General features: G+C 69.9%; 173 protein-coding genes, 1 rRNA gene, 1 pseudogene and 1 riboswitch. Of the genes and pseudogenes, 74 read left to right on the forward strand and 101 right to left on the reverse strand.

Annotated features, from left to right (window positions below; all coding sequences use genetic code 11):
* Nucleotides 1-158: 158 nt before the first annotated feature.
* Nucleotides 159-1193, reverse strand: a complete 1035-nt coding sequence (locus ACWDOP_RS09775) for an aldo/keto reductase (RefSeq protein ID WP_456344729.1) — start codon at nucleotides 1191-1193, stop codon at nucleotides 159-161.
* 83 nt (nucleotides 1194-1276) lie between these two features.
* On the opposite strand from ACWDOP_RS09775, the gene ACWDOP_RS09780 reads away from it, so the two are divergent.
* The 3 genes from ACWDOP_RS09780 to ACWDOP_RS09790 all read left to right on the forward strand — a co-directional run bounded on the left by ACWDOP_RS09780 (nucleotide 1277) and on the right by ACWDOP_RS09790 (nucleotide 2907).
* Nucleotides 1277-1909: a TetR/AcrR family transcriptional regulator C-terminal ligand-binding domain-containing protein gene (locus tag ACWDOP_RS09780; RefSeq protein WP_456344730.1), complete on the forward strand. Its 633-nt coding sequence runs from the start codon at nucleotides 1277-1279 to the stop codon at nucleotides 1907-1909.
* Nucleotides 1910-2106: 197 nt separating this feature from the next.
* Nucleotides 2107-2340, forward strand: coding sequence for a hypothetical protein (locus ACWDOP_RS09785; protein WP_354990972.1), 234 nt, complete (start codon nucleotides 2107-2109; stop codon nucleotides 2338-2340).
* Between the two features lie 324 nt (nucleotides 2341-2664).
* The gene (locus ACWDOP_RS09790; RefSeq protein WP_456344731.1) at nucleotides 2665-2907 is read left to right on the forward strand and encodes a hypothetical protein; all 243 of its coding nucleotides are present in this window, start codon (nucleotides 2665-2667) and stop codon (nucleotides 2905-2907) included.
* 578 nt (nucleotides 2908-3485) lie between these two features.
* Here ACWDOP_RS09790 and menD read toward each other — a convergent pair.
* The gene (menD, locus tag ACWDOP_RS09795) at nucleotides 3486-5186 is read right to left on the reverse strand and encodes a 2-succinyl-5-enolpyruvyl-6-hydroxy-3-cyclohexene-1-carboxylate synthase (RefSeq protein WP_456344732.1); all 1701 of its coding nucleotides are present in this window, start codon (nucleotides 5184-5186) and stop codon (nucleotides 3486-3488) included.
* 89 nt (nucleotides 5187-5275) lie between these two features.
* On the opposite strand from menD, the gene ACWDOP_RS09800 reads away from it, so the two are divergent.
* On the forward strand, nucleotides 5276-6103 hold the full coding sequence (locus ACWDOP_RS09800; RefSeq protein WP_456344733.1) for a siderophore-interacting protein: 828 nt from the start codon (nucleotides 5276-5278) through the stop codon (nucleotides 6101-6103).
* 173 nt (nucleotides 6104-6276) lie between these two features.
* On the opposite strand, the gene ACWDOP_RS09805 is transcribed toward ACWDOP_RS09800, so the two are convergent.
* Nucleotides 6277-6723 carry a DUF6918 family protein gene (locus ACWDOP_RS09805; protein WP_454201589.1) on the reverse strand — a complete coding sequence of 149 codons (447 nt, stop codon included), beginning with the start codon at nucleotides 6721-6723 and terminating at the stop codon, nucleotides 6277-6279.
* Nucleotides 6724-7077: 354 nt separating this feature from the next.
* Between ACWDOP_RS09805 and ACWDOP_RS09810 the strand changes: the two genes are divergently transcribed.
* From ACWDOP_RS09810 to ACWDOP_RS09845, 8 genes are all read left to right on the forward strand, one after another.
* Nucleotides 7078-7971 (forward strand): 1,4-dihydroxy-2-naphthoyl-CoA synthase, encoded by an 894-nt coding sequence (locus tag ACWDOP_RS09810; RefSeq protein WP_456344734.1) that lies wholly within the window; start codon nucleotides 7078-7080, stop codon nucleotides 7969-7971.
* Nucleotides 7972-8110: 139 nt separating this feature from the next.
* Entirely contained in the window at nucleotides 8111-8503 is a 393-nt protein-coding gene (locus ACWDOP_RS09815; protein WP_454201587.1) for a VOC family protein, read from the forward strand.
* Nucleotides 8504-8610: 107 nt separating this feature from the next.
* Nucleotides 8611-9807 (forward strand): anion permease, encoded by a 1197-nt coding sequence (locus ACWDOP_RS09820; protein ID WP_456344735.1) that lies wholly within the window; start codon nucleotides 8611-8613, stop codon nucleotides 9805-9807.
* 10 nt (nucleotides 9808-9817) lie between these two features.
* The gene (locus ACWDOP_RS09825) at nucleotides 9818-10087 is read left to right on the forward strand and encodes a hypothetical protein (RefSeq protein ID WP_456344736.1); all 270 of its coding nucleotides are present in this window, start codon (nucleotides 9818-9820) and stop codon (nucleotides 10085-10087) included.
* Between the two features lie 25 nt (nucleotides 10088-10112).
* On the forward strand, nucleotides 10113-10463 hold the full coding sequence (locus ACWDOP_RS09830) for a DUF3349 domain-containing protein (protein WP_456344737.1): 351 nt from the start codon (nucleotides 10113-10115) through the stop codon (nucleotides 10461-10463).
* A gap of 105 nt (nucleotides 10464-10568) precedes the next feature.
* The gene (menE, locus tag ACWDOP_RS09835) at nucleotides 10569-11705 is read left to right on the forward strand and encodes an o-succinylbenzoate--CoA ligase (RefSeq protein ID WP_456344836.1); all 1137 of its coding nucleotides are present in this window, start codon (nucleotides 10569-10571) and stop codon (nucleotides 11703-11705) included.
* A 189-nt stretch (nucleotides 11706-11894) separates the two neighbouring features.
* Nucleotides 11895-12911, forward strand: coding sequence for an ATP-binding cassette domain-containing protein (locus ACWDOP_RS09840; protein WP_454201583.1), 1017 nt, complete (start codon nucleotides 11895-11897; stop codon nucleotides 12909-12911).
* Complete coding sequence (locus ACWDOP_RS09845; protein WP_456344738.1) at nucleotides 12908-13747, forward strand: ABC transporter permease; 840 nt, start codon at nucleotides 12908-12910, stop codon at nucleotides 13745-13747. Before ACWDOP_RS09840 ends, ACWDOP_RS09845 begins: the two co-directional genes overlap by 4 nt.
* Nucleotides 13748-13827: 80 nt before the next feature.
* Here the strand turns inward: ACWDOP_RS09845 and ACWDOP_RS09850 are convergent, their stop codons facing one another.
* Nucleotides 13828-17691, reverse strand: coding sequence for an AfsR/SARP family transcriptional regulator (locus ACWDOP_RS09850; RefSeq protein WP_456344739.1), 3864 nt, complete (start codon nucleotides 17689-17691; stop codon nucleotides 13828-13830).
* 459 nt (nucleotides 17692-18150) lie between these two features.
* Here ACWDOP_RS09850 and ACWDOP_RS09855 point away from each other — a divergent pair, with 459 nt between their 5' ends.
* Together ACWDOP_RS09855 and ACWDOP_RS09860 are read left to right on the forward strand one after the other, a co-directional pair.
* On the forward strand, nucleotides 18151-18606 hold the full coding sequence (locus ACWDOP_RS09855; RefSeq protein ID WP_456344740.1) for an SRPBCC family protein: 456 nt from the start codon (nucleotides 18151-18153) through the stop codon (nucleotides 18604-18606).
* Nucleotides 18607-18645: 39 nt separating this feature from the next.
* Nucleotides 18646-19515, forward strand: a complete 870-nt coding sequence (locus ACWDOP_RS09860; RefSeq protein ID WP_456344741.1) for a 1,4-dihydroxy-2-naphthoate polyprenyltransferase — start codon at nucleotides 18646-18648, stop codon at nucleotides 19513-19515.
* A 29-nt stretch (nucleotides 19516-19544) separates the two neighbouring features.
* Here ACWDOP_RS09860 and ACWDOP_RS09865 read toward each other — a convergent pair whose 3' ends face one another.
* From ACWDOP_RS09865 to ACWDOP_RS09880, 4 genes are all read right to left on the reverse strand, one after another.
* Nucleotides 19545-19922 (reverse strand): phage holin family protein, encoded by a 378-nt coding sequence (locus ACWDOP_RS09865; RefSeq protein ID WP_454201578.1) that lies wholly within the window; start codon nucleotides 19920-19922, stop codon nucleotides 19545-19547.
* Between the two features lie 70 nt (nucleotides 19923-19992).
* On the reverse strand, nucleotides 19993-20565 hold the full coding sequence (locus ACWDOP_RS09870) for a Clp protease N-terminal domain-containing protein (RefSeq protein WP_456344742.1): 573 nt from the start codon (nucleotides 20563-20565) through the stop codon (nucleotides 19993-19995).
* Nucleotides 20565-20786 carry a helix-turn-helix domain-containing protein gene (locus ACWDOP_RS09875; RefSeq protein ID WP_354991410.1) on the reverse strand — a complete coding sequence of 74 codons (222 nt, stop codon included), beginning with the start codon at nucleotides 20784-20786 and terminating at the stop codon, nucleotides 20565-20567. The genes ACWDOP_RS09870 and ACWDOP_RS09875 overlap by 1 nt, the downstream gene beginning before the upstream one ends.
* A gap of 79 nt (nucleotides 20787-20865) precedes the next feature.
* Nucleotides 20866-21201: a hypothetical protein gene (locus ACWDOP_RS09880; RefSeq protein WP_454201575.1), complete on the reverse strand. Its 336-nt coding sequence runs from the start codon at nucleotides 21199-21201 to the stop codon at nucleotides 20866-20868.
* Nucleotides 21202-21276: 75 nt separating this feature from the next.
* Between ACWDOP_RS09880 and ACWDOP_RS09885 the strand changes: the two genes are divergently transcribed.
* Complete coding sequence (locus tag ACWDOP_RS09885; protein WP_456344743.1) at nucleotides 21277-22110, forward strand: MmyB family transcriptional regulator; 834 nt, start codon at nucleotides 21277-21279, stop codon at nucleotides 22108-22110.
* An 88-nt stretch (nucleotides 22111-22198) separates the two neighbouring features.
* Here the strand turns inward: ACWDOP_RS09885 and cds1 are convergent, their stop codons facing one another.
* Together cds1 and ACWDOP_RS09895 are read right to left on the reverse strand one after the other, a co-directional pair.
* Nucleotides 22199-23284, reverse strand: coding sequence for an L-cysteine desulfhydrase Cds1 (gene cds1 / locus ACWDOP_RS09890; RefSeq protein WP_456344744.1), 1086 nt, complete (start codon nucleotides 23282-23284; stop codon nucleotides 22199-22201).
* A 10-nt stretch (nucleotides 23285-23294) separates the two neighbouring features.
* Complete coding sequence (locus ACWDOP_RS09895; protein ID WP_454201572.1) at nucleotides 23295-23603, reverse strand: DUF4229 domain-containing protein; 309 nt, start codon at nucleotides 23601-23603, stop codon at nucleotides 23295-23297.
* Nucleotides 23604-23842: 239 nt separating this feature from the next.
* Here ACWDOP_RS09895 and ACWDOP_RS09900 point away from each other — a divergent pair, with 239 nt between their 5' ends.
* Both ACWDOP_RS09900 and ACWDOP_RS09905 read left to right on the forward strand, forming a co-directional pair.
* A complete protein-coding gene (locus ACWDOP_RS09900) occupies nucleotides 23843-24076 on the forward strand; it encodes a BldC family transcriptional regulator (RefSeq protein WP_354991415.1) in 234 nt (77 codons plus the stop codon).
* A 72-nt stretch (nucleotides 24077-24148) separates the two neighbouring features.
* Nucleotides 24149-24349 carry a hypothetical protein gene (locus ACWDOP_RS09905; RefSeq protein WP_454201571.1) on the forward strand — a complete coding sequence of 67 codons (201 nt, stop codon included), beginning with the start codon at nucleotides 24149-24151 and terminating at the stop codon, nucleotides 24347-24349.
* Nucleotides 24350-24527: 178 nt separating this feature from the next.
* Here ACWDOP_RS09905 and ACWDOP_RS09910 read toward each other — a convergent pair whose 3' ends face one another.
* Nucleotides 24528-24668, reverse strand: a complete 141-nt coding sequence (locus ACWDOP_RS09910; RefSeq protein ID WP_456344745.1) for a hypothetical protein — start codon at nucleotides 24666-24668, stop codon at nucleotides 24528-24530.
* A gap of 73 nt (nucleotides 24669-24741) precedes the next feature.
* Between ACWDOP_RS09910 and ACWDOP_RS09915 the strand changes: the two genes are divergently transcribed.
* Nucleotides 24742-25347, forward strand: a complete 606-nt coding sequence (locus ACWDOP_RS09915) for a TetR/AcrR family transcriptional regulator (protein WP_456344746.1) — start codon at nucleotides 24742-24744, stop codon at nucleotides 25345-25347.
* 30 nt (nucleotides 25348-25377) lie between these two features.
* Here ACWDOP_RS09915 and ACWDOP_RS09920 read toward each other — a convergent pair whose 3' ends face one another.
* Both ACWDOP_RS09920 and ACWDOP_RS09925 read right to left on the reverse strand, forming a co-directional pair.
* On the reverse strand, nucleotides 25378-26259 hold the full coding sequence (locus ACWDOP_RS09920; RefSeq protein ID WP_456344747.1) for a hypothetical protein: 882 nt from the start codon (nucleotides 26257-26259) through the stop codon (nucleotides 25378-25380).
* Nucleotides 26260-26352: 93 nt separating this feature from the next.
* Nucleotides 26353-26907 (reverse strand): hypothetical protein, encoded by a 555-nt coding sequence (locus ACWDOP_RS09925; protein ID WP_456344748.1) that lies wholly within the window; start codon nucleotides 26905-26907, stop codon nucleotides 26353-26355.
* 225 nt (nucleotides 26908-27132) lie between these two features.
* On the opposite strand from ACWDOP_RS09925, the gene ACWDOP_RS09930 reads away from it, so the two are divergent.
* Together ACWDOP_RS09930 and ACWDOP_RS09935 are read left to right on the forward strand one after the other, a co-directional pair.
* Nucleotides 27133-27450, forward strand: coding sequence for a hypothetical protein (locus ACWDOP_RS09930; protein WP_456344749.1), 318 nt, complete (start codon nucleotides 27133-27135; stop codon nucleotides 27448-27450).
* Between the two features lie 119 nt (nucleotides 27451-27569).
* Complete coding sequence (locus ACWDOP_RS09935; protein ID WP_454201565.1) at nucleotides 27570-27839, forward strand: DUF2277 domain-containing protein; 270 nt, start codon at nucleotides 27570-27572, stop codon at nucleotides 27837-27839.
* A 10-nt stretch (nucleotides 27840-27849) separates the two neighbouring features.
* Here ACWDOP_RS09935 and ccsB read toward each other — a convergent pair whose 3' ends face one another.
* The 6 genes from ccsB to hemL all read right to left on the reverse strand — a co-directional run bounded on the left by ccsB (nucleotide 27850) and on the right by hemL (nucleotide 34410).
* Nucleotides 27850-28818, reverse strand: coding sequence for a c-type cytochrome biogenesis protein CcsB (ccsB, locus tag ACWDOP_RS09940; RefSeq protein ID WP_454201564.1), 969 nt, complete (start codon nucleotides 28816-28818; stop codon nucleotides 27850-27852).
* A complete protein-coding gene (gene resB / locus ACWDOP_RS09945; protein ID WP_456344750.1) occupies nucleotides 28818-30443 on the reverse strand; it encodes a cytochrome c biogenesis protein ResB in 1626 nt (541 codons plus the stop codon). Before resB ends, ccsB begins: the two co-directional genes overlap by 1 nt.
* A gap of 1 nt (nucleotide 30444) precedes the next feature.
* Nucleotides 30445-31278 carry a cytochrome c biogenesis CcdA family protein gene (locus tag ACWDOP_RS09950; protein ID WP_454201833.1) on the reverse strand — a complete coding sequence of 278 codons (834 nt, stop codon included), beginning with the start codon at nucleotides 31276-31278 and terminating at the stop codon, nucleotides 30445-30447.
* 5 nt (nucleotides 31279-31283) lie between these two features.
* The gene (locus ACWDOP_RS09955) at nucleotides 31284-31919 is read right to left on the reverse strand and encodes a TlpA disulfide reductase family protein (protein ID WP_454201562.1); all 636 of its coding nucleotides are present in this window, start codon (nucleotides 31917-31919) and stop codon (nucleotides 31284-31286) included.
* Entirely contained in the window at nucleotides 31916-32521 is a 606-nt protein-coding gene (locus ACWDOP_RS09960; protein ID WP_454201832.1) for a histidine phosphatase family protein, read from the reverse strand. Before ACWDOP_RS09960 ends, ACWDOP_RS09955 begins: the two co-directional genes overlap by 4 nt.
* A gap of 551 nt (nucleotides 32522-33072) precedes the next feature.
* Nucleotides 33073-34410: a glutamate-1-semialdehyde 2,1-aminomutase gene (gene hemL, locus ACWDOP_RS09965; RefSeq protein WP_456344751.1), complete on the reverse strand. Its 1338-nt coding sequence runs from the start codon at nucleotides 34408-34410 to the stop codon at nucleotides 33073-33075.
* A gap of 278 nt (nucleotides 34411-34688) precedes the next feature.
* Between hemL and ACWDOP_RS09970 the strand changes: the two genes are divergently transcribed.
* Nucleotides 34689-35078 (forward strand): hypothetical protein, encoded by a 390-nt coding sequence (locus ACWDOP_RS09970; RefSeq protein WP_456344752.1) that lies wholly within the window; start codon nucleotides 34689-34691, stop codon nucleotides 35076-35078.
* A gap of 19 nt (nucleotides 35079-35097) precedes the next feature.
* On the opposite strand, the gene ACWDOP_RS09975 is transcribed toward ACWDOP_RS09970, so the two are convergent.
* The 4 genes from ACWDOP_RS09975 to hemB all read right to left on the reverse strand — a co-directional run bounded on the left by ACWDOP_RS09975 (nucleotide 35098) and on the right by hemB (nucleotide 37975).
* A complete protein-coding gene (locus ACWDOP_RS09975; RefSeq protein ID WP_456344753.1) occupies nucleotides 35098-35553 on the reverse strand; it encodes a hypothetical protein in 456 nt (151 codons plus the stop codon).
* Nucleotides 35554-35685: 132 nt separating this feature from the next.
* Nucleotides 35686-35931 (reverse strand): hypothetical protein, encoded by a 246-nt coding sequence (locus ACWDOP_RS09980; RefSeq protein ID WP_456344754.1) that lies wholly within the window; start codon nucleotides 35929-35931, stop codon nucleotides 35686-35688.
* Entirely contained in the window at nucleotides 35931-36548 is a 618-nt protein-coding gene (locus tag ACWDOP_RS09985) for a hypothetical protein (RefSeq protein ID WP_456344755.1), read from the reverse strand. The genes ACWDOP_RS09980 and ACWDOP_RS09985 overlap by 1 nt, the downstream gene beginning before the upstream one ends.
* 449 nt (nucleotides 36549-36997) lie before the next feature.
* The gene (hemB, locus tag ACWDOP_RS09990) at nucleotides 36998-37975 is read right to left on the reverse strand and encodes a porphobilinogen synthase (protein WP_454201556.1); all 978 of its coding nucleotides are present in this window, start codon (nucleotides 37973-37975) and stop codon (nucleotides 36998-37000) included.
* Nucleotides 37976-38216: 241 nt separating this feature from the next.
* Between hemB and ACWDOP_RS09995 the strand changes: the two genes are divergently transcribed.
* Nucleotides 38217-38525, forward strand: a complete 309-nt coding sequence (locus ACWDOP_RS09995; protein WP_354990799.1) for a hypothetical protein — start codon at nucleotides 38217-38219, stop codon at nucleotides 38523-38525.
* A 405-nt stretch (nucleotides 38526-38930) separates the two neighbouring features.
* On the opposite strand, the gene ACWDOP_RS10000 is transcribed toward ACWDOP_RS09995, so the two are convergent.
* From ACWDOP_RS10000 to ACWDOP_RS10020, 5 genes are all read right to left on the reverse strand, one after another.
* Complete coding sequence (locus ACWDOP_RS10000) at nucleotides 38931-40493, reverse strand: uroporphyrinogen-III synthase (protein WP_454201555.1); 1563 nt, start codon at nucleotides 40491-40493, stop codon at nucleotides 38931-38933.
* Nucleotides 40490-41539: a hydroxymethylbilane synthase gene (hemC, locus tag ACWDOP_RS10005; RefSeq protein ID WP_454201831.1), complete on the reverse strand. Its 1050-nt coding sequence runs from the start codon at nucleotides 41537-41539 to the stop codon at nucleotides 40490-40492. The genes ACWDOP_RS10000 and hemC overlap by 4 nt, the downstream gene beginning before the upstream one ends.
* 8 nt (nucleotides 41540-41547) lie before the next feature.
* Nucleotides 41548-42933 carry a glutamyl-tRNA reductase gene (locus tag ACWDOP_RS10010; protein WP_456344756.1) on the reverse strand — a complete coding sequence of 462 codons (1386 nt, stop codon included), beginning with the start codon at nucleotides 42931-42933 and terminating at the stop codon, nucleotides 41548-41550.
* Nucleotides 42930-43745 (reverse strand): redox-sensing transcriptional repressor Rex, encoded by an 816-nt coding sequence (locus ACWDOP_RS10015; RefSeq protein ID WP_456344757.1) that lies wholly within the window; start codon nucleotides 43743-43745, stop codon nucleotides 42930-42932. Before ACWDOP_RS10015 ends, ACWDOP_RS10010 begins: the two co-directional genes overlap by 4 nt.
* Before the next feature lie 353 nt (nucleotides 43746-44098).
* Nucleotides 44099-44359 (reverse strand): glutaredoxin family protein, encoded by a 261-nt coding sequence (locus ACWDOP_RS10020; RefSeq protein WP_454201552.1) that lies wholly within the window; start codon nucleotides 44357-44359, stop codon nucleotides 44099-44101.
* A 146-nt stretch (nucleotides 44360-44505) separates the two neighbouring features.
* On the opposite strand from ACWDOP_RS10020, the gene ACWDOP_RS10025 reads away from it, so the two are divergent.
* Nucleotides 44506-45543, forward strand: a complete 1038-nt coding sequence (locus ACWDOP_RS10025; RefSeq protein ID WP_454201551.1) for an HAD family hydrolase — start codon at nucleotides 44506-44508, stop codon at nucleotides 45541-45543.
* A gap of 70 nt (nucleotides 45544-45613) precedes the next feature.
* Here the strand turns inward: ACWDOP_RS10025 and ACWDOP_RS10030 are convergent, their stop codons facing one another.
* From ACWDOP_RS10030 to proC, 5 genes are all read right to left on the reverse strand, one after another.
* A complete protein-coding gene (locus ACWDOP_RS10030; RefSeq protein ID WP_454201550.1) occupies nucleotides 45614-46627 on the reverse strand; it encodes a lysophospholipid acyltransferase family protein in 1014 nt (337 codons plus the stop codon).
* Nucleotides 46624-47709 (reverse strand): NAD-dependent epimerase/dehydratase family protein, encoded by a 1086-nt coding sequence (locus ACWDOP_RS10035; RefSeq protein WP_454201549.1) that lies wholly within the window; start codon nucleotides 47707-47709, stop codon nucleotides 46624-46626. The genes ACWDOP_RS10030 and ACWDOP_RS10035 overlap by 4 nt, the downstream gene beginning before the upstream one ends.
* Nucleotides 47710-47869: 160 nt before the next feature.
* The gene (locus ACWDOP_RS10040; protein ID WP_003402602.1) at nucleotides 47870-47971 is read right to left on the reverse strand and encodes a 30S ribosomal protein bS22; all 102 of its coding nucleotides are present in this window, start codon (nucleotides 47969-47971) and stop codon (nucleotides 47870-47872) included.
* Between the two features lie 328 nt (nucleotides 47972-48299).
* Nucleotides 48300-48545 (reverse strand): helix-turn-helix domain-containing protein, encoded by a 246-nt coding sequence (locus tag ACWDOP_RS10045; protein WP_454201830.1) that lies wholly within the window; start codon nucleotides 48543-48545, stop codon nucleotides 48300-48302.
* Between the two features lie 175 nt (nucleotides 48546-48720).
* Nucleotides 48721-49542, reverse strand: a complete 822-nt coding sequence (gene proC / locus ACWDOP_RS10050; RefSeq protein ID WP_454201548.1) for a pyrroline-5-carboxylate reductase — start codon at nucleotides 49540-49542, stop codon at nucleotides 48721-48723.
* An 81-nt stretch (nucleotides 49543-49623) separates the two neighbouring features.
* Here proC and ACWDOP_RS10055 point away from each other — a divergent pair, with 81 nt between their 5' ends.
* A complete protein-coding gene (locus tag ACWDOP_RS10055) occupies nucleotides 49624-49896 on the forward strand; it encodes a hypothetical protein (protein WP_456344758.1) in 273 nt (90 codons plus the stop codon).
* Here ACWDOP_RS10055 and ACWDOP_RS10060 read toward each other — a convergent pair.
* From ACWDOP_RS10060 to ACWDOP_RS10075, 4 genes and pseudogenes are all read right to left on the reverse strand, one after another.
* On the reverse strand, nucleotides 49893-50792 hold the full coding sequence (locus tag ACWDOP_RS10060; RefSeq protein WP_456344759.1) for a thioesterase family protein: 900 nt from the start codon (nucleotides 50790-50792) through the stop codon (nucleotides 49893-49895). The two genes, ACWDOP_RS10055 and ACWDOP_RS10060, sit on opposite strands and share 4 nt — an antisense overlap.
* A gap of 178 nt (nucleotides 50793-50970) precedes the next feature.
* On the reverse strand, nucleotides 50971-51840 hold the full coding sequence (locus tag ACWDOP_RS10065; RefSeq protein ID WP_454201829.1) for a sugar phosphate isomerase/epimerase family protein: 870 nt from the start codon (nucleotides 51838-51840) through the stop codon (nucleotides 50971-50973).
* A gap of 73 nt (nucleotides 51841-51913) precedes the next feature.
* Nucleotides 51914-52168 (reverse strand): annotated as a pseudogene (locus ACWDOP_RS10070) (hypothetical protein); the annotation flags it as partial.
* 1721 nt (nucleotides 52169-53889) lie between these two features.
* A complete protein-coding gene (locus tag ACWDOP_RS10075; protein ID WP_454201544.1) occupies nucleotides 53890-54882 on the reverse strand; it encodes a Ppx/GppA phosphatase family protein in 993 nt (330 codons plus the stop codon).
* A 65-nt stretch (nucleotides 54883-54947) separates the two neighbouring features.
* Between ACWDOP_RS10075 and ACWDOP_RS10080 the strand changes: the two genes are divergently transcribed.
* From ACWDOP_RS10080 to ACWDOP_RS10100, 5 genes are all read left to right on the forward strand, one after another.
* Nucleotides 54948-55907, forward strand: coding sequence for a hypothetical protein (locus ACWDOP_RS10080; protein WP_454201543.1), 960 nt, complete (start codon nucleotides 54948-54950; stop codon nucleotides 55905-55907).
* Nucleotides 55908-56010: 103 nt separating this feature from the next.
* The gene (locus tag ACWDOP_RS10085) at nucleotides 56011-56682 is read left to right on the forward strand and encodes a hypothetical protein (protein WP_456344760.1); all 672 of its coding nucleotides are present in this window, start codon (nucleotides 56011-56013) and stop codon (nucleotides 56680-56682) included.
* A 294-nt stretch (nucleotides 56683-56976) separates the two neighbouring features.
* Nucleotides 56977-57432, forward strand: a complete 456-nt coding sequence (locus tag ACWDOP_RS10090) for a hypothetical protein (RefSeq protein ID WP_456344761.1) — start codon at nucleotides 56977-56979, stop codon at nucleotides 57430-57432.
* 35 nt (nucleotides 57433-57467) lie between these two features.
* Nucleotides 57468-57941, forward strand: a complete 474-nt coding sequence (locus ACWDOP_RS10095) for a hypothetical protein (protein WP_454201540.1) — start codon at nucleotides 57468-57470, stop codon at nucleotides 57939-57941.
* Between the two features lie 378 nt (nucleotides 57942-58319).
* On the forward strand, nucleotides 58320-58670 hold the full coding sequence (locus tag ACWDOP_RS10100; RefSeq protein ID WP_454201539.1) for a hypothetical protein: 351 nt from the start codon (nucleotides 58320-58322) through the stop codon (nucleotides 58668-58670).
* Nucleotides 58671-58734: 64 nt separating this feature from the next.
* Here the strand turns inward: ACWDOP_RS10100 and ACWDOP_RS10105 are convergent, their stop codons facing one another.
* The 3 genes from ACWDOP_RS10105 to ACWDOP_RS10115 form a co-directional block, all read right to left on the reverse strand.
* Nucleotides 58735-59424 carry a winged helix-turn-helix domain-containing protein gene (locus ACWDOP_RS10105; RefSeq protein ID WP_454201538.1) on the reverse strand — a complete coding sequence of 230 codons (690 nt, stop codon included), beginning with the start codon at nucleotides 59422-59424 and terminating at the stop codon, nucleotides 58735-58737.
* Nucleotides 59421-60668, reverse strand: a complete 1248-nt coding sequence (locus ACWDOP_RS10110) for a sensor histidine kinase (protein ID WP_454201537.1) — start codon at nucleotides 60666-60668, stop codon at nucleotides 59421-59423. Before ACWDOP_RS10110 ends, ACWDOP_RS10105 begins: the two co-directional genes overlap by 4 nt.
* Before the next feature lie 179 nt (nucleotides 60669-60847).
* Nucleotides 60848-61528, reverse strand: a complete 681-nt coding sequence (locus ACWDOP_RS10115; protein WP_456344762.1) for a winged helix-turn-helix transcriptional regulator — start codon at nucleotides 61526-61528, stop codon at nucleotides 60848-60850.
* Between the two features lie 88 nt (nucleotides 61529-61616).
* On the opposite strand from ACWDOP_RS10115, the gene ACWDOP_RS10120 reads away from it, so the two are divergent.
* Nucleotides 61617-62261, forward strand: a complete 645-nt coding sequence (locus tag ACWDOP_RS10120) for an NADPH-dependent F420 reductase (RefSeq protein WP_456344763.1) — start codon at nucleotides 61617-61619, stop codon at nucleotides 62259-62261.
* 118 nt (nucleotides 62262-62379) lie between these two features.
* Here the strand turns inward: ACWDOP_RS10120 and ACWDOP_RS10125 are convergent, their stop codons facing one another.
* From ACWDOP_RS10125 to ACWDOP_RS10160, 8 genes are all read right to left on the reverse strand, one after another.
* Entirely contained in the window at nucleotides 62380-64464 is a 2085-nt protein-coding gene (locus ACWDOP_RS10125; RefSeq protein WP_456344764.1) for a CocE/NonD family hydrolase, read from the reverse strand.
* Between the two features lie 161 nt (nucleotides 64465-64625).
* Nucleotides 64626-66680: a CocE/NonD family hydrolase gene (locus ACWDOP_RS10130; RefSeq protein ID WP_456344765.1), complete on the reverse strand. Its 2055-nt coding sequence runs from the start codon at nucleotides 66678-66680 to the stop codon at nucleotides 64626-64628.
* A gap of 295 nt (nucleotides 66681-66975) precedes the next feature.
* Nucleotides 66976-67713, reverse strand: coding sequence for a phosphoglyceromutase (locus ACWDOP_RS10135; protein ID WP_354989830.1), 738 nt, complete (start codon nucleotides 67711-67713; stop codon nucleotides 66976-66978).
* 55 nt (nucleotides 67714-67768) lie between these two features.
* Nucleotides 67769-67948, reverse strand: coding sequence for a hypothetical protein (locus ACWDOP_RS10140; protein WP_454201532.1), 180 nt, complete (start codon nucleotides 67946-67948; stop codon nucleotides 67769-67771).
* Nucleotides 67949-68049: 101 nt separating this feature from the next.
* Nucleotides 68050-68934, reverse strand: a complete 885-nt coding sequence (locus ACWDOP_RS10145; protein WP_456344766.1) for an ROK family protein — start codon at nucleotides 68932-68934, stop codon at nucleotides 68050-68052.
* A gap of 186 nt (nucleotides 68935-69120) precedes the next feature.
* Complete coding sequence (locus tag ACWDOP_RS10150; protein ID WP_454201530.1) at nucleotides 69121-69657, reverse strand: YbjN domain-containing protein; 537 nt, start codon at nucleotides 69655-69657, stop codon at nucleotides 69121-69123.
* On the reverse strand, nucleotides 69654-71066 hold the full coding sequence (mshA, locus tag ACWDOP_RS10155) for a D-inositol-3-phosphate glycosyltransferase (protein ID WP_456344837.1): 1413 nt from the start codon (nucleotides 71064-71066) through the stop codon (nucleotides 69654-69656). Before mshA ends, ACWDOP_RS10150 begins: the two co-directional genes overlap by 4 nt.
* 170 nt (nucleotides 71067-71236) lie before the next feature.
* Nucleotides 71237-72061, reverse strand: coding sequence for an alpha/beta fold hydrolase (locus ACWDOP_RS10160; RefSeq protein WP_456344767.1), 825 nt, complete (start codon nucleotides 72059-72061; stop codon nucleotides 71237-71239).
* 121 nt (nucleotides 72062-72182) lie between these two features.
* Here ACWDOP_RS10160 and ACWDOP_RS10165 point away from each other — a divergent pair, with 121 nt between their 5' ends.
* Entirely contained in the window at nucleotides 72183-72917 is a 735-nt protein-coding gene (locus ACWDOP_RS10165) for an SDR family NAD(P)-dependent oxidoreductase (protein ID WP_456344768.1), read from the forward strand.
* 8 nt (nucleotides 72918-72925) lie between these two features.
* On the opposite strand, the gene ACWDOP_RS10170 is transcribed toward ACWDOP_RS10165, so the two are convergent.
* Nucleotides 72926-74149: a cytochrome P450 gene (locus ACWDOP_RS10170; RefSeq protein ID WP_456344769.1), complete on the reverse strand. Its 1224-nt coding sequence runs from the start codon at nucleotides 74147-74149 to the stop codon at nucleotides 72926-72928.
* A gap of 192 nt (nucleotides 74150-74341) precedes the next feature.
* Here ACWDOP_RS10170 and ACWDOP_RS10175 point away from each other — a divergent pair, with 192 nt between their 5' ends.
* From ACWDOP_RS10175 to ACWDOP_RS10190, 4 genes are read left to right on the forward strand one after another with little or no spacing between them, the layout of a single operon-like run.
* Nucleotides 74342-75400 carry a 3-oxoacyl-ACP synthase III family protein gene (locus ACWDOP_RS10175; RefSeq protein WP_456344770.1) on the forward strand — a complete coding sequence of 353 codons (1059 nt, stop codon included), beginning with the start codon at nucleotides 74342-74344 and terminating at the stop codon, nucleotides 75398-75400.
* On the forward strand, nucleotides 75397-76272 hold the full coding sequence (locus tag ACWDOP_RS10180; protein ID WP_456344771.1) for a hypothetical protein: 876 nt from the start codon (nucleotides 75397-75399) through the stop codon (nucleotides 76270-76272). The genes ACWDOP_RS10175 and ACWDOP_RS10180 overlap by 4 nt, the downstream gene beginning before the upstream one ends.
* 21 nt (nucleotides 76273-76293) lie before the next feature.
* Entirely contained in the window at nucleotides 76294-77046 is a 753-nt protein-coding gene (locus ACWDOP_RS10185) for a glycosyltransferase family 2 protein (RefSeq protein WP_456344772.1), read from the forward strand.
* Nucleotides 77043-78731, forward strand: coding sequence for a class I adenylate-forming enzyme family protein (locus ACWDOP_RS10190; RefSeq protein WP_456344773.1), 1689 nt, complete (start codon nucleotides 77043-77045; stop codon nucleotides 78729-78731). The genes ACWDOP_RS10185 and ACWDOP_RS10190 overlap by 4 nt, the downstream gene beginning before the upstream one ends.
* A gap of 198 nt (nucleotides 78732-78929) precedes the next feature.
* Here ACWDOP_RS10190 and ACWDOP_RS10195 read toward each other — a convergent pair whose 3' ends face one another.
* From ACWDOP_RS10195 to ACWDOP_RS10205, 3 genes are all read right to left on the reverse strand, one after another.
* Nucleotides 78930-80426 (reverse strand): phthiocerol/phthiodiolone dimycocerosyl transferase family protein, encoded by a 1497-nt coding sequence (locus ACWDOP_RS10195; protein ID WP_456344774.1) that lies wholly within the window; start codon nucleotides 80424-80426, stop codon nucleotides 78930-78932.
* A gap of 435 nt (nucleotides 80427-80861) precedes the next feature.
* On the reverse strand, nucleotides 80862-82025 hold the full coding sequence (locus ACWDOP_RS10200; RefSeq protein ID WP_456344838.1) for a L,D-transpeptidase: 1164 nt from the start codon (nucleotides 82023-82025) through the stop codon (nucleotides 80862-80864).
* A 135-nt stretch (nucleotides 82026-82160) separates the two neighbouring features.
* The gene (locus tag ACWDOP_RS10205) at nucleotides 82161-83204 is read right to left on the reverse strand and encodes a UDP-N-acetylmuramate dehydrogenase (RefSeq protein ID WP_456344839.1); all 1044 of its coding nucleotides are present in this window, start codon (nucleotides 83202-83204) and stop codon (nucleotides 82161-82163) included.
* A gap of 92 nt (nucleotides 83205-83296) precedes the next feature.
* On the opposite strand from ACWDOP_RS10205, the gene ACWDOP_RS10210 reads away from it, so the two are divergent.
* The 3 genes from ACWDOP_RS10210 to ACWDOP_RS10220 all read left to right on the forward strand — a co-directional run bounded on the left by ACWDOP_RS10210 (nucleotide 83297) and on the right by ACWDOP_RS10220 (nucleotide 85096).
* Entirely contained in the window at nucleotides 83297-83782 is a 486-nt protein-coding gene (locus ACWDOP_RS10210; RefSeq protein ID WP_454201520.1) for a DUF2505 domain-containing protein, read from the forward strand.
* 31 nt (nucleotides 83783-83813) lie between these two features.
* Nucleotides 83814-84329, forward strand: a complete 516-nt coding sequence (locus ACWDOP_RS10215) for a DUF2505 domain-containing protein (RefSeq protein ID WP_456344775.1) — start codon at nucleotides 83814-83816, stop codon at nucleotides 84327-84329.
* Nucleotides 84330-84394: 65 nt separating this feature from the next.
* Nucleotides 84395-85096, forward strand: coding sequence for a class I SAM-dependent methyltransferase (locus tag ACWDOP_RS10220; protein WP_456344776.1), 702 nt, complete (start codon nucleotides 84395-84397; stop codon nucleotides 85094-85096).
* Nucleotides 85097-85302: 206 nt separating this feature from the next.
* On the opposite strand, the gene ACWDOP_RS10225 is transcribed toward ACWDOP_RS10220, so the two are convergent.
* Together ACWDOP_RS10225 and ACWDOP_RS10230 are read right to left on the reverse strand one after the other, a co-directional pair.
* Entirely contained in the window at nucleotides 85303-86793 is a 1491-nt protein-coding gene (locus ACWDOP_RS10225) for a hypothetical protein (protein ID WP_456344777.1), read from the reverse strand.
* 64 nt (nucleotides 86794-86857) lie between these two features.
* On the reverse strand, nucleotides 86858-87460 hold the full coding sequence (locus ACWDOP_RS10230) for a type IV toxin-antitoxin system AbiEi family antitoxin domain-containing protein (protein WP_454201516.1): 603 nt from the start codon (nucleotides 87458-87460) through the stop codon (nucleotides 86858-86860).
* 111 nt (nucleotides 87461-87571) lie between these two features.
* On the opposite strand from ACWDOP_RS10230, the gene ACWDOP_RS10235 reads away from it, so the two are divergent.
* Nucleotides 87572-88873 carry an LmeA family phospholipid-binding protein gene (locus ACWDOP_RS10235; RefSeq protein ID WP_456344778.1) on the forward strand — a complete coding sequence of 434 codons (1302 nt, stop codon included), beginning with the start codon at nucleotides 87572-87574 and terminating at the stop codon, nucleotides 88871-88873.
* A gap of 88 nt (nucleotides 88874-88961) precedes the next feature.
* Here ACWDOP_RS10235 and deoC read toward each other — a convergent pair whose 3' ends face one another.
* The gene (deoC, locus tag ACWDOP_RS10240) at nucleotides 88962-89621 is read right to left on the reverse strand and encodes a deoxyribose-phosphate aldolase (protein ID WP_454201514.1); all 660 of its coding nucleotides are present in this window, start codon (nucleotides 89619-89621) and stop codon (nucleotides 88962-88964) included.
* Nucleotides 89622-89692: 71 nt separating this feature from the next.
* Here deoC and ACWDOP_RS10245 point away from each other — a divergent pair, with 71 nt between their 5' ends.
* Together ACWDOP_RS10245 and purU are read left to right on the forward strand one after the other, a co-directional pair.
* The gene (locus ACWDOP_RS10245; protein WP_454201513.1) at nucleotides 89693-90238 is read left to right on the forward strand and encodes a GNAT family N-acetyltransferase; all 546 of its coding nucleotides are present in this window, start codon (nucleotides 89693-89695) and stop codon (nucleotides 90236-90238) included.
* 107 nt (nucleotides 90239-90345) lie between these two features.
* Entirely contained in the window at nucleotides 90346-91236 is an 891-nt protein-coding gene (purU, locus tag ACWDOP_RS10250) for a formyltetrahydrofolate deformylase (RefSeq protein ID WP_454201512.1), read from the forward strand.
* 478 nt (nucleotides 91237-91714) lie between these two features.
* Here purU and ACWDOP_RS10255 read toward each other — a convergent pair whose 3' ends face one another.
* From ACWDOP_RS10255 to ACWDOP_RS10280, 6 genes are all read right to left on the reverse strand, one after another.
* Nucleotides 91715-92722: an alpha/beta fold hydrolase gene (locus ACWDOP_RS10255; protein ID WP_456344779.1), complete on the reverse strand. Its 1008-nt coding sequence runs from the start codon at nucleotides 92720-92722 to the stop codon at nucleotides 91715-91717.
* A 251-nt stretch (nucleotides 92723-92973) separates the two neighbouring features.
* Entirely contained in the window at nucleotides 92974-93999 is a 1026-nt protein-coding gene (locus ACWDOP_RS10260) for an alpha/beta fold hydrolase (protein WP_456344780.1), read from the reverse strand.
* A gap of 142 nt (nucleotides 94000-94141) precedes the next feature.
* Entirely contained in the window at nucleotides 94142-94444 is a 303-nt protein-coding gene (locus tag ACWDOP_RS10265) for a DUF2516 family protein (protein ID WP_456344781.1), read from the reverse strand.
* A gap of 165 nt (nucleotides 94445-94609) precedes the next feature.
* Nucleotides 94610-95275 (reverse strand): heparin-binding hemagglutinin, encoded by a 666-nt coding sequence (locus ACWDOP_RS10270; protein ID WP_456344782.1) that lies wholly within the window; start codon nucleotides 95273-95275, stop codon nucleotides 94610-94612.
* Complete coding sequence (locus ACWDOP_RS10275; protein ID WP_454201507.1) at nucleotides 95268-95825, reverse strand: helix-turn-helix domain-containing protein; 558 nt, start codon at nucleotides 95823-95825, stop codon at nucleotides 95268-95270. The genes ACWDOP_RS10270 and ACWDOP_RS10275 overlap by 8 nt, the downstream gene beginning before the upstream one ends.
* Nucleotides 95826-95927: 102 nt before the next feature.
* Nucleotides 95928-97274 (reverse strand): DUF445 domain-containing protein, encoded by a 1347-nt coding sequence (locus ACWDOP_RS10280; protein WP_456344783.1) that lies wholly within the window; start codon nucleotides 97272-97274, stop codon nucleotides 95928-95930.
* A 126-nt stretch (nucleotides 97275-97400) separates the two neighbouring features.
* Here ACWDOP_RS10280 and ACWDOP_RS10285 point away from each other — a divergent pair, with 126 nt between their 5' ends.
* From ACWDOP_RS10285 to ACWDOP_RS10295, 3 genes are all read left to right on the forward strand, one after another.
* On the forward strand, nucleotides 97401-98153 hold the full coding sequence (locus ACWDOP_RS10285; RefSeq protein ID WP_456344840.1) for a TetR/AcrR family transcriptional regulator: 753 nt from the start codon (nucleotides 97401-97403) through the stop codon (nucleotides 98151-98153).
* Between the two features lie 205 nt (nucleotides 98154-98358).
* Entirely contained in the window at nucleotides 98359-99792 is a 1434-nt protein-coding gene (locus ACWDOP_RS10290; RefSeq protein WP_454201505.1) for an ABC1 kinase family protein, read from the forward strand.
* 22 nt (nucleotides 99793-99814) lie between these two features.
* Entirely contained in the window at nucleotides 99815-101056 is a 1242-nt protein-coding gene (locus ACWDOP_RS10295; RefSeq protein WP_454201504.1) for a saccharopine dehydrogenase family protein, read from the forward strand.
* Nucleotides 101057-101117: 61 nt separating this feature from the next.
* Here ACWDOP_RS10295 and ACWDOP_RS10300 read toward each other — a convergent pair whose 3' ends face one another.
* Entirely contained in the window at nucleotides 101118-102617 is a 1500-nt protein-coding gene (locus ACWDOP_RS10300) for a hypothetical protein (RefSeq protein ID WP_456344784.1), read from the reverse strand.
* A 300-nt stretch (nucleotides 102618-102917) separates the two neighbouring features.
* On the opposite strand from ACWDOP_RS10300, the gene ACWDOP_RS10305 reads away from it, so the two are divergent.
* From ACWDOP_RS10305 to ACWDOP_RS10320, 4 genes are all read left to right on the forward strand, one after another.
* Nucleotides 102918-103595, forward strand: coding sequence for an ESX secretion-associated protein EspG (locus tag ACWDOP_RS10305; RefSeq protein ID WP_454201502.1), 678 nt, complete (start codon nucleotides 102918-102920; stop codon nucleotides 103593-103595).
* Nucleotides 103596-103643: 48 nt separating this feature from the next.
* Nucleotides 103644-104495 (forward strand): polyphosphate kinase 2 family protein, encoded by an 852-nt coding sequence (locus tag ACWDOP_RS10310; protein ID WP_456344785.1) that lies wholly within the window; start codon nucleotides 103644-103646, stop codon nucleotides 104493-104495.
* 138 nt (nucleotides 104496-104633) lie between these two features.
* On the forward strand, nucleotides 104634-105383 hold the full coding sequence (locus tag ACWDOP_RS10315; RefSeq protein WP_456344786.1) for a DsbA family protein: 750 nt from the start codon (nucleotides 104634-104636) through the stop codon (nucleotides 105381-105383).
* On the forward strand, nucleotides 105383-105955 hold the full coding sequence (locus ACWDOP_RS10320; protein ID WP_456344787.1) for a vitamin K epoxide reductase family protein: 573 nt from the start codon (nucleotides 105383-105385) through the stop codon (nucleotides 105953-105955). Before ACWDOP_RS10315 ends, ACWDOP_RS10320 begins: the two co-directional genes overlap by 1 nt.
* 22 nt (nucleotides 105956-105977) lie before the next feature.
* On the opposite strand, the gene ACWDOP_RS10325 is transcribed toward ACWDOP_RS10320, so the two are convergent.
* On the reverse strand, nucleotides 105978-107111 hold the full coding sequence (locus ACWDOP_RS10325; RefSeq protein ID WP_456344788.1) for a S1C family serine protease: 1134 nt from the start codon (nucleotides 107109-107111) through the stop codon (nucleotides 105978-105980).
* Between the two features lie 154 nt (nucleotides 107112-107265).
* Entirely contained in the window at nucleotides 107266-108000 is a 735-nt protein-coding gene (locus ACWDOP_RS10330) for a ZIP family metal transporter (protein WP_454201497.1), read from the reverse strand.
* Between the two features lie 107 nt (nucleotides 108001-108107).
* Between ACWDOP_RS10330 and ACWDOP_RS10335 the strand changes: the two genes are divergently transcribed.
* The 4 genes from ACWDOP_RS10335 to ACWDOP_RS10350 all read left to right on the forward strand — a co-directional run bounded on the left by ACWDOP_RS10335 (nucleotide 108108) and on the right by ACWDOP_RS10350 (nucleotide 113571).
* Nucleotides 108108-109160: an NAD(P)-dependent alcohol dehydrogenase gene (locus ACWDOP_RS10335; RefSeq protein WP_456344789.1), complete on the forward strand. Its 1053-nt coding sequence runs from the start codon at nucleotides 108108-108110 to the stop codon at nucleotides 109158-109160.
* 83 nt (nucleotides 109161-109243) lie between these two features.
* Nucleotides 109244-110428, forward strand: coding sequence for an AI-2E family transporter (locus ACWDOP_RS10340; RefSeq protein ID WP_456344790.1), 1185 nt, complete (start codon nucleotides 109244-109246; stop codon nucleotides 110426-110428).
* Nucleotides 110429-110555: 127 nt separating this feature from the next.
* Nucleotides 110556-110849: a hypothetical protein gene (locus ACWDOP_RS10345; protein WP_456344791.1), complete on the forward strand. Its 294-nt coding sequence runs from the start codon at nucleotides 110556-110558 to the stop codon at nucleotides 110847-110849.
* Nucleotides 110850-111018: 169 nt separating this feature from the next.
* Nucleotides 111019-113571, forward strand: a complete 2553-nt coding sequence (locus ACWDOP_RS10350; RefSeq protein WP_456344792.1) for a protein kinase domain-containing protein — start codon at nucleotides 111019-111021, stop codon at nucleotides 113569-113571.
* A 14-nt stretch (nucleotides 113572-113585) separates the two neighbouring features.
* Here the strand turns inward: ACWDOP_RS10350 and ACWDOP_RS10355 are convergent, their stop codons facing one another.
* The 4 genes from ACWDOP_RS10355 to aceA form a co-directional block, all read right to left on the reverse strand.
* Nucleotides 113586-113777: an antitoxin gene (locus tag ACWDOP_RS10355; RefSeq protein ID WP_454201492.1), complete on the reverse strand. Its 192-nt coding sequence runs from the start codon at nucleotides 113775-113777 to the stop codon at nucleotides 113586-113588.
* 222 nt (nucleotides 113778-113999) lie between these two features.
* Complete coding sequence (gene metE / locus ACWDOP_RS10360; protein WP_456344793.1) at nucleotides 114000-116315, reverse strand: 5-methyltetrahydropteroyltriglutamate--homocysteine S-methyltransferase; 2316 nt, start codon at nucleotides 116313-116315, stop codon at nucleotides 114000-114002.
* Nucleotides 116316-116632: 317 nt separating this feature from the next.
* Nucleotides 116633-117517: a 3-hydroxybutyryl-CoA dehydrogenase gene (locus ACWDOP_RS10365; protein WP_454201490.1), complete on the reverse strand. Its 885-nt coding sequence runs from the start codon at nucleotides 117515-117517 to the stop codon at nucleotides 116633-116635.
* Between the two features lie 387 nt (nucleotides 117518-117904).
* Nucleotides 117905-119194, reverse strand: a complete 1290-nt coding sequence (aceA, locus tag ACWDOP_RS10370) for an isocitrate lyase (protein ID WP_454201489.1) — start codon at nucleotides 119192-119194, stop codon at nucleotides 117905-117907.
* Between the two features lie 473 nt (nucleotides 119195-119667).
* On the opposite strand from aceA, the gene ACWDOP_RS10375 reads away from it, so the two are divergent.
* Complete coding sequence (locus ACWDOP_RS10375) at nucleotides 119668-120798, forward strand: lipase family protein (RefSeq protein ID WP_456344841.1); 1131 nt, start codon at nucleotides 119668-119670, stop codon at nucleotides 120796-120798.
* Between the two features lie 28 nt (nucleotides 120799-120826).
* On the opposite strand, the gene ACWDOP_RS10380 is transcribed toward ACWDOP_RS10375, so the two are convergent.
* The 3 genes from ACWDOP_RS10380 to ACWDOP_RS10390 form a co-directional block, all read right to left on the reverse strand.
* Nucleotides 120827-123898 (reverse strand): molybdopterin-dependent oxidoreductase, encoded by a 3072-nt coding sequence (locus tag ACWDOP_RS10380; RefSeq protein WP_456344794.1) that lies wholly within the window; start codon nucleotides 123896-123898, stop codon nucleotides 120827-120829.
* On the reverse strand, nucleotides 123895-124713 hold the full coding sequence (locus ACWDOP_RS10385) for an FAD binding domain-containing protein (RefSeq protein ID WP_456344795.1): 819 nt from the start codon (nucleotides 124711-124713) through the stop codon (nucleotides 123895-123897). Before ACWDOP_RS10385 ends, ACWDOP_RS10380 begins: the two co-directional genes overlap by 4 nt.
* A gap of 233 nt (nucleotides 124714-124946) precedes the next feature.
* The gene (locus tag ACWDOP_RS10390; protein ID WP_454201485.1) at nucleotides 124947-125324 is read right to left on the reverse strand and encodes a hypothetical protein; all 378 of its coding nucleotides are present in this window, start codon (nucleotides 125322-125324) and stop codon (nucleotides 124947-124949) included.
* Between the two features lie 223 nt (nucleotides 125325-125547).
* On the opposite strand from ACWDOP_RS10390, the gene ACWDOP_RS10395 reads away from it, so the two are divergent.
* A complete protein-coding gene (locus ACWDOP_RS10395; RefSeq protein WP_456344796.1) occupies nucleotides 125548-128190 on the forward strand; it encodes a tetratricopeptide repeat protein in 2643 nt (880 codons plus the stop codon).
* 16 nt (nucleotides 128191-128206) lie between these two features.
* Here the strand turns inward: ACWDOP_RS10395 and ACWDOP_RS10400 are convergent, their stop codons facing one another.
* The 3 genes from ACWDOP_RS10400 to uraD are packed head-to-tail and all read right to left on the reverse strand — an operon-like array spanning nucleotide 128207 to nucleotide 130398.
* Nucleotides 128207-129568 carry an 8-oxoguanine deaminase gene (locus ACWDOP_RS10400; protein ID WP_456344797.1) on the reverse strand — a complete coding sequence of 454 codons (1362 nt, stop codon included), beginning with the start codon at nucleotides 129566-129568 and terminating at the stop codon, nucleotides 128207-128209.
* Nucleotides 129569-129571: 3 nt separating this feature from the next.
* Nucleotides 129572-129892: a hydroxyisourate hydrolase gene (gene uraH, locus ACWDOP_RS10405; protein WP_454201482.1), complete on the reverse strand. Its 321-nt coding sequence runs from the start codon at nucleotides 129890-129892 to the stop codon at nucleotides 129572-129574.
* Entirely contained in the window at nucleotides 129889-130398 is a 510-nt protein-coding gene (gene uraD, locus ACWDOP_RS10410; protein WP_456344798.1) for a 2-oxo-4-hydroxy-4-carboxy-5-ureidoimidazoline decarboxylase, read from the reverse strand. Before uraD ends, uraH begins: the two co-directional genes overlap by 4 nt.
* A 77-nt stretch (nucleotides 130399-130475) precedes the next feature.
* Here uraD and ACWDOP_RS10415 point away from each other — a divergent pair, with 77 nt between their 5' ends.
* Both ACWDOP_RS10415 and ACWDOP_RS10420 read left to right on the forward strand, forming a co-directional pair.
* Nucleotides 130476-131153: a nucleotidyltransferase family protein gene (locus ACWDOP_RS10415; RefSeq protein WP_456344799.1), complete on the forward strand. Its 678-nt coding sequence runs from the start codon at nucleotides 130476-130478 to the stop codon at nucleotides 131151-131153.
* Nucleotides 131154-131167: 14 nt separating this feature from the next.
* Nucleotides 131168-132190 carry an XdhC family protein gene (locus tag ACWDOP_RS10420; RefSeq protein WP_454201479.1) on the forward strand — a complete coding sequence of 341 codons (1023 nt, stop codon included), beginning with the start codon at nucleotides 131168-131170 and terminating at the stop codon, nucleotides 132188-132190.
* Between the two features lie 8 nt (nucleotides 132191-132198).
* On the opposite strand, the gene ACWDOP_RS10425 is transcribed toward ACWDOP_RS10420, so the two are convergent.
* The 6 genes from ACWDOP_RS10425 to ACWDOP_RS10450 form a co-directional block, all read right to left on the reverse strand.
* On the reverse strand, nucleotides 132199-133296 hold the full coding sequence (locus ACWDOP_RS10425; RefSeq protein WP_456344800.1) for an ABC transporter substrate-binding protein: 1098 nt from the start codon (nucleotides 133294-133296) through the stop codon (nucleotides 132199-132201).
* Between the two features lie 66 nt (nucleotides 133297-133362).
* Nucleotides 133363-134166 (reverse strand): ABC transporter permease, encoded by an 804-nt coding sequence (locus ACWDOP_RS10430; RefSeq protein WP_456344801.1) that lies wholly within the window; start codon nucleotides 134164-134166, stop codon nucleotides 133363-133365.
* 16 nt (nucleotides 134167-134182) lie between these two features.
* On the reverse strand, nucleotides 134183-134974 hold the full coding sequence (locus tag ACWDOP_RS10435; protein ID WP_456344802.1) for an ABC transporter permease: 792 nt from the start codon (nucleotides 134972-134974) through the stop codon (nucleotides 134183-134185).
* Complete coding sequence (locus tag ACWDOP_RS10440; RefSeq protein WP_456344803.1) at nucleotides 134974-135807, reverse strand: ABC transporter ATP-binding protein; 834 nt, start codon at nucleotides 135805-135807, stop codon at nucleotides 134974-134976. Before ACWDOP_RS10440 ends, ACWDOP_RS10435 begins: the two co-directional genes overlap by 1 nt.
* Nucleotides 135808-135929: 122 nt before the next feature.
* The gene (locus ACWDOP_RS10445; RefSeq protein ID WP_454201474.1) at nucleotides 135930-136337 is read right to left on the reverse strand and encodes a hypothetical protein; all 408 of its coding nucleotides are present in this window, start codon (nucleotides 136335-136337) and stop codon (nucleotides 135930-135932) included.
* Between the two features lie 51 nt (nucleotides 136338-136388).
* Nucleotides 136389-137456, reverse strand: coding sequence for a hexose kinase (locus ACWDOP_RS10450; RefSeq protein ID WP_456344804.1), 1068 nt, complete (start codon nucleotides 137454-137456; stop codon nucleotides 136389-136391).
* A gap of 286 nt (nucleotides 137457-137742) precedes the next feature.
* Between ACWDOP_RS10450 and ACWDOP_RS10455 the strand changes: the two genes are divergently transcribed.
* Nucleotides 137743-138138: a DUF4254 domain-containing protein gene (locus ACWDOP_RS10455; protein WP_354990138.1), complete on the forward strand. Its 396-nt coding sequence runs from the start codon at nucleotides 137743-137745 to the stop codon at nucleotides 138136-138138.
* A gap of 66 nt (nucleotides 138139-138204) precedes the next feature.
* Here ACWDOP_RS10455 and ACWDOP_RS10460 read toward each other — a convergent pair whose 3' ends face one another.
* A complete protein-coding gene (locus ACWDOP_RS10460) occupies nucleotides 138205-139749 on the reverse strand; it encodes an ATP-dependent DNA ligase (RefSeq protein WP_456344805.1) in 1545 nt (514 codons plus the stop codon).
* Nucleotides 139750-139842: 93 nt separating this feature from the next.
* On the opposite strand from ACWDOP_RS10460, the gene ramB reads away from it, so the two are divergent.
* From ramB to ACWDOP_RS10500, 8 genes are all read left to right on the forward strand, one after another.
* On the forward strand, nucleotides 139843-141252 hold the full coding sequence (gene ramB, locus ACWDOP_RS10465) for an acetate metabolism transcriptional regulator RamB (RefSeq protein ID WP_454201471.1): 1410 nt from the start codon (nucleotides 139843-139845) through the stop codon (nucleotides 141250-141252).
* Nucleotides 141253-141635: 383 nt separating this feature from the next.
* Nucleotides 141636-142910, forward strand: coding sequence for an urea ABC transporter substrate-binding protein (urtA, locus tag ACWDOP_RS10470; RefSeq protein ID WP_454201470.1), 1275 nt, complete (start codon nucleotides 141636-141638; stop codon nucleotides 142908-142910).
* A 159-nt stretch (nucleotides 142911-143069) separates the two neighbouring features.
* Entirely contained in the window at nucleotides 143070-143954 is an 885-nt protein-coding gene (gene urtB, locus ACWDOP_RS10475; RefSeq protein ID WP_456344806.1) for an urea ABC transporter permease subunit UrtB, read from the forward strand.
* On the forward strand, nucleotides 143951-145171 hold the full coding sequence (urtC, locus tag ACWDOP_RS10480) for an urea ABC transporter permease subunit UrtC (protein ID WP_456344807.1): 1221 nt from the start codon (nucleotides 143951-143953) through the stop codon (nucleotides 145169-145171). Before urtB ends, urtC begins: the two co-directional genes overlap by 4 nt.
* Nucleotides 145168-146010: an urea ABC transporter ATP-binding protein UrtD gene (gene urtD / locus ACWDOP_RS10485; protein WP_456344808.1), complete on the forward strand. Its 843-nt coding sequence runs from the start codon at nucleotides 145168-145170 to the stop codon at nucleotides 146008-146010. The genes urtC and urtD overlap by 4 nt, the downstream gene beginning before the upstream one ends.
* Nucleotides 145994-146686, forward strand: a complete 693-nt coding sequence (gene urtE / locus ACWDOP_RS10490) for an urea ABC transporter ATP-binding subunit UrtE (RefSeq protein ID WP_354991461.1) — start codon at nucleotides 145994-145996, stop codon at nucleotides 146684-146686. Before urtD ends, urtE begins: the two co-directional genes overlap by 17 nt.
* Nucleotides 146687-146718: 32 nt before the next feature.
* Nucleotides 146719-147387, forward strand: coding sequence for a GntR family transcriptional regulator (locus tag ACWDOP_RS10495; RefSeq protein ID WP_454201466.1), 669 nt, complete (start codon nucleotides 146719-146721; stop codon nucleotides 147385-147387).
* Between the two features lie 240 nt (nucleotides 147388-147627).
* Entirely contained in the window at nucleotides 147628-148167 is a 540-nt protein-coding gene (locus ACWDOP_RS10500) for a carboxymuconolactone decarboxylase family protein (RefSeq protein ID WP_456344809.1), read from the forward strand.
* Nucleotides 148168-148193: 26 nt separating this feature from the next.
* Here ACWDOP_RS10500 and ACWDOP_RS10505 read toward each other — a convergent pair whose 3' ends face one another.
* Together ACWDOP_RS10505 and ACWDOP_RS10510 are read right to left on the reverse strand one after the other, a co-directional pair.
* The gene (locus ACWDOP_RS10505; RefSeq protein WP_456344810.1) at nucleotides 148194-148814 is read right to left on the reverse strand and encodes a GNAT family N-acetyltransferase; all 621 of its coding nucleotides are present in this window, start codon (nucleotides 148812-148814) and stop codon (nucleotides 148194-148196) included.
* Nucleotides 148815-149127: 313 nt separating this feature from the next.
* Entirely contained in the window at nucleotides 149128-150018 is an 891-nt protein-coding gene (locus ACWDOP_RS10510; RefSeq protein ID WP_456344811.1) for a TetR/AcrR family transcriptional regulator C-terminal domain-containing protein, read from the reverse strand.
* Between the two features lie 123 nt (nucleotides 150019-150141).
* On the opposite strand from ACWDOP_RS10510, the gene ACWDOP_RS10515 reads away from it, so the two are divergent.
* Together ACWDOP_RS10515 and ACWDOP_RS10520 are read left to right on the forward strand one after the other, a co-directional pair.
* Entirely contained in the window at nucleotides 150142-150519 is a 378-nt protein-coding gene (locus ACWDOP_RS10515) for a VOC family protein (RefSeq protein ID WP_456344812.1), read from the forward strand.
* A 172-nt stretch (nucleotides 150520-150691) separates the two neighbouring features.
* The gene (locus ACWDOP_RS10520; RefSeq protein WP_456344813.1) at nucleotides 150692-151204 is read left to right on the forward strand and encodes an aggregation-promoting factor C-terminal-like domain-containing protein; all 513 of its coding nucleotides are present in this window, start codon (nucleotides 150692-150694) and stop codon (nucleotides 151202-151204) included.
* Between the two features lie 57 nt (nucleotides 151205-151261).
* Here ACWDOP_RS10520 and ACWDOP_RS10525 read toward each other — a convergent pair whose 3' ends face one another.
* Nucleotides 151262-152110, reverse strand: coding sequence for an SDR family oxidoreductase (locus ACWDOP_RS10525; RefSeq protein ID WP_456344814.1), 849 nt, complete (start codon nucleotides 152108-152110; stop codon nucleotides 151262-151264).
* Between the two features lie 109 nt (nucleotides 152111-152219).
* On the opposite strand from ACWDOP_RS10525, the gene ACWDOP_RS10530 reads away from it, so the two are divergent.
* A complete protein-coding gene (locus ACWDOP_RS10530) occupies nucleotides 152220-152609 on the forward strand; it encodes a winged helix-turn-helix transcriptional regulator (RefSeq protein WP_354991453.1) in 390 nt (129 codons plus the stop codon).
* A 157-nt stretch (nucleotides 152610-152766) separates the two neighbouring features.
* Complete coding sequence (locus ACWDOP_RS10535) at nucleotides 152767-153246, forward strand: nucleoside deaminase (RefSeq protein ID WP_456344815.1); 480 nt, start codon at nucleotides 152767-152769, stop codon at nucleotides 153244-153246.
* A 137-nt stretch (nucleotides 153247-153383) separates the two neighbouring features.
* On the opposite strand, the gene lpdA is transcribed toward ACWDOP_RS10535, so the two are convergent.
* Together lpdA and ACWDOP_RS10545 are read right to left on the reverse strand one after the other, a co-directional pair.
* The gene (gene lpdA, locus ACWDOP_RS10540; RefSeq protein WP_456344816.1) at nucleotides 153384-154787 is read right to left on the reverse strand and encodes a dihydrolipoyl dehydrogenase; all 1404 of its coding nucleotides are present in this window, start codon (nucleotides 154785-154787) and stop codon (nucleotides 153384-153386) included.
* A gap of 132 nt (nucleotides 154788-154919) precedes the next feature.
* On the reverse strand, nucleotides 154920-155912 hold the full coding sequence (locus ACWDOP_RS10545) for a dipeptidase (protein ID WP_456344817.1): 993 nt from the start codon (nucleotides 155910-155912) through the stop codon (nucleotides 154920-154922).
* A gap of 122 nt (nucleotides 155913-156034) precedes the next feature.
* Between ACWDOP_RS10545 and ACWDOP_RS10550 the strand changes: the two genes are divergently transcribed.
* The 3 genes from ACWDOP_RS10550 (at nucleotide 156035) to ACWDOP_RS10560 (ending at nucleotide 160475) form a co-directional block, all read left to right on the forward strand.
* Entirely contained in the window at nucleotides 156035-157057 is a 1023-nt protein-coding gene (locus ACWDOP_RS10550; RefSeq protein ID WP_456344818.1) for an AraC family transcriptional regulator ligand-binding domain-containing protein, read from the forward strand.
* 282 nt (nucleotides 157058-157339) lie between these two features.
* The gene (locus tag ACWDOP_RS10555) at nucleotides 157340-158353 is read left to right on the forward strand and encodes an NADP-dependent oxidoreductase (protein ID WP_456344819.1); all 1014 of its coding nucleotides are present in this window, start codon (nucleotides 157340-157342) and stop codon (nucleotides 158351-158353) included.
* A gap of 64 nt (nucleotides 158354-158417) precedes the next feature.
* Complete coding sequence (locus ACWDOP_RS10560) at nucleotides 158418-160475, forward strand: prolyl oligopeptidase family serine peptidase (protein ID WP_456344820.1); 2058 nt, start codon at nucleotides 158418-158420, stop codon at nucleotides 160473-160475.
* An 18-nt stretch (nucleotides 160476-160493) separates the two neighbouring features.
* Here ACWDOP_RS10560 and ACWDOP_RS10565 read toward each other — a convergent pair whose 3' ends face one another.
* From ACWDOP_RS10565 to ACWDOP_RS10615, 11 genes are all read right to left on the reverse strand, one after another.
* The gene (locus ACWDOP_RS10565; RefSeq protein WP_456344821.1) at nucleotides 160494-161369 is read right to left on the reverse strand and encodes an alpha/beta fold hydrolase; all 876 of its coding nucleotides are present in this window, start codon (nucleotides 161367-161369) and stop codon (nucleotides 160494-160496) included.
* A 184-nt stretch (nucleotides 161370-161553) separates the two neighbouring features.
* Nucleotides 161554-162186: a TetR/AcrR family transcriptional regulator gene (locus ACWDOP_RS10570; RefSeq protein WP_454209078.1), complete on the reverse strand. Its 633-nt coding sequence runs from the start codon at nucleotides 162184-162186 to the stop codon at nucleotides 161554-161556.
* A gap of 466 nt (nucleotides 162187-162652) precedes the next feature.
* Nucleotides 162653-162775, reverse strand: a complete 123-nt coding sequence (locus tag ACWDOP_RS10575; protein ID WP_454209077.1) for a hypothetical protein — start codon at nucleotides 162773-162775, stop codon at nucleotides 162653-162655.
* A gap of 230 nt (nucleotides 162776-163005) precedes the next feature.
* Nucleotides 163006-163620 carry a peroxidase-related enzyme gene (locus ACWDOP_RS10580; RefSeq protein ID WP_456344822.1) on the reverse strand — a complete coding sequence of 205 codons (615 nt, stop codon included), beginning with the start codon at nucleotides 163618-163620 and terminating at the stop codon, nucleotides 163006-163008.
* Nucleotides 163613-164137, reverse strand: coding sequence for a hypothetical protein (locus tag ACWDOP_RS10585; RefSeq protein ID WP_456344823.1), 525 nt, complete (start codon nucleotides 164135-164137; stop codon nucleotides 163613-163615). Before ACWDOP_RS10585 ends, ACWDOP_RS10580 begins: the two co-directional genes overlap by 8 nt.
* A complete protein-coding gene (locus ACWDOP_RS10590; protein ID WP_456344824.1) occupies nucleotides 164134-165144 on the reverse strand; it encodes a putative FMN-dependent luciferase-like monooxygenase in 1011 nt (336 codons plus the stop codon). Before ACWDOP_RS10590 ends, ACWDOP_RS10585 begins: the two co-directional genes overlap by 4 nt.
* A complete protein-coding gene (locus ACWDOP_RS10595) occupies nucleotides 165141-165959 on the reverse strand; it encodes an ABC transporter ATP-binding protein (RefSeq protein WP_456344825.1) in 819 nt (272 codons plus the stop codon). The genes ACWDOP_RS10590 and ACWDOP_RS10595 overlap by 4 nt, the downstream gene beginning before the upstream one ends.
* On the reverse strand, nucleotides 165946-167040 hold the full coding sequence (locus tag ACWDOP_RS10600; RefSeq protein WP_456344826.1) for an ABC transporter ATP-binding protein: 1095 nt from the start codon (nucleotides 167038-167040) through the stop codon (nucleotides 165946-165948). The genes ACWDOP_RS10595 and ACWDOP_RS10600 overlap by 14 nt, the downstream gene beginning before the upstream one ends.
* Nucleotides 167021-168856: an ABC transporter permease gene (locus tag ACWDOP_RS10605; RefSeq protein ID WP_456344827.1), complete on the reverse strand. Its 1836-nt coding sequence runs from the start codon at nucleotides 168854-168856 to the stop codon at nucleotides 167021-167023. Before ACWDOP_RS10605 ends, ACWDOP_RS10600 begins: the two co-directional genes overlap by 20 nt.
* 4 nt (nucleotides 168857-168860) lie before the next feature.
* Complete coding sequence (locus ACWDOP_RS10610) at nucleotides 168861-170015, reverse strand: ABC transporter substrate-binding protein (protein ID WP_456344828.1); 1155 nt, start codon at nucleotides 170013-170015, stop codon at nucleotides 168861-168863.
* A 34-nt stretch (nucleotides 170016-170049) separates the two neighbouring features.
* Nucleotides 170050-170165, reverse strand: a riboswitch (SAM riboswitch).
* A 103-nt stretch (nucleotides 170166-170268) separates the two neighbouring features.
* The gene (locus tag ACWDOP_RS10615) at nucleotides 170269-170913 is read right to left on the reverse strand and encodes an HAD family hydrolase (protein ID WP_456344829.1); all 645 of its coding nucleotides are present in this window, start codon (nucleotides 170911-170913) and stop codon (nucleotides 170269-170271) included.
* Nucleotides 170914-171054: 141 nt separating this feature from the next.
* Between ACWDOP_RS10615 and ACWDOP_RS10620 the strand changes: the two genes are divergently transcribed.
* Nucleotides 171055-171885, forward strand: a complete 831-nt coding sequence (locus ACWDOP_RS10620; RefSeq protein WP_456344842.1) for a GNAT family N-acetyltransferase — start codon at nucleotides 171055-171057, stop codon at nucleotides 171883-171885.
* A gap of 202 nt (nucleotides 171886-172087) precedes the next feature.
* Here ACWDOP_RS10620 and ACWDOP_RS10625 read toward each other — a convergent pair whose 3' ends face one another.
* From ACWDOP_RS10625 to ACWDOP_RS10635, 3 genes are all read right to left on the reverse strand, one after another.
* The gene (locus tag ACWDOP_RS10625) at nucleotides 172088-174229 is read right to left on the reverse strand and encodes an elongation factor G (RefSeq protein ID WP_456344830.1); all 2142 of its coding nucleotides are present in this window, start codon (nucleotides 174227-174229) and stop codon (nucleotides 172088-172090) included.
* A gap of 643 nt (nucleotides 174230-174872) precedes the next feature.
* Nucleotides 174873-177029, reverse strand: a complete 2157-nt coding sequence (locus ACWDOP_RS10630) for a hypothetical protein (RefSeq protein ID WP_456344831.1) — start codon at nucleotides 177027-177029, stop codon at nucleotides 174873-174875.
* A 43-nt stretch (nucleotides 177030-177072) separates the two neighbouring features.
* Complete coding sequence (locus tag ACWDOP_RS10635; RefSeq protein WP_456344832.1) at nucleotides 177073-178497, reverse strand: DHA2 family efflux MFS transporter permease subunit; 1425 nt, start codon at nucleotides 178495-178497, stop codon at nucleotides 177073-177075.
* Between the two features lie 146 nt (nucleotides 178498-178643).
* Here ACWDOP_RS10635 and ACWDOP_RS10640 point away from each other — a divergent pair, with 146 nt between their 5' ends.
* On the forward strand, nucleotides 178644-179597 hold the full coding sequence (locus tag ACWDOP_RS10640; RefSeq protein WP_456344833.1) for a sigma-70 family RNA polymerase sigma factor: 954 nt from the start codon (nucleotides 178644-178646) through the stop codon (nucleotides 179595-179597).
* A gap of 101 nt (nucleotides 179598-179698) precedes the next feature.
* Here the strand turns inward: ACWDOP_RS10640 and rrf are convergent.
* A 5S ribosomal RNA gene (gene rrf / locus ACWDOP_RS10645) occupies nucleotides 179699-179785 on the reverse strand; the annotation flags it as partial.

Here is a 179785-nt window from a genome sequence, read left to right on the forward strand (position 1 = left end):
CGGACACCGCTCGGCCGGACACCGCTCGGCCGGACACCGCTCGGCCGGACACCGCTCGGCCGGACACCGCTCGGCCGGACACCGCTCGGCCGGACACCGCTCGGCCGGACACGCGCTGCGGTCCGGCCGGATAAGCATCGGTGTCCCGGCGAATCCGCTTACACGGCAGGCGGATTCAGGCGGGTGAAGTCGCCGAGGCGGTAGTAGGGGTAGTACGGGTACGGCGGGGTGACCGCGCTCGCCTTGTCCAGGCGGGCGATCTGGTCGGCGTCCAGGGTCCAGCCGACCGCGCCGAGGTTCTGGCGCAGCTGCTCCTCGTTGCGCGCGCCGATCATGACCGTGGCCACGGTGGGGCGGGTGAGCAGCCAGTTCAGCGCGATCTGCGGGACCGTGCGGCCTGTTTCGGCGGCGATGTCGTCGAGCACGTCGACCACGTCGTAGAGCACCTCGTCGTCGACCGGCGGACCCGCCGCGGCGGTCTGGTGCAGGCGGCTCCCCGCCGGAAGCGGTTGCCCGCGCCGGATCTTGCCGGTCAGCCGCCCCCAGCCGAGCGGGCTCCACACCACCGCGCCGACGCCCTGGTCCAGGCCGAGCGGCATGAGCTCCCACTCGTAGTCGCGGCCGACCAGCGAGTAGTAGACCTGGTGCGCGACGTACCGGGTGAGCCCGTTCCGGTCCGCCGCGGCAAGGGATTTCATGAGCTGCCAGCCTGCGAAGTTGGAGGCGCCGACGTAGCGGATCTTGCCCGCGCGCACCAGATCGTCCAGTGCGGCAAGGGTTTCCTCGATCGGGGTGCCCGCGTCGAAGGCGTGCAGCTGGAACAGGTCGATGTGATCGATGCCGAGCCGGCGCAGCGACCCCTCGACCGCGCCGACGAGGCGGGCGCGCCCGGAACCGGCGTCGTTGGGACCGGGCCCGGTGGGCAGGGAGGCCTTGGTGGAGATCAGCACCTGATCGCGGCGGCCGCGAATCGCCTCGCCCAGTACCTCTTCCGACGCGCCGTCGGAGTAGACGTCCGCGGTGTCGAAGAGCGTGACGCCCGCTTCCAGGCTGATATCCACCAGGCGGCGGGCCTGCCGGGCGTCGGTGTCACCCCAGGCGCTGAAGAGCTCCCCGCGCCCGCCGAAGGTGCCGGCGCCGAAGCTCAGAGCCGGAACCCGCAAACCTGACGCGCCGAGCCGACGGTACTCCATGACTAACTCCTAACGGAACTACAGTTTCATTAACATCGGCAACGCTACACTCACTTCGCCGCAAATGGAACTGGAGAACCGTTATGACGCAGGACACCACCGCCCCCGGCTCGATTCGCCCCGGCGGGCGCACCGCCCGGGTCCGCGACGCCGTGCTGCGCGCCGCCGGGGACGCCCTCGCCGAACACGGCTTCGCCCGCTTGGACCTGGCCGAGGTGGCCGCGACCGCCGAGGTCGGCAAGACCACCGTCTACCGGCGCTGGCGCACGCCCGCCGGGCTGGTCGCCGACCTCCTCGCCGAGATGGCGGAATCCTCGCTCCCCCATGCCGATACGGGTTCGCTGCACGGCGACCTGCACGCCAACGCCGCCCTGGTGGCGCGGACGCTCGCCGATCCGCGCCAGGGCCGCCTGTTCCGCGCCGTCATCGCCGCCGCGACCACCGACGAGGCCACCGCCCTTGCCCTGCAACGCTTCTACGACACCCGCCTGACCGAATGGACCCCCTGCGTCACCGCCGCGGTCGCCCGCGGCGAGTGCCCCGCGAACACCGACCCCCGCGCGGTCCTGTCCGCGGTCTCCGCGCCCCTCTACTACCGCCTCCTGGCCAGCGGCGATCCGATCGACCCCGCCGCCGCGCGGGCCGCCGCCGACGCCGCCTTGGCCGCCACCCACGCGGGAGTGTTCGCGGCCGCCGCCACCGATTCCGGCAGCTGATCCGCGGCGGCACGAGCGCGCCGGGGACACCCGGCCGGAGCCTCGCGCCCAGGTGCACGCATCCCGCGAAAAGTGCTGAGCGCAAGCGATTTCGCCTGTTTTCCGAACACGATTTTATGCCCCGGCGGTACCGAGTCGTTAGCGGTTCGGAACCCGGATTTCTGCCCAAAACCGCTGGTGGGGAGGAGAATTGATAGATGAAAGGTGATCGAGTAGAGATCGTCGTGGACACCGGTGACGGTTCCCGCAATTACGAAGTGACAGCCACCCGCGCGGGCCGCCGGGTCGAGGTGCGCATAGCGCGCGGAATAGTCGAAGTCAGCGAAACGACCCGCACCGGAACCCAGGTGCGCACCGCACGGTTCATGGCCGGGCGTGTCCTCGCCCTGGTGGAACACCCCACCGACAAGGGCCCCCTCCCCGGCGAATGAGCCGTCCCCCAGCCCGGCCCGCCGCTCGGATCCCACCCCCGCGGCTTCCCCACCCGGGCCACACCTCCGCCGTGGCCCTGTTCCACACAATGACAGCCATCCCCGGGGGCGGTGCCCAGGTTTCCGCCTCACAGTGGCAGTTGTCGGTCGGCACGGAATCGGTAGCCCGACTCGCCCGGCCGTGATACAACCGACCCACCGGCCGTGACCTGCGCACACCCGCCGACCACCCCCCACCCCGGTTGCCGACTCCTGCTCCGGGGCGCAAGCTGGGAGATGCCCGACTTCACCCGGCCCAGCCGACACGGCGGAGAGGAGCATCCGATGAACGAGCGCGTCGACGAGGTGTCCGAAGCCGACTACCTTGAACAGCACACCCCGGCCTACCCCGACGCCGACAACCCCGCGACCGACGCCCCCGGCGACCCGGCCCCGGATTCCGACACCGACATCCCCCCGGTTCCCCCGGGCGACAGCGGCTGGACCGCCGACGAGGGCGACCTGGTCGAACAGTCGATCCCGGTCCCCCTGGACGACGACTACCAGGACGCCGAACCCGAGTACTGACTGTCGCCCGTTTCCAAGGGGAACGCTCCGAGCGCGCGCACCCCGGTGGAGGCATGCCACCGCGCCGGCACGATCACACATCCCGCCCACGACGACGGCGGCCCGAAACGCGAAACCTGCGGAACTCGGCCGGTTGGGATGTGCGGCTCGCGCAGGCCGGATCGCCCAGCCGCTACCCCGAGCGGCCTGCGTGCCAGAGGTACCCGGCTCGGTCGGTTTCACCGGACTCAACGGAACCGCCGACGCGTCGTGGGCAACCGGCACCGAATCGGTCTGCCCGCCCGGTGGCACGCAGCTCGCGCAGGCAGGTCCCCACGGCCCCGAGCACCCCGCCGCGCCGGACCCGGCGGCTCGGTGGGATCCGCCGGACACGACGGAACAAGCACGGGCCCTGGGAAACCCGGCCGGCCGGCCGGTGATACCCGCGTGCAACTCGCGGAGGCTCGAGCGTCCGGTCGCCGCCTCCGGAACGCGGACGCCGCAGCGGGCAGTTGAACTCGACCGCCGGCTCGGTGAGATCCGCTCGGACACAGCGGAACCGGCAGCGAGTCCCCGGGAACCGCTATCGAGCGGGTCGGTCAGCCGGTGATGCCGGCGCGGACCGTCGCGTGCAGCTCGCGGAGGCTCGAGCGTTCGGTCGCCACCTCGAGGACCCGGACGCCGTGGGCGGGGCGGGTCAGCTCCACCGCCAGCTCGGCGGGATCCACCTGGCGATGGGGCACCCGGTAGGCCGCGCACAGGGCCGCGAGATCCATGCCGTGCGGGGTGCCGAAGACGCGTTCGAAGACGCCCGCGTACTGCGGATCGCCCTGTTCGAGGAGTTCGAAGATGCCGCCGCCGTCGTCGTTCGCGACCACGATCGTGAGGTCCTCCGGGCGCGGTTCGCCGGGGCCGATCAGCAGGCCGGACGCGTCGTGCAGGAACGTCAGGTCGCCCATCAGCGCGACCGTGCGGCCGGTATGGGTCAGGGCCGCGCCGACCGCGGCGGACACCGTGCCGTCGATCCCGGCCACGCCGCGGTTGGACAGCACCCGCACCCCCGGCCGCGGCTCGGACACCAGCGCGGCGTCGCGCACCGGGTTCGACGCGCCCAGCAGCAGCTGATCGCCATCGCGCAGCGCGGCCATGACCACGGCCGCCACGTGCAATCCGGTGGGCTTGGGATGGGCGGCCAGCTCGGCGCGCACCACGGCCACGGCCCGCTCGTTGAGATCCCGGCACTGCTCGAGCCACTCGGCGCGCGGCGTGCCGGAGGTGACCGCGCGCGTGCCGGTCCCGACCACGTTGCCGGACACATCGGGCCAGCGCGGGCCGGTGGTCAGCGCGAACACCGTCACCTCGGGATCGGCCAGCACCTTCGCAACCTGCCGGTGCAGGGTGGGCCGGCCGGTGATGATCGCCTGCTTCGGCCGCACCAGCGACAGCGCCAGCGGATGCAGCGGCGGCCCGTGCATGGGCGCGGTGGGCTCGGCGACGGTCGGCAGCGCCGCGAGCTCGGGCCGATGGCCCGCGCCGTGGCCGGAGATGACCACGGTGTCCAGGCTCAGGTCGATGTCGAGCGGCACGTCGAGGGTGGCGTATTGCGTTGCGGTCCAGGGCCGGTCGTCGCTGCGACCCAGCGGCAGCGGATCGCCCGACGCCATGTCCGGCACCAGCGGCTCGCGCAGCGGGATGTCGAAATGCACCGGCCCGGCGTTGCCGGAGCGGGTGCCGCGCGCGGCGGCCAGCACCCGGCACACCGCCGAGCGCCAGACGCTGTTCTGCTTGGGGTAGACCTCGCCGGACTCACCCGCGGCCGGCCCGAGGCCATCACTCCGCAGCTGCCCGGGGTTCTCCCCCGCCGGCCCGAGGCTCTCGCTTTCCGCCAGCCCGAGGCTGATTGTCGCGCGCACCTGACTGCCGAACAGCCCCAACTGCTCGACGGTCTGGTTCGCGCCGGTGCCCAGCATCTCGTAGGGCCGGTTCGCGCTGATCACGATGAGCGGCACGCGCGCGTAGTTGGCTTCGAGCACCGCGGGCCCCAGATTGGCGACGGCGGTGCCGGAGGTCATGACCACCGGAACGGGCCGGCCGCTCGACAGGGCGAGGCCGATGGCCAGGAATCCGGCGGCGCGCTCGTCGATCCGCATGTGCAGCCGCAGCCGCCCGGCCGCGTCGGCGGCCTGTAAGGCGAAGGCCAGGGGCGCGTTTCGCGATCCCGGGCACAGGACCACGTCTCGGACTCCGCCGCGCGCGAGTTCGTCGACGACGACGTGCGCCTGTGCTGTCGAGGGGTTCACAATCCCAGCCTCTCAGACAGTCGATCTCCGCGCTGCGTCGGCCCGATCACACCCGGCGTGTTCTAGTTAGGGTGCGCTAACCTAAGCCCATGGCCAAGCGCACCAAACATCTCAAGCCCGAACACCGGGAAATCCTCACCGCCGAAGTACTCGCGAGCAAGCGCGTCAGCCCGAATTTCGTGCGCGTGACGCTCGGCGGCGACGGACTCGCGGGATTCACCGCGATGGGCTACGACCAGTGGTTCCGGCTCTTCATGCCCGGCCGCGACGGCACCCTCACCCTGCCCACCTCGGCGAGCACCCTCGGCTGGTACGCGCAGTACCTGATGATGGGCAAGGAGCACCGCCCGCTGGTGCGCAACTACACCGTGCGGGACTACCGCGCTGCCGGTTTCGGGGAGTTCGGCAGCACGGCGGAACTGGACATCGACTTCTTCTCGCACGGCGACGACAGCCCGGCCTCCACCTGGGCCAACGGCGCGGCCCCCGGCGACCGGGTCGGTCTGCTGGACGAGGGCGCGACCTTCCAGCTCGCCGAGGGCGCGAATTTCGCCCTGCTGGCGGGTGACGAGAGCGCGCTGCCCGGCATCGCCGGCTCCCTGCGCTCGGCCCCGCGCGAGCTGAAGGGCGCGGCGTTCATCGAGCTGCCCGATCTCGCCGACGCCCAGGACTTGGGCGAGCCCGAGGGCGTCCGGGTGCACTGGATCGTCCGCACCGACGCTAGCGCCGAGATCGGCGCGACCGTGGCCGCGGCCGTGCGCGCGGCGGAACTGCCTGCCGCGGGCGTCTACGCGTTCCTCGCGGGCGAGCAGAAGCTGGTATCGGGGTTGCGGCGATTCCTGGTCCAGGAACGCGAAATCCCCAAGGCCGATATCACTTTCACCGGCTACTGGCGAGTCGGTAAGGCCGCGGGCTGATTTCGGCCGCCGGGTACGCATTCACCGGCGCGTTCGAGCCGGGATCCCCTGACAGCGAAAAGGGGATCCGCGCACTGCCTCGAATTCGGGTATTTTCCACCCGAATTGGGTGACACAGACTTTATGCAGTCCGTGTTCGCGGCCCGGCTCCGGGCCGCGAACCGGTCATTTGATTAACCAGCGTGACGCTGGATCAGGGCGCCGACACGCGGAAGCGCCTCGGCGACATGCTTCTTCGCCGAGGACCGCATCGAGCCGTAGACCTTGGTCAGCGCGGGCCGCGAGGACGACTCGGCGCGCTCGTCGGTGACCGAGAGCAGCGCCTCGGAAACCTCGTCCTGCTTGGCGACCAGCAGATCGGCGAACGAACCGGCGCCCGAGGCCTGGTACTCGGACCAGTACGGCTCGAGCTGGGCGACGAATCGCGGAATGAAGGACTCCAGCGCGTCGCCGACGATGGTCGGGCTGACCTTCTTCACCGCCGCGTAGCCGCCCTTGACAGCCAGACCCGACGCGCCGCCCTTGTCCGACACCTCAGCATCCAGAACCTCTTTGGCGTCGGCCAGGAAGGCCGGACGCTTGGCATCATCGAGCAGGGATTCAGACAGTGCTGCAACCACTTTCAGGTTCCTCCGGATAGTTTTTCGATGAACGAGCGCATGGAACTATACGCACCGGTGCCCCCGCGCACACGACGCCGACGCGCTAGGGCCGCATGGTGCGGCGATGGCCGCCGCTCCCAGACAGCAACTGCACTGTAAAGCCTCCGCAATCGGTTGGCAGCGTTTCAGATTCGCCGTGTCAACTGGTCACGCGCTCGGATCCGGCGGAAGTGAATCGCGTTCCGCGACAATCAGGCTCCTTGTCCAATGTCCGAAATCCGCTATCGCAAATCTCCGGCACCCCGCCCGGGGTGGCCCGAATCGCACGGTCGGAGTGACCCGCGCGAGGGCTGTACCACTAAGTTCGTGCCCGTGACCTTCAATTCAGCGCTGTGGCGGGCAGTACCCGGGTTCGAGAACCTCACCGACATCACCTATCACCGGCATATCGAGCAGGGCACGGTGCGCATCGCCTTCAACCGGCCCGAAGTGCGCAACGCGTTCCGCCCGCACACGGTGGACGAGCTCTACCGTGCGCTCGATCACGCCCGGATGACCTCCGATGTCGGCGCGGTGCTGCTCACCGGCAACGGCCCCAGCCCCAAGGACGGCGGCTGGGCCTTCTGCTCCGGCGGCGATCAGCGCATCCGCGGGCGCAGCGGCTACCAGTACGCCGACGGCGAGACCGCGGACACCGTGGACCAGGCGCGCGCGGGCCGGCTGCACATCCTCGAGGTCCAGCGCCTCATCCGCTTCATGCCCAAGGTCGTCATCTGCCTGGTGAACGGCTGGGCCGCCGGCGGCGGGCACAGCCTGCACGTGGTCTGCGACCTCACCCTGGCCAGCCGCGAGCACGCGCGCTTCAAGCAGACCGACGCCGACGTCGGCAGCTTCGACGGCGGCTACGGCAGCGCCTACCTGGCGAAGATGGTGGGCCAGAAGGCCGCCCGCGAGATCTTCTTCCTGGGCCGCCCGTACACCGCCGAGGAGATGCACCGGATGGGCGCGGTGAACGCGGTCGTCGACCACGCCGAACTCGAGGACGTGGCGCTCGAGTGGTCCGCCGACATCCTCGGCAAGTCGCCCCAGGCGATCCGCATGCTCAAGTACGCGTTCAACCTCGCCGACGACGGCCTGGTCGGCCAGCAGCTCTTCGCGGGCGAGGCCACCCGCCTGGCCTACATGACCGACGAGGCCGTCGAGGGCCGCGATTCGTTCCTGCAGAAGCGCGCACCGGACTGGTCGGCCTACCCCTGGTACTTCTGAAAACCGGACGGCTCGCCACCCGAGCCGGGCACGATGGGATGTGCGCGGCCCGGCGAGCCGCCGCGGCGCGATGCGAGCATCGCGCCGGGACCGAAACCCGCACGAGGCATCTCACCGGAGAGAAGCGGAGGCACAGCGCATGGAGATTCTGAGCAGTCGGCTGATTCTGCGACCCGCGGACTACGCGACGACGCTGGCCTTCTATCGGGACACGCTGGGCCTGGCCATCGCCCGGGAGTATCCGGGCGGCACGGTGTTCTTCGCCGGGCAGGGGCTGATCGAGGTGGCCGGGCACGGCGGCGGGGAGCCGGCCGGATTCGCGGGGGCGATCTGGCTGCAGGTGCGCGACTGCGAAGACGCGGCGGCCGAACTCGCCCTCGCCGGGGTGCGGATCGACAGGGGCCCGACCAAGGAACCCTGGGGACTGATCGAGATGTGGATCCGGGATCCCGACGGCGTCCCGCTGGTGCTCGTCCAGATCCCGGCCGACCACCCGATCCGCCGGGACAGCCGCCCGCCGAGCACCGACTGACGTCCCCGGTCACGCGCGCGCGAAACGCCTACCACGCCGTAACACACACGGCGTGTCCGGGGGCACCGGTTAACGGATCGTTAATGGCGTAGCGCAAACTGGTCGGCGTGTCTGCCGAACTGCTCGTTCTGCTGATCGTTGTTCTCACAGCCTTGGCGTTCGACTTCACCAACGGATTCCACGACACCGCGAACGCGATGGCCACTTCGATCGCAACCGGTGCGCTCCCGCCGCGTACCGCCGTACTCCTGTCCGGTTTCCTGAATCTGGTCGGCGCCTTCCTGAGCGTCGCCGTCGCCGCCACCGTGGCGGCGGGCATCGTGGACCTGTCGGAAGTCAGCGGAAAAGCCCTGCTCGACATCGTCTTCGCGGGCCTCGTCGGCGGCATTCTCTGGAATCTGTTCACCTGGTTGCTCGGACTGCCGTCCTCCTCCTCGCACGCCCTGTTCGGCGGCCTGATCGGCGCGACCATCGCGGCGCTCGGCTGGGACGGGGTGATCTGGACCTCGGGTCACACCGGCGTCATCGCGAAGATCATCATTCCGGCGCTGCTCGCCCCCGTGGTGGCCGCGCTGGTGGCCTCCATCGGCTCGTGGCTCGTCTACCACATCACGCGCGGCAGCAACGAGAAGACCGTGGAGAGCGGATTCCGCTGGGGGCAGATCGGATCCGCCTCGCTGGTCTCGCTCGCGCACGGCACCAACGACGCGCAGAAGACCATGGGCATCATCTTCCTTGCCCTGATCGCGCACGGCTCGGCCTCGGCCGGGGATCCGCTGCCGCTGTGGGTCATCGTGTCCTGCGCGGTCGCCATCGCCGCCGGCACCTGCCTGGGCGGCTGGCGGATCATCCGCACGCTCGGCAAGGGCCTGGTCGACATCGCGCCGCCGCAGGGCTTCGCGGCCGAATCCACCAGCGCCGCGATCATTCTCACCTCGGCCCACTTCGGCCTGCCGCTGTCCACCACGCAGACCGTCACCGGCTCGATCCTGGGCTCCGGCCTCGGCCGCCCCGGCGCCGAGGTGCGCTGGGCGGTCCTCGGTCGTATGGTCGTGGCCTGGGTGCTCACGCTCCCGATGGCGGGCCTCGTCGGCGCGGTCTGCTGGGCGATCCTGCACGGCATCGGCGGCACCGCGGGCACCCTCGTGGTCTTCGCGCTGCTCATCGCCGCGGCCACGCTGATCTGGCTGCGCTCGCGGCGCACCGCGGTCAATTCGCACAACGTCAACGACGACTGGCAACAGCCGGAGGGGCCCGGCGCCGCAGTGCGCAGCCAGGATTCCGTCGGCAACGAGATCGCCTAGGAGCGCGGGGATGCAGACCCTACTGTCCAATCTGAGCGAGCTCTGGGAAGTCGTGCTGGCCGCCCTGGTGTTCGGCGCGGGCCTGCCCGCCGTCTTCGCCTACGGCGTGCGCTGCCGCGCCACCGTCGACAGCGGCGCGACCGGGGCCGCACGCCAACTCCACCAGGCGCTCTCGGCCCTGTGCTTCGCCGTGGTCATGATCGCGGCCGTGGTCGGTGTGGTCTTCATCGCACGCGGCTTCCTGGCCGACCGTTTGGGAATCCATCTGCTCGGCGCGTGACACCGACCGATCGAAAGGCACGCTCGTGAGCACTCCGGAACAGCCGAATTCCGAACCGGCGCGGACCCCCGCGCTGACCAACGTCCTGGCGAAGGTCCTGGACTGGCTCAAAGCCGGGTACCCGCAGGGCATTCCGCAGTCGGACTACGTGGCCCTGCTCGCGGTGCTGCACCGCAGGCTCACCGATTACGAGGTGCACCTGGTGGTGGAGGAACTCATCACCGAACGGGTGGCCAGCAACGAGATCGCGCGCGCCGACATCGAAGCGGCCATCGCCCGAGTTGCCAAGGAGCAACCCGGCGAGGACGATATCGCTCGGGTGGCATCCCGGCTGGCAGCCGGTGGCTGGCCGCTGGCGACACCGACGTCCGACTGACCGAACCATCACCATCGACCCCCGGCCGCGAACCCCCGCAGGTGCGCCGCCACCCCTTCCCATGACACGATCGCGAACGTGAGCAATACCCTCCGCACACTTCCCATGCCCACCGGTGCATCTGTGGGTGACGTATTGCCGCATCTGCGGGAAGCCTTGGACGGCAACGGTCCTGCGTGGCTGCCCATCCCCACCGCCGATCGCCGCGAGGCCCAGCGACTCAGCTCGAGCCTGCGGCCCGGCGAGGAGATCGACGACGATGTGGCGCTGGTGGTGACCACCTCCGGCACCACCGGGCTGCCCAAGGGCGCGCTGCTGTCCGCCGCCGCCCTGCGCGCCAGCGGCGACGCCACCCACGAACGCCTCGGCGGGCCCGGCCAGTGGCTGCTGGCCCTGCCCACCCATCACATCGCGGGCATCCAGGTGCTGCTGCGCAGCATTCTGTCCGGCACCGAACCGGCCGCCCTGGACGTCTCCGGCGGCTTCCTGCCCGAGGCGCTGGCGGGCGCGGTGGCGGGCATGACCGGACCGCGCCGCTACACCTCGCTGGTGCCCACCCAGCTCATCAAGGCCCTGGACGAGCCGACCGCGGCCGCCGCGCTGGCGCAGCTGGACGCGGTGCTCATCGGCGGCGCGGCCACCCCGGCGCCGGTGCTGGCCCGGGCGCGTGCCGCGGGCATCAACATCTTCCGCACCTACGGCATGAGCGAGACCTGCGGCGGCTGCGTCTACGAGGGTGTCCCGCTGTCCGGCACCGAGATTCGCATCCAGGACGGGCGCGTCATGCTCGGCGGCGCCATGCTCGCCAAGGGCTACCGCAACCAGCCCGACCATCCGGCGTTCGCCGAGCCGGGCTGGTTCCGCACCGAGGACGCCGGCAGCTACGAGGACGGCGTGCTGACCGTCACCGGCCGCCTCGACGAGGCCATCATGACCGGCGGCCTGCTGGTCATTCCGCAGGTGGTCGAGGCCGTGCTCATCACGCACCCGGGCATCTCCGAATGCGTGGTGCTCGGGCTGCCCGATGATCGGCTGGGCCAGCGCGTGGTCACGGTCATCGTGCCCGCGCCGGGCGCGACGCCGCCGACCCTGGACGAGCTACGCGAGCACGTGGTGGCCGAACTCGACGCCATCGCCGCGCCGCGCGAGCTGGCGGTCATGGACGAGCTGCCGCTGCGCGGGCCGGGCAAGCCCGACCGGACGCGACTGCGTGAACTGCTGGCCGCCGCGTCGCCCAACTGAGCGGCGCGACGATGCCGTCGCGAGCCGGGACAGGGTCGCGCGGCCGCGGCGTGTCGAGCTTCACATTCCCGCTGTGACCTGCCGATACTCTCTCGCGTAAGCGGTACGGACCGGCTGCGGAACCGGCTTGCACCGGCACGCAACAGCCGTGCAAGTCGCGTGTAAGTCCCGGGGCACACAGTGGGTGCCATGACTTCTTACACACCTGCTGAGGCGCTCGCCATCGAGGCGAACGACCTGGTCAAGCTCTTCGGGGAGCAGCGGGCTGTCGACGGCGTGAGTCTCGCGGTACCGCGGGGGGCCGTATACGGCGTACTGGGACCCAACGGAGCCGGTAAGACCACCACCATCCGCATGCTCGCCACGCTGCTGCGGCCCGACGGCGGCAGCGCCCGCATCTTCGGCCGCGACGTGGTGGCCGAGCCCACCGCGGTGCGCTCGCTCATCGGCGTCACCGGGCAGTACGCCTCGGTCGACGAAAAGCTCACCGCCACCGAGAATCTCGTCATCTTCTCGCGGCTGCTCGGACTGTCCCGGGCCGACGCGCGCCGCAAGGCGAACGAGCTGCTCGAGGAGTTCGGCCTGACCGAGGCCGCGGACAAGGCCCTGGAGAACTTCTCCGGCGGCATGCGACGGCGTTTGGACCTGGCCGCCAGCCTGATCTCCGCCCCGCCGCTGCTGTTCCTGGACGAGCCCACCACCGGTCTGGACCCGCGCACCCGCGCCCAGATGTGGGAGACCATCCGCCGCCTGGTGCGCGAGGGTTCCACGGTGCTGCTCACCACCCAGTACCTCGACGAGGCCGACCAGCTGGCCGACAAGATCGCGGTCATCGACCGCGGCAAGGTCATCGCCGACGGCACCTCCGACGAACTCAAGAGCTCGGTCGGCATGTCCGCACTGCAGCTCACCCTCGGCGACCGATCCCGCATCGAGGAGGCGCGAACCCTGGTGGGCGAGTACCTCTCCCGCGCCGCGGGCAAGACCGTCGAGGCCGCCATCAGCCCCGAGGCCGGTCGCGTCACCGCACCGCTGCCCGATCCCAGCGTCACCACCGACATCCTGATCCGACTGCGCGAGCACGACATTCGCGTCGAGGAGATCAACGTCAGCAAGCCCAGCCTGGACGAGGTGTTCTTCGCGCTCACCGGTCACGGCGCGGACGACAGCGACGACACCACCGATGCAGAGAAGAGCGCGGCATGACCACGACACTCACCGCCCCCGGCCGCCACGCGGCCACCGCCCCGGCCCCGATTCCGGTGGTCAGCAACCACATTTCGCTGAAGCAGACCCTGGCCAACACCATGACCATGGCCTACCGCGGCATCCTCAAGATCAAGCACAACCCGGAACAGCTCTTCGATGTCACCGTGCAGCCGATTCTGTTCACCGCCCTGTTCGCCTTCATCTTCGGCGGGCAGATCGGCGGCAGCGTCACCGCGTACCTGCCGATCCTGATTCCGGGCATCCTGGTGCAGACCGTGGTGCTGACCTCGGTCGCCACCGGCGTGCAGCTGCGCGAGGACATGGACAAGGGCGTCTTCGATCGCTTCAAATCCCTGCCCATCGCCCGCATTTCGGCTCTGTCCGGCGCGCTGGTCGCCGACATGGTGCGGTACGGGCTGGCCACCACCCTGACCGTGGTCGTCGGCATCGCACTGGGCTACCGCCCGGACGGCGGCGTCCTCGGCGTCGTGGCGGCCGGCCTGGTCACCGTGTTCTGCTCGTTCGCGGTCAGCTGGGTATGGGCGCTGGTCGGCGTGACCGGCAAGAGCGCCTCCGCGGTGCAGGGCATCTCCATGATGATCATGTTCCCGCTGACCTTCATGTCCGGCGCGTTCGTGCTGGTCGACACCATGCCCGGCTGGCTGCAGGGCATCAACAAGGTCAACCCGATCTACTACATGGTCAACGCCGCCCGCGAACTCATGAACGGAACCGGCGCCACCTCGAACGTGGTGTGGTCGCTGCTCGGCTCGGTCGTGGTGATCGCGATCTTCGCGCCGCTCACGGTGCGGGCGTACATGCGCCGCGCGTGAGCCACCGCCCCGGCGATCCAACCGGCCCGCGCACCGAATCCCGGTGCGCGGGCCGGTTGTTCGCGTGCGGGGTGCGCGCCTCAGCGTCGCTCGGCGATCTCCCCCAGCCGGGCCATGATGCGCTGGGCCGCCACCCGGCGGCCCACCCCGGCCACCGCGCGCTCGGCCGCGGCCATGGCGTCCGCGCCGACCGCGGGCCGGTGCAGTTCCACGTGCCGTTCCCACAGCATGGACGGGTAGTCCTGCCGGGCAAGCACTTTCGGCCCGAGCATGAGCAGTTCCAGCGCCGTCTCGGTGTCCACGCCGGTGGCCAGCAGATACGAGCCGATCGCGATCGCGACCGCACCGGTCTGCGGCAGATCCCAGAACTGCGGCAGCCGCACCAGAGCGACGTCCACCAGATCCGCTGCCAGACCTCGGTTTCGGTCCGCGGCCCCGTACAGCACGTGCGCGTCCAGCACCGCGGCGGCGATCATGATGTCCCCGGGGCCCGGGGTGATGGTGCCGTGCGGCCACGCCAGCAGGGGCAGCACCTGCTGGAACCGGCGCAGGCCGGTCTCGACATCACCCGCGGCCAGCGCGATCTCGGCCAGCCCGGCGGTGACCGAGGCGCGGCGATGGTTCGGCTGGATGCGCGCGAGTTCCTCCGCGGGCTCCACGCCGACGCCCGCCAGCGCCGGTTCCAGCTCCCGTCGCGCCTGCTCCAGATCCCCGATGCCGGCCAGCGACGCCGCGAGCGCGCTGCGAATCTCCACGCTCTCCTCGAAGGCCCGCAACCGGGTCAGCAGCTCGACGGCCTCGCGGTAGTAGCCGACCGATTCCGGGTAGCGCGCGGACTGCCCGTACATGCTGCCCAGGTGCTGCGACACCATGGCCTGACCCCAGATATCGTTCCCGGCCCCGGAATCCAAGGCGTACAACGCGTCTCGGATCGAGCCGTTCACATCCCCGGCGTTCTCGCGAATGTTCGCCCGGAACAGCAGCGCCGAGGTCCGGGTCCACGGGTCCGCCGAGCGCACGCCCGTGACCAGCACCCGGCCCAGCGCGTAGGGATCGGCCCGCACGGTCGCCAGCTCACCCAGGAACGCGAACATCGGCGAGAGATTCCCGGCCGCCCGCAACCGCCGGACGCGGCTCCGGAACAGCGCGAACTCCCGTGGGCCGCTGTCGGCGTACATCAGGTGCAGGCCGAGTACCAGCTGACCGAACATCTGCAGATCCGCCTCGGCGACCGTGAGCGGGCCGGTGCGCAACGGCAGCCGCAGCATGCGCGGACCCCAGCCGATCAATTCCATGTGCGCGCCCCGCATGACCCACAGCAGCGACAGCACCGGGAACACCGTGTGCGCGGTGGCGGTGTCGACGCGGTCGAGCGCGTAGCGCAGCACCGCCACCAGATTGTCGGTCTCCGCGGCCCCGGACAGCACGACCCGCACCTGATCGCCGGTGGCGTAGCGATGCACCGAATCGAGCGCGAACGTCCTTGCCCAGCAAGACATCCGGTCCATGACCAGGTCTTCTTCGGCGGCCGATGCCAGCTGCTCCTCGCCGAACTCCCGGACCGTCTCCAGCATGCGGTAGCGCAGCGTGTCGGTCTCGTCGTCGGGTTCGAGCACGGTGAGCAGCGACTGGCTCACCAGGCCGTCCACCGCCGCCGCCACATCCGGGACATCGGGCCCGGCGACGACCGCCTCGGCGGCGGCCAGGGTGAACCCGGCCGGGAAACGGCACAACCGGCGCAGCGCCACCCGTTGCTCGCCGTCCAGCAGATTCCAGCTCCAGTCGATGACCGCGTGCAGGGTGCGATGGCGTTCGGGAGAACTGCGATCGCCGCTGCGCAGCAACGCGAATCGGTGTTCGAGCCGGGATTCGATCTCCTCCACGCTCATCGTCCGCGTCCGCGCGGCGGCCAGTTCGATGGCCAGCGGCAGCCCGTCCAGGGTGCGGCACAGCCGCGCCACCACCTCCGGATCCAGCCGCACCGACGGCCGCACCGCGCGGGCGCGGGCGTTGAACAGATCGGTGGCGGGTGAGCCGTCCGCGTCGATCATCAAGGGCGGCAGCGGATACACGGCCTCGGCGGTGATCTCCAGCGGCGCGCGGCTGGTGGTCAGCACGGTCAAATGCTCACTGGCCCCGACCAGGTCGGCCACCACCTCGGCCACCACCGCGATCAGATGTTCGCAGTTGTCCAGGATCAGCAGCATCGGCCGGGAGGTCAGCGCGTCGCGCAGGCGCCGGCCCACGTCGCGCGCGAGCGTGCCGCGCAGCACGCTGCTGTCGCGGCTCAGCTCGCCGATGCCGAGCGTGGTGGCGATGGCCGCCTCGATCTCGGCCCGGGTGCCCTCGTCTCCGGCGGGATCGGCTCGCACCGAGGCCAATTCGACCAGGGCGACCGTCCGCTCGTGCGCCACCCGCGCCCCGAGTTCGTTGGCGACACGCGTCTTACCGGTGCCGCCGGGCCCGAGCACCGTGGTCACCCGCGACGTGGTCAGCAGTTGCTGCAGCGCGTCCAGGTCCGCGGCCCGCCCCAGCAGTGGGTTCGGCGCGGCCCGCAACCCGATCGCCGACGGAGCCGCGTCGGCCTGCTCCCGCGCGGCCGCCGCGTGCCGTTCCGCCGGTGCCCGCACCGAGCCGTACCCCGGGACCGGATCGGCCCGCCCGCCCGGTATCGCGCGCAATGCGGGGGAATCAGCTTGTCCCCCGCCATTTTCCGTCCGCCGCTGACCGCCCGGATCACGCGCGCTCACGCGCGCGTCCGCGGCGTCATCGGTGCCCGCAGCGTCCGACGCGTGCTCGGACCACAGTGTGCTGCCGCGACCCGTGACACCTCCGGTCGAGCTCGATCCCCCGGCTTCGGTGTCCCACGCGCCATCCTGCCCATCGCCGGACCACCGCGCGTTCCCACTCGCCGCGGCGCTACCCGCTCGGCGCGAACTTCCGGCATTCCCATCGCGCTCTGCATCGGCTGCGCCGCGCATCCGCCCAGCGATATCCCGAAGGCGTTCCATCGCACCCGTACCGGTGTCCGACACCACCGGATAGCTTTGTCCCCCAGCGTGATTCGGTGCGATTGCGGTTCCAGCGATCGTGCCCGGCAGCTCCTCGCCGCGCAGGATCGCGGTGTTGAGCGCGGTGACCGCGGGCCCGGGGCCGACGCCGAGCTGATCGGCGAGTCTGCCGCGCAGGGCGGCGAAGACCTCGAGGGCCTCGTTCCCGCGCCCGGCCGCGGCGAGCAGGCGCATCAGCGTCGCGTGCGCGGGTTCGCCGAAGGGATCCGCAGCGGCCGCGCGGCGGGCCAGTTCGAGCGCGCCGTCCACATCCCCGATCCCGGAACGCGCGGCCAGTTCGAGTGCGTCCAGAGCCTTGGCCCGGGTTCCGGACAGCGTCACGAGTTCCTCGGCGACCGGGCCCGGCGGCAGGTCGGCGCCCGGCTCGCCGCGCCACAGCGTGCGCGCGGCGGCGATCCATTCCAGGCAGGCCGCGTCGTCGCCGGCGTCGTGCGCGCGGCGGGCTCGCGTCTCGTACTGTTCGGCGCGCGCGAGGTCGACCTGGTCGGGGGCGATGACCAGGCGATATCCGGCGGGACCGATCTCCAATACGCCCTCGGGCAGCAGCGCCCGCAGCCGGGAGACCTGGGTGTGCAGGGCGTTCGTCGGCGCGCGCGGCGGCTCCTCACCCCACACCTCGTCGATGAGCGCGTGCGCGCTGCGGCTCCGCCCCGGATGTGTGGCCAGCGCCGCGACCAGCAGCCGCGCCCGCGCCCCCGGCACCGCCGCGAGCACCCCGCCCCGCCGCAACGCCACTTCCCCGAGCAGTCCGACGAGCACCGGCTCCGCGTCCCCCGCCCGGCCGGTATGCGAAGGAACCGCCGGGGCGGTAGCGCCCGCGGCGGCGAGCCGGACGACCCCGGCGCCGTCAGAACCGCTTGTTTCCGAAGACATTCCTCGCCAATCGTAGGTGAGCAGCCGGACGCCCGTCCGGTTCACCGCCCCCGCCCCGCGCGCCAGCCCACCGGACATCGTCCCGCCGGACACGTCTCTCCGCACATGATGACCGCGCCTCCGCCACCCGCGGATCCGCCCGCATCGCGGAGAACCAGGAACGACGGCTTCGCCGCGCGATGGCCCGCTCCTCCTCGGCACCCGACGACACCATGCCCAACATGGCGGTCCGCCTCAGCCTCCCGGCGATGCCGGGTCCGCGTGACGGTCCTCCTCGACCACCCGACCTCACTATGTCCGCGCGCGCCTTCTCGGCCACCTGGCGACACTTGTCCGCGCGTGGCGGTCTCCTCGCTCGCGCACCGGCCCGGCGCGTCATGGGCCCGGCACGCCGGAATCGCCGGTGCGGGCCGCGTCGATTCGCGGGTTCCGGGCCGGGGGTCGCCTAAGCTGCTGGTCATGGCGGACTTCGACGTTCACCGGGAGGCGGTCATCGAGGCCGCGCCCGCTCAGGTCCAAGCGCTCATCGACGACTTCCACCGCTGGCGCGAATGGTCGCCGTGGGAGGACATCGACCCGGCGATGGACCGCGTCTACAGCGGCGCGGACCGCGGCATCGGCGCCCGCTACGCCTGGAGCGGCAACCGCAAGGCCGGGCGCGGCGACATGGAGATCACCTCCGCGACCGCCGACGCCATCGGCATCCGCCTGCACTTCGAGAAGCCGTTCAAGGCGACCAACACCATCGGCTTCGAATTCACCCCGCAGGGCGCCGGCACCCTGGTGACCTGGCGGATGACCGGGCAGCAGACCGGCATCATGGCGCTGTTCGGCAAGCTGATGCCGATGGACAAGATGGTGGGCAAGGACTTCGAGAAGGGGCTGGCCCAGCTCAAGGCCGCCGCTGAATCCTGAGCGCGCCCCGCCCCCGGCCCGCGCACTAGGCTGCGGAGCATGGCTACAGCAGCACAGTGGATCGAGGGAGCGCGGCCGCGCACTCTGCCGAACGCGATCGCCCCGGTCCTGGTCGGAACGGGAGCCGCCGCCTCGATCGACGGCGCGGTGGGCTGGAAAGCGGTGCTGTGCCTGCTGCTTTCGTGCGCCCTCATCATCGGGGTGAACTACGCCAACGACTACTCCGACGGCATCCGCGGCACCGACGACGACCGGGTCGGCCCGCTGCGGCTGGTCGGCTCGAAACTGGCCACCCCGGCCGCGGTGCGCAACGCCGCCCTGGGCTGCCTCGGTCTCGGCGCGATCCTGGGCCTGATCCTCGTCGCCACCAGCAGCTGGTGGCTGCTGCTGGTCGGCGCGGGCTGCCTGGCCGGCGCCTGGTTCTACACCGGCGGCCGGAACCCCTACGGCTACAGCGGTTTCGGCGAGATCGCGGTGTTCGTGTTCTTCGGCCTGGTCGCGGTGCTCGGCACCCAGTTCGTGCAGGCCGGGCGCGTCGACTGGGTGGGATTGGCCGGCGCGGTGGCGGTCGGCTCGTTCTCCAGCGCCGTGCTGGTGACGAACAACCTCCGCGACATCCCGACCGACGCGGTCTCGGGCAAGACCACCCTCGCCGTCCGGCTGGGCGACACCCGCACCCGCACACTGCATATCGTGCTGCTCGCCATCCCGTTCGCCGCGACCCTGCTCCTGGCCGCCCGCACCCCGTGGGCGCTGGTCGCGCTGATCGCGCTCCCCCTGGCGATCAAGGCCAACGAACCGGTGCGCGGCAACAAGAACGGGCCCGACCTGATCCCCGCGCTGGCGGGAACCGGCCTGGCCCTGCTGGTCTGGTCGCTGGCGATCGAGTTCGCGCTGTCCTTCGGCTGAAGCCCGGCGCGAACCCGTCGCACCGGCCCTCAGTTGTCGGGAACGAGCACCCCGAGCACCCAGTTCACCAGCGTGATGATGATGGCGCCCAGCACCGCGGCCCAGAACCCGCTGACCGTGATGCCGTAGCTGATGGTGTTGGTGATCGCCGCGGTCAGCCACAGCATGAGCGCGTTGATCACCAGCAGGAACAGCCCGAGGGTCAGGATCACGAAGGGCAGGGACAGCAGACTGACGAGCGGTTTCACCAGGGTGTTCACCAGCGCGAAGACGATGGTGACCGCCAGGATGGCGAGCAGCTTGCTCTGCGTGGTGTCCTCGGGACTCTTGATGTCGATGCCGTCGACCCATTCGGCCGCGAGCCAGATGGCGACACCGTTAATGAGCAGACGTAGCAGGAGCGTCATGCCCCGATCGTAGGGGCGAACCGCGCGCCGCGGTGGTCATACCTCACCGGTTCATGATCACCTGTGACAATCACGCGGCCCGATCGAGATGGGCGGCCACGTCCGCGCGCAGCGGCTCGAGGTCCGCGCCCAGCAGGTCCCGGGTCGCCGGGTTCGGGGCGCGCAGGATCGCGAGCAGGATGTGCCCGGCCTCGATGCGATCGTCCTTGCGGGCCACCGCCTCGCGCAGCGCGAGTTCGAGAATCTTCTTCGCCTCGCGGGTGAACGGGATGTGCCCGAAGCCCCTGCCGCGGAACAGGCCGCGGCGCGGTTCGTCGGCGGGCACCGCGCGTTCCAGGGCATCCGCGCCGAAGGTCTCGGCCAGGCTGTCGCGCACCGCGTCCAGGTCGATGCCGATCGATCGCAGCGCCTCGGCGTCCTGCTCGCCCAGCGGTTCGCCGGCCCGGGTGCGGGTCAGCGCCGCGCGCACGGAGTCGGCGGTGTGCCCGTGCGCGGCGAGCAGTTCGTGCAGTCCGGCATCGGGTGCGGCGAGCAGGCCGAGGAACAGGTGCTGGACGTCGATGACCGGCGACCGCAGCTCCCGGGCCTCCTCCTGCGCCCCGACCACCGTGAATTTGGCTGCCCTGGCGAATTTTTCGAACATCAGCGGATACCGCCTTTCCGGTTGTACTTCTGGTGGACCGCCTGCCGGCTGACCTCGAGCGCGTCCGCGATGGCCTGCCAGGACCAGCCCTGCGTGCGGGCGTTGGCTACCTGGATGGACTCGAGGCGTTCGAGCAGTCGGCGCAAAGCCAGCACCGCGCGCAACCCCACCTGGGGGTCCGGGCTGCCGGCCGCGGCCGCCAGAGTCGTCGCTTCACTCATGTATGTCAATTTAAATTGACATACGAGCGGTGTCAACAAAAATTGACAATCACCGGAAAAACGCGACGTCAGCGCCGTGTCACGAACACGGCTCGAAGGGCGCGTAGTCGCAGACGTGCCCGTCGTCCCAGTCCCACACCTCGTCCGACTCCACCGGCACCCCCGCCTGCGAGCGCAACAGCCACCCGCGCGGCTCCTTCTCCCAGATATCGCCGTCCCGATCGCGGTAGCGCCCGTAGGCCACGGGCTCACGCGCACCCGGCAGGGCATCGCGATCCGAGACACCCGTCCGATTGCGATCCCCCGTGATGCTCACCCGCCGCTCGGCCACCACCGGCCGTGTCCACGAGGGCGCCGGAACCCACGGCCCGACCGTGACGCCGGTGCTCGCGACCGACCGCGGATACTGACCCAACTCGACTCCCGATGCGTTGTTGTTTCACACTGTTGAACCAGAACGGGCGGCAAGATCAGTAAGGGCACGTGGGCGATGACTGTGGTTCCAACCTTCGGCGAGTACATCCGCCGGCTGCGCACCAGAGCCAATCGCACCCGCCCACAACTCGCCTGGCTCGCCAACCTATCGGTCCCCTATCTGACCAAGATCGAGGGCGGCGCCACTCCCTCCCGTCGCGTCATCGAATCCCTCGCCACCGCACTCGAACTCGCCCCGGCGGAGTTCGAGTACGCACTCACCCTGGCCGAGGAGCCGCTGCCGCGCACCGAGCCCGATCACCCCGGCCCGGTCGATCTCGAATATCTGGAACTGCTCAACCCCAAGATCGCCGCCTTCATCTCCGGCGCCATGGACATTCTGGCCGTCAACGCCGCGCACGCGGAGGCTTTCCCCGAGCTCGATCCCGGCTGCAACTATCTGGAATGGATACTGCTCAATCCGCTGTCGCGGACCGTGCTGGTGGATTGGGACGGCGAGGCGCAGCAGGCGGTGAGCTCGTTCCGGATGCTGCTGGCCCGGTGCGGACACGACGATCGGACGCGGGCGATCCTCGAACGCTGCATGGCGAGCCCGGAATTCGCGACGCTGTGGCACAACGACGCGGTCGCCGGCGAGCGGCGCGATCGGACCAAGCTGGTGCGGGATCCGCAGACCCTGGTCATCACCGAATTGCGGATGAACATGTGGCGGACGTCCACGAGCCTGCAGTCGTGGATGCTCGTGCTCGGTTCGGGGGTCGATCAGCCCACGGCGGTCACTCGTCCAGTAGTCCGCGAAAGGCCCCGGACGTCAAGGCCCATTAACGCCCACGGAGACAGTGAAACAACAGCTCCTCACCTGCGGAGCGCGTCGGCCGCAGGCGAATAACCGCTAACCCAGTGAATTCAGCAACTCGATAGCAAACCAATCGAGGGGTGATCAACCCTTCTGAGCCGACCGCCGTGCCGTGGGAAAACTAGCCGGACCAAGAACCGGTGGCCATGAATTCGGCCAGGACCGCGGTGGGCTCCGCCAGACTCAGCCCCTGACCGGCAACCCAGTCGTCGTTGAAATAGGTTCCGGCATACCGGTCTCCGCCGTCGCAGAGCAGGGTGACCACACTGCCCGACCGACCGGCGCCGATCATGTCGGCAATCAGGGCGAATGCCCCCCACAGGTTGGTGCCCGTCGAACCGCCGACCCGGCGGCCGAGCACCTGGCTCGCGTGCCTGGCCGCGGCGATCGATCCGGCGTCCGGGACCTCGATCATGGTGTCCACGACCTGACCGACGAATGAGGGCTCCACCCGCGGCCGGCCGATGCCCTCGATACGCGACGGCATACCGGTCTGATAGCCCGAGTCCGCGGTCTCGTAACCGCCGTAGAAGGCCGAATTCTCCGGATCCACCACGGCCAGCCGGGTCGCGTGGCGCCGGTACCGGATATAGCGGCCGATGGTCGCGCTGGTGCCGCCGGTGCCCGCCCCGACCACGATCCAGTCCGGCACCGGGTGCGCCTCCAGCGCCAGCTGATGGAAGATCGACTCGGCGATGTTGTTGTTGCCCCGCCAGTCCGTCGCGCGCTCGGCGTGCGTGAACTGATCCATGTAGTGACCGTTGGTTTCGCGCGCCAGCCGGGCCGCCTCGGCATAGATGTCGGGCGACTTCGCGACCAGGTGGCAGCGCCCGCCCTGTGCTTCGATGAGCGCGATCTTCTCCGGCGAGGTGGACGCGGGCATGACGGCGACGAACTGCAGACCCAGCAACTTCGCGAAGTAGGCCTCGCTGATGGCGGTCGACCCGGAGGAGGCTTCCACCACGGTGGTGCCCTCGGTGATCCAGCCGTTGCAGATGGCGTAGAGGAACAGCGAACGCGCGAGGCGATGCTTGAGACTGCCCGTGATGTGGGTGGATTCGTCCTTGAGGTACAGCTGCACCCGCCAGGCCGCGGGCAGCGGATAGCGCAGCAGATGCGTATCGGCGCTGCGCTGGGCGTCGGCGTCGATCAGCCGGACGGCGTTGTCGACCCACTCGCGCGGTGCGTAGCGATCGACACGCTTCATCGGCCGGCCGTCACTTCTCGTCTCCGCGCAGGCGGGTCATGAGCTGGTCACGGTCGCTGCGGCGCTTGGCGTCCACGGCGGCGATGTCCTGATTCACGCGGGTGCGCAGGGTCTTGAACAGCACCATCGACAGCGGCAGGGCGATGAGCACCGCGAACAGCGCCGCGACGATGAGGGGCACCTCGACGTTCACCAGGGCCGCGGCGCCGAGGATGAGCGCCACGAGCGCGACGACCAGGCCGAGCCGGGCCACCGTGTACAGGGCCAGATCGCGGGCCAGTTTGCGGCCCGCACCTTCGGATGGGGTTGCCTCACTCACGAGCCTCAGCCTAGGTGACGACCAATCGGACATATGCGGTGGCCCGCGACCGGCGGCCCGTGCCCGAATTCGCTGGATATTCGCTACTCGCGAGTCAAACGTGACCGCGAACACAGTACGGATATCCGTTTTGTCTATTACTTCCCCTTTACCAAAACGAGACTGTTCGAACACACAGGGGGTGCGGTGCAACGATGTCGCTACTGATGAGGGATCTGACAAAACGGAAAGGTTTGCGAATGACTGCGTTCACCGCGGCGAGCCGCGTAATGGGTTCCGTCAACAGCCAGGAAAGCCTGCTCACCCCCGGCCAGGTGGCGGCCCTGTTCCATGTCGATCCGAAGACCGTTACGCGGTGGGCTCACGCGGGGCGGCTCGGCTCACTCCGGACTCCGGGCGGTCACCGCCGGTTCCGCGAATCCGAAGTTCTGCAACTTCTCAGGTCCCTCACCACCGAGGCGACGCGCGTCTAACCCCTATTTGAAAGTTCCGCGGTGCCGCGGGTACGGACACTGGATTACCCTCGTTGGCAGGAGGTGAACGACGTGACGTACCTGTTGGCACTCATCGCGTTGGTGACCATCGCGATGCTGTGCTGGAAAGCTTTCGGCCCGCAGCGACCGGCCCGCACCGGCCCGGCATCCACCACCCGCAAACGCGTGCTCGGCCCGGATGACGATCCGGAGTTCCTGTGGCGGCTCTCGCGCCAGCACCGGGACGGCGAACCCGGTTCCCCCGATAGCTGACCCCTTCGCCGGGCGACCCGTCCGCTCCATCTGGGCGATCGTCTAGCAAACCGAATGCCCCGTTTACTTCAAGCGCTCGCCGCCCTCGGGATTTCCGCGATCGGCAGGCGCCACGGGTAGCAGACAGCTCCCCGTGCGACCGGATTCGGCCGCACGGGGAGCTGTCGTTTCGCCGCACTCAGGCCCGCGCGGCGGCGCGGTCGTGCCGGCGGACGAAGCCCATGATCCGCGCGCCCACCACACCCGGTATCTCCATCAGCACACCGTGGCCGCGGCCCGGATTGGCGTCGGGCCCCTCGATCTCCGTTGATGATATCAACGTACCACTTAAGTGATATGGGCGTACCATGACGGATCTGTCCATCGCCGACCCGGGGAAGAGGTACCGCTCCATGCCGCGTCTAGCCGATCACGATCAGCGGCGAGCCCAGATCACCACGGCCGCACGCACTGTCATCGCCCGCGGCGGCCTCACGGCGGCCACGTTCCAGAACGTCGCGGCCGAGGCCGGGATCTCGGTCCGCCTCGTGCAGTACTACTTCGGGACCAAACAGGACGTCCTGACCGCCACCCACCTGTCGGTCGTGGTCGCCGCGGGCGAACGCTTCGCCCGCAACGTCGCGACCCTCGGCGAGTCCGCCCCGCCCCGCGAGATTCTGACCGCCGTCTTCACCGAGCTCCTCCCCCTGGACGAGGTCCGCCGCGAGGAGGCGATCATCCTGATCGCCTTCCACACCGCCGCCCTCACGACCGACGAGGTGCAGCCCAAGGACACCGCCGGCCCCGGCCTCTGGCTGATCAACGCGGTGGCCGAACAGCTCCGCCGCGCCCGCCCCGACGCCGACTCCCCCACCGCCACACAGCAACTCGACCTCGACGCTCAGCTGCTGGTGGCTGCGGTAGGCGGCATGACCCAGGGCATGCTGACCATCCCCCAGTCCGCCGGGAACGCCCCCGAGATGATCAACCGCCTCCTCGACAGGTTCCTGAATCCCTGACGCCCCAGCACGATTCGGCGAGAACCTCGATCAGGAGGCAACGGGAACGACCGTGACTTCCAACCCCGACAATCCCGCCGCCACACCGGCTACTTCGTCGATCGGCCTGTCCGTCACGCTGTCGAGCAGGACCAGCGGCGACAGGTACGTCTTCGTGTTCAGGTTGGCCACTACCGCCATCCAGCGGGGCAGTTGCCGCAGAAAGTCCTGATTGTCGTGGAGCAGGAAGGCGAGCACCTGCCGCCGATCGCCCGCCGTGGCCCGCAGGGGCATCATCCTGATCTCACGGACCGCGTCCCAGCCGAGGCGTAGGCCGTACTTGGGGATGGATATTCCGTCGGCGTCCAGGATCTGCTCGTTGCCGGGCAGCGTCGACCACAGCATGTGGCCGGCATACGCGACCACCGGGATCGCGATGACGATCACCGGCACGATGAGCCACCAGGTCGACGCCACCACGGCGAAGGCCAGGGCGAGGCTGATGGCGGCCAGCAGCGGGGCGACGGTGCGCAGCACGCCGCCGACCGGCATTCGAAGCTCGAGCCGTTCGGCCCGGCCGGTCGCCACACGCTCGCCGGACAGGTGTGCCCGCGGTGTCCCGGTGCTGACGTTGAGGATCCGAATGAGCGCCAGCTTGCGCCGGCTCTCGACGATGGCACAGCCGATCCCGGCCGAAAAGATGATCACGCCGACGATCCAGGACGGCCACCCCGCTATCCCGGTTGCGAATCCCAGCCCGAGGGCACAGACGACAGCCACGGGGACCACCAGCCGCAGCCGCCGAATCATGGAGCGCCCCAACACTTCCGTCGCGTGCTCCCGCGCGATCCGATCGGTCTCCGGATCCGTCGCGGGTTCCCCCCGCAGCAACGCCTTGCGAACGTCGGCGTCCAGGTCTTTCCAGTTGTTCATGCTCTCCCTCGATCAGCCGCGCGACTCTCCCTCGTGCAGCGGACCGAACCTTAACCGACCACCCGGTTTTCTGCGGAGGTCGCGGACAGCGAGTCAGGGGACGACGGTGAAGAAGAGCCAGGAGTCGTCGATCAGGCAGTCGAAGGGGTGGTCGGCGCGCAGGGGTGCGCCGGACATGCGGTGGATGAAGCCGGTGCGGTAGCCCATGGGGCGTTCCTGACGGAACACGCAGGCGTCGGTGGTCCGGTCCACGCTGGTGAAGACGTACGTCCCCACGCGGGTGCGGTCTTCGGTCTCCACACAGGCGAGCGCCGCGCGTTCCATGGCGGGGCCGGAGAAGATCCAGCCGACGCGGCCGGGGACGTGGAACCCGAGCAGGACGGCCGACACGGCGACGATCGCCGGGAGCAGCCGGGTCAAGCGTCTGGTGCCGGGTGCGAACCTGCCGGCGACGGCGTAGATCAGCCAGGGGACGAGCAGGATCGCGAGCAGGGCGACGGCCGGCGGGTAGAGCTCGACGTCATCGAAGCTGATCGCGTGCTGCCACAGCACCCACAGGCACACGCAGCCCGCCGCCGCGGTCACGACCGCCATGCCGGTCCGCCAGGCTCTCGAAACCCGTACCGGCGGAGTCTGATTCACGGTCATGAGTACGGATCCTGCCCGAACCGGACCGGGGCGTGAGCGCCGCTCGCCGATTCATCCACAACCCTCCACACGCTCTCCACAGCCGGGTGCGGCAGCCGTCCGATCGTGACGTTGAACTCACGGGGGCGGGCGGAGAGTGGGCGCGGGCGGGGGCACGTATACGGTGTGCCATCGAGAGGTCGCTCACATGCGGGCGGGATCTCCCGTTGAAACACAGTAAGGGACATGATGATCAAGCTTTTCTCCGCCGCCGCGCTGACCGCGACCGCCGCCACCGTGCTGCTGCTGCCGGCCGCCCCCGCGCAGGCCCGCTCCCTCACCTGCGACCGCGCGATCGAGTTCATCAACGCCGCCATCGACGCCAGCGGCGGGACCTACGACGACGCGACCGCCCAGGCCCTCGCCGACCGTCTCCGCACCGTGGCCCTGGTCTCCGGTGGCGAGGAGCAGGCCGCGATCTACGCCTACGCCGACGCCCTCGTCGACGACAACATCACCGACCTGACCCCCTTCACCGACGAACTCAACCGCACCTGCGCCTGAGTCCGGCCGCTCGAAGCCGCTGCCCGATCTCGCGAGAGACCCCGGTCAGCGGCTTTTTCGCGACCTGAGCCCTGATGAACAGGGCCGGGATGTCACCTGTGCGGCGTACCCTCGCCCGCATGTGCCGCAATATCAAAACCCTGCACAACTTCGAGCCGCCGGCCACTTCGGACGAGGTACAGGCCGCGGCGGTGCAGTACGTCCGCAAGATCAGTGGGTCGACCAAGCCGTCGCACGCCAATCAGGAGGCGTTCGACCTGGCCGTCGCCGAGGTGGCCGCGGCCACCGACAAACTCCTGGCGAGCCTGACCACCCATGCCCCGCCCAAGGACCGCGAGGTCGAGGCGGCCAAGGCCAAGGCCCGCTCGGAGCTACGCTTCGCCCGCTGACCGGCGGGGTTCAGTTCAGGCCCGCGTACGAGTGCAGGCCGCTGACCACGATGTTGATGATGAACAGGTTGAACAGCATCGCGACGAAACCGGCGATGTTGATCCAGGCCGCTTTCGTGTCACGCCAGCCGCTGGTCGCGCGGGCGTGCAGGTACGCCGCGTAGAGCACCCAGGCGATGAAGGACACGGTCTCCTTCGGATCCCAGCCCCAGAACCGGCCCCAGGCGGCCTCGGCCCAGATCGCGCCCAGGATCACGCCGGCGCCGAAGATCGGGAAGCCGATGATGGTCGTGCGGTAGGCCAGGCGATCCAGGGACTCCGCGTCCGGGAGGCGGCGGGCCAGGGCGCCCCAGATGCTCGACGACTCCGAGCCCGCGGGCTGGCGCAAGCGGTACAGGAACAGCACGCTGGCCACACCGGAGACCAGGAAGACACCCGAGCCGATCGACACGACGGTCACGTGCACCGGCAGCCAGTACGACTTCAGCGCCGGGACGACGGGCGCCGCGTCCGCGTGCAGCACCGTGCCCGCCAGGAACATCAGGATCAGCACCGGGGTCAGCAGGAACGCCCACATGCCCCGGTAGCGCTCGTCGCGCAGCAGCACCAGGCCGATGAGAACCGCTGCGGCACAGGACATGCTGGTGAACTCGTACATGTTGCCGAGCGGGAAGCGGTGGGTCGCGAAGCCGCGCAACACGATCGAGAGCACGTGCAGCGCGACCGCGACGAACAGCACCGAGAAGCCCATGGACCCCAGGCGTTCGGCGAACGGCCGCTTCGGGGTCTCGATGACGCGGCCCGGCGTGGCCGACTCCGAGTCCACCCCGCCACCGCCGGCGGTGACCAGCTGCCGCGGCGGCGCGGTCCGGGCGACCGCGAACTGCCACACCAGCATGATCCAGACCAGCGCGTACACCACGATGGCCGATTTGAAGGCGAGATCGCTGTAGGAGGCGATGGTCTCGTCGATCGGCATTACTTGTCTCCCGTGCTCTCGGTCAGCAGCCGCTCACGCAGTCGGTCGAATTCGCCACCCCAGCCGGCCTGGTCGGTGCGGGCCAATCCACCCATTTCTACTACGGTACGTCGTTTTGCCTCGGGGTCACTCGCGGGGTACACCCGCAGCCAGATGCGGCGCCGCTTGACCAGCAGCGAGACCAGCAGTCCGGCCATCATGGTGAGCGCGGAGATCAGCACCCACTGCTGCGCCGGGTCGTGCGAGACCTGCAGGTTCACGAACTCCTGCGCACCGTCGAAGGTCACCTTGGTGCCGTCGGCCAGCGTCACCGACTCGCCCGCGAAGAGATTCGCGCGCTGCTCCTTGGTGAGCCGCCCCTGCTTGATCATCTCCGGATCGAGCGCGAACAGCGACTGCGCCCGCCCGGTGTCCAGCCCGGTGTCGCCGACGTAGATGTCCACGGCGACCGCCGGATCCTGCATGGACGGGAACGCCGAGGTCAGCAGCGACCCGTGCAGCATCGCGGTCGGCGCGAACAGGCCCTGGATCGCGATCTGGTGCTTACGCCGTTCGGTCTCGTTCGGGTACATGCCGCCCGGCGGATCGATGCGCAGCACACCGGAGGACAGGAAGGTGGTGGCGTCGTCCGGCCGCCACTGGATGGTCTCGGTCCGGGTCTGGCCGTTGGGGAAGGTCACCGTGAAGGTCGGCGCGAAACCGTGTCCCTGCAGGTAGATTCGGTCCCCGCCGACACGCAGCGGGTGATTCACCTGAATCGTGGTGTCCCGCCAGGTGTTCGAATCCAGGTCGGCCCCGGACTGGTACGCGATGTCGGAGGTGAACATCTCGGCCTGCCCGTTCGGCAGGTAGTCGGCCTTGAAGTTCTTGACTCGCACGCACAGCGGCGTCAGCCCGGTGCCGTCCACGACGTTGCCCGCGCGGAAGGAGTCGAAGACCGCCGGCGAGGTGGTGCAGAAGCCCGGGCCGTCGTTGGCGATGACCACCACGTTGCCCTCGTAGCCGAGCAGTTTGCCCAGCGCGATGGACGCGAGCAGCCCGACCAGCGCCAGGTGGAAGACCAGGTTGCCGGCCTCGCGGGTGTAGCCCTTCTCCGCCGAGAGCGTGATCTCGCCCGCGCGCGATCCCGGCGTCACCACGGTCCGCCAGCCGCGCAACTGCTCGCGCGCCTGCGCGATCACCGCGTCGGCATCGGAATCCGCTTCCCCCGCATAGTGATGCGGCAGCCGCGACAGGTTGCGCGGCGCCTTGACCGGCGGCGTCCGCAGCGCCCGGTAGTGGTCGAACACGCGCGGCAGGATGCAGCCCACCAGCGACACGAACAGCAGCACGTAGACGGCCGTGAACCAGAAGCTGGAGAACACGTCGAACAGCTGGAAGCGATCCATCCACGGGCCCAGCGTCGGCCGGTCCGCGATGTACTGCTCGGTCTTCTGCTGATTCAGGCTGCGCTGCGGCAGCAGCGCGCCCGGTATGGCGGCCAGCGCCAGCAGGAACAGCAGCATGAGCGCGGTGCGCATGCTCGTGAGCCCGCGCCAGGTGTTGCGCGCGAGCGCGAGAACGCGACGCGGCACGGACTGGCGCGGCGGGCGGGCGGGGGCGGGGGATTCGATGGTCGTTGTCATGTCAGATCGGCAGGGTCACATTCGAGACGAAGGCGTCCCGGACCCAGGAGACGAATTGACCCCAGGCCCCGGTCACCAGGGCGATACCGACGGCGACCAGGAGCAGGCCGCCGATCACCTGAATGGTGCGGGAATTGCGGCGCAGCCAGCCGACGCCGCGCAGCGCGGTCGCCGAACCGAAGGCCAGAATGATGAAGGGCAGGCCGAGCCCGAGGCAGTAGGCCACGGTCAGGGCGACGCCGCGGGCGGCGGTGCTGCCCTCGGTGCCCGCGGAGACGGAGATGACCCCGGACAGGGTGGGGCCCAGGCACGGCGTCCAGCCGAGCGCGAACACGCCGCCGAGCAGCGGTGCGCCGACGAGGCCGCTGATCCGGCGCGGTTCCATGCGGGTGTCGCGCTGCAGCGCGGGGATCATGCCGATGAAGGCCAGGCCCATGATGATGGTGACGACGCCGCCGATGCGTTGCAGCAGTTCGTTGTTCACGTTCAGCATCTGGATGGCGCCGAACACCGAGGCCGAGGCGAGGACGAACACCACGGTGAAGCCGGCGACGAACAGCCCGGCCGCGCCCGCGACGCGCAGGCGGCCGCGGGAGCGTTCGACGGTCGCCGTGCGCTGGGCCGCATCGCGTTTCGCGGATTCGACGGTCACCGGCGGGGTTTCCGCGCCGACGACCCCGGCCAGGTAGGACAGGTAGCCCGGGACCAGCGGCACCACGCACGGGGAGGCGAAGGACACCAGCCCGGCCAGCACGCACGCGCCGAGCGCGAGCAGCAGCGGGCCGCTCGCCGCGGTCTCCTGGAACGAATCGCCCACGCTCGCCAGCACACTCACCGAGTTCACGACTTCGGCTCCCGCGCGATCTCCTCGACCACCGGCTGCAGATCCTCCTGCAGCAGCGATCGCAGGAACACCGCCGCCACCCGATGCTCGCGGTCGAGCACGATGGTGGTGGGGATGACGCTGGTGGGGAACTTGCCGCCGAGCGCGAGCAGGGTGCGCATGGACGGGTCGTAGATGGAGGGGTAGCCGACCTTGTTGTCGGTGACGAAGTCCTGGGCCTTGTCCTGCTGGTTGTCGCGGACGTTGATGCCGAGGAAGGCCACGCCCTGGTCCCGGGTGGCCTCGTAGACCCGTTCCAGCGCGGGCGCTTCGGCCCGGCAGGGGCCGCACCACTGGCCCCACAGGTTGATCACGACGACCTGGCCCGGGAAGTCGCTCACCGACACGGTTTTGCCGTCGGTCATCAGATCCGGGCCGGACAGCGTGCCGATGGTGCCGCGTGAGCTCGGCGGGTCGTAGCGAATGTCGGTCTTGCCGCCGGGTGAGACGAAGTCGAAGGTGCCGCCCTGCGCCACCGCGTCCTTGCCGGCTGTCGAGCATCCGGCCAGCGCCGCCCCCAGGGTGACGCTCGCCAGCAGGATCGACACCGTGCGCCGGAGTGCTCCGGGCCGGGACGCGATGGTGCGGGTCATGCTCCCGTCGCCTTGGGATCCGAGGCCCCCGCCGGTTCGGAATAGACGATGTCGATCAGCGTATCGCCCTGGTAGACCAGGGAAGTCAGCGATGCGAGCGAGCACTGCCGGTTGCGCGGGTCGTGCCACAGCCGCTGACCCTGCAGGAAGCGGCGCAGCGTCCACACGGGCAGCTGGTGCGAGACCAGCACGGCCTCGCGCCCGGCCGCCTCGACCCGCGCCTTGTTGGCCGCGGCCAGCATGCGGTGCGCGATCTGCAGGTACGGCTCGCCCCACGACGGGGTGAAGGGGTCGCGCATCTTCCACCAGTGCCGGGGCTTGCGCAGCGCGCCGTCGCCGATGGAGACCCGCAGGCCCTCGAAGGTGTTGCCCGCCTCGATGAGGTTGTCGTCGGTGCGGATGGTCAGCCCGTGCTGGGTGGCGATGGGTTCCGCGGTCTCCTGCGCGCGCTGCAGCGGCGAGGCCACGACCAGCGCGATGTCGTGCGGGGCCAGGGTGCGGGCGACGGTCTGCGCCTGCGCGCGCCCGGTCGTGGACAGCTGGAAGCCCGGGAGCCGGCCGTAGAGGATGCCCTTGGGGTTGTGCACCTCACCGTGCCGCATGACGTGGACGATGGTCTCGACGTCGTCGGCCACCGATCCGGGCAGGATGAGCCCGCTGGTCGAGGGGGCGGCGGCTGCGACCGTATTCGCTTCGGGGGCGTCGTCTTCCGTCGCGATGTCGGCGGGCTCCCCCGCACCGTTCGCGGACTCGGTTGCGGCGATGGGCGATTCGGTCGCGGCGGTGGAGTCGGAATCGGTTGCGGCGGTGACGGATTCGTCAGCTTCTTCGGACAGATCGGTGGTCGCTTCGGGTCCGGCAGCGGAAGTCTCGGACCCGGCGGCGGCGTCACCGGCGGGGGAAGCGTCCGAAGCGACTGCCGCGGAAGGCTTTTCGGGGGCGGGCTCGGTGTCGGGGGCCAGGGCGGCGGCCACCGCGAGCAGCACGTCCACCGGCGGCTGGGCCTGGGACTCGGACGGGGCGACCGCGGCGGCGTCGCCGGTCTCGGCCAGTTCGGTCTCGGTCTGGCGGATGGAGTCGAGCAGGCGGGCGGCTTCGTCGGGCGAGAGCGGCACGGGCGCGGGGGCGGGCAGTCCGGTCTCGGGGTGGGAACTCACGCGGCGGATCCTTCGGGAGTGGCGGCGGCCGCGGCACGCGCGGCGGCGGGGAGGGCGGCGGCGATGCGATCGAAAGCGTCCTCGTCGAGTGCCGCGGAGACGAACCACGCTTCGAACGCGCTCGGGGGCGCGTAGACGCCCGCGTCCAGCAGCGCGTGGAAGAAGGCGGGGAAACGCCAGGTCTCGGCCGCCTTGGCGGCGGCATAGTCGGTGACCGGGGTGTCGGCGAAGAACACGCTCACCATATTGCCCGCGAATTGCACCTGATGCCGGACGCCTTCGGCGGTGAGCGCGCCGGTGAGCATTCCGCCGAGCCGTTCGGCGTTCTTGTTCAGCGTCGCGTAGACCTCCGCGTCGGCGGTGCGCAGCGTGGCCAGGCCCGCCGCGACGGCGACCGGGTTACCCGAGAGCGTGCCCGCCTGATAGACCGGGCCCAGCGGCGCCAGCTTGTTCATGATCTCGGCGCGGCCGCCGAACGCCGCCGCGGGCAGGCCGCCGGACATGACCTTGCCGAAGGTGTAGAGATCGCCCGCCACGCCCTCGATGCCGTACCAGCCGGCCGCGCTGACCCGGAAGCCGGTCATGACCTCGTCCATGATGAGCAGCGCGCCGTGTTCGGAGGTGAGCGCGCGCAGGCCCGCGTTGAACCCGGGCAGCGGCGCGACCGCGCCCATGTTGCCCGCCGCGGCCTCGGTGATGACGCACGCGATCTGATCCGGATGCGCGGCGAACGCGGCGGCCACGGCCTCGAGATCGTTGTAGGGCAGCACGATGGTGTCGGCCGCCTGCGCGCCGGTCACGCCGGGCGAGGTGGGCAGACCCAGGGTCGCGACGCCGGACCCGGCGTCGGCCAGCAGCGCGTCCACGTGACCGTGGTAGCAGCCGCTGAACTTGATGATCTTGGTGCGGCCGGTGAAGCCGCGGGCCAGCCGGACCGCGCTCATGGTGGCCTCGGTGCCGGAGTTGACCAGGCGCACCCGCTCCACGGGATCGACCCGCGCGGCGATGGCCTCGGCCAGTTCGATCTCCGCGGCCGTCGGCGCGCCGAAGGACAACCCGCCGACCGCGGCGCGCTGCACGGCCTCCACGACCGCCGGGTGCGCGTGCCCGAGGATCATCGGACCCCACGAGCACACCAGGTCGACGTACTCGTTGCCGTCGGCGTCGGTGAGCGTGCACCCGGTGGCGGACGCGATGAAACGCGGGGTGCCGCCCACCGAGTGGAAGGCCCGAACCGGTGAATTCACGCCACCCGGAATGACCGCCGCGGCGCGTTCGAAGAGCTGGGCTGACACCGGCACCGACGCCCGGGTCACACGCGGAGAAGAACTCACGGCACCCAGTCTCTCAGCCCCCCGCAACCCCGTCGACGACAGGGTGTAGGAGAGTGCGCCGCCCCACACCCGAACCCGATCCGTCCCCACCCCTCCACAGCCCTCCCCCACCCGCCCCGAGCCGGCCGCCGGGCCGCTCCCGCCCCGCCACACGGCAGGGGCGGGCGGGGGCGCGGGCAACACGCGGGGGCGGGAACAGTCGAGTTGAGTCGCTGAGAGGTTGCTGATGCGTAATCTCGCGGGGCAGGAGCGAACTCGGTCGAGAAGGGCGGAACGGTATGCGGGGCATTGGTTTCGGAGCGGCGATCGTGGCGGCGGCGGCCGGGGGTGCGCTGTGCTGCGGCGCCGGAACGGCTGCGGCCGGGACGCCGATCGCCCAGCCGGAGCAGGGGCGGATCGGCGTGCAGCTGTCGCACGAGGAGACCGTGGGCATGGCGTCCGGGCCGGTCCCGGCGGTGTTCAGCATGGTCGTGCCGCTGAGCCGGATGGGCGCGGGCCTGCACCCCGAGACCACCCTCCACAGGGACAAGGACGGTGGCGTGCACGCCTCGTTGCGCCAGGTGGTGACCGAGGCCGCCGACCATCCCGACGGCACCGTCACCATCTACCTGAACGCGCCCGGCACCCGCAACGGCCGCGTGCTGGATATTTACCAGAACTGGAAGTAGTCACCGCGGGCGGCGCGAATCAGATCCGGGGCAACCCCAGGCAGAACGCCGCCCAACCGGTGCTGAGCAGGCAGTTCAATTGCACCGGTAGGAGATCCAGGAGAGACGACGCGACGGGCCGGATCGCCGCATCCCGCGGGTCCGGGCGCGCGCCGTCGGCCGGAGCCGGATCCGACGAAATCGGCTGAGCCCCATCCGCCGTGACCGCCCGTGCCGGGTCGACGACCGCGGGCACGTCCCGATTCGGCACGGCCACCGGAATGATCCGCGCATCGTTCGCACGGTCGCCGCCCGCAATGGCGGCGAGAGCGATGCCGCCGGGCTCCGCGACAGCGGGTGCGACGGCGGCGGGTGCGACCACGGCGGGCTCGGCGAGCGCGGGTGCGACCACGGCGGGGCCGGCCACCACACCGCCGGCGAGGCCCGCCGCCAGCACGCCCAGGATGACGCGTTGCAGAGAATCCGTACGCTTCATGTGTCCCATTGTCGGGCGATACCACCGGCCCTCACCAGCGAAACAGCGACTTCGCGCGCCCCTTCACGGCGTGTCGGACAGGCCGGACCAAACGGGCGATTCAGCCCCGGAAACGACGTGCGCGAGCGAACCTCAGCGCGCGAATCGGGTGACCCGGACGACCCGGGCGACCAGATCGATGAACACCAGCCCGGCGACCGTCATGACGACGGCGGCCAGCGCCAGCCACGGCCCGGAGTAGCGCGTCGCCTCGAAACCCGGCGACTCCCCGACCGGCTGGAACCATCCGGTGTGAATACCGTTGCGCCAGCACCAGATCGCGAGAACCGCGAGGACCGGTGCGACCACGAACTCGGCGAGCACGGCGAGCCACCGCATCACCTCGCCTCCTTCTCCTCGTCACCCCGATCCGCCGCGGGCTTGTCCAGCGCCACGGCGGTGTCGGTCGCGGCCTCCGCCGCCGAACCCCGGTCCGCCGAACCCTCGTCCACCACAACGGTCTTGTCCACCACAGCCGTTGTACCCGAAGTCTGCTCGACCAGCGCGGTCAGCTCGGCCCGCAACACGCGATGATCGCGCGCCCAGGCCTGCACCAGCTGACCGGATCGCAGCTTCAGGCCGATCCCCTTGCGCCGCCGCGGCACCCCGGTCAGTTCGCCCAGGGCACGCGCGGATTCCCAATCCTCATCATCCCAGGAGTCCTCGTCGATCTCCGGGAGGACCGCCGCGATGTCGGACACAGCGAGGGATTCGGTGCCCTCACGCAGGGTCTCGGCGGTGAGTTCGACACTGATGTGGCGCTTGCCCGCGATCACCTGCAACCAGACGAATCCCGCCAGCAGCAGGGAGCAGAACGCCAGCCCGAACCAGTGCAGGTCGCCGCCGCGCACGATCTCCAGAATCAGGATGATCCCGCACAGCACCGGCCCGTAGGCGATGGTGCGATACCGCGCGCCGGGCTCGGAGAACAGCACGGCGGGGGTTTTCTCGCTCATAACGAGAACCTAGCGGGGGCCGCGGACCGCCCGCGCGATAGGTGCACGGTTGCTAGCCGAGCAGACCTGGAATCAACAGCACGGCGAGGGTGAGCAGGCCGAACAGAAAAAGTAGGCCGAATGCCAGCACGTCTCGCCGAAGGCTGTGCGGCTGCTGAATCACCACTCGCATCGTTGCCTCCGCCTCTCCGGAGTCAAACCCGCCATGGCACAACGCATGACGACCGACTTCCGGTTCCCGAACTCTCTGTGACTACCCTCACCATACCCGTTAGTAAGCTTGTAACAAACTTCGCACCCCGGATTGTGCAGGGAGCCGGGTGCCGGGACGGAATCCACAGGGCAGCACCGCGATACCCCGGAGCCCGTGCGACGGCACGGCCGCCGCGCATCGGACCGGACGGCGAAATCCGTGGCGGCCGTGCGCGGTACGTCGCGCACGAGCGGCGTCAGTCGAGCCAGTGCGCGGCTTCGGTGGCCCAGTAGGTGAGCACCATGTCCGCGCCCGCGCGCCGAATTCCCAGCAGGGACTCCAGAATCGCGCCCCGGCGGTCGATCCAGCCGTTCTGCGCGGCGGCGGTGATCATCGCGTACTCACCGGAGATCTGATACGCCGCGACCGGCACCGTGGCCTGATCCGCGACATCGCGCAGGATGTCCAGGTACGACATGGCGGGCTTGACCATCACGATGTCGGCGCCCTCGGCCAGATCCAGGTGCAGTTCGCGGATCGCCTCGCGCCGGTTGGCCGGATCCTGCTGGTACGTCCGGCGATCGCCCTCGAGCGAGGAGCCCACCGCCTCACGGAACGGGCCGTAGAACGCCGAGGCGTACTTGGCCGCGTAGGCCAGGATGCCGGTGTCGGTGTGCCCGGCCGCGTCCAGTCCGGCCCGGATCGCACCCACCTGGCCGTCCATCATACCGCTGGTGCCGAGCAGATCCGCGCCGGTTTCGGCCTGTGCCAGCGCCATATCCACGTACCGGCGCAGGGTGGCGTCGTTGTCGACGCCACCGGCGTCGTTCAGCACGCCGCAGTGCCCGTGGTCGGTGAATTCGTCGAGGCAGGTGTCGGCCATGACGACCGTGGAGCCGCCGACCTCGTGGACCAGCGCGCGCAGCCCCCGGTTGAGGATGCCGTCCGGATCGCTGGCCGCGCTGCCGAGCGCGTCCTTGTCCTGCGCGCGCGGTACGCCGAACAGCATGAGCCCGCCGACGCCGGCCGCGACGGCTTCCACGGCGGCCTTGCGCAGCGAATCCATCGAATGCTGGTAAACGCCGGGCATGGAAGAGATTTCGCGTGGTTCGCCGATGCCGTCGGCGACGAACATGGGGAGAATCAGCTGCCGCGGCCGCAGGGTGGTCTCGGCCACCAGACGGCGCATCGCGGGGGTACGGCGCAACCGCCGCGGGCGGTCCATTCCGGTCATAGTCGCATGATATGCCCGTCCGATCGGCGGGTTCGCGCGGCCCGTGTCCCGGCCGCCGAAGGCTCCCCCGCGTCGTGCGGGCCGCTCACCCCGGACTCGAGTTCTGCCAGGTAGCCCCCGGTCGGCACCGGATTTTGTCGGTGCCCCCGGGTAGAATCGAAGATGTGTTCGACGGGTTGGCGCGGGGGTTTCGAACGCTGGAGCCCCGCGCCACACCCGGTACGCGATGGGAGGATCGGCAATGCTGGCAGCCGTAACGAATATGTCCGACAAGACCTCGGTGCCCAAGAAGGGCGAGGCGATCGATCACACGTGGCGACCGCTGTACAAGCAGCCGCTGCCGGCGGGGCGGCCGCGCACCTGGTACGTCCAGCACAATCGGCGGCTCAAGGCGATGCGCCTGGCCATCGCGATGCTCGATTCCGGCGTCTTCGCCGCCGATCTGGCGACCAACGACAAGATCCGCGACACCGCCGAATCCGTTGGCGTGCACTGGCCTTCGGATGCCACCTGCCGCATGGTGCGGCGCATGATGCAGGCTCAGCGCTGAGTCGGTACGGGTCCGGCCGCCGGAGGGGCGGTGGCCGGACCTGCACAACCGACCCGAAACAGACACCGCGGCAAAGATATTCACTACTATTCGCCTCACCCCGCGCCGCCCACGGCCGCGCGCAGTGACACCCGCTCCGCCGCCAGAAAGTGAACCGCCGCAACCACCATGGGACCGCACCTCCGCCGCCTCCAGGCCACCGGCCGGGGCCCGCACGGCACCCGCGCCGTGCCCGGCGGACAGGCGGCACCCGCACGCGGCTTCACGCCGATACCGAACGACGCTGTGGCACCGAATATCTCCGCCGCGGCGTCGCGGCGGTCCGCGACACGACAGGCTCGAAACGGCAACGGGCCCCGCATCATCGGATGCGGGGCCCGGGAGCCGGAAAGCCGTGCCGGCGGCCTAGCGGCTGCGGCGGCTCTTCTTGCGCGGCGGGGGCAGCAGGCCCTCGGCGCGCAGGTGGGCGGCGTGCTCGGCGAGCGCCTCGACGAGCGGGCCGACCTGGGCGGTCTCGGGCTGCACATCCACGCGCAGGCCGAACTCGATCGCCGTCTCGGCCGTCTTGGGGCCGATGCAGGCGACGATGGTGCGCGCGTGCGGCTTACCGGCGATGCCAACCAGGTTCCGCACGGTCGAGGACGAGGTGAACAGCACCGCGTCGAAACCACCGGTCTTGATCATCTCGCGGGTCTCGGCCGGCGGCGGCGACGCGCGCACGGTGCGGTACGCGGTGACGTCGTCGATCTCCCAGCCGCGATCGCGCAGGCCCTCGGCGAGGGTCTCGGTGGCGATGTCGGCGCGCGGCAGCAGCACCCGGTTCACCGGATCGAAAACGTCGTCGTAGGGCGGGAAATCGGCCAGCAGGCCCTCGGACGACTGCTCGCCGGACGGAATCAGCTCGGGATTGATGCCGAAGGACCGCACCTTCTCCGCGGTCGCCTCACCGACGCAGGCGATCTTCACGCCGGAGAACGCGCGGGCGTCCAGCCCGAACTCGCCGAACTTCTCCCACACGGCCCGAACGGCATTGGTGGAGGTGAACACGACCCACTGGTAGCGCCCGTCGACCAGACCCTTGACCGCGCGCTCCATCTGCGCGGGGCTGCGCGGCGGCTCGACCGCGATGGTCGGCACCTCCATGGGGATGGCGCCGTGCATGACGAGCTTCTCGCTCATCTCACCGGCCTGCTCCTTGGTGCGCGGCACCAGCACGGTCCAGCCGTACAGGGCCCGCGACTCCCACCACGAGGTCTTGGAGCGCTTCTCGACCTCCTTGCCGACCGTCACGATCAGCGGGCCGACCAGCTCGGACGCCGCGTTGTTCAGCGTCGCCAGGGTGGTGTCGATGGTGCGCTGCTGGCGGGTGGTGCCGCGCACGGTCACCGCGACCGGGGTCTGCGGGGCCATGCCGTGCTCGACCAGCGCGCTGGCGGTCTCGGCCAGGTGCCCGGAGGTCGCGTGCAGCACCAGCGGGCCGGGCGCGGCCGCGACGGCCGCCCAGTCCACCTCGCCGCGCACGTCGACCTCGGTGTGGCTCGAACCCAGTTCGATGCCCGCGTAGGCCGGCACGGTGGTCCCGGCGGACAGGCCCGGCAGCACCTCGAACATCATGTGCGACCGGGTGATCGCGTTGACTTCCTGGATCACCGAATCGGTGGTCAGCGGGTCGCCCGAGACCAGCCGGACCACGTCGAAACCGTTGCGGGCCTCGGTGATCAGGGTCTTGGCGACCTCGGCGGCATCGCCCAGGGCCGGGCGCACGTCGACCGGGCGCTCCCCGTCGGCGGCGGGCTCGACCGCGGCGCCGATCAGGGCGAGCACGCCCTTGTCGACATCGGGATCGGTGAAGGCCAGCGTGGCGCGCGTGAGCACCTCGCGGGCACGCACAGTGAGCAGCGCCGGATCGCCGGGCCCGGATCCTACGAAGAGGATCCGACCGGGATGCTTCTTGGTGGCTCGACTCATCGAATGTTCTCCATTGGGCTGGGAGTGGTGCTGCTGTCGTTGGATTGCGCTGCCGCCGGGTTGCCATCCCCGGGGTCGCTGAGCAGGTCGCGCGCCCCCAGCTCCAAGAGCTCACGCGCCAGTGCACGGCCCAGTTCCGCGGCGTCCGCGGGTGAGCCGACTACGGATGCCCGGATCGTGTCCGAGCCGTCGATCGCCGCCACACAACCCCGCAGCGACAGTTCGTCGAACACCCGGCCGTCGTCGTCGATCGATTCGACGACCTCGGCCAGCGCGCCGATCGGCGCGGTGCAACCGGCCTCCAGTTCGGCCAGCAGTTCCCGCTCGGCGGTGATGGCGGCCCGGGTGGCCGCGTCGTCGAGCGCGGACAGGATGGTCACGAGTTCGGTGTCCTCGCTGCGGCATTCGACCGCGAGCGCGCCCTGCGCGGGAGCGGGCAGCATCTGCACCGGCTCCAGCGATTCGGTGATGACGTCGAGCCGGTCGATGCGGGCCAGCCCGGCTCGCGCGACCACGACGGCATCGAGTTCACCGTTGGCCACCTTGGAGATGCGGGTGTCGAGGTTGCCGCGCAGCGGCACGATCTCCACGCCCAGTCCCAGGGCCTTGAGCTGTGCGGACCGCCGCGGCGCGGAGGTGCCGATGACCGAGCCCGGCGGCAGTTCGCCCAGCACCATGCCGTCGCGCGCCACCAGGGCGTCGCGCGGATCCTGGCGGGGCGGGACCGCGGCGATATTGAAGCGCGGGTCCTGCGCGGTGGGCAGATCCTTGTACGAGTGCACGGCGATGTCGACCGTCCCCGCGCCCAGTTCGTCGCGCAGCGCGGCGGTGAACACGCCGACGCCGATCTCCTGGACGGGTGCGGCGGACTGATCACCGGCGGTCTTCACGATCACCAGTTCGGCCTGCTGCCCGGCGGCGATCAGGGCGTCGCGTACGTGCCCGGCCTGGGTCAGGGCCAGCAGGCTGCCGCGGGTACCGATCCGCCACGGGGCGTCGTGCGTTCCACGCAATGTCTCGAGCCCTGTCTGTGTTTCCTGCACCATCGCTCCGGTCATGCGGTCAGCCCCTGTTCGTCCCCCGAGTGGGCGGCGGTGAAATCGTCGGCCAGATCGCCGCGCGCGGCGATTTCCATCGGCGCCGCAACCGCTTGCGCCGCACCGGGTTTGAGCTCGAACAGCTCACGCAGCGCTTCGGCGTAGCTGTCGCCGCCCGGTGTGGAGGCCAATTGCTTGACCCGCACCGTCGGCGCGTGCAGCAGTTTGTCGACGACGCGGCGCACGGTGCGCGCGACCTCTTCGCGGTGCGCGGCGTCCAGCCCGGGTAGTCGGGAGTCCAGGCGTAGCATTTCGGCCTCGACGACGTCGGCGGCCATCTGCCGCAGCGCCGCCACCGTCGGCGTCACCTCGGCCATGCGCTGTCCGGCAAGGTATTTGGCGAGTTCGTCGGCCACGATGCCGCGTGCGGCGGCGGTGTCGTCGGCGGCGGCGCCCGCCGACGGATCGCGCTGCAGCGTCTCCATGTCGATGACGGTCACCCCGGGCAGCCCGGCGACGGCGTGCTCCACGTCGCGGGGCAGCCCCAGATCGCAGATGACCAGCTGATCGCTCGCGCGGTCGGCGGAGAGCGCCCGATGCACATCGGCGATGCTCACGACGGTGCCGACCGCGCCGGTACACGTCACGACCACCTCGGCCGCGGCCATCGCCTCGGCCAGCCTGTCCATCTCCATCGCCTCGGCGGCCACGCCGTGCATGGTGGTGGCCGTATTGGCAAGGCGCTCAGCACGTTCGAGGGTGCGGTTCACCACGATGATCCGCTCGACCCCGGCCCGCGCCAGCTGCGCGACCGCGAGCCCGCCCATGGCCCCGGCGCCCAGCACCAGCGCGGTGCGCCCGGCCAGCGGCCCCAGCACCAGCCGCGCCCGATCCAGCGCCACTGACACGACCGAGGCGCCCGCGCGATCGATGCCGGTCTCCGAGTGCACCCGCTTGCCCACCCGCAGCGAATGCTGCGCGAGCTCGTGCAGGGTGCGCCCGGACGCCTGCTGCGCGTCGGATGCGGCGTAGGCGGCGCGGATCTGGCTCAGGATCTGCTGCTCGCCGATCACCATGGAGTCCAGGCCGCTGGCGACCGCGAACAGGTGTTCGGCGGCGGCCTCGGCGTAGCGCACGTAGGCGTGCTTGGTCAGTTCCGGCAGCGGCAGCCCGGAGTGCCGGGTGAGCAGTTCGCTGACCTCGCCCAGCGCCGGGTGGAAGGCGTCGACCACCGCGTAGATCTCCACCCGGTTGCAGGTGGACACGATCATGGCCTCGGAGACGTGGCTCGAGGCCAGCATCTTGTCGGTCAGCTTGGGCCGGTCGTGCTCGGTGATCGCGACCTTCTCGAGCACCGCCACCGGGGCGCTTCGATGCGAGATCCCGACGAGAAGCACACTCATGGCTGGACCACCGCTCCCTTGCTGGTTGTCTCCGTGCCGCCCGACGGGCGCGCTGCCGACGCGTGAGAAGTCTGAATCGGCGTGTAGATCACGCCCACGGCGTCGCCCGCGGCCACGCCCACCGTCTCCCCGGCGGCCTCGGCGTTGCGAGCCAGCTCGAAGGACAGCAGTTGCATCTCCACCGCGAGATCGACCCGGCGCACCTCGACGTGCGCGGGCGCGTCGAGCGCGACCGGGGAGAAGCTGAGAATGCAGAGCACACCGGCGGCGACCAGCCGATCGCACACGCCCTGCGCGGCCGAATCCGGGGTGGTGATGACCGCGATGGTCGGCTCCAACAGCCGCACCGCGTCGGTCAGTTCGGCCACATCGCGCACGGTCAGCCCGCAGACCTGGGTGCCGATCAGGGCCGGATCGTTGTCGAAGATGCCGACCATGGCGAACCCGCGGCGGCGGAACCCGCCGTAGCCGACCAGGGCCCGGCCCAGATTGCCCGCGCCGACCAGCACCACGCGGTGCCCTTCGGACAGCCCGAGCACGTCCTCGACGCGGTCGCGAAGCTTGACGACGTCGTAGCCGACACCGCGCACGCCGTTGGGTCCGAGGAAGGAGAGATCCTTGCGCAACTTGGCAGAACCGACACCCGCCGCGACAGCCAGTTCCTCACTAGATACGATGGCAACACCGTCATCGGCGAGTACGGCGAGGACCCGGAGGTAGGTGGCCAGTCGGGCCACCGTGGCCTGCGGGATGTCCTTCTGCAGAGCCCTGCCGGAGACGCCACTCTGCGGCGTCTCATGCTGCTCTGTCACGTCGCTTGCGCTCCTCGTCCGGCCGGGGATTGGGTGTCCGGCGTTCTTTTGTCACCCGACGCCGGTGACCGTCGCAGGGCGGTCTATGGTCGGGGGTTCGGGGTCGCTTCCACTGCCTTCGAAGGCAGGTTGCGTGCCACCACCGTAACCGCTTGTGAAGCCCTGCACAAAGTCGGTGAATTCAGTCACTTTGCGGCGGGCTGCTGCCCCGCGATTCATTCAACCCCCCTCGACCCGAACCCGCTACGCAACGCGCCGGAAATCGCCCGGCCGGACACGCCGTAGGGGGTTGGCCGGGGGCGGCGGCGACATTCCGCCGCCCCAGCGGGCCGCACCCGGAGAACCACCCGGTTTCAGCGACTCAGATCCGCGCGCAAACGCACCTCGTCGACGTCGAAATAACTGTGCTCACGACCGTCGAGCAGCACCACCGGCAGCCGGTCGCCGTACTCGGCGCGCAGCCCCGGATCGCGCTCGGCGGCCACGTCGACATCCACCACCGCGACCTCGATTCCGAACTCGGCGCAGACGGGTCGCAATTGTTCCAGCGCCACCGTGCAGAGGCCGCAACCATTGCGGGTCAGGAGGGTGACCGTACGTGTGGGATCGCTCATAACTCCATTCAACTACCCGTTATGTCGTTCAGCGTCTACGTCCCGGTCACCGGTGAGCGTTACTGTGGACTGTGCCGGTTCATGCGCGACCCGTATTGGTCTCGGGCTCCCTGGTGTACCGGCCAAAAACACAGGCGGAGGTACTGGTGCCGGAACGATCGAAAGAGGCCGGAACGGGTTCGAAGGACTCGCGGCCGGGATTGATCGCGGGGCGATTCGGGGAATTCCCGGCCCGCTGGGGACAGGGTCTGCAGGACCAGTTCACGCGGATGGCCCGCAGTCCGTTCGGACCCAGCGAGGAAGAGGTCAGAGCGAACCTGGCCGGCGAGGCCAGCGCCGACGCCGCCATCGCGCTGCACGACGCCGAACTCGCGCTGCACGACGAGCCGACGCGCGCGGTCCCCCGCGACCTGACCGCCGCCGCGTTCTTCGACGTGGACAACACCATGGTGCAGGGCGCGTCGATCGTGCACTTCGCGCGCGGGCTGGCCGCGCGCAAGTACTTCAAGACCTCCGACCTGGTCGACATGGCCTGGAAGCAGGTCAAGTTCCGGGTCACCGGCAAGGAGAACATCGCCGACGTGGCCAGCGGCAAGGAGCGGGCGCTGGAGTTCATCGCCGGCCGCCCGACCGCCGAACTGGCCGCCCTCGGCGAGGAGATCTACGACGAGATCATCGCCGACAAGATCTGGCCCGGCACCCGCGCGCTCGCGCAGATGCACCTCGACGCCGGGCAGCAGGTCTGGCTGGTGACGGCGACCCCGGTCGAACTGGCGCAGGTCATCGCCAAGCGGCTGGGCCTGACCGGCGCGCTGGGCACCGTCGCCGAGTCCGAGGACGGGGTGTTCACCGGCCGCCTGGTCGGGGACATCCTGCACGGGCTCGGCAAGGCACACGCGGTGCGCACCCTGGCCATTCGCGAGGGCCTGAACCTCAAGCGCTGCGCCGCCTACTCCGACAGCCACAACGACGTGCCCATGCTCTCGCTGGTCGGCACGGCCGTGGCCATCAATCCGGACGCGGACCTGCGCGAGGTGGCCAAGAACCGGGGCTGGGAGATCCGCGACTTCCGCACCGGCCGCAAGGCCGCCAAGGTCGGCGTGCCCACCGCGCTCGCGCTGGGCGCGGCGGGCGGCGCGGCCGCGGCGGTGCTGAGCCGCAAGCGCGAAGCCCGGGTCGGCTGAGAGATCGTCGAGAAATGGTGTGGCCCGGTCCTTTTCGGACCGGGCCACACCATCGTGCTACCGCCGCAACCTATCCCGTGAAGGGATTGCGGCGCTTGGTCAGATTCCGGTACAGCGTGCCCTGGATCGTCTCCCGGACCTGATCGGTGATCTCGAACATGGTCATCGGGTCGTCGGCGGCCTCGGGCTCGTAGCCGCTGGTCGAGATCGGCTCACCGAACTCGATGTGCCACTTGGACGGCAGCGGGATCGCGCCCAGCGGGCCCAGGTGCGGGAAGGTCGGCGTCACCGGGAAGTACGGGAGACCGAGCAGCCGGGCCAGCGGCTTGAGATCGGCCAGCTTGGGATAGATCTCCTCGGAGCCGACGATCGAGCACGGAATGATCGGCACGCCGGTGCGCACCGCCGCCGACACGAAGCCGCCGCGACCGAACCGCTGCAGCTTGTAGCGATCACCGAACGGCTTGCCGATGCCCTTGTACCCCTCGGGGAACACCCCGGCGACCTCGCCCGCGCGCAGCAGCCGCTCGGCGTCGGCGGAGCAGGCCAGCGTATGGCCCGCCTTGCGCGCCAAGCCGCCGACCAGCGGCGTCTCGAAGATCAGGTCCGCGGCCAGCAGGCGCAGCGCCCGCTGTTCGGCGTGCCGGTCGTGGATCGCCAACTGCAGCATCAGCCCGTCGATCGGCACGGTGCCCGCGTGATTGGCGACCACCAGCGCGCCGCCCACCGCCGGAATGTTCTCGATGCCGCTGGTCTCGACCCGGAACCACAGATCGGAGATCGGGCGCAGGATCGGCAGGATCACCGACTCCAGCAGGTGCTCGTCCAGGCCGAACTCGTCGACCTGATAGTCGCCGGTCAGGCGGCGGCGCGCGAAGTCCGCGGTGCGGCCGACGCCCTCGGCCACCGCGCCGCGCAGCAGCTCGCCCAGCGACTTCGGCTGCCGCGATTCGACTTCGGCGAGCCGATCGGTCAGCGAGGTCACCGGCTTCAGCGCCGGTTCGCCGGGCCAGACGCGCGACGGCCGATGCCGCGCCTCGATATCCACGTCGTGAAGACGGATCACCTTCGCTACGTCACTCATTGGTGCGCTCCCGTCCCGGCCCCGATCAGGCCGAGAAGTTTGTTCTCTGCGGCATCGATCCAGCGGGGATCGATCACGGGCCGCAACGCTGCGCCCCCTATGAAGTCGTCGAATGCCTGCACCGTGGTCCAGCGGGGTGCGAAGCCGAGCTCGGTGCGCATCCTGGTGGTGTCCAGGCCGCAGCCGAAATGGAAATAGTCGATCTGTTCGGCGGTGAACTCACGCATAACCGGTCCCATCAGGGTACGGCCAACAGTACGGAAAAGGCTGTACGGAACCGGCATTTCGATGCGACCCGCGCGCCGGATCGCCTGCGACAACGCCATCGCGCCGTCACCCGCCACATTGAAAGTGCCGCCCGGCGCGCCCAGCGCGGCATGGGTGAGCGCGGCGATCGCGTCTTCCTCGTGCAGCAGTTGCATTCTCGGATCGCGGCCCAGGATGGTGGGCGTCACCGGCGAATGAAAATACTGCACACCGCGATCGGCCAACCGTGGGCCGACAATCGGCGGAAAACGCAGAATGGCGGTCGAAATATCGGGACGGCGCCGGGCCAGCCCGCGCACGAAACTCTCCACCTCGACCATATCGCGGGCGAACCAGCCCCGCGGCGGCGTGCGCGCACTCATTTCCTCGGTGAATTTCACCGGATCCTTCGCACTGCAGCCGTATACCGCCGAGGACGAACGCACCACCACGCGCCGCACGCCGGCCGCTTTGCGGCACACCGCGAACAACTGCATGGCCCCCATGACGTTCATATCCTTCATCGCGGGCCTGCCGCCACCGGCCGGTGGCCGGGACAACGCCGCGGGATGTACGACGGTATCGACAGCATTGCCGTCGATCACCTTGCGTATCAAAGGATTACGAATATCGGCGCGAACGAATTCGGCGCGCCCCATGCGCCGCAACAGTTCCCGGCTCGGCTGTTTGGCATCGACCGCGATCACGCGCTCGATACTCGGATCGGCCGCCAGCCGCGCGACCACATTGCCGCCGAAGAACCGGCTGGCGCCGGTCACCATCACGATCTTCGGCGCCGAACCGTCCCTGGTGCCGCCCACCGCACCGGATCCCATTGTCGAGCCCCCATTTCCTGTTTTCCCGCGTCCCCAGGGTAACCGCCGGACCTGGGCTCCCCGAAGGGTATTAACCAGGATCTAACGATGAGTTCTGTCACCCGTGATAAACGGAAAGCCCGCCACCGACGGTGACGGGCTTCCAGCTACGACGCAGCGCTTACTTGCCGAGTTTCCTGCGCTGCACGCGCGTACGACGAAGCAGCTTGCGGTGCTTCTTCTTCGACATGCGCTTACGGCGCTTCTTGATCACAGAACCCATAGGGTTGTTCCTCGCGTTCTCTCGGGTCACCCCCACCTTCGCGGGGAGCACACTTTCAACCCTGCACAGTCCTACCCGTAACGGACCGACATGGGCCCGACGGCACCACCGGCACGTACAGGATGCCGGTCCATGCTACCGGGCCACTCTCCGGCGAACGAAACGGGTAGGCACAGTGCCGCCACCGGGCCCGAAGTGCCGGGCTCGGCGCGCCGACCGTACTGTGCGCGACCGCGCGGAGGGGATGGGACGACGATTCCGGCGGTACCCGGCACACGGCCGGGACCACCCGAAATCGATCGTCACCGCTGGAGTTCGGCCGGGGTGCTCACCCCGCGTCGAAGTAGGACGTCTCCAGGTAATCGTGCACCGCTTTCGCGTGCACCCGGAAGGATCGACCCACCCGCACCGCGGGCAGCTCTCCCGAATGCACCAGCCGGTACACCGTCATCTTGGATACCCGCATCAGATTCGCCACCTCGGCGACGGTGAGGAACTGGGTTCCTCCGCCGAGGACATTCGCGGCACTGATCGGTGTGTTTGCGGACCTCGCTTGACTGTTTCCAGACATCATTGCGCCACTGACCTCCGGCACGTCCGCGCCGCCGGCTTCCCCACCGGCGGAACAGACACGCACGTGCTCCTTGAAGCTTAGCGGGACCAGTGGTGTTGCTGCGACGGGTGTGAGAAATCAGCCTTTGCTGTGGCGAGTCGGGGCCCGGCAGCAAACGAGCTACTGGCCAGTCAGGCTAGTCGGAACTGGCGCCCTGTTCGGCGGAACGACGCTTCGCGGCATGCAGCGCCTCATGAAACGCCGACCGCACCCCGCCGCGCTCGAGTTCCCGCAGCGCCGCCGCGGTGGTCCCCGCGGGCGAGGTGACGGCCGCGCGCAACTCCACCGCACTCTGCCCCGACTCCTCGAGCAGCGCCGCCGAACCGAGCATGGTCTGCACCACCAGCTGGGTGGCCACATCGCGGGTCAGGCCGAGCCCGACCGAGGCGTCGATCATGGCCTCCACGACCAGGAAGAAGTAGGCCGGGCCCGAGCCCGACACCGCGGTGACCGCGTCCATCTGCGCCTCGGCGACGGTCACCACCTTGCCGACGGACTCCAGCATCTCCGAGACCAGCGCCAGCTGTTCCTTGCGCGCGTACCGGCCCGGCGCGATGGCGCTCATGCCCTGCCCGACCAGCATCGGGGTGTTCGGCATGACCCGCACCACCGGGAAACCGGCGGGCAGCTTGTTCTCGAAACGCAGGGTCGGCACCCCGGCCGCGAGGGACACCACGACCGCCTCGCGCTCGGACTCGCCCAGCTCGGCCTTGGCCAGCTCGGTCAGCACACCGTCCACGTCCTGCGGCTTCACCGCGATCACGATGAGATCCGCGCCGATCACCGCGTCACCGACCGAATCGGTAACCCGCGTCCCGAACCGCTGCGCCAGCAACTCCGCCCGCGGCTTCACCGGTTCGACAACCACCAGATCCTTGCTCGCCCGTCCGGATTCGAGCAGACCGGCGACCAACGCCTCGCCGATCCGGCCGCCGCCGATCACCGCAATCCTCGTCATGATTCCCAGGCTAGTGCCTCGCGGACATCGACCCGAAGCCGGATCGGCGAGAACCCGCACCCGCGCACCCGGCGCACGCACATGTTCGCGCCACCGCGACAGACCCCCGAAACAGGGGCGTTGCATCATGATGAGCTTCACGAATCATGTTGCGAAATCATCGATTTCGCGATCCTCGACGGGTGCAGCAACCATCAGCTCGGCTCATATCGCCGCACGGTGCGGCGACGCGAGGGCGAGGATCGAGAAAAGCTCACAATCACCCGGTTCGACCTGGAAGCCGCCGCTCCGGCCGTCGTCGACGGGGACGACGTGCCCGAGATGCGGCCGCCTGCGCCGACCGGTTCGTTCTAGCGAGACTGGGGGATCAAGGCCAGCTGACGGCTCTGGGCGACGATCGCGCCCGTCGAGTCGATGACCAGCTGGTCCTCGTCGAACATGCGGCCGCCGACCTCGCGGGCGTGGGCGATGACGCGGAGCCAGCCGGGGGCCGGGCGGCGGCGCAGGTACGTGGTCATCTGAACCGTTGGGGCCCAGCCGAAGTGGCCGAGGTTCATCGGAACCGGGGGGCTCATGTCGGCGGCCATCATGGCGAAGAAGGCGGCTACGTCGGGCAGCTGCTCGTCACCCTCGCGGGGGCGAATCCACAGGCGCAGACGGGGTTCGGCGGTTTCGCCGGCCAGGAACCGGGCCCACTTCGTGTCGATGGCGACCGAAGAGCCCTGTGCCACATGGACGATCTTGCCCATCGGGCTGTCGCCGTCGTAGCCCATCGCACCGGCGTCGGGCTCGGCGGGCATGTCGCCCGCGTGGTCGGCGGTGAAGGCGGGCGCGGCGTCGTCGTCCAGGTGGCTGAAGGTGAACGCGGTGTGGACCAGGGTGCGGCCGTTCTGGATCAGGCTCGCGTCGATCAGGCAGATCTGCCGGCCGATCTTGCGGGTGCGGACCTCGTACTCGACCTCGCCCGGATCGGGCGCGCCGAGGAAGTCGGTGCTGGCGGAGATGGGGAACATCGCGGCCTGCTCGGGCGCGGTGCGGCGCAGCCACGCGGTCGCGGCAGCCGCGCTGCCCGCGACCATGGTGCCGCCGTGCAGCTTCTTGCCGATGGTCCAGATGTCCTCGATGACCCCGGCGTAGCGGCCGATGCCCGGATCGTCCGACGCCAGCTCGGTCACCGCGCAGACGCGGCTGAAGGGCGCGGTCCGGTCGGTGAGGGCCTGTTCGAGGTCGACGGTCAACTCCGTTGTCATCCGCTGCTTCCTTCCGCTGATCGGTTTGTACAGCGTACAAGCGCCGGGTACACCAATCGGTATTCCCGTGGCGGGAATCACTGGCGGGGCAGGACCGGCCGGGCGCTCGCGCGCGGGCCGAGCGCGACAACACGACCACCCGGCCCGCAACTCCCCCGCGCGGCCGATTCCCGGGCCCTCAGTGGCGGCTGGCGCCCGTCGGCTCGGGTTCCGGGGCCGGAGTGGGGGTGACGCCGTTCAGGTGCTTGCGCGCGAACGTGAGCGCCCGATTGAGCATCGCCGCCCGATCCATCGTCGTGCGGGCCATCTGGGTGTTGACCTCGATCACGGCCTGGCCGCCGAAACCGCCCGCGGTCAGCATCGCGCACAGCTCGGCCACCGGCTGGGTGCCCTCACCCGGAATCAGATGCTCGTCGGTGGCCGCGCCGCGCCCGTCCGCCAGGTGCAGGTGCGCCAGGCCGGCGCCCATGCGGCGCGCGAGCGCCAGCGGATCGACCCCGGCGGTCGCGGTGTGCGAGGTGTCCAGTGTGTAGTGCCGGTACCCGGTGTCGGTCGGATCGTAGGACGGGCTGAAGGTGGTCAGCGACGGCCCCGGACCGCCGCGGCGCTCGAGTCTGCGCACCGAGCTGCCCCGGAACAGCGTGTCCGCGCGCATGGGGAACATGTTCTCCACCGCCACCGCGATCGGACTCTCGTTCTCCAGCTCGGCCACCTGCTGCGCGAAGCCCTCGGCGTAGCGGCGCTGCCAGCGGAACGGCGGATGCACCACCACCGTCGCCGCGCCGAGCGCCTCGGCCGTGTGCACGCTGCGCCGCAGCTTCGCCACCGGGTCCGACCCCCAGACCCGTTGCGAGATAAGCAGACACGGTGCGTGCACGGCCAGCACCGGCACGTCGTACTTGTGCATGAACGACTGCACGGTCGAGATGCTCTGGCTGGCCGGTTCCGCCCACACCATGAGTTCGACTCCGTCGTAACCCAATTCGGCCGCGTAGCGGAAAGCGGCCTCGGTGTTCTCCGGATACACCGACGCGGTGGAAAGCCCGATCCGGACTTCCCCCCGCACCGCTCGGTCTTCGATGTTCGCCCCCTGCACGATATTCCCCACTGCTGCTCCCTGCTCAGTTCGTACTGAGTAGAAAGGCTAGCGGTCCCAGCGTCACGAAGACGCCTACGACGACCGCAATCACAGTGCTGAAAATATCGTCGGTCCGGCGCAGCACCCGCACGAGTGCGACCAAACCGAGGATGACGATCATCGACAGGGCCAGGGCAACCCACGGGAGCATTTCCCACAGGCGCTCGAAACCCTTGAACAGCAACATGCCCGCGACCGCCGCGCCCGTGCTCTGGCCCGCCAGCACCAGCCACTGCCTGCGATGCTCCTCGTCCTCGGACAGGTCGGCCCGCGCCCGCGACGGCGCCGGACGCGCGCGCCGCGCGGCGCGGGCGGCGACCGCCGACAGCCGCCCGACCACCGAGGTGCCGGGCTCGTCGTCGTAGTCGTCGTCCTCGTCGTCGTCGAGCGGCTCGTAGACGTCGGTCAGATGCTCGTCGAGATCGCGCTCCCGGACCGCCGCGCCGCCGCGCCGCCGCCCGCCCGGACCGCGACGCTTGCCGCCGCGGCGCGAATCATGTTCGGCGCGTTGCTCATCGCGTTCGAGCCGATCGCGGAGCATCTCACCGGCAACCGTCTCGCCGGACATGAGCATCTGGTCCTGGTCCGCGGCGGACCAGCTCGGCTGCGGCTCGGCCCGGTCCCGCGGGCCGTCGGCCCGGTTGCGCGGCAGCAGCTCGGTGCGATCGTGTCCGGCGGCCTCGGGCGGGGCCCCGGCTCCGGGACGTCTTCGCGCCGACCAGGACGGCAGCCCGGATCGCTCCTCGTGCTCGACGCGGGCATTGTGCTCGGCGCGACCGTCACGCAGCTGCTCGTCGTGGCGCCGCCCGCCGGGCAGCCGCTGGATGTCCGGCGGGCGCGGGGGTTCGGGCTCCCGGTCGGCGTCCTGCTGCCAGGGCGGCACCTCGGCCTGCCGCTCACCCTGCCACGGTTGTTCCGCCTGGCCCGGCCAGGGCTGTTCGGCTTGCCCCGGCCACGGTTGCTCGGCTTGCCCCGGCCACGGCTGCTCGGATTGCCACTGCCGCGGCGGTTCCGGCTGTCGCGGCGGTTCGGGCCGGTGCTGCGGTTCGGGCTGCCAATGCGGCTCGGCCGGGCGCTCGGGGGCGTTCTGGCGCTGCGCCTCCGCGTGCCTGCGCGCCGAGCGCGACATCGGCGGGGCGGAGATGGGCGGGGCCGGAGCGGCGGCCTGCGGCGGTTCGGCGCCGCGGCTCGGCGGGCTCGATAGCGGGTCCGGCGACCAGGCGGCGGCGTCCCAGCTGCGCGCGGCGCCGTCGGCCCGGCTGAGCGAGCCGTTCAGGCCGCCCATCGCACTGTCCGCGCGGGACGGGTCGTGCCCCCGGAAGGGCTGCACGTCCTCGGTGTTCTCGTCGTCGGGATCGAAGCGCCGGCGGCGGCCGCCGCTCTCGGCGGGTGCGGGCGGGACGCTGCCGTCCAGTTGGTTCAGCGGCACCTCGGCCGACAGCGGATCGGGCTTGCGCCTGCGGCCGCTGCGCGGCGCCTCCGCGGCGGGCCCGGGTAGGGGCGGCGGGGACGCGTTCGGGGCGAGCGGATCGTAGAACGAGATCGGTCCCGACAGCGGGGAGTACTCCGGGGCCGGATCGGGTACCGAGTAGGAGGAGTAGTCCGCCTGCGGTGCTGCCGAATACGACGAACCGCCCCCGAAATCACCGGAACTTCCGGCGTAGTTCGGGTAATCCGCATTGTTTGTGTTCGAATAGTCCGAATAATTCGAAAAGTTTGAATAGTCCGATTCGCCCGAATCAGCCGGGGGTGCGGGCTCGGCCGCGCCCTGTTCCAGCGCGTCGTCCGGCGCGGCGTGCGAAGAGGATCCGTTGCGCACCGTCGGTATATCGCCGGTCAGATCGGCGACCGATAGGCCGCGCCCACTCCTACGCCTGCGCCCGCCGCCCGCGGCGGGCGGCGCACCCTGTCCGTTTCGCGCCAAAAGTTCGGCAACGGACAGTTGACTAATATCCTCGGTCATCGAGACACCGTTTCGATCGTGCCCGGCTGGCCGCCGTTGGGACCACCAGTTATCGGCTCATTATCCAGGTCGGTATCAAGTTTTCGCAGGATCAAACCTTCCCGCAGTGCCCAAGGGCAAATTTCTAGCGTATCCAATGACAATGCCCGCATACTCGCCTCCGCGACCAGCGCGCCGGCCACCAATTGCTGTGACCGATCGGAACTTACGCCTTCCAATTCTGCCCGGTCCGCGGCTGTCATTCTCGATATGAACGCAATCAGCTGCCGCAGGCTGGAACTCGTGAGGGTACGCCGCACCCGCGGCCCCGCCGAGGACGGGGCCGAACCGGTCAAACGAGCCAGCGAGCGGAACGTCTTGGACGTGCCCACCGCCAGATCCGGGCGGCCCGCCTCGAGCAGCTGCTTGGACGGCACGACCAGTTCCGCGTCGAGCCAATCCCGCAGCACCGCCACCCGCCGCTTGCCCGGCGGGTCGTGATGCAGCCAGTCGCGGGTGAGCCGCCCCGCGCCCAGCTGCAGCGACAGCGCCGTGTCGGGCACCTCGTCCGCGCCGTTGCTCAGCTCGAGCGACCCGCCGCCGATGTCGAGGTTCAGGATCCGCCCCGCGCTCCAGCCGTACCAGCGGCGCACCGCGAGGAACGTGTGCCGGGCCTCGTCGGCTCCGCTGAGCACCTCGAGTTTGACCCCGGTCTCGGCGCGCACCCGCGCCAGCACCTCGTCGGAGTTGGTCGCCTCGCGCACCGCCGAGGTCGCGAAGGCCATCAGCTCCACGCAACCGGAAGTCTTTGCGATACTGGCGAATTCGGCGACCGTGGCGATCAGCCGCGCCGATCCGCCGGGCGTGATCCGACCCTGGTCGTCCATACTCTCCGACAGGCGCAGGGTCGCCTTCGTAGAGCTCATAGGCATCGGGTGGCCACCGCGATGCGCGTCCACCACGAGCAGGTGGACGGTATTGCTTCCCACATCCAGTACACCGAGCCGCACATGAACACGGTACTGGGTGCGTCACGGCTTCAGGCCAGGCGACTGAGCTGTTAGCGTTCCGCGGTGTGACGGCAGGTGCATCCGCGAGTGGCCCGACCGGGCTGCGACCAGCGGCGAAGATCGACCCGGCTCCCGAAGTAGAGCTCGACTTCCCGCGCGAGTGGATCGAGTTCGTCGACCCAGCAAATGACGAGCATTTGATCGCGGCGGACATGACCTGGCTGTTGTCGCGCTGGACGTGCGTTTTCGGCACTCCGGCATGCCAGGGCATCATCGCCGGGCGCGAGGACGACGGGTGCTGTTCGCACGGCGCCTTCCTCTCCGACGAGGAGGACGGCAAGAAGCTGCACCGGGCTGTGAAAATGCTCACACCCGACGATTGGCAGCTCATGGGCGAGGCGGTCGACGACAAGGGCCGCGTCCGCAAGAAGCTCTATCTCGAAGAAGACGATCTCGACGACGAACCCGCGTTGCGCACCCGGCGTTTCGACGGCGCGTGCATCTTCCTGAACCGCGCGGGCTTCGACAAGGGCCTGGGCTGCGCGCTGCACACCATGGCCCTGCGCGAGGGCCTGGAGCCGCTCACGGTGAAGCCCGAGGTGTGCTGGCAGCTGCCGATCCGGCGCACCCAGGACTGGGTGGAACGGCCCGACGGGGTGGAGATCCTCAAGACCGTCATCGGCGAATACGACCGGCGCGGCTGGGGTTCGGGCGGGCTCGACCTGAACTGGTACTGCACCGGGTCGCCGGACGCGCACGTGGGCACCCGGCCGGTCTGGGAGGCGTACGCGCCGGAATTGATCGAACTGCTCGGGCAGGTCGCCTACGACGAACTCGCAGCACACTGCCGGCGACGCCAGGGATTGGGCATCGTCGCGGTGCATCCGGCGACGGCTATCGCCGAGCAGAAGGCCGCCGACGAGCGCGCCGCGGCCAAACAGGAAGCGGCGCATTCCAAGAAGTCGGCCGCCGCCGCGGCCAAGATTCCCGGGGTCAAGAAGGCCGCGGGCGCCAAGCGCGGTTGACGACCGGCCGGTAACTTTCTGAAAGTACGTATTTTCACTTCACTGCTCACCTACTGTGCGAGCGACCCCTCCCCCTCACGGGGTCGCAGTACAGGAGAGATACATGAGCAACACCTCAGCCTTCCGGCGTCCGCTCGGTCTGGGCCTGGCCGGGCTGGCCGTGGCCACCGGCGTCACCGTCGTGCTGGCGAACCCCTCGGCCCCCGAGGCCACCGCCGCCGTGGACAACATCACCATCTCCGGCTCGGATCACAAGGTCGGCCAGACCTACACCCTGCACGCCGACCTCAGCGGCGCGTCCTTCGGCCTGCTGGTCTACTGGAAGGCCAACGGCCAGGCCATCACCAGCCCCGCCGCGCAGGTGCCCTGGCCCGCGTACAACACCAGCGCCGACTGGACCCCGCGCACGGCCGGTGCGCACACCATCACCCTCACCCAGGGCAGCAGCACCAAGTCGCTCGTGGTGAACGTGACCGACGGCTGGGTGCCGACCACCACGCCGCCGACCACCACGGTTCCGCCGACGACCACCGAACCGCCGGTCACCACCACCCCGCCGGTCACGACCGAGCCGCCCGTCACCACCACCCCGCCCGTCACCACGGAACCGCCGGTCACCACGACCCCGCCCGTCACGACCGAGCCCCCGGTGACGACGACCCCGCCGCCGGTCACCACCACGCCGCCGACGACCACCGAACCGCCGGTGACCACCACCCCGCCGACCACCACGAAGCCCGCCGGCAGCGGCAGCTCCGATCTGCTGCCGTTCTGATTCCGGTTCCGGCCGGTCACCCGGTGGCCCGATAGCTCCTGGTTCATCGGCAGCAAGCTCGCGGGCAGTGCGGGATTGCCGAGGATGTACGCCCGTCCGGGTTCGTCTTCGAGCGCCGAGCGGTAGGAGAAGTGGTGGATATGACGAGAAACCCCTGGTGAAGTCATATCCACCACAACCAAGCGGACGCTTGTTTGATAGATTTCGCGAAACGTCCACATTTCACACGGCACGTCCCTTAGGGTGCACAGGCCCGCACACCCCCGCGGGCAGCAACATCCCAGGAGACGACACATGCGCATCACACCCTCGAGGACCGCGCGCCGGGCGGGTGCGGGATTCACCGGTCTCGCCGCCCTCGCCGCGGCGGCCGTGCTCTCGGCCCCGCAGGCCGTGGCCGCGGTCGACAGCGTGACCGTCGACGGCTCGGACTTCCGCGTCGGCACCGAGTACACGATCTCGGCCACGCACAGCGGCGCCGCGGCCGGACTGCTCGTGTACTTCAGCGACAACGGCGAGTTCATCGGCAGTCCGAAGGTGCCCTGGCCGGTCGGGCAGTCCAGCATCGCCTGGACGCCCTCGACCGCGGGCAAGCACATCATCACCGTCGAACAGGGCGGGCACACCCGCTCGACCGTCGTCGAGGTGAAGGACGCGCCGCTGGGATCGGGCAGCTCCACCTCCGGCAGCGGCTTCGGGCCCGCCGGACCGCTCGGCAGCGGCTCCAGCGGCACCACAGGCAACAAGTAGCCGCCGACCGGCATCACCGAGAACAGGACCAACCCATGAGCATTCTTTCCCGCCGCCTCGGCGCGGGCGTGGCGAGCGTCGCTGCCGCCGCGTCCATCGCGGTCTTCGCCGCGCCCAACGCCGCCGCCACGGTGGACAGCATCACCATCTCGGGCTCCAACCACGAGATCAACAAGCAGTACACGCTCAGCGCCGAACTCAGCGGGGCCGGCATCGGCCTGCTGGTCTACTGGAGCGTCGACGGCGAGGACCTCAGCGGGCCCAAGGTGCCGATGCCGATCGGCAAGTCCAGCTACCCCTGGACACCGACCAAGGCCGGCAAGCACCTGATCACCTGCTCGCAGGGCGGCAGCACCAAGACCATCGAGGTCACCGTCATCGACCCGTCGAACCCCGGACCCGGCAACCCGGGCGAACCGGGCACTCCCGGCGGCGAGAACGGCGGCACCGGCAGCGCGGGCGGCCTCGGCGGACTGCTCGGCAGCCTCACCGGCAGCGCGGGCAAGTAACCCCTCCCCGTCCCGGATCCGAGCCCGCCGCGCCGATCGCGGCGGGCTCGGCGCGTTCGCGGACGCGATCGAGACCGTCGCGACAACGCGGCTCCGGCACCGTGATCGACCGGCCGGCTCACCGGCGACCGCGGCGAGACCCGCCGTGGCCCGGCCCACAGTGCGCGTCGATCCATAGCCGGAGGGTGTGATTCATTCGACAGTGGTGAACGCTCGATGAACAGCACACCGCAACCACCCGGACATTCGAATCAAGCTGCGCGCAAACCTGTTTCGCGCACCTATCCGAGCGGTGACCTCGCCTCGAGAGGCGCCGGAAGCGCGCCCGACATCAGCAGGCCATTGCGCATTCACCGGGACGTGTTAGACATTCGCCTCATGATCAAGAAGTCGTTCGCCGTCGCCGCGCTGGCCGCCGGTGCTGTTCTCGCCCTCGCGCCGATCGCCGGCGCCGACAACGTCGATCCCAGCCGGTTCTCCGACCGCACCGCGGATTTCGTGCCCTACAACGATCTCAATGTGCTCAGCGCCAAGGACAACGGCAAGCTGATCATCGTCAGCCCGTACGGCACCAGCAACACCATCGCCTGCCGCGGCAACGGCCAGGACGTGGCCTGGTACGACTGCAAGCAGCAGGACGCGCTCGGCTGGATCAACCTGCAGCAGCAGGAGCTCCCGGTCCTGGGCACCGCCTGGGTCTACACCCTGCAGGCCGACCCCAACGCGTAGGGCCGGCCGGCCCGAAGAACAGCGCCCGCTTCCGAATTCGGAAGCGGGCGCTGTTTCCTGTCGATCAGGCCTCGAGCTTGTACCCCAGCCCGCGCACGGTCACCAGGTGTTCCGGCTTGGCCGGGTCGGCTTCGATCTTCGAGCGCAGGCGCTTGACGTGCACGTCGAGGGTCTTGGTGTCACCGACGTAGTCGGCGCCCCACACGCGGTCGATGAGCTGCCCGCGGGTCAGGACGCGACCGGAGTTGCGGAGCAGGTATTCGAGGAGGTCGAACTCCTTGAGCGGGAGGGTGACCGAACGGCCGTTGACCTGCACGGTGTGGCGGTCCACATCCATGCGGACCGGGCCCGCCTCCAGCACGCTGGTCTCGCTGCCGCCCTCGGGCTCGTCGCCGACGCCGCGGCGCAGCACCGCGCGGATGCGGGCGATGAGTTCGCGCGAGGAGTACGGCTTGGTGACGTAGTCGTCGGCGCCCAGTTCCAGGCCGACGACCTTGTCGATCTCGCTGTCGCGCGCGGTCACCATGATGACGGGCACGCTGCTGCGCACCCGCAGCTGCTTGCACACGTCGGTGCCGCTCATGCCGGGCAGCATGAGGTCGAGCAGGACGATGTCCGCCCCGGACCGGTCGAACTCCGAGAGCGCGGACGGGCCGTCACCGACGACGGTGACCTCGAACCCCTCCTTGCGCAGGAGGAATGCGAGCGGATCGGCCAGCGACTCCTCGTCCTCGACGATCAGGACACTCGTCATCGGGTTGCCTCCACACCGTTGGTTCTGGCCCGCCCGAGAGAGCGCGGGCCGGTTTCCTTCTTCACCGCCGGAAGCCCGGCGGCAAGTTTGTCGTCCACACCGTGCTCGTCCTCGGCGTGGGCCGGGATGCGCAGGGTGAACGTCGACCCCGTGCCCAGCTTGCTCCACAGCGTGATCTCGCCGTTGTGGTTGGCGGCCACGTGCTTGACGATAGCCAGCCCCAGTCCGGTACCGCCGGTGGCGCGCGAGCGCGCCTTGTCGGCCCGGAAGAATCGTTCGAAGACCCGTTCCTGGTCTTCCTTGGCGATGCCGATGCCGCGGTCGGTGACCGCGATGTTGACGTAGCCGCCGCGCAGCGCCCGGCTCACCGACACGTGCGCGCCGCGCGAGGAGTACGCGATGGCGTTCTCCACCAGGTTGGACAGCGCGGTCACCAGCAGCGTCTGATCGCCGAGCACCTCGAGGCCGCTGTTGGCGTCGGTGCTGACGGTGATGCCCGCGACCTCGGCGGTGTTCTTGGACCGTTCGAGGGCCTGCAGCACGACCGAGTCCACGTCGACGGCGTCGAGTTCCGGGAGTTTCTCCGCGCCCTGCAGGCGGGACAGCGCGATCAGTTCGGTCACCATCTTGCCCATGCGCCGGGCCTCGCCGTGCAGGCGTTCACCGAAGTGCCGGACCGAATCCGGGTCGTCCGCGGACTCCAGCAACGCCTCGGCCAGCAGCGACATGGCTCCGACCGGGGTCTTGAGCTCGTGGCTCACGTTGGCGACGAAGTCGCGCCGGGTGGCCTCCATGCGGGCCTGTTCGGAGTCGTCGTCGGCGAAGAGCACGACGAAGTTGGGGTTCTCCTGGGACAGCGGGCGGGCCACGCCGCGCACCGCCAGCCGGGCCCGGCCGGGCATGGGGATCTTGGCGGTGAGTTCGAAGTCGACGTCCGAGCCACCGGCCAGCACCTGCTGCACCGCGGCCCACGCGCGTTCGTCCAGCAGCCGGTCGTGGACCACGCCGAGTTCTTCCGCGCGCGGGTTGACCAGGACGACGTCGCGGTACTTGTCGACGACGGCGATGCCGCTCTCGGAGGCGAGCACGATGAGATCGAGTACCTGCGACATCGTCAGCCCCGAATCCGAGGCGACGCGCCGCTGCTCCTGACGAGCGGTGACATAGGGAATGAGCAATCCACCGACGGCCAGTCCAACGACGGCCGCCAGGACTGCCAACAGCACGGCCTGTGGAACGCTCACAGTGAGAATCGTACGGTCGCCGACCGGGGGGCAAACCCCGGGTGGGGCAAGTTTCACGCAGGTCACAGGGGCTTACGCGGGCGTTGGCCGGGCGTTCACGCAATGTTCGAATTCCGCGGGGTCTGTTTCTGGCGGATTCTCGGCAAACTCGATCGAGCTGTTCGGCGCGCCCGGCACGCTCAGTCCGGTTCGTCCCGGTAGAGCGAATTGCGCACCTTGTCGCCGTGCTCGTCCACCCACTCCCCCAGCGCGAAAATAGGGACGAGCAGGTCGATTCCGGCGCGCGTGAGCCCGTACTCCACCCGCGGCGGCGCCTCGGCGAACCGTCGCCGCTCGACCAGTCCCATGGCTTCCATCCGCCGCAGGGTCTGCGTCAGCATCTTCTGGCTGATCCCCCCGATCCCCCGCCGCAGGTCGACCGGCCGCATGGGCCCGTCCCGCAGCGTGTAGACGATGACCGTCAGCCACGAGTTGCCGAACAGGTCCACCGCCAGCCGCGCCGGGCAGTCCGCCTCGAGCCCCCCGTATTCGGCGAAGTCGACCCGCCCCGGCTCGCCCTCCCCCGGTCCTGATTCATCGGCCTCCGCCCGCGTCGGCACGGTACTGCCCGGCATCTCGACCCGACTTCCGGATGACTCGCCGCTCGGTTCCGCCTCCGCACCCCCGGTCTCGCCGCTCTCGAGCTTTCTCGCCGGACGCTCCGCGACAGCTGCGCGCGCGGGTGCCCGCATCGCGAGGGGGATCGGCTGCGAGTCGGGTTGCGCGTAGTCCACGACGGTGTGCGCCCCCGGCTCGACCGTCATCGTCCGCTGCTCGGGTGCGGGTACGGGCTGCGGTGACGAATTCGGTGCGGCGGTCACGGGTTTCAGCGTGCCACCTCGATACGCACCCCGGGGTGCGCATCGCGGTTTCTACCGTCGAATTCGCAAGCACGAGTGAGGAGTTCACATGCGAATCGGAATCATCGGGGCGGGCGCCATGGCCCGCGCGCTCGGCGGCGGCTGGGCTGCGGCGGGGCACGAGATCGTGGTCGGGGCACGCGACGCGGAGCGGGCGGCCGCGGTGGCGGCGGAGATCGGGGGCGGCGCGCGGGGCGGGACCATCGCGGACGGGGTGCTGTTCGGGGAGGCGGTGCTGCTGGCGGTGCCGGTCTCGGCGTTGGGCGAGGTGCTCGCCGCGGGTGACTACACCGGGCGGACGATCGTCGACTGCACCAACGCCTTCGCCCCGGACAGCGGGAAGTTCGTGCTCACCGAGGACGCCGTGGCCGAGCGGATCGCGGCGACCGCCGCCGGGGCGCACGTGGTGAAGGCGTTCAACCTGTGCGCCGCGGAGGTGTGGGCCGGGTCGGCGCGCGAGTTCGACGGGCAGCCGCTGCTGGTCCCGCTGTGCGGGGACGACGCGGCCGCCGTGGCCCGGGTGGCGGCGCTCGCCCGGGATCTGAAGCTGGAGCCGTTCCACGCCGGCGGCCTGGCCCAGGCGCGCTACCTCGAAGCCACCTCCGCCTTCGTGGTGGGGCAGTGGTTCGGCGGGCACGACGCCCGGGCGATGTTCCCGCCGCTGTCAGCTACTTTCGCCGAGGTCGACGGGTAGGCAGGCGGCGGACAGACCCATCCGCGCGCCGCCGTCGAGCCGGTGGCCGCGCGCGGCGGTGGCCCGGGAAACGATGCGCCCCCGATCGAGCCGCGACCGGGGGCGCATCGTCCGGCGATCACCAGCCCGGGTTGCCCCGGACCGGGATGTTCACGAAGCTCGGCGCGGCCGGGTCCAGCAGCAGGTGCTGGGGGCGCAGGCCGGAGTCGACCATCATGGCGGTGATGGGCAGGCCCTTGGGGAAGTTGCCCGCGTAGACGTCGACGCGCAGGCGGTGCCCCGGTTGCAGGACCGCGTCGATGCCCGCGACCGAGATGTCCAGGGGCACCGGCACTCCCGGTTCGGTGCGCTGTCTGGTGTCGAGGGACAGGTCGGGTACCGGGTCGATGTAGTCGCCGTTCGGCAGGCGGGTGCTGAGTGCCTCGTCGATGGTGCGCAGCGAGGCGACCAGCTGACCGGTGGACAGCGCGACCGAGCGCCCGTCGGGTGCGACGTCGTTGACGGTGACGGACCAGTAGCCGTCGGCGGCGTCGTGAACGGTGTTGAGGCGCACCGCGATCGGACCGGAGATCACGGTGGGTTCGGCCACCGGCACGCTGGTGAAGGTGAGCCCGTTGGACTCGTGGATGCGCGAGTCCTTCCCGCAGGCGTCGATGATCGAGATGATGCCGATGGTCTCCTGCGCCGCGTCCCGCGAGCACAGTCCGGTCAATCCCGGTGCGACGGTGAGCAGGTCGGGGCCGGTCGGCTCGGTGAACAGCGACCCGTCGTGCACGCTGTGCCCGCCGGTGCCGCTCGGCGCGGCGGCCAGGTACATGCGCCGGTACTCCGAACTCGACTCGGGGACGGTGGGGTAGGCGCCCGAATCCGCAGCGGGTTCCCCGAAGCCCGGCGCGGTGATCCACCCGCCGCCCTGCTGCTTCATGGTGACCGGCCCGAATCCGTCGATGCCGTTGTCGATTCCCTTGAGCCACCGGTCGAACCACGCGCGCTGGAGCACGTCCATGCGCGGCGGCAGCCCCGGCCGCCCGGATTCGTTGCCGTTCGAGATGTGGTAGCCGTCGCCGACCAGCATCTGTTTCTGCCCGGCGGGCAACGGGATTCGGCGGTACACGTCGGCCTGCGAGGCGACGAACACGTCGTGCCAGCCGCCGGTGATGAAGGCCGGCACGGTGATGCGCTCGGGCGCGGTCTCCCAGGACAGCCGCGCGGGACTGTCCGAGTCGAGCAGTTGGCGCACCTTGGGGCTCAACGCGTTGATGTCCGGCTGCAGGAACACCTCGAGGAACGCGTCCACGAACGTGAACGGATCCTGCATGCGGCTCGCCAGCCAGTTCATGTCGAAGCGCCCCTGTACCAGCGAGGCGACGTCGGGCACCAGTTTGCCGCCGTTCACCGCCGCCAGCCACATGGGCATGAACGTCACGCCGATGGCCCCGCCGGGCGCGACGAGATCGCGAAAGGGGTTGCGGCTGGGCACGACCGGGAAGATGGCCTTCAGCGCCGGCGGATTCTTCGCCGCCGCCTGCAACTGGTTGAGCCCCGAATAGGAGATGCCCGCCATGCCCACGTCGCCGGTGGACCAGTGCTGCCGCGACGCCCAGTCGATCACCTCGAGGGTGTCCTGCTGTTCGCGCGCGCCGAGCAGATCCCAGATGCCCTGGGAGAAACCGGTTCCCCGCACATCCACCACGACCTGGGTGTACCCCGACCTGATGAGCTGCCGGTCCACGGTGAAGGTGCGCAGCAGTCCACCGCCCAGCGCCCTGGTCAGGTCGGTGATGCCGGAGAGCGGCGTCCCGGTCAGGTCCAGATCCCGGAAGACCCGCACCAGCGCGTCCGACAGCCCCGGCACCGACAGCGCCGAATCCGCGATCATGGAGCCGAGTTTCGTGTACGGCGTCATGTTCACGATGGTGGGCGTCGGGGTGTCGATCGGCCGCCCGGAGGCGTCGGCGGGCCGGTAGACGTTCGCCTTCAGCACGGTGCCGTCACCCATGGTGATCGGCACGTCCCATTCGATATTCACATGTGGGTAAACCTGTGGATCATCGTGCGTCGCAGCCCATTGCGCGCCCGCCGCGCCACCGTCCGGTCCGACCGGCGTGAGAGCCGCGGCCGGCGTGAGGAATTGCGCGGTGGCGGTGACCGCGGTCGCCACGACCACGGCCTTCGCCACCAGGGATCTGAATCGGAATCGCACTGTGTCCCAACCACTTCTTCGTCCGACGAGTGATCGTGACACTAGGTCGGGCACCGGCTGTCTGGGCCAGTTCGGCCGAAGTCTGTCAGGGTGCACAAAAGAAAAGACCCCGGTTGTGCACGCCGTTGTGCACAACCGGGGAGCTCATTCCCGAGCGGCGATCACCAACCGGTGTTGCCGCGCACCGGGATGTTCACGAAGCTCGGACGATTCGGGTCGAGCTGCACGTGCTGCGGCCGCAATCCGGTGTCCAGGAGCATCGGGAGGATGGGCAGCCCCTTGGGGAAGTTGCCCGCGAACACGTCCACCCGCAGGCGATGTCCCGGCTGCAGCACGGCTTCGGTGCCGCTGAGCGGAATATCGAGGGTGGTCGCCGCACCCGGCACGACCGGCAGCTGCTTGTCGAGCGAGGTGAACAGGCGCGGATCGGTGTAGTCGCCGTTCTCGGACCGGGCGCTGTTGGCGTCGTCGACCTCGCGCAGCGAGGCCATGACCTGGCCCGAGGTCAGCACCGTGGAGGTGCCGTCCGGCGCGACGTCGTTGACCGTGACGGTCCAGTACCCGTCCTCGGCGTCCTGAACGGTGTTGAGCCGCACCGCGATCGGACCCGAGACGGTGGTGGCCTCCAGCACCGGGGCGCTGGTGAAGGTCAGGGCGTTGGTCTCGGAGATGCGAGAGTCCTTGGCGCACATGTCGATCAGTGAGAGCACACCGGCGGTGGCCTGCGCGGCGTCGTTGGAGCACAGGGTGCTGAGCCCCGGAGCGACGCTCAGGCGCGCGATGTCACCGTTGGCCTCGGCGGTCAGCGAGCCGTCGTACAGCCCGTTGGAGGTGCCGCTGGCCTGCGCCGAGAGGTACATGCGCCGGTAGCGGGCCGCCTCGGAAACCGGCGCCGAGGAACCGAATCCGTTCTGGGTGACCCAGCCGCCGCCCTGCTGGCGCAGCGTGACCGGGCCGTAGGAGTCGATGCCGTTGTCGATGCCCTTGAGGTGCTTGTCGAACCAGGCGCGCTGGAGCACGTCCAGGCGCGGCGGCAGGCCGGGCCGACCGGCTTCGGCGCCCGAGGTGGCGTGGTAGCCGTTGCCCATGAGCAGCTGCTTCTGCGTGCCCGGGGCGAGCGGCAGGTCGTTGTAGATCTTGGTCTCGGAGTAGGTGAACAGGTCGTGCCAGCCGCCGACGACGAACGTCGCGGCCTTGATCTGCGACGGGTCACCCAGCCAGCCCTCGCGGGCGACCGAGAGATCGTTGAGCATGTCCCGCACCCGCGGATCGAGGTTGGCCATCTCGGTGGTGGTGTACGCCGACATGAGCACGTCGAGGTAGGTGTACGGGTCCGCGGCGCGGTCCCGCAGCCACTGGTAGTCGAACTTGCCCTGGGCGATGGCGGCCAGGTCCGGCAGCCATTTGAGCCCGTTGATGGCGCTGAGCCACAGCGGGATGAAGTTGAAGCCGAAGCCGCCGCCGGGCGCGAGCACGTCGTTGACGAGGTCGCTGCCGGGCACCACCGGGAAGATGGCCTTCAGCGCCGCGGGCCGCTTCTCCGCCGCCTGCACCTGGTTGATGGCCGAGTAGGACAGCCCGCTCATGCCGACGTCGCCGGTGGACCAGGGCTGTGCGGCGGCCCAGTCGATGACCTCGACGGTGTCCTGCTGTTCACGCTGGCGCAGCATGTCCCACGCGCCCTGCGAGAAGCCGGTGCCGCGCACATCCACGACGATCTGCGTGTACCCGGACTTGATGAGCGAGCGGTCGACGCTGAAGTTGCGCAGCTGGCCGTTGCCGACGGAGTTGAGCAGTTCACCGAAGCCGGTGATGGGGGTTCCGGTCAGATTGATCGACCGGAAGAGGTTGACCAGTGCGTCACCGAGGCCCGGGATCGCGAAGGCGCTGTCGGCGACGTTCGAGACGAGCTTGGTGTAGGGCGTCATGTTGACGACGGTCGGCGTCGGGACGTCGACGGCCCGGCCGGACGCGTCCGCGGGGCGGTACACGTTGCCCTTGAGGACGGTGCCGTCGCTCATCGTGATGGGGACGTCCCATTCGATGGCGACATTCGGGAACTGCTGCGCCCCATCGTGCGCCGCCGTCCAGGCCGTGCCGGCGGCGCCGCCGTCGGGGCCGTCGGACCGCGGGCTGGCATCGGCTGTGATGCCGGTCAAGGGAACGAGTAGAGCTGCCGCGGCAGCCGCCACAGTGGCCCGTAGCGCGTGCTTCATCGAACGTGATCTACCTCTCGCATCTGGTCGAACGACCGGAAGCTTAACTACCGAGAAGTAAGTTGCAAAGTACGGTTACAGGTATTCATTTTTAATGGGCAATATTGCGGCAAATTGCTTCGCAGGTCAGCGCGAATAGCCTACGGAGCCGTAACGAGATCTGTATCACAAATCCCCGATAGCCGCTGGTAGGTCCGCCGCTCACAGCACTATTCAGCCCGCCGGACCACCCGGAAACACAAAAACGCGCCGTGCCCGAATTTCTCGGTCACAGCGCGTTCGCGTGAACTACGGCTTACTTGGCGCCCTGGTTCGCGACGGCGGCGGCGCCGGCGGCCGCGGCCTCCGGATCCAGGTACACGCCCGGGCCCAGCGGGCGCAGGTTCTCGTCGAGCTCGTACTTGAGCGGAATGCCGGTGGGGATGTTCAGCCCGGCGATGTCGTCGTCCGAGATGCCCTCCAGGTGCTTCACCAGCGCGCGCAGCGAATTGCCGTGCGCGGCAATGAGAACCGTCTTGCCGGCGGTCACGTCCTGGGCGATGGTGTCCTCCCAGTACGGCACCATGCGGGCGACGACGTCCTTGAGGCACTCGGTCTGCGGCACGTCGATGCCGGCGTACCGCGGGTCGTCGTTCTGGCTGTATTCGTTGTCGGCCTCGATGACCGGCGGCGGGGTGTCGTAGCTGCGGCGCCACAGCATGAACTGCTCGTCGCCGTACTTCTCCTTGACCTGCGCCTTGTCCTTGCCCTGCAGCGCGCCGTAGTGGCGCTCGTTCAGCCGCCAATCGCGCACGACCGGAATCCAATGGCGATCGCACGCGTCGAGCGCGTTGTTCGCGGTGCTGATGGCGCGGCGCAGCAGCGAGGTGTAGACGATATCGGGCAGAATCCCGGCCTCGGCCAGCAATTCACCGGCACGCTTGCCTTCGGCGACACCCTTGTCCGTGAGCCGGACGTCCACCCAGCCGGTGAACAGGTTGAGGGCATTCCATTCGCTCTCGCCGTGGCGCAGCAGCACGAGGGTGTACGTCATGGGGTCATCCTCCCATGTGCCGCATCACCCGCGGTGAGTCACCCTCGCCGGTGGTCTAGGCCCACTCCACCTCGTCGAACCGCACGGTGAGCCCGTGTCTGTGCTCACTGAACGCGACCTCGACCCGGAGTTCGGAGCGCGCCACGTTCACTTCCCGGACCACCCCGCAGACTCCGCTGAACGGCCCCTGCGGCACATAGATGACATCACCCGGCGCGAATTCGGTTGTCCCCACACCGCCACCGTAATGGGCGCGCGACCGGCTTTCGAGGAAGAGATTCCCCGACACGCCCGACCGCCACGGCAGCCCGACGCGCCGTGCGCCGCCGCCGGGCGCTATCCCCCGAGCGCGAGCAGCCCGGCCCCCGCGAGAGTCGCCTGATCGGTCAATTCGGAAGGCACGACCCGCAACTCGTCGAGAAACCGCAGCCGCGCGTGCACGGCGACCGTGGCCCGCAGCGGCTCCCACAGCGCCTCGCCCGATTGCGCGAAACCACCACCGATCACTACCAGGTCGGTGTCGAGCAGCGCGGCGGCCGAGGCCACCGCCGTGCCGAGCGCGGTACCCGCCCGGTGCAGGGCGGCCAGCGCGAGCGGGTCCCCGGCCCGGGCGGCGTCGGCGAGTTCGACCCCGCTCGCCCCCGTCCAGCCCTGCCGCCGCGCCCAGCGCACCGACGACGGCCCGCTCGCCACCGCTTCCACACAGCCGAATCCGCCACAGGCGCAGGGCTCGTCGTTGCCCGGCACGACGATGTGGCCGAGGTGCCCGGCATTTCCGGTGCGGCCCACGACGACTCGCCCGTCGGCGACGATGCCCCCGCCGATCCCGGAGGAGACGGTCAGCGCCAGGAAGTCTCGCACCCCGCGCGCCGCGCCCCAGCGCTGCTCCGCCAGCGCGAGACAGTCCCCGTCGATGGTGAAACGAATCATGGCCCCCGGGAACAACTCTCCGACCGCGGACACCACGTCGAACCCGCCGGCCCACTCCGGAATGTTGATCGGCCCGGTGATCCCGGTGCGCACGTCGACCGGCCCCGCCGACCCGATGCCCACGGCCGTGACCTCCGCGCCCGCCGCGACCGCCAGCAGCAGTTCCCGGCAGCCGTCCCACACCCCGCTCGCGGGCACAGCGATCCGCCGCGCACCAACCACCGCCCCGTCCGAATCAACGGTCCCCGCAGCGAATTTCGTCGCCCCGATGTCCAGTGCCAATGCCACCATCGCGGTCACCCTTCCACGGCCCGGCGCCGCGCCACGACGGCACCCGGCGTGTCCCTTGCCTTGCGTGTCGAAACTCTGAATCGACCGGGCCGTCGTGGCCCGGGACCGTCGGCGTTCGCCGACCCCCGAACGCGATGACACCGCGGCGACCGGCGCGGGCGGACCCGCACCACGGCCGATCCCGCCCTACGGCTTGTCGGCCGCGTCCACCAGGTGCTCGAAGGCGCGCAGGTTCTTCAGCGACTCCCCGCGCGAGACGCGCCATTTCCATTCCCGCCGAATGGATTCCGCGAAGCCGAGTTCGAGGATGGTGTTGAAGTCCGCGTCGACGGCCTCGAGGATCTGGCCCAGCCAGCGGTCGAGTTCGTCGGGGGTGACCGCGTGTGTCGCCAGCCGCCCGACCAGGTAGATGTCGCCGACGTTGTCCAGGGTGTAGGCCACGCCGTACAGGCGGCGATTGCGGCGCAGCAGGAACTTGTAGACGCCCTCGAAGTTCTCGTCGGGCTTGCGGCACACGAACGATTCCATCCGCACGCCGTGCTTGCCGACCTTGACGCCGATCGCCGTCTTGAGTTTGCGCTCACCGGGCAGGATGACGACGAACGTGCCGTCCGATTCCCGCGAGAACTCGATCTCGCGGTCTCGTAGCGTGTCGGCTATGAGCGCAGTGGTCACCTCGATCGATCCCGCGTCGTTCGCGGCAGCGCCGGTGTGCTCGCTCATCGGCGTAGGGCTCCCATCCGGCGCCGCCAGGCCGGCTCGTCCGGGCGCGTCGCCCGCGGACCACCGACCAGCAGTGCCCTCGATCTGGCTTGATAGCTGTCACCGTGCACGCTACCGCTGCGCACCCGCCCGGTCCGGGACTGGGACAGGGCCGCGCTGTAGCTGGCCAGCAGGCCGTCCGCGGTGTGCGCCCACGAGAAGTTCGCCGCGTGGTCGACCGCGGCCGCGCCCATCCGGTCCAGGCGGGCGGGATCGCGCAGCAGTGAGCGCAGCGCGTCGGCCCAGTCCGGAGTGTGATGGTTGGGGACCAGCAGACCCGAGACACCGTCGCGCACAGCGGTTCCGAGCCCGCCCACGTCGGCGGCCAGCACCGGCGTGCCACTGGCCTGCGCCTCGATGGCGACCAGTCCGAACGATTCGTTGTAGCTGGGTACGGCCACCAGGTCCGCGGCCCGGTACACCTGCACCAGCCGGTGCGGCGGTTGCGGCGGCAGGAAGGTGACGCGATCGGAAATGCCCAGTGCGGCAGCGAGTTCGATGAGCGCGCCCGGCTTCTCGAGACCGGATCCGGACGGTCCGCCGACGATCAGCACGCGCAGCGGGCGCTCGTGGCTCTCGCCGCGCGCGGCCTCGTCGGCGAGCATCCGCGCCGCCGCGCGCACCAGGACGTCGGGCGCCTTGAGCGGCTGGATGCGGCCGACGAAGGCCACGACGCGATCGCCCGCGGGCAGGCCGAGTTCGGCGCGGGCCGCGGCCTTGTCACCCGGGTTGTACCGGGACAGATCCGCGCCGGGCAGCACGACGTCGATGCGGTCGGGGTCCGCGCCGTACAGCTCGACGAGCTGGCGGGCTTCCTCGCCGGTGTTGGCGACCAGGCGGTCGGCCTCGGCCACGATCTGCTTCTCGCCGATGACGCGGGCGGCCGGTTCCGGGGTGTCCCCCTCGGCCAGGTAGGCGTTCTTCACCGCGGCCAGGGTGTGCGCGGTGTGCACCATGGGCGTGCGCCAGCGGTCCCGGGCGAGCCACCCGACCTGGCCGGAGAGCCAGTAGTGCGAGTGGATGAGGTCGTAGTGGCCGGGCAGGTTGCGGGCCTCGGTCCGCAGCACCTCGGCCGAGAACGGGCACAGCTGCGTGGGCAGATCGTGTTTGTCCAGGCCCTCGAACGGCCCGGCGACCACATTGCGCACCAGCACGCCCGGCGCGGCCTCGACGATGGGCTCGTCCTTGGAGGAGGTGGCGCGGGTGAAGATCTCGACCTGGGTGCCGCGCTTGGCCAGCTCGATGGCGGTCTGCAGGACGTAGACGTTCATGCCGCCGGCGTCACCGGTGCCCGGCTGCGCGAGTGGGGAAGTGTGAACCGAGAGGACGGCGATGCGATGGGGCCGTAGCTCGGTGCGTTGACTCACCACTCCAGTGTGCACGTGTCCCGCTACCGCACCTACGTGGGTTACCTAACCAAGTGACCTGGCTCACAACACGTTTCGCAGTATACGCCGCTTTCCGAACCGCTGCCGTTCCAAAGCGCCAGGTCCGGGCCGCGCGACGGCGATTCCGCGCCGCGATCGACCCGGGCGGCGGTTCAGCTCAACGTGTCCGCGAAGCCGGTGACCTCGGCCACGAACCGGGCGGGATCCTCGATGAACAGCCCGTGCAGCGAGTCCTCCCAGTACGAGGTGCGGGCATCGGGCACGGTCCCGGCGATATGGCGGCCGCTCTCGATCGGCACCACCGGATCCGCGGTCCCGTGCAGCACCAGGACCGGGACGTCGAGGGTCCGCAGTGTCTCGGTGTTGTCGACGGTCCGGTAGAACAGCGCCTTGCGTACGCGCGGCGGGGTGGCGATGCTCCCGCCGAAGAGCCGCTGGGCGTCGAGCCCCCTGTCGGCGCCCCGGCCGGTGTTGGCGTTGCCGAACGCGGCGAATCCGCGCATCGCCCGGGCCGCGGTGTCGGCGAACACGTCGGGGATGGCCTTGACCATGACGGGCCCCGGGTCCGCCCCCGCGATGCCCCGGCCGATACTCGCCTGCGCGCCGGTGTAGATCACGCCCGCGACCGCGCCTGTGCCGTGCGCGGCGAGGTAGTCGGTGAGCACGATGCCGCCGTAGGACCAGCCCAGCAGCAGCGCGCCGGCGGTGACGTCCTCGGCCGCGAGGACCGCCGCGACGTCGGCGGCCCAGTTCTTCGGATCGTCGTAGCCGTCCGCGGGCGCGTCGGAGTAGCCGTGCCCGCGCAGATCGACCGCGATCACCCGGAAATGCTCGGCGAGCAGGTCACCGGCGGTTCCCCAGCAGTTCAGGTTCCCGGCCCAGCCGTGCAGCAGCACCAGCGGGCGCGCCGATTCCGGCCCGCGCACCCGGTAGACGATGGTGGTCCCGTCCGCGCTGACTGCTTCCCGAATGGCCATACCGGCCAGGCTAACCCGCAGCGACACGCCGACTTCCGCTCGGGATGATTCGTGCCCGGTGACCACTCGCCCGCCGCACCTCGGCGCGCCGCGGCCGACATGCCGTGCCTAAGCTCTGGCCATGACCACTCGCACCGCTGTCGTGACCGGAGCCAGTTCGGGAATCGGGGAGGCCACCGCCCGCGGACTCGCCAAGCAGGGCTACCACGTCATCGTGGGCGCGCGGCGGGTCGACCGCCTGGAACGGCTGGCGGCGGAGATCGGCGGCACCGCGCTGGCGCTGGACGTGACCGACGAGGAGTCGGTGAACGCGTTCGCCGCCGCCGTCGACTCGGCCGAGGTGCTGGTCAACAATGCCGGTGGCGCAAAGGGTTTGGCGACGGTGGCCGACGCCGATCTGGACGACTGGCGGTGGATGTGGGAGACCAACGTCCTGGGCACGCTGCGGGTCACCAAGGCCCTGCTGCCCAAGCTGATCGCCTCCGGTGACGGCCTGATCGTCACCATCACCTCGGTCGCGGCCTTCCACGCCTACGACAACGGCTCGGGCTACACCACGGCCAAGCACGCGCAGGCGGTGCTGCACCGCACGCTGCGCGGGGAGTTGCTCGGGCAGCCGGTGCGGCTCACCGAGATCGCCCCGGGCGCGGTCGAAACCGAGTTCTCGCTGGTGCGTTTCAACGGCGACGCCGAGCGCGCGGCCAAGGTGTACGACGGCATCGACCCGCTGGTCGCCCAGGACATCGCGGAGATCGTGGGCTTCGTGGCCTCGCGCCCGCCGCACGTCAATCTCGACACGATCATCGTCAAGCCGCGCGATCAGGCCGACCCGGGCCGATTCGCCCGGCGCTCTTGACCTTTCGTCTACCCCGCCAGACGGATCTTCAGCGTCGAGTAGGTCGGGATGAAGACGTTGCGCTTGTATCTGCGCTCGACGATCTCCCACGGGCGGCCGTCGGCCGTGATCGCCTCCAGCAGCGCGCCCAGTTCCGAATGGACCAGCTGGGCGCCGAGGCACAGGTGGCGGCCGCCGCCGAACCACAGCTGCCGGGTCTCGGGCACGTAGTCCCGCGCGACCCGGAAGTCCCCCACGGCGTTGTTGATGGACCAGGTCAGGATCTTCACGTGCTCGCCGGCCCGCAACTGCCGCCCGGCGACCTCCACGTCCGCGGTCACCGACCGGCCGACCAGGTACGCCGGGCTGGTGACGCGCAGGGTTTCGCGCACCGCGTCCGGCGTGCGCTCGGGCGCGGCCAGCAGCGCTCGCTGTTCGCCGCTGTCGTGCAGTAGCGCGACCATCCGGGTCATGGCGCTGGCCAGGGTGTCGGTGCCCGCGACGGCCATGAGAATGGCCAGGCCGGAGGCATGTTCGAGTTCGAGGCCCAGGTCGCGGCAGCGGCCCAGGGTGGTGGCGCCGTCGGCGCGTTCGTAGGCGGCGGGCACCGAGGTCGCGAGTTGGCCCGCCAGGGTCCGGGCGCGGGCCACGGCCACCGGGTCCAGCGTGGTGGAGGCCATGGTGCCCATGGCCAGGTTCACCAGTTCCTCGACGTGGGTGAACAGCACGCGGAACGGCTCGTCGGGGTCGTCGAACGCCCGCGGGTCCGCGGAATCGGCGAAGATCGCCGCGATATCGCCGGGTTCCATGCCGACCAGATCGGAGACGCTGCGCCCGACCAGCACCCGCGAGCGTTCGGCGATGTCGACGGTGCGGCCGGCGGCCAGATCGATCGAGATCTGTTTCAGCGCGGGCCCGATGGTGTCGGCCACCAGGGCGTCGGTGTGCGCGGCGGTGAACAGATCGCGCACCTTGTTGCGCAGGGCGGTGTGCCCGGGGCCTTCGAACAGGTCCTCGACCCACTCCCCGACGACCTGCGCCCACCAGTGCCCGGCCGCCCCCTCGGACACGATGCTGAAGTGCGCGGAGTCGTTGTAGATCTGCCGTGCGATCAGCGGGTCGGCGACGAACCAGCCGAGCCCGGGCACCTTGCGCATCGGCTTGACCAGCCTGCCTGCGAGCAGCAGCGCGGGCAGCCACGGTTGTCCGGCGGCCAGCAGGGTGAGTTCGTGGCGGGTGGCTGTCTTCAACATGGCACTCCAGACTCTCGCCGGTGACGTCTCCCGGCCTCCCCCGGCACGGGCGCTCGTTCAGCCTGCCTACGCGTATGCGGGGTTGCACGGCAATGTAGCCCACCTCACAATATGTGAATCAGAGATTCTTCATAATGGAAATGTGCGCGCTGCTAGCGTCCCCCGCATCTGTGGCTGTTTGGAGTGGATCGCATGGTGAGAGCACGAATCGAGGCGGTGGGCTCCTACGTCCCCGCGCAGGAGGTATCGACCGCGGAGTTGCTCGCGCAGCTATCGGTCGAATCTCCCATCGACCTGGAAAAAGTCAGCGGGGTCCGGCACCGGCGCAGGTGCGGCGTCGATCAGGACGGGCAGCGCGAGGACTCCTACACCGTCGCCCTGGCCGCCGCCCGGGAGGCGCTGGCCAACTCCGGTTACGCCGCAGGCGATTTGGACGTGATCATCTCCTGCTCCATCACCCGCATCCACGGGGACGACTTCTGGGTGGAGCCCTCCTTCGCCCTGCTGCTGCGCAACGAACTCGGCGCCACCGGCGCCATCCACTTCGACGTCTCCAATGCTTGCGCCGGCATGATGACCGGGGTTCTGGTGCTGGAGCGCATGATTCGCACCGGCATGGTCAAGCGCGGACTCGTGGTCTCCGGCGAATTCATCACCCCGATCTCCGATACCGCGGTGCGGGAGATGTCGGAGAAATACGATCCGCAATTCGCCTCGCTCACCGTCGGGGACGGCGCGGCGGCCGTGGTGCTCGACGATCGCGGCACCGCGGACGAGGGCATCGACTACATCGAACTCAACACCAGCGCCGCGTTCGCGCAACTGTGCCTCGGTATGCCGAGCGACCGCAGCGCGGGCATCGCCCTCTATACCGATAATCGCGCCATGCACAACGAGTCCCGCTATCTGCTGTGGACCAATCGGCAGCGCGATTTCCTCGACGAGCGGAACAGCACGTTCGAATCCGAGGGCTACGACCACGTGATTCACCACCAATTCAGCGGTCCCGCCGTCGAATTGATCAACAAGATCGCCGAACGGGAATTCGACGCCGCCGTCCCGCCCGGGCTCGCCGTGCTCGACCGCTACGGAAACACCGCGTCCACATCGCATTTCGTGGTGCTGCACGACGCACTGAAACAGCGGCGGATAGCACCCGGGGCCAAGGTGCTGATGGTTCCCGCGGCCTCCGGCGTGGTCGCCGGATTCCTCTCGGTCACCCTCGGCGAACTGCAGGTGCGCGGCGCATGAACATCGTAATCTCTTCGGTCGCAGTGGAAATCGGCGGCGGCAGCTCCATCGAACAGGCCGCGTCGGCGGCGCGCCGGGCGGTGGCCGAGGCGGGGGCGACCCCCGAATCGATCGACGCGCTGATCAACACCGGCGTCTACCGCGACTCGAACATGGTGGAACCGGCCATGTCCGCGCTCATCCAGCAGCAGGCGGGCATCGGGCTGGAATACCAGCGCGGCGACGTGCCCTGCCTGTCGTTCGACCTCATGAACGGGGCGACCGGCGTCCTCAACGCCGTCCAGGTGAGCCAGGCGCTGCTGGCGTCGCCGACCGTGCACCGGGTGCTGGTGGTGTCCGGGGACGCGCATCCCGCGAAGTCGCCCGCCCCGCAGCCCGGCTTCCCGATCAAGCCCGTCGGCGCGGCCATGGTGCTGGAGAAGGCTACGGGTACAGGCGGATTCGGGCAGCTGCACATCAGCGCCACCGACGCGCGTCCGGAGCCAGTCGGCTACGTACGACTCCCGGACATGGGCACGAGCGGGCGCGGCACCATCACCGTCGACCGCACCGTGAACTCGGTGGAAGACCTGCTGCACCACGCGGTCTCGGCCGCGAGCGAAGCGCTCGAGGTGACCGGCGTGGACCCCGCGCGGGTCCTGCTGATCAGCAATCGGCCCACGGCCGAGTTCCCGGAGCTGCTCGCCGAACGGCTCGGGCTCGCCGCCGTGCACGCGGGCGACACCCCGGGCGACGCCCACACCTCGGCCCTGCCCGCGGCCTACCTGAGCGCACGCGCGGACGGCCTGTTGGCCGGGCGTGACGTAGCGTTGTTCGTGGCAGCGGGCGCGGGACCGTCCGCGGCGGCCATCGCCTACCGGCTGCCCGCCTAGCGTCCCCGGGAGGAGGTCCCCGTGACCAAACTGTGGGTGATAGTGCCCGCCTACAACGAGGAACGCGGCATCACCGCCACGCTGGAAGCGCTCGCCGCCCAGCGCGACGGGGACTTCACCCTGGTCGTGGTGGACAACAACTCCACCGACGGCACCGCCGGGGTGGTGCGCGGCTTCGCGGCCGCGCACCCGGAGATGCGGATTCACCTCATCGACGAGCCGCAGAAGGGCACGGGCGCGGCCTCGGACACCGGGATGCGCTACGCGATCGCGGCCGGCGCCCTGCGGCTGGCGCGCACCGACGCCGACTGCCTGCCCGCCCGCGACTGGATCGAGCGGGTCAACGCCGGGTTCGATTCGGGGCTGCAGCTGGTCAGCGGGCAGCTGGTCCCGCGCACGGACGAGGACGTGCGCTGGATCGACCGCACGATCATTCGGGTGGTGCTGGAGGTGGCGTCCACCTTCGGCAAGTTCCGGCCCGGCAATCAGGATCCGCGCTACCTGGGGCCATACGTCATGACGCCCGGCTGCAACATGGCCATCACCGCGGAGTTGTACGAGGCCGCGGGCGGGTTCCCGCGCACCGCGATCGAGGATCTGCACGAGGATCGCGCCCTGGTGAACGCGGTCCGCATGCTCACCACCGACTACGGCCTGCGCCGCGACGTGCGGGTGTTCGCCTCCAACCGCCGCGTCCGCGCCTGGGGCGTGCGCCGGACGCTGGCCTGGTACGCCGATCACCGGTACAAGCCGGAGCTGGTGGATATTCGGTGAGCCGGGGGGACGACACCGGGTCCGACGACGCGCCGGGCACAGCGCAGGACGAGGTGCTCACCACCGCGACCAACACCACACGCGACGGCTCCTGCGACGCGCGGCGGCGAGACGAAGCGGCCGTTTCCGAACCCGGTGCGGGCGGGTGCACGGACGGTGACATGCCGACCGACTTCCTGACGCTGCTCGCGGAGCAGGTGCGGCTGCGTCCCGATGCCCCCGCGCTGGGGATGGTCGGCGCGCGGCCGCTGACCTTCGCGGAGCTGGAGGACCGGATCGCCGGGGTGGCGCGGCGGCTGCGGGACAACGGTTTCCGGCGCGGGGACCGGATGTTGTTCTCCATCCGGCCGTGCGTGGACGCGGTCGTGCTGATCTTCGGGACCATGGCCGCGGGGGGAACCATCGTGTTCGTCGACCCGGGTGTCGGGCCCGAGCTGTTCGCCCGGCGGATCGCCCTGGTCGAACCCGCCTGGGCGGCAACGGAATCGCTGCTGTACCTGCTGAGCGGGCCGCTGCACCGGCTGGGGCGGGCGCGCGGGCTGTCGCTGCCCGCGTTCGGCGCGCTGCCGGTCCGGCACATTCACAGTGGGCCGAGGCTGCCGGGTACGCCCGCCCGATCCGTTCCGCTGCGGCGGCTGCTGGGATCCGGCGCGCCCGCCGACCTCGACGCCGCCGATCCGGGCGCCGAGGCGCTGATCGTCTTCACCTCCGGCACCACCGCGGCCCCGAAAGCCGTTGTGCACACGCGGGGTTCGCTCGGCGCCGGCCTGGCGGCCATGGCCGGGCGCAGCAGCCTGGGCCCGGGCGCGCATCTGCACACCGAGCAGTTGATGATGGGCCTGCCCGCCCTGCTGGCGGGCGCGCGCTGGTCGATGCCGCGCTATCCGCGCTTCGGAACCCATATCGAGCCCGTGGCTTTCGCGCGCGGACTGGACGGCGCGACCCATGCCTTCTTCACCCCCGCCGATCTCGCGGTCGTGCTCACCGAGATCGAGGGCGGCGCGCTCGCCGCACCCGTTGCCCTGCGTGAGATCTCCCTGGGCGGCGCGCCGGTCACCACCGCGCTGCTGCGCCGGGCGCGGAAGTCCCTGCCGGACTGCGAGTTTCTCGCGATCTACGGTATGACCGAGATCCTGCCCGTCGCGATCACCACGGGCACGGCCAAACTCGATTTCGACGGCGCCGGTGATCCGCTCGGCGCGCCGGTGCGCGGGGTGACCGCCCGCATCGCCGCGGACGGCGAGCTCGTGCTGTCCGGGCCGAACCTGTGCCGCGGCTATCTGGGTGAGCCGCCGCTGCGCGAGATCCCCACCGGCGACCTCGCCCGCCTGGACGGCGACACCCTGGTGCTCATGGGCCGCAAGAAGGACATGATGATCCGCGGCAAGACCAACATCTACCCCGGCCTCTACGAGCCCGCCATCGCGAAGGTCCCGGGCGTGCGCCAGGCCATCATGGTCGGCGTGCCCGACGAGGTCGGCGACGAGCGCATCGTTCTCGCGGTGGTGGCCGATCCCGGCGCCACCGACCTGGTGGCCCGCCTCCGCCGCGAGCTCCCGGCCCTCATCGACACGTCCGCCGTCCCCGACGACATCGTGGTGGTGCCGGAGATCCCGGTGAGCGGCCGTACGAGCAAACCCGACCGCGCCGCCCTGCGCACCCACCTCGGCGCCCTCCTCGGCTGAGACTGTCCACCGCCGGGGATTCGGCAACCGAATCACACTGCCCCGCATACCTCCGGGCTACAGAGGTGGACCGCCACGGCTCGCTCGATGCTCCGTCGTCCACCGGAGTTCTCACGAATCCAGGCGTAGATCCGTCGGTCGGGGCGTGACCAGCCCGACCGGGCTGGATCCGGGAGTGGGATCCGAGCCGGGCGGCGGCTAGGCCGGGACCGGACGTCCGGTCAGCTCCGCCACCACCCGATCGGCGAAAGCCTCGGCTGCGGGCGCGTCCAGAACGCCTGCCACGTAGCAGAATCCGAGCCGCATGTGGCCGTGGGCGCTGATGATGGTGACGGTGAGCGCGCTGACGCACGAGTTCGAGCCCGCCAGCGTCACGTCGGAGACGCGGCGGTCTCCCGCCCGCTCCGGGAAGTCGACCCGCCCGACGTTGGTGACCGACACGTTCCAGGGCGCGCGCCGGTCGACCATGTCGACCACGCGCCTGCCGGTCGCGACGGTGCGCGGTGTCCCGAATCGCATGCCCGCCACCACCGAGAGATGTTTGCCCCGCCGAATCCCCCGTTCCAGTTGCCGATTCACCGCGCGCGCCGCCGCCCACAGCGATTCTCCCGGCCCGAACCGCACGAAATGCGCCAGCACCGGCGCGTAGATCCCCAGTTCCTCCGTGTCGGGCGCGGGTTCGAGTAGCTCCCGGAAGTCCACCGGCGAGCCGATTCCCGCGACCCCCTTCGCCCCCGGCCGCACCGTCTCCCCCACCACCCGCGCCACCGCCGCCGCCAGCACCCCGTGCACGGTGACACCCGCCCGCCGGCAGTCCGCGGTCAACGCCGCCAGCCCCGCCGCGTCGACCGTGCGATACACCGCCCGCGTTCGCCGCTCCCCCATCCCGACCGCGACCGGCGCCACCAGCTTCCGCGGCCGCAGCGCGACCGCCGCCACCTGATCCGACAGCGTGGTGTAGCAGTACCGCCAAAACCCCCGGGAACCAACGGGAATCAGGTCGTCGGCCACCGGCGCGGCCGGCCGCCCCGTCCGGCCGCCGCGGCCGGTCCCGATGTAGCGAATCAGCTTGCGCAGCAACGTGAGCAGCGACCTGCCATCCATGATGACGTGCGACACCACCAGCACCACATCGTGATACTCGTCCGGCGTGCCCGCCGCGTACACGATGTCCACGATCCGGGCGAGCCCCCGGTCGGTCACGAACGGCGTCGCGAGCTCGGTGTCGATTTCCCGCCGCCACACCGCGTCCGACGGCGCACTGCCCGCTGCGCCCTCGGCGGCAGGGACCGCGTCGGACACGACCCCGGCGCCGACTCGCGTGCCTGCCCGTCGCATCGCACCGGTTGCGACGAGACCGGCGCGTACGGTCGCGCTTCTCGCCATCTCGCCCGGGAACGCGGCCGCACCCCCGCCCGCCGCCACCCGCCGGATCGGAATCCCCGGCTCGGCGAACTCGAACAGCCGCGGATCACCGTGCCCGGCGTCCCGCACCCCGACCCGCAGCAGCGGGTACTCCGCGACCAGCGCGGCCGCCGCCCCGGCCAGCTCGTCCGCACCCAGCCGCCCGTGCACCCGCACCCGCGCGACACAGTTGGCCGGGGAGATCCGGTCGATGATCCAGAACCACCGCTCCGAGGGCCCGAGCGCGCGCACGAAGTCCGTTGCCGCCGTTGCCGATGCGCTAGCAACCACGCCGAGCCTCTTCCGCCGAACCAGTTCGGCGCAGAATAATCCCCCGCCTCCGCCCCCGCATCCGGAACGAGCCGGCTCCTCTCACCGCGCGGCCCACCACAGCCACCCGAACCCGGCACTCCGGCCGGTCGGAGCCCGCCGGTCCCGCCCTGCTTCCGCGCACCGGTCGCCACTCACTCCGGCGGATGCACCTATCGCTGAACGGCCGTGCGGCTGCAGCGAGACCCGTGCCGCCTGTCAACCATCCCGGCGGGCGGCAACAGGACCAACAGCCATGACAACGCCGAGCAGCCTTCATGACCGTGCGGAGCCGCCCCACCGCGTGGATGAGCATCGATCCGAGCGGCTACCTGGACGCGGAACGGCGGCGCGGGTGTGGTGCCCGCGCCGCCGTTCGGTCGGCGCTGCCGGCGGCGAAGCCGCGGGACTACGGGGTCAGCGACCGCCCGCGGACGGGGCGCCGGACGCCGCGGCGGAGCCGGAGCCGTCCGGCAGGGCGGACATGCCCTGCCAGGTGGTCCAGTCCAGGGCCCAGTCGTAGATGTCGCCGTCGGCGGCGGAGAGGTCGATCCGGGTCCCGGTCACCTCCACCGGGTCGCCGTAGAGGGCGGTCGGGAAGTAGGACTGGGCGTCGGCGGGGCTGAGGTTGATGCAGCCGTTGGTCACGTTCGTGTTGCCCTGCGCGGACAGCGATTCGGGGTTCGCGTGGATGAACTCGCCGTTGTTGGAGATCCGCACGGCCCAGCGCTCGCGCACGTTCGTGTAGTACGGCGGGTTGGACATCATGAAGTCCTCGTACTTCTCGGTCACCACGTGCACGCCGGAGCGGGTGACGTTGCGATCCTCGTTGCCCTCGCCGTAGCTGACCGCGAAGTCGAACACGATCTGCCCGTCGCGGACCACCTCCATGCGGTGGCTCGGGGCGTTGGCGCGCACGATCTGCGCGCGGCCGATGGTGAAGTCCGAGGTCAGGTCGGTGACGCCGTAGTTGCCGCCGCCGAAGTCCAGCCCGTAGAGCTTGGCCGCCACCTTGACGGTGGTGCCGGGCTGCCAGTATTCGCGCGGCCGCCAGTGCACCCGCGAGCCCACGTCGGAATCGGGCAGCCACGCCCACGATCCCTCGGTCACGGGGTTGGTGGTGACGGTCAGCGCCTGCTGCACGGCCGCCTTGTCGGTGACGTGCCCGGTGAACTGCAGGATGATCGGCGCCGCGATGCCGACCTCCTGCCCGTCGCCGATGTTGATCGTCGCCGGCACCTCGTTCTTGGGTTCGAGGGTGGTGAACTTCGATTCGATCGGCACCGGCTTGCCGTCGGTGCCGACCGCGGTGCCGGACCAGGTGTAGGTGATGCCGTAGCCGAGCGGTTCGGTGATGGTGTATTTGGTTCCGTCCGAACTCAATTCACCGCTGACCTGCTTGCCGTTCGGGTTACTCAGCGCCACCTGGTCGATGCGGCCGCCGGTCACCGAGACCGAGATCGGCGCGGTGGGGCTGATATCGGTCGCGCCGTCGTCGGGTTCGATCGACACCTTGGCCGCGGGTGCGGCGGGCTCGTCCTTGCCGCCGCCGCCCTTGTCCGATGAACATCCGGCCACCATGGCGATGATCGCGAGCAGCGCCGCCAGCACCGTAATAGCCCGTCGCGCGGGCACTCGTCCTCGACTGTTCACCGTTCCGACGTTACCCCCGCAAATCCGGTCCCCCGGCCACGGCCACGGTGGCGCCGACCACGCCTACAGGGTCAGACCCACCGTCACGGGCTCCGGCTCCAGGTGCACCCGGAAACGCTCAGCAACTCCCTCGCGAACTTCGCGCGCCAGCGCGGCGATGTCGGCGGCGGTCGCCGCGCCCCGATTGGTCAGGGCGAGAGTGTGTTTGGTGGACAGTCGCGCGGGCGCGTCCGCTCCCGGGAAGCCCTTGGCGAATCCGGCGCGTTCGATCAGCCACCCGGCGGAGAACTTCACGCCGTCGGCAACGGCCCAGGTGGGCACCGCCACATCGGCGCCGACATGTGTGGCGATCGCCGCACGCACCTCCTCGACCCGACTGTCCGGAATGACCGGATTGGTGAAGAACGAGCCCGCACTCCAGGTGTCGTGATCGGCCGGATCGAGCACCATGCCCTTGCCCGCACGCAACCGCAGCACCTCCGCCCGCACCAGCTCGGCCGGCCGCGACTCGCCCTCGGTCGCCCCCAGCGCGGCCGCCAGCTCGCGATACCCCAGCGGCGCACTGGAACCATCGGCGCGCAAGGCGAATTCGACCTCCAGCACCACCGCCGCGTCACTGTGCTTGAGCACCGAGGTGCGGTACCCGAACCCCAGCTCACCGGGCTCCACCCAGCGAATCTCCCCGCTCGCCCGATCCAGCAGCCGCACCCGGCGCAGCAGCGACGCCACCTCGACCCCGTACGCGCCGACGTTCTGCACCGGCGTCGCACCCGCCGAACCCGGGATACCGGACAGGCATTCGAGCCCGCCGAACCCGGCCTCGACCGTCGCCGCCACCACCGCGTCCCAGTTAGCGCCCGCCTCCGCGATCACCGAGTCCGCGCCGATTCGCACCCCGGTGGTCGCGATCCGCACCGCCACCCCGGCGAACCCGGAATCGGCGATGAGCAGATTCGACCCGCCCGCGATGAGCAGCACCGGAATTCCGGCCGCGTCCAGCGCGCGCACGGTCGCCACCAGCGACTCGGTGCTCGCGCAGTCGGCCAGCACCGCGGGCCCGCCCACCCGCAGGGTCGTCAGCTCCGCCAGCGGAACCGCGTCGCGCAGCACCGCGCCGGTCTCGGCGAGCCGGTCCCGCAGGTCGTCGAAGGACACCACCCCAGAAGTACGCACAGGCACAGACGGTAGCCTGTCCGACCATGGCGACACCTCTGGCCTTCACTGCGCACTCCCCGCATTCCACCGCCGCCGTGCGCGCTGCCTTCTCCAGCGAGCAGTACTGGAAGGACCGCATCGAGAACGTCGGCGGCCCGAACGCCCGCATCGACGCCATCTCGATCAACGGCGATCACGTGCGCGTGGACATGGTGCAGGCCATCCCCGCCGAGGAGCTCCCCACCCAGATCACCGCGGTCCGCCCCGGCGACCTGATCATCCCGCGCACCGAGACCTGGGACGGCAGCGGCGGCACCGTCGAAGCCCGCGTCGAGGGCGCGCCCGCGACCGTGCAGGGCACCCTGTCGGTCACCGACGACGGCACCGGCTCGGTCTTCGTGGTGGACGCCAGCATCGAGGTCAAGATCCCGCTCTTCGGCAAGAAGATCGAGGCCGCCGTGCAGCAGCACCTGACCGAACTGCTCGAACGCGAAGCCGAGTTCACTGCCAATTGGCTGAGTTCACACTGACGGGGCACATCCCGCAGTAACCTGACCGATCGTGCCTCGCCGACTCGACTACTCCGCACGCTATTCGCTGCACACCACGAAAGAGGTGTACGCGGCCCTCGCGAACCGTGACCTGTGGGACGCGCGCATCGAGGAGATGCGGAAACACTCACCCAACGATCTGGTGAGTCTGGACGCCGGTGACAACGGCATCGAGGTCGAGATGCGGCACGTGCTGCCGCGCGAGTCGCTGCCGGACATGGCGCGCTCGTTCTGGCGCGACGACATGGTCATCACCCGCCGCGAGCGCTGGGGCGCGTTCGGACCCGAGTCGACCGGCGCGTACACCACCGACCTGCCCGGCGCGCCCGGCACCCTGGGCGGCGACATGCGCCTCTTCCCGACCGACACCGGCTGCACGCTGCGCACGACTTCGCGTGCGACGGTGCAGATTCCATTCTTCGGACGCAGACTCGAACAGCTCATGCTCGTGAATCTGGTCGACCTGTTCCGAGCCGAGGCAGAGGTGACGCAGCGCTGGCTGGATCAGCAGCACCCCGTCGGCTGAAACCGATCGGCACGATCACCCGCGGCACCACCGGCATCAACCGGCTCCGCCGCGGTGATCGATGGATGGCGCACGACGCCCTGATCACCAGCAGGTTGCTGGCGGCGCCGGATCCGCTCGTGGTCGACCTCGGGTACGGCGCCAGCCCGGTCACCACCCTGGAGATGGCGGCCCGGCTCCGCGCGGTGCGCCCGGACCTGCGCGTGTTCGGCCTCGAGATCGATCCCGAGCGCGTGGTCCCGGGCCGCGACGGCGTCGGGTTCGCCCGGGGCGGTTTCGAATTGGCGGGCCTGCGCCCGAATCTGGTGCGCGCCTTCAACGTCCTGCGCCAGTACCCCGAATCCGCCGTCCCCGGCGCCTGGTCCACCATCGTGTCCGGCCTGGCGCCCGGCGGCCTGCTGCTGGACGGCACCTGCGACGAGCTCGGCCGCCGCTGCGCCTGGATCCTGCTGGACCGCGAGGGCCCGCTCTCGCTCACCCTGGCCTGGGACCCCTTCACCGTCGACCAGCCCTCCGACATAGCCGAGCGCCTCCCGAAGGCGCTCATCCACCGCAACGTCCCCGGCGAGCCCGTCCACACCCTGCTCACCGCCGCCGACCGCGCCTGGGCGGTGGCCGCTCCCCTGGCGCCCTACGGCCCGCGCGCCCGCTGGCGGCACGCCGCGAATCTCCTACGCGAACAAGGCTTCCCGCTGCGCCCCCAGCGCCGCCGCCTGCGTGACAACCAGCTCACCATCCCCTGGTCCGCGGTGGCCCCGCTCCCCTGACTCCCGATCTACCGACGCCACAACCGCTTCCCCGCGCCGGGCGTGAACGACGCTCGGGACACGCCGTCCGAAGAACCCGCGGTGCGCATCGACGACCGCCGCCATCGCTGTCACGAATCCAGCCGGATCCGGCGACCACCCGCCTGGTCGCGGCCGGATCCGCCGGACCGGTCAGAGCGCTCGCGGCGACGGTGAACCCGCGGGGCTCAGGCCGGCCGGATCCGGTCGCGCAGGGTCTGGATCGAACCGGTGAGGGCGGCGGGCGCCACCAGGGAGCGCGGGGTGAAGGGCTGGCGCCACAGGCCGCCGTGCGCGGCGCCGACGGTGAAGAGCGACTCGGGATTCGGGGCGGGCGGGGCCGGGGCGAACAGGTCCGCGACGAGTTTGGCGGCCAGCAGGACCCGGGCGGTCGCGGGGTCGAAGACCTCGATCCCGAACTGCGCGGCCGCCCGGTGCGCGGCGCTACGCCACAGCGGCTGCTGGGCGGTCGCGGTCCAGATGGGCGGGGTGACCGTGTACGACACGGTGTGCCCGGACTCCCGGGCCAGGGTGGCGCGCCAGCGCGGAAGGCGCTGGGCCAGCGCGTAATCGGGGCCCGCGAGATAGGGCAGATTGTCGAACAGGCCCCAGGGCGCGCCGTCGGCGTCGAAGGTGGGGCGGGTGTAGTTGAGGTGATAGAGCGACCGCGGGGCCAGCCGGTGCAGCAGGTCCCGGGCCGACCCGCGAATCCCGCTGTCGGCCAGATGCTCCCGCGCGCCGAGCACCACCGACTCCGGCACGGCGTAGCAGTCGGCGGGCGAACCGTGCAGGGCCAGAACGGCATCGGGATGCCGGCCCAGCACCGCCTCGGCCAGCACGTCCGAGGCCGCGGCGATCCGCAACCCGGCCGCCCCGGCCCGCCCCGCGTACGCGCCGAGCACCGGCCGCGCGTCGGAGTGCGCGCTGATCCACTGCGCCAGCGCCGGAAAGCCGTTGCCGATGTCCACGCCCGGCCCCCGGTCGGTGACCGGGTACCGCATGACGCCGGCGCTCGCCCGCGCTCGCGCGCGCAGCCGATCCCAGCGCCCGCGCCCGGGCAGCTCCACCGCCAGCACCTGCGCGCCCCAGGACAGCAGCGGCCGCAGCGGGCTCAGCGTGGCCGCCGCCCCGGTGATGGTCATGCGGAAACCCGGCAGCGACAACCACTCCGGATGTTCGGCGACGGCGCGGACGGCATCCGCGAAACCGGGTTCGACGATGCCCCGCCGCTGCCAGTCGGTGAGCTGCCGCAGCAGTTCCTCCTCCGCCAGCGTCTTTCCCTGCCACGGGATTTCGAGACGCCGACGGGGTTCGGCGGCCCCCTCGACGCTCGCGACACCGAGCTCGGCGCCCGCGGCCGCGGCCGCCAGATCCGCACCGTCCAGCGAGGTCACGGTGTGCCCGGCCGCGAAGCGCAGCATGGCCCGCACCGCGTGCAGCCCGTCGCGCGCGGTGCCGTGCGAGACCCGGGGCGCGCTCACCGCCAGCGCGGTCAGCGCGCGGAAGACCGGGTGGTAGCCGTGCCGCCAGTCCCGCATCGTCTCGACCGACTGCGCCAGGTCCGCGTCATAGCGGCGCACCGCGTCGGCGACGACCGCCGCCGAGAACATCTCCGCCATCCGCTCGGGCGGCCCGGGCGGAAAGGCCAGATCCCAGACACCGGTGCGGAGGATCCCCATAGTCGATCACCCTGCCACGAAACCCGGCCGGGCAACACTCGGGAAACGGACATTCACCGCGGCGTCAGGCCCCGGTGAGCGCCCGGTGCAACCGCGCCGCGGTGGACGGCGGCAGACCCGCACTGGCGGAGCGGATTTCGGCGGTGTCGCAGCGGTGGATGGCCACCGCGTCGGCGACCACCTCGTCCAGGGCGGACTGCCCGATCCCCGCCTCGGCCAGATCCAGCACCGTGCGCAGCGGCGTGGTCACCAGGAACGTGCCCGCCGATTCCACGTCCTTGCGCGCGAAGGTCCGCCGCAGCACCACCAGCCGGGGCGAGAGCGGGAACCGCCCGACCCGCGCCGACATGTGCACGAAGCGCGGCCGCAACCGGCCCAGTCCGTGCAGTTCGGCGGCACTGTGATGGGAGACCGCGGCCGCGCCGTCGAACCACGCCGACCACATGGCGTACTCGTCCAGCGGCCCGTCGGGCCACGCGGCCAGCCGCAGCAATCCCACCCCGGCCCGGACCACCGAGCCGTCCCGGAGACCGTCGCGGATGCGGGCCTCGCTCCCGGTCTGCAACACCTGCCGGGTCGTGAAATACCCGGCATGCCGACCGGCCAACTCCTGCAACGCCAGCCACCCGTTTTCCGGATCGGGCTCCGGTGCCGCACTCCCAGCCATGGATTCAGGCTACGCGCTCACCTGTGCGTTAGGTCACAATCCGCCGGGAGTGAGCCGACACCTCACCGGAAGCACAGAGCACGCACAGAAAGCTCGTGAACAATCGGCCACATGTCTTCGAACCCACACTCGGACGACACCGACCGGCCCGCCTCGGAGCACGACGCGGGCGCCGCCGGCGCCGCCGCACCCGCTGAGCAGGCTCAGCCGACCGAAGTAATCCATTCGGGCACAAAGAAATCCGACAATTCGGGCGGCCCGGGCGAACTATCCGACGCGGAGGCCGCCACCGTCGTCGCGAAACCCGGCGCGGACGCGGACAAGACCCAGGTCATTCCCGGCCAGGGCACCGCGCAGCCCGCGGAATGGTGGCACGAAACCGAGCGGTTCGGCGCCGACGAGGGCTCCCGAGCACCCGAAACCGAACGCTACGAACAGGCGACCGTCGCTTTCGGCACGCCCTCCGAGCCCGCCGCCGGGAGCACCGAGGTACTGCCGGAGCCCGCCGCCGGACACACCGAAGTACTGCCCGCACCCGAACCGGGCGACACCGGCGACCATCCCACCCGCGCACTGCATCCCGGCGACGCGGCCTATGCCGCCGCGGCCGGCGCGCCCCCGGTCGCCGCCGGGGCGCGGATACCGCCCGGCACGCCCCCGCCGACCGCGAATACCACCGGCGGGCAGGGCGGTTCGCCCGGCGGGAAACGCAAGCGCCGGACCGCGTTGATCGTCGCCGTCGTCGTGGCGATGGTGCTCGTCGGCGGCCTGGCCTTCGGTGAGGCGTACGCCCGCCGCAGCGTGGAGAACTGCATCGCTTCGCAATTCGAGCAGCAGATGGGCTCCAAGATCGACGTCTCGTTCGGCGCCAAGCCCATGCTCATCACCATGCTCGACAAGAAGGTCGGCTCGGTCACCGTGGACAGCGACGACACCAAATTCGGCCCGGCCGTGGGCATGAAGGTGCACGCGGTCTTCAACGACCTCGAGATGCAGGACGACGGCAAGAGCGGCAGCGTCGGCAGCTCCGAGGCCGAGGTCAGCTGGAGCAACGAGGGCATCGCGAAAACGATGGGCGGCTTGATATCCAGCTCCACCTCCGATCCCAAATCCGGCACCCTGACCTTCGCGGTGCTGGGCGGGCTGGCCGAACTGCAGATCAAGCCCCAAGTGGTCGGGGACAAGATCGAGGTCGAGACCATGTCGGCCGCCCTGCTCGGCATCGGCCTGCCCACCGATCTGGTCTCGGGCATCGTGGAACTCATGACCGAGAGCCTGCAGAGCTACCCGATGGGCCTGCAGCCCACCAAGATCGAGGTCACCTCGGACGGCCTGCACGTGTCCCTGCGCGGCGGGCCGACCAAGCTCGAACCGGTCGAGGGACAGCAGCAGACCGCCGAACTGCGCTGCTGATCACGAACTCCCGTGCCCGCGCCGGAATCCCGGCTCGGGCACGGGAGTAGCACGCGAATTCGCCGCTCCGGCACCGCACGTCGGCCGATCAGGCCGGAAAGCCCGCCAGCACTTCACGAGAACGCGACAGCCCCAGCCTGGTCGCCCCGGCCGCGATCAACTCCGCCGCCGCGGCCGACGTGCGAATTCCGCCGCTGGCCTTCACACCCAGCCGCCCGCCCACCGTCTCGGCCATCAGCCGCACCGCGTGCACGCTCGCCCCGCCCGCCGGATGGAATCCGGTCGAGGTCTTCACGAAATCCGCGCCCGCCTTTTCCGCCACCCGGCACACCTCGACGATCGCCGCGTCGCTCAGCGCCGCGGACTCGATGATCACCTTCAGCAGCGCCCGCTGACCGACGGCCTCGCGCACGGTGATGATGTCCCCCAGCACCGCGTTGTAGTCGCCGGCGACGGCCGCGCCGACGTCGATGACCATGTCCACCTCCGCCGCCCCCTGGTCCACGGACAGGCGCGCCTCGGCGCCCTTGATCAGCGAATGATGTTTGCCGGACGGAAAACCCGCGACCGTGGCCACCGCCAGTCCCGGCGCCCGCACCGGCAGCATCGCCGGTGAGACACAGATGGCGAAGACGCCCAGCTCACGGGCCTCTTCGATGAGCGCCTCGACATCCGGAACGGTCGCTTCCGGTGCGAGCAGCGTGTGATCGATCATCGCCGCCACGTCACGGCGGGAAAGCTCAGCCATGAGCGTTGAGTTTGGCATATCGATAGCGAATTTCGTTGCGTCCCGGCGATGCCGTCACGCACACTCGTAGGGTGTTGATCCGTCGTGAACGTCCCGGCGACGCCGCCGCGATCGACGCGGTACACCGCAGCGCCTTCGCGAGTCAGTACGCGAACGCCCCCGGCAGCGGCCTCGCCACCACCCGCACCGACCCACCCGAAGTGGGGCTGGTGCGCCACCTGCGCGACCATTCGGCCTGGATCCCGACCCTGTCGATGGTCGCCGAGATCCACCAGGGCGTCGTGGGGCACGTCTGCCTCACCCGGGCGGGCATCGGCCCGTTCCCGGTCCTCGCGCTGGGCCCGATCGGCGTCCTGTCCGAGGCGCAGGCGCACGGGGCCGGCTCGGCCCTCATGCACGCCGCCCTGGGCGCCGCCGAGGCCCTGGACGAGACGCTGGTCGGGCTGCTCGGCAGCCTGGACTGGTACCCGCGGTTCGGCTTCGTCCCCGGCGCCCGGCTCGGCATCGCCCCGGATCAGCCCGACTGGGCCGCCCACTTCCAGGTCCGGCCGCTCGCCGCCTACGACGGCGAGATCATCGGCGACTTCCGCTACCCGGACCCTTTCTACGAACTCTGACCCGCCGCCCACCCGGAGCCGGCCGATCCGCCGGTCGTACCGGCCACCCGCGCCCGCCGCCACGGCCGGACGCCGACCGCCCGCGGCGGCCGCATAGGGTGACCAGCATGAGTTCCACCCCCGGCAATCCGGACGACCGTCGCTTCGTGCTGACCCTGGGCTGCCCCGACCGTCCCGGCATCATCGCCCGCATCACCTCGTTCATCGCCGACTTCGGCGGGTCGATCGTCGAGGCCGGATACCACTCCGACCTGGACACCGGCTGGTTCTTCACCCGCCAGGCCATCAAGGCGGCGACCGTCCCGTTCGAACTGGACGAGCTGCGCGACCGGTTCGCCGCGATCGCCGCCGAACTGGGTCCGGAGACCGACTGGCAGCTGCACGACACCGGGGAACGCCGCCGCGCGGTACTGCTGGTCAGCAAGGACGGGCACTGCCTGCACGACCTGCTCGGCCGCGCGGGCAGCGGCGAGCTGCCCGCCACGATCGAGGCCGTCATCGGCAACCACCCCGACCTCGCGGGCATGACCGAGGCGCACGGCGTGAAGTTCCACCACGTGCCCTTCCCGAAGGATCCCGCCGAGCGCGGCCCCGCCTTCGAACAGGTCCGGGAACTGGTCGACGCGCACGACCCGCACGCGGTGGTGCTGGCCCGCTTCATGCAGGTGCTGCCCCCGGAGCTGTGCGAGCACTGGGCGGGCCGCGCGCTCAACATCCACCACAGCTTCCTGCCGTCGTTCGTCGGCGCCCGCCCCTACCACCAGGCCTTCGCCCGCGGCGTGAAGCTGATCGGCGCGACCTGCCACTACGTGACCGCCGAACTGGACGCGGGCCCGATCCTGGAACAGGACGTGACCCGCATCGACCACGCGGACACCATCCACGACATGGTCCGCCAGGGCCGCGACATCGAACGCGTGGTCCTGGCCCGCGGCCTCCGCTGGCACCTCGAGGGCCGAGTCCTGGTCCACGGCCGCCGCACGGTGGTCTTCAACTAGCAGGTTCCGGTCGCCCTGCCCCGAGAGTTCGTGCGGCAGGGCGGGCCTCGTCACCTGCGCTCGCATCAACCGAGACAACGCCACGATCCCCTGCGGGCCGCGGCAGCCACGAGACCACCCGACCAGGGCGATGATTCGCGGCCGGAGACGACGCACCCCTGCCACACGCCGTTGTGTGACAGGGGCTTACTCGTCGCCAGAGGCGACAACTGATCTCGGCCGGGGCACCGGATAGCCCGGCCGACAGTCGATCCCGAATCAGGCGCTCGATCCCTGAGCCGGAAGGCGATCAGGAGCCAGGCGGCAGCCACGCTCTCGGCCAGGGCATCTCGTTGCCCGAGTCGGCACCTGATCTCGTTCCGGTCGGGGTAACTCCCCGGGTGCGGGCGAACCTTCCCACCACGATCCCGCCGGCGGCCGACGCAACCGTGAACCCACCTGAGTCAGGCTGTAATTCGCGGAGAGGCGGGGCAGCAGCTCAGGCTGTGATTCGCGGGGAGGCGGCGGAGCCCCGACGTCCCATGCGAATCAAACGGTGCAGCTCGTTGTTGAACGCCGACTGGGCCTCGATGTTCACCAGGTGCCCGGTGGGCAGGATGACGTAGCGGTCGAGATAGCCCGCGTCGGCGAGGGTGTCGGCGATCTCGCGCGAGTGCACCTCGGGCAGCAGGCGGTCGTGCGACCCCGCGATGACCGTCGTGGGCACCGTCAGGTTCGCGGCCGCGCCGTGCAGATCGAGATCGAGCAGCCCGCGGGCGACGGCGGCGCGCACCGACGGCCGGCACGAACGCACCACGGACAGACCGAAACTCGCCTCGTCGTCGGTGGCGGTGGCGGTCATCAACCGGCTCTTGGCGACCACGTTCATGGCCCGCCCGCCCGGCAGCGGCACCGGGGTACCGAAGAGCACCAGGGTCAGCCAGTCCGGCGCGGGGACAAGGGTGTTGAAGACCGGGAGCACGGTGGCCCGGGTGCTGATCCGGCGCGCGGCGGTGGTGGCCAGCAGCACCGCGGAGGCGCGCTGGGCGACCTGCTCGGGATACCGCTGGGCCCAGGCCTGAATGGTCATGCCGCCCATGCTGTGTCCGACCAGCGTGGCGCGCTGTCCGGGCCGCAGGACGGCCGCGAGGATCTCGGCGAAGTCGTCGGCGAGCTGGTCGGGCCCGAAAGCGATGCTCCCGCTGTCGCTTTCCCCGTGTCCGCGCTGATCGAAGGCGATCACCCGGTACTCGCCGGCGAAGGCGTTGATCTGCGGGTTCCAGTAGTCGAGGGCGCAGGACCAGCCGTGCGCCAGCACGATGGTCTCGCCGTCGGCGGGCCCGTAGGCGTGTACGCGCAGGGTGGCGCCGTCCCGGGTGGTGACCGGAATGACTTCGGCGGGCCGCGGCGTGTTGAAGGACTCGGTCGCGTAGGTCCGGTTCCGCAGTGCGGTGCGGAAGGGTGCGGTCAGGAAATCCGCGCCCGTCTCAGGCAGTTTCACCAGCATGAGCACTCCTTTGTGTTCCCGGCCACAGTACCGCGCTAGCTATGGTGCTTGCTAGAGCAAGCGGCGAACTTTTTCGAATTCACCGTTCGCGACCCTTGTCACCGAATACCCGTTCCACCGCAACGGCATTCACCGCGCGCGCGACGATCACGGGCCGGCGCTGTTATCTACGACACATCCTGCGGCGGTTCACGCCCGCGGACAATGGACCCCGGGGGTGGAAATCCCCACCCCGAAAACCCCGGCGCCGCTCAGGCTCCGACGACCCGAGCGGGAATCCCGAACGCGGCCTTGGCAACCCGGGCGAGTTCACCGTTGAACTCGCGGTAGGCCTCCACGTTGCCCAGATGACCGGTCGGCAGGATGCGGTACCCGTCGAGAGTGCCCGCCTCGGTGAGCATTTCGGCGATGCGATCCGAGTGCACGACCGGGGTCATATCGTCGGCCGAGCCGGCGACGATGCTCGTCGGCACGGTCAGATTCACCGCGCCGCGGCCAACGTCCATGTGCGAGAGCAGTTCGCCGAAGCGCCCGCGCACCTTGGCCGGGCAGGACCGCACGATGTTCTGCGCGAACTCGGCGATGTCGCCCACCGAGTTCAGGCTCATGATCTGACGGCGGAACAGCCAGCTCACCGGCGCGATCGGCGGGAAGAGCACGGGCAGGCTCAGCCCGAGCAGGCCGACGGCGAACGGCAACTTCAGAATTCCGCCGCGGTTGCAGAACGGGACCACGGTGGTGTGGTTGATGAGCTCACTCGCGGCGGTATTGCACAGCAGCACCGCTCGTGCCCGCTGCTGAACATGGTCGGGATACCGCCCGGCCCAGCCCTGAATGGTCATGCCGCCCAGGCTGTGTCCCACCAGCACCGCGCGCTGGCCCGGCCGCAGGGTGGCATCGAGCACCGCGTCCAGGTCGTCGGCCAGCTGATCGACGGTGAGCGGGGCGGTGCCCTCTTCGCTCTCCCCGTGCCCGCGCACGTCGTAGGCGATGACGCGGTAGTCGCCGGCGAAGGCGTTGATCTGCGGGTTCCAGTATTCGAGCGCGCAGGTCCAGCCGTGCACCAGCACGATGGCCTCGGCATCGGCCGGCCCGTAGGCGTGCACCCGCAGGTGCGCGCCGTCGGTCGTGGTCACCGGAACGACCTCGTAGGGTCCGGCGGGCGGATTCAGATCCGCGTTGGCATAGGTGCGAGTGCGCAGGTCGGCGCGGTGCTGACGCAGCAGCTCGCTGATTCTGACGCCCAGGTCGGCCCGGGAGGGCAGCATTGCCCGCATAGGACACTCCTTTGTGTTACTGACAATTACAGTAACTCCGCGAGAGCGTGCTAGCTAGTGCAAGCACCCAAAAATTTCGCGATCGGCCGACTACCTGGGACTTATCCCTCCGATCGCTTCGAACCGGGCCGCGACCCGGCGATCACCAGCGCGGACCCCGCTGGATTTCGTCGACCTTGGGCCGCACGTCGGCCAGATACACGCCGGTGGCCACGATCGCCGCGATACCGAGCAGCCCGACCACGGTCCCCCCGAGCAGCAGCCCGCCCAGCGACGCCGCCAGAATCGCCAGCCACGCCGGCTTGGTCAGCTTGTCCACGGCGGTGAACGCGTCCGGGCGCTGCCGGATGGCGTGCACCAGCGCGAAGACCGTCATACCGAAGGCGAGGTACCACAGCACCTGCAGAATCAACTGCGGAATATTGCCCATCACCCCGCCCATCATACGAGCGTGACATCACCGGCCGCGGGTTCCGGCCGCCGACACTCGACGCGACGGCCCAACGCAGGTCACCGGGCGAAACGCGAACCACACACCGGACCCGGAAACGACCGCGGCCCCCGCACAGTGACTGTGCGAGGGCCGCGGTCCGATCGAACCCGGAACCGCTTACTTCTTGGCGGCGGGCGCGGCCTTCTTGGCCGGAGCCTTCTTCGCGGGGGCCTTCTTGGCCGGGGCCGGAGCCGGGGTCTCGACGACCGGGGCGGGCTCGGTCACGGTCTCGACCTGGACGACCTCGGCGTCGACGGCCTCCTCGGCCACCGGCGCGGTCTTGGCGCCCAGCAGCGGCGACACCTGGTCGGACACCTTGCCGACCACGCCCTGCGCCTGCGCGACGATGTCGGAGTACAGGGTCTCGACCTGCGCGAAGCGCTCCTCGAAAGTCGGGTTGGTGCGCAGCTTCTCGACGGTCTCCTCGCCGCGGGCGGCGAAGTCGGCGTAGAGGTCCAGCAGCTGGTGGTAGTACTGGTCGACGAGCTTGCGCAGCTCCTCGGCGGTGGCCTTCTCGCGCAGCTCGGCGAGGTCCTCGGGCAGCTCGGACGGCAGCGCGGAGATGCGCTGACGCAGGACGTCGACCTGGCCCTTGGCGTCGGCGGGCAGGTTCGCGAAGCGCTCGCGCGCCTCTTCCACCCGGCCGGACACGTCGGCGGAGGCCGCCTTGCCGCGGAGCTTCTCGATGGTGTCGAGCACGGACGCGTAGATCGCGTCGCCGGCGCCGACGGTGGCGTAGATGGGCTTGGTCACGGTCGCGGTGCGCGTGCTGGTCTCAGTCATGTGTCTCGTTCTCCTGGCGTGACGGAACTTCGGTTGTGCGGTTCGGAACCTCGTTGTCCCTGAGGGCGTTTCGGCCCTCGTTTCCCCCGGGAGCGCCCCCCAATTGGTTCGTCGCGTCCCCTCTGTCCTCGCTCGCCGCGTTTTCCCGGCGGAACGATTCGTAGATGTCCAACAGCACCTGCTTCTGCCGCTCGGAGATTTCCGTGTCGGCGAGCAGGGCGTCGCGGACGGGACCGTGCGGCCTCTGCTCGAGGTACCCGGCCCGCATGTACAAGACCTCCGAGGACACCCGCAGACCCTTCGCGATCTGCGCGAGCACCTCGGCGGACGGGTTGCGCAGTCCGCGCTCGATCTGGCTGAGATACGGGTTGCTCACCCCCGCCAGCAGTGCGAGCTGACGCAGCGAGACCTGTGCGGCCTCACGCTGTGCTCGGATGAAGCCCCCGATGTCGTGAGCCGCGTTGGCTACGCGACCCGTCCGATCGTCGGCGGCGGACGTCTCCGCGGTGTCGCCCTCGATCGGTTCGGAAACCTCGGGATCGTTCGTCATCACGCACCTTCTGGTGGTTGTACGGCCAATTCTAAAACCAGGTGCTAGCTCTTGCAAGCGCTCTGCTAGCAGTGTTTCGGCTAACGCCCGGCGCCGAGCGGGTCAGCCATTGAACAGCAAATGTGAAACGGAATAGATTACGAGTCCGGCGAGCGAGCCGACGACCGTGCCGTTGATGCGGATGAATTGCAGATCCTTGCCCGCCGCCAATTCGATCTTGCGACTGGCTTCCTCCGCGTCCCAGCGTGCCACGGTATCGCTCACCAGCGTGGCAACCTCGTCGCCGTAGTTGGAAATGAGATAGCGCACACCGCGTTCGAGCCAGTTGTCGACCTTGGCGCGCATCTCCGCGTCGGCCGAGAGCCGCTCGCCGAGCTGCTGCACGTTCTCCGACACCTTGCGCCGCAGGGTCGAGTTCGGATCGTCCACGGACTCCAGAATCATCCGCTTGGCGGCCCGCCACGTGGCGTGCGCCATACCGGTGATCTCCTGCCGGCCCATGAGCTCGGTCTTGATCTTCTCCGCCTTGGCGATCATGGCGTCGTCGAATTGCAGATCGTGCGCGAATTCCTCGAGGAAGCGGTTGGCCGCCAGGCGCACCTCGTGATCGGGCTGCGTCCGCACCTTCCAGGTGAACTCCACCAGCTCGCGATAGATCTTCTCGGCGAGCATGGAATTGACAAACTTGGGCGCCCAGCCGGGCGCGTCCCGGTTGATGATCTTGTCGATGGTGTCCTGGGAATCCAGCGCCCACTGATGCGCGCGCTCGGCCAGCAGATCCAGCAGCGGACCCTGGCGATTGTCGGCGATGAGCTCGTTGAGCACCTTGCCGATGGGCGGACCCCACTGCGGCTCGGCGATCCGCTTGACGATGGTCTGGTCGATGATCTGCTCGACGTCCTCGTCGCGCAGCACCCCGACCACCGCGCGCAGAATGGTCGCGCTCTCCTCCGCCACCCGGGCCGCGTGCTCGGGATCGGCCATCCAGCGGCCGAGCCGGAACGAGACCTGCGCCGAATTCACCTTCGCCGCGACCACGTCGGGCGAGAGGAAATTGGTGCGCACGAAATCACCGAGCCCCGCGCCCAATTGGTCCTTCTTCTTGCGAATGATGGCCGTGTGCGGGATCGGCAGGCCGAGCGGATGCCGGAAGAGCGCGGTCACCGCGAACCAGTCCGCGAGCGCGCCGACCATGCCCGCCTCGGACGCGGCCTTCACGTAGCCGATCCACTCGCCGCCCTGACCTCGCGACTGGAACCAGGCGCAGAACACGAAGATCAGGGTCGCGGCCCCGAGGAAGCCGGTGGCGATGGCCTTCATCCGCCACAGTTCCTTCTTCTTGCCCTCCTCGTCCAGGAGGTCGGCGAACGCGCCGCCCGGCGGGGCGGCCGCCTTGCTCGCGCGGCCGCTCGATTCGAGTACCCCGGTGCTGCCGGCAGGTTGCTCCATGAGTCCATTCTGCTGCTTCCCGGAAGTTGGTCCGGGCCACCGGGCCGGTCCCGAACATCGGCGATCCGCCGCATGGGAGGCTTAAGCTGAATAGGCCCAGCACACACCGCGAACCAGGGAGTCACGCTGTCCACCCAAAGAGCAGTCGACGCCGGTACCCGAACCGACGGCGCCTCCCCTCGGCCGGGGCGCGAGGACGGCCGCAAAAGGCGCTGGCAGCAACACAAGATCGACCGCCGGGAAGAACTCGTCGACGGCACGCTCGCGGCCATCCGCAAACGCGGCGGCGACGCGGGCATGGACGAGATCGCCGCCGAGATCGGCGTCTCCAAGACCGTCCTGTACCGGTACTTCTCCGACAAACAGGATCTGACCCGCGCCACCATGGAACGGTTCATCGAGACCACGCTCATGCCGCGCATCTACGGCGCGATCAGCGACGACCTCGACGAGTACCAGCTGGTGCGCAACACCCTCGCCGCCTACGTGCACACGGTCGACGAGGACACCGACGTCTATCGCTTCATCATGGGCAACGGGTCCTCCACCGACACCTCGACCCTGGCCGACTTCGAGAAGCTGTTCGCGCAGGTCGTCTCTGCGGTCATCATCGACAAGGCATTCGATCGCGGCGTCCGGACCGAAGGCGCCATGCTGTGGGCCTACGTCCTGGTCGGCGGCGTGCAGCTGGCCACCGACTGGTGGATCACCAACCGCACGATGTCGAGCGAGGAGATGCTGGACTACCTGACCATGATGGCGTGGAGCGCCGTCGAGGGCATGGTGCGGTCGGGCGGCGATCGGCAGTGGTTCAACTCCCGCCAGCACGTCTTGCCAGATCCGGAGAACAAGAGTGAGATCGAGGGTGCCGAGAACTGAGGCTCGCGAGCCGGCGAGCGATCGAAGTCGAGGCGACAACTGATCTCGTAAGGCGGGGGTAACTCCCGGGGTACCCCCTGAATCGGTGCGCCGCCGAACCGCAGGCACGCGTTCAGACCGTGTACGGCTCCCAGGCCGGGCGCTAAAGTCGCGGAGAGGCGGGACCGCCACCAATGGGGGCGCCGGGTCCAATGGAGGGTCACTGATGGCGAAAGAGCTGCCCACATCCAGGCTTGCGCGGGGGACGAAGCTGGGTATGGCCGTCGCCGGTAATGCCATACGCAACCAGCGGACCCGCAGGTCGATGCGCGGGCGCTCGGAGGCCGTGCGCGAGCGCATGGCCGAGGAGTCCATGATCCGGGCCACCGAGCAGATGGTCATGGTGCTGGGCACCATGAAAGGTGTGGCCATGAAGCTCGGGCAGATGCTGTCCGTGCTCGATCTGGATCTGGTGCCGCCGGAGCATCGTGAGCGTTTCCAGCGCCGGCTGGCGGTGCTGCGCGACAGCGCGCCCACGGTGTCCTTCGAGGTGATGCGCGCGGTCATCGAGGAGGATTTCGGCAAAACCCTGGAGGAGGCGTTCGCCGAGTTCGAGCCCGAGCCGATCGCCGCCGCCTCGATCGGCCAGGTGTACCGGGCGAAGCTGCACGACGGCCGCACGGTCGCGGTGAAGGTGCAGTACCCGGGGATCGACGCCGCGGTGCGCGCGGACCTGAAGAACCTGGCCATGTTCCGGCGCATCCTGCAGTCGGCGATGCCGTGGGTGACCCCGGCCGTGCTGGACGAGCTGCGCCTGAATCTGGAGAGCGAACTCGACTACGTGGCCGAGGCGACGACCCAGCAGCAGATCGCCGCCCTGTACGCCGGGCACCCGTTCATCGTGGTGCCGGACACCATGCCGGAGCTGTCCACGCAGCGGGTGCTGGTGAGCGAGTACTTCGCCGGGCGCGGGTTCGAGGAGATCCGGGCGCTGCCGGACGCCGAGCGCGATCGGATCGGCGAGATCATCTACCGCTTCTACGTCGGATCGCTGTTCACCTTCAACGAGTTCTGCGGTGACCCGCATCCGGGCAATCTGCTGCTCGGCGCGGACGGCCGGGTCGCGTTCCTGGATTTCGGGCTCTACAACCGGATGGATCCCGAACACGTGGAGTTCGAGGCCACCTGTATTCGCGCCGCGGCCGAGGATCGCGCGGAAGACCTGCGCGAGTTGATGATTCAGCGGGGCGTCATCGATTCCCCGGAGGAGATCACCGCGGAGGAATGCCTGGAGTACGTGCTGGCGGCGTGCGAGTGGGGCCTGGTGGACGAGGACATCACCATCACCCCCGAGCTGGCGTCGGGCGCGTTCGTGCTCGCGGTGGATCCGCGGGCCAGCGAGTTCTCCGGGATGAAACAGCAGAATCTGCCGCCGGAGCACCTGTTCTCGCGCCGCGCGGACTTTCTGACCTTCGGCATGCTGGGCCAGCTGGGCGCCACGGGCAATTGGCATCGTGTGTCCTGCGAGTGGATCTACGGCGAGGAGCCGGTGACCGAACTCGGTAAGGCACACCGGCAATGGCTCGCGAACCGCCCCGCGCCCGAACCCACCACCGCACCCAAGAAGAAGACCACCCGCAAACGCGCCGCCAAGGCGTGAACCCTCCAGGACGGCAGACATCATGGCAGACAGAGAATTCGACCTGGTCCTGTTCGGCGCGACCGGTTTCGTCGGCAAGCTGACCGCGGAGTACCTGATCGGCGCCGCGCCCGCCGGGGCGCGCATCGCGCTGGCCGGGCGCTCGACCGCCAAGCTCGAGGCGGTGCGGGCCGAGCTCGGGCCGCTGGCGGCGAATTGGCCGCTGGTGCAGGCGGATTCGACCGATCAGGCCAGCCTGGACGCGCTCGCGGCGCGGACGAAGGTCGTGGTGACCACGGTCGGCCCGTACCTGCGCTACGGTCTGCCGCTGGTGCGGGCGTGCGCGGAGAACGGTACGCACTACGCCGATCTCACCGGTGAGCCGCTGTTCATCCGCGAGTGCATCGACGCCTACGGCGAGCGGGCGGCCGAGACCGGCGCCAAGATCGTGAATTCCTGTGGCTACGACTCGATTCCGTCGGATCTGAGCGTGTACCAGCTGTACAAGCGCAGCGTCGCGGACACCACCGGCGAGCTCACCGATGTCACCCTGGTCGCCTGGCTCAAGGGCGGAATGAGCGGCGGCACCGTGGATTCGGGCCGCGCCATGATGGAGGCCATCGCCGCGGATCCGAAGAAGGGCGCGATCATGTCGCACCCGTACTCGCTGAGTCCGGACAAGGCGATGGAGCCCGATGTGGGCCGCCAGAGCGATCAGGCGCTCGAGCGCGCGGCCAATATCGATCCGAGCCTGAGCGGCTGGGTGGCCACCTTCATCATGGGCGCGCACAACACCAAGGTGGTGCGGCGCAGCAACGGCCTGCTGGGCTGGCCGTACGGCAAGAACTTCCGCTACCGCGAGGTCATGAGCGCGGGTTCGTCCGCGACCGCCCCGCTGGTGGCGGCCGGTATGGCGGGCGGCATCGTGGCCACGATGGCGGCGGGCGCGCTGCTGTCGCGGGTCGCGGTGGGCCGCAAGGTGATCGACCGCCTGGTGCCCAAGCCCGGTACCGGCCCGAGCGAGCAGGCCCGTCGCAACGGGTGGTTCACCATGCGCACCTTCGCCAACACCACCTCCGGCGCGAAGTACGTGTGCACCTTCGCGGGCAAGGGTGATCCCGGCTATCAGGCCACCGCGGTCATGCTGGGTCAGTCCGGCCTGGCGCTGGCCTTCGACACGCTGCCGGAGATCGCGGGCATCCTCACCCCCGCCTCGGCGATGGGCGACGCCCTGACCGATCGCCTGCGCAAGGCCGACATCACGATCGACGTCCAGCCCGCCTGACACCCGATCGCATGCGGCCGGGGGCGGATGTTCGCTCCCGGCCGATTCGTGTCGCGGCGGCTCAGTTGCCGTCGCGCAGCGAGATCAGGCCGCCGAGGGTGCCGAGGTAGGCCGCGCCGTCGGGGCCGATCGCCAGGCCGGCGTAGTTGTTGTTGTAGAGCGGCCCCGAGCCGGAGTGCCGCTGCCACACCAGGTTTCCGGTGTGGAAGTCCAGGGTGGTCCAGTACCACGGGTCGGTGGGTTCGGAGCCCTTGGTGTAGGTGTAGATCAGGCCGTTGGCCAGGGACAGTTTCGGCACCACGCTGGGGGCGGCGACGGTGGTGTTGGTCCACACCTTCGCGCAGCCCGACCCGTCGGGGGCGATGTCGATACGGGCGAAGCCGGGCGTCGTGGTACGCCCGCCCAGGGTGGCCTCCGGCCCGGTGTAGCCGTAGTTGTTCTCCACGATCAGCGAATTGCCCGCGCCGATCAGCGAATTCTCGGTGTTGCCCGCGCCGGTCTCGAACACCGGCACCGAGCACACCTCGCGCCGCGCGGCGTCGCGCGCGGTGCGGTACACGACCACGTTCATGGGGTCGGCGTTGTCGGTGATGGCCACGTACCCGCCGGGCAGGATGGTCGGCGTGGTGCCGGTGCCGTCGTCGATCTGGCCGGGCTTGTGCTGTCCGCTGTTGGCGTAGGTGACCCGCCAGGTGACCTCGGGCGCGCCGCCGGGTCCGGCGTCCAGGCGCAGCATGTCGCGATTGGTGGCGATGTACACGTCGCCGTCGGAGCCGACGGCGAAGGAGTTCTGGATCTGCCCCTCGGCGCCGTCGCCCAGCCGGATCACCTGTATCGCACCGGTTTCCGGGTCGATGGTGCCGACGACGCCGTTGCTCTTGGCGACGAACCACAGCCTGCCCTCGGAGTCCGGCAGGACCGAGTTCAGTTGCTCGCCGGGCCGCAGCACGCCGGTGAGGTCGTAGTCGTGTTCGAGGACGAAGCCGTCGGCGGTGGCGTTCTGGGCCAGCACCAGGACGTGCCCGGTGGCCGCGCCGACGATGGCGCGGTCCCGATCGTCGAGGTAGAAGTAGGCCCCGCCGCCGAAGTTGGTGAAGGCGCCCGGGCGCAGCAGGGCCCCGGGTTCGCGCCCGGGCAGGGGGTACCGGCCCAGGACCCGCATGCCGGCGGGATCGATCAGGTAGACACCGGGATTCAGGCCCGGGCAGGTGGCGACGATGCGGCCGGCGCGGTCGAAGGCGAGCGATCCGCATTCGCTGCCGAGCAGGAGCGAGTCCACCCGGGTGTCGTGCCCGAGCGGGCCGGAACGGGTGTAGGTGTCGCTCATCCAGCCGTCGTTGTGGATGCCGGAGTCGCCGGTGGCCGCGAGCCCGGGGTGGCGCGGCACCGGCGGCACCCCGTCGACCGGGCGGGGTGTGGCGGGCGCGCCCAGGAATTCCGGTGCGCCGCCGGGCACGCTGGGAATCGGTGCGGCCGTGCCGATTCCGGGGACGCCGAGCGGTCCGATCAGCGCCGCGCCGCAGGCGAGCGCGATCGCCGCCGTGTTCCTGGCTCCGAGCATCGGACCGTACCTCCGGGGGGTTGCGCCTGCGGCGCGCCGCACCTCCGGGGTGCGTTCGCGCGAACTGATCGATCGACCGGTATCGGATGATCGCACACCGCGGGGCCGGGCCCTACCGTGCCGTACGTCACAGTAAGCCCCCTTACACGAGGGCTCACACCCACCCTGACCCTCCGGTAAGGTCGCCAACGGGACGGAGGGTCGGACCGCAGAAAGGGGGACGCCCGATATGTCCGCTCAGGACATCGGGTCAGACTCGCTCGGCCTCGCCGCCACCGGGGGCAGGCCACGGTGAAATGGATGCTGACCCCGGACGAATTCGCGCTGGTCTGGACCCGTGAAACCCATCTGGAGCGCCGCCCGTACCCGCTCGACACCCTGCCCGCTCGTGCCGAGAATCCCACCGCCGCACCGCGTTTGCGGCACCAGTACCTGCACCGCACCGATCCGGAGCTGACCGCCGCGCTCATGCTCTGCGCGCGCACCGACCACACCACCGTCACCCTGTACGGCGAACGCACCGGCGGCCCCGACCCGCGCCGCATACTCGCCTTCGCCGCGGTCGCACAGCAGCGCGCGGGCATCCTGGTCGCCCTGCCGGACGCGGTGTCGGTGCAGATCTGCCCGGCCGATCAACTGGGCCGGGAGCTGGTGGAGATCATCGGCTCGGCCCCGCCCGGCACCCTGGCCACGATGCGCGAACCGCAGAACGCGGTGCTGCGCCCCGACGGGTCGGCCCCGAGTGACGTGGGCGGCGACGACTTCCGCCGCAAACTCCGGGAGCCGGTGGACGGGCGCGGGTTCATCACCGTCTCGGTGGAACCCGCGAATCCGTTCTCCCCGCCCACCAAACATCGCACCTGGCTCGACTTCTCCGGCGACGGCCGCTATCTGCTGACCACCGCCACCGATCTGACGCTGACCCCCATCTCGGATGAAGAACTCGCCGAGCACCTGGGACGGCTGGCCCGGGTTTGATTCGGCGCGTTGCCGACACGAACCCGCGTCGCGTGTTACGCATGAGGGATGGCGAAGGCGACATCCTGGGCTAAACCGGTCAGCAAGGCGCTGCGCGCGGCCGGTGTGCGAGTCAGCGATATTCAGACGGCCGCGACCCCGGGCTTCAAGGGCGACAAGAAGGCCGGGGAGCAGCTGCTCGCCGAGCGCACCGCGGTGCTGTCCGACCTGCAGGAACGCCTGTACGCCAACGGCAGGCACGGCGAGACGCGCAGCGTGCTGCTGGTGCTGCAGGGCATGGACACCGCGGGCAAGGGCGGCATCGTGCGGCACGTGATCGGCTCGGTCGATCCGCAGGGCGTGCAACTGGCCGCCTTCGGGGTGCCGACGCCCGAGGAGAAGAAGCATCACTTCCTGTGGCGGATCCGCAAGGAGCTGCCCCGCGGCGGCCGCATCGGCGTCTTCGATCGCTCGCACTACGAGGACGTACTGGTGGTGCGCGTGCACGATCTGGTGCCGCCGGACGTGTGGGGCAAGCGCTACGACGAGATCAACAAGTTCGAGCGCAAGCTCGTCGACGACGGCACCGTCATCGTCAAGGTCGCCATGTTCGTCTCGCTGGACGAGCAGAAGAAGCGGCTCATGCAGCGGCTCGAACGGCCCGACAAGTACTGGAAGTACAGCGTCAACGACGTCACCGAGCGCGGCTACTGGCCGCAGTACCAGGAGGCGTACCAGGCGATGCTGGATCGCACCGACACCGATTACGCGCCGTGGCACGTGCTTCCGTGTGATCACAAGTGGTACGCCCGGCTCGCGGTCACCGAGTTGCTCATCGACGCGCTGCAGGGCCTGAAGCTGGAGTGGCCGCCGGCGACCTTCGACATCGAGGAACAGAAGCGGCTGCTCGCGAAGGCGTGAGCGCCCGCCCCCGAGTGATTTTTCTCCCGCGGAACGGCCCTTTTCCGAGGCCCGCCCGGCTTCACCAGGAATCTCTCAGGTTTGCGGGCGAAGATGGGCCCGCAGAGTCGTGACTATGGAAGGCGTGTGAGGGCACAGGTGAGCAAGAAACCGGCTGATCGTAAGAATCCGCTCGCCGATGCGCAGCGGTCCGAGCGCAATCGCAAGATCATGATCCAGGTCGGCGTCGCCGCGGTGCTGGTCGGCCTGGTCGCCGCCATCGGCATCGGCCTGGCCATGCGCGATTCCAAGGACGGCTCGGATTTCAATCCCGTGGTCACCCACGACGCCGCCGCGGGCGCGGTGCCGCCGAATGTCACCGAGGGCGGCGCGATCCGGATCGGCAACGCCGATGCCAAGGCGAAGATCCAGATCGTGGCCGATCTGCAGTGCCCCGCCTGCAAGGGTTTCGAGCAGGCCAACGGGAGCGTGCTCGACGACGCGCTGGCGAGCGGTGACGCCCGGATCGAGTACAGCATCATCTCGTTCCTGGATCGCGCCTCGCAGGGCAACCAGTACTCCACCCGCGCCGCGAACGCCGCCTACGTGGTCGCCGCCTCCGATACGGCCAAGTTCCAGAAGTGGCTCGAACTCATGTTCGCCAAGCAGCCCGCGGAGGGCGCGAACGGCATGACCGACGACCAGCTCATCGCCATCGCGACCGAGGCCGGATACACCGATCCCGCTGTGGCGCAGGGCATCAAGGACGGCAAGTACATCTCGTACGTCAAGGACGAGACCAAGGCCGTCTTCGACACCGGCCTGGAGTCCACCCCGACCGTGTACGTGAACGGCAAGAAGGTGAATCCGCAGTCGCTGAAGTCGGAGATAGAGGCCGCGGCCAAGTGATGATCTCCGCTCCACCCCGGTCCGCCTGGCCGCTGCTGCTGGGCGGGCTGATCGGCTGGGGTGCGTCGGTGACGCTGCTGGTCGAGAAGTTCAAGCTGTTCACCGATTCGACCTACGTCCCCTCCTGCAACATCGATCAGGTGGTGGCCTGCACCGCGGTCATGCAGTCGGAGCAGGCCGCGGCGTTCGGTTTCCCGAATCCGATCATCGGTGTCGTCGGCTTCTCGGTGGTGGTCACCCTGGGCGTGCTGGCGGTGGCCGGTATCGGCTTCCCGCGGTGGATCTGGGGCGGGCTGTGGACCGGGCTGCTGGCCGGGATGGGCTTCATCTGCTGGCTCATCTATTCGGCGGTGTTCGAGATTCGCGCGCTGTGCCCGTGGTGCATGGTCGTGTGGGCGGTGACGCCGATGCTGCTGGTCATCGTGACCGGGCAGATCTGGGGTAAGGCCCGCGGTCTGCTACAGGTCGTGGTCGAGTGGCGCTGGACCGTGGCTGCCATCTACTACGCGGTGGTGATCCTCATCGTGTACATCCAATTCCAGGACCACTGGCGGGATCTGTTCTCCAACTAGCCCGATCCTGTTCCCGGCCCGCTCAATTCGGCGGGCCGGCGGTGAGTTTCACGCTCACCGTACGGGTTCCGCCCCCGGGTGCGACGAGGTCGAGCCGCACGGTGTCCTCGGGTTTGCGCAGGTTCAGCGCGGCCTTGAGGTCCCGCGTACCACCCACCGGCTGCCCGTCGACGGCGGTGATGATCTCCCCCTCGGTGAGCCCGGCCGCGTAGGCGGGCAGACCGTAGACGGCCACGTCGATCTGCGCCCCGGCCGTCCCGCGGGCGTCGGAGGTGATGATCCCGAGGGTCGCGGTGGGCCCGACGTGCACGGTGTCCGTCGGTGTGCCGGAACGGATCTGGCGCACGATCGCCATGGCCGCGTCGATCGGGACCGCGTAGCCGTTGGCCTGCCCGAGGGCCTTGCGTACCTCCCCGGAGGCGGCGGTGACCACCCCGACCACCGCGCCGTGCCGGTCCACGAGCGCGCCGCCGGACTGCCCGGCGCTGACCTCGGCGGCCACTTCGATCAAGCCGTGCAACGACTTCCGGGACAGATCCGCCGAATTGCGGGCCACGATGGCGCTGTCCAGACCGGTGACGGGACCGCCGACCGCGGTGGGCGAGCCGGTGCCGCCCGCGTTGCCGATGGCGAGCAGTTCGTCCCCGACGCGCACGCCGGCCGAACTGCCGAGCCGGGCCACGGGAAGCCCGCTCGCACCGGACAATTCGAGGAGCGCGATATCGGACCCGGAGTCGTAGCCGAGCACCACGGCCGGGTACACGGCGCCGTTGCCGATGTCGGCGACGGTCACCGTGTCGGCGCCCTTGATGACGTGGTGGCTGGTGAGCACCTGTCCCTCGGCGGTGAGCACGATGCCGGATCCGGCCGCGCCGAGCCCGTACGGGCGCAGGCCGGCGGTGATGTTCACCAGGGCCGGTTCGACGATGTTCGAGACGTGTTCGGCGTCCAGGGGCGGCAGCGGCGGGCCGAGCAGGGTGGCCGTGACGGAGTCCGCGCGCAGCGGCCAGTGCGTGAATCCGCCGTTGTAGCCGAGGAATGCGGTGAAGCCCAGGATGGCCGCCAGCAGCAGCGCGAGGGCGCGGCCGCCGCCTTCGCCGGGGCCCCGGGCGGGATGGGGGCCCGGCGCGCCGGTTCGAGACATGTCGTCGTACATTCCCGCTCCCGACTGCCTTGGGCACCCGGCCCCGCGGCCGTGGGCTTTTCATGCACCTTCTGGTGTACCAGTTCCGGGGTCGGAGCGCGTTGCAATGATCGTTCCGCGGCGCCGTTCCGGTCCGCCGTCGCAGGTCCGGGACCCGGGTCCCGCGTTAGCCGTGGCCGACGGCCGCCACCGCGAGCATGAACCCCACCCCGGCCAGGGTGCACAGCAGCGGGGCCTTGGACGGCTTGCCCGCGTGCGCCTCCGGCAGGATGTCGGCGGTGGCGAGGTAGAGCAGGAAGCCCGCGAAGTAGCCCAGGTACATGCCCACGAATTCGGCCGGGACGCGCACGAAGGTACCGACGATCGCGCCCAGCACGGGGGCGATCGCGTCGGCGGCCAGCATGTAGTAGCCGCGCCGGCGGGCGTTTCCGTACAGCGTGGTGAGGGTGAAGGTGTTGAAGCCGTCGGCGAAGTCGTGGCAGATGACCGCGAGCGCGACGGCCGCGCCCACCGCGGCGCCGGCCTGGAATCCGATGCCGATGCTGAAGCCGTCGAGGAAGCTGTGGAACACCAGCCCGCCGGCGGCGACCAGGCCGACCGAGGCGAAATCGTGGTGGTGCGCGCCGAATTCGTCCTCGTGCCCGGTGTGCAGCGCGACGGCCTGTTCCAGGATGTGCACGGTGAAGAAGCCGACCACCGCGGCGAGCAGCGGCACCGGGATGCCGAGGGCCTCGCGGGTGTCCTGTTCCAGGGCCTCGGGCAGCAGGTCGAAGGCGACGACGCCGAGCATGACCCCGGCGGCCAGGCCGAGGACGAGGCGTTTGCGCTCCCCGATGCGGTCGGCCGCGAGCCCGCCGAGGAAGGTCGAGAGCATCGACACCAGGGACAGCAGAATCGCCATTCGCCCAGCATGGGCGATAGCCGTCGGCTCTCGGTCCGCGCCGCGCCGGATGGGACATTCCGGACGAATCCTGGTGATTGACGGCGTGCACAGGTAGGCATGTATCCATGAGCACCGCTGCCGCCTACGCCGTCTCCGCCCCCGATGGCCGATTCGAGAAGCTGACCATCGAACGCCGCGAGCTCGGACCCCACGATGTCCTGATCGACGTGAAGTTCGCGGGCATCTGCCACTCCGACATCCACACCGCCCGTGACGAATGGGGTGGCGCGCGGTACCCGTGCGTGCCCGGACACGAGATCGCCGGGCTGGTCGCCGGGGTCGGGTCGGCGGTCACCAAATATCAGGTGGGCGATCGGGTCGGCGTGGGCTGCATGGTCGATTCCTGCGGGAAGTGCGAACCGTGCCTGGCCGGCGAGGAGCAGTACTGCATCCCCGGCGCGACCATGACCTACAACACCGGGGTCGCGCCCGAGATCCAGCCCGGCGGCTACACCATGGGCGGGTACTCCACGCGGATCGTGGTGACCGAGAGCTTCGTGGTCGGCATCCCGGAGGGCATCGGCCTCGATGTCGCCGCACCGCTGCTGTGCGCGGGCGTCACGCTGTTCTCGCCGCTGCGGCACTGGAACGCGGGCCCGGGCAAGCGGGTCGCCATCATCGGGATGGGCGGGCTCGGGCACGTGGGTGTGAAGATCGCCGCGGCCATGGGCGCGGAGGTGACCGTGCTCTCGCACTCGCTGAGCAAGCAGGAGGACGGCAAGAAGTTCGGTGCGCACCACTACTACGCGACAAGTGAACGCGAGACCTTCCGCGGGCTGCGCGGGCGCTTCGACCTGATCCTGAACACGGTGTCGGCCGATCTGCCCATCGACAACTACCTCAAACTGCTGGCGCTGGACGGCACGCTGGTGATCCTGGGCCTGCCCGAGAACCCGCTGGCGGTCAAGCCTTTCACCATCGCCGGGTACCGGCGGTCGCTGGCCGGATCCATGATCGGCGGCATCGCGCAGACCCAGGAGATGCTGAACTTCTGCGCCGAGCACGGCATCGGCGCGGAGATCGAGGTCATCTCGGCCGATCGCATCGACGAGGCGTACGACCGGGTGGTGGCCAGTGACGTGCGGTACCGCTTCGTGATCGACGCGGCGACCATCTAGCGAACACCGGGTACGCGCGGTCGGGGCGCGCGAGAACACGCCGCTCCCACCGCGATCCGCCCGGCGCGATTACCTTTGCGGGTGTGTCCGAGGAACAGGATGACCGGCCGGACGACACATCGGACCGGCGTGATGTCTCGACCATGATCCCGCCGTGGCTGCCGCAGGCGTATCTGCTGGCGGCAGCCATCGTGGCCGGGGTCGTGGTCAGCTTCTGGGCGCTGCAGAAGCTGCAGGGCCTGATCACGGTCCTGGTGGTGTCGCTGTTCCTGGCGTTCGCCATCGAGCCGGCGGTGAACTGGCTGGCCGCGCGCGGCTGGAAGCGGGCGCCGGCCACGGGGCTGGTCTTCGTGTCGGTGCTGGTGGTGCTGGTCGGATTCGTCTGGACCATGGGCGAACTCGTGGTCGATCAGGTCAGCGCGCTGGTGGAGAACGCGCCGCAGTACGCCCAGAATCTCGTGGATTGGGTGAATTCCACCTTCAATCAGGATCTTTCGGGCGACGACATCACCCGGTGGGCCACCGAGGCGAGCTCCTCGCTGGAGTCGTATTTCCTCGGGCTGGCCGGTGACGTGTGGGGCATCGGCACCACCGCCCTCGGGGTGCTGTTCCAATCCCTGGGCGTGCTGCTGTTCACCTACTACTTCGCCGCCGACGGGCCGCGGTTCCGGAACGCGGTGTGTTCGGTGCTCACCCCGAATCGGCAGAAGCACGTGCTGCGGGCCTGGGATATCGCGGTCGAGAAAACCGGTGGCTACCTGTATTCGCGGGCGCTGCTCGCGCTGTGCTCGACGCTGGCCCACTACGCGGCCATGCGGGTGCTCGGCATTCCGTCGGCGTTCGCGCTGGCGCTGTGGGTGGGGGTCGTCTCGCAGTTCATTCCGACCGTGGGCACCTATCTCGCGGGTGCGCTGCCGGTGATCGTGGCGCTGGCGCAGGAACCGCGCACCGCGCTGTGGATTCTCGGGTTCATCGTGCTCTACCAGCAGTTCGAGAACTATGTGCTGCAGCCGCGCATCACCGCGACCACCCTCGACATGCACCCGGCGGTGGCCTTCGGGGCGGTGCTGGGCGGGGCGGCGCTGTTCGGGGCGACGGGGGCGCTGCTGGCCATACCCGTGACGGCGACCGGGCAGGCGTTCATCGGCGCGTACATCCGGCGGTACGACGTCGAGGCGCCGGCGGAGCCGAAACAGCCGCGGCGGAAACGGAAGTCGCTGCGCGAGCGCATCGCTCCGGCCAAACCCGAACCCACGCCGGAGGAGTGACGCCGGCGAGTGTCGGCGCGGACACACTTCCAGTGTCTATCCGCGGACAGAGAATATCGCCGCCGATCCGCACCATTGCTGTCAACGGGAAACACCTCCCGGGACACCGCAACAGGAGCAGATCCCCATGAACCTCATCGCCGAGCGCATCGCCTCCGCGGCGGCCGCGGCCCTGTTCATCCTTCCGGTCGGCGCGGGCGTCGCCACCGCCGCGCCCGATCGGCCGGGCGGCATCACGAGCGCGAGCAACGACCGCGGCTACGAGTGGTACTGCGACCGCAACAGCCGCGGCTGGGACTGGGACTACTGCTGGAGCCACTACAAGGATCGCTGGCAGCGCGAGCACAACAACGGCGGCGACAAGGGTGACCACCGCGGCGGCGGAAACGGCAACGGGGGCAACGGCGGTCGCGGCTGGTAGCTCGTGACCGGCGGGACCGCCCCGCGCGAGGTTGAACCCGCCGCGCGACTTCGCCGTATCCACTCTCGACGCCCGCGTCGCGGGGCCCCCGAGCGGGTGACCTCGACCGACACCTCGGCGTACTGTTGCCTCACGGTGCCGCGCGGGAGTACGGGGAGGTGGGTGCCGGATGCGATTGCGACCCGGTGCGATGTTCGCGGGCTACACCATCGAAAGGCCGTTGGGGGCGGGCGGAATGGGCGTGGTCTACCTGGCCCGCCATCCGCGCCTGCAACGGTCGGTGGCGCTCAAGGTGCTCAACGACGCCTTCGCGCACGATGCGAAGGCCCGTGCGCGCTTCGAGCGCGAGGCGGCGCTCATCACCGCCCTGGATCACCCCAACATCGTGCCCATCTACGACCGCAATTCGCCCGAGGACGACGTCCTCTGGATCTCCATGAAGTTCGTCGAGGGCGGCGACGCGGCGGCGGTGCTCGCCCACGCGGGCGGCCGCGTCACCCCCGAACGCGCCGTGCGCATGATCGGCGACGCGGGCCGCGCGCTGGATCACGCGCACCGGCACGGCGTCCTGCACCGCGATGTGAAACCGGCCAACCTGCTGGTGGAACGCGATTCGGGCGCGTTCGAGCGCACCATGGTCACCGACTTCGGAATCGCCCGCAGCGTGGAGGATTCCGAGACGGGGTCCCGCGTGAGCGCCACCCTGGCGTACACCGCGCCCGAACGTTTCGGCGGCGGTCCCGTCGACCATCGGGCCGACCTCTACTCGCTCGGCTGCACCCTGTTCAAACTTCTGACCGGTGAACCCCCGTTTCCCCGTTCGGACGACGCCGCGGTGATAGCCGCGCACCTGCACGCACCCCTCCCCCGCCCCACGGCCACCGACCCCGGGCTGCCCGCCGGCCTGGATCTCGTGCTGGCCCGGGTCCTGGCGAAGGACCCCCGCGACCGCTACCCCGACTGCGAGTCCTTCGCCGCCGCGGCCCGCGAGGCCGTGGATCGCTCCGGCGAGACGGTGGTCGGCCGCTACCTCCCCGACCACACCCCCGCCACACCCCACCGGGTCTGGCTCGGCGAGGATGCCGAGACCGCCGCCGCGCCGGGCACGCCCACGAGTTCCGCCGCCGCCCCGGGCACACCCACGAGTTCCGCAGCGGCCGAGGACTTCTCGCAACGGCAGCCGGGTCACCCCATCCACGACACGGGCGGCGTCACACGCCCCTACATCGGAGAAGACTCGGGAAGCGCCCGCAATCCAACGGGTTCCGTTGCGGGAATCGATGATTCAACCGCCGGATACGACCGGGGAGAGAACTCCACTACCGGAACGGCAGCCTCACCACACCCGCATTCCGATCACGCCTCGGGCCGTGCCACCGACGCGGCCGCGGCCGAAAGCGATGCGGGAAAGGATCTTCGAGGCCGAGATGGACATACCTCACCCGTCTCGATGCCGAGCGGACGCTCGCACTTCGGGGACTCGCCTCCCAGTTTCGCCCGCGGAGTGGGCGAGGGGGTGTCCGGCAGCACGGGACCCACTCCGGCGGACGGCGGCGCGCATCCCGGAGCCGGTCGCGGTGGGGACGCGATTCGGGGCGACCTCGCACCGGGAGATCACGAACACGGTGGTCCCGAGGCCGGCAGTGGTGGCGGACGGGATGGTTCGGCGATCGGCCCGCGCGGAGTGCTCACCAGGAGGCAGGCCCTGTTGGGCGGGGTGGGTGTAGCGGTCGGCGCGGCCGCCGTGGCGGCGGGGTTCACCGTATTCGGTTCGCGGAGTTCGGATCCCGTGCCGACCGAAGCAAACCCGGTCGGGGTGGGCGAGCCGGAGCGGCTCGCGCTGCCGTCGCAGGTGCTGGCGCTGGCGTTCAACCCGAACGGGTCGACGCTCGCGGTGGGGTGCAAGGACAACTCCACCCGGCTGCTGGACGTCGCGACACGGCAGCAGAGCGTCAATCCGCTGACCGGGCACAGCAATTCGATTCGCGGGGTGGCGTTCAGTCCCGACGGCTCGCAGCTGCTCACCGGCAGCGAGGACGGCTCGGCGCGGCTGTGGAACGCGAACACCCGTCAGCCGATCGGCGGCGCGCTGACCGGTCACACGAACGCCCTGCGCGGCGTGGCCTTCCACCCCGGCGGCACCCTCATGGCCACCGGCGGCGACGACGGCACCGCCCAGATCTGGGCGGTCAACACCCGCCAGCCGGTGGGAGCCCCGCTGACCGGCCACACCGGATCCGTTCGCGCCCTGGCCTTCCACCCCGCGGGCCGCCTGATCGCGACCGGCAGCGCCGACGGCACCGCCCGCTTCTGGACGATAGGCACCGGCGCCCTTTCCCGCGATCCCCTGACCGGCCACAACGGTTCGATCCGAACCCTGGCCTGCTCCCCCGACGGCTCCCTACTGGCCACCGCGGGCGACGACGTGGCGATCCGCCTGTGGGACTTCACCTCCCGTCAACTGGCCGGCGAGCCCCTGAGCGGCCACGCCGAACCGGTCCTGGCGATAGCCTTCACCCCCGACGGCACCCTCCTGGCGAGCGGGAGCCGAGACGGCACGATCCGCCTCTGGGACCTGAAGTCCCGCCGCCCCCTGGGCAATCCCCTGACCGGCCACACCGCCTCGGTCCACGCCCTGACCTTCACCCCCGACGGCGCCCTCCTGGCGACCGGCAGCGCCGACAGCACGGTCCTCCTCTGGCGGGTAGCCGACCACCGCTGACACCGGCACCCGCCTCAGCGCTTGTCGCGCAACGCCTTCTTCGCGGCGGCCTGGGCCGCGTTCACCTGGCTGACGTACTTCCCCTTGGTCTGCTTGTCGACCGCGTCCCCGACCTTGTCGACCAGCGGCTCCAGCTTGTCCGCGTGCTGCCCGGCGAGCTTGGCCGCCTTGGTCGCGGCACCCTTCAGATTGTCGAACAACGCCACGTCCCACTCCCGTCTCGAAACCGATTCCGCCCCAGGTTATCCGCGGGAATACCGCCCCGGACCGAAGAGTGTCGAGCGCCACCGAGGCACGGGCAAACACCGAGCGCCAGGACCTCCGATCGGCGGCGCGGCACGCTTGCCGAACCGACCGGTAGACCCGAAACGCGAACGGCGGCAAGGTCTTCGAAGACCTTGCCGCCGTCCCACGGGTTCGCGGCGGTTCTACTCCCCGGCCGCCTCGGCCGCTTCTGCCCGGCGGCGCACGCGCCGCGCCGCGGCGACCATGTTCCGCAGGGACGGATCCAGCTGCCAGTGGTGGCGGGTCTTCAAACCGCCGTCGGGGTTCGCCCAGAGGCGTTGGGGGGTAACCGCTTCCGCGGCGGCGGTCAGGGCCTCGTCGAGCTCGTCGATGTCCGGGATACGGGCCGAGCGGCTCTCGTAGACGCCGGGGCCGACGCCGTGGGTCAGGCCGTGGCCCTCGGCGCAGTCCTCCTTGAGGGAGTTCAGCACCCATTCGATGGAGCGGGTGGCCACGATCGCGGTCACGTCGGCGTCGAGCTCGTCGATCGCCTGCACCACGTCCTCGCGGCTGGAATAGCCGATGTGCGTGTGGATCTGGGTTTCGGCCTTGACCCCGGAGGTGGCGAGGCGGAACGCGGCCACCGCCCAGCGCAGGTACTCCGCCCGGCCCCGCGCACGCAGCGGCAGCAGCTCGCGGATCGACGGCTCGTCGACCTGGATGATGGCGATGCCCGCCCGTTCCAGATCCACGACCTCGTCCCGGATGGCCAGGGCCACCTGGTCCGCGGTGTCGAACAGCGGCTGGTCCTGGCGCACGAACGAGCGCGCGAGCATGGTGACCGGCCCGGTGACCATGCCCTTGACCGGCTTGTCGGTCAGCGACTGCGCGTAGGTCGACCATTCGACCGACATGGGCGCGGGCCGCGACACGTCGCCGTACACGATCGGCGGTCGCACACACCGTGATCCGTACACCTGCACCCAGCCGAAGTGGGTGGTGGCGAAGCCGTCGAGCAGCTCCGCGAAGTACTGGATCATGTCGTTGCGCTCGTGCTCACCGTGCACGAACACGTCGAGCCCGATGTCCTCCTGCAACCGGATGGTGCCCTCGATCTCGGCCTCGATCCGCTTGCGGTACTCCTCGTACGACAGTCGCCCCTGGCCCAGGTCGTAGCGCGCCTGCCGGCCCGCGTTGGTCTGCGGGAAGGAACCGAGGGTGGTGGCGGGCACCAGCGGCAGGTTCAGCTTGGCCTGCTGGGCCGCGCGCCGCACCTCGTATGGTTCGCGCTCGCGCATCTGCGGCGTCACGTTGTACACCCGCTGCCGCACCGCGTGCTTCTGCTTGAAGTGCACCGAGGTCGGCCGCTTGCGCCACTTCTCCGAGGGGCCCTCGGTGAGCGCCTTCGCGAGCGAAACCACTTCCAGCACCTTCTGTTTCGCGAAGGCGAGGCGCTCGGCGACATGCTCTTCCAGCTCGTACTCCACGAGCAGGTCGTAGGGCACGTGCAGCAGGGTCGCGCCGGTGGAGACCACCATGTCCGGGCACACCTTGGCGAGCTCGTTCAGGTATTCCAGGGTCACGCGCCGGTCCGCGCGCCACACGTTGGTGCCGCTGATGACGCCCGCGTACAGCCGCTTGCGGCCGATGCCCGGGATCTTGGCCAGGTCCTCGGGCCGGATGCGGTAGTTGGCCAGGTCGAGCCCGACGGCCTCGACCTTGGTGCGCGCCAGCGCTTCCAGCGCCTCACCGAAGTCGCCGTACTGCCCGGTGACCAGCAGCCGGGGCCGCAGCGGCGCCTTGGACAGCCGGTTGTACGCCTTCTCGAACACCTCGATGGTGGAGGGCGACCGGTCGCTGGTGAAGCACGGCTCGTCCAGCTGCACGCAGGTCGCGCCGCGCTTGGCGAGCAGTTCGAAGAGTTCCTCGTACACCGGTAGCAGCTTGTCCAGCAGCACCAGTTTGTCGAACTCGGTCTCGCCCGGCACGTGCCCGGTCTTGGACAGCAGCAGCAGCGACAGCGGCCCGAGCACGACCGGCCGCAGTTCGATGCCGGCGGCCTTGGCCCGGTCGAATTCGTCGAGCAGCGCCTCGGGGTGCAGCGAGAATTCGGTATCGGTGTCGAGTTCGGGCTGGCGGTAGTGGTACGGCGTGTTGAACAACCGCACCAGTTCCAGCGGCGGCACGTCGGGGTTGCCGCGCGCCATCAGGAAGTAGAAGTCGAGCGGGTGCAGCCCCTCGCGGTAGGGCTCGAAGCGCTTGGGCACCGCGCCGAACAGCAGGGCGTTGTCGAGGATGTGGTCGTAGAAGGAGAAGGTGTTGCCGGGCACCTGGGTGAGTCCGGTCGCGGCCAGTTCGAGGTACTGACTCTCCTGGATCTCACGTCCTACGGCGAGCAGCTCATCGCGTTCCGACGTTCCGTGCCAATAGGATTCGAGGGCACGCTTGAGTTCGCGATGCGGTCCGATACGGGGATAGCCCAGGATGCTCGATCCGAAGCCGTCGGTGACGTTGGCCATGAGCGCGCCACTCCTCCTTTAAGTCACCTGCGCGGCGCCCACCAGGAGGGGTGGACGCCGCACAGTTGCGCCCTGATGTCGGATCGACTCGCGTCGACCCGGGTGGGCCGGCCGGTGTTACCGGCCCGTATTTGCAGCCTATGCCCCTGATGGGTTCGGAAGACCCGTACCCGCGTGCCATTCAGGAGCTGTCGTTCTGATAGAACGCGAGAACCGCTCTCGCAAGTTCCGGGCAACCGCCCGGACACCGCGGAGAGGGGTGTCGCTCCCGATCGCCGGTCCGCGTGCACGACGCGGGCCGGCGCTCGGCCGAGCGGCTACTTCTTGGCCGCGGCGGGCGCGTTGTACTGGTAGAAGCCGGTGCCGGCCTTCTTGCCGAGCAGACCCGCCTCGACCATGCGCATGAGCAGCGGCGGCGCGGAGTACAGCGGCTCCTTGAACTCGGCGTACATGGAGTCGGCGATGGACTTCACGGTGTCGAGCCCGACCAGGTCGGTGAGGGCGAGCGGGCCCATCGGGTGGGCGCAGCCCAGCACCATGGCCTTGTCGACGTCTTCCTTGGTGGCGAAACCGGATTCGACCATGCGGATGGCCGAGAGCAGGTACGGCACCAGCAGCGCGTTGACCACGAAGCCCGAGCGGTCGGCCGAGCGCACAACCTGCTTGCCGAGCACGTCGGAGGCGAACTGCTCGGCGCGCGAGGTGACGGCCTCGGCGGTCTTGAGCGTGGTGATCAGCTCGACCAGCGGCAGCACCGGCACGGGGTTGAAGAAGTGCATGCCCACGACCCGCTCGGGGTTGTTGGTGGCCACGGCGATCTTCATGATCGGGATGGAGGAGGTGTTGGAGGCGAGCACGGCGTTGGGGTCGGTGACGACCTTGTCGAGCTCGGCGAAGATGGCGGTCTTCACGTCCTCGTTCTCGAGCACGGCTTCCACGACCAGCTGGCGGTCGGCGAAGTCGGCGAGGTCGGAGGTGAAGCGCAGCCGCCAGGCGGTCTGCTCCCGCTCCCGTTCGGTGATCTTGCCACTCGAGACGGCGCGATCGAGCGACCGCAGGATGCGGGCGCGACCGGCGGCGGCGAGCTCACGGGTCTGCTCGTAGACGAGGACGTCGACGTGCGCCCGGGCACACACCTCCGCGATACCCGCGCCCATCTGACCGGCACCGATGATGCCGACTCGCTGAATCTTCTCGCTCACGTCGCGCTCCGTTCCGCCTCCCCGCAACTCTTGCGGGCGGGCTATGTGCCATTGCCGGTCAGACGCCCGGACTCGCCGGGCTCTCTGTTCCTGCTGGGTGAAGGCGTCGGAATGATCCTGACCCTGCGCCTTCTTAAGGTCTTTCGTTTAGGACAAAACCCTCCCCGCCGGGGCTGTCGACGGGAAGGGTCTGAGCCTCGGGGCGGCGTCTCCGCCGCCCCGAGGATTGTCTTTCGAAATCAGTTGTCACTCAACGCGACAACTGATCTCGCAAGGATCGGGGTAACTCCGGGGGTACCCCCGAAATTGTGCCCCGCTCCCAACCGCACCACGCGTCTTCAACTAGCAACGGCTCTCAGCCGTGCGCTGAATATGCGGGGAGGCGGCTCAGTGGAACTGGCCCTCTTCGGTGGAGCCCTTCAGCGCAGCGGTGCTGGTGTTGGGGTCGACCGTGGTGGCGATGGTGTCGAAGTAGCCGGCGCCGACCTCACGCTGGTGCTTGACGGCGGTGAAGCCACGCTCGGCGGCGGCCTTGAACTCGCGCTCCTGCAGGTCGACGAACGCGGTCATGCCCTCGCGGGCGTAGCCGTGCGCCAGGTCGAACATGCCGTAGTTCAGCGAGTGGAAGCCGGCCAGGGTGATGAACTGGAACTTGAAGCCCATCGCGCCGAGCTCACGCTGGAACTTCGCGATGGTCGCGTCGTCCAGGTGCGCCTTCCAGTTGAACGAAGGCGAGCAGTTGTAGGCCAGCAGCTGGTCCGGGAACTCGCCGCGGACGGCCTCGGCGAACTTGCGCGCGACCTCGAGGTCCGGCACGCCGGTCTCCATCCAGATGAGGTCGGAGTACGGGGCGTAGGCCTTGGCACGCGCGATGCAGGGCTCGATGCCGTTCTTCACGCCGAAGAAGCCCTCGGCGGTACGGGTGCCATCGAGGAACTCGCGGTCGCGCTCGTCCACATCGGAGGTGATGAGGGTGGCGGCCTCGGCGTCGGTGCGCGCGATGATGACCGAGGGGACACCGGCGACGTCGGCCGCGAGGCGAGCCGAGGTCAGGGTGCGGATGTGCTGCTGGGTGGGGATCAGCACCTTGCCACCGAGGTGGCCACACTTCTTCTCGGAGGCCAGCTGGTCCTCCCAGTGCACGCCCGCGGCGCCGGCCGCGATCATGGCCTTCTGCAGCTCGTAGGCGTTCAGCGCGCCACCGAAGCCGGCCTCGGCGTCGGCGACGATCGGGGCGAGCCAGTTGGCGACGGACTTGTCGTCCTCGACCTTGGCGATCTCGTCGGCACGCAGCAGCGCGTTGTTGATGCGACGCACGACGGACGGCACCGAGTTGGCCGGGTACAGCGACTGGTCCGGGTAGGTGTGGCCGGACAGGTTCGCGTCACCGGCGACCTGCCAACCGGACAGGTAGATGGCCTTGAGGCCGGCGCGGACCTGCTGGACCGCCTGGTTGCCGGTGAGGGCGCCCAGGGAGTTGATGTAGTCCTCGTTGTTGACCAGATCCCAGAGGATCTCGGCACCACGACGGGCGAGGGTGTGCTCCTCGACAACGGTGCCCTGCAGCTTCACAACCTGCTCGGCGGTGTAGCTGCGGGTGATGCCCTTCCAGCGCGGGTTGGTGTCCCAATCCTGCTGGATTTCCGCAGCGGTCTTCGGGGTGCCGACAGTCGACATCTCTGACTCCACTTCTTCGTTCGGTCTCGGTTGCCCCGCCGGTCGAACCCTCTCGCGATGATTCGGACACTGCTGGAGCGGCAATTTGCAGGCTTGCTATGCCCGCGAGGTGTACTTCCACACGATGGCACAGGAAAAAATGTGCGTCTACCTGTTGCAAGTGTGAATCCAGGCTAGCTTTCATCACGACTTTGCTAAGCCTGCGAAATTTGCTTGTTAATTGCAGCCGTGGAATCTACTTGCGAGTAGGCCTGACGTGCAGTTTTGCATAACGCCCGTACTGTTAGCGTGATTGCCGCCACCGGAACCCGACGCGCCGGGTTCCGGCGAGCTGTGAGCACCTTCACAATCGATTGTGATCTTGATGGGTGTGGGGCAAACCACCCGGGGTACCGAACAGGACCTAAACTGGTCGCGCGCTCAGCAAGGTGCGGCACGTCGGAACACTAGGAGAGCCCGTGCGGAAACGCTGGATGTCCACTGCGGCCGTGGCCGTCACTTCGATCGCGGCGCTGGTGGGAGGCCCGCAGGCGGCCGCCGAGCCCGGCGTGGACACCGGGGTGATCAGCTCGATCGAGCCGCTGCGCGCGTCCGCGACCCCGCCCGGTTCGGTGAACTCGGAGCGCTTCCTCTACAGCAGCACGACCGCGCGCGGGGCGGAGACAACAACGAGCGCGGCCATCTATTTCCCGCCCGGCGATGCGCCCGAGGGCGGCTGGCCGGTCATAGCCTGGGCGCACGGCACGCTCGGCCTGGGCGACGAGTGCGCCTTCTCCATCGCCGGACCCGGTGCGCGCGAACGCGACTGGGCCTACCTGGGCAGCTGGCTGAAGCAGGGTTACGCGATCGTCGCCGCCGATTACGCCGGGCTCGGCACCCCCGGGGATCATCCGTACCTCAACGGCCGGGTCGAGGCGCACAACGTCGTCGACGCGGTGAAGGCCGCCACCCGCCACTACGGGTCGCTGTCCCGGAAGTGGGTGGTGGTCGGGCAGTCGCAGGGCGGCGGCGCGGCCATCACGACCGCGCGCTACGCCACCGAGCTGGGCGGTCCCGAACTGGATTACCGCGGGGCGGTGGGCACCGGTGTTCCGGCGTTCATCGAGGACGTGCTGCTGCCCGTCGGCCCGGGCGTCCCGCCGATCAAGCTGGGCGCGCACACCACGGCCTACGTGCTCTACATCCTCAACGGCCTGCGCACGACCTACCCCGAGCTGAACATCGAGTCGTTCCTGACCGATGCGGGCAGGCACTGGCTGGAGCGGTCGAGCCAGTCCTGCCTCACCCCCATCGGCGACGAGCTGGTCGCGAACAACGTGATCATCGGCGACCTGTTCGCCCGCCCGCTGCTGGAGATCCCCGGCCTGCTCGATCTGCTCAGCGAGTACATGGGCATCCCCAACACCGGGTACGACCGGCCCTTCTTCATCGGCCAGGGCCTGTACGACACCGACATCATCACCCCCGCGACCCTGGCGTTCGCGGCCCGGTTGCAGGCGGGCGGCGAGCCGGTGACGCTGCGGACCTATCCCACCGACCACGACGGCACGGTCAACGCCTCGCTGGTCGACTCGGTGCCGTTCGTGCGGGGACTGTTCGCCTGAGCCAACGGATTCCGAGGTCCCGGCGACGTCAGAGCACCCGGTGCCGCGCGGTCTCGGTGACCGCGCCGGACCGGCCCATCAGTTCCCAGATCCGGTCCGCCGTCATCGGAAGCCGGTGCGGGCGTCGGCCGATGGCGGCGCGCACGGCGTTGGCGAGGGCGGGCGCGACCGGGTTGTAGGGCGATTCGCTCATCGGTTTGGCGCCGAGCGGACCCAGCGGATCACTGGTGTCGGCGAAGTACACCTCGGTGTACGGCACATCGCCGAACTGCGGAATGTGGTAGTGGCGCAGGGTTTCGGTGGTGACGACGCCGTCCGCGGTGCGCACGTGTTCGTACAGCGCGGTGCCGATGGCCTGTGCGACACCGCCTTCCACCTGACCGCGGCACTGCACCGGGTTGAGGACCGTGCCCGCGTCGGCGGCGTGCACCGACTGGAGAATGCGGACCTGCCCGGTGCCGGGATGCACGGCGACCCGGAACGCGTGCACGTTGAACGAGACCGAACGCGGGGTGCCGTCGTGGGTGGCGGTGCCGTCGAGCGGCCCGGCGGCGAGGAGCTCGGCCGTGCCGAGTACCCGGCCCGCGGCGCGTACACCGGCGGGTTCGAGGACGTGCTGTTCGGCGGGGAGCCCGGTGAGCGCGGCGGCGCGCCGCAGGATTCGCGCGTGCAGCGCCGCACAGGCGGCGTGCGCCGCGCGGCCCGCGACGGTGATGCCGGTGGAGCCGAAGGCCCCGGTGTCGTGACCGGCGACGTCGGTGTCGGACTGCCGCACGCGCACCCGGCCGGCGTCGGTGCCGAGCGCGGTGGCGGCGAGTTGGGCGAGCACGGTGGTGGTGCCGTTGCCGAATTCGGCTGTGCCGACGCGCAGTTCGTACCCGCCGTCGGCGAGTAGCTCCACGTGCGCGGTCGAGTAGTGCCCGCGCGGGGGGACGGTGGCGATCATGGCGGGTGCCATGCCCTCGCCGACGAGCCAGTCCGGGCCGGGCGCGGGGACGCCGTTGCCCCGGCGCAGCGCGCGCTCGGCGAGGTCCAGGCACTGATCGAGGCCGTAGCTCACGATCTCCAGATCGGGTTCGGGGTGACACGCCCCGCCGATCAGCGGATCGCCGAGGCGCACGACGTTGCGGCGGCGGAATTCGAAGGGGTCCAGCCCGATTCGGCGGGCGAGTTCGTCGAGCGCGGATTCCACACCGAACATGACCTGCCCGAGACCGTAGCCGCGGAACGCGCCGGAGGGCACGTTGTTGGTGTAGACCGCCCGGCCGTCGACGCGCTTGTTGGCGCAGGAGTAGAGCGCGACCGATTCGCTGAGTCCGTGGAAAAGCACTCCGGCGCTGTGATTTCCGTAGGCTCCGGCGTCGGCGATCACGTCCACCGCGAGGGCGGTGAGCACGCCGTCGGCGTCCGCGCCCGCGGTCACCTCCACCCGCATGGGGTGACGGCAGGTGGTGTGGAATTCGTCGCTGCGGGTGAGTTCGTACTGCACCGGGCGCCCGGTGCGCAGGACGGCCAGGGCCACCAGGTCCTCGGTGAACATCTCCTGTTTCGCGCCGAACCCGCCGCCGACCCGGGCCGCGAACACCCGCACCGCGTCGCGATCGAGGCCGAGGATCCGGCACAGTTCGTCGCGGACCAGGAAGGGCACCTGGGTGCTGGTGCGCAGGACCAGCCGCCCGTCGGCGTCGAGCCAGCCGATGCTGCCGTGCGTCTCCAGGTGCACGTGCTGTACCCGCTGGGTCTCCCACACCCCCTGCACCACTTCGGCGGCCGCGCTCAGGCCGGCCGTCACGTCCCCGGCGCGCCCGTGCACCTCGGCGACGATGTTGCGGCCCGGATCGGCGATGCGGGATTCGGGTCCGCGCTCCGCGTGCAGCACCGGCGCGCCCTCGGCCAGGGCGTCGACCGCGCGCAGGACGGCGGGCAGTTCCTCGTAGTCGACCCGCAGGGCCCGGCACCCGGCCCGCGCCGCGCGCAGCGTGTCGGCGACCACGGCGGCCACCCGCTGCCCGGCGAACCGCACGGTGCGATCCAGCAGCACGGTGTCGTCGGGGTCGTCCTCCCGAATCTGGTGCCGCGCGGTCGAATACGCCGCGCCGGGCGCGTCGGCGTAGGTCAGCACGGCCCGCACCCCCGGCACCGCTTCGGCCGCCGCGGTGTCGATCCGCACGATCCGCGCGTGCGCGTGCGGGCTCCGCAGCACTTCGAGGTGCAACACCGCCTCCGGCGGCACCCGCCCCGAGTCGGTCTCCTCCGCCGCGATGTCCATCGTGAACGGTTCCGCCCCGCGCACGATTCGCGGCCCGGCGGGCGCGCCGGCCCCCGTCCCCACCTCGGTTCCGCCTCCGGCGGGGCTGTACGCCGCAGCGCCCCGCGGCTCGGCGGCCGCACCGGTGGCCGCGGCCTGCTCGGCTGGGCGCAACCCACGAGTTCCCGCGGGTCGTCCTCCCTTGTCTGCCGACAACAGACCACCGACCGACCACGGCTCGGCGGCCGCGTCCGCGGAGGTGGCAGGCTCGCCGGAGTCGTGCACCGAGCCGGACGCGGAGTTCATACCCGTTGCGGTGGTGCATGATTCGGACCCACATCCGGCGCAACTGCCCAGTTTCGCGGCGTGTGGACCGGCGCGGCCATCGAGTGGCCGCGAGCCCGATTCACAGGGGGTGGGTTGCGGGGTGAGGGCGTCGGCGATCGAGCGGTAGCCGGTGCAGCGGCAGAGGTTGCCCTTCAGGGCCTCGGGGAGGGTGGCGGGGTCGAGAGCGTCGGCGGCAGCCAGTTCGGTCGCGGTGACGAGCATGCCCGCGGTGCAGAAGCCGCATTGGAACGCCGCGTTCTCCAGGAAGCGGCGCTGGAGGGCGGTGGGTTGAGGACTCGGGGAAAGACCTGCGGCCGTGGTGATCTCGCGTCCCTCGGCGCGATGTGCCGGGTAGACGCAGGAGTGCACCGCCGCGCCGTCGACCAGAACCGTGCACGCGCCACAGTCGCCGGCGTCGCAGCCCTTCTTCGGAGCGGTGTGCCCGTGGTCGCGCAGCAGGGTGCGCAGGCATTGGCCAGGACGCGGGGCGGCCTCCACGGGCGTGCCGTCGACGTGGAATCTCACGACGGGTCCCCGCTCAGCTCGGCGACGACCTCGACGGCCAGCAGCGTGCTGACGTGCCTGCGCCAGCGGGGTGCGCCGTGCGGGTCGTCGTACCAGAGCCCGGGGTGGATCTCGGCGAATATTGCCGCCAGTTCGCGGGCGTCCGGGAGCGCGGCGAATTCGAGGACGACGGGCCGGGTGGTCGCGGCGCTGACCGTGAGCACGCACGCGCCGGTGGCGTCGAGCCTGCCCATCACCACCGCGCCGGACCGGCCCAGCGGGGACAGCGCGACCTTGCGAAACGCGGTGCGGGAGCACATGTTCGACTCCGGGATCCGGAACGCGCGCACCACCTCGCCGGGCGCGAGGGTGGTCTCACCGGGTCCGAGTATCAAGTGCGACAGGGGAATCCACTGGTCCTCGCCCGGCCCCCACAGCAGCGCGGCGCCCCCGAGCGCGGTGAGCGCGGCGAGCACCGCTCCGGCGGGCAGGGCCAGGCAGACGTTGCCGCCGACGGTCGCGGTGCGCTGTATCTTGTGCGAGGCGACCAGCGCCGAACAGGCCCGCGCGAACAGTGGCGCGGCGGTGTACCGCGCCGGGTACGCGGCCCCCGCGAGTTCGGCGAGCGTACAGGTCGCGGCGATTTCCAGCCCCGCGTCGTCGATCGTGATCGGCTCCCAGCCGAGGGCGGTGATGTCGACGAGCCGCTCGAGCCCGGGCTGCGGTTCGGAGTAGAGCCAGGTGCCCCCGGCCAGGACGGCCGAGCCCGCGCCCAGCCCCGCCAGGTCGGCGCGCCCGCGCGCCACGCGTATCTCGCGGATCGTGTCCAGATCCATCGGTATCACCCGCTCTCGGCCGCGGGACCGCCGCCCGGGTGCCCGGGCGGGGCCTCGACTCCACAGTAGGAGAAACGGGTTGCACGTAGATTGCGGAACGGTCCGTGTCTGTTTCACATTCGTTACTGTTTTCCGCGCCGGTGACCCGCGGCCGCCGGCGCGGAAAACCCCATATCAGCCGGTGCGCCCGTGCCCGCAGAACGGCTCGCAGCTCCCCGGCCCGGCGTCGAACATCATCGCCCGACCTCCTCGACCCCGCGCCGCCGTCGGCTGGCCGGGCGGGACACGCAGCGCCCCTCCGGTTTTCGCGGCTGCGCCCCCGGCATCCGCAGGGCGAGCAGGCACATGGCGTCGGTCACGCTCAGCCCGAGCACCTCCGCGTGCAGCGCCGCCATCTCCGTCTCGAATTCCCCTCCCGGACGCAACAATCCGACGAGGATCAGCTCCGCGAGCACGATGCCGGCCAGCGCCTGCTCCCTGGTCACCCGGAACGAGCTGGGCAGATACGACAGCACCCACCTGCCTCGCCCCGGTTCGGGAACGTCGATCCGAAACGCGACCTCGTGCGCCGCGTCGCTGGTGATCAGCCAGTCGGTGGTGATGATTGCCATTGATCCGATCCTTTACTGCCGCCCGGACCCTGCCCCGATTACGGTCCCGGTGATGTATCGATGATCGCCGGGAATCATCCGGCGAACGATCCCAGCGCCACCGAAGATTTCTTGGCCTGTCACATGTCCTTGACCAGCCGAAATCCGCGCGGTACCAAGGAAATATTCGCAGCAGCGACGGCCGGATCTCGGGCGGTCGCCGAGCTCGGGGGAGGCACGCGCGGTGACGACGGACCAGGACAACGGCGAACCACACGATCCCGGAGATTTCGGCGCCGAGGCCCGCAAGGAGCTGCGCGGGTTCCTGCTCGGGCTCGGGCTGCGTGAACACGAACTGCTCGAGCCGCTCGCGGACGAACTGCGGCATCGCGGGTGCCGTCCGCGCAAGGCGTGGCGGCTGGCGAACGAGCTGACCCAGCAGGAGGTGGCCGGGGAGTTCAACCGGCTCACCGGGAAACCCTCCGCGCCGATGAAGGCCGCGCGCATCTCCGAGTACGAATCCTGGCCGGGTCCGCGCGGGGCGGGCCGCAATCGCCCGCGTCCCACCGTGGACGTGCTGAAGAACCTGGCCGCCATCTATCGCACGTCCTGGGACAAACTCGTGGATCCGGTCGATCTGCGCGCCATGCCGACCGCCGACCGGGCCGCGTTCCGGGACGCGGTGGCGCGCCGCTGCACCGCACGCCCGGTGGGCCGGGGCCTGCCCGCGGAGATCATGCCGTTCTTCGGGCGCGCGGAGCAGCGCGCCGAGCTGTATCGGCGCATTCGCGCGCAGCTGGCCGCCAATCGGCCCGCGGTGCACGTGATCAACGGGCTCGCGGGGGTGGGTAAGACCGCGCTGGCCCGCGCGGTGGTCAAGGAGCATTCGGACCGGTACCCGGACGGCTGGATCTGGGAGGACCTGCGCGGGCACACAGAGGGCCGCGAACCGCGCACCCCGGCGGGTGTGCTGGAGCAACTGCTGCTGCGCATCGGGGTGCCGCCGGAGACGATCGAGCCCGATCAGTCCCGGCGCGCCGAGCGCTGGCGGTACGAGACGCGCGATCGCCGAATGCTCATCGTGTTCGACAATGTGCTGAGCAGCAAGCAGGTTCGCGATCTGCTGCCGCACGCGCCGGGCTGTTTCGTGCTGATCACCAGCCGGCACAAGCTGACCGGCCTGGCCGGTTCGGTTCCGCTGCAACTGGATGCGCTGACCCGCCCCGAGGCCGAGGAGCTGCTGGTGACCCTGAGTCACCTGCCGCCGGACTACGACGTGGGCGCGGTGCACCGGATCCTGGAGACGGCGGGCCGCCTGCCGCTGGCGTTGCGCCTGATCGCCGGGCAGCTCGCGCACGGCGGCCCGGACATGCTGGCCGCCGCCGATCGCGAATTCCTGCAGCTGACAGAACGACTCAAGCACGCGCCCGCGACCGAGGAATCACCCGCGGCCGACATCCTGGCGCGCTTCTCCGCCGAGGGCGAGACCCTGCAGGCCGCGTTCGAGCTGTCCTACCGGCGCTTACCCGAGCCGGGCCTGCGCCGCGCGGTGCGCCTGCTCGGCTGGTTCCCGGGTTCGGAGATCACCGCCGAGACCCTGGCCGCCATGGCCGATCTGACCTCGGAGGCGGCGAATGCGTTGATACGCCGCATCTTCGAGGTGGGTCTGCTCGACTCCGCCGAGGGCGGGCCGATCGGGCAGCGCTATCGGATCCACGATGTGACCCGCCTGTTCGCCCGGGCGCAGGCCGCGATCGAGGACGTGCCGAGCGAGCACACCGTCGCGGTGGGCCGGTTGATTCGCTACAGCGTGCGGATGGCCGGCCTGGTCGGTGCGCCCCGGCCGTTCGACCTGGCCGGCACCTTCCCGAATCCGCCGCCGACCGCGCCAGGTACCGAGCCCGCCGACGCCGCACAGGCGCGGGCCTGGCTCACCCGCGAGCGGGAGATGCTGCTCGGCTGTATTCGCGCGTCCGGTTCGGGCGCCGAGACCGGTGAGCTGGCTCGGCTGCTCGCCTCGCATCTTTCCGGTCTGGGGCACTGGTCGGACGCGCGGTGGCTGTTCGTGCGCGCGCTGGATATCGCGCGCGGCGTCGGTGACCGGATAGCCGAATGCGATGTGCTGTACGGCCTGGGCACGGTGCACCGGATGGCCTGCGACTACGACATCGCCTCCACGTGCTTCCGGGAAGCCCACACGATCGCCACCGCGGTCGATGATCCGCTGCGCATGGCCTCCGCACTCTGGGGTTTCGCCGAGGTGACCCGGCACATCGGGGAGTACCACCGCGCCCGGGACGCGTACGTGGACGTGCTCGGCATCGCCCGGAAGCTGGAGAACCTGAAGTTCGAGGGCGATTCCCTGCGCGGACTCGGCCATATCGAGCGCATGGGCGGCGACCCGGTGGTGGCGGGCGGCTACTACCGGGCGGCGCTGGCGATCGCCGATCAGATCGGCGACCGATACAGCCGCGGCTGGTCGCTGTGGGGCCTGGGCAACGTCGAACGCGCCCGCGGTCAATTCGAGGTGGCGCGTGCGCAATTCGACGAGGCGCGCGCCATCGGCGGCGAGATCGGCGACAGTCTGCTGCGCGTGGACGCGCTGCGCGGTCTCGGCCATCTCGAACTCGATCTCGGCGATCTGGACGCGGCCCAGGGCTTCTATTCCGAGTCGCTGGACATCGCCCGTCGCAATGGCGATCCGCACGGGGAGGCCGACGCCTGGCGTGCCCTGGGAACCATCGCCGCCATGGCCGGTCCCCGCCACCACCCTCGGGCCTGCGAGTTCCTCCGCAAGGCCCTGACCCTCTACACGGACCTGGGCGTCAAACTCGCCGCCCAGGTCCGCGTGGATCTGGCGGCTTTGAACTGCCCGCCCGGCGAATGACCCGTAGCGGATCGCGTCAGCCGGCCTTCGCCACCAGCTTCGACTGGGCGGCGGCCACGTCGCGCCCCACCGATTCCTCGTCCACCGTGCGAATCTCCCCCTCCCGCACCACGATCCGGCCGTTGACCACCAGTGCCGCCAGCGGGGGCGCGGAGCCGAGAACCAGGGCGGTCACCGGATCGTCGATGCCCGCGTGAGCGGGGCCGTCCAGGCGCCACAGGGCCAGGTCGGCGAGTTTGCCTGGTTCGAGGGAGCCGATCTCGTTCTCGCGGCCCAGGACGCGGGCGCCGCCGCGGGTCGCCAGTTCCAGGGCCGTGCGGACCGAGATCGCGCTCGGGCCGCCGCGCAGGCGGGCGTAGAGCAGGGCGTTGCGGGGCTCCTCGATGAGCGAGCCCGCCTCGTTGCTGGCGGCGCCGTCCACGCCGAGGCCGACGGGGACACCGGCGGTGAGCAGGTCGGCGGTGCGGGCGATGCCGGCGCCGAGGCGGCCGTTCGACGTGGGGCAGTGCGCCACGCCGGTGCCGGTGCGGGCCAGGGTGGCGATCGCGCTGTCGTCGAGGTGGATGGCGTGGGCGTACCAGACGTCGGGCCCGACCCAGCCGAGCCGTTCCAGGTACTGCGCGGGGGTGCAGCCGTGGGTCGCGAGGCAGTAGTCGGCCTCGTCCAGGGTCTCGGCGACGTGCGTGTGCAGCCGGACGCCGAGTTCGCGTGCGAGAGCGGCGGATTCGCGCAGCAACTCGGCGGATACCGAGAACGGCGAACACGGCGCGAGCCCGATGCGCAGCATGGAGTCGAACGACGGGTCGTGGTGCCGGGCCACGGCGTCCTGGCTCGCGCGCAGGATGTCGTCGAGGGTCTCCACCACCGAGTCCGGGGGCAGTCCGCCCGCGCTGCGGCCCAGATCCATGGAGCCGCGGCAGGGGTGGAAGCGCAGCCCGACCGCCGCGGCCGCGTCGATCTCGGCGGCGAGCAGATCACCGGCGTCGCGCGGGAACACGTAGTGGTGGTCGGTGGTCGTGGTGCAGCCGGTGCGCGCCAGCGCCGCGAGCGCGCCGGTGGCCGCGACGCGGGTGGCGTCCGCGTCGATGCCCGCCCACACCGGGTAGAGCGTGTTCAGCCATTCGAACAGGGTCGAGTCGGCGGCGAGCCCGCGTGAAATCCACTGGTACAGATGATGATGCGTGTTCACCAGGCCCGGGGTGAGCAGGCACCCGCGCCCGTCGACCCGTTCGGCGCCCGCGATCGCGGGCGCGGGTCCGGCCCCCACGGCCTCGATCCGGGTACCGCGCACGACCACGTGCCCGTCACGGTATTCGTTCCCCACCCCGTCCACCGTGGCGACGGCGCAGCCTTCGATCACGAGCACGGATTCGGCCACGGGTCAGCTCCCCCGATAGGTCGAGTAGGCGAACGGTGACAGCAGCAGCGGCACGTGATGGTGCCGCCATTCGGCGATGGTGAAGGCGATGCTCACCTCGGGATAGAACGCCGCGACGCCCTGACCGGCGAAGTACTCCCCTGTCGCGAAGCGCAGCCGGTAGTTGCCGATGGCGAGGTCGTCGGCGAGATTCGCGATCCGCCCGTCGCGGTCGGTGACGCCCGCGCCCAATTCCTTACCGTCCCAGTCGAACAGCGTCGCCGCGACGCCCGACGCGGGCAGTCCGCTCACCGCGTCCAGCACGTGCGTGCTCAGTGAGCTCATGCCGCCGCCCCCGGGGTGATGAGCCGCCGCAGCCGGATCCGATTGATCTCCGCCAATTCCGTGCGCACGATCCGCCTTTCGACCGCTGGTTCGTGGCCGAGCCGCTCACGCAGGATCGCGAGGAGCTCGGCCGGTGTCCGCCCGGTGGCGCACACCAGATACACGTGCCCGAATCTTGCCTCGTACGCGCGATTTCCCTCGGCAATCGCGGCCCGCACGGCGGTGTCGGCGCCGCTCATGGCCGCCTGCTCGCGCGCGGAGTTCGCGTTGTCCGGGCGATCCCCGATGCGCGGGTGCCCGGCGAGCGCACGATCGATCTCGTCCTCGTCCAGCGCGTCGAGGGCCCGGTCCGCCGCGGCCAGCAGGTCCGCGAGCACGCCGTACGGTCGCCCGTTCGCCACCGCCCGGGCCCAGGCGGGCGAGGAGCAGCAGCTCAGCAGGAGGTTCTCCGCCGCCGTGTCCGGCAGCGCGTCGAAGGCGTCGAGGCCTATCCCGGTGTCCGTCATCGTGTCCAGCATCGGCCATGGCAATCGGGTCCGCCACTCGAGGGGCGAAGCGCGGCGTCCGGCGCTACCCTGCCCGCATGACACCCGAACACTGCGATGGCATCGTGCTGGCCGCGGGTTCCGGTTCGCGCTTCGGTAAGCCGAAAGCGCTGGCCGAGGACGGCGCGTGGCTGGCGTCCGCGGTGCGCGCGCTGCGCGCGGGCGGCTGCGAGCGGGTGTTCGTGGTGCTGGGCGCGACGGGTCCGGCGCGATACGACGACGAATCCGGCCCCGGCGCGGCGCCGCTCGTCTCGCAAACCCCCCGCATCCCGGTGCCGCCGGGCGCCTGCCCGGTGTGGGCCGCGGACTGGGCCGTCGGCGTGAGCGCCTCGTTCCGCGCGGGCCTGGCGGCCGTCGCCGCGGCCGATCACCTCGGCTCGGCCGCACCGGAACACGGTGCGCCGCGGCCACGGCTCGGCACGGCGGCGTACGCCGCGATCATGCCCGTCGACACCCCCGATGTCGGCGGTGCGGTCGTGGCCCGGGTGCTGGCGGCCGCGCGCGCGAGCACGAGCGGGCTCGCGCGTGCGCTGTTCGATAGCCGGCCCGGGCACCCGGTGATCCTGGGTCGCGCGCACTGGGCGGGGGCGCTGGCGGCGGCCACGGGAAATTCCGGGGCGGCCACTTATTTGGACGGCCGAGCGGATATGGTGTGCGTCACGTGTGATGATCTCGCGTCGGGGATCGATCGGGACTACCCGTGCGGCACACGGTGATCGGGAGCTGAGACATGCGCGATATCGTCGACGACCTACTACGGGTATGGCACAGCGGACGCACGGGTGGATTGGCCACGCTGGTGCGTACGGTCGGCTCGACCCCGCTGCCGATCGGGGCCGCGATGGTGGTCGACGCCGAGGGCCGGGCCTTCGGTTCGATTTCGGCGGGCTGCGCCGAGGCGGCGGCCTACGAGGCCGCCATGGAGTCGGCGCGCACGGGGCACCGCGGCCTGCATCGCTTCGGCCCGGGCAGCGGTTTGGACGCGGGCTCGGACTGCGTCGGCACCCTCGATGTCTTCACCGAGCCGTTCTCGCGCCGGCACTTTCCCGAATTCCCCGATGTGGCAGCCGATATCGCCGCCCAGCGGCAGGTGACCGTCTTCACCGTGGTGTGGCATTCGGATCCGGACGTGATAGGCCAGCATCTCATCACCGATCGCAAGCACGGCACCGAGTTGGTCTCGCTCCCCGACTCCGATGTGTTCGTCTCCTCCTTCATCCGCCCGCAACGCCTGATCATCATGGGCGCCAACGCCATTGCCGGTGCGCTGGCGGTGCAGGCCCGCATGCTCGGCTATCGCGTGACGGTCTGCGACGCGCGGCCCACCTTCGTCTCGGCCGAGGCGTACCCGGGCTGCGAGGTCGTGGTGGACTGGCCGCACCGCTATCTGAACACCCTGGCCGCCGCGGGCGAGATCGACAGATCGACCGCGGTGGTGCTGGTCTCCAACGACGCCAAGTTCGAGATTCCGCTGCTGACCATCGCGCTGCGCCTACCCGACCTGGGTTTCCTGGCCGCGCTGGGCGGCGGCGCCGCGCACGAACGCCGGCTGGAGGCGTTGCAGGCGGGCGGTTTCGACGACGACACCCTGGCCCGGCTGCACGCGCCCGCCGGGCTGGATCTGGGCGCGCGCACCCCGGCCGAGACGGCGGTCGCGATCGCCGCGGAGATGCTGGCCGCCCGCAACGGCACGACCGCCGAGCCGCTCTCGGCCGCGGGTGGCTCGCGCCGGCACGCCACCCTGGTCACCTAGCCCCCGGGCTACTTCAGCGCGGGGTCCTCCGCGTAGACCTCCTTCAGCACGGACAGATCGAACAGTTTGTCGGCCGCGATGGTGATTCCGGCCTTGGCGAGCGCGGCGATGTTCGCCTCGATCAGCTGGTCCGTCATGGTGAAAAGCCCGTTGGCCGTGGTGTCGGGCGAGACGAGCAATCCGTTCTGCGCCTGCGCTTCCCGCGTCTGAATCGCCAGATCCAGCTGCTGATCCTTGCCGTAGACCTCCACCGCGAGCCGCGCGGATTCGGCCGGGTCGGCGATGGCGTCCCGCCAGCCCCGGATGTCGGCGCGCAGCCACGCCTTCAGCTTGTCGCGCTCGTTATCGATGGTGTTCTGGTGCACGGTCAGCGTTTCCGCGACCAGCGGCAGCCCGTAGTCGGCGAACAGGAAGTTGGCGTTCTGGAAACCCTTGGCGGCCAGCGTGATCGGCTCGTTCGTGACGTAGCTGACCCAGCCGTCCACCTCGCCGTTGGCGAGCGGGGTCGGATCGAACTGGGCGGGCACGATGGTGACATCGCCCGGGGTCATGCCGTTCGCGGTGAGCAGGGCGTTGAAGATGAGCTGGTTGGTGTCCTGGACGCCGATCCGGCGGCCCTTCATGTCCTGGGGCGTCCGAATGGCCTTGGCCGCGGAACTGACGATGCAGAACGGGTTCTTCTGATAGGTCGCCCCGACGATCTTGGCGTTCAAACCCTCCAGGACCGCGGGCGCGGTGGTCTGCGGCGCGGACATGCCGATCCAGATCTTGCCGGTGCTCAGCCCCGCCTCGACCGAGGTACTGGCCGCGCCGCCCGCGATGAGATTGGTGGCCCCGAACCCGGCTTCCTTGTAATAGCCCTTGGAATCGGCGAAGTACTCACCGGCGAATTCGATGTTCTTCAGCCAGGACAGCTGCACCGCGACGCTGCCGTATTTCGATCCGTCGTCGACGGTGCCGTTGCCCGGACCGGCGGAATCGCCGCCGCAGCCCGCGAGCAGGCTCGCACCGCCGAGAGCCAGACCCGCCAGTCCGGTGTAGCGCAGGAAGGATCGCCGATCCACGGCCGGGAGAGCGGCCGACAACGGCCGGGAATTACGACTCATGAAAAGAATCTAGGGCGTTTCGATTTCGAATATTTTGCTTTCCCGCGCCTATTTGTGTGCGGCAGGTTAACTCGCGCGCTGCGGCGCGAATCGCGCCAGCACCAGCTTCTCCAGCACGCCGACGATCGCGTAGAGCACCACCGAGACGACGGTCACCAGCGCGATGGATGCCCAGAGCCGGTTGTACTGGAAGGTGGGTATGGCGCGGATCAATCCCGCGCCCAATCCCGTTCCGCTGCCCAGCCATTCGCCCAGCAGCGCCCCGATGAGCGCGCCGGGCACCGAGATTCGGGCGGCGGCGAAGACCGACGGCAGCGCGGCGGGCACCGCGACCAGGCGCAGCGCGGTCCACCGCGAGCCACCGTAGGCGCTCACCAGTTCCATGGCCTGCCGGGGCGCCGCCCGCAGCGCGGACATGATCATGACCAGCGCCGGGAAGAACACCACGATGGCGGCCATCGCGGCCACGCCGAGCAGGCTGCGCCCGCAGATCAGCACGATGATCGGGGTCAGCGCCACCAGCGGCACCGAGCGCAGCAGCATGGCCACCGGCATGAAGACCTGGGCCAGCGCCGGCACCCCGACGAACAGCGCGGCCACCGTCAGCGCACCGCCCATCCCGGCCAGGAAGCCGATTCCGGCGTCGCGCAGCGTGATTCGCATTTCCTCGAAGATCACTTCGCGGGCGCCCGCGGAGTTGGGACCGGTCATCAGATACGCCCAGACCTCCCCCGGGCTCTTGCCCACCAGTCCCACCTGGGGGTACAGCTCCAGGAAGCCGTACCAGAGCCCGATCAACAGCAGCAGCGAAACTATCAGGGGCACAAGGAATGCCCCGATGGATCGCACGACGTTCCGGGTTCTGCTCATGCCGTGATCGCCCCTCTCACCACTGATCGACCCGGGTCCACGGCACGACAAAGCGCGCCACCAGCGCCACCGCGGCGTAGCCGAGCCCGGCCAGCGCCGCCGCGGCGAGCGCCATACCCCAGACCCGGGGCACCTCGTACTGGTTCTGCGCGGCGGTCAGCGCCATGCCGATGCCGCTGTCCACCCCGCCCAGGTACTCCCCGATGATCGCGCCGAGCACCGCCGACGGCGCGGCGATCTTCAAGGCCGCCAGCGTGTTCGGGAGTGCGGCGAGCAGGCGCACGCGGCGCAGTTCCTGCCAGCGCCCGCCGCCGTAGGCCCGGATCAGGTCCAGGCTCGTGGCGTCGGCGGAGCGCAGCCCCGCGACCGTGCCGACCATGGTGGTGAAGAAGCAGTACATCGCGGCCAGGAACACCGAGGGCGTGCGCCCGCCGAACACCACCAGGATGAGCGGGCCCAGGGCCAGCAGCGGGGTGCAGTAGCTGAGGATCGCCAGCTGCGTGACCAGCATTTCGATCGGCGGTATCAGCAGCACGAGCACGGCCAGCGCGATGGCGAGCAGGTTGCCCCACAGGAAGCCCTGCAGCGCGACCCAGGCCGTCACCCGGAAGTTGGGCCCGTACAGCGCCCAGCCGTCGGTGTACATCGTGTGCACCACCTGCCACGGACTCGGCACGGTGCCGCCGGCGACGCGCAGCGCCGCCAGCAGCCACCACGTCCCGATCAGGGCGAGCAGGCCCGCCGGGCCACCCCAGCGGCCGGCGGCCCAGCCCCCGGCGGCCGCGGTGACGCGGCGCGCGGCGCTCATCAGGTCACCACCCCGCCGTGCCCGCCGCGACCGAAGAGCAGTTCCGACAGGTAGTCGCAGAGTTTGTGAAACTCCGCGGTGCGCATCATGTCCGGGGTGCGCGGGCGGGGTAGATCGATCTCCACGAGTTCGACCACCCGGCCCGGCCGCGGGCTCATGACCGCGACGACGTCGGACAGGAACACCGCCTCGGCGATGCCGTGGGTGACCATGAGCGTGGTGGCGGGGCGCTCGGTCCAGATGCGCAGCAGTTCGAGGTTCAGCCGCTGGCGCGTCATGTCGTCGAGCGCGCCGAAGGGTTCGTCCAGCAGCAGCACGCGGGGTTTGACCACCAGCGCACGGGCGATCGAAACCCGTTGCCGCATACCGCCGGAGAGTTGGGCGGGCTTGGCCTTCTCGAATCCTTCGAGTCCGACCAGCCGGATCAGATCGGCCACCAGTCCGGGGTCGGCGGGCAGGCCCGTCACCTGCAGCGGCAGTTTGATGTTGGATTCGACCGTGCGCCAGGGCAGCAGCGCCGAATCCTGGAAGGCGATCCCGAAATCATGACCCCGGCGCAGCTCCGCCGGAGTCTTGCCGTCGATGAGCGCGGTGCCCGCGGTGGGGGTGTCCAGGCCCGCGAGAATGCGCAGGATCGTGGACTTTCCGCAGCCGGAGGGCCCGAGCAGGGACAGGAACGCGCCCTGATCGGTGCGCAGCTCCACCGCGTCCAGGGCGGTGACGGCGCGTTTCCCGGATCCGAAGACCCGGCTCAACCCGGTGATGTGAATACCCGTGCCCGGTCCGTCCGGGGCCCGCGGGCCCGTGGGCGCCGGATCGGCGTCCGCGCTCATGCGGCGACAGCTTCCGAACTCATAGGCCAACAGTAGGAGTCGGCAATTGCGCGCAGATTGCGAATCGGCACAGGAGATTTCGCGATTGTTACCCGCGAGCGGCCGATCCGGTTACCGGGCGCTCACCACCCGGCGGGTTCGAACCAGTCGCGGGCCTCGCGGCGGAAGAGCAGCACGATGACAGCGAGCGAGACCAGCGGTCCGAGCGGACCGGGCGGGCGGCCCTCGGTGATCGAGGGCACCGTCCAGAGCATGTTGAGCGCGGCCAGCAGAATGCCGCCGATGCGCACCGATTGGCCGATCGAGTTGAAGGTCAGGGCCACCAGGCCCAGCAGCCAGGCGGGGATGAAGGGCACGGCGGTGTCGATCGCGGCGGGGGTGCCGAGCAGCCAGCCGGAGGTCGCCGTGCAGACCACGCCGATCACCGCCAGGAGCACGGCGATCACCTGTGCCGCGCGTACGACCCGCGGCATTCGATAGGCATCGGCCATTTCCAACCCGGGATCGGGCGGCATTCCCAGATCCGACATCCCGCCGAATTTACCCCGCCGACCGGCCGGATTGTTGTCACCACGCCGCCCCTACGGGCGGGCGGCCACCGGTTCGAGTTCGCGGACGCGGACGGTGGGCGCGAGCCGATCGCGCAGCACCCGGTCGATTTCTCCGGCGACGGGGATGACGACGGCCGCGGCGGAGGTGGCGACGGCGTCGGTGAGCAGGGTCGGCCAGTGCGGCGTCGGCGTGGCCGAGAGCCCGGCGATGACGGCGGCCACCGCGGCGTCGCCCGCGCCGGTGGGATTGCCCGCCAGGGGTTGCGGCAGCGCCGCGGACCAGGCGCGGCTGCCGGTGACCGCGACCATGCCGTCACCGCCGCGGGTCACGATGACCGCGCCCGCGCCGCCCGCGATGAGCGGGTCCACCGCGGCGAGCAGCTCCGGGACCGTGCCCGCCGGCTTGCCGGTGAGCCGTTCCAGCTCCTCGGTGTTGGGCATGAGCACCACGCCCGGCACCCGGGCAGACAGTTCCAGCGCCGGGCCATCCAGGTCGCAGATGGTCGGCACCCCCGCCCGCACCGCGGTCCGCGCCAGCTCGGCGGGCAGGCCCGGGTCGACGCCCAGCGGCAGCGAGCCGGCGATCACCATGCCGCTCATGTCCGACAGCATCCCGGACACCCGTACCCGCAGCTGATCCACCGCGTGCGGTTCGGAGATGCGCGGCCCCGGCTCCCACAGCGCGGTCGCGGTGCCGTCGTCGGATTCACTGATCACCACGGTTCTGCGCACCCACGGCAGCGCGTGCACGAAATCCACCGACATCTCGAGTTCGGCTGCGGCGGAGAACGAATGGTCCGAGAACCCCGTGGCCCGCGCGTACTTTCCCAGCTGGTTCAGCACCCGATTCACATTGATCCCGCGCCCCCCGATGCGCTGGTCGACCGAGGCCACCCGATGCGCCCGCCCCCGCTCGAAATGCTCGACCCGATACGTCATGTCGTACGCGGGGTTCATGGTCACGGTGAGAATCACCCCACTAGCTAGTCCATGTCCGCCCGCCCGGCGCAACCCCCTGTTCTCCGCGTCGGCCATCGCGCGCGCGCCGGTGACCCCGGGACCGGCCGCGCGGCTCGGCGGGGAGACTCGGGTCCGCACCCCTCGCGAGAGAACCCGAGACCACCGCGCCGCGGAACGACGGAGCGGATCGCCGGTGCGTGGACGCGGCCGGCGTGCCGTGCCCCGGTCGATCGACTCCGCTCCAGGCTCCCACACACCGGCCGCGCCGCCCCCCGGAATTCGCAGATCACGCGGTGGTCGGTGACACTGAGTGCCGAATATGGTGGGAATGAATGCCGTTGCCATTCGGAGACATTCGCGGGGCAAACTGGCCGCCGTGCCTTTGCTTCCGCCGAAACAATTGTTGCTTCAAGCCTGTCGCGGTTTGCCCCCCGAAGATCATCCGGTACTGCGCTGCGCCGGGTTATTGGCGGATCTGCACGAGCGACGACTGACGGCGGCGGCGGGGGCGACCGGGAGAATCGATCACGACCGGGCGTGCATGGTGCTCGACATCGACCGGTGGGTGGCGATCGAAATGCCCAAGGCGGCACGGGATGCGCACCTGCACACCGAAACCGTCGGGACCGTGGTGGACCGGCTCGCGCAGTTCTCGGCGCTGGCCTACCTGACCCTGGCCAACGCACCGGAGGACACGGTGAACGACGCGGCGCTGCGCCTGACCGAACTCGCCACCGCCTACGAACATCTCGCCGGAGACCTGGCGGCGGGACGGCGGCGACTGCCCAATCTGACGGGCAATCGCGAATACGAATACTGATACCCGATCGAATCGTGTTGCCGAGGGCGCCCGGCGAGGAAGTGGGCGCCCCGGACGATCAGCGCATCAGTCCCGCGCGGATTCCGCTGCCGCGAGCGGTGTTTCGGGGAGCAGGGCGCGGATCGCGTCGATCGTGTCGGCGTCGGCGGGCTCCTTGTCGGGGCGGTAGCGGACCACCCGGGCGAAGCGCAGCGCCACCCCGCCGGGATAGCGCGGGCTGACCTGCACGCCGTCGATCGCCACCTCGACCACCAGTTCCGGGCGCAGGTACACCGCGTGGTCGTCGCGCTCGCGCTCGTGGCGCGGGAACTCCGCGGTCTGCCACTGCAGCAGCGCGTCGGTCAGGCCCTTGAAGGTCTTGCCGACCATGATCGGCTCGCCGCCCTCGGGATCGCGCGCGCCCAAGTGCAGATTCGACAGGTAGCCGGTGCGGCGGCCGTAGCCCCACTCCGCGCCGAGCACCACCAGATCCAGGGTGTGCGTGGGCTTGATCTTCTGCCAGGCCCGGCCGCGGCGGCCCGCGGCGTACGGGGAGTCCAGCGCCTTGATCATGATGCCCTCGTGCCCCGCGGCCAGGGCGCCGTCGAAGTACTCGGCCGCGGCCTCGGCGTCGGGGGCGATGAGCGCCGGAATGCTCAGTCCGCCCGCGACTTTCGTGAGCTCGGCCCGGCGTTCGCGCAGGGGCGCGTCGAGCAGATCCACGCCGTTCAGGTGGAGGCAGTCGAAGAAGTACGGGTGCAGCAGCAGTTCCTGGGCGGTGGCCGCCCCGAACCTGCTCATGGTCTCCTGGAACGGGCGCGGGCGGCCCGCGTCGTTCAGCGCCAGGGTCTCCCCGTCCAGCACCACGCTCGTACAGTCCAATCCCCGTACCAGCTCGACCAATTCGGGTACCGCGGCGGTGATGTCGCGCAGCGTGCGGGTGAACACCCACACCCGATCCCCGTCGCGGTGGACCTGGATCCGCGCGCCGTCCATCTTGTGCTCGACGCTCACCGCGCCGTCGAACTCGGCGAGCACCGCGTCCAGGGCCGGGCCGGGGGCGGCCAGCATGGGCTGGATCGGGCGGCCGACCTCGAGCCGGAACTCCGCCAGGGCCGCGGCGCCGCCGGTGGCCGCGGCGAGGGCGGTGACGGGCAGCCGGCCGGACAGCATGTGCGCCCGGCGCACGTCGGCGATGGGCACCTCGAACGCGGCCGCCACCGCCTCGGCGACCACGGCCGTAAGCGCGCCTTGGCGCATCTCCCCGGTCAGCAGGCGCAGCAGGAAATCGTGCTCCGCCGCGGTGGCGGCGGTGAACAGTGCGGTGAGCAGGTCGCGGCGGTCGTTCGCCGAGCCTTTGCCGGTGAGTGCGCCCAGGTCGGTGAACGCGCGGTCCACCGCGGCCACGGTCAGGGTCGCGGTGGTGGCCGGCTCGACCTCCATCGCGGTGAGGGTCCGCCACCCGGTGCCGATGCGGCCCTGCAGCAGCTCACCGGAAATCCACGCGACGACCTGCGCCAACTCCGCGGGATCGGCCTCGGCGAGCAGTTCGGCGAAGGCGGCTGTCTTCTTTTTCCGGGAGGACGTGGCGCGGGCGGACCCCGACGCTTGAACTACTCGGGACAGGAGCACCGTTCGACGGTAACCCCGCGGTGTGACAGATTGCGCAGATGTGCTGCTAATTCCGGGTTGGCAACGTTGCTAATTCGCCCATAAACTGGGCACATGGCCAAGACTTTTGTCGGCGCACGGCTGCGGCAGTTGCGCACCGAGCGAGGGCTGAGTCAGGTCTCACTGGCCAAGAAGCTCGAGATTTCGGCCAGCTATCTCAACCAGATCGAACACGACGTCCGCCCGCTCACCGTACCGGTGCTGCTGCGCATCAGTGAAGTATTCGGCGTCGACGCCGGATTCTTCTCCTCCCAGGACGACACGCGGCTCATCGCCGAACTGCAGGAAGTGGTGATGGACCAGGAGCTCGGCATCGAGGCCGACGCCCAGGAGATCGCCGAAATGGTTTCCGCGCACCCGGGTTTGGCGCGCGCGATGGTGAATATGCATCGGCGCTATCGCAATACGACCGCGCAGCTGGCCGCGGCCACCGAGGATCGCTTCGCCGACGGCAGCGGCTCGGGCGCGATCTCCAAACCGCACGAGGAAGTGCGCGACTACTTCTATCAGCGACAGAACTACATTCACGAATTGGATACCGCGGCAGAGGAACTCGCGAACCGCATGCGCTTCCACGGCGGTGACCTCAAACGCGAGATCGCCCGCAGACTCACCAGCGCGCACGGGGTGCAGATCGTCGAGCGCATCGACCTCGGTGACGGGGTGCTGCACAGATACGATCCCGAGCAGCGCCGCCTGGAGATCGCGCCGCACCTGTCCGGCGGTCAGCGGGTGTTCAAACTCGCCGCCGAACTCGCCTACCTCGAATGCGGCGAGCTCATCGAGAAGCTGGTGGACGAGGGCAATTTCTCCAGTACCGAGTCCAGAATCCTGGCCAAACTCGGCCTCGCCAATTACTTCGCGGCGGCGACGGTGCTGCCGTACACGCACTTCCACGAAATGGCCGAGGACTACCGCTACGACATCGAACGCCTCTCGGCCTTCTTCACCCAGTCCTACGAGACCATCTGCCACCGCCTGTCCACCCTGCAGCGCCCGCGCCTGCGCGGGGTCCCGTTCTCCTTCGTCCGCGTCGACCGCGCCGGCAATATGTCCAAGCGCCAGTCCGCGACCGGTTTCCACTTCTCCTCCAGCGGCGGCACCTGCCCGCTGTGGAATGTGTACGAAACCTTCGCCTACCCCGCGAAAATCATGACCCAGATCGCCCAGATGCCCGACGGCCGCAAATACCTGTGGGTGGCCAGGACCGTCGAACGCCGCGCCACCCGCTACGGCGAACCGTCCAAGGTCTTCGCGATCGGCCTCGGCTGCGAGCTCCGCCACGCCGGCCGCGTCGTCTACGCCGACGGCCTGGACCTGAACGAGCCGAAGGCGACCCCGATCGGCGCCGGCTGCCGCGTCTGCGAACGCTCGAATTGCCCCCAGCGCGCGTTCCCCCCACTCGGCAAGTCCCTCGACATCAGCGAACACCGCAGTTCGATCTCCCCCTACGTCATTCACTGACCGCGCCCCGAAGCCCGGTCGCGGTCGTTACCGCGGCCGGGCTTCGTGTTACCTCCGGGTAAGGCTTCTCACCGCGGCGGAAATTCGGCCGTCAGGTCGGCGGACCGCCTATTCGATCTCGTAAACGCATCGTCACCTGCGGTGATAGCCGAATCTCCGGACCCGGAACACGCTGCGGTGAGGTCAAATTCACGCCGCTGAAACATAGGCAATCGGACTGTCACCGAGAGTCATTCCGGCGCAACACTTCCCGTTTACCGTTCGCACCACGAATACAGCCGTTGTATACGCGGCGGTATTCGCAACGAAGGTTGGCGGCGCACGCGGCGTCGCCGGGCAGGTTCGGTCAGGGCCGAACACCGTGAAGTGAGAAGGGTCCGCCCATGCAAGATTCCATCCGCCGAGATCGCTCGCGGCGCCTGATCAAGGCGATCACCATCCCGACGGCGCTGGCACTTTCCGCGGTGCTGATCACCGGCTGTGGGTCGCGCGACAGCGACACCGCGTCCGGGTCGAACGCCAAGTCGTGCGTGGACACTTCCAAGGACACGATCAAGATCGGGTCGCTGCACTCGCTCACCGGCACCATGGCCATCAGCGAGGTGACCGTCGCCAACTCCACCAAGCTGGCGGTGGACCAGATCAACGCGGCCGGCGGCGTGCTGGGCAAGAAGATCGACCTCGTGCTCGAGGACGGCGCCTCGGACCCGAAGACGTTCGCGGAGAAGGCCGAGAAGCTCATCTCCTCCGACTGCGTCGCCGCGGTGTTCGGCGGCTGGACCTCCTCCAGCCGCAAGGCCATGAAGCCCAAGTTCGAGAACCTGAACAACCTGCTCTACTACCCCGTCCAGTACGAGGGCCTGGAAGACAGCAAGAACATCTTCTACACCGGCGCCACCACCAACCAGCAGATCGTCCCGGCCCTGGACTACCTGAAGCAGAAGGGCGTCACCTCCCTCTACCTGGTCGGTTCGGACTACGTCTTCCCGCAGACCGCCAACCGCGAGATCAAGGCCTACGCCAAGGCCAACGGCATCGAGATCAAGGGCGAGGACTACGCCCCGCTCGGCTCGACCGACTTCTCCACCATCGTCAACAAGGTCCGCAGCGCCAAGGCCGGAGCGGTGTTCAACACCCTGAACGGCGACTCCAACGTGGCGTTCTTCCGCGAGTACTCCAACGCCGGCCTCAAGGCCGCCGAGATGCCGGTCGTGTCGGTCTCCATCGCCGAGGAGGAGGTCGCGGGCATCGGTGCGCAGAACATCGTCGGCCAGCTGACCGCCTGGAACTACTACCAGACCGTCGACAGCCCGGCGAACAAGAAGTTCGTCGCCGACTACAAGGCCGCCTTCGGCGCCGACAAGCCCACCTCGGACCCGATGGAAGCCGCCTACGCCTCGGTCTACCTGTGGAAGAACACCGTCGAGAAGGCGAAGTCCTTCGCCGTGGCCGACATTCAGGCCGCCGCCGACGGCGTGAGCTTCGACGCCCCCGAGGGCACCGTCACCATCGACGGCTCCAACCACCACATCACCAAGACCGCGCGCATCGGTGAAATCCGTGCCGACGGCCTCATCTACACCGTCTGGGACTCGGGCAAGGCCATCGTGCCGGACCCGTACCTGAAGTCCTACGACTGGGCCAAGGGCCTGAAGTAGTCACGATGCGCCGGTAAGCGCTTCGGTACCGCCTATGAGGGGCGGTCGGTGCGGGACTCACCTCCCGCACCGCCCGTTACGGCGGTACCGGAGCGCCGACGGCGTTCGCGGCACCCGATCCCCCCACCCCGAGCGCGCGAGAACACAGAGGTATTCACAATGGAAGTCGCTGTCGGACAGCTGTTCACGGGCCTGAGCCTCGGCTCTATCCTGCTACTCGCCGCGCTCGGCCTGTCATTGACATTCGGCCAAATGGGCGTGATCAACATGGCCCACGGCGAGTTCATCATGGCCGGTTGCTACACCACATTCGTTGTGCAGCAGGTCATCTCGTCGACCGGCGTCGCACTGATCGTGTCCCTGTTCGTCGGCTTCCTGGTCGGCGGCCTGCTGGGCGCGGCCCTGGAAATGGGCCTGATCCGCTGGATGTACGACCGCCCGCTGGACACCCTGCTGGTCACCTTCGGCGTCGGCCTGGTGCTGCAGCAGATCGCCCGCGACGTCTTCGGCGCCCCCGCCAAGAACGTCGTGGCCCCGGACTGGCTCACCGGCGGCATCGAGATCTTCGGCACCGTGGTCCCCAAGACCCGCATCTTCATCATGATCCTGGCGGTGAGCGCGGTGATCGCACTGGCCGCCGCCCTCAAAACCACCCCGCTCGGCCGCCGCATCCGAGCCGTCGTGCAGAACCGCAGCCTGGCCGAAACATCCGGCATCTCTTCGCGTTTCACCGACATCAGCACGTTCTTCATCGGCTCCGGCCTGGCCGCGGTCGCGGGCGTCGCGCTCACCCTGATCGGCTCCACCAGCCCCACCATCGGACAGTCCTACCTGGTCGACGCCTTCCTGGTGGTGGTCATCGGCGGCCTCGGGCAGATCAAGGGCACCGTCATCGCGGCCTTCGGCATGGGCCTGCTCAATTCCTTCGTCGAATACTCGACCACCGCGTCGGTCGCCAAGGTGATCGTCTTCGTGGTGATCGTGATCTTCCTGCAGGTTCGCCCGCAGGGCCTGTTCACCGTCCGCACGAGGAGCCTGGCATGAGTGTCTTGCAGCGCCTGGGCGCACTGTCTCCGTTCAAGGCCGCGGGCGGTTTCGCCCTGGCCGCCATCATTCTCTTCGGTATCGCCCCCGCGGTGCTGAGCGATTTCCGGCTCAGCCTGCTCGCGAAATTCCTGTGCTTCGCCATCGTCGCGGTCGGCATCGGCCTGGCCTGGGGCCGCGGCGGCATGCTCACCCTCGGGCAGGGCGTGTTCTTCGGCATCGGCGCGTACATCATGGCCATGTACATGCAGATGGCCGACGCCGCCAGCGCCGGCGAGGACGTCCCGGAGTTCATGGTGATCTCGGGCATCTCCGAATTGCCCTCGTACTGGCAGCCTTTCGCCTCCGCGCCGGTGGCCATCCTCGGCATCCTGGTGCTGCCCGCCGCGGTGGCCGCGGTGCTCGGCTACGGGGTGTTCAAGCGCCGGGTCAAGGGCGCGTACTTCGCGATCCTGAGCCAGGCGCTGGCCGCCGCGCTCGCGATCCTGCTCACCGGTCAGCAGACCATCGGCGGCTTCACCGGCCTGAGCGACTTCCGCACGTTCTTCGGTTTCCGCCTGGATGATCCGGTCAACCGCCGCATGCTGTTCTTCATCGCCGCGGGCGCGCTGCTGGTGGTGGTCGCCATCGCGCGCCAGCTCATGAACAGCCGCTACGGCGAACTGCTGGTCGCGGTGCGCGATCAGGAGGAGCGCGTGCGGTTCCTGGGCTACGACCCGGCCAATATCAAGATCGTCGCGTACGTGGTCGCCGCGTTCTTCGCCGGTATCGCGGGCGCCCTGTTCACCCCGATCGTCGGCATCATCTCCCCCGCCGACATCGGCGTGGTCCCGTCCATCGCGTTCCTGATCGGCGTCGCCATCGGCGGGCGCACCACCCTGCTCGGCCCGGTGCTGGGCGCGATCGGCGTGGCCTGGGCGCAGACCGCGCTGTCCGAGGAGTTCCCCTCGGGCTGGACCTACCTGCAGGGCCTGCTGTTCATCGTGGTCGTCGGCTTCCTGCCCGCCGGCCTGGCCGGATTCGGGCCGCTGGCAAAGCATCTGGCGGGCCGCGTACGGCCGTTCAAGGGCCGCGCCACCGCGGGTGAATCGATCACCGCCTCGGTGCTGTCCACGGGCGCGCCGGTGGAATCGGCCGACGGCAAGACCGGCACGGTCGCCGAAACCGATGCCGCCGCATCGGAAACCCCCGCGGACGAGGAGAAGGTGAAGGCATGACCACCGCCGTGCACGAACCCAAATTCGGCGGCAACGCCGGCATGGACAGCGAATACCTCGAAATCCGCGGCCTGTCCGTGAGTTTCGACGGCTTCAAGGCCGTGCAGGACGTGGATCTCACCGTGCTGCAGGGCGATCTGCGCTTCCTGATCGGCCCCAACGGCGCGGGCAAGACCACCCTGATCGACGCCATCACCGGCCTGGCCCCGGCCACCGGTTCCGCGCGCAAGTCCGGGAACGAGCTCGTCGGCCGCAAGGTGCATCAGATCGCCCGCCTGGGCGTCGGCCGTACCTTCCAGACCGCGAGCGTGTTCGAGCAGCTCACCGTGCTGCAGAACCTCGACATCGCGGCGGGCGCCGGGCGTTCGGCGCTCACCCTGCTGCGCAGGCGCAAGGGCGTGCTGCCCGCGATCGAGGAGGCCCTGGAGATCACCGGCCTGACCGCGTTGCGCGACAAGCCCGCCGGGGTGCTCGCACACGGGCAGAAGCAGTGGCTGGAGATCGGCATGCTGCTGGTGCAGAACTGCTCGGTCCTGCTGCTCGACGAACCCGTCGCGGGCATGAGCGCCGAGGAACGCGAGGAGACCGGAAACCTGTTGCGCCGCATCGGCGGTGACCGCATCGTCATCGTGGTCGAGCACGACATGGACTTCATGCGCGCCTTCGCCACCTCGGTGACGGTCCTCGCGGGCGGGAAGGTTCTGAGCGAGGGCACCGTCGAACAGGTGCAGGCCGATCCGAAGGTGCAGGAGGTCTACCTCGGCACCGCCGCGGCCGGGCATCTGCCCGCCGCCGACAGCTCCGACGCCGAGGAGGCAGCGCATGCTGGAGATCACTGACATTCACACCGCCTACGGGCGCACCGAGGTGATTCACGGTGTGACGCTGACGGTTCCGGACGACGGCGTGGTGGCGATCATGGGCCACAACGGCGCGGGCAAGACCTCGCTGCTGCGCGCCGCGGTCGGGCTGCTGCCCGCCAAGGCCGGCAAGATCCGCTTCGACGGCAAGGACATCACCAAGCTGTCGCCGTCGCGGCGGGTCAAACAGGGCATCGCGTACGTGCCACAGGGCCAGCAGTCCTTCGGGCAGCTGACCACCATGGAGAACCTGCAGGTGGTGGCCGACGGCCGCAAACGCGGGAAGGAGCTCATCGCCGAATCGCTGGATCTGTTCCCGGCGCTGCGGGAACTGCTGTCCCGCAAGGCCGGACTGCTCTCGGGCGGTCAGCGTCAGCAGCTGGCCATCGCCCGCGCGCTCATCACCGAGCCGAAGCTGCTCATCCTCGACGAGCCCACCGAGGGCATCCAGCCCTCGGTGGTGGCCGAGATCGAGCGCACCATCATCGATCTCACCAACCGCGGCGGGCTGAGCGTGCTGCTGGTGGAACAGCACATCGGCTTCGCGCTGCAGGCCGCGCAGCAGTACTACGTACTGCAATCGGGACGCATCACCTCCCAGGGAGCGGGCGGCGCGGGCGCGGAATCCGACGTCCGTCTGGCCATGGCGATCTGACCGGGCGCACCGACATGACGCGCAGGGGGCGTATGCCACTGTCCGAGCGGGTCTACCTGGACCTGCGACGGGATCTGGCCGGCGGGGTGCTGGTCCCGAACGAGCGGCTCGGCGAGGAAAGGCTCGCCGAGATCTACGGGGTGTCCCGCACCCCGGTACGCGAGGCGCTGGCGCGGCTGTACGCCGACGGACTGCTGGAACGGCACGCGGACGGGCTGTACCCGTACCGCCCGCGGGTGGAAGAACTCGGCGACCTGTACGAACTGCGGATCGTGCTGGAGGTCAGGGGAATTCAACGCCTGCACGGCGGCGCGGCCGACACCGCGGCGCTCGCGGCCGAGCTGGAGACCTGGCAGCGCCTGCGCGCGGATCCGCCCGCGCCCGGGGCCGAGCTCATCGCCGCCGACGAGCGGTTCCACACCACCCTGCTCGCCGCGGCGGGCAACGGCGCGCTGGCCGACATGCTCGAGACCGTGCACGCCCGGGTGCGCCCGGTCCGCGCCATCGACATGCCGACCCCGGAGCGGGTGGCGACCATGACCGAGCAGCACATCGCCATCGCCGAACACGTGCTCGCCGGTGACCTCGATCAGGCCCTGGCCGCCCTGCTGGCCCACCTGACCAGCTCGCGCTCCCACGTCCTGGACCGCGCCCGGCGCGCACTGGAACTCACGAAACTCGCACAGGCCGTGCGGGAGTGAGTTCGCCGGGTGGTGGCGAATTCATCCACGGTCGTGCACAGCCGCTGTGCACGACCGGTGGATGACCGCGGGTTCCGGCACACGCGCCGAGATTCTCCACAGGTCCGCACAGGTGGTTGTGGATCGCTGTGTACACGGCTTCGAAGCCGATTCCGCGTGCCCGCGACAACATCGACCGCGGGCAGCACGCTGGCGACCCGGGACATGGTGGGCCGCTCGCGCCGGCTGTTAGCGTGAGGCATGGTGTCGAAGCAGCCACGTATCGCGCCCGGCCGTCTCCGGGAGCTGGGACCGATCAATTGGACTGTCTGGCAGGTGCTCTCCCGTGCCGCGGGCACCGACGACGCGCATCTGTTCAGCACCCTGGGCCGCACCGGCGGACTGTTCCGCGGCTGGCTGCACTACTCCGGCAAGCTCATGCCCGGCGGGCGGCTGCGGCGCTACGAGTCCGAGATGGTGATTCTGCGCGTGGCGCACCTGCGCGAATGCGAGTACGAGACGGACCATCACATCCGCCTCGGCAAACGCGCGGGCATCACCCCCGAGATCCTGGACCGCATCCGCGTCGGCCCCGGCGCGCCCGGCTGGACCGCGCAGGAGCAGGCCCTGCTCACCGCGGTCGACCAGCTCGTGGCCACCCGGGACCTGACCGACGAGGCCTGGCAACTGCTGGCCGCGCACTACGACGAGCGCCGCCTCATCGAGATCGTGCTGCTGACCAACCAGTACGAGGGCCTGGCCAGCACCATCACCGCCCTGCGCATCCAGACCGACCACTGACCGCGGCGCTCGCGCGTCCCCGCTCCTCAGTCGGGGCGCGCGTGCCGCCCGCCCGCCACCGTGGGCGGATCCCCCCGCACCCGGGCGTGCAGGTGCATGTCGTGCCAGCCGTCCGCGTGCAGTCCCGCACTGCGATTCACGCCCTCCAGCGTGAAACCGGCCTTGCCCGCGACCCGGCACGACTGCGCGTTGTGGACCGAGTGCTGTAGCTCGAGACGGTGGAATCCGGCTGTCTCGAAGGCCCATTCGGCCAGGGCCGTCACCGCGCGCGGCGCGATGCCCTGCCCGCGCGCGGCGGGCGCGACCCAGTACGCCACCCCGGCGGTTCCGTGCGCGGCCCGCATCACCTGCAGCGACGCGCGACCGGCGATCCGGCCCGTACTACTGTCCGCCACCGCCCAATTCGCGTAAATGCCCCCGCGCCAGGTGCGGGCCCAGTCCGCGACCCATTCCTCGGCCTCGTCCTCGGATTCGGCGGTGCGCACGTGCCAGCGCTGGATCGCCGGGTCCTGGAAGGCCGCGTAGACCTCGGGCGCGTCCCGGCGCAGCCACGGCCGCAGGACCAGTCCGCCACCCATCGGTATCACCGGTTGTGCGGCCTTGGTGAACAGGTCGGCGGCAACGACTGCCGGAATCGATTGCGGCATAGCTGAAATTCTGCTCCTCGGACTCGCGCACCGGGTGCTGTCGGCTCGAACCGCCGCGATCGGACGCCCGCACCCCACGCGGACCGCCCGGCAAACACCCCCGACGACATTCGACTCCCCACACGCCACCACGCTACCGTCGCGCCGGACCGGCCGCGCGAATCCGCCGCTACCGCACGACGACCGCCCTCGGGACCGCACGCGCGGGCATACGACGTGTGCGCCGCGCCCGCGCCGCTGTGACCGCGCGCCCGCCGGGCGAAACTCACCGGGCATCCGTGGACGGTGGGTCCTCACCGCAGACGGTGGGCGCTCACCGCCCCGGACGATCGCCGATCAGCACCGCCAAACCGTCCAGCACCCGGGCCAGGCCGAACTCGTAGGCGAACTCCGCGCTGTACGCGCCGTCGTGGGCCTGGCCCGCGGCCGCGCCCACCCGCGCGGCCAGCGGGAAGCGCTCCGGCGTGAGCACCCGTTCGAGCAGCGGCGCTGCGCGCTCCCACCAGTCGTGGTCGTTCACCCCGCTGTCGGCGGCGGCCCGCGCGGTGTCGATGGCGATGCGCGCGACCGAGTTCACGAAACCGAGCACCTGGGTGAGTGCGGCGTCCATGGTCACGTCGTCGAGGCCCAGCCCCTCGAAGGCCCCGAGCTCGTGGTCGTACTTCGCGGTGACGCCGGGACCGAGCGGGGGCCGCGTGGTGGGCAGGTACGCCACCCACGGGTGCGCGGCCAGCATGGCCCGGTTCGCCGCGGCGATCGCGGAAACCTTGTCGCGCCAGGGTTTTCCGGTGAGGTCGGGGCGCGGCATGAGCCGGTAGACCTGATCGAGCATGAGGTCGAGCAACTCGGCCTTGCCCGGCACGTAGGTGTAGGTGGCCATGGGCGTGATCCCGAGCGCGGCGGCCACCGAACGCATGGTGAGCGCGCCCAGCCCGTCGGCGTCGGCGATCGCGATCGCCTTCGCCACCAGTTCGTCGACGCTGATCCGCTGCTTCGGCCCGCGCGTCGCGCCGCGCTCGCCCGGCTCGCGCCACAGCAGTTCGAGCGTCCGCACCGGATCGCCGGCGCTGCTGCGCTCACCCCCGGCGCGCTGCTTGCGCGCGCCCCGGCGCACCGGACCGGCCCCGGCCGCCGCGGACGGGCCGCCGCCCGCCGCGCCCGGCCCGTCCTCGATCTGCCCGCCTCGACCTGCGTCGACACTCATCGCGCACCCACCTCCGCGTCGATCGTATCGATGTGACGCCCATCACCTGGCAACCGCTCGGGAATTTCCGTACAAAGTACAGCGTACTTAGTACAGCAATGTTCGGCACCCCAGGAGGCCCCCATGAAGATCACCTCGTCCGCCGTTTCCCTGAACGTCGCCGATCCCACCGCGTCGGCGAAGTTCCTCATCGACCACTTCGGCTTCACGCAGGAGATGGCCGCCGAGGGCTTCGTCTCCCTGACCCGCCCGGACGCCGGCTTCAACGTCATCTACCTGAAGACCGGCCTGTCGACCTTCAAGCCCGCGCGGATCGCGGCCGACGCGGGACAGGGCCTGCTGGTGGTCTTCGTGGTCGAGGACATCGACGGCGAGTACGAGCGCGTGCGCGCGGAGGGCGTCACCATCGAGACCCCCATCGAAACCGAGCCGTGGGGTGAGCGCTACTTCCAGATGACCGATCCCAACGGCGTTGTCATCCAACTGGTGCAGTGGGTCTGAGCAGCGACGATAACGAGCGCGGCGCGTCGCCCCGGATCGGGCGACGCGCCGCGCGGGTCCACCGCGCGCCCGGCGAAATGCAGTAGCGTCGCAGCGAACCGAACTGAGCAGTCCATTCTCTATGGCCCTCGGGACGCGTGATTCCCGCCGGGCCGACCCGGAAGGACACGCCGTGGATACCGCCGTCAGTTCCCGATCTCCCCGCTCGCATCGCCGGTCGATCCGCACCATCACCTTCATGACCCTGCTGGCCGCCGCCGTTCCGCTGGCCACCGCGCAGGGCACCGCCGCACCGGATCCCGTCGCCGCGCCCAGCATCGTCGATCAGGGCGCCGAACTGCTCCCGAAGGCGACCTCGACGCTGCCGCGCATCGTCAACACCGCCTCGCTCGCCTCGACCATGGCACTGAAGGGGCTGGCGCTCAGCGTCGTTCCGCTGAACCAGTTCTGGGCCTTCGATCAGATCATCACCATGGAGAGCAGTTGGCAGATCTTCGCGGTCAATCCCAGCTCCGGCGCCTACGGCCTGCCCCAGGCGCTGCCCGCGGACAAGATGGCGACCGAGGGTCCCGACTGGCTCTTCAATCCCCTGACCCAGCTGCGGTGGGCCTACCGCTACATGAACGCCCGCTACGGCAGCCCGACCGCGGCCTGGGAGTTCTGGCAGGCCAACCACTGGTACTGAATCCGATGCGCCGCAACGACTCTCTCATCGATACAGCGCCCTTCGGTTCGGCGCGGCTCAGCTCAGCGCCGCGCGAAACACCTCGACCGCCGGGGTCGCCGGGCGGCCCAGCAGCCGCTGCAGATCGCCGTTGTCGAGGTCGAGCACGCCTGCCGCGATTCCCGCGTCGGCGTCCGCGAGGACCTGGGCGTAGCCCTCGGGAAGTCCGCCCGCGACCAGGGCCGCCGCGTATTCGGACTGCGGAATGTTCTGGTAGACAACCGTTTTGCCCGCCGCCTCGGATATGGCGGCGGCCAGCTCGTCATACGTGAGGCGATCGCCGCCGAGTTCGTAGACCTGCCCGGCGTGACCGTCGGTGCTGAGCACCTTGGCCGCCGCCTCGGCGTAGTCGGCCCGCGACGCGCCCGCCACCCGGCCGGTCCCGGCCGCGCCGTGCAGCACGCCCGTCTCGACCGCGTGCGCGAGCCCGCCCAGGTAGTTCTCCCAGTACCAGTCGTTGCGCAGCAGCACGTGCGGCACGGTGGCCTCGGCCAGCACGGCCTCGGTGCCCGCGTGCTCCTGCGCCAGGATGAGCGGATTCGTCGGCGCGCCCGGAATGCTGGTGTAGGCCAGCAGTTCCACGCCCGCGCGCTCGGCGGCCCGAATGACGTTGGTGTGCTGGGCTACTCGCGCGCCGAATTCGTTGCCCGAGACCAGCAGGATGCGGTCGACGCCGGCGAACGCGCTGTCCAGCGCGGCGGGATCGTCGTATCCGGCGACGCGCACCTGCACGCCCCGCTCGCTCAGATCGGCGACCTTGGCCGGATCGCGCACGACGGCGATCGGGGTCGCGCCCTCCTTGAGCAGGGCTTCGACGACCAGGCGGCCCAGCTGGCCACTCGCTCCGGTGACGGCGACAACGGTCATGACTTCCTCCAGGTGACGGGAATGAACTGCCTTATCGGGTTGTACTAACTAATAGTAAGCACATGCTATTCCCCCATCGCAACCCGAGCGGTTAGGTAATCTCGAACCCATGAACGACCCGGCCGACCCCTCCTTCGACCCGACGCTGGAAGCCGACGTCTTCGCACGCCACTGCGCTTCCCGCCCGGTCCTGCAGGATGTCGCCAGCCGCTGGGGCGTCCTGGCCATGGCGGCGCTGCGCGAGGGTCCCTACCGTTTCAGCGCCCTGCGCCGGCGGGTCGACGGCATCAGCGAGCGCATGCTGTCGCAGACCCTGCAGAATCTCGAACGCGACGGGATGATCCACCGCGAGGTCCAGCAGTCCATCCCGCCGGTGGTGGAGTACACCCTGACCCCGCTGGGCGCGCGGGTCGCCGAACATCTGGCCGGTCTCATCGACCTGCTGGAAAGCAATATCGGGGAAATCCGCGAGGCCCAGGATTCGTACCATCGCGAGTGACTTCGGGATTGCGCGCCGGGCCCATCGCGCGCGACCCACCGCACCCCGCGGAGCGCGACCCCGGCCGGGCCGATTCCGACGCGAATCCCTTTGCGCCGAAAGGCTTCCCGCACTTCAATCCCACGCTCGAATGCCCACCACGACGATCGGAGCACCGATGCGCGAGCACCTCGACTATCTCGAACGCTGCCTCGAATTGGCGGAGCAAGCTTTGGAAGCCGGTGACCAGCCCTTCGGCTCGATCCTGGTGGCCGCCGACGGCACCGTTCTTGCCGAGGACCGCAATCGCATCGCGGGCGGCGATCAGACGCAGCACCCCGAATTCGCGCTGGCCCGCTGGGCCGCGGACAACCTCTCCCCCGCCGACCGCGCCACCGCCACGGTCTACACCTCCGGCGAGCACTGCCCGATGTGCTCGGCCGCCCACGCCTGGGTCGGCCTCGGCCCGATCGTCTACGCCGCCTCGACCGAGCAGTTCACCGCCTGGCTGACCGACTTCGGCGTCCCGCCCGCCCCGGTCCTGCCGCTGCCGATCCCCCGCGTGGCCCCCGGCATCCCGGTCACCGGCCCGTTCCCCGAGTTCGCCGACCGCGTACGCGAACTGCACCGCCGCTACTTCGAGCGCGCCGCGGGCTGACACGCCATAGGCTGAGGCGGAGAGGCCGATCGCCCGCGGACCGCGCCCCGCGCTGCCACACGACGTGAAAAAGGCCCGGCCGCAGTCGATTCGACTGCGGCCGGGCCTTCTGTACGCTCTCGGTCGGGCAGGCCCGATCAGAAGTTGATCATGTGGTCGGCGAGGCCGTGGATCGCTTCCTGGAGCGCCTCGCTCAGGGTCGGGTGGGTGTGGACGTTGCGCGCCAGCTCGTTGACCGTCAGGTCCCACTTCTGGGCCAGGGTCAGCTCGGGCAGCAGCTCGGAGACGTCGGGGCCGATGAGGTGGCCGCCGAGCAGCTCGCCGTGCTTGGTGTCGGCGATCAGCTTGACGAAGCCCTGGGCGTCGCCGAGACCGTGCGCCTTGCCGTTGGCGGTGAACGGGAAGGTCGCGACCTTCACGTCGTAGCCCTCGTCCTTGGCCTGCTGCTCGGTCAGACCGAAGCTGGCGACCTGCGGCTGGCAGAAGGTGGCGCGCGGCATCATGCGGTAGTCGCCCAGCGCCATGGTCTCCGCGCCGCCGATGGTCTCCGCGGCCACCACGCCCTGCGCCTCCGCGACGTGCGCGAGCTGCAGCTTGGCGGTGACGTCGCCGATGGCGTAGATGCCGGGCACGTTGGTGCGCATGTAATCGTCGATGGCGATGGCGCCGCGATCGGTCAGCTGCACGCCGGTGTTCTCCAGGCCGTAGCCCTGCACACGCGGCGCGAAGCCGACCGCCTGCAGCACCTTGTCCACGGTGACGGTCTCGACGTTGCCGGACTTGTTGTCCTTGATGGCGACGGTGACCTTGGAACCGTCGTCTTCGATGGACTGCACGGCCGCACCGGTGCTGATGGTGATGCCGAGCTTCTTGTACGCCTTGGTGATCTCCTTGGAGACGTCGGCGTCCTCGTTCGGCAGTGCGCGGTCGAGGAATTCGACGATGCGAACGTCCACGCCGTAGTTCTTGAGCACGTACGCGAATTCCATGCCGATGGCGCCGGCGCCGACGATCAGGATCGAGCCCGGCAGGTCGCGGGTGAGGATCTGCTCCTCGTAGGTCACCACGTTGGCCGAGAGCGAGGTGCCCGGCAGCAGCTTGGTGGTGGTGCCGGTCGCGATGATCACGTTGTCGAACGTGATGGTCTCGGTGCCGCCCTTGGTGAGCGCGACGGAGATCGTCTTGGCGTCGGTGAACGTTCCCGCGCCGTCGAACTCGTCGATCTTGTTCTTCTTCATCAGGAAGTGGACGCCCTTGACGCGGCCGTCCGCCACCTTGCGGCTGCGGTCGAACGCGGCCCCGAAGTCGAAGCTGGCCTCACCGGAGATACCGAAGGTCTTGGCTTCTTTGTGGAAGATATGGGCCAGCTCCGCGTTTCGAAGCAGGGCCTTGGACGGAATGCAGCCCACGTTCAGGCACACCCCACCCCAGTATTTCTGCTCGACGATCGCTGTTCGCAGGCCGAGTTGAGCGGCACGAATCGCGGCGACGTAACCGCCGGGACCAGCACCGAGAACGACGACATCGTAGTGGGAAGTCACGCCCCCGAGCGTAACCCCGGCGAGGGAATCGCACTCAGCCACTCCCCGCCTCGGTGAGATCCCCGCCATGGGGTTCCGGACGGCACGGGCTGTCCGGTTTCGAAGCCGCTGATCACACCGGCGCGCGGGCGGCTACCGCCAGACCCGGGCCGCTACGCGCGCGAAATTGCCGCCGAACAGCGCGGCCCGCTCGGTCTCGGAGAAGCCGCGCCCGGCGAGGATCTCGTCCAGGCCGGGAACCTCCGAACGACCCAGCAGATCCTCGGGCGGCGTCCACTGAATGGGACCCCAGCGGGTGAACTCCGCGGAGAAACTCTCGGGATTGTCGGCGATCTCCTGATTGAACTGGTCACCGTCGAAGGAGAAGTCCGAGCTGATCCCGATGTGGTCGATGCCGAGCAGCTCCACGCCGTACACGATGTGGTCGGCCATGGCCGCGACACGTTCGGCGCGCTCGTCCGGGCCGTTGTGGCCGAGGAAGATACCGACGCCGTTGATGCCGATGACGCCGCCGGTCGCGGCGCAGGCGCGGGCCTGATCGTCGGTGATATTGCGCGGATGCGCCCACACGCCCGCGAAATTGGAGTGGCTGTAGATCATCGGCGCGGTGGTGACGGCGGCGATGTCCAGGCCGGTGCGCGCGGCGCAGTGCGAGCCGTCGGCGAACATGCCGACCTCGTTCAGCGTGCGGATCAGGTCGCGCCCGTAGGCGGTGAGACCGGTGTCCGAGGCGTCGAGGCAGCCGCCGCCCGCGGCGTTGGCGAAGTTGTAGGCGGGCAGCAGCGATCGAACGCCCAGGTCGTAGAAGACCTTCACGTTGTCGAGGTCACCGCCGAGCGGGGCGGAGTCCTCGAGGTCGAAGGCGAGGGCCAGGGTGTCGCGGGGCGTGGCCGGCCAGGCGTCCCCGAAGCTCTCCACGAGGTGAAAGCGGCCGTCCGCCAGGACTTCCCGGCGGAACCGGTGCAGCAGGGCGAGCGAGTCCGCGGTGCTGTGCAGCGAGTAGCCGACGTTGACCGAGAGGTACGAGCCGAGCGGATACCTGGCCAGCTCGGTGACATCCGCGCTCGGCAGCAGCGGCAGGCAGCAGTGCTGCTCCCAGAGCCTGGGCGCGGACTTCTCGGGCACCGCGGAACCTCCTCGCTCGGACGGCATCGAACCAGCAATCCTACTGACCGCCACGACGACGGAGCCCCCGCTCACACGCCGTGGTCGAACGCGCTCGGCCGCGTGTCACTAGGGTGGGACGCGTGGAACCCGGGGCAGCGATCAACGGCACGGTCTCCACCCAGCTGATTCGGCTCGTGCGCGATTCGGCGCTGCGCGCCGGGGCCGACCCGGGACAGCTCGCCGCGATCGCCGGCACCGACGACGCCACCCTGTCCGGGGAACTGAATCGCATCCCCATCGGGTCGCTGATTCGCCTGTGGGAGTTGGTCTCCCACAGCGGGGGCGGCACGGGCGCGGGCATCGCGGTGGTCGAGGCCGCGCCGCTGGGCACCCTGAGCACCTGGGACTACCTGGTCACCACCGGCCCGACGCTCACCGAGTCGCTGCGTGCGGCCCAGCCCTATCACCGCCTGGTCACCGCGGCCGAGGAAGGTTTCGACCTGCACGCCGACGGCGACCTCACCGTCGGATTCCGCACCACCGCGGGCGATCCCGCCGTGGTCTCGGTGGTCAACGAATACGTCCTGGCCTACTACCTGCGCCGCGCCCGCGAGGCCACCGGCCGTGATGTCCGCCCCACCCGCGTCACCTTCGCCGACGCCGCCCCCGCCCGGCACGCGGAGCTGATCACCGCCTTCGGCACGGAGAACATCGAATTCGGGGCCGACGCCGACTCGATCACCTTCGCCGCCGCGGACGCGCACGCCCCGCTGCTGCGCGCCGACCCGACCCTGGCCGCGCTGCTGCGCAGTCACGCCGATCTGGTGCTGAACAGCTCGAAGGCCGTCGCCGACCCCCTCGACGCCTTCCGGACCGCCCTGACAGCGGCCCTGGCCGAGGCCGATCTGACCCTCGACACCGTCGCCCACCGCCTCCTGCTCGGCCGCCGCACCCTGCAACGCCAGCTGTCCGATCACGGCACCACCTGGCGGCAGGAGGTCGATCGCGCCCGGCACGAGCAGGCCGAATCGTTACTGGCACAGGGCAATCTGACCACCGCCGCCATCGCCACCCGCCTCGGGTTCACCGACGACCGCGCTTTCCGCAAAGCCTTCCACCGCTGGACCGGCGCCTCACCCTCCGCCGCTCGCACCGCCCACTGACCCCGCCTACTCCGGCTGCCCGGACAACTGCCACGGGCGTTCAGCGTGGGACCGTCACCGACCGGAACCCCCGTGCCACCGGGAAGTTCACGGCCGAGGCACGCGAGTCCGAGTCGGTTCCGGCGAAAGTCGCCGCCGGGTGATCCATCGCCGTCCCGAACACCTGGCACGTGCGGACCGGTCGGTGACACCGCGGGACCTGGGACGGGGCCACGCACCGCCATAACGTTATCCACAACGAAGCGGACAGGCCGCCTCGGATATCGAAAAGGTAAGTGCGACATGACTTCTCAGACCCGTTCCGCCCGTGAGATCCAGCTCGCCGCGCGCCCGGACGGCGTGCCGACGGCCGCGAACTTCGCGCTCGTGGAGCGCCCGGTGCCCGAGCTCGCCGCGGGGCAGATCCTGGTGCGCAACACCTGGATGTCGGTGGACCCGTACATGCGGGGCCGCATGGACGACAGGGAGTCCTACATCCCGCCGTTCGAGCTGGGCGCGGCGCTCGAGGGTTCGGCGGTCGGCGAGGTCATCGAATCCCGTTCGGCGGCAATCCCGGTCGGCACGACCGTCTCGCACTTCGCGGGCTGGCGCGAGGTCGCGGTGGTGGACGCCGAACACGCCACCCCGATCGACACCACCGTCGCCGCCGCCCACCATTTCCTGGGCGCACTGGGCACCACCGGCCTGACCGCCTACGCCGCGCTCACCGACGTGGCCCCGATCCGCCCCGGCGACACCGTGTTCATCTCGGCGGCGGCGGGCGCGGTCGGCAGCGTGGCGGGGCAGATCGCCAAGGCGCTGGGCGCGGGCCGGGTCATCGGATCGGCGGGCGGGCCGGTCAAGACCGCACTGCTGCGCGAGGAGTTCGGCTACGACGCCGCGATCGACTACCGGGCGGGCAACCTGTCCGAGCAACTGGCGGCGGCCGCCCCCGGCGGCATCGACGTCTACCTCGACAGCGTCGGCGGCGAACACCTGAAGGTCGCCGTCGAGGCGATGCGCCAGGGCGGGCGGATCGCGCTGGTGGGCGCGATCAGCGGCTACAACGGCGGCGGCGCGGCGGTCGCGCCCGACCTCTACCTGGCCGCGACGAAGGAGGTCACGCTGCGCGGCATGCTCGTCAACAGCTACTTCCCGCTGTTCGGGGAGTACATCGGCAAGGCCGCGGGCTGGCTGGCCGAGGGCACGCTGCGCACCCGCGAAACCGTGTACGAGGGCCTCGAGCAGGCGCCGGCCGCCTTCCTCGGCGTGCTGTCCGGAGCCAACACCGGCAAGATGCTCGTCCGGTTGGGTTGAGCGCCGTGTTCGCCCAGAGCGGCACGGCACCCCTCTCCGGCACCTGTTCGGCAACAATATGGGGATGACCGGTGTTGGAGAGAGCGTGACGGACCCGTATCTGTGGCTGGAAGAGGTTACCGGTGAACGCGCGCTGGACTGGGCGCGCGCACACAACGAGGTGGTGATGGACCGGTTCGCGTCCTCGGACCGGTTCACCGACCTGCAGGCCCGCATTCTGGCCATGCTCGACACCGATACCCGCATCGCCTATCCCGGCAGGCGCGGCCGCTGGCTCTACAACTTCTGGCGCGACGCCGAACATCCCAAGGGCCTGTGGCGGCGTACGAGTTTCGCCGAATACGCCACGGACGACCCGGACTGGGAAGTCCTGATCGACCTCGACGACCTGGCCGCGGCCGAGGACGAGAACTGGGTCTGGGGCGGGGCGGCGGTACTGCGCCCGGAGCAGTCCCGGGCCCTGATCAGCCTCTCGCGCGGCGGGGCGGACGCCAAGGTGATCCGCGAATTCGACATCGACGCCAAGGAATTCATCGCCCCCGCGGACGGCGGCTTCGAACTGCCCGAGGCCAAGTCCGAGATTCGCTGGATCGACATCGACACCGTCTACGTCGGAACCGATTTCGGCCCCGGCTCGCTCACCGACTCCGGCTACCCGCGCATCGCCAAACGCTGGCGGCGCGGCACCCCGCTGACCGCGGCGGCCACCGTCTACGAGGGCGAGGCCGCCGATATCGCGGTTTCCGCCGGCTACGACCGAACCCCAGGCTACGAACGGCATTTCATCGGCCGCGCCACCGACTTCTTCAACGAGGAGGTCTACCTCCTGGAAGCCGATGACACCCTGCGCCGGCTGGAGCTGCCCACCGACTCCTCCGAATCCTGGTACAAGGATTGGCTGCTGGTGCAGCTGAAGTCGCCGTGGGAGATCGCGGGCGTCACCCATCCGACCGGCGCGCTGCTGGCCATCGACTTCGAGCGATTCCTCGGCGGCGCACGCGATTTCGAGGTGCTTTTCGCCCCCGACGCGCACACCGCGCTGCACGGCTACGGCTGGACCGAGAACCATCTGCTGCTCATCGCCCTGGAAGACGTGCAGACCAAGCTGCACGTGCTGACCCCGGGCCCGGACGGCTGGACGCGCGAGCCGCTCGCCGACACCCCGCCGATGGCGACCACCAGCGTCATGAACCTCGACCCGCTCGAGGGCGGCGACGAATTCATGCTCTCCTCCAGCGGTTTCACCAGTCCGACAACGCTCATGTCGAGCTCGGTCGGCGGGCACACCGAGGTGCTCAAACGGGAACCGGAGTTCTTCGACGCCGACGGCGTTGTCACCGAACAGTTCTTCGCCACCTCCGCGGACGGCACCCGGGTGCCGTACTTCGTCATCCGGCACCGCGATCACCTGGGCGGACCGGTCCCGACCGTCATGTCCGGGTACGGCGGGTTCGAGGTCTCGCGTACCCCCGCCTACAGCGGCGCGTCCGGCATGGGCTGGCTCGAACGCGGCGGCGCGTGGGTCATGACCAATATCCGCGGCGGCGGCGAATACGGCCCGGACTGGCACACTTCGGTGCAGAAGGCCAACCGGCACAAGGTGTACGAGGATTTCTCCGCCATCGCCCGCGATCTGGTCGCGCGCGGCATCACGACGCACGAGCAGCTGGGCGCGGTCGGCGGCAGCAACGGCGGCCTGCTCATGGGCGTCATGCTCACCCGGTACCCGGAGCTGTTCGGCGCCATCGTGTGCCAGGTGCCGCTGCTGGACATGAAGCGCTATCACCTGCTGCTGGCTGGCGCGTCCTGGGTGGCGGAGTACGGCGACCCGGACAAGCCCGAGGAATGGGAGTACATCTCGAAGTACTCCCCGTACCAGAACACCGATCCGGACGGCGCGTACCCGCCGATCCTGCTCACCACCTCCACCCGCGACGATCGCGTGCACCCCGGTCACGCGCGAAAGATGGCCGCGCTCCTGGAATCCCAGGGGCATCCGATCTGGTACCACGAGAACATCGAGGGCGGGCACGGCGGCGCGGCGGACAACAAGCAGTCCGCCTTCCAGGCCGCGCTCATCTACGAGTTCTTCACCCGCACCCTGATGGAACGCGGCGCCTGAGGCCCTCGAAGACCGGAATCAGCGGTCCCGCAACCACTTCTCGACGTAGTCGAGGGTGCTCGCGGGGTCGCTGATCCAGCCGTTGTGCCCCAGCGGTTCCGGATTGTGCCAGCGGGTGATGTCCGCGCGGGGCAGCTTGTCCAGCAGGTGCGCGGCCGAGCTCGGCGGGGTCATCTCGTCCCCGGCGAGGGTTATCGAGAGCACCGGCAGTTTCAGCCGCCCGATGCGCTCCTCGTAGTCGATGTCCGCGCCCGCCGGTTCGAAACGACCGGTGCGCGCCAGCCGCGCCAGGTCGGCGATGAGCACCTTGGACTGCGGCCCGAACCCGCCCGCGTTGATCTTGTCGCCCGGCCAGAGCCCGGCGAGGTTCCCGGCCATCGCCAGCGCCGCGCTGTTCAACAGGAAACCGGGCGTGGACAATCCGCGCACTCCCCGGTGATACGGCGTCCCCGACGCCACCAGGATCAGCCCGCCGAGCCGGCCGCGGATGCGCGAGGCGTACATGACCCCCAGCTGCCCGCCCATACTGTGCCCGAGCAGGTACGGCGTGCTGTCCGGGAACCGCTGCCGCACGACCTGGAACATGGCGGGGAAGTCCACCGACACCAGTTCCTGATATCCGTACCCGCTGCCCGGGTTCGGCCGGTAGCCGAGCGAGCCCCGGGGCCGTCCCCCGTTGCCGCGCAATTCGAGCAGCGCCACGTCGAAACCGCAGTCCGACAACGGCTTACCGAACAGTGAGTAGAACTCCCCCGGCACCCCGAGCCCCGGCGCGATGACCACCACGGGGCGCGGCGCGTCCGGGGTGATGGGATGCCGATGCGGCCCCCGCGCGGGCAGCAGCCACACCGACACGGCCGAACCGTCCGGCATCTGAATGGGCACCGTCTCCATGCGCCGAACCTACCCGCTTACACCATCCCCGCCCGGCAGCCGCCCGCACGGTGCCCTGACCGGGCCGCAGGCGCGCCCGAAGCGCCCGGGTGAGGTTCTCGGCCCACCCGGGCGTTTCGACGGCAGCGACCGCCACAACTCGACTCGGGCACGAAACCCGGTGCGACCGATGACGGTTGATGATTCAGGCGCTGACGGCGCCCATGATGACGCGGCGCAGGACGCTGATGACCTCGTCCAGCGGCGGGCGCGGATCCGAACCGCTCCAGGCGTCCACGACGTAGTTGACCGCGCCGATGATGGCGAGCACGCGCATCTCGTAGTCCCCCGGCGGAATCTCCCCGTGCATCGCGGCGTCCTCGGCGGCACTGGCCAGCAGCGCACCCCACGCCCGGCGCAGTTCCAACCGGAACTTCTCGACCTTGGGGCCCGCGCCGACCACCTCGACCAGGGCGACCCGCGCCTTGCGGGGATCCCGGCCGATGGATTCGATATAGGCGCGCACGGCGGCGTCGATGATATCGATGGCGTTGGCGCTGGACTGCTCGGCGATGGTGGCCGCGACGGCCTCCCGCGACTCCCGGTCGATCTGCTCGTAGAGTTCGAGCAGCAACGATTCGCGCCCGGTGAACTCCTCGTAGAACTGCCGCGACGAGAGGCCTGCGTCCTTGCAGATGGCGCCGACGGAGCTGTTCGCGTAACCGTCTCGCGCGAAGACCGTCAGCCCCGACTCCAGAAAACGCGCACGACGCTGCCGTTGCCGGTCTTCTACGGGCTGCCCGGCGTACATTCTTCCCGCGTTCGTTTCCTGTGACATTGCGCCAGACAATACCGAAGGGCCCGATCCCCTCGTCATGGATCGGGCCCTTCGTTTGCACCTTCGACATCCCGCGCGATAGCCGAAAGTTGGCTCAGTGTCTCGGGCCACTGCGGCGCACCGGGGACGGCGGATATAGGCAGGGGAACCGTCCCAGGTTCGGAACGCGAATCCGGGGGGAGATTCACGTTCCGATGCCGCATTGGCCCGAAAGTCACTGATCGTTTGCCACTCAACACGATACAGAGCGGACGAACTGGACGGAATACTTTTGAAGGAGTTTTTTCAGATTTATTCGCGGAACCCCGCTCACCTCGGTCGCGGCCGCCGCCGCCCACCCGGAATCTCCTGCAAAGTACCCACTCGACCCGGACATGACACGGGGCCCGATCCATGAATCACGGATCGGGCCCCACGGGTGCCGGTTCGGCGTCCGCGCAGTAGCCGGAAGGTGGCACTCGGACGGCTACTGGGCGGAGCCGCTCGCCGAGCCGGTCGCGAGCAGCTTCAAGATCGTCTGGGCCAGGATGTCGGAAATGATGTCGGTCATGGGGGTGCTCCGATTCAACAGGGTCGCCAGTGCCGTCACTGACTGTTTGCCAACCGGACGTTACCCAGCCACCGGCCATGCATGGAAGCTTTTACCGGAAAAATCTAGAATAAATACCGGTCGGCTTCGAATCGGCCCCCACCAGCGGTTTCACCACCGGAACCCGGTCTCGCACGCCACGCCCAGCGACGCGCCGGACCCGTCACATCCTCCGGTTACCGCGACCTCGCCGCAACCCCCGAATCGGGCCGGTTTCGAGCCGGCCGGTCTCATCCGGCGACCGGCACCTCCGGCTCGCCCAGGGTCAGCATGAGGCGATTGGCCCAGGAGAACGACGCCGCGGACAGCACCAGATCGTGGATCTCGGTGTCGCTGAAAGCGAGCTCGCGCAGCCGGTCGATGTGCGACCGCTCGGCCCGAGGCGGATTGGCGGCCAGCGCGTCCACGAAATCGATTATGGCGTCCCATCTTTCATCGATCCGAACGCCATTTCCCGCGTCCAGCAATCGCTGTACGTCCGCTTCGCGCTTGGACAGCGCGGAGGTGAATCGGGAATGCACCGAGGCGCAATATTCACAGCCGTTGTGCCGCGAGGTGACGGTGGCGGCGAGTTCCCTTTCGGCGCGGCCGACCCCGGCGCGACCGTAAAAGATCTCCTTGTCGTTGCCGCTGCGATGCTCGAGCACATTGACATTGCGCGCCAAAAGCCGGAAATACGGTCCGACGCCCCGATCACCCGCCAGCAAAGGGGCTTGGCGCTCATCGGCGTCGGCCAGCTTTATGGGTTCCACCCAGGGCACCCAGTCCAACTGCGCCTGGGTGAAACCCGCGGGGCGGCGGGCGGTATCGACGCTGCGTACCTCGGAGGTCGGGGTATCACTCATGTGCGGCTCCGATCAGGGTGAGACCGGCCAGCAGCCGGGCCTGGTAATGGACGTAGCCGATCAGCTGGGCCACGGTCACGATGTCGGTCGCGGTGAGACCGGCCGCGCTCAGCGCGTCGATATCGGCGCGGGTGACGCTGGCGGGCGCGGTGCTCACCTGCGCGGCGTGCTTCAGCACGGCGGCCAGCACCGGATCACCGGCCGCGGGCACCGTGCCGAAACCCGCGTAGTACGCGGCCAATTCGGGTGCGCCCGCCAGCTCCGCGACGGCCACCGCCGCCGCGATGACGCGCTCACGCCCCAGGGCCACGGTGGCGGGGCCGTCCAGCAGGGCTTCGAACACGCCCTGGGTGTGCTCGACCACGGGCGGACGCGCCCGCCGCAACTCCCGCACGGCGGCCGCGCGGTCGCCCAGCACGGTGTCGATCACGTCGGCGTACGTCGGTGCGCCGCCGACTGTTTCGGTGCTCACCACGGACGCCGTCGCGTCGGGAGCACGGTCGCTCACGTCGGTCACTGTGTGTTTCCTTCCCGCCGGCCCAGTTGCGGGGCAACCTTCGTGGCGATGAGTTCGATGGAGCGCAGGGTGGCCTCGTGGCCGGGATCGACCGGATGCACCTGCACGATGAGGTCGGTGGCCCGCCGCACGGCGGTGTCGGCCGACAGGCGCGCCGCCACCTCGTCGGGGGTGCCGACGTACGTGTCGCGCAGAATCTCCTCGACCGAGCCCGCGAAGCCGGCGTCGTGATTGCGGCGGAACTGATCCAGGAACCGCTGCGCACCGCGCTCGGCCAGGGTGCGCGCGGTGGCGCCGTCGTCGGCGACGAAAACGCCTCGGGACGCTCCGATTCGGGGCTCCGCACCGGCGGGCAGCGCCGCCAGATAGGCGTTGACCAGGGGTTCCTGAATCTCCCAGAGCGTGGAGTTCGCGGTGGCGGCGTCGCGCGGCTGCGCCTTGGACAGCAGCAGGCCGTCCCCGGCCAGGCCGGCCCGGCGTGCCCCCGAGGCCGAGAAAGTCGCCTGCCACAACCGGTTTCGCAACGCCGGCGCGGGCGGATTGAGACCGCGACCGCCCACCAGCGGCGTCCCGGTCAGGGCGGCGGTCACCCGGGCGAGCTTGTCCGCGTACACCTGCTGCCGATCCGCCTGCCCCAGCTCGAACAGGTCGAACGCGTGCTGGGAACCGCCCGCGCCGAACCCGAGTTCGAGCCGGCCGCCGCTGAGCGCGTCCAGCACCGCGGCGTCCTCGGCGACCCGGACCGGATCCTCCAGTGCGAGCGTGACGATGGCGGTTCCCAAGCGCAGCTTCGGATTTCGCGCCGCCGCGTGCGCCAGGAAGACGAACGGCGACGGCAGTCCGCCCTCGTCCGGGTCCAGGTGGTGCTGCGCCACCCAGGCGGTGTCGTAGCCGAGCCGTTCGGCCGCGTCGAACTGTTCCAGGGCGTGCCGGTACACCGTGGCCGCGTCCTGATCCTGATCCGAGCGGACCAGGCGGGTGAAGAAGCCGAGCCGTCGTGTGGTCATACCGTCGCCTTTCCCAGGTAGGCATCGCGCACGGCCGGATTGTCGATGAGTTCGGCGGCCGGTCCGTGCAACACGATCTCACCGGTGCGCAGCACATTCGCGGAATGCGCGATGCTCAGCGCGAGTTCGGCCTGTTGCTCGACGATGAGGATGGCCAGCCCCAATTCCCGGTTCAGCCGGGCGATCTCGTCCAGCACCCGATCCACGAACAGCGGCGACAGGCCCATGGTGGGCTCGTCCATGCAGATCAGCCGCGGCTTGCTCATCAGCGCCCGCGCGAACGCCAGCATCTGCTGTTCGCCGCCCGACAGGGTGCCCGCGCGCTGGGTGCGGCGCTCGGCCAGGCGCGGGAAGTGCTCGAACAGTTCCACGGCCCGCGCGGCCAGCACCGCACGGCGCTCCTTGCGGATGTAGCCGCCGACGAACAGGTTCTCCTCGACCGTCATACCCGGAAACACCCGCCGCGCCTCCGGCACCGAGGCCAGCCCCGCGGCGATCCGCGCCGACGGCGGCGTCCTGCTCACGTCCACCCCGTCGATCCGCACCGCACCCGAGGTGGGCTTCAGCAGACCGAGCGCGGTTTTCATCGTGGTGGACTTGCCCGAGGCATTGCCACCCAGCAGCGAGACGATCTCCCCGGGGCGCACCCGCAGAGATACCTCGTCCAGCGCGCGCGACGTGCCGTAGTGCACGACCACCTTGTCGAATTCCAGTATGGGAGCGGCGTTCTCGTCGAATCGCGCACTATTCGCGATTTCGGTCACCGGCGCGGCGACACCGGACTCCCGCGCCTCCGGCCGCTCAATGTCCGGCATCCGCGGTCACCTTCCCTTCGGATCGGGCCGCCTCGTCGGTCCCCGCTGCCGTGCCGCCGGACTCCGCAGCGACACCGCCGGACTCGACCGCCGTGCTCTCGACCTCGGCGAGATCACGCCGCCCGCCCCGGCTCCGGCCGAGGTACGCCTCGATGACGCGGGGATCGGAGAGCACCTCGTCCGGCGTGCCCTCGGCGATGACCCGGCCCTCGTCCAGCACCAGCACCCGGTCGGACAGGTCGTGCACCAGATCCATCTTGTGCTCGACCAGCAGCACCGTCTGGCCCTGCGCCTTCAGTTCCGCCAGCTGCCTGCCGATCTCGGCGGTCTCGGTCTGGTTCATGCCGGCCGCCGGCTCGTCGAGCAGCAGCAGGCGGGGTTCCAGGGCCAGGGCGCGGGCGATCTCGGTCCGCCGCCGATTGGCGTAGGACAGGGTGAAGGCGGAGTTGTCCGCGCGCGGGGTGAGGCGCTCGCCGAACCGCGCCAGCTGGGCGTCGATGCGCGCGGCGGTCGCCTTGCGCTCGGCCCGCGCGGCCGGGGTCGGCACGAGCGCCACACCCAGCTCCGCGAGCAGGGATACCCAGCGCAGCAGCGGAATTCCCGCCAGCGCCCGCAGCGGGCGAGTCGCCCGCAGGGTGGTCTGCAAGCCGACGTCCACGTTCTCGCGGACCGTCATGTTGCCGAACACCCGGCCGTTCTGGAACGTGCGGGCGATACCGGCGTTCGCGGCCGCCTCCGGCTTTCCGGGCCGAATGCGCTTGCCGTGCACCAGAATCTCGCCCGAATCCGGCGCGAGCACCCCCGAGATCAGATTGACCGTCGTCGACTTACCCGAGCCGTTGGGCCCGATGATCGACACGAACTCCCCCGGCGCGACGGTGATGTCCAGGCCGTCCACGGCCCGCACGCCACCGAACGCCCGGCGCAGGCCGCCAACGGCCAGCACCGGTTCGATCGACTTCGCCTCGGATACACCGTGTTCGGCCGCATCGGCCGCCGGTGCGACCGGGTCGCTCTGGGGCGCGGCCGGTTGGGCTTCGCCCCGCGCGACCGGTTCGGTCTCAGCTCGTGACCTTGACACGTTCCCTCCTCACCAGAATTCCCTGCGGCCGGAACCGCACGACCAGCAGCAACACCACGCCGTAGAGCACGATGCGCAGTTCGGGGGCCAGTCGCAGCGCCTCGGGCACCCCGATCAGCACCACCGCGCCCAGGACCGCGCCGTACGGCGAGGCCGTGCCGCCGAGCACCAGAATCGTCACCACCAGCAGCGACATCGGCAGGTTGAAGACGGTCGGATCGATGTAGGAGTACTGGTGCGCCAGCAGCGCGCCGCCGATCCCCGAGAAGAACGCGGCGATGGCGAAGGCCAGCGCCTTGTAGTCGCGCACCGGCACCCCGGCCGAGCGCGCCGCCACCTCGTCCGCGCCGATGGCCCGGATCGCGGTGCCCAGCCGGGAGCGCTGCACCGCGAGCATGACCGCCAGCGTGATGGCCAGCACCACCAGTTCGAGCCGGAATATCTCGGTGTGCGTGGTGAATTCGATGCCGAAGAGCTCCGGCGCCGGAATCCCGAAGATGCCGTAGCTGCCCCGCGTCACCGGCTCCCAGTTGCGGATCAGCGCGACCGTGACGATGCCGATGCCGAGCGTGGCGATGGCCACGTAGTGCCCGCCCAGCCGCCACAGCGGCGCGGCCAGCACCGAGGACACCACCGCGGCGACGATGCCCGCGAGGATGATGGCGGGCAGGAACGACCAGCCGTGCGAGACCGTCAGCACCGCCGAGGTGTACGCGCCGATCGCGATCGGCCCGGCCTGCCCGATGGCGAGCTGCCCGGCCGAACCCGCGACCAGCGTCATGGAGACCGCGATGATCGCGTAGGCCAGGATCTGCGTGCCCACCGAGATGCCGTAGTCGTCGGACACGACCGGAATCACCAGTCCCGCAACGGCGAACGCGATGAGCGCGTGCCACCACCGCACCCGCAACTGCCGCCCGGTTCCCAGGAAGGTCCCGGTCAGCGGCTCGGATTCGATGGCGGGCGGGCGGGCCAGCAGACCGCCGGGCCGCAGCACCAGGAACACGACCAGCAGGCCGAAGGTGATCAGATCGCGGTAGCCGTCCCCGAAGGTGTAGATGCCGAAGGCCTCCACCAGCCCGAGGATGAAACCGCCGACCACCGCGCCCGGAATCGAGCCGAGGCCGCCGATCGTGGCGGCGACGAAACCGGTCATGCCGACGATGCCGCCGCTGGTCGGGGAGATGTTGGAGTTGTAGAGACCGACGAAGATGCCCGCCAGCCCGCCGAGCCCCGAGGCGATGGCGAAGGCCAGCGACTGGATCCGCCCGACCCCGATCCCCATCTGCGCCGCGGCGTCCGGATCCTGGGCGGTGGCGCGAATGGCCAGCCCGTACCGGCTGTACCGCAGGAAGCTCCACAGTCCCGCCATCACCGTGATGGTGATGGCGAACATGACCACGTCCGAGGTGCCGAACCAGATGCCGCCCACCTGAAAGTTGTTGGTGGGCAGCACCTGCGGGAAGGGCCGGGTGTCGGGGCCGAAGATCAGCGCCACCACGTTCTCGAGAATCAGGCCCACCGCCACCGTGGCCAGCAGCGCCGCGATGGCCGGGGCCCGGCGCAACGGCCGCACCGCCAGCACATCGATCGCCACGCCCAGCAGCGCCGTGGTGCCGACCACCAGCACGAGAGCGAGCCACAGCGGCAGCCCCTGCTCGGCGATCAGCCACCAGCCCAGCACCGACCCGAACGCGAAGATCGCGCCGTGCGCGAAATTGATGACGTTGCTGACCCCGAAGATCAGGGTGATGCCCACGGCGATGAGTGCGTACGCATTGCCGTGGACCAGACCCGCTATGAGCGTGTCGAACATGGCGCTACTTGTTGCCGGTCGGCACGAAGGCGCCGTTCTTCAGGATCAGCTCGATCGGCTTCACGCCGTTCGGGCGCCGGGTCTGCTGATCGAAAGCGAAAGTGCCCAAGCCGATTCCGTCGAAGTCCTTGACCTCGCGCAGGCCCTTCAGGATGCCCTCGCGGGTGGCGCCGCCGTGCTTGGCCGCCTTCACCAGGACGTTGATCGCGTCGTAGGCGTACACGTTGAAGTCGCCCGGGTCGACGTTGAACTTGGCGCGGAACTTCTTCACGAAGTCCACGACCTTGGGGTTGGTGTCCGCGGCGGTGAAGACGCCGTTCACGATGTCACCCTCGGCCGCGGCGCCCGCCAGTGAGATGAACTGCGGGGTGTTCTGGCCGCCGAAGAACTGGCCGGTGTAGCCCACGTCGCGCAGCTGCTTGACGATGAGCGCGCCGTCCGGGCCGTAGCCCAGGTGCACGAACGCCTCCGGGTTCGCGTCCCGGCCCTTGATCAGCACCGGGCGGAAGTCCTGCGAGTCCGGCAGGATCGGCGAGGAGTAGACGATCTCCACGCCCTTCTCCTTGGCGGACTGCTCGAAGAACTTGAATGCCTGCTTGCCCCAGTCGGTTTCGAGATACACGACCGAGACCTTCTTGGCCTTCGCGGACACCCACTGGGCATTGCGCTCCTGGAAGACATCCAGGGTGATCGACGGGCTCCACGAGTAGTCACCGCCCTTGGTGAAGTCCACCGCGGAGTTGGTGAAGCCGTACTGCACCAGCTTGCCGCGGTTGTACACCGGCGACGCCGCGATGGAGGCCGGGGACGAGAAGTCGCCCAGCTCGGCGATGATGGACTCGTCACCGACGAACTTGGTCGCGATGGGCACGGTCTGCTTCGGGTCGGATTGCGAGTCCTCCCACTTCAATTCGACCTTCTTGCCGTCGATCCCGCCCGCGGCGTTGACCTCCTCCAGGGCCAGATCGAAGCCCTGCTGCCACAGCCGGCCGTACTCCGCCGACGGGCCCGACTTCGGCCCCGATACACCGAAATACACGGTGCCGCTGTCACTCTCGGAAGAACCGCCGCACGCCGATACCAGCCCGGCCACCAGGGCCGCCGATGCGATGCCCACCACTACCCGGAGACGACGCGACCCGGACCATTGCTTACTCATCTGATTCCTCTGAACTCACCGGCACACACCGGCCACAACGCGCTTGTGCTGCCCGGCGGGCAGCACCTGGTCGTCACCCGGGGCACCCCACCGCCGCGCGAGGGTTGCCGATCAGCGAGCCGGGGCTCGTCACTGCTGATACTCGTGACCGTGCGCGCAACGCTAGTGACGGGTCCGTTCCGTCAACAGCGTTCGAATCAGCCTGAAGCCAAAAGGAAGTCGATCCCGGGGCGCGAAGTCCGGCCGCGCGAGCTCAGTTGCGCGCGGCCAGGTGCGCGGCGAGCCAGGCCGGGAACTCGGTGAGATCGCTCAGCACCACGTCCGCGCCCTCGGCCGAAAGCTCCTCGCCCGTATACGGTCCGGTGGTCACCGCGACCGCCAGCGCCCCGGCGACCTTCGCCCCGCGCACATCGCCCAGATGATCGCCGACGTAGACCGACGCCCCGCGCTCGCGCAGCGCAGTCCCCTTCTCCTCGGCCCAGACATCGCCGACGACGTCGTCCACCGGCAACCCGAGATGGTCGAGATGCAGGCGCGCGAGCGATTCCTTCTTGGCCGTGATGACCAGGGTGCGCCCACCGGCGCGATGCACCGCCGTGAGCGCGTCGAGCACGCCCGGCAACCGATCGGCGCGCGTGATCGCGAGGTCGGGGTACAGCTCGCGATAGCGGGCCACGACCCCCGGCACCTGGTCCGGCGGGAACCACTCGGCCGCCTCGATGGCCAGCGGCGGTCCCAGCCTCGACACCGCAAGCTCCGAATCGATGCGCACCCCGGTCTCGGCGGCCACCGCGTCCCAGACCGCGGCGATGCCCGGACGCGAGTCGATCAGCGTCATATCCAGGTCGAACCCGACGACGAGTCCGGACCCGGCTGCGGGGTGCTCTGCTGGGGCCACCCTCCGACCTTACGGTTCGACCGGACGGCGGCGGCCGCGGCCCCGGCCGGGCGACCGGGGTTCGCCCGGTCCGCGACGAAGCCGGGAATTCGGTTGCCGCCCCGAACTAGGCTCGAGGCCATGCCCAACGATCAGCGATCCCTGTTCTGCAGTGTCGAGCTCGGCGCCCGCATCGAGGGGGTGGAGAGCGAGCTGATCAGCGCGGGCAGCGCGGCGGCGCGGGCGCGACCGGGCGCGGACAGCGGCTTCCTGGTGCCGCTCGCGGGTGGGGTGGCGTCCTTCGCCGAACCGGGATCGCCGCTGAACAAGGTGGCCGGGCTGGGTTTCGGCGGGGTGCCGGGCGCGGACGAGCTCGACGCCGTCGAGAAGCTCTACGCGGAGCGCGAAGCCCCGGTGCAGGTCGAACTCGCGCATCTGGCCGATCCGGCCGTCGGGGATCTGCTCACCGGCCGCGGCTACCGGCTCGCCGGCTTCGAGAATGTGCTCGGCATCGATCTGCGCGGGGTCGCCGCGGCCGTCACGCCGCCGGAGATCACCGTAAGGCCCAGTGGCGACGACGAATTCGATACCTGGCTGGACATCATCGCCGACGGATTCGCCCAGCCCGACACCCAGGGCGTCGCCTCGCACGAGGAATTCCCGCGCGAGATCATCGCCCGGGCCATGCGCGACCTCACCGGCGCGGCCGGGGTCCAGCGCTATGTCGCGCTGTACAACGGGCAGCTCGCCGGCGCGGCCAGCCTGCGCATCTCGCACGGCGTCGCCCAGCTCACCGGCGCGGCCACCCTGCTCGCGCACCGCCGCAAGGGCATTCAGTCCACGCTGCTCGTCAACCGTCTCACCATGGCCGCCGCGGCGGGCTGTGAGATCGCGGTCATCACCACCCAGCCCGGATCCAAATCCCAGCAGAACGCCCAGAACCGCGGGTTCGATCTGCTGTACACGCGCGCGATTCTGGTGAAGGCGCCGTAGGGCGGAGCGCTTCGGAGACGCGAAAGTTGTTTTCTGGAAGGACATTCGGAGCACCTGTCCGATGACAGGTGGCCGGTTCACTCGTTCGTGAACCGGCCACCCATCGGCCACACCGGCCGGCCGGCCGGGTCCGCGGGTCCCGATCGCGGGGTCAGCGCGACCGGTCCCGGTCTACGCGCGAAACCCGGTGGGCGTCAGCCGATCACCCCGCCGGCGCGTAGCCCAGCGGCCGCGTCGAGAAAGCACCGCGGCCGTGCGTGCGGCTGCGCAGTCGCGTCGCGTACCCGAATATCTCGGCCAGCGGCGCGATCGCCGTGACGGCCACCGTGCCGCCGTGCACCACCGAATCGGTGACCCGGCCGCGGCGGGCCGCGATATCGCCGAGCACCGCGCCGATGTCGTCCTCGGGCGCGGTGACCGTCAGCTCGACCGTCGGCTCCAGCAGTTGGAGCACGCCGGCCTGCAACGCTTCCCGCACCGCCTGCCGCGCGGCGACGCGGAACGCCCGCTCCGAGGAGTCGACCGGATGGGTCGCGCCGTCGGTGAGCCGCACCCGCACGCCGATCACCGGATGACCGCCGAGCGGACCCGCGACCAGCGCGTCGCGGCAGCCGGCTTCCACCGCCCGCACGTACTCGGGCGGCACCCGGCCACCGGTCACCGTGGACTCGAACGCGAAATCCGCAGCGGGATCGAGCGGTTCGATATCGAGCACGATATCGGCGAACTGCCCGGGCCCACCGGACTGCTTGGCATGGCGGTACCGCAGCCCCGTCACCCCGCGCAGCACCGACTCCCGGTACGCCACCTGCGGACGGCCCACCGCGACCGCGATACCGCGATCACGGCGAATCTTCTCCACCGCCACCTCCAGATGCAGTTCCCCCAGCCCGGAGAGCAGGGTCTGCCCGGACTCCGGATCGGTCCGCACGACCAGCGACGGATCCTCCTCGACCAGCCGGGTCAGGGCCGTCGTCAGCCGCTCGGTATCGGCGGAGACCTTCGCCTCCACCGCCACCGAGACCACGGGCTCGGTGACCGTCGGCGGCTCGAGCAGCAGCTGGGCCTCGGGCGCGCAGAGGGTCGCCCCGGCACGCGCCGACTTGGGACCGATCACGGCGACGATGTCACCGGCCACGGCCCGGTCGACCTCCTCGTGCCGGTCGGCCTGCACCCGCAGAATGCGCCCGATCCGCTCGGAACGGTTCCCGAGCACATCGTGCACCGCGTCGCCCTTGCGGAGCGTGCCCGCGTAGACCCGCAGGAAGGTGCGCCGCGCCGAACCCACCCCCTGGACCTTGAATACCAGGGCCACCAGGTGATGGTCCGGATTCGGAGCGATCACGCACTCGCTCGGCTCACCGCACTCCCACTCGCCCCGGGCGGGCGGGCGGTCCAGTGGCGACGGCAGGAAGTCCACGATCGCGTCCAGCAGCGGTTCGACCCCGATATCGCGGTAGGCGGCCCCGCAGAGCACCGGCACCACCTCACCGGACAGCGTCAGCTCCCGCAGCGCCACGAGCAGGGTCGTATCGGACAGTGCCGCGGCGGTTTCGATGCCCTCCCGAACGTGGCCGAACGCATCGCCGATGTCGCCGCGTCGCTCCTGACCGTCGTCGGTCGGCGACGGCACCGCACGGACCAGCTCCGGGGTGTAGAGCTCGTCGAGCGCCGCCGAATGTCGTTCGGCCACCGCCTCTTCCAGTGCACGCCTGCGTCCCAGCGCGCGCTCGAGCGATGCGGGCGGAATCCCGGTCTCGGTCAGTGTGCCCGCCGTCCAGACGAGCGCCCGCATGCGGAGCAGATCGATCACACCGGCGAACCCGCCCTCCGCGCCGATCGGCATCTGCACCGCCAGCGGAGCCGGGTGCAGGCGCCGCCGAATCGACGCCACGGCGGCGTCGAAATCCGCACCGGCCCGGTCCATCTTGTTGACGAACGCGATCCGGGGCACGCCGTAGCGATCCGCGCGCCGCCACACCGACTCGCTCTGCGGCTCCACGCCCGCCACGGCGTCGAACACCGCGACGGCGCCGTCGAGCACGCGCAGCGAACGCTCGACCTCGTCGGAGAAGTCGACGTGTCCCGGGGTGTCGATCACGGTGAGCCGGTGCGCGTTCCATTCGCACGCCACCGCGGCCGCGAAGATGGTGATGCCCCGCTCCCGCTCCTGGGCGTCGAAATCGGTGACGGTCGTGCCGTCGTGCACCTCGCCGCGTTTGTGAATCGCGCCCGCCAGGAACAGCATTCGCTCGGTGACGGTCGTCTTGCCCGCGTCCACGTGCGCGAGAATGCCGAGGTTTCGCACGGCGGCGATCGATTGTCGAGAAGTGTTGGTACGCAAGGTCTTGGCCCTTCGTGCTGATTCGTGTCGAAACAGCGCGATTGCCCGGCTCCGTCGCGACGGCCCGTTCGAGAGGTCGCACACGACCGCGAAACACCGCAGCGCCCCTACGGGCACGCGATGGATCGTGAGGAAACGCCGGGTACTCAGTACCGGCCGCGCAGCCGGCACCGAGCCGGCGAGGACACCAGGATCACGTCGAACCGCGAACGGGCGGCGACGCGCGGACGAATATCACGCATGATCGGCTCCCTTCCGGCTCACACCGTGCGGTGCGAAAAACGTTGCGATGTCAGCGCGCCGGCCCCGACCGAGGTCGGGGCCGCGCGAGCGGCGAGGAGAGCGGAGACGCTGGATTCTTTTGAAGAGAGATTTTAGAAGGAAGCATCCCCATGGCCTCGCCTCCCGCAACGCTAGCAGAGCCCGCCGGGCGGAGTCACCGGGTTTTTCACGCGTCCGACGCGGCGAACGCGAAACCCCCGATCGCAGCGAGCGGGCGGGTTCCACGCCACTGTGCCCCGGTCGCGAACGACCGAGGCACAGTACGGCGAGGAGAGCGGTGACGCTGGGAGTCGGTCCCCAAGGGGGCTACGAATATTAGAAGGAAGCGCCCCCATGGCCTCGCCGTGCACCAACGTAACAGTCAGGCCGGAATCAGGTCGCGCAGATTCTCCGGTGTGACGACCGTCGAGCCGACGGGCAGTCCATCCGGCCGGGCGAGACCGATGAAGGTCACCGGCTCGGTGATCGGACCGCCGTCCCACAGGACCGATTCGGTTGTCGCGGAGAGCAAACCGACCAGATACGCGACCGTCAGGTAGCGGCGCTCCACCACCGCCCGCGCCAGCGTCGCCGTCGTCAAATGGTTCGACTCCACCCGGTTGAACTCCGGAGAGCCGGACAGGTGCAGGTGCAGCCACTTCGCCCGCCAGCGGCCGTCCGCGTGCCGGAAGAAGGCCAGCGGCAACGCGGTTCGGCCCGCACCGCGCAGCTCCGACTTCGCCCGCACCGTGCGCGGCTCGTACGGCGCGCCCTGCTGATAGGCATCGCGAGACATGTAGCCGAAGAACGACTCCCGCACCTCGTCGAAGCCCTCACCGGTGTAGATGTTCACCTGCGGCAGCACCAGGGCGGCCTCGACCTTGTCCAGCCGGATGTCGATGAACTCCGACGCGCCGTCCGGAGCCTCGGTGATATCGCCGGAGTGCACACCGCCGACCTCGGTCAGATTGGTGTACGACAGCCAGCCGATACTCGTGAAATCCCGGTCCAGCAGCACGGCCGACAGATCGAAATCGGTCCGCAGCGCACGCTCGTGCCAGTACACGAAGAACCGCAGCAGCTCCGCGTCGACGGTGGTGACCGACCCGCGCGGCAGCACCCCGAGACCGTCGCCGATGCCCTTGCCGCTCAACGGCAACGCGACCTCGAGGATCTCCGGATCGATGACGAGCGGCAGCGGCACGTCCAGCCGCCGCGTGATCTCGCGATCGATCATCTCCCGCAGCAGCTCCAGCACCTCCGGCGCGATCGGGTACCGCTCGTCGGGTACCACGCTCCCCCGGCCCGAGCGATTCGCGAAGATCCGCATATCCCCGGACTCGCGATTGTCCAGATGCTCGCGCACCGACAGCAGCACCCGGCCGGACACCTCCTCGACCGCGCCGTTCAGCTCCAGCAGCACGCCCTCGCGCTCCAGGTCGCCGAACGCCTTGCGGAGCAGATTGTCCATCGACCGGAACAGCATCCCCGGCGCGGAACGCAGCAGCTGCGCCGCGCCCACCACATCACCGTCCGCGAGCATCCGCTCCAGCCGGGAGGCGAAGGACGGAGCCGCCAGCTCACCCCGCGCCACCGCGAAAACCTGTGCCGCGGAGTCGTATCGCGGGTACTCGTGCGGATGTAGCCGCTCCCCGAGCCGCTTCCACGCCTCGCGGCGCACCCTGACGTCGCCGAGCTTGGCGGGCTGGGCCGCGATCACCCCGTCGAGCGCGGCCAGCAGGGCCCGGCGCACCGGGCGCCGGAAACTCCGGAACCGGGTCGGCTCGAGCAGCGAGACATCACCGTCCGACAGCAGGCAGGCGAGCCGCAGCACATCGGTCACGGTGTCCACCAGCAGATCCGCGCCGGCGGCCAGGCGCACCTCGTTGAGAATCGCGCGATGCTCCCGGACCGGAACGACCGTGGGCTGCGGACCGGTCGCGCAGTGCAGCGCCAGCTCGCGCAGCACCGCCACGTCCTCGTCCCCGAACGGGGTCACGCTGCCCGCCATGGACAGGTAGAGCGCCGAAACCTCCTCGGACAGCGGCATTCCCGCGTGCAGGACGGTCACCCGATCCCGCACGCTCGCGATCAGCTCATCGTGCGCGGCGATCATCTCGGCGTAGTCGTGCTGATAGGTCCCGTAGCCGGGCAGCGCCAGCAGATTCACCGCACCCGAACGGACGGACGCCTCCGCCTCGGCGGCGAGCTCGTCCCCGAGCGCGCGCACCAGGCACTCGGTCCAGAACTCCACGGTGTCCGGCACATTCGCCGGGAAGTCCCGGAAATAGACGTTGTGCTCGACATGGTCTCCGACCACCCGGCGCACCATGGGCAGCACCCGCACCGCGGTATCGATGACCGTCCCGGCCGCGAGCCCGGACAACCGCGCGAACAACTCGCCGGACAGCTTGAAACCCGCCGACATCAGGACCGCGTCGAATTGCCTCGCCGCCACGGTTCCGTCCCCGGCCGGTCCTTCGACCGCCGGCACCCGGAACGTACGACCGACAACGAGCTCTTCGAGATCCACACTCATCCGACGATCTTCGCAGTCGAACAGCCTTGCAGGCCAGGCAATATCAGTCCGCGGATGGCTCGCGAACCAACTCGCGCACGGGCGCCGCGGACACTGCCGCCCGGCCCGGCAGCGCCAGCGCCACCACCGCACCGAGCAGGGACAGCCCCGCGCCCACCGCGCCCCCGGGCACGAACCCGGCCACGAACTCCGCGGTCGAGCCGTAGCCGCCGAAACCCGCGAAGACCGCTACCACGACCGCGATTCCGAATACACCGCCCAACTCCCGCATCATGCTGTTCGCCCCCGCGGCCTTGCCGATGGCCCCGTACTCGACCACGCCGACCACCGCGCTCTGCGCGGTCGGAATCGCCATGGACACCCCGACCCCCGAGAGCACCAGGGGCGCCACCAGCGCACCGTACGACATCCCCGGATCGGCGATCAGGGCGATCCAGCCCATCCCGGCCGCCTGCAGCATCAATCCCGTCGCCATGATCGGCCGCTCGCCCACCCGGTCCGCCAGTGCCCCGGCCAGCGGTGCGCAGCAGAAGAGTGTGAGAGTCCAGGGCAGCAGGCGCAGACCGGCGCCGAGCGGACCGTAGTGGAAGACGATCTGCAGGAACTGCGCGTAGAAGAACACCGCGCCGAACAGCGCCGCGAAGGTCAGGAAGATCGCGACATTCCCTGCGGCGAACCCGCGCGAGGTGAACATGCGAATCGGGAACATCGGTGTGCGCGTGCGTGATTCCCAGATCGCGAACGCCACTATCGAGCCGAGTCCACCGGCGAACGCCAGCAGCACCTCCGGATGAGACCACCCGGCCACATTCCCGCGCACCAGACCCCACACCACACCCAGCGCACCCCCGGTGACCAGCAGCAGACCCGGGCCGTCGAACGCCGTATCCGAGCCGTAGCTCTCCGGAATCACGCGCAGCGCCAACGGAATCGCCAGCAGTCCCAACGGCACGTTCACCCAGAAGATCCACTGCCAGGACAACCCCTCGGCGATGGCGCCGCCCACCAGCGGACCGCAGGCGACCGCCAGCCCGGTGACCCCCTCCAGCACACCGATCGCCACCCCGCGCCGCTCGGCCGGAAAGGCCGCACTCACCAGCGTCAGCGCCAGGCTCATGATGAGCGCCGCACCCACACCCTGCACCACCCGCGCGGCGATCAACTGGCCGACCGTGCCCGCCAGGGCGCACGCCGCCGAACTCGCGACGAAGATCCCCAGCCCCGCCGCGAACATCCGCCGCCGCCCGAACCGGTCACCGGCCACCGCTGCGGTGATGAGCAGCACCGCGAAACTGAGGTTGTAGCCGTTGACCGTCCATTCCAGGGTCGCCGGCGACGCATCGAGATCGACCCGAATCGTGCCGAGCGCCGTCGCCACCACCAGGGTGTCCAGGGCCGCCATCATCGACGCCACCGCCGCCAGGGCCAGCACCCGGCGCTGTGTCGTCCGCGAAACAGCCGTATCCATGAGATGTCCTTCCGATCGATCCGGACCCGCACAGATACCGACCGCCGCGCCGCTCGAACTCATCGGCCGCGCGCCGATGAATTCCGGGCCCGCCGGCGGTCGACACTCGTGAGGGGGCCGCACCGCGCCCGGCCGGAAGGATTCGATTGACCCGCACCGACGACTTCGCCGCGCGCACCATGCCCTGCCGGCGTGAGCTGCTCGCCCACTGCTACCGCATGCTCGGCTCGGTCGACGACGCCGAGGACCTGGTGCAGGAGACCCTGCTGCGCGCCTGGCGCGGCTACCCGGAATTCGAGGGCCGCGCCTCGCTGCGCACCTGGCTCTACCGGATAGCGACCAACGCCTGCCTCAACGCCCTCGCGCACAGCAGCCGCAAGGTCCTGCCGTCCGGCCTCGGCGGTCCCGCCGACCACCGCCATCCCCTCGGCCCCGACGCCGACCGGGTGCCCTGGCTGCAGCCCCTGCCGGATTCGCGCATCGCACCCGAATCCACCGATCCCGCCGCGATAGTCGACCTGCGCCACGGCACCCGCCTGGCCCTCGTCGCCGCCTGGCAGTACCTGCCGCCGCGGCAACGCGCCGTCCTGATCCTGCGAGATGTCCTGCGCTGGAGCGCAATCGAGGTGGCCGGCCTGCTCGACACCACCGTCCCCGCCGTCAACAGCACCCTGCAACGCGCACACGCGACCCTCGCCGGACTACCCACCGCGGCCGAGGAGGTCAGCGAACCCGACGATCCCGCGGTACGCGCCCTCTTGGATCGCTACGCCGCGGCCTTCGAAGCCTTCGACATGGACGCGCTCGCGAAACTCCTGCTGGCCGACGCGGTCTGGGAGATGCCCCCGATCCTGGAATGGTTCGCCGGCCGCGCCGATGTCATCCACCTGATCCGCACCCGCTGCCCCGCCCGCGCCGGCCGGGTCCGCATGATCCCCACCGCGGCCAACGGCCAGCCCGCCTTCGCGATGTACCAGAACGGCGAGGCGCACTCGATCCAGATAGTGAGCCCAACGCCCGCGGGGATAGCGCGGGTCGTCGCGTTCCACGGCGCGGATCGCTTCGTGCCCTTCGGATTACCGCGGTCACTGCCGGCGTAAAGGCCCGGAAACGACGAAACCCCCTGACCTAAGTCGGGGGGTTCAAAGGTCGTGAAACGAGAAAGACCCCCAGCTTTCGCTGGGGGTCTTCCCGAATGATGTTCCGGCGGTGACCTACTCTCCCACACCCTGTCGAGTGCAGTACCATCGGCGCTGGTGGCCTTAGCTTCCGGGTTCGGAATGGGACC

Source organism: Nocardia sp. NPDC003693 (genome assembly GCF_053981095.1).

Excerpts from the sequence above, each read along its gene's own strand:
- ACWDOP_RS09775 (WP_456344729.1), bottom strand. The coding sequence starts at position 1,193 with ATGGAGTACCGTCGGCTCGGCGCGTCAGGTTTGCGGGTTCCGGCTCTG.
- ACWDOP_RS09780 (WP_456344730.1), top strand. The coding sequence starts at position 1,277 with ATGACGCAGGACACCACCGCCCCCGGCTCGATTCGCCCCGGCGGGCGC.
- ACWDOP_RS09785 (WP_354990972.1), top strand. The coding sequence starts at position 2,107 with ATGAAAGGTGATCGAGTAGAGATCGTCGTGGACACCGGTGACGGTTCC.
- ACWDOP_RS09790 (WP_456344731.1), top strand. The coding sequence starts at position 2,665 with ATGAACGAGCGCGTCGACGAGGTGTCCGAAGCCGACTACCTTGAACAG.
- ACWDOP_RS09800 (WP_456344733.1), top strand. The coding sequence starts at position 5,276 with ATGGCCAAGCGCACCAAACATCTCAAGCCCGAACACCGGGAAATCCTC.
- ACWDOP_RS09815 (WP_454201587.1), top strand. The coding sequence starts at position 8,111 with ATGGAGATTCTGAGCAGTCGGCTGATTCTGCGACCCGCGGACTACGCG.
- ACWDOP_RS09825 (WP_456344736.1), top strand. The coding sequence starts at position 9,818 with ATGCAGACCCTACTGTCCAATCTGAGCGAGCTCTGGGAAGTCGTGCTG.
- menE (WP_456344836.1), top strand. The coding sequence starts at position 10,569 with ATGCCCACCGGTGCATCTGTGGGTGACGTATTGCCGCATCTGCGGGAA.
- ACWDOP_RS09840 (WP_454201583.1), top strand. The coding sequence starts at position 11,895 with ATGACTTCTTACACACCTGCTGAGGCGCTCGCCATCGAGGCGAACGAC.
- ACWDOP_RS09845 (WP_456344738.1), top strand. The coding sequence starts at position 12,908 with ATGACCACGACACTCACCGCCCCCGGCCGCCACGCGGCCACCGCCCCG.
- ACWDOP_RS09850 (WP_456344739.1), bottom strand. The coding sequence starts at position 17,691 with ATGTCTTCGGAAACAAGCGGTTCTGACGGCGCCGGGGTCGTCCGGCTC.
- ACWDOP_RS09855 (WP_456344740.1), top strand. The coding sequence starts at position 18,151 with ATGGCGGACTTCGACGTTCACCGGGAGGCGGTCATCGAGGCCGCGCCC.
- ACWDOP_RS09860 (WP_456344741.1), top strand. The coding sequence starts at position 18,646 with ATGGCTACAGCAGCACAGTGGATCGAGGGAGCGCGGCCGCGCACTCTG.
- ACWDOP_RS09865 (WP_454201578.1), bottom strand. The coding sequence starts at position 19,922 with ATGACGCTCCTGCTACGTCTGCTCATTAACGGTGTCGCCATCTGGCTC.
- ACWDOP_RS09870 (WP_456344742.1), bottom strand. The coding sequence starts at position 20,565 with ATGTTCGAAAAATTCGCCAGGGCAGCCAAATTCACGGTGGTCGGGGCG.
- ACWDOP_RS09875 (WP_354991410.1), bottom strand. The coding sequence starts at position 20,786 with ATGAGTGAAGCGACGACTCTGGCGGCCGCGGCCGGCAGCCCGGACCCC.
- ACWDOP_RS09885 (WP_456344743.1), top strand. The coding sequence starts at position 21,277 with ATGACTGTGGTTCCAACCTTCGGCGAGTACATCCGCCGGCTGCGCACC.
- cds1 (WP_456344744.1), bottom strand. The coding sequence starts at position 23,284 with ATGAAGCGTGTCGATCGCTACGCACCGCGCGAGTGGGTCGACAACGCC.
- ACWDOP_RS09900 (WP_354991415.1), top strand. The coding sequence starts at position 23,843 with ATGACTGCGTTCACCGCGGCGAGCCGCGTAATGGGTTCCGTCAACAGC.
- ACWDOP_RS09915 (WP_456344746.1), top strand. The coding sequence starts at position 24,742 with ATGCCGCGTCTAGCCGATCACGATCAGCGGCGAGCCCAGATCACCACG.
- ACWDOP_RS09920 (WP_456344747.1), bottom strand. The coding sequence starts at position 26,259 with ATGAACAACTGGAAAGACCTGGACGCCGACGTTCGCAAGGCGTTGCTG.
- ACWDOP_RS09925 (WP_456344748.1), bottom strand. The coding sequence starts at position 26,907 with ATGACCGTGAATCAGACTCCGCCGGTACGGGTTTCGAGAGCCTGGCGG.
- ACWDOP_RS09930 (WP_456344749.1), top strand. The coding sequence starts at position 27,133 with ATGATGATCAAGCTTTTCTCCGCCGCCGCGCTGACCGCGACCGCCGCC.
- ACWDOP_RS09935 (WP_454201565.1), top strand. The coding sequence starts at position 27,570 with ATGTGCCGCAATATCAAAACCCTGCACAACTTCGAGCCGCCGGCCACT.
- ccsB (WP_454201564.1), bottom strand. The coding sequence starts at position 28,818 with ATGCCGATCGACGAGACCATCGCCTCCTACAGCGATCTCGCCTTCAAA.
- resB (WP_456344750.1), bottom strand. The coding sequence starts at position 30,443 with ATGACAACGACCATCGAATCCCCCGCCCCCGCCCGCCCGCCGCGCCAG.
- ACWDOP_RS09955 (WP_454201562.1), bottom strand. The coding sequence starts at position 31,919 with ATGACCCGCACCATCGCGTCCCGGCCCGGAGCACTCCGGCGCACGGTG.
- ACWDOP_RS09960 (WP_454201832.1), bottom strand. The coding sequence starts at position 32,521 with ATGCGGCACGGTGAGGTGCACAACCCCAAGGGCATCCTCTACGGCCGG.
- ACWDOP_RS09970 (WP_456344752.1), top strand. The coding sequence starts at position 34,689 with ATGCGGGGCATTGGTTTCGGAGCGGCGATCGTGGCGGCGGCGGCCGGG.
- ACWDOP_RS09975 (WP_456344753.1), bottom strand. The coding sequence starts at position 35,553 with ATGAAGCGTACGGATTCTCTGCAACGCGTCATCCTGGGCGTGCTGGCG.
- ACWDOP_RS09980 (WP_456344754.1), bottom strand. The coding sequence starts at position 35,931 with ATGCGGTGGCTCGCCGTGCTCGCCGAGTTCGTGGTCGCACCGGTCCTC.
- ACWDOP_RS09985 (WP_456344755.1), bottom strand. The coding sequence starts at position 36,548 with ATGAGCGAGAAAACCCCCGCCGTGCTGTTCTCCGAGCCCGGCGCGCGG.
- hemB (WP_454201556.1), bottom strand. The coding sequence starts at position 37,975 with ATGACCGGAATGGACCGCCCGCGGCGGTTGCGCCGTACCCCCGCGATG.
- ACWDOP_RS09995 (WP_354990799.1), top strand. The coding sequence starts at position 38,217 with ATGCTGGCAGCCGTAACGAATATGTCCGACAAGACCTCGGTGCCCAAG.
- ACWDOP_RS10000 (WP_454201555.1), bottom strand. The coding sequence starts at position 40,493 with ATGAGTCGAGCCACCAAGAAGCATCCCGGTCGGATCCTCTTCGTAGGA.
- hemC (WP_454201831.1), bottom strand. The coding sequence starts at position 41,539 with ATGGTGCAGGAAACACAGACAGGGCTCGAGACATTGCGTGGAACGCAC.
- ACWDOP_RS10010 (WP_456344756.1), bottom strand. The coding sequence starts at position 42,933 with ATGAGTGTGCTTCTCGTCGGGATCTCGCATCGAAGCGCCCCGGTGGCG.
- ACWDOP_RS10020 (WP_454201552.1), bottom strand. The coding sequence starts at position 44,359 with ATGAGCGATCCCACACGTACGGTCACCCTCCTGACCCGCAATGGTTGC.
- ACWDOP_RS10030 (WP_454201550.1), bottom strand. The coding sequence starts at position 46,627 with ATGAGTGACGTAGCGAAGGTGATCCGTCTTCACGACGTGGATATCGAG.
- ACWDOP_RS10035 (WP_454201549.1), bottom strand. The coding sequence starts at position 47,709 with ATGGGATCCGGTGCGGTGGGCGGCACCAGGGACGGTTCGGCGCCGAAG.
- ACWDOP_RS10040 (WP_003402602.1), bottom strand. The coding sequence starts at position 47,971 with ATGGGTTCTGTGATCAAGAAGCGCCGTAAGCGCATGTCGAAGAAGAAG.
- ACWDOP_RS10045 (WP_454201830.1), bottom strand. The coding sequence starts at position 48,545 with ATGATGTCTGGAAACAGTCAAGCGAGGTCCGCAAACACACCGATCAGT.
- proC (WP_454201548.1), bottom strand. The coding sequence starts at position 49,542 with ATGACGAGGATTGCGGTGATCGGCGGCGGCCGGATCGGCGAGGCGTTG.
- ACWDOP_RS10055 (WP_456344758.1), top strand. The coding sequence starts at position 49,624 with ATGTTCGCGCCACCGCGACAGACCCCCGAAACAGGGGCGTTGCATCAT.
- ACWDOP_RS10060 (WP_456344759.1), bottom strand. The coding sequence starts at position 50,792 with ATGACAACGGAGTTGACCGTCGACCTCGAACAGGCCCTCACCGACCGG.
- ACWDOP_RS10085 (WP_456344760.1), top strand. The coding sequence starts at position 56,011 with ATGAGCAACACCTCAGCCTTCCGGCGTCCGCTCGGTCTGGGCCTGGCC.
- ACWDOP_RS10090 (WP_456344761.1), top strand. The coding sequence starts at position 56,977 with ATGCGCATCACACCCTCGAGGACCGCGCGCCGGGCGGGTGCGGGATTC.
- ACWDOP_RS10095 (WP_454201540.1), top strand. The coding sequence starts at position 57,468 with ATGAGCATTCTTTCCCGCCGCCTCGGCGCGGGCGTGGCGAGCGTCGCT.
- ACWDOP_RS10100 (WP_454201539.1), top strand. The coding sequence starts at position 58,320 with ATGATCAAGAAGTCGTTCGCCGTCGCCGCGCTGGCCGCCGGTGCTGTT.
- ACWDOP_RS10105 (WP_454201538.1), bottom strand. The coding sequence starts at position 59,424 with ATGACGAGTGTCCTGATCGTCGAGGACGAGGAGTCGCTGGCCGATCCG.
- ACWDOP_RS10120 (WP_456344763.1), top strand. The coding sequence starts at position 61,617 with ATGCGAATCGGAATCATCGGGGCGGGCGCCATGGCCCGCGCGCTCGGC.
- ACWDOP_RS10130 (WP_456344765.1), bottom strand. The coding sequence starts at position 66,680 with ATGAAGCACGCGCTACGGGCCACTGTGGCGGCTGCCGCGGCAGCTCTA.
- ACWDOP_RS10135 (WP_354989830.1), bottom strand. The coding sequence starts at position 67,713 with ATGACGTACACCCTCGTGCTGCTGCGCCACGGCGAGAGCGAATGGAAT.
- ACWDOP_RS10145 (WP_456344766.1), bottom strand. The coding sequence starts at position 68,934 with ATGGTGGCATTGGCACTGGACATCGGGGCGACGAAATTCGCTGCGGGG.
- ACWDOP_RS10150 (WP_454201530.1), bottom strand. The coding sequence starts at position 69,657 with ATGAGCGAGCACACCGGCGCTGCCGCGAACGACGCGGGATCGATCGAG.
- ACWDOP_RS10160 (WP_456344767.1), bottom strand. The coding sequence starts at position 72,061 with ATGGCCATTCGGGAAGCAGTCAGCGCGGACGGGACCACCATCGTCTAC.
- ACWDOP_RS10165 (WP_456344768.1), top strand. The coding sequence starts at position 72,183 with ATGACCACTCGCACCGCTGTCGTGACCGGAGCCAGTTCGGGAATCGGG.
- ACWDOP_RS10170 (WP_456344769.1), bottom strand. The coding sequence starts at position 74,149 with ATGTTGAAGACAGCCACCCGCCACGAACTCACCCTGCTGGCCGCCGGA.
- ACWDOP_RS10175 (WP_456344770.1), top strand. The coding sequence starts at position 74,342 with ATGGTGAGAGCACGAATCGAGGCGGTGGGCTCCTACGTCCCCGCGCAG.
- ACWDOP_RS10180 (WP_456344771.1), top strand. The coding sequence starts at position 75,397 with ATGAACATCGTAATCTCTTCGGTCGCAGTGGAAATCGGCGGCGGCAGC.
- ACWDOP_RS10200 (WP_456344838.1), bottom strand. The coding sequence starts at position 82,025 with ATGGTGGCCGGATGTTCATCGGACAAGGGCGGCGGCGGCAAGGACGAG.
- ACWDOP_RS10210 (WP_454201520.1), top strand. The coding sequence starts at position 83,297 with ATGGCGACACCTCTGGCCTTCACTGCGCACTCCCCGCATTCCACCGCC.
- ACWDOP_RS10220 (WP_456344776.1), top strand. The coding sequence starts at position 84,395 with ATGGCGCACGACGCCCTGATCACCAGCAGGTTGCTGGCGGCGCCGGAT.
- ACWDOP_RS10225 (WP_456344777.1), bottom strand. The coding sequence starts at position 86,793 with ATGGGGATCCTCCGCACCGGTGTCTGGGATCTGGCCTTTCCGCCCGGG.
- ACWDOP_RS10230 (WP_454201516.1), bottom strand. The coding sequence starts at position 87,460 with ATGGCTGGGAGTGCGGCACCGGAGCCCGATCCGGAAAACGGGTGGCTG.
- ACWDOP_RS10235 (WP_456344778.1), top strand. The coding sequence starts at position 87,572 with ATGTCTTCGAACCCACACTCGGACGACACCGACCGGCCCGCCTCGGAG.
- deoC (WP_454201514.1), bottom strand. The coding sequence starts at position 89,621 with ATGGCTGAGCTTTCCCGCCGTGACGTGGCGGCGATGATCGATCACACG.
- purU (WP_454201512.1), top strand. The coding sequence starts at position 90,346 with ATGAGTTCCACCCCCGGCAATCCGGACGACCGTCGCTTCGTGCTGACC.
- ACWDOP_RS10255 (WP_456344779.1), bottom strand. The coding sequence starts at position 92,722 with ATGCTGGTGAAACTGCCTGAGACGGGCGCGGATTTCCTGACCGCACCC.
- ACWDOP_RS10260 (WP_456344780.1), bottom strand. The coding sequence starts at position 93,999 with ATGCGGGCAATGCTGCCCTCCCGGGCCGACCTGGGCGTCAGAATCAGC.
- ACWDOP_RS10265 (WP_456344781.1), bottom strand. The coding sequence starts at position 94,444 with ATGATGGGCGGGGTGATGGGCAATATTCCGCAGTTGATTCTGCAGGTG.
- ACWDOP_RS10270 (WP_456344782.1), bottom strand. The coding sequence starts at position 95,275 with ATGACTGAGACCAGCACGCGCACCGCGACCGTGACCAAGCCCATCTAC.
- ACWDOP_RS10275 (WP_454201507.1), bottom strand. The coding sequence starts at position 95,825 with ATGACGAACGATCCCGAGGTTTCCGAACCGATCGAGGGCGACACCGCG.
- ACWDOP_RS10280 (WP_456344783.1), bottom strand. The coding sequence starts at position 97,274 with ATGGAGCAACCTGCCGGCAGCACCGGGGTACTCGAATCGAGCGGCCGC.
- ACWDOP_RS10290 (WP_454201505.1), top strand. The coding sequence starts at position 98,359 with ATGGCGAAAGAGCTGCCCACATCCAGGCTTGCGCGGGGGACGAAGCTG.
- ACWDOP_RS10295 (WP_454201504.1), top strand. The coding sequence starts at position 99,815 with ATGGCAGACAGAGAATTCGACCTGGTCCTGTTCGGCGCGACCGGTTTC.
- ACWDOP_RS10300 (WP_456344784.1), bottom strand. The coding sequence starts at position 102,617 with ATGCTCGGAGCCAGGAACACGGCGGCGATCGCGCTCGCCTGCGGCGCG.
- ACWDOP_RS10305 (WP_454201502.1), top strand. The coding sequence starts at position 102,918 with ATGCTGACCCCGGACGAATTCGCGCTGGTCTGGACCCGTGAAACCCAT.
- ACWDOP_RS10310 (WP_456344785.1), top strand. The coding sequence starts at position 103,644 with ATGGCGAAGGCGACATCCTGGGCTAAACCGGTCAGCAAGGCGCTGCGC.
- ACWDOP_RS10320 (WP_456344787.1), top strand. The coding sequence starts at position 105,383 with ATGATCTCCGCTCCACCCCGGTCCGCCTGGCCGCTGCTGCTGGGCGGG.
- ACWDOP_RS10325 (WP_456344788.1), bottom strand. The coding sequence starts at position 107,111 with ATGTACGACGACATGTCTCGAACCGGCGCGCCGGGCCCCCATCCCGCC.
- ACWDOP_RS10330 (WP_454201497.1), bottom strand. The coding sequence starts at position 108,000 with ATGGCGATTCTGCTGTCCCTGGTGTCGATGCTCTCGACCTTCCTCGGC.
- ACWDOP_RS10335 (WP_456344789.1), top strand. The coding sequence starts at position 108,108 with ATGAGCACCGCTGCCGCCTACGCCGTCTCCGCCCCCGATGGCCGATTC.
- ACWDOP_RS10345 (WP_456344791.1), top strand. The coding sequence starts at position 110,556 with ATGAACCTCATCGCCGAGCGCATCGCCTCCGCGGCGGCCGCGGCCCTG.
- ACWDOP_RS10350 (WP_456344792.1), top strand. The coding sequence starts at position 111,019 with ATGCGATTGCGACCCGGTGCGATGTTCGCGGGCTACACCATCGAAAGG.
- metE (WP_456344793.1), bottom strand. The coding sequence starts at position 116,315 with ATGGCCAACGTCACCGACGGCTTCGGATCGAGCATCCTGGGCTATCCC.
- aceA (WP_454201489.1), bottom strand. The coding sequence starts at position 119,194 with ATGTCGACTGTCGGCACCCCGAAGACCGCTGCGGAAATCCAGCAGGAT.
- ACWDOP_RS10375 (WP_456344841.1), top strand. The coding sequence starts at position 119,668 with ATGTCCACTGCGGCCGTGGCCGTCACTTCGATCGCGGCGCTGGTGGGA.
- ACWDOP_RS10385 (WP_456344795.1), bottom strand. The coding sequence starts at position 124,713 with ATGGATCTGGACACGATCCGCGAGATACGCGTGGCGCGCGGGCGCGCC.
- ACWDOP_RS10390 (WP_454201485.1), bottom strand. The coding sequence starts at position 125,324 with ATGGCAATCATCACCACCGACTGGCTGATCACCAGCGACGCGGCGCAC.
- uraH (WP_454201482.1), bottom strand. The coding sequence starts at position 129,892 with ATGAGCTCACTGAGCACGCACGTGCTGGACGCGGTGAGCGGACTGCCC.
- uraD (WP_456344798.1), bottom strand. The coding sequence starts at position 130,398 with ATGACGGACACCGGGATAGGCCTCGACGCCTTCGACGCGCTGCCGGAC.
- ACWDOP_RS10415 (WP_456344799.1), top strand. The coding sequence starts at position 130,476 with ATGACACCCGAACACTGCGATGGCATCGTGCTGGCCGCGGGTTCCGGT.
- ACWDOP_RS10420 (WP_454201479.1), top strand. The coding sequence starts at position 131,168 with ATGCGCGATATCGTCGACGACCTACTACGGGTATGGCACAGCGGACGC.
- ACWDOP_RS10425 (WP_456344800.1), bottom strand. The coding sequence starts at position 133,296 with ATGAGTCGTAATTCCCGGCCGTTGTCGGCCGCTCTCCCGGCCGTGGAT.
- ACWDOP_RS10430 (WP_456344801.1), bottom strand. The coding sequence starts at position 134,166 with ATGAGCAGAACCCGGAACGTCGTGCGATCCATCGGGGCATTCCTTGTG.
- ACWDOP_RS10435 (WP_456344802.1), bottom strand. The coding sequence starts at position 134,974 with ATGAGCGCCGCGCGCCGCGTCACCGCGGCCGCCGGGGGCTGGGCCGCC.
- ACWDOP_RS10440 (WP_456344803.1), bottom strand. The coding sequence starts at position 135,807 with ATGAGCGCGGACGCCGATCCGGCGCCCACGGGCCCGCGGGCCCCGGAC.
- ACWDOP_RS10445 (WP_454201474.1), bottom strand. The coding sequence starts at position 136,337 with ATGTCGGATCTGGGAATGCCGCCCGATCCCGGGTTGGAAATGGCCGAT.
- ramB (WP_454201471.1), top strand. The coding sequence starts at position 139,843 with ATGGCCAAGACTTTTGTCGGCGCACGGCTGCGGCAGTTGCGCACCGAG.
- urtA (WP_454201470.1), top strand. The coding sequence starts at position 141,636 with ATGCAAGATTCCATCCGCCGAGATCGCTCGCGGCGCCTGATCAAGGCG.
- urtB (WP_456344806.1), top strand. The coding sequence starts at position 143,070 with ATGGAAGTCGCTGTCGGACAGCTGTTCACGGGCCTGAGCCTCGGCTCT.
- urtC (WP_456344807.1), top strand. The coding sequence starts at position 143,951 with ATGAGTGTCTTGCAGCGCCTGGGCGCACTGTCTCCGTTCAAGGCCGCG.
- urtD (WP_456344808.1), top strand. The coding sequence starts at position 145,168 with ATGACCACCGCCGTGCACGAACCCAAATTCGGCGGCAACGCCGGCATG.
- urtE (WP_354991461.1), top strand. The coding sequence starts at position 145,994 with ATGCTGGAGATCACTGACATTCACACCGCCTACGGGCGCACCGAGGTG.
- ACWDOP_RS10495 (WP_454201466.1), top strand. The coding sequence starts at position 146,719 with ATGCCACTGTCCGAGCGGGTCTACCTGGACCTGCGACGGGATCTGGCC.
- ACWDOP_RS10500 (WP_456344809.1), top strand. The coding sequence starts at position 147,628 with ATGGTGTCGAAGCAGCCACGTATCGCGCCCGGCCGTCTCCGGGAGCTG.
- ACWDOP_RS10505 (WP_456344810.1), bottom strand. The coding sequence starts at position 148,814 with ATGCCGCAATCGATTCCGGCAGTCGTTGCCGCCGACCTGTTCACCAAG.
- ACWDOP_RS10510 (WP_456344811.1), bottom strand. The coding sequence starts at position 150,018 with ATGAGTGTCGACGCAGGTCGAGGCGGGCAGATCGAGGACGGGCCGGGC.
- ACWDOP_RS10515 (WP_456344812.1), top strand. The coding sequence starts at position 150,142 with ATGAAGATCACCTCGTCCGCCGTTTCCCTGAACGTCGCCGATCCCACC.
- ACWDOP_RS10525 (WP_456344814.1), bottom strand. The coding sequence starts at position 152,110 with ATGACCGTTGTCGCCGTCACCGGAGCGAGTGGCCAGCTGGGCCGCCTG.
- ACWDOP_RS10530 (WP_354991453.1), top strand. The coding sequence starts at position 152,220 with ATGAACGACCCGGCCGACCCCTCCTTCGACCCGACGCTGGAAGCCGAC.
- ACWDOP_RS10535 (WP_456344815.1), top strand. The coding sequence starts at position 152,767 with ATGCGCGAGCACCTCGACTATCTCGAACGCTGCCTCGAATTGGCGGAG.
- ACWDOP_RS10555 (WP_456344819.1), top strand. The coding sequence starts at position 157,340 with ATGACTTCTCAGACCCGTTCCGCCCGTGAGATCCAGCTCGCCGCGCGC.
- ACWDOP_RS10560 (WP_456344820.1), top strand. The coding sequence starts at position 158,418 with ATGACCGGTGTTGGAGAGAGCGTGACGGACCCGTATCTGTGGCTGGAA.
- ACWDOP_RS10565 (WP_456344821.1), bottom strand. The coding sequence starts at position 161,369 with ATGGAGACGGTGCCCATTCAGATGCCGGACGGTTCGGCCGTGTCGGTG.
- ACWDOP_RS10570 (WP_454209078.1), bottom strand. The coding sequence starts at position 162,186 with ATGTCACAGGAAACGAACGCGGGAAGAATGTACGCCGGGCAGCCCGTA.
- ACWDOP_RS10580 (WP_456344822.1), bottom strand. The coding sequence starts at position 163,620 with ATGAGTGATACCCCGACCTCCGAGGTACGCAGCGTCGATACCGCCCGC.
- ACWDOP_RS10590 (WP_456344824.1), bottom strand. The coding sequence starts at position 165,144 with ATGACCACACGACGGCTCGGCTTCTTCACCCGCCTGGTCCGCTCGGAT.
- ACWDOP_RS10595 (WP_456344825.1), bottom strand. The coding sequence starts at position 165,959 with ATGCCGGACATTGAGCGGCCGGAGGCGCGGGAGTCCGGTGTCGCCGCG.
- ACWDOP_RS10605 (WP_456344827.1), bottom strand. The coding sequence starts at position 168,856 with ATGTTCGACACGCTCATAGCGGGTCTGGTCCACGGCAATGCGTACGCA.
- ACWDOP_RS10610 (WP_456344828.1), bottom strand. The coding sequence starts at position 170,015 with ATGAGTAAGCAATGGTCCGGGTCGCGTCGTCTCCGGGTAGTGGTGGGC.
- ACWDOP_RS10630 (WP_456344831.1), bottom strand. The coding sequence starts at position 177,029 with ATGAGTGTGGATCTCGAAGAGCTCGTTGTCGGTCGTACGTTCCGGGTG.
- ACWDOP_RS10635 (WP_456344832.1), bottom strand. The coding sequence starts at position 178,497 with ATGGATACGGCTGTTTCGCGGACGACACAGCGCCGGGTGCTGGCCCTG.